The organism is Enterobacter cloacae complex sp. SHL020 (assembly GCF_049236945.1).
GTDB lineage: Bacteria > Pseudomonadota > Gammaproteobacteria > Enterobacterales > Enterobacteriaceae > Enterobacter > Enterobacter dykesii.
The window spans coordinates 743,882-966,208 of the sequence record NZ_JBMKJF010000001.1 but is presented as its reverse complement, the minus strand read 5'-3'; the positions used below and the strand labels follow the sequence as shown (position 1 = coordinate 966,208).

Genomic DNA, 222,327 nt, shown 5'->3' with positions numbered 1-222,327 from the left:
CGGAAGTGGGTCTCAAACGTGCCCGCGCGCGCGGCGAGCTGGACCGCATTGAACAAGAGTCGTTTGATTTCTTTAACCGCACCCGCGCGCGCTATCTTGAGCTGGCCGCACAGGACAGCTCAATTTGTACCATTGATGCGACGCAGTCCCTGGACGACGTCACGCGCGACATTCAACACACCATTACGCAGTGGGTGCAGGAGCAGCAGGCATGAAATGGTATCCATGGTTGCGCCCACACTTTGAACAGCTGATCGGCAGCTATCAGGCGGGTCGGGGGCATCATGCGTTACTGATTCAGGCATTGCCAGGAATGGGTGATGATGCGTTGATTTATGCCATCACTCGTTTTCTCATGTGTCAGCAGCCGGAAGGGCACAAGAGCTGTGGTAAATGCCGTGGCTGCCAGCTGATGCAGGCGGGCACGCATCCTGACTACTACACCCTTGAGCCTGAGAAGGGCAAAAGCGCGCTCGGTATTGATGCCGTGCGTGAAGTCAGTGAAAAATTGTATGAACATGCGCGGCTGGGCGGTGCAAAGGTGGTTTGGCTTAAAGACGCCACGCTGCTTACCGAGGCTGCGGCTAACGCCCTGCTTAAAACCCTGGAAGAGCCGCCGGTTAAAACGTGGTTTTTCCTCTCATGCCGTGACCCGGGACGATTGCTGGCGACGTTGCGCAGCCGTTGTCGTCTTCATCACCTTGCAGTACCTCAGGAATCGTGGGCGCTGAGCTGGCTTGAACGAGAGGTGACAACGTCACCTGAGAGCGCGCTGACCGCCTTGCGCCTGAGCAGCGGCGCGCCCGCGGCGGCGCTGGCACTACTGCAGCCTGACGTCTGGTCAGAGCGAGAAACGCTCTGCCGGGCCGTGGATGCATCACTGAACAGTCACGACTGGCTAAGTTTATTGCCTGCGCTTAACAGCGATCGGGCCGTTGAGCGTCTGCACTGGCTGGCCTCCTTACTGCTGGATGCGCTCAAAATCCAGCAAGGGGCAACGCTGCTGACCAACCCGGACGCGTGGCCGCTGGTGAATACGCTGGCGAACCGCCTCTCGGGAAAGATTCTTCACGCGATGCTCCATGAAATTTGCCAGAGCCGTGAACAGCTTTTAACCGTGACGGGCCTTAATCGCGAGCTTTTACTGACCGACCAGTTACTGCGTATCGAACATTACCTGCAACCCGGCGTCACACCGCCTGTTTCCCATCTCTGAGAGAGACATTATGTTTTTAGTCGACTCACACTGCCATCTTGATGGCCTGGATTATCAATCCCTGCATAAAAACGTGGATGACGTGCTGGCAAAAGCCGCTGCCCGCGATGTGAAATTCTGTCTTGCGGTAGCAACCACGCTGCCGGGCTACCGCTCCATGCGTGAGCTGGTGGGCGTTCGCGATAACGTGGTGTACTCCTGCGGCGTGCACCCGTTGAATCAGGACGAGGCGTACGACGTTGAGGATCTGCGTCGACTGGCAGCAGAAGAGGGCGTGGTGGCGATGGGCGAGACCGGGCTGGACTACTTTTACACGCCGGAAACCAAACCGCGCCAACAGGAGTCCTTCCGCAACCATATTCGCATTGGCCGGGAGCTGAACAAGCCGGTTATCGTCCACACCCGCGACGCGCGCGCGGATACCCTGGCGATCCTCCGGGAAGAAAACGTGACGGATTGCGGTGGCGTACTACACTGTTTCACAGAAGACAGAGAAACGGCGGGTAAGCTGCTTGATTTGGGGTTTTATATCTCGTTTTCGGGGATCGTGACGTTCCGTAACGCTGAGCAGCTGCGTGATGCTGCACGTTATGTTCCGCTCGATCGCATTCTGGTGGAGACGGATTCTCCGTACCTGGCACCGGTACCGCATCGCGGTAAAGAGAACCAGCCCGCTATGACGAGAGATGTGGCTGAGTACATGGCCGTACTGAAGGGCGTCAGCATCGACGAGCTGGCCCGTGTGACGACGGAAAACTTCTCCACGCTGTTCCATATCGACCCCGCCCGCCTGCAATCTGTTTGATACACCTGTTTTTTTTAGGCTCGTAATTAATAAGTAAAGCGAGTAAAGTTCACCGCCTCATTTGGGGCGGTGAGTGTGTATTTAGACACATCCGGACATGCTTTTTGTAAATAACTGAAAGTTTTTCGACCGCCTTAAGCTGAAACGTGATAGCCGTCAAACAAACTCAGAGGGAATTATTTTACTCTGTGTAATAAATAAAGGGCGCTTAGATGTCCTGTCCACGGCACGGTACTCCCCCCGGGCCAATGCGTGAAAGCGTAAAAAAAGCACAAATACTCAGGAGCACTCTCAATTATGTTTAAGAATGCATTTGCTAACCTGCAAAAGGTCGGTAAATCGCTGATGCTGCCAGTATCCGTACTGCCTATCGCAGGTATCCTGCTGGGTGTCGGTTCTGCTAACTTCAGCTGGCTGCCAGCCGTAGTGTCCCACGTGATGGCCGAAGCAGGCGGTTCTGTCTTTGCTAACATGCCACTGATCTTCGCGATCGGTGTGGCTCTGGGCTTCACCAATAACGACGGCGTTTCTGCGCTGGCTGCAGTGGTTGCCTACGGCATCATGGTGAAAACCATGGCTGTGGTTGCGCCGCTGGTTCTGCATTTACCGGCAGCAGAGATCGCTGCGAAACACCTGGCGGACACCGGTGTTCTGGGCGGTATCATCTCCGGTGCGATTGCAGCGTATATGTTTAACCGCTTCTATCGCATCAAGCTGCCTGAGTACCTGGGCTTCTTCGCGGGCAAGCGTTTCGTTCCGATCATCTCTGGTCTGGCAGCGATTTTCACTGGCGTGATCCTGTCCTTCATCTGGCCACCAATCGGCTCTGCTATCCAGACCTTCTCTCAGTGGGCTGCTTACCAGAACCCGGTTGTGGCGTTTGGTATCTACGGCTTCATTGAGCGTTGCCTGGTGCCATTTGGTCTGCACCACATCTGGAACGTTCCATTCCAGATGCAGATTGGTGAATTCACCAACGCAGCAGGTCAGGTGTTCCACGGCGATATCCCACGTTACATGGCGGGCGACCCAACTGCAGGTAAACTGTCTGGTGGCTTCCTGTTCAAAATGTACGGTCTGCCAGCAGCGGCGATTGCTATCTGGCACTCTGCTAAGCCAGAGAACCGTGCAAAAGTGGGCGGTATCATGATCTCCGCAGCGCTGACCTCGTTCCTGACCGGTATCACCGAGCCGATCGAGTTCTCCTTCATGTTCGTTGCGCCGATCCTGTACGTTATCCACGCGATTCTGGCGGGCCTGGCGTTCCCAATCTGTATCCTGCTGGGTATGCGTGACGGTACGTCCTTCTCTCACGGTCTGATCGACTTCATCGTTCTGTCCGGTAACAGCAGCAAACTGTGGCTGTTCCCAATCGTGGGCGCGTGCTATGCCGTTGTTTACTACACTATCTTCCGCGTGCTGATTAAAGCACTGGACCTGAAAACTCCGGGTCGTGAAGATGCGACAGAAGACAGCAAAGCTGGTGCGACCAGCGAAATGGCTCCGGCACTGGTCGCAGCGTTCGGCGGTAAAGAGAACATCACTAACCTGGACGCGTGCATCACTCGTCTGCGTGTGAGCGTTGCCGACGTGGCGAAAGTAGACCAGCCGGGTCTGAAAAAACTGGGCGCAGCGGGCGTAGTTGTTGCAGGTTCGGGTGTACAGGCAATCTTCGGTACCAAATCCGATAACCTGAAAACCGAAATGGATGAGTACATCCGCAGCAACTAAGTTGTGACCTGGGGAGACTAAGGCAGCCGAATGGCTGCCTTTTTTATTTGTGTGGTGTGTAGTGCCAATACTCAGAAATCGTAGCTCGCGCTTACCGAGACGTTCAGCGGTGCGCCATAAACCACATAAGAGCCGACATAATCGTAATACTCTTTGTCGAACAGGTTGTTGACGTTCGCCTGAACAGCAAAATCTTTGGTGACCTGATAACGGCTGAACAGGTTAACCAGCCCGTAGCTGCCTTGCTCCGCGCGGGAACGTCCTGCCGGGCCGCCTTCCACGTCCGTCCACACTTTGTTCTGCCAGTTTACGCCACCGCCCACGGTCAGTTCCGGCAGCTTTGGCAGTTGATAACGGGTGAACAGCTTCATGGTTGTGCGCGGCTGATCGGAGCTTACGGCGTTGTCATTCTTATCTTCAGCAATGTAGCGGGTCGCGCCGAAGGTCAGCTGCCAGTTATCGGTCAGGGCACCGTTGAGTTCGAACTCAATACCTTTGCTCACTACGCCGTCCAGCGATTGATAAATCGACTCACCGCTCGGCATGTAGGTATACGTATTGCTTGCTACGTTATCCTGCTCAATGCGGAAAATCGCCAGCGAGGTGGTAAGACGGGTATTGAACCAGTCTGCTTTCACACCGGCTTCGTAGCTTTTGCCCGTAGTGGGGTCGAGATAGCGTCCGCTGGCGTCCCGCTTGTCCTGGGGCTGGAAAATGGAGGTATAGCTGACGTAGGTCGACCAGTCTTCATTGATGTCGTAGACCAGGCCCGCGTAGGGCGTCACGTCATCTTTGGTGCTTTCCAGACGGGTGTCCGGGGAGCCCGCCGGGTTATAGCGAATGTTGTAGTTGGTATAACGCGCGCCGAGGATCAGATGCAGCGGATCGGCCAGCGAGAAGCGGGCGGAGGTATACGCTGAGGACTGGCGAATGTCGTCCTGGCTGTAGAGTTTCCACGGCGTCCACTGCGGGTCGGCAATGTTACCGTTCCAGTTCTTAAAGTTACCCACATTAACCATGCCGTAAACCGCGTCAGGCATTGAGTTGTCGTAATGGTTACGCTGACGGCTGAAGCTGCCGCCGAACATCATTTCGTGCTGACGGCCTAAGAGATCGAAATCGCCGCGCAGGAAAGCGTCTATGGCATCCTGTTTACGTTCGCCACGGTTCCAGCCGCCGTAGCCTACCATGCCCGCACCGGTCTCTTTATCCGGATAGCCGGACATATACATCAGCTTAGAATCGAAGTTGGTTTCAGCATGCATGCCGTTAATATGCGCTTCCCAGCCATTATCGAAACGCTGCGTCAGGTTAGCGAAGATGCGGGTGCTGTCCTTGTCCGAGTAGGCCCAGTCAGGCGCTACGGTCTGGCTGCGACGGTAATCGGTCTTACTTCCGTCGCTGTACCATGTCGGCAGCCCGCCCCAGGTTGGGTCGGCGGTGTTACTTTCCTGATACTCATACCCCACAGAGAGGGTAGTGCTGTCGGTGACGTCCGCATCCATCACGCCATAGAGGAATTTCTTCCGGTAGTGATAGTTATCCATGAAGCTGTCATTGTCCTGATAACCCGTGATCAGACGGCCCCGTACCTTGCCTGACTCCACCAGTGGCGCCTGAAGATCCAGCACGTATCGCTGTTTATCCCAGCTGCCGTAGCTGGCCGAGACGTTACCTTTGAATTCATTGCTGTCCGCATGTTTGCGCACCATATTGACGTACGCCGCCGGGTTGCCCGTCCCGGACATCAGGCCGGTGGCACCGCGGACCACTTCGATGCGGTCATAAATCGCCGTATCGGCGGCGGTATCGCCAAAGTTCCACACTTCGCTGATGGAGGTTGGCAGGTCGTCATAGGCATAGTTGCTGACGAAGAACCCGCGTGAGTAAAACACGGTACGGTCGCTGTCTTGCACCTGCGCCGTTACGCCCGTGGTGTTAGTTAATACCTGACCGATTGACTGCAGGTTCTGATCGACCATGCGCTGCTGGCTAATCACGCTGACGGACTGAGGGATATCACGGGGAACCAGCAACAGCTTCGTACCGGTGGTGGTGGTTTTTACGCTGTAATCCCGTTCCTGACTTGCTGAAGGATCCTGCGTTTGCTCAAAACCGCCGTCAACAACGACGGTATCTTCGGCTGATGATGCAGCGAATGCGGCGGCTGGCGTCAATGCCATAGTAATGCATACTGCCAGCAACGAAGGCGTTGCGACAGGCTGACGTTTCCCATCCCTGGTGAGATGAATGAAAGACATGATTAAACCCTTATGAACGATGAAGAGGGTATGCGTCAGTCCCGCGGACACGGGCTGGCGTCGTTTTCTATGTTAAAAATGCGCATGAAAATGCAAATGCGAAATATACGCATTGCCATTAATGCTGTAAACAGATGTGTAGACCGGAACTGAAATAATGTTTCAGCCCGTTAAAGCCTGCGAGCGGTCACTCTTCAGTCAGCTGATGAACATTCACGAAAGAAATCGGGGGAGGAGGTTGAAAGGACAGGAGAAACTCGCTCATACTCTTGAATTGTGTCACACACCTATCCCGGGAGTGTGTTTACAGCGGACGCATTGCGCCAGATTAAATAAAAAAGGAAAAGGTCATGGCTGAAGAAACGATTTTCAGTAAAATTATCCGTCGCGAAATTCCGTCGGATATCGTCTATCAGGATGAACTGGTGACGGCTTTCCGGGACATTTCCCCTCAGGCCCCGACGCACATCCTTATCATTCCCAATATTCTGATTCCGACTGTAAACGACGTAAAAACCGAGCATGAAGTGGCGTTAGGTCGTATGCTGACGGTGGCTGCCAAAATCGCTGAACAGGAAGGGATTGCAGAAGACGGTTACCGTCTGATCATGAACTGCAACCGTCATGGTGGCCAGGAAGTTTATCATATTCACATGCATCTGCTGGGTGGACGTCCTCTGGGGCCGATGCTGGCACATAAAGGTCTTTGACATGCTGAAAGGGCGTATTGCAGCGCTGGTAATGGCGATGATGATTGTGGGGTGCAGCTCGCGTCCGGCGATCCCCGTGAACGATGAGCAGACGCTGGTCATGGAGTCCTCCGTGCTTGCCGCGGGGATCACGGCACAACAGCCCGCGTTGACCATCAGTGAAATCAACTCATCTGCCTCCTCTACGCTCTTTAATGAAAGACATGAGCCAGTGACGGTCCACTACCGTTTTTTCTGGTATGACGTAAGAGGTCTTGAAATGCATCCGCTGGAGGCGCCGCGTAGCGTCACCATTCCGGCCAGGTCGTCGGTAACGCTCTATGGCAGCGCCAACTATCTGGGTGCGCATAAGGTGAGACTTTATCTTTATCTCTGAGGGGTGAACCTTGATTAAAAATTTGAGCCGCTATGCGCTCGTGACAGCTTTCGCTCTGTTTCTTGCAGGGTGTGTGACCCGAACTGAACAGCCTGCGCCTGTGGAAGAGGCTAAACCGGGCACTGAACAGCCGACACCGCCAACGCAGCAGCAGCCAACCGTGCCGTCTGTACCGTCTATTCCGGCGCAGCCAGGCCCGATTGAACATCCGGACCAGACGTCACAGCCCACGCCGCGCGTGCGCCATTACGACTGGAACGGGGCAATGCAGCCGATGGTAGGCAAAATGTTGCAGGCGCAGGGCGTGACGGCGGGCAGCGTGTTGCTGGTCGACAGCGTGAACAACCGTACCAACGGTTCGCTGAACGCGGGTGAAGCCACGGAAACCCTGCGTAATGCTCTGGCTAACAACGGTAAGTTTACGCTGGTCTCGGCTCAGCAGCTCGCGGTCGCCAAACAGCAGCTGGGCCTGTCGCCGCAGGATAGCCTCGGTACCCGCAGCAAGGCGATCGGCATTGCCCGTAACGTTGGCGCACAGTATGTGCTTTACTCTAACGCTACCGGTAACGTGAATACCCCAGCCCTGCAGATGCAGCTGATGCTGGTTCAGACAGGCGAAATTATCTGGTCAGGTAAAGGTGCGGTTACGCAACAATGACGGCACGCGTGAAGAGATTCTGACGCGCTATTTTCCTCAGTACCGCCTTATCGCGCCGCAGGCCCACTCCGGGCTTGGCGGCGCGAGTTGCATTATAGAGCAGGGCGAACGACGTCTGGTCTTGCGGCAAAATCACGACCCCTCTGCTCCTGCCTCTCATTTTCGTCGTCAGTTTCGTGCCCTGAGACGTCTTCCGGCGGATCTCGTACCTGCCCCTCGTTTTTTCAGACAGGGCTGGATGGCCGTGGACTATCTGGAAGGTGACGTTAAAAGCGCGCTGCCGGACACGCCGGAGCTTGCGGCGATGCTGTATCATCTGCACCGGCAGCCACGCCTGGGGTGGCGAACGACGTTATTCCCTCTACTGGAACAATACTGGCAGCAAGCCCTGCCAGACAGACGTACTCCAGTGTGGCTGGCACGTCTTAAGCGGCTGCGTAAAACGGGCGAGCCGCAGCCGATTCGGCTCGCGCCGTTGCATATGGATGTTCATGCCGGGAATATTGTTCATACGCCAGCGGGCATCAGGCTTATCGACTGGGAGTATGCGGGAGATGGCGATGTGGCGCTGGAGCTGGCGGCAGTCTGGACGGAGAGTGACGCCGCGCGGCAGATGCTCATCAGGGAGTACGCCCGGGTGGCACATATTGACCCCGACGCGCTGAGGCGTCAGGTCAGACGCTGGCGACCCTGGGTCATCATGTTAATGGCGGGCTGGTTTGAAATGCGCTATCGGCAGTCCAGAGACAAACAATTTATTGCGCTGGCAGACGATGCCTGGCGTCAGTTACAAACTAAAGGATAAGAGAGGTGGATGTGGGTCCAGTCATGTTGGATGTAGAAGGGTTTGAGCTGGATGCGGAGGAGCGTGAAATTCTGGCGCATCCGCTGGTGGGTGGCCTGATCCTGTTTACCCGCAACTATCACGATCCGGCGCAGCTGCGTGAGCTGGTGCGTCAGATCCGCGCCGCGTCGCGCAATCATCTGGTGGTGGCCGTCGATCAGGAAGGCGGACGCGTGCAGCGTTTCCGCGACGGTTTTACCCGCCTGCCCGCAGCCCAGTCTTTTGCCGCGCTGCTCGGCACGGAAGAGGGTGGAAAACTGGCGCAGGAGGCCGGCTGGCTGATGGCCAGCGAAATGATTGCCATGGATATCGACATCAGCTTTGCCCCGGTGCTGGATGTCGGGCATATCAGCGCTGCCATTGGCGAGCGCTCATACCATGAAGACCCGCGTATTGCGCTGGCAATGGCGACCCGGTTCATCGACGGCATGCACGATGCAGGCATGAAAACCACCGGGAAACACTTCCCGGGGCACGGGGCGGTGACGGCGGATTCTCACAAAGAGACGCCGCGCGATCCGCGTCCGGAAGCGGAGATTCGCGCCAAAGATATGTCGGTTTTCCAGTCGCTTATCACCGATAACAAGCTGGATGCCATTATGCCCGCGCACGTGATTTACAGCGACGTCGACCCGCGTCCGGCCAGCGGATCTCCGCACTGGCTGAAAACCGTTCTGCGCCAGGAGCTGGGCTTCAACGGCGTGATTTTCTCTGACGATTTGTCGATGGAAGGTGCCGCGATCATGGGCAGCTACGCTGAACGCGGTCAGGCATCACTGGATGCAGGTTGCGATATGATCCTGGTCTGCAATAATCGTAAAGGTGCCGTTAGCGTGCTGGATAACCTGTCGCCGATCAAAGCAGAGCGTGTTACACAATTGTATCATAAAGGTTCATTTAGCCGTCAGGAGCTGATGGATTCGGCGCGCTGGAAGACGGTCAACGCCCGGCTTGAAGACCTGAATGAGCGCTGGCAGGCACATAAAGCCAGCCTGTAAACCCTCCCGGAAGGCGTAGCGTGGTGAGAAGACGATGATCATCTATTTACACGGTTTTGACTCAAACAGCCCTGGTAATCATGAGAAGGTGCTGCAGCTGCAGTTTATCGATCCGGATGTACGATTGATCAGCTACAGCACGCGCCATCCGAAGCATGATATGCAGCATCTGCTCAAAGAGGTGGACAAGATGTTGCAGCTCAACGTCGACGATCGCCCGTTGATTTGCGGCGTGGGGCTGGGCGGCTACTGGGCGGAGCGGATTGGCTTCCTGTGCGACATTCGCCAGGTGGTGTTCAATCCTAACCTGTTCCCGAACGAGAACATGGAAGGCAAAATTGACCGCCCGGAAGAGTATGTCGATATTGCGACCAAGTGCGTCAGCAATTTCCGTGAGAAAAACCGCGACCGCTGCCTGGCGATCCTTTCCCGTAATGATGAAGCGCTAAACAGCCATCGGGCAGCAGAGCTGCTGCATCATTACTATGAGATTGTCTGGGACGAAGAACAGACCCACAAGTTCAAAAACATCTCCCCTCATCTGCAGCGTATCAAAGCGTTTAAAACGCTGGGTTAATCAATTACCCGCATGCATCAAAGCCCGGCCGCGAAAGCGTACCGGGCTTTCTTTTTGTCCAGAATTGTCTACTTTTAAGCCATCAAAACTTGATGCATATCAATTTTGGTATGACCAATGCGCCTGACGTGGTATTCTCAATGCACCTGAATGGTTTCAGTGCTGTAACCTGTTGTTAATTAAGGGTTATTTTTATAACTTTTAATTAACAATTGGTTAATAATTTGAGGGGGTCACGTTGACTACGCCATTGAAAAAGATAGTGATTGTCGGCGGTGGAGCTGGCGGGCTGGAGCTGGCTACACAGCTGGGCAAGAAGCTGGGTCGCGGTAAAAAAGCCAAAATTACGCTGGTGGATCGTAACCACAGCCACCTGTGGAAACCGCTGCTGCATGAAGTGGCGACCGGTTCTCTGGATGAGGGCGTGGACGCGCTCAGCTATCTGGCGCACGCGCGCAACCATCATTTCCAGTTCCAGCTGGGCTCGGTGGTCGACATCAACCGTGAAAGCAAAACCATCACCCTGGCAGAGCTGCGCGATGAAAAAGGGGAGCTGCTGGTTCCCGAGCGTAAACTGGCGTACGACACGCTGGTCATGGCGCTGGGCAGTACCTCCAACGACTTCAACACGCCGGGCGTGAAAGAGCACTGTATCTTCCTCGATAATCCGCACCAGGCGCGTCGTTTCCATCAGGAAATGCTGAACCTGTTCCTGAAGTACACCAATAACATGGGTGCGAACGGCAAGGTCAATATCGCGATTGTCGGCGGCGGCGCGACGGGCGTTGAGCTGTCAGCGGAGCTGCACAATGCGGTGAAACAGCTGCACAGCTACGGTTACAAAGGGTTAACTAACGAAGCGCTGAACGTCACGCTGGTTGAAGCCGGTGAACGCATCCTGCCTGCGCTGCCTCCGCGTATTTCCGGTGCGGCGCACAATGAACTCACCAAACTGGGCGTGCGGGTGCTGACGCAGACCATGGTGACCAGCGCCGACGAAGGCGGCCTGCACACCAAAGACGGCGAGTATATCAAAGCGGATCTGATGGTCTGGGCGGCTGGTATCAAAGCGCCTGACTTTATGAAAGAGATCGGCGGTCTGGAAACCAACCGCATTAACCAGCTGGTCACAGAGCCAACGCTGCAAACCACGCGTGACCCTGAAATCTTTGCTATCGGTGACTGTGCCTCCTGCGCGCGTCCTGAAGGTGGATTCGTGCCGCCGCGCGCGCAGGCCGCTCACCAGATGGCAAGCCTGGTGCTGCACAATATTCTGGCGCAATACAAAGGCAAGCCAATGAAAGCCTATGTCTACAAAGACCATGGTTCACTGGTGTCGCTGTCAAACTTCTCTACCGTCGGCAGCCTGATGGGCAACCTGATGCGCGGCTCAATGATGGTAGAGGGGCGCATTGCCCGCTTCGTGTATATCTCCCTGTACCGCATGCACCAGATTGCGCTGCACGGCTACTTCAAAACCGGACTGATGATGCTGGTGGGCAGAATCAACCGCGTGATTCGTCCGCGTCTGAAGCTGCACTAATCTTTCACTCCCTCCGGGCCCTCCGGAGGGATTTTTTAGCATATCATGCTGCGCATCACAGAATGAGTGCTTAAGAGTTCTCCTAAATACAATATATCTCCCCTCAACGCCCCTTTTTTGATCCTTTATCTTATTGGCGAAGTGCGGCCTCCATTGCAAAATTGTTACCAATAGCAACAAAGGAGGAAGTCCCGTGAATAAATCAATGTTGGCGGGTATAGGGATTGGCGTCGCGGCTGCGTTAGGTGTGGCTGCCGTTGCCAGTCTCAACGTATTAGATCGCGGCCCGCAGTATGCACAGGTGGTTTCTGCTACACCGATTAAAGAAACCGTGAAAACCCCTCGTCAGGAGTGCCGCAACGTCTCCGTGACGCACCGCCGTCCGGTGCAGGATGAAAACCGTATCGCCGGTTCTGTTCTGGGTGCGGTAGCGGGTGGCGTGATTGGTCACCAGTTTGGCGGTGGCCGGGGTAAAGACGTAGCGACCGTGGTCGGCGCGCTGGGTGGCGGCTATGCCGGTAACCAGGTGCAGGGCGCGATGCAGGATAATGATACCTACACCACGACTCAGCAACGCTGCAAAACCGTCTATGACAAGTCGGAAAAAATGCTGGGCTATGACGTGACGTACAAAATTGGCGATCAGCAGGGCAAAATCCGCATGGATAAAGACCCGGGCACGCAAATTCCACTGGATGGAAACGGCCAGCTGGTTCTGAATAACAAAGTGTAAAAAAGAAGTTCTCTGAATTTAGCTCCTCATGCGCTCAGGCTGAGGAGCTTTTTTTGCGTCAGATTTTCAGTAGCTCAGGCCACAGCCGCAGCGTGGTTTCGCTAATATTCTGCAGTTTTTCCAGCGTGGCCCCTTCACGGGCGCTGATCGACATCCCCTGCAAAATACAGCTCAGGTATTGCGCCAGTAGCTGAGGGTTGCATTGCGCGGGGATTTCACCGCGCTGCTGGCGCTGAGCCAGAAATGCGCTGAGGGTCTCCTCCTGCATCGCATGCCGCGACTTCACCGTATTGGCAATCTCTTTGGAGGACGCCGCAAGGGTGGCAGAGGTGTTAATCATAAAGCAGCCCGCAGGCGTCTCTTTACTGGTGAAGCAGGTCGCGACGGCGGTGAAATAGTCCCGAAGCGCCTGTTCAACGCTTTTCTCTTCGCAGAACAGCTGGGCTTCGTGTTTCGCCGCAAAGCGCGAAATGTATCTGTCCAGAACCGCCCTGAACAGCCCCTCTTTATTGGTAAATTCGGCATACAGCGTCGGCGCTTTGGCTCCGGTGGCTTCTACCAGATCGGAAAGCGAGGTTGCTTCATACCCATGTTGCCAGAAGAGAGTCATGGCCTTATCAAGCGCTGCATCCCTGTCAAACACTTTTGGTCGGCCACGGCTTTTCTTCGCACAACTCGTGACATCGGTTGTCATTTGCCGTTGGTCCTCTGTTGGTTTGGTGAATGACCATTATAAAAATAAACGCAACCCACCACCAGTGCAGAATGCTTAAAAATAAATTAATCATATATGTATGAAAAATAACAACTTTAAAATTTAGTTAACGCTCGTTATAAAATTATGTTGACGCGTGACCTGGATCACATTTATGATTTACCTATCGATCGTTAACTAAATGATTAACGACCTCCAAATTCATCTGCTAAAGGTAAACATCATGAAAAACGTAAAAACTCTCATTGCTGCCGCTGTCCTGAGTTCACTCTCTTTCGCAAGCTTTGCTGCTGTACAGGTGCAATCCACCCCTGCTGACCAGCACAAAGTTGGGACAATCTCTGCCTCTGCCGGTACTAACCTGGGTTCCCTGGAAGATCAGCTGGCGCAAAAAGCGCAAGAGATGGGTGCAAAATCTTACCGCATCACCTCAGTGACCGGTCCTAACACCCTGCACGGCACTGCGGTCATCTACAAATAAGCCGCGCATAAACCCTCATTTATGCCACTGCAATAAAAAACGCCCTGCTGAGCAGGGCGTTTTTTATTTCTGATTTACATCGACTGCTGGACGACATCGTGATGCCGGGTGACATCGGTCGGCATACCTGACCGGGCTTCCATCGCACGTTCCATCACCACGCTGTTGGTATTCGCATTCGTTTTGAAGCTTACCATCGCGGCATTCAGGTTAATGGGCAGCGTCTGCGGGTCGTCGCCAATGTTTTTCGATAGCGGCTGATGAATCTCAACCAGCCGCACGCCGCCCGGCTCCTCAGAAACCTTAATCGGCGTATTGATAATATTCACTTTGGTACCCGGCGTAACGACGTTAAACAGCGTTTTGATATCGTCATCGCGCAGACGAATACAGCCGGAGCTGACGCGCATGCCGATGCCAAAGTCCGCATTCGTTCCGTGCAGCAGGTAGACGCCGCCGTATGCCGCGAGGCGTATCGCGTGGTGCCCCATCGGGTTATCCGGACCAGCCGGCACCACGGCAGGAAGATCGATCCCCTGGGCCTTGTAGCGGGCACGAATGTTGGCCGTCGGGGTCCAGGTTGGATTCGCGCGTTTATCCGAGACGGTGGTGACCATCGTCGGCGTCAGGGTGTCGCCGCCCAGCTGACCAATACCGATAGGGTAGACGGTGACTTCATTTTTACCCGGCGGGTAATAGTACAGACGTAGCTCCGCCAGGTTTATCACGATCCCCTCGCGCGGGGCGTCCGGCAGGATGGTCTGTAACGGGATGGTCAGTACGCTGCCCGCGCGCGGGACATACGGATCGACGCCGGGGTTCGCCTGCAGCAGGGCCAGAAAACCGACGTTATATTTTTTGGCAATCGCTTCCAGTGAACCGCCATTATTTTCAACGACATGAAAGCGGTTTTCACCTACCAACTTGCTGCCGGGAGGGGGAAGTGGCCAGGTGTTTGCCCGAGCGGGAAGCGCAACCGCGACGGTGGCTGCCAGCGCAAACAGTGTCATCCAGCGAGTAAAACGCGAAGAGGTCATCATCACCATAATCCATATAAATTATAAGTTTATTGTTTTATAAGGCGTTAAACATAATTATGGCGAATGGGTGTGTCGGGAAGATCGGGTGAAGTGCAAAGAGTTTGTAAATTGTCCCCCCGTAGCGCCGGGCTAACGGGGGGAAGGGAGATTATGCGATCGCGTTCTCTTCCAGCTGGCGCATAAAGTTACGCACCCAGTCCATACGGGTTTTGCGCTCCGTCAGCTCCTGGGTAAATTTCAGACGGGTTGGACCATCCAGACGGAAATGCTGCGGCTGTTTTTGCAGCAGGCCGATCAGCCACATCGGGTTGACGTGATTCTTCTCGGCGAATTCAATCACGCCGCCTTTTTCATTGCCTTCGAGCTTGCGGATCCCCAGCTTTTGCGCCTGCTGGCGCAGCCTCGCGATATCCAGCAAATTTCTCGCCGGATCGGGCAGCAGGCCAAAGCGGTCAATCAGCTCCACCTTAATCTCTTCCAGCTCGTTCTCCTTCTTCGCGCTGGCGATGCGCTTGTAGAACGACAGTCGGGTATTCACGTCCGGAATAAAATCGTCCGGCAGCAGGGAAGGCATACGCAGCTCGACCTCGGTCTGCTGGCTGGTGAGATCTTCCAGCGACGGCTCGCGTCCGGCCTTCAGGGCATCAACCGCGTTTTCCAGCAGCTCCATATAGAGCGAGAAGCCGATGGTCTCCATGGAGCCGCTCTGGTCTTCCCCCAGCAGCTCGCCTGCACCGCGGATCTCGAGATCGTGCGTGGCCAGCGCAAAGCCTGCGCCGAGGTCTTCTAGCGAGGCGATGGCTTCCAGACGCTTTTGCGCGTCGGTGGTCATCGCTTTCGGATGCGGCGTCAGCAGCCAGGCGTAGGCCTGATGGTGCGAACGCCCTACGCGGCCGCGCAGCTGGTGAAGCTGCGCCAGACCAAAGTGATCCGCACGCTCAATGATGATGGTGTTCGCCGTCGGAATGTCGATCCCGGTTTCAATGATGGTGGTACACACCAGCACGTTAAAGCGCTGGTGGTGGAAGTCGTTCATCACTCGTTCCAGCTCGCGCTCGCGCATCTGCCCGTGACCGATAGCGATGCGCGCTTCCGGCACCAGCTCCGCCAGCCTGTCCGCCGCCTTCTGGATGTTTTCCACGTCGTTGTAGAGATAGTAGACCTGACCTCCGCGCAGCACTTCACGCAGAATAGCTTCCCGCACCACCAGATTATCGTACTCGCGGACGAAGGTTTTCACCGCCAGACGGCGCGCCGGCGGCGTGGCGATAATCGACAGATCGCGCATGCCGCTCATCGCCATGTTCAGGGTTCGCGGGATCGGCGTCGCGGTCAGGGTGAGGATATCGACGTCGGCGCGCATCGCTTTGATGCGCTCTTTATGACGCACCCCGAAGCGGTGCTCTTCATCGACGATCAGCAGCCCCAAATCTTTCCACTTCACGTCGCTTTGCAGCAGCTTGTGGGTGCCGATCAGAATATCGATCTTGCCCTCGCTTGCCTGTTCGAGGATCTGCGTCTGTTCTTTGGTGCTGCGAAAACGCGAAAGCATCTCGATACGTACCGGCCAGTTGGCAAATCGGTCGCGGAAGTTGTCGAAGTGCTGCTGAGCGAGCAGGGTGGTCGGCACCAGCACCGCCACCTGCTTGTTGTTTTCCACCGCAAGGAAGGCGGCGCGCATCGCCACTTCGGTTTTGCCGAAGCCGACGTCGCCGCAAACTAAGCGGTCCATTGCCAGCGGCTGGCACATGTCGCTCAGCACGGCGTTGATGGCCTGGGCCTGATCCGGCGTGGTTTCAAACGGGAAGCTGTCGCAGAACAGCTGGTACTGTTCTTTATCGTGCTTAAAGGCGAAGCCCTGTTTGGCCGCGCGCTGGGCGTAGATATCCAGCAGCTCGGCCGCCACGTCGCGCACTTTTTCCGCAGCCTTCTGGCGCGCGCGCGCCCAGGCGTCGCCGCCCAGCTTGTGCAGCGGCGCATTCTCTTCGGCACCGCCCGCGTAGCGGCTGATCAGATGCAGGGAGGAGACCGGAACATACAGTTTGGCGTCGTTGGCGTAGGTCAGCATCAGGTATTCACCTTTAATGCCGCCCGCTTCCAGCGTGGTCATCCCCTGATAGCGCCCAACGCCGTGTTCCAGGTGAACAATCGGCTGGCCCGGGTGCAGCTCGGCCAGGTTACGGATCAGCGTGTCCGGGTTGATGGTCCGACGGCTGTCCTGACGGCGGCGCGCGACGCGCTCACCCAGCAGGTCGCTTTCGCAAATCAGCGCCAGGTTGTTGAGCGTGTCGATGAACCCGTGCTCGGCGGCGCCAATCATCAGGTAACGACCGCTTCCGGTCGCTTCGCTCAGACGCAGGATGCGCTTCGGCGCCACCTTAATGCGTCCCAGCAGCTCACCTAAAGCTTCACGTCGGCCTTCACTCTCAACGGAGAACACCACCGGGCCGGTGAAGGACTCCAGGAACTTGCGCAGATTATCCAGCGGGGCTTTCTGCTGCGCCTGAACGGCCAGGTCCGGCAGCCTCCGGAAGGCGAGGTTGGTATTGGCGGCCTTATCGGCAAGGGAATCGGTTTTCAGCTGCATGCGCGGCCAGCGCTTCAGCTCGGCGTTGAGCTCGTCGGTGCGCAGCCACAGCGCTTCCGGCGGCAGCAGCGGACGCATCGGGTCAACGCCGCGATTTTCGAAACGGGCGCGGGTTTCGCTTTCAAAGCGGCTGGCGCTGGCGTCGATATCCCCGGTGTTAACAATCAGCGTATTCGCCGGGAAGTAGCTGAACAGGGCAGGCAGCGGCTCGTTGAAGAACAGCGGCTGCCAGTATTCGATCCCGGCAGGCAGCGTGCCTTTGCTGACCTGCTGATAAATATGTTCCGCGTCGCGCTTCACCTCGAACCTATCGCGCCACTGGCTGCGGAACAGCTCGATAGCGGTTTTGTCCGTAGGGAACTCATGCGCGGGCAGTAAATTGATCGACTCTACTTCCTCCAGCGTGCGCTGCGTGTCGGCGTCGAATACGCGCAGGCTGTCGATTTCATCATCAAAGAAATCCAGACGATACGGCTGGTCGCTGCCCATCGGGTAAAGGTCGAGCAGCGCGCCGCGGGTCGCGTATTCCCCGTGCTCCATCACCTGGTCGACGTGGCGATAGCCGGCACCGTCGAGCTGCGCGCGCAGGGCGTCACGGGACAGGCGCTGGCCTTTTTTCATCACCAGCGCGTGACCGTGCAGATAGCTGTGCGGACAGACGCGCTGCATCAGGGTGTTCACCGGCACAATCAGCACGCCGCGCTGCATGGTCGGCAGCTGATAGAGCGTCGACAGGCGCGAGGAGATGATCTCCTGATGCGGAGAGAAGCTGTCATAGGGCAGCGTCTCCCAGTCGGCCAGGCTGAACACCAGGCTATCGGTGAACTGGCGAATTTCGTCGTGCAGGCGCAGGGCGTTTTGCATATCCGGGGCAACCAGAATTACCGGGCCTGGGTGACGCTCGGCGATTTCCGCCACCAGCGTGGCGCACGCCGCGCCCGTGAGTTCACCCAGCTGGCGCTGGTCGCCCGCTTTGACAGGCAAGGAATAACGATAGTGTTCAGGCATGGCTATGTCAGAGTCTCTTATGGATATACCAACAGTATTGGGGCATATCACTGATACGCAATGTCTTTATTATCCTCGATCGTTTTACATAAGCAAATCGTAACCGCACGGCAGGGCTAAACGCCCCCAAAACGGGGGCGGAGAGGGCATTAACGCGTTGAAGGTAACAGGGTCTGCGTAGACGGAGGAGAAAAGAACACGTCACCAAACAGCGCGGTGGAGATTTTACGCACCCCGAGCCCGGCAAGGGTACAGATCAGCAGGCTGACAAACGGGTAGATCAGAATTAAGGACAGCTCGGCCCAGACTGGCCAGTACGCGGCATTCATCTCGCCGATCAGGAACAGGCTAAAGGCCTCAATTAAGATGCGGTGGGTGGTATAAATTGCAATGGTATTGGAGCCAATCACGTTCAGCAGATTGTTCGGGTGAACGGCATAGCGCTGCTCAAGGCTGTAGAACAGCTTCATGATCAGCACAATCGACAGCAACGAGAGCAGCAGCGGAACGTTAGCAAACCACAGCGCCACTGAGACGGCGGCGAAAGCCCCGGTTGCCAGCCAGATGCGGCGCAGGTTGACGCTTTTCATCCACGCCATCAACTCTGCGCCATACCACGCCCCGAGGCTGTAGTAGATCATGTTGCGCACCACGCTGTTCATTCCCCACCACGGCAGCGGCAGGAAGTTAATCGCGATGCTTGCCAGCGCCAGCAGTCCCAGTACCGGCAGCTTCCAGCGGCTCAGCAGTTTACACAGCGTGAAGTAGACCACCAGGGCATACAGATACCACAGGCTGGTGCTGGCAGTGACCATCCCCAGCACAAATCCTGAGAACGAGTCGGCGTAGGCCGCGTTCGACGAGGTGGCAAGCTCGCGCTCGGGTGCCAGCCAGGCGTTCAGGTGGGTCAACGCCTGCCATTGTAGGACGCCCCACAGCGCCAGGACCCAGACAATGCTCCAGATCCGCTTGTCAAGACTGGTTCGCCAGTCCACCTCGTCAATATAACGACGGATCAGATAGCCGGAGATAAAGAAGAAGACCGGCATACGAAACGGTGCGAGATAGAGGTTAAAATAGACCCAGCATTTGGCGAGAAGGCCGGAGAGCGGGTGTTGAAGCCCGATCAGATGCGGATAAAACGTGATAACCGAATGATAGATAACCACCAGGCAGATACACAGCCCTTTTATCTGGTTAATCCATAATGCTTTTTTCTTCATTGTTCGCCACTACCTTATTGCCATAAACGAACGAGCAATTGTTGTAAAACGAAGCCGGGATGTAATGGGTAACAGTCTGTATCCGGCGGTTTTTCGGAAAAGGTGGAGGTTGCGAGGTGAGTATTCAGACAATAGCATCCTGATTTATCTGAATTTTTCGGAAAAACGATTACCAAAGCTTACGGTTTCAGTCATTTACGCTTAACGGATTCGCTTATATACTCGTGGGTCTGCTATCAGCAAACAGACGGATTTCATGTATCAACCTGTCGCACTCTTCATAGGCTTACGTTACATGCGTGGGCGCGCCGCGGACCGCTTCGGTCGCTTTGTCTCCTGGCTTTCGACTATTGGCATTACGCTTGGCGTGATGGCACTGGTGACGGTACTTTCCGTCATGAATGGCTTTGAGCGCGAGCTGCAAAACAATATCCTGGGGCTGATGCCGCAGGCCGTTCTCTCATCATCCACCGGTTCGGTTAACCCGCAACAGCTGCCGGAAAGCGCGGCGAAGTTACAGGGCGTCACGCGCGTCGCGCCGTTGACCACCGGCGACGTGGTGCTGCAAAGCGCCCGCAGCGTGGCGGTCGGCGTGATGCTGGGTATTGACCCGGCGCAAAACGATCCGCTGACGCCGTATCTGGTTAACGTGAAGCAGACCGATCTGGAAGCCGGAAAATACAACGTGATTCTGGGTGAACAGCTTGCCGGCCAGCTTGGCGTCAACCGTGGCGATCAGCTGCGCGTGATGGTCCCTTCTGCCAGCCAGTTTACGCCGATGGGGCGCCTGCCAAGCCAGCGCCTGTTCAACGTGATTGGTACCTTTGCCGCCAACAGCGAAGTCGATGGCTACCAGATGCTGGTGAACATTCAGGACGCTTCACGCCTGATGCGCTACCCGGCAGGGAATATTACCGGCTGGCGCCTGTGGCTCGACGCGCCGCTGAAGGTCGATACCCTCAGCCAGCAAAAACTGCCGGACGGCACTAAATGGCAGGACTGGCGCGAGCGTAAAGGCGAACTGTTCCAGGCCGTGCGGATGGAAAAAAACATGATGGGGCTGCTGCTGAGCCTGATCGTGGCCGTGGCCGCATTTAACATCATTACCTCGCTGGGCCTGATGGTGATGGAGAAGCAGGGCGAAGTCGCCATTCTGCAAACCCAGGGGCTCACGCCGCGCCAGATCATGGCGGTGTTTATGGTGCAGGGGGCCAGCGCAGGCATCATCGGCGCACTGCTCGGCGCCGTGCTGGGGGCCTTGCTTGCCAGCCAGCTTAATAACTTAATGCCGATCATCGGCGCGCTGCTCGACGGCGCGGCGCTGCCGGTGGCTATCGAGCCGCTGCAGGTGGTCGGTATTGCGCTGGCCGCGATGGCCATTGCGCTGCTATCTACGCTTTATCCTTCCTGGCGCGCTGCCGCCACTCAACCCGCTGAGGCTTTACGTTATGAATAAGATCCTGTTGCAATGCGACAACCTGTCCAAACGCTATCAGGAAGGCACTGTGCAAACCGACGTGCTGCACAATGTGAGTTTTAGCGTGGGCGAAGGCGAGATGATGGCGATTGTCGGTAGCTCCGGCTCGGGCAAAAGTACGCTGCTGCATCTGCTGGGCGGGCTGGATACGCCAACCGAGGGCGACGTGATCTTCTCCGGCCAGCCGATGAGCAAAATGTCCTCCGCGGCGAAGGCCGAGCTGCGCAACCGCGAGCTGGGCTTTATCTACCAGTTCCACCACCTGCTGCCGGATTTCACGGCGCTGGAAAACGTCGCGATGCCGCTGCTGATTGGTAAAAAGAAACCGGCAGAAATTAACGCCCGCGCCAGCGACATGCTGAAAGCGGTAGGCCTGGGCCATCGCGGTAATCATCGTCCCTCTGAGCTTTCCGGCGGCGAGCGCCAGCGCGTGGCGATTGCGCGTGCGCTGGTCAACAACCCGCGTCTGGTGCTGGCGGATGAGCCTACCGGTAACCTGGATGCCCGCAACGCGGACAGTATTTTCCAGCTTCTGGGCGAGCTGAACGCCTCGCAGGGCACCGCGTTTCTGGTCGTAACCCACGATCTGCAGCTGGCAAAACGCTTGGGGCGTCAGCTTGAGATGCGCGACGGCCATCTGAACGCGGAACTGACCCTGATGGGAGCAGAGTAATGGCGTCACCGTTATCGTTACTTATTGGGTTACGCTTTAGCCGCGGCCGCCGTCGCGGCGGCATGGTGTCGCTGATCTCCGTCATCTCGACCATCGGTATTGCGCTGGGCGTGGCGGTGCTGATTGTCGGCTTAAGCGCAATGAACGGCTTTGAGCGCGAGCTGAATAACCGCATTCTGGCGGTAGTGCCACATGGGGAGATCGAGCCGGTTAACCAGCCGTGGACGAACTGGAGCGATGCGCTCGCCAAAGTCGAAAAGGTGCCGGGCATTGCCGCGGCCGCGCCCTACATCAACTTTACCGGGCTGGTGGAGAGCGGGGTAAACCTGCGCGCCATTCAGGTGAAAGGGGTCAATCCCGCCCAGGAAGCGCGTCTCAGCGCGCTGCCAAACTATGTGCAGAACGGCGCGTGGGACAACTTTAAGGCCGGCGAGCAGCAGATCATCATGGGTAAAGGCGTGGCCGATGCCCTGAAGGTGAAGCAGGGCGACTGGGTATCAATCATGATCCCCAACGCCAGCGCCGACCACAAACTGCAGCAGCCTAAGCGCGTCCGCCTGCACGTCACCGGTATTCTTCAGCTGAGCGGTCAGCTCGATCACAGCTTTGCGATGGTGCCGATGGAGGATGCGCGCCAGTATCTCGATATGGGCGACAGCGTGACGGGCATTGCCATTAAGGTGAACGACGTCTTTAACGCCAACAAGCTGGTCCGCGACGCGGGCTTGGTGACCAATAACTATGTCCACATCAAAAGCTGGATCGGCACTTACGGGTATATGTACCGTGATATCCAGATGATCCGCGCCATTATGTATCTGGCGATGGTGCTGGTGATTGGTGTAGCGTGCTTTAATATCGTCTCGACGCTGGTGATGGCGGTCAAGGATAAGAGCGGTGATATCGCCGTGCTTCGTACCCTCGGGGCGAAAGACGGCCTTATTCGCGCCATCTTCGTCTGGTACGGTTTGCTGGCGGGGCTGTTCGGCAGCCTGTGCGGCGTGGTGATTGGCGTGGTGGTTTCCCTGCAGCTGACGCCGATTATCAACGGGATTGAAAAGCTTATCGGCCACCAGTTCCTGTCGGGTGATATCTATTTTATTGACTTCCTGCCGTCTGAACTGCACTGGCTGGATGTTTTTTATGTGCTGGTTACAGCACTTTTACTGAGTCTGCTGGCAAGCTGGTATCCGGCGCGTCGCGCAAGCCGAATTGATCCGGCGAGGGTATTAAGTGGCCAGTAATTACGTCATGATCTAGCGGCTTTCGGGCCGCCGGGTTAAAAGAGGAATGCGTTATGTATTACGGATTTGATATTGGCGGCACCAAGATTGCGCTCGGCGTGTTTGATAAAGACCTCAGGCTGCAGTGGGAAACCCGCGTTCCCACGCCTCGCGAAAGTTACGACGAATTTTTAACCGCGATTGCCGCGCTGGTGGCGCAGGCCGATGAACGCTTTGGCGTCAAAGGCAGCGTCGGCATCGGCATTCCGGGTATGCCCGAAACCGACGACGGCACGCTGTATGCCGCCAACGTGCCTGCCGCCAGCGGTAAACCGCTCCGCGCCGATCTCTCCGCTCTCCTTGAACGCGACGTGCGTTTAGACAATGATGCTAACTGCTTTGCGCTCTCCGAAGCCTGGGGCGATGAGTTCCGTCAGTATCCGCTGGTAATGGGGCTGATCCTCGGTACCGGCGTCGGCGGGGGGATTGTGATCAGCGGGAAGCCCATCACCGGGCGCAGCTACATCACCGGCGAGTTTGGCCATATCCGTCTGCCGGTGGACGCGCTGGAAGTGGTGGGGCGCGATTTCCCGCTGACCCGCTGCGGCTGCGGCCAGCACGGCTGCATCGAGAACTATCTCTCAGGGCGCGGGTTTGCATGGCTTTACGAACACTTCTATCATCAGAAACTTGAGGCCCCTCAAATCATTACCCTGTGGGAGCAAGGGGATGCGCAGGCGCGTGAGCACGTCGAGCGCTATCTGGATCTGCTGGCGGTGTGTCTGGGAAATATTCTCACCATCGTCGACCCGGATCTGCTGGTGATCGGGGGAGGGCTGTCAAACTTTACCGCGATTACGGAACGGTTGTCCGGGCGTTTGCCCCGACACTTATTGCCGGTTGCCCGCGTGCCGCGTATTGAACGCGCGCGACACGGGGACGCAGGAGGCATGCGCGGAGCCGCATTCCTTCATCTCACCGATTAGTTTACGAGGTTTCTATGCTGTCGCGTCGCCAGGGTCGACTCAGCCGTTTTCGCAAAAACAAACGCCGCTTGCGTGAGCGCTTGCGCCAGCGGATCTTTTTCAGAGACAGAATGATGCCAGAAGCGATGGATAAACCCAGAGTGGTGGTGCTGACCGGAGCGGGGATCTCCGCCGAGTCAGGAATTCGAACCTTCCGCGCGGCGGACGGGCTGTGGGAAGAGCACCGCGTGGAGGATGTGGCCACGCCGGAAGGCTTTGCCCGCGATCCGGATCTCGTCCAGGCGTTTTACAACGCCCGCCGCCGTCAGCTTCAGCAGCCTGAAGTCGCGCCGAATGCGGCGCATCTGGCGCTGGCGAAGCTGGAAGAGGCGCTGGGCGATCGTTTTCTGCTGGTAACGCAGAATATCGACAACCTGCACGAGCGGGCCGGCAACAAGAACATCATCCATATGCACGGTGAGCTGCTCAAGGTTCGCTGCGCCTGGAGCGGTCAGGTGCTGGACTGGCAAGAGGACGTGCTGCCTGAGGATAAGTGCCACTGCTGCCAGTTCCCGTCGCGCCTGCGTCCGCACGTGGTCTGGTTCGGTGAAATGCCGCTGGGAATGGATGATATCTACAGCGCGCTGGCGATGGCCGACGTATTTATCGCCATCGGCACATCCGGTCATGTTTACCCGGCGGCGGGGTTTGTCCACGAAGCGCGACTGCACGGCGCGCATACGGTAGAACTCAATCTTGAGCCAAGCCAGGTGGGCAGCGAGTTTGAAGAGAAACACTACGGTCTGGCAAGCACGGTCGTCCCGGAGTTTGTCGACAAGCTGCTGAAAGGGCTGTAACGGCAATCGCGTGAAAAGGCACCCGTCCAGCGGGTGCCTTTTTATTTATGAATGGAAGAACGCCAGCGTCTTCTCGAGCGATTTAGCCTGCTCATCCAGCGAGAGCGCCGCCGCAGAGATCTGCTGAACCAGAGAGGCGTTCTGCTGGGTCGTGCTGTCCATCTGATTAACGGCGGTGCTGACCTGGCTTATCCCGCGATTTTGCTCGTCCAGCGCCTGAACGATATCGTTGATGACCAGATGCACATGCGATACCGCTTCAATCACCTGTTTCATCATCACCCCCGTTTCATTGACCAGCTCAACGCCTTTGCTCACGCGCCCTGAGGACTCGGCAATCAGCTGAGAGATCTCTTTTGCCGCGTTAGCGCTTCGCTGGGCAAGATTGCGCACTTCCCCAGCGACTACCGCGAAGCCGCGCCCCTGTTCGCCAGCCCGTGCCGCTTCAACGGCAGCATTCAGCGCCAGGATATTAGTCTGGAAGGCGATGCCATCGACAATGCTGTTAATCTCGCCGATCTTACGCGCGCTCTCGTCAATCTCCCCGATCACCACGACCACGTCGTTTACCAGCGTTTCGCCATGCCCGGCGAGGCTCGCGGCGCGATCGGTAAGCGTGGTCGCCTTGTGGGCGTTGTCGGCGTTATTCTTCACCGTGACCGAAATCTCTTCCATGCTGGCTGCCGTTTCAACAATCGCAGCCGCCTGTTCCTCGGTTCGCGAGGCGAGGTCAAGGTTGCCCGCCGAAATTTCGCTGGTGCCGCCGTGCACGGAGTGGCTGGCTTCGCTGATATTGTCGACGATGCGCTTGAGCTGCATCTGCATGGTGTGCAGGGCATAAAAAATGCTGTGGGTATCTCCGGAACGAACCGGGATGGTGTTGTTCAGATCTCCCCGGGCAACGGCCAGGGCGATCCCGGCGGCCTCCGAAGGTTCGCCCCCAACCGGACGGTCAACTTTACGGGTGAAGATCTGTGCCATGACCAGGCTAACCGCCACGATGCTTAACACCATCATGATGATGGCTTTCAGTAAAAATGCGCGCGCTTCGGCCATCACTTCGCTGACCGGCGTGATAATGGCGAGTTTCCACGGCGTCTGGCTGTTACCGACGGCGATGTCCTGCCAGGTGATGAACACGTCCTCCTTCAGCAGCGGATCGTTTACCCGGGTGACGTCATGACCGGCAATCTGACCGGCGTAAGGCTTGCCCGCCGCGCGTTTGTCCGGGCTGGACACCACGTTATTAGCTGCGGAGAGGAGCAGGGCGTAGCCTGTGCCGTTCCACGGTTTAATCGCGCCGATCGTCGATCGCAGCGTGGCGAGGGAGAAGTCAGAGGTGACCGAACCCAGAAACTGACCGTCGCGCATGATGGGGGCGGCAATCGAGGTGAGCATCACGTCCACGCCGTTGTAGGGATAGATATAGGGTTCGATGATCACATCTTTATGCCGTTGTTTCGGCAGCAGATAATAATCACCGCTGCCGGGCGTTTCGATGTCCGTCAGCAGGTGTAATGCCGGTTTGCCAGTGGCGTCCCGGTCAACGTAGCGGGCGTAGCGCCCGGCAGGATCTTCACCGCTCTGACCGGCCCAGACGGCATCTTTATCGTCGAACGCGTTAGGCTCAAAGGCCATCGACATGGAGAGAAACTGTGGGTGAGCCGAAAGGTAGTGGATGAGCAGCTGGTTCAGGCTCTGGCGTTCGGTCACGCCCGCCTCGCGCAGCGCCAGGGCGCTGTTGCCCATGTCCCGGGCGGCAGTCAGGGCAGAATCCAGCTGTTTGCTGACCTGCAACGCTTGCACCTCGGCAATCTGGCGGATATGTTTTTTGGCCAGAACCTCCTGCTGTGCCATCCACTGCCACATCATAAACCCGATCGTTGCCGTAAAGCCCACCGTTACGGTGAGGAAAATGGACAACAGCATCAACGTCTTGACGCTTATTTTTTTTCTTCGGACCATGGCGTCTTTCATTCTCATCTCCCGTAATATCGTGCATGTCGGGCAGGCACATATTCCTTATCGGATATTTTCTCCTCTTTCTGTAGAGCGTCAGGAATATTTAATTTAAATTTTGTTTCGTAAATCCAGTTAATTAGTGTGGATGCTTTTATTTTGTGCATTCAATCAAAATAGTGCTCGATAAAGCTCGTTATCGTCGTGTAGAAAGAGGATGCTAATAAATATAAAGTTGTAGAGGAGGATGGGATATGTACGGATTTATTGCGCGACAACCCATTTTTAACCCTGAGATGAAGACGGTGGCCTACGAGCTGCTGTTCAGAGATGGGATGACAAACCGTTTTCCGGATGTGTCGGCGGAATATGCCACCTCCAGGATGATCTCAGATCAGTTTTTATGCGTGCCGTCCCAGCGCATCGCCGGGGCACATACGTCGTTTATTAATTTCCCGTCGCGAATGGTCATAGACCGCAGTGGAGAAGCGCTGGATAAAGAGAGCGTGGTCATTGAGATCCTGGAAGATGCTGTGCCGGGAGCGGAGCTGTTGCAGGCTGTCAGGGAGATGAGTGCGGATGGTTATCAGTTTGCGCTTGATGATTTCACGCTTGCGCCAGAATGGGATGTTTTTTTACCCTATATTTCAATACTGAAGTTTGACGTCAGGAATTATACCTTAGCGCAAATTAAACAGTATCTGAAAGAGCGTAAACATTTAACCGGGCATATTAAATATCTCGCTGAAAAAATTGAGACTAAAGAGGAATTCAGCGAATACAGGGAAGAGGGATTCTCGCTGTTCCAGGGCTATTTTTTCTGCCGTCCGGAGGTCATTAAATATAAACGGCTATCGCAAAATCAGCTGGCGATTTTTCGGCTGCAAATGGAGGTCGGACGCAATAAACCCGATTTTCGGATCGTCGAGTCGTTGATTAAAACCGATCTCACGCTGTCCTATAAGATTATGCGCTACATGAAGCACACCGCATTTAAACATATCGGTGCCTGTAATTTCAGCAAGTTAACCCTGAGCGAAGTCCTCAGATACCTCGGGGAAAACCAGCTGAGACGGTTTGTTGCGGTCGTGGTCCTCGCCAGTGCGGGCAATGACACCGTCAGCGAGCTTTACCCGCTGAGCATGATGCGCGGCAAGTTCTGCGAACTGATCGCCGAGACGATGAACGAACCGACGCTGGCTGAAAATGCCTTCATGTGCGGCCTGTTTTCTCTGCTCGATACCCTCCTTGAGCTGCCGATGGCCGAGTTGATGAAGCAAATTGCGGTCCCGCAGAGCGTGAGCAATGCCCTGTGCCACCAGGAGGGACGGCTAGCCGATATGGTGAGCCTGTGCCGATACTATGAACAGCAGCAGTGGGACGAGGCGACCCGGGTTCGTCAGGCGCTGGGTCTGTCGGATGAGGATGTGGTTGAGGCGATGAGAAAGGCGACAATCTGGGCAGGGGAGAATGCGGTCAGTTAATCCTCCTCACGCCGTACGGGCGGCGTGAGGAAGAACGCGATACCGTTACCGGCCCGCTTTTAATTTCTGGTAATACTCTTCGTAGAGGCGGCTGGCGTCACCGACATCGTTCTGCCATTCACCTTTGCTGATGGTTTCGGCATCCGGATAGAGCGATTTATCGTTAGCTACCTCAGGCTTCAGCAGCTTGCGTGCGGCGAGGTTTGGCGTCGGGTAGCCAATCGTCTCGGCAACCTGTTTCGCTACGTCCGGACGCAGCAGGAAGTTAATCAGCTTGTGCGCCCCTTCAGCGTTTTTCGCGTTGGCGGGGATCGCAAGGCTGTCCATCCAGAAGATCCCGCCTTCTTTCGGCCAGACCACCTCAAGCGGCGTACCGGCCTGGCGGGCGACATACGCGGAGCCGTTCCACACCATCCCCAGGTTCACTTCGCCTTCCATATACGGATTTGCCGGGTTATCAGAGTTGAACGCCGCCACGTTAGGCATCAGCTTTTTCAGCTCGTTATACGCCGCTTCAATCTCTTTCGGATCCGTCGTGTTGCCCGAGTAGCCCAGCTTGCGCAGCGCGACCTGGAACACTTCACGCGCGTCGTCGGTTAACAGCAGGCTACCCTTGTACTCTGGTTTCCAGAGATCGGCCCAGCTTGTCACCGTTTTTGGATCGACGGCCTCGCTGTTCACGCCAATCGCGGTTGCCCCCCAGATATACGGAATGGAGTAGTCGTTATTCGGGTCGAACGGCTTGTTGAGCATCTCAGGATCGAGGTTTGCAAAATTGGTTAGCTTCGTTTTGTCGATCTTCTGGATCATGCCCTCTTTGCGCATTTTGTCGACAAAGTAGGTGGAAGGCACGACCAGATCGTACGCGCCGTCTTTGTAGGTTTTCAGCTTGGCGTACATGGTTTCATTCGACTCGTAGGTCGAGTAGATAACCTTGATGCCCGTTTCCTTTGTGAACTGTTCCAGCAGGCCCGGCGGCACGTACTCGGTCCAGTTGTAGAAGTAGAGCGTTTTGCTGTCATCAGCGTGCGCGGCACCCATGCCAAGCACCAGCGCCGCAGCGGCGAGCATTTTTTTCATTTCATTGTCCCCTGAGATTTTGTTTTATCACGAGCAATAACCTGGCTGGCAATCACCAGAACCAGCGAAAACACCAGCAGAATGGTCGCCAGCGCGTTCACCTCCGGTGAGACGCCGACTTTCACCATTGAATAGATCTTCAACGGCAGAATTTCATAGCTCGGACCGGTGACGAAGGAGGACACGACCACGTCATCCATCGACAGGGTGAAGCTAAGTAGCCATCCGGCCGCCACGGCGGGCATCGCCAGAGGCAGGATGATTTTGCGCAGGATGATCATCTCGCTGGCACCCAGATCTTTCGCCGCCTCCAGCATGCGCACGTCGAACCCTTTCAGGCGCGCGAAAACGGTCACCACCACAAACGGCAGGCAGAAGGTGATGTGCGAGAACAGCAGCGACCAGAAGCCAAGCTGTACGCCCAGCAGCATAAACAGCACCAGCAGCGAAATGGCCATCACGATGTCCGGCGACATCATCACCACAAACAGCATGCCGCTGACGAACGGTTTGCCGCGAAAGCGATAGCGGTAGAGCGCCACGGCGGTGAGCGAGCCAATCAGCGTCGCGAAGGTGGCGGAGAAGATCGCCATCGTCAGCGAGTGCTGCGCGGCCTGCAGCAGGCTATCGTTGTTCATCAGCAGGCTGTACCAGTTGGTGGTAAAGCCCTGCCAGTTAATCCCGAAGCGTGAGCTGTTAAACGAGTTCACGATCAAAATAACGATCGGGATATACAGGTAAGCGTAAATGGCGGTCATAAAACCGCCGCGAAGCAGTCGACCGATCATTCGAGTTCCACCTTCTTGTTCAGCAGCCGTGAAGCGCGCCAGTAGACCAGCAGCATCAGGCCCATGACCACCGTCAGCGTAATGCTGGTCGCGGACCCGAACGGCCAGTCGCGGATGTTCAGGAACTGGCTCTTGATCACGTTACCGATCAGCAGGTTTTTCGCGCCGCCCATCAGATCCGACACGTAGAACAAGCCCATCGCCGGGAGCATCACCAGCAGGCAGCCCGCGATAATGCCGGGCATGGTCAGCGGGATAATAATGCGGATGAAGGTCTGCAGCTTGTTAGCGCCCAGATCTTTTGCCGCCTCCAGCAGCGGTTTATCCAGCTTCTCGATGCTGGAGTAGAGCGGCATCACCATAAACGGCAGCAGGATATAGACCAGGCCGATAATCACCGCGCTCGGGGTAAACATGATGCGGATCGGCGTATCAATCACTCCCAACCACAGCAGAAACTCGTTGAGATAGCCCTTTGTGCTGAGGAAGATCTTCAGGCCATAAATACGGATGAGCGAGTTGGTCCAGAAGGGAACAATCAGTAAAAACAGCAGCAGGGGCCGCACCTTTTGCGGCAGGCCCGCGAGGAACCATGCGAAAGGATAGCCCAGCACCAGACAGGCAAGGGTAGCGATCAGCGCCATGTTGAGCGAGTGCAGCAGCACGTCAAAATAGAGCGGATCGAGCAGGCGCGCGTAGTTGTCCAGCGTAAAGACCAGCGAAACGAAGCTAGCGTCGTCGCGGGTCAGAAAGCTGGTGGCAACGATCATCAGGTTGGGCAAAAAGACAAACAGCACAAGCCAACCGACGATCGTGGCGATCACCACATTCTGGAATTTACTTGTGTTCTTCATCAGCCAGCACAACCTCCCAGCTTTCTACCCAGTTAATAACCATTTTCTGGTCGAGAGAGTGGTCGAAGTCAGGGTCGTCTTCGTTAAAGAACTCGCTGACCATCACCATTTTGCCGTTCTCAAGCTCGACAACGGACTCCAGCGTCATCCCTTTGTAGTTGCGCTCGCGGATATAGCCAATCAACCCTTCGGCCTCGGTATTGCCGTGAATTTCATCGACGCGCAGATCTTCCGGGCGTAGCAGAACGTTGAGCTTTTGTCCCTTTTCGACGGGGAAATTCACCGTGATATTGCACTCGCGCCCTTCGACGCTGGCTCGCACGCGCTGGTCGTCCAGACGCTCGATCACCGTGGCGTCGAAAATATTGATCTCGCCAATGAAGCTGGCGACAAACAGATTCTTCGGCTCTTCGTAGATTTCGCGCGGCGTGCCGTCCTGCTCGATTTTGCCGTCGCGCATCACCACGATGCGGTCGGACATGGTCAGGGCTTCTTCCTGATCGTGGGTGACGAAGACAAAGGTAATGCCGAGCTTGCGCTGCAGGGCTTTGAGCTCGTTCTGCATCTGCTTGCGCAGCTTGTAATCCAGCGCCGAGAGGGATTCATCCAGCAGGAGCAGGCGAGGCTTGTTGACGACGGCGCGGGCGATGGCCACGCGCTGCTGCTGGCCGCCGGAAAGCTGATGGGGTTTACGCTGGGCAAACGTCTCAAGCTGCACCATGCGCAGGGCGTCGGTGACGCGCGGTTCGATCTCGTTCGCCGGCGTTTTTTGCATCCGCAGGCCAAACGCCACGTTTTCAAACACGGTCATGTGCGGGAACAGGGCGTAGCTCTGAAAGACGGTATTGACGTGGCGATCTTCGGCGGGAACCCGGGTGATGTCCTGGTTTTCAAGATGGATATGGCCGTTATCGACGCTTTCAAGCCCGGCGATAAGGCGTAGTACGGTTGTTTTGCCGCAGCCCGAGGGGCCAAGCAGCGTCAGAAACTCACCGTCATTGATGGTCAGAGTGAGGTCGGAAATAACGTCTTTACCATCAAAACTTTTACGAATTCGTTCCAGTTGCACCAGCGGTGAACGTGAACGGGATTGTGTATTCAATTTTTGCGCTGTCCCATATAGACGCCTCAGGCAGCAGACTGAAGCGGGGTTTGTGTGTAACCACCTTGGTGACTCGTAATGAGGGCGGACATTCTACGGCAATCCCCTGCGATCGCCAATCCTTGTCACTGATTCATAAGCTACATTTATTAACGCATAACGATACAAACGGAAAATATTCTCGTTTGCGGGATAAAAGTGACCTGACGCAATATTTGCGTTTTGATGCTTATTGATAATGTTGTCACAAAAAGTGAGGGTGACTGCATGGATAAATTACTTGAGCGTTTTTTACAGTACGTTTCGCTGGATACCCAATCTAAGCCGGGTGTTCGCCAGGTGCCGAGCACCGAAGGCCAGTGGAAGTTATTAAACCTGCTGAAAGAGCAGCTTGACGCCATGGGGCTGGTCAACGTCACGTTAAGCGAAAAAGGCACTGTGATGGCAACGCTGCCGGCGAATGTCCAGGGTGATATTCCGGCGATTGGCTTTATCTCCCATGTCGACACCTCTCCGGATTTTAGCGGTAAACATGTGAACCCGCAGATTGTGGAAAACTACCGCGGTGGCGATATAGCGCTGGGCATTGGTGACGAAGTGCTCTCGCCGGTGATGTTCCCGGTACTGCATCAGCTGCTGGGCCAGACGCTGATCACCACCGACGGTAAAACGCTGCTGGGGGCGGATGACAAGGCGGGGATCGCGGAGATCATGACCGCGCTGGCGGTGCTGAAGGGCAAAAATATCCCGCACGGGGATATCCGCGTGGCCTTTACGCCGGACGAAGAGGTGGGCAAGGGCGCGAAGCACTTCGACGTGGAGGCCTTTAACGCGCAGTGGGCCTATACCGTTGACGGCGGCGGCGTCGGTGAACTGGAGTATGAAAACTTCAATGCCGCGTCCGTCACCATCAAAATTGTCGGCAACAACGTTCATCCCGGCTCGGCGAAAGGCGTCATGGTGAACGCGCTGTCGCTGGCGTCGCGAATTCATGCGGAAGTCCCGGCGGAAGAGAGCCCTGAACAGACCGAAGGGTATGAAGGTTTCTATCACCTGACCAGCATCAAAGGCACCGTGGACAGCGCGCAGATGCACTACATCATCCGCGATTTCGACCGCAAAGCCTTTGAGGCGCGCAAGCGTAAGATGATGGAGATCGCCAGGAAGGTGGGCAAAGGGTTACACCCTGATTGCTATATTGAGCTGATCATTGAAGACAGCTATTACAACATGCGCGAGAAGGTGATGGCGCATCCGCATATTCTCGATATCGCCCAGCAGGCGATGCGCGACTGCGATATTGAACCGCAGCTGAAGCCGATTCGCGGCGGCACCGACGGTTCTCAGCTGTCGTTTATGGGGCTGCCGTGCCCGAACCTGTTTACCGGTGGCTACAACTACCATGGTAAGCATGAGTTTGTGACGCTGGAAGGGATGGAAAAAGCGGTTAAGGTGATAGTGCGGATAGCGGAGTTAACCGCGAAGCGGTAAGAAAAAGCCCGGTGGCGCTACGCTTACCGAGCCTACGATCGGAATGTAGGCCGGGTAAGGCGAAGCCGCCACCCGGCAAATATCACGACTCAGTCCTCAAAGAACCAGTACCCGCTGTTGACCAGCGCGGCCAGCATCGCGAGGAAGGAAGGATCTTCCAGCGCATCGCCAAAGGTGTCGGCAGTGAGCACCAGATGGCTGGCAATGGCTTCCAGCGCCGGGCGGTGCGGAGAGTCCAGCTTCTCGCCGTTGACGAACACCTCTTCACCAATGCGCAGCACGCGCAACCCGCCCAGACGCGTCAGCTTATCGCCCTGCTGAAGCGCATCATAAATCTCGTCAGCCTGATACGGCGGCTCCGGCGGCGCAACGTCCAGCTCATGACGAGACTGGCTGATAAACTCACCAAACCACTGTTTGAAGTGCTCCGGCTCGTTGATCAAATCCAGCATCATGCCGCGCAGCTTATCGAGTTCTTCTGGCAGAATATCCGCCGGATGCTCGCGCGCAGGCACATCAGGGTCGCTGTAACGATAGCTGCCCAGCTCGCGCTGCAGAACGTAGTCGGCAAATCCGCTGATCATCTCGCGGCCGCTTGGCGCGCGGAACCCCACGGAGTAGTTGAGTGAGTTTTCCAGGGAGTAACCTTCGTGAGGGAATCCCGGCGGAATGTAGAGAATATCACCCGGCTCCAGCTCTTCGTCGATAATCCCTTCAAACGGGTCAACCTGAAGCAGGTCAGGATGCGGGCAGTGCTGCTTCATCGGCACTTTTTCGCCCACGCGCCAGCGGCGGCGGCCCGTACCCTGAATGATGAACACGTCGTACTGGTCAAGATGTGGACCTACGCCGCCGCCCGGCACGGAGAAGGAGATCATCAGATCGTCCATGCGCCAGTCGGGCAGGGCGCGGAACGGGCGCATTAATGCGGCAGTCGGCTCGTGCCAGTGGTTGACCGCCTGCACCAGCAACGACCAGTTGTTTTCACCGAGGTGATCGTAGCTTTCGAAAGGACCGTGGCTAACCTGCCATTTCCCGTCCTGGTGGCTGACCAGACGGCTGTCGACTTCGTTTTCCATGGCCAGACCTGCCAGCTCGTCAGGCGAGATAGGGTCGACAAAATTGCTGAATCCGCGTTTCAGAACCACCGGGCGTTTTTGCCAGTAACGTTCAATAAACTCGGGCCAGTTAAGCGTTAAGTGATAATCCATAATTTTTTTATTCCGCAGGCTCTTACTGACTCGGATTATAACGGAAGCTCAGTCCCCCGGCTGCGAGATCCTCGCATTTTTCACATAACGGGTTAACTATCGTTCAATGTGGGCTGCTGGCGACCAAAAATAACCTCCATTCTGGCGCCGCCCAGCAGGCTTTCACTGGTTTCTATTTTCCCGTCGTACTGGTCGACAATCTCACGGGCGACGGCCAATCCTACGCCCTGGCCAGGACGTAGCGTATCGGCGCGCTGACCGCGATCGAACACCACGTCACGCTTATTGCGTGGGATCCCCGGGCCATCATCCTCAACGATAATATGCAGTTCGGTTTCCGTCTGACGAGCAGACACTTCCACGAACTCCAGACAGTATTTGCAGGCGTTATCCAGCAGATTACCCATCACTTCCATGAAGTCATTTTTTTCACCCACAAAGCTTATCTCTGGCGAGATATCGAGGCTGATGTTCACCCCTTTACGCTGATACACCTTGTTGAGGGCGGACGTGAGGTTATCCAGAAGCGGGGCTACCGGGTGCAGCTCGCGGCTCAGAAGCGCGCTGCCGGAACGCATGCTGGCGCGGTGCAGGTAATAGCCAATTTGCTGGGAAATACGGCTGATCTGCTCCAGCATCACCGGCTCGGCATCATCGACGCTCAGCTTCGAGCTGCGCATTGAACGCAGGGTACTTTGCATGACGGCCAGCGGAGTTTTCAGGCTGTGGGTCAGGTCGGTAAGGGTGGTACGGTATTTATCGTAGCGTTCGCGTTCACTTTTCAGCAGGCGGTTGAGGTTACGCACCAGGCTGGTGAGCTCACGGGTGGTTTCCGGGTTCAGCTTCTCGCGATGATGTTCTTCCAGCTCACGAACCTCTTTCGCCAGTGATTCAATGGGGCGCAAGCTCCACCACGCCGCTACCCACAGCAGTGGGATCACCAACAGGAGATTCGCAGCCAGAACGTAGATGAACCAGCTCCAGACCATATAAGAACGCTTCAGCTCGACCGGAATGGTGTCGATCACCACGATGGTCAGCTGCGGCATGTTCAGCGTCGCTGGATAGAGGTTGATCGCGACGGAGTGCGTCATCTCCGTCTCGGCGTTGTCGGCGCGGATCTCGTTCAGCTTTTGCTGCAGGGAGCGATCTTCATGGATCAGCGAGCTGGTGGTGTTGAGATCGGCTTCAATTTCGTGAAATCCGTTGGTTTTGAGCCATTCCGGACGAATGCTTTTGACCAGCCAGGGAATATCACGCTGCGCCCACAGTAATTTCCCCTTTTCGTTATAAATCAGGGCCAGCGTCGGGCTCTGCTGGTTGAGGTTTTCCGGCATTTCGACGGTAATTTGATTGTTTTCCCACTTCGCCAGGGTATAAAACAGATTGCTTTCGCCACGTAACAGCCGAAAGGTGGTTTTATCAAAGCTGACGCTGTAGCCTACCAGGGCGACCATGCCGTAGGAGAGCGACAGCACCAGCACGACGGCAGCCGTGGCCAGTAAGAAACGAACCCGCAGCGAGAGGGGCAGAATATGGCGTAAAATCCGTCTCATTTAGCGTAATTCGAACAGGTAGCCCTGGCCACGGACGGTGGTAATCACATCCTGCGGATACTGCGCCTGAATTTTCTTACGCAAACGTCCCATCAGCACGTCAATGGTATGGCTCTCGCGCAGTTCCGCATCAGGGTAAAGCTGCAGCATTAAGGAATCTTTGCTCACCACTTTGCCATTGTTACGGATCAGCGTTTCCATGATGGTGTATTCGAAGGCGGTGAGCTTAATCACTTCATCATTGATCGCTAATTCCCGGCGGGAGAGATCGACCTGGAATGGCGGAATGGAAATAACCTGTGAAGCCAGCCCGCTGTTGCGGCGTAACAGTGCCTGCATGCGCGCCGCCACCTCTTCAATATGAAACGGCTTGGTGACGTAATCGTCGGCACCCGCGCTGAGCACTTCAACCTTATCCTGCCAGCCTTCACGGGCGGTCAGAACCAGAACCGGCAGGGAGACATCGTGGCTGCGCCAGCGGCGAATTAACGACAGACCGTCTTCGTCAGGCAACCCTAAATCGACAATGGCGATATCCGGCAGATGTTCATTGAGATAATAATCGGCTTCTTTCGCATCTTCAGCATCGTCCACCTGATGTCCCATCTCCTGAAGCTGAACCTTCAGGTGATGGCGTAGCAATGCGTTATCCTCAACAACCAGTACGCGCATCATCTCTTCTCCCTAAATAATTGGTATGAATAGTTTAACGCTGATTATGTTGTTGTGGGGATAAACATTGAGTAAACCGGGGAAAAGCATCCCCCTTTTCGGGCGAAAAGGGGGAGAAGGGCGTTACTTCAGCTCGTCGACCATGGTGATGGCGCGGCCAATGTAGTTCGCCGGGGTCATCGCCTTCAGGCGTGTTTTCTCTTCTTCCGGCAGGGCCAGACCGTCGATAAACTGCTTCATGCCTTCGGCGTCAACGCGTTTCCCGCGGGTCAGCTCTTTCAGCTTCTCGTACGGTTTTTCGATACCGTAACGACGCATCACGGTCTGGATTGGCTCCGCCAGCACTTCCCAGTTGTGATCCAGTTCGTCCAGCAGACGGTCACGGTTCACTTCCAGTTTGCTCACGCCTTTCAGGGTGGACTGGTACGCGATCAGCGCGTAGCCAATGCCCACGCCCAGGTTACGCAGTACGGTGGAGTCGGTCAGGTCGCGCTGCCAGCGGGATACCGGCAGTTTGCTTGCCATATGCTGCAGCACGGCGTTCGCCAGGCCCAGGTTGCCTTCGGAGTTTTCGAAGTCGATTGGGTTTACCTTATGCGGCATGGTGGAAGAGCCGATTTCACCGGCGATGGTTTTCTGCTTGAAGTGGTTCAGGGCGATGTAGCCCCACACGTCACGATCGAAGTCGATCAGGATGGTGTTGAAGCGCGCGATGCAGTCAAACAGTTCGGCGATATAGTCGTGCGGCTCAATCTGCGTGGTGTACGGGTTCCACTGAATGCCCAGAGAGGTCACGAACTCTTCGCTGAACTGGTGCCAGTCCACTTCCGGGTAAGCGGCGATGTGGGCGTTATAGTTACCGACCGCGCCGTTGATTTTGCCCAGAATTTCAACCTGTTCCAGCTGACGATACTGGCGCTCCATACGGTACGCGACGTTCGCCATCTCTTTACCCATCGTGGATGGCGTGGCTGGCTGGCCGTGGGTACGGGAGAGCAGCGGAATGTCGCGGTATTCCACGGACAGCGCTTTTACCGCGTCGATGATTTTACGCCAGTAAGGCAGCACCACCTCTTTGCGCGCGGTGGAGAGCATCAGCGCATGAGACAGGTTGTTGATGTCTTCAGAGGTACAGGCGAAGTGAATGAACTCAGACACGGCGTGCAGGGCAGGAACGCTTTCCACTTTCTCTTTCAGGAAGTACTCAACCGCTTTCACGTCGTGGTTGGTGGTGCGCTCAATGGTTTTAATGCGCGCGGCGTCTTGTTCGCTAAACTCGGCAACGATTTTATCAAGGTAATCGTTTGCCTTTTCGTCAAAAGCAGGAACTTCCTTGATTGCTGCCTGGGCGGCCAGCTTTTGCAGCCAGCGTACTTCAACCTGAACACGGAACTTCAGCAAACCATATTCGCTGAAGATCCCGCGCAGCGCGCTGACTTTATCGCCGTAGCGTCCATCGACAGGGGATACGGCGGTCAGTGAGGATAATTCCATAATTCGCAACTCCGGGAGGTTAACAATGAGCAAGAATTTGTTTTGCCTGAGTGGTCAGGCGATTACGAGAAAACATTAACTGCAGGCGGCCACCGCCAACCTGGTGCCACAGCACGGCGGCGCGGATACCTGCCAGCAGGGACGCACGCACTTTTGCCTGTACCTGCGGACTTTGCAGCACGGCAGGGGAGCCGGTGACCTGAATACGCGGGCCCAGCGGGCTGATGACGTCAACATAAATGCCGGCCATGGCGCTCAGCAGCGTTTCCGACTGCAGGTCAAAATGATCGAGCTGACGCTGTAATCCGGCAATACGATCGCCCAGGGTATTGAGCGCGCCTTTTGCGGCGCTCAGCTTACGCTCCAGCACCATCAGGCTCAACGTGTAGCGGGTCAGCTCCGCGTTTAATCCCTGACGGCTGCTGGCGTTAAGCACGCCGAGCAGGGTTTCAAGACCGAGACGAAGATTGGTTTCACTGCCGCCGAACACGCCCAGCGTCGAGCCGGGGTTGAGATCGATAACGCTGTTCAGTGAAACGTGCAGGGCATCTGCGTCGCAATGCCCCTGATGCGCCAGCTGTTGCACCAGACGGGCTGACTGGCAAATTCCCGCCAGCGCCAGGGTGATGTCATAGTAGTTCTTCGCCACACGGTCTCCTTTATGTGTGAATCGTATTAAACAGCAGGCAGCGGCAGGCGCTGTTCAATGATCCCGCCGCCCAGACAGATTTCGCCGCTGTAGAAGACAGCAGACTGACCCGGGGTGACGGCGGCGACCGGCTCGTCGAAACGCACGTCAATGCGATCGTCATCGAGCGCGGTAATGGTGCAAGGAATATCGGTCTGACGGTAGCGCGTTTTTACCGTGCAGCGCAGCGTGCCTTTCAGCGGCTCACGATCGACCCAGTGCAGCTGCTGCGCGATAAGGCCAACGGACATCAGACGCGGATGATCGTGACCCTGGGCAACAACCAGAATATTGTTTTCGACGTCTTTGTCGACAACATACCATGGATCTTCGCTACCTTCTTTGGTCCCGCCAATACCCAGGCCTTTACGCTGGCCGAGCGTGTGGTACATCAGCCCCTGATGCTGGCCAATCTCTTCCCCGTCGACGGTGACAATTTTACCCGGCTGTGCAGGCAGGTACCGTCCCAGGAAATCGCGGAATTTGCGCTCGCCGATGAAGCAGATGCCGGTAGAGTCTTTTTTCTTCGCGGTAATCAGGTCCAGCTCTTCGGCGATTTTACGCACCTGCGGCTTTTCCAGCTCGCCGACCGGGAACAGGCTCTGGGCGATTTGCTCGTGGCTCAGCGTATAGAGGAAATAGCTTTGATCTTTGTTGCCGTCCAGACCGCGTAGCAGCTGGCTTTTGCCATTCACGTCTGCACGGCGCACGTAGTGACCGGTCGCAATATAGTCAGCACCCAGATCTTCCGCGGCGAATTCCAGGAAGGCCTTAAATTTGATCTCTTTGTTGCACAGAATATCCGGGTTCGGCGTGCGGCCCGCTTTGTACTCTTCCAGGAACAGTTCAAAAACGTTGTCCCAGTATTCTGCGGCAAAGTTAACGGTGTGCAGCTCAATGCTGAGCTTGTCGCATACGGCCTGCGCGTCGGCGAGATCCGCTGCGGCGGTGCAGTATTCCTCGCCATCATCTTCCTCCCAGTTCTTCATGAACAGGCCCTCCACCTTATAGCCCTGTTGCTGCAACAGGTAGGCGGAAACGGAGGAATCGACACCGCCGGACATGCCGACGATCACTTTTTTCTGGCTGTTATCTGACATGGAATACTCACGACATTGAACTTCAAGGCGGCGTATTCTATCACGCCCCCCCACCATTGACACCCTCTGTAAACGGCCAGTTAAATGCGCCGATAATATCCAGCGGTAAGCGGCCAGCAGACTCCCAGCAGCGAATGCTTTCCGCAACCAGCGGCGAGCGCAGGTTTGGCGCGTTCAGGATCTCGTCTGCGGTCACCCACAGACAGCGGTCGATATCGTCATCCTGCGGCTCAGTGGCGCACGTTTCGCTAAGCTCAACGGCAAATAAAAAGCGCAGGAACGGGGTGTGATCGGGTGCGATCCACTGATGCATGCGGATGAAGTGCTGAGGCTCAGCGTGAATGCCGGTCTCTTCCCATAGCTCGCGTTTTGCTGCCTGCAGCAGGGTTTCATTGGCTTCAAGGTGTCCGGCAGGCTGGTTCCACAGCGCTTTGCCGTTAATGCTCTCTTCGACAACAAGGAATTTACCCCTGGCGTGGACCACGCAGGCAACCGTGACATGAGGTTTAAACATAGTGACTCCTTAAGGGGTAACGTCTCGCCATTCGCCGTTTGCCAGCGTTTCCAGGGTGTAGCTGCCCATGGCGTAGCGAATCAGACGCAGGGTAGGGAAGCCGACGTGTGCGGTCATGCGCCGAACCTGGCGGTTGCGGCCTTCATAAAGGGTTATTTTGAGCCAGCTTGTCGGAATGGATTTGCGTTCACGAATCGGCGGGTTGCGCGGCCAAAGCCACTCCGGTTCATTCACGCGCTCAATACCCGCCGGCAGGGTTGGGCCGTCGTTCAACGTCACGCCGCTGCGTAGCGCTGCCAGCGTCGCGTCATCCGGCTCGCCTTCCACCTGGACGAAGTAAATTTTACCGGTGCGTTTGCCCGGCTGCGTGAGCTTCGCCTGTAAAGCGCCGTCGTTGGTTAACACCAGAAGGCCTTCGCTGTCGCGGTCCAGACGCCCGGCCGCGTAGACCCCCTGAACAGGAATGTAATCCTTAAGCGTGCTGCGCCCGGCTTCATCGGTAAACTGCGGCAAAACATCGTAGGGTTTATTGAACAAAATAACCCGCTTCGGCTGGGTTTCTTGCGGTCTTCTGGCGGCTTGTCGCGAGCTGAATCGCTCAACCCGGTGTTTTGTAAAAGAAGTTTTCTTCATGGTATTTTCAGGCGTTATCAATTGCCGCATTATAGCTTAATAACGAAGACCTTTCATGGCGCAGGACAATCAGGTACTATCGAAGGGCTCATTACAATTTATTAACATAAGATCAGTAACAACCAGAAGCGCTCGAAGGAGAGGTTAATGGAAAGCAAAGTAGTTGTTCCGGCGGAAGGTAAAAAGATCACCCTGCAAAACGGCAAGATTAACGTTCCTCACAATCCGATTATCCCGTTCATCGAAGGTGACGGTATCGGTGTAGACGTTACCCCGGCGATGCTGAAAGTGGTTGATGCCGCTGTTGAGAAAGCCTACAAAGGCGAGCGTAAAATTTCCTGGATGGAAATTTACACCGGTGAGAAATCTACTCAAGTTTATGGCCAGGACGTCTGGCTGCCAGCAGAAACGCTGGATCTGATCCGCGACTACCGCGTTGCTATTAAAGGCCCACTGACGACGCCAGTTGGCGGCGGTATCCGTTCCCTGAACGTGGCACTGCGTCAGGAGCTGGACCTGTACGTGTGTCTGCGTCCGGTTCGTTACTATCAGGGCACCCCAAGCCCGGTTAAGCACCCTGAACTGACCGATATGGTTATCTTCCGCGAAAACTCAGAAGACATCTACGCGGGTATCGAATGGAAAGCGGACTCTGCTGACGCAGAAAAAGTGATTAAATTCCTGCGCGAAGAGATGGGCGTGAAGAAAATTCGCTTCCCTGAGCATTGCGGTATCGGCATCAAGCCATGCTCTGAAGACGGTACTAAACGTCTGGTGCGTGCGGCCATCGAATACGCGATCACCAACGACCGTGACTCTGTGACTCTGGTTCACAAAGGCAACATCATGAAGTTCACCGAAGGCGCGTTCAAAGACTGGGGCTACCAGTTGGCGAAAGAAGAGTTCGGTGGTGAGCTGATCGACGGCGGCCCATGGCAGAAGATTAAGAACCCGAACACCGGCAAAGAGATCGTCATTAAAGATGTGATCGCCGATGCGTTCCTGCAGCAGATCCTGCTGCGTCCTGCAGAATACGACGTGATTGCCTGTATGAACCTGAACGGTGACTACATCTCTGACGCCCTGGCAGCACAGGTTGGCGGTATCGGTATCGCCCCTGGCGCGAACATCGGTGACGAGTGCGCCCTGTTCGAAGCGACCCACGGTACTGCACCTAAATATGCGGGCCAGGACAAAGTGAACCCGGGCTCTATCATCCTGTCCGCAGAGATGATGCTGCGTCATATGGAATGGTTCGAAGCCGCAGACCTGATTGTCAAAGGTATGGAAGGCGCGATTAACGCGAAAACCGTCACCTATGACTTCGAACGTCTGATGGAAGGCGCTAAGCTGCTGAAATGCTCAGAGTTTGGCGACGCGATTATCGCGAACATGTAATCCAGATTCTGGGTTAAACTGGAACGGGAGCCGATTGGTTCCCGTTTTTATTATTAGTTTTCGAATGGTTATCAACAATTTATCAAAATAGATTATCAAAACCCTCTCTTAATCAGATGTTTTTTCCTATTATTTCCGCATTGGCCATAACAATTTACCGGACGGCATACAGGTTGCTATAAGCATATAATATGTATTCGGGCGTTGTAGTCTCCAAACTATCAGAAATGTATACAAACTCGGTTCTCATATCCTTTTGCTATTTTATCTGGGAATCACTGGTTCCTGCTGGTTTCCTTAGTCAATGTACAAAAATATACATTTCATTGTGTGATTATAACTTTTTTTTGCGTATTTATATGCTGGTAACACAATTTTATCTCTGTATATTTAAGAGAAATTTTTGGAGGATCTATGCATAAAATTAAGCTTGCAGTGATATTTCTTTTTATTTGCGTTTTTAACACGACTGTATCTGCTAGTAATTCAATGTCTATGAATTATGCTATAGGCAAGAAAAATGGGGCGGAAAATATGCATGGATTGAATATCATGTTTAGACACGATATGAATGATTTCGCACTGGTCGCATCAGGCACTTATATACAGAATACCAGCGGCTCTGGATATTCTTATTTAAAGAATAAATATGCATCTATTATGCCGGGTATAGCATTTAACATTACGCAAGATATAAACTTATATGGGCTTGCTGGTCTTGCTTCTGGCTCAAAAATGAAACCTAATCAAACACATGAGGTTTACGGAGCTGCTTTTGGTGCTGGTTTTTTTTACAATTTAACAGACAACATTCAATTAAATTCAGGATATGAATTGGGAATTATTGATAACAAAGAAATAAATACTTTCATCATTGGGATAGGATATTTGTTTTGATTTTGAAGGTGAATAAAATGATCTCTAAAAAATTATTAAGAATATACGTTATTACTGACAATTATTTTTTATATCACGGCATCAGGGAACTTATTGAAGATTCAAAAGTTTTTGAATCTTATACATATAACGTTGAGCAAACCACAAAGCTTCCAACACTTATTTTTTATCATAAGTATCATACTCAAGATATTATTATTACAGATAACTTTTTACATTGTTATGCAGTTTCAAAATACAGACCAGAAAAAACTTTGATTTTACCATGTAATTACGACTTGGATAAATACATTGAGTGTTTTAATGATTTAACAGACCAAAATGACTTTCATGATATGCTTCATTTTAAAAAACTATCATCACAAGAGACTCTTTTGTTCACTTTGTTTTCTGAAGGAACAACAGATGACAACATTGCAATTATTCTTAACATAACAAAAAAGACAATAAGCACACATCGACGTAATATTTTGCAAAAGTTGAATTTAAAAAATAGACATGAACTTTATATGTATGCTCTGGCAACAAAGGAGGGGGTTTATGAGCATGTATAATACAATATCTATTTTATCGATAATGGTATTGATTCCATTCTCAATCTATTGTCTTTATGCTAATTATCGCATAAACGAAAAGAAGAGTATTGCATCAGAAACAACACCATTATGGAGAAAGATTTTTCTGCCGCCTAAGTGATTAGTATTTTAGCGGTAGATTTTTAATGTTTAAAAGTTTTCCTCTGTGAATTTTAATATACCCCCCATCATTGAGGTCTTTTAGAACTTTATTTAAGGAGCTACGAGATATTGTACTTCTAGATAAAATAAATTTGAAAACTGAAATTTGAGATCTTTCATTTTCTGGTAATTCCCATATAGCTTCTAAGTTGTTTTTTATAATATCGTAGGCATTTTTTGATGAAAATCTTTGATCCCTTTTGAAAAAGTTTGAAGCGATTTCACAAGTCATTAAGAAAAAATGTTTCCACAAATTATTACTATCAGCTAGGCAGTTCAGTTCTATAGTTGGTATTGCTGTAAAGGCTGCATCCGTCGAAGCTCTGAAATAATGATAATCATTCTTTTCGAACATAAAAAATAACCCTAAAATATAAGGTGCATATACAGTGAAAATTAAAATATCGTCTGTTTTCCTATAAATATCTACTCTACCTTCGGTGAGAAAGTAAACATGTGGTTTATTATTGAGTGTGCTGTGTATCTGCTGTCCATTTGACGCATAAATGCGTATAAATTTGTTAGAAGCTTCAACAATCTCTAAGATATGGTCAAACATGATTTAATGCCTCTGCTATTATTTTCATTCTTAAAGTTTGATGTTAGGCAATCATATGATCTTTTTAGGAGATGGCAAGTTTAAATTTAAATATGTTCTTGTGTAATTATACATAATTTATTTATGAGTTAAATTAGCAGCAGTTAGTGCTGGGTTCGTCAAATATTATCAACCTATCATTCTCAATATTCATGAGGATGTGTGTTTTGTGTTAGTTGATTGTTTGGTAGGGTGCTAACAATTTATTTTATAACTATTTATAATATATAGTTTGCATACTAATGTTTTCCATGCTTGAGTTTTGCTAAAAAACACTTCTGCAATTCTATTTTTTGCGATATTTATACTAGTCTACTCATTCTGCTTTGAATTATATTGGTTTTGAATTCAATGTTAAAAAGAGGATTGAATATGTTATTTCTACTTTCATGTATTGTCTTGTTGATACTGATAGTTGCTGTTGTTTACGTTATGCTATTTAATAAAGATAGCATGGATATTACGCAATTCATAGATTTACTATATAAAGATAATGAAGAGAAATAAATATATAAAAGAGGTTGAGTAGGTGTTAACTAAAACTCAAAAAAATATCATTTGGATGATTACAGAAAAATCAATAGGCATAATTGGTCTTTTCTTTATAAACGCTTTAGTAGCTAAATACTTGGGGCCTGTAGTAATTGGGCAAATAGCAATCGCAACTGCGATTTTTCAAATTATTCAAGTTGCCGCGGTTTTTGGTAGCGATAGTATTTTCTATAAAAGAATAACCACAAACTTACTGGGCGGCATTCAATTAATGTTGCCTATATTCATATTGAGGAGTGCGGTATTTATATTTTTTGCATGTACTTGCATCATGATTTTAAATGTGCAAATGGATTTAACAGGTATGGTGTTAGTGCTGTCAATATGTTTGGCATATTACTTTTACACAATTGATACATATACAAGCTTTAATGAGTCATTGCTGAACTCTAGAATGAATGCTCTTGCAAACGTAACCGGACTTATTTTCGGTTTAGTAGTCAGAGCATTAATGGTTAAATATAAAGCTCCGGTTATCTTATTTGGACTGCCTCTTATAATTATAAGCGCTACCCCTTACTTTTTGAAGTTATTTATATTCCGGAAGGAATATAAAAGTAAAGTGACAATAAAATATAAAGCATTAAGAAAAAGATTTTTTTACCTGAGTTATGCGGGTAGTATTCTCGTTGTTCCTTCTGTTATTGCATCAATCTATCCGAGATTGAATTTACTTGTAATATCATTTTTGTATGGGGATCATGATGTCGGCATATATTCAGTTTCTCAAACTCTTGCTACTAGTTGGAATTTCATTTTGTTATCGTTGCTAACCTCTTGTCTACCGGCAATATTTCGAGAGAAAAACAAATCAAAAATAATCAATCTTGGTGCAAGACTGCATTTGAATATCATTTTACTGTCAATTCCGGTAATATTTCTGATGACGTTTTTGATAAGCTATGTAATCTTCTACATATATGGTGGTGAGTATAATGAATCTATAGCGCCCTGCATTTTATTATGTTTTGCAACATTATTATCTACACTTGGAATGGCTTCATCGAAAATAATTGTTAAGCTTTCTGGATATAGATTTTTGCTATATAAAACTATATTTGTTTTGGTTTTTAGTTTGGTGCTTTCTTATTTTTTTTCTCTAAGGTTCGGATTGATTGGTGCTGCCTTAGCGGTTATCATTACTGAAATTTTTTCTCTAACAATTTTCAACTACTTGTTCATGCAAGGTTTTATGTTGTTAGTGCATGTCGAAATAATCAAGGTTATTTGCGGATGCGTTCGGAAATTATTTAAAAAAAGCGTTAGATAAAGGTTAATAAAATGCAATCTTTATCTGAATGGGTTAAGATAAAAGTTTAAGTCTAAAATCTATTCTTTATAAAAGATATTAATCGTTATGTTTAATTAATTGGTAAGATGTTTTGCAATCCGATGGGGTTTTAAAAAAATAAATATAAAGGAGTGCATGCTCCTTTATATAAGTATTTTAATCCAATCTTTACCCCGATCATCATGATATCGAGCCGTTTGATTCGGTGACTTATGACCTAGCAACTTCTGAGTATCTATCCCTTGAATCTCATATAGTCTTTCCGCTAACGAGCGTTGTTCATGGAAAGTAGCTGGCGTGCCATCCCCCCAATTTATGTCTGATTTATCACGAGCCTTACTGAAGTTCATTGTTATTGTGTTCGACTTTACCTGGGCACCTCGTTCTGCCATTGAGGTTGCCCGAAAGAAGTGGATTAGGTATGGACTCACTGCATAGTCACGGCAACGTGCAACTACATCCCTCAAACTCCAGTCAATCGCGTTAAGCCTTAGGGATAGAGGGAGCGCTAGCTTGCTCCCTGTTTTCTCCTGAACGACATGCAGATGGTCATCCCAAATATCGCAAAACTTCATGTTGGAAATATCCCCAAGGCGTTGACCTGTAACGAGCGCCAATAGCATTGCATTGCCCATGTATTGATGGCGGGCATCAGCTATCGCGAAAATCTTTTGCCATTCGTCGAGGTTTAGACGTTGTCGGGTAACTCGCCGGCGCGGTTGTTTTGTCGCAAGAGCCGGGTTATAACCCGGCGGTACCTCGCCATAATGCTGGGCTTCCTTGAATACATCGATCAAAACAGAGCGGATTACCTGGGCCATCCTCGGTTGACCTTCTGCAACATAGGACTCCAGTATCTGGGCAACATCCCGAACATCGACGGATGAAATCAATTTCATTCCCACGCTCTCACGAAGTAGGGCTACTGGTTTAGCCTTTTGTTTATGAGTGTTCGGCTTGATATCACCATTCTCCAGTCTTTCATCCTGAATTTTCCAATAACGATCTAACCACGTATTTGTTGTTATCGCCTTTCCTTTGCTGGTGGCGATCTTGTCACTGAGAGCCAAAACCTGCCTGGTGCGCTGTTCAGCTAGTCGCTCATTAGCTTCGATTGCTATTGCTGTTGCTTCAGCCTCGTTAGTTCCGAGGCTGTGAAATTTACCAGTAACAGGATGCTTATAACGCCAGTAGATTTTATTTACCTTCCGACTGTATAGCGGATAGAGATTAGGTATCTTGACGTTGTTTTTACGTGGTCGAGCAGCCATCAGACAGTATCCTTTGAAGCATAGGAGAATCAGATTTTTTAATAACGGGCTGGGTTAAATTACCTGTAATCTCGGCATCTTCTCTTACCCGCCAGTATCTTCCTTCTTTGGTGGCCGGGGGAGTGAACATGCTCTCTTTGGCGTATCGGCGTAAAGTATTCAGACTTGGAGGATTACTCCGGTATTTTTCCGCAGCCCATTCTTCTAAAGTCAGCATTTGAAGCATGTGATTTACCTCATAATGGCCCATATCAGGGCCATTTTCTGATATTAAAAAATCAGTGTTCAGTCAGACGCTGCCAGATTGCTGACACGTATTTGACCTGATGAAGAGCATCCGAAATAGCCTTGTGAGGTTCTCCCTCAAATGGGATCTCATAGCGAGGCTTGCAGCCAACGGCTTTACCCAACTCGACAATGGTTCTTACATCCCGGTTATTCCAGAATTTCCATGGGCAGGGGATCCCCGTACGGTCATAAGATGCCTCAAGCAGGACATTGTCATAAGTGGCACCATTACCCCAGACCTGAACAGAATCAGGGCCGTTAACCGCATTCTCGCCTATAAACTCATTTAGCTGCAGTAATGCATCATCGAGCGGAATAGCGTCATCCATTACCAACTCAGAGCGCGCTTCGGGCGAAGCTTTTAGCCAGAAGATAATGGTAGATGCATCCGGAACTCCGCCGCTGGCCATGGCTGATTCCAGGCTAATAACTTTGTAAAATTCCGATCCGGTATTACCTGTAGATGGATCAAAGAACACGGCCCCGATAGATACGACTGGTGAATCAGCTTTTTTACCAAAAGCTTCAATGTCGATCATAAGGTGTGTATAGAGCATTTCAGGGTCGGTATAATTATGATGACCGGAATCATTATTTATGGCAGTTGTGCTGCTATAAGTCTCAGTAGTGCTTGCGCCTGAGATAGTTTCTTCCGTGCCTTCTGATAACGCAGCACCGTCCGGGGTTTCATCATTGCCAGTTTCTTCCATCTGCACATTATCAACGTACTCCGCCGCGGTATTTTGTTGGACATTTACAGCGTTGCTGGTGGCCAGCCCTTCAATAGAAAAAAGACCATTACCAACTTTTTCGAGAACCGGCAGCGTGCCGCCGTCGACTTGCGCACCTTCATTCTGGCCGCCAGTTTCAAAAGCAGAATCAGTCACTATCTCGTTTGTCCAGCTCACCTCCGGGTTATGGCGTGCCGCAACAAGAGTTTCGTCTGATGGTGCAGAATGATCGCTTTCAGTCAGGTTCGCGTTAATGAATCCGCTGAGACGTGCCGGATACAGATAATGTTCTGGGTGAGCGCTACGGATAAGTGCAAAGATAGCCGCACGCGAGTAATCCAAAACTCCCGGGGTTGCACGAAGGGCTTTAGACCATTCCTTGAACGGACTTTCTTTCTTACTAACAATCTCTTTAGCCCGACGGAAAACACCACCAGGGATATCGTAAATGTTGAAATCCATTGGTAACGTGGCCAGCGCAATCTCTAAATCGAGAGTGTCGAGATCATGTTTAAGGTCAGGGTTTCTGTCGGTCTTGTTGCCTCCGCCAGCATTCGTACCGCTTTCAGTACGCTGTATTTCTGCAACGCGATTGCCTTTGGCCCATTCTTTTACCAGCAGGCCGCGGTCAATGTAATCAGTCGCCGCCCAGATTCTGGTGAATCGGAGAACCAAAGCGAGTTCGTGACGCTTTTCCTGGCTGAACACTTTGCGAATGGCGTCGGTATAGCGCCACAGGTCTTTGGTGTCGTAACCCTTAACCTGTTCGCAGTTTTCTGCCGCCAGCAGCAGGTTCTGGACATAGCTATTGTCAGTGTCCATCTCCAGCGCGCTGATACCTTCGTATTCTTCGCGGGTTAAGTGGTGGCGCAGTTCGTCGCAGGTGAACTGGGCGAGTACCTGCTTGCGGAAGGGCATGCGAACGACTGGATAACGTGTGGTTTCGTCATCATTCTTGTCAATCTGGATACCGTTATCAGCTTCAAGACCCTGACCTGCTATAACCCCGGTGTCACTGGTGCTTTCAGATTTCAGAGGGGTAAATTTGCCACTGCGCCAGTCTTCAACTAATTGGTTGTGAACGCTGGCATCTGCTTTAGCCCAGTCAGCCATGAATGCAGCGATATCTTCAGTTTCGTGCGCTTCATCTGGCGCGAATACCTGCTTAATCGCCTGAACCAGTTTCCACTCAGCGTTCAGGCTGAGTTCGGCAACTTCAGGGATGTTGTTCTTCGCCAGCAGCATGTTCTGAAGATAGGTATTGCCTTCATCCAGTGACATTTCGCTGGCAGCCAGCTGCTGCTCTTTAGTGATATGTGACTGGTATTTTTCGCTGGTCATGTGGACGGCAAAACGGACCGCTGGAGTGCGGTTTTCAAGAGGAACACTCTCGACGGTACTTTCGACTTTAACGGTCGGTTCCGGTGCGGCAGTGTTGTCCACGGCTTCAGTTGATCCAGCACCAGCCTTTGGCAGCCAGGTGCGTCCATCGTCCTGCAGTTCGTAGCGTTTGCACCAGGTGTAATCTACTGTGCTTTCTTCCGGCAGGTCGTTGTAAACAGGGAAATCGGTACGGACAGGCTTGCTATAATCCTTGCCCCGGCCGGTTTCAATGCCAGCATCTTCCAGCTCTACATCCAGCTGCAAATTGGCTCGTGCTTCTGATTTAGCCGTGAACCAGATAACGGCATCTTCTTTGCCGGATTTCTGCGTTGCCTTGATTAAATGAAAGAATTCCATATCGGGTCCTTAATTTTGGTTGTAAGATACCCGCAGCTAGTGATTGCCGCCTTGGGTAGTGGTCATTGGTCAAAACTCGATTCCGGAAAGCTTTGGTCGGCTGACCGGGTACTTAACCCGCCTTACGCGGGTTTTGTGCTTTTAGGGGCTGGTAGCAGCCATTGGTCATAACTCGATTAAAACTTGAAAGCAGGCTGTTGGTCTCCAGCCGGTTTATATGGGTAACACACTCCTTTAATGTGCTGCTCTTTGGCAGCTGCATCACAGCCAGATTCGGTTTTGTATACACCGAGCATGATGTCTGAGCATTCCCCGGTGAGGGCACAGACGGTAACGATCAGGGCAAAGAACGAGCTCATGCTTTTAGCTCTGGATTGCCTTTTTGGACCAGTAAATAGCAAAGTTTACGGACCAGAACTTCAAACAGATTTAAGCGAACGGCTTGGCAGCCAGCTTTTTTGCGTGCGAAATCGATCATGGTTAACTCCTGTGTGCCTTTAACGCCAGGCTGGCGGAACGGTAAACCTGCTGCGCGATTGTCTTGTCATCTCATCCGGTGTTTCGTATGCCGCCGGCAGCTACTTCGTGGGCGTCCTGCCTCGATGACACGTTTCGATAGAAATATTATTATCAATTCAATCGATACATGTCAATTTAAATCGATAGCATGGTGCGAAAGAACGCCTGGTCATTGATGACCCGAGCAGGAGAGTTAATTAAAAGAAAGGCTATTTGGTAGGCGGTATCAGATTACGTTTCTGCAGATAAGTCTTTGCAAAATTATCGAGCTCTTCAAGTCTGAGGTCTATAATCTTGATAATTCGTTCTTTTTCATCATCTGTTGGCAATTGTTCGAATGCTTCTAGAAGTCTTTCTTCAAGTTCTGTTGAAGGTTTAACTTGTGGTTTTGGTGACCAGGGATCGTGCTCTTCGAGGGTCTCACCATCTTCCATGAAGAACCATGAGAGTGGATACCCAGTCGCAGCGGGAAGAAGATTCAGTATTTCAGATCTGGGTAAAATGTCAGAATTGCACCAGCCATTAACAGATTGAGCTTTGACTCCCAGTCTGCGCGCCAGCTCAGATTGTGATATTTCGAGATCTTTTATGGCCTTTTGCAATCTCTTACCGAAGTTCATCTCTTCATCCAATTCATCTAGTTATCAGCAATTATACAGATTTTTTCTGTAGCTCTTACTATCGAAATAATTTGACGATATCGATTTAATTTGTTTTATTGTCACTCATCGTTAACTACTGAGAACAAATGATGAAGACATCAATTCAAAAAAAGCTCTTATCGATTTGCAGTCAGGCTGAACTAGGACGCCGGATGAAAAGGAGAGCCCAAACTGTAAACGGCTGGTTCAAAAACAAAATTCCCGGAGAACTGGTGCTCAAAGTGAGTAAGGCCGTCGATTGGCAAGTTACTCCTAATGAATTACGACCTGATCTTTATCCCAATCCAAAAGATGGTTTACCTCAGAAGGAGGCTTAATCATGCAGTCAGCTACATATCAACATCATAACCAACGCCTGGCCGGACCGCTGAAAACTCAAAATCAATTTATGGCGCATCGGCGAGATTGCTTTAAGCACCGTTCAATACAGGTTGCAGTTCGGGAGTGGGAATCCACTTTGCCCGGCCAGGCGCAGGAGAAAATCGCTCAGATGGTGGCTGAGCAGTGGGCGAAGGAAGGGGGCCGCGGTATCGCGGTCAACAAGCAGAATTTATTCCGGTATCTGAAAAACGAAGGTGGTTCGGAAAAATACACCGCATACATCATGCAACTGTCGGGGGCAATCGTCGCCGCTATGCCCATTGAGATCGCCAGAAAGCATGGACTCAGTAACGCCAGAACGGAAGCCGAGCTGGTGGCGAGCGCTATCAAAGAATGCAGTGAGGCACATCAGGCGAAGTTGCTGGGCGCACCGCTGCAAAAGCTTGAGAAGGAGATCCGCGAAGCGGCAATCGCTTTATTCAACATGTTACCTGCTGACGCGGCGGGACCACTACTGGCGAGCATCAGCGCCGTAGCGCCGCAATTTTTTTAATCGAGTTTTGACCAATGAATTCAACCCGGAGGCTTCATGAGCATTGATGCAATGCGGTGGGCCAAGAAAGTTAAGACCGGAAAATCCTCCAGTAAGGCGATCCTGACCTGGCTGGCTGATATGTGCGGCGCTGACTTGTGCGCTTACCCGTCCGTCGCTGCGCTTGCAGAGGCTACTGAGATGGACAGAAAGACGGTGCTTGCAGGCTTGCAGCATCTGCAGGAAATCGGCCTGGTTGTCGACACAGGTGAACGGCGCGGCAGGACAAAGCAAATTCCTGTGTACAAGCTGGTTGGTGTTGAGGAAAGCATACCCGATGCCGAACAGATCCAAAACCGGAACTCTTTAAAGGATCCCAAAAACGGGACGGTTAATTTGAACCGTACCGAAAACGGAACTGTTAATACAAACAGTGCCATTAACGGGACTATTTCAGGAAATAAGGGTACCAAAAACGGGATTGTTAACAGTTCATATTTTAACCAAAGAGTGCCGTTTTTCCCTTTAAACAGTCCCAAAAACGGGACACGGAATCTACCAAGGAACCATAAAGATCTAAACCCCACACATAGAGAACTGGTCGAACCTGTTATTCCTGATTATCCGGATCAGCCAGGTATCGGAATTGGGCAACAGCAGCCATTCGGCAAATTCCGGATGTTTGAAGACTGGAAGCCAACAGCCGACTTTGCACGACAGGCAAACCTGTGGGGCATGCCGCTCAAGGCAGGCATAAATATCGAAGCCGAGCTGAGCAGTTTCATCGCTTACTGGCAAGCCGAAGGGAAAGTGTTTCATCAAATTCAGTGGGAGCAGAAGTTCTCTCGCCACCTGGATCGCGCAAAGGTTCTGAAAGCACCACAAACGGGAGGTACCGAGAATGCATCAGTTAGACCACAGCCAGCAGCATCCCGAGCTGTTCAGCAAATACAGTCAGCACACGCAGAGTGGCGACGCCGGAACGGACTTGATGGCGGCAGAGACAGCGTGGCGGTTATGGCAGGTGATGGGGGAAATCTTCTCGAACCGCTGGACGCAGAAGAATGGGGCAGAACCCACGGCCCTGTGGATAGCTCAGATAGGTTCGATGACTGAGAGCCAGATCAAACTGGTTTGTCAGCAATGCATGGACCGTTGCGCGGTAGGTAACACATGGCCCCCGGATCTTGCTGAGTTCGTTTCGCTGGTTTCAGATAGTGGTGCAAATCCGTTCGGGCTGACATCTGACCGGGTGATGAGTGAATACCGTCGCTGGCGTAACGAGTCGTATCGTTTTTCGGGTAGTGACAAATATCCCTGGCCCCAGCCGGTGCTCTATCACATCTGTATCGAAATGCGCAGAACTGGTGTTGAGCGTCAGATGACCGAGGGGGAACTTAAAAAACTGGCAGAGAAGTTATTAACCAAATGGACGAAGCACGTAAGCAACGGGCTTTCAGTTCCACCAATCCGTCGGCAGCTAGCTGCACCGCAGCATCCGGCAGGGCCAACTCCGGCACAGCTACTGATGGAAGAGTACCAACGCCGTAAAGCGGCAGGTTTAACCAACTAATCGAGTATTGACCAATGACCAAAACATTAACCCAAAAAGAACAGGTAGCGGTATTCGTGCGCTACCAACCGAACTGCGCCGTAGGCGATGTTTCCGATGCGTTGGACTTGGCTGGCGGCACAGCTGGCAGATTGCTGCGTGAGCTCAGTGACGAAGGCGTGATCATTCGATCACGTAACAGCGTTCAGTACACATACAGGGCGGTACCGCACGCAGATATTCCAGACGTAATCCTCCCGTGCATGGTTGAAAAAAGTGATCCGGTCAGGATGCAGGCCGCCGAGCAGAAAGCGAAGGAGCTAGAGGAGAGGGGGCTTTGGCGAAGAGCAGCAGCAGTATATTCGGACATGTTTGGTATCGCCGGTAGCGCTGTTGAAGTAGCCCGTATTGCCAAGCGCCGTAAAGACTGTCTGCGCCAGGCGGGGAGGGTATGACTATGGCGAGCAATAAGCTCAGGATTATCCTTCGCGCGATTCAGCACGGCGGCGAGATCACCCCGCGGCAAGTTCGCCAGTTGCTGGGCTGCGACAGCAAAAAGGCCTGTCGCCTACTGGAGCATCTCGTTTCTGCTGGCGCCGCGAAGAACATCGGTCAGCGACACCACCCGGTGTACGTGATGCAGCCAGGCGGGGAAACATGCATTAAGCCATCACCGGTGGTTCGCAAGAAGTCCGGTATCATCGAAGTTTGCCGCCAGAACTGGCGGGATTATCAGATCCACAAAGTCATTGGGAGCACCCGCGCATAAACCAACCTCTAAATGCTGGTGGCATCCGGCATTAAACAGTCGCAAAACTCTATTGAGAAAGAGATATTATTTTGGTATCAATATACTTAATCAAGAGTTCGAGACTTACGGAGCTCCTGTTAGTGGTACTTGGGCACTGGTTTTAGGTGTGTTCTCATCCTTAGTAACGATCGGTGATTGGCTTAACCGTCTGATCATTAGCTTTTTCAACATTGAGGATGTGAATATGAAAAAAAACTGTGGAACACTTGTGTTCATCCTAGCTGTGTACGGTGCGGCGCTGTGGGAACATCATCAGTAACCGATAAACCCAAGGAACACTATCAGCCGTAAGCCTTTAACAGTCGCCGGGAGTAGCCTCCTAACCCACACCAAATCAATGGCCTCGTTATGCGAGGCCATAACTTAAAAATTAATTGTATCGAATGCTATCAATTTAGCTTCCAGAGGACGCAATTTATGACAATGAGAAAAGTAACATTCAAAAAAGGTAATGAAGAAATAAGTTGCGATTGCTTCTAACTCGCTGATACCGCTGATTCGCAAGGGTATTTTGGTTATTTTTCTAAAGATAATTTCGGTATGTTCGAAAATAAATTTTCATACCCTGTGGAGAAAATTGGAGAAGAATATATCGTTTTTCTTCCGCAATAATATAAGCTCCTCAGCGTAATTTTAAATTTGATTTCTTCTGGCGCTTTAATTTCTCTCTTATAAAATCACTCTCGCCATTCCGCCCGTTAACTAAATAATGTACTTCACAAAAGACTCGATAATTCGAAAAGAAATCAGAAAGTGCCGCTTGTAAGTCTTTTGCCCATTGTATACGATTAACTTCTGCATCAAAAAATTGACGCACGGATTCTGTGTTTTCTCTGAGATGAAAAACATTATTTCTAAAAATTCTGAGTGAATTCGAATTTTCTTTCATCAACTTTCCAATTTTGTCTGAAATTGATATAAGTTCTTTAAATTCATTGGGGCGCTCTTTAGCCAATAAGATTCGCATGTTTAGGTTACGAAAGCCCTCGCAGACCACACCTAAGAAACCTAACCAAGTAAAAAGATAAACTCGCATGTCAAATTCATCACGATGAATTAATGATCCATTTTTTTTCATTTTTTGTTTGAGTTTATTGTAATTTCGCAACATAAGTTCAGCCGTTTCGAAATAATGAATCTGCAGTGTTAAAACATGATCTTGATTACGGCTAGGAAGTTTATCCTCAGGGGCGCGAGCGTCTATATCTAAAGCATATTTTAATGGAGCGTTAGCAATGTAATACAGACCTTGATTCAAAGGCGATAAATGTCCTTTTTCTAATTCTTGCTTTAAGTGATCATCTACATCATTATAATTACTAAAGCCATATATGGGTAATCTACTACCTGCAAATGCAGTTAACCACCAAGAGTTAAATCCACCTATCTCACCATGTTCACCGAAATCAAAATCAACAGTTCCAGAGTTTAAATCTACTCGACATCCAGCACCATGTTTAAAATATTTCACACCATCTGTTAACTCACCTGAAAATGGAATGTCATAATCAATCCATTCATTGCAAGAGGACGGCATTTGAATACCGGAGCGATACATTAGTTTTAGAGCGTCCTCAACATGGCTTTGAAAGTCTATAATCAAATGATAGAGGTTTACATTCACAGCTCACACTCACTTCTGGTTTCTTTAAAAAGAATACTATGTGTCCCGGACGAACAAGTAGTTTACCACTTTGCCTTAAAAGCGCGACAAGTATACATGTTTATCAGTATCGTCGCGAAATGAATCAAATTATTGATATATATTATTTTTCATGTGGTTCTTGATGTGGTTATTTTTTGATTAGATCCTTTTTGTTTACCATTTCGTGCGGTTAAAGCGTTGATCAAAACTATCTTGCGATGTACTGTATGGATATACAGTTATCGCGGTGGAGACAACGATGAAAATAGAATTACCCATTGATCTTGCTCAAGAACTTCCTCAGAGCGTGGTTCCGACACTGGAAAAAGAACTGTTAAACGGCTCCAGAATCAGTTCGCTGAGTGCAGCCTGGTCATACGCCGTGCAGGCTCCAATTGGTTAAATGTTTACGGTGGTGAGAAAGAAGCTGAGCAGATGGTTGATGAAATCATCCAGAAGACTTGGGAAAGTGCAGACAACTGGTTTTATTGATACAGCATGCAATGACTTTCCAGTGTGGAGGGATAGTGTTGAAACGGATAAAAGAATTACCTAGTAAGGGCTACGCGGTTATTAGATGCCACGATGGGGTTATTGTTGCGAGACTGCACTCATTTCCTGACAGTGGGCGCGCACTCATGTACCGACGAGGCGACGAGGTGTCGTTCATGCCGTTACAAGATGATGAGATGGTAGGAACACCGACACTCTTTACGCAGATGCTTGAGCGGGCTGGTTATCGAATAGCAAAAAGTGGGTATCATTGAGCTAGTATTCATAGCAACGGACTGCGCCCTCACTTAAGTGATGGCGCAGAAAGTAAAGGTATCTGAATTGAAATTTATATCACTCCCAAACATTGTTATTCAAACTCAATCTTTATTATTATGTTCAACAATCGGCAGTTTATTGGTTACTATCTCATCAAGAGTACCATAAAGCATTGAGTTATTGATGTTATGTAAGCCCCTCTTTGCCCTTTTCGTCAGTTCTACATGTGGAATGTTATCAACTATACTAATTTCAAAAATACCTTGGTATTCATGAGCTAGTGTTGTTAATTGGTCACTTAAGTTTTCATTTTTCTTAACTAGTGCTTCTTTCTCAATGCGAAGTTCAGATACGTCTTTGGTAAGAATTTTGATGTCACTTTTTGCGTGCTCGATACTCTGTTCAAGTTCCTTTATGGTTGAGTTTAAATTTAGGTTTATATCTGAAAGTTGCTTGCGAACATTTTCACTCTGCGCAACAGACTCTTTTTCTGAGCGAAGTAATGTTCGCAGGCTATTTTCCTCCGCCTTACTGTCACTCAACCTAGCCTGAAGATCTTTAACTTCAACCTCATATGATAAGACTTGGTCGTTTAATTTGCTATTCTCATTTTTTATTGACTCTATGCTTTCCTCAATAAATCTTTCTTCTTTTTTATCAGCTAATTTTTTTCTTGCTTCAATTTCTGCTATTGATTGTTGCAATTCTGCTACTCTGATTTTTGATGATAGAGTTAGTTCAATTGTTTCAGAATTGGGCTTGTCTTGGATTTTAGTAATTATTTTATTTATTTGTGGTAATAAGAAAGCTATTAAAACAGAGGTGCAAAGAGGTGCAAGCAAGTATGAGCCTATTTCAAAATTAGAATTTATAAATTCAATTCTAGATTCAATTTCTTTTTTACTGAAAAATAAAATGGCAAGCATTGGCCAATTAAATGCAATCCAAGAAAAAACAAACACCCCTAAAAAAGGGCTTTTTACTCTCTCAAGAGAAGTTTGTCGAAAAGAAGCGAAGAGGTCGCGAATAAACTCCAACATGTCACATTCCTTGGTAGGCATTCCGATTATGATAGATAAGGGGTGATAATCGCTATCAAGCATACTACTCCGACTCATCTCAAGAAAGATGCTTGAGTAGGTATAACATAACTTAGTAAACCGTGTTAATCTCTTTAAAGGTCTGAACAACCTAGCCTGCTGCGCCACTGGAGAGAAACCATGGCGCAAAAATCAAACCAGAATGAACCCTTACTGACCCCTCAAAGGGCCAGCAATTTTCTTTTGATGTCACTCCTGCAGGAGGCGGCATGAAGAAAAGCTGGTTCACTCACACCGGGCTGACAACCGAAGAAGCCAATGAACTGGTGGCTCGCTACAAGTCTAAAGGCGTCCCCGTCGAGAAAAGCCTCGATATTGACCCTCGTCTTTGGATAGTCAGCGCATTACTACCTCAGCAAAAATCCTCAGCTAAGACAGCGCAAAGTATGCGTTCCCGGGCATGGGGGTGATCGTGACAGTCTACAACATCCTCCCGATGGGTAAGCCACGCATGACGCGTTCAGACAAATGGAAGAAGCGCCCTGAAGTTATGCGTTACAGGGCCTTTTGCGATCACGTCCGGTTCCTGGGCATTTGTATGCCTGAATCAAATTCACACGTTACCTTCGTTCTTCCGATGCCGAAGAGCTGGAGCAAAAAGAAGCGCACAGAAATGAACGGGCAGCCCCATCAGGGTAAACCCGATCTCGATAACCTGATGAAGTCTCTGATGGATGCGCTCTTCGAGGACGACACGCATATCTGGGATTCAAGGATAACAAAGCTCTGGGGCGAAAATGGGCAAATTATTATCAGGGAGAGCGAGTGATGCGTGCTCTTCTTCAACCTGTTATTGCGAGAGAGTTGGGTGTCGTTCTGTTGAAGCCGGGCAGAGAGCTGATGGAGTTGTTCACCGCAGGAAGAGTGTTGATCGAGCGCCAGCCTGAAAGCATGGCCGGGTGTCAAACTGGTCGTGTTTCGGATGCGCGGCAGCCACTGGCTGAAAACGAGCAGCTGCGAAGCTTCTTTTTGAATGAACAGGTTCTGGCTGCTGCTGGTGGTATAAGCGGGCTTGATTACTGGTTGCTGAAGTACGGCGGCGGCGATTGCCAATACGCTCATAGCGATTACCACTACCACGAACTAACCATTATGCACCATGAGCCTGGCTCCATCCTGCTTTGTGGCTATTGTGATAACCACTTGCGAGAGCAGCGTACCGAAGCACTGGCAGAGCTGGCACGCAGAAATGTAATTGCCTTTGTTCTGGATTCGGTTCGTATTTCACTCGCTATCGACAAAAGCCGCGAGATTTCCCTCGCTGAACTCTGCTGGTGGGCAGTTCGTAAAGGGGTTACGGATGCACTTCCAGAATCCTGCGTTCGTGAAGCGCTTCGTTTACCTCAAGAAAGCAGGATTGGTCGTGAAAGCGATATTACGCCTTCAGTATCGGCCACCAGCATCCTCGGGGAATTAGTTTCATCCGCTGACCTGCCTGATGCGCTGACCGAACCTCTGGTGGGGGTGATGGTGGATCCGGCGCCGCCTCAGTCTTTCATGCGTCGACCAAAGCGTCTTCGCTGGGAAAGTCGCGATTATCTGAATTGGGTGAAAACACAGCCCTGTGAATGCTGCCAGCAGCAATCAGACGACCCACATCACTTAATCGGATGGGGGCAGGGTGGCATGGCGACAAAAGCGCATGACATCTTCTCCATACCACTTTGCCGAAAGCATCACACCGAACTGCATAACGACCGACTGGCATTCGAGCGCAAATATGGCTCGCAGCTGGAAATGATCATTAGAGTGCTGGACCGGGCCTACGCGCTCGGCGTTCTGGCGTAAGGAGCGAACAGGATGACACCACGTCAACGCCGTAATCATATTGAAGCGCTGGGTAAAGCAGCGAGTGCGCCGCGTAAAAGCTGGCTGGGTAAAAGCATGCTTCTTACAAGTATTCAGTCGGCATGGATTAAATCATTGCTGACAACATGGGGCGAGGGGGTAAGCGGTGGAACAGCCCCACGATTGCCTCGCGCTCATGCATGCTGGGATGTTCTTAAGGGCGGGCGATGGTCGGATAAGGCATTGTCTCGCTTTACAGCTGCACTGGAACAAGCTCGAGCAGAGGGATTCAGAGGGCCGCAGGCGTTAAATCGTGCTCACGCCATTTTGTGGCCACAGCCCGCCACCAGCATCATTGATGAAGCTATGCAAAATGATGACGTTGATTTTGTCGAGCAGTCAGTGCTACAGGCGCTTGATGTAAATGACCCGGTTTATATCGTCGGTCTGCAGTATTACACCACACGCAAAAAAATCTCAGACATTACGCGGGAACTACAGTCTATCGCACCGTGGCTAACGGATTGGGAGGCCAGAAAACGAGTTCGCTGGTGCCTGGAGATATTCAGGGCGAAGGTCTTTTTATCTACGCGGAAACTCATGGCTGAGCAGAGCTGAATGATTGGTTTTTGACTTTTCGTGCTCTACTTCTATTTATATATTGAAAACTAGCCAGGGATTTAGATAATTCATTCATGCTTGGCAGAGCTGCGCCGCGATGGCAGCGAACATAAGCGACAATTTGAACATGACGAGAGCCCCGCCAGTCGGGGCTTTTGCTTTACGGCGATACGACAGGGGTATTCGCGAGGTGCATTGCATCAATACCCCTGTCATATCGTCGTTTGTATCCCTTCACTCAATACCGAAGCATAAGAAAAATGTTATGAACTGCTAAAAAAGAAGATGCTGTGTTTTTTGCGACTGGTGGAATCGGCATATTTTTTATAGATTATCTCTTGCACCACACAGCTGAAAATTCAAAACAGGGGATAAAAATGCATTTTTTAAATGGATTCAATGGTTTTTTTCATTCCGGTGAGGCTACAACTCCATCTGTCATGAGCAATAACCCTTCAAAAATCGTAGGGAAAATTGAACCAAATCAAACATTAGCAATGGGTTATTATTCCTTCACGAAACCGGATGATTTCGAACCTTACGAGCAAGAATGCTATTATAACGTTGCAAAAATGATTGAAATCAATGGTGGGGAGCCTGTTTATGGCTGGGTTCTGTGGGAAAGTAGTTCAATGATCGAGGCAGAGGCACATTGCCTGTACAGGAATGTTGATGGGGTCGTTTTGGATATCACGCCACGTGTGTCTGGCGAAGATAAGATTCTTTTCGTTCCAGACTCACGAATTAAAATCTCCTTGAAACATCTTGGCGGAACATCTTTTTCGATGACCCAACACACTAATCCACAACTAATGATTTCATCAAATCAATTCGTACCCTCGAGGGCAGTAGAATTAAAATTTGACCAAAGTGAAATCAGGGTTATTAAATTAGGTGATTACAAAAATAGCTTCTTGTTTGAATAAATCGAAATAGTCCTTAATAAGGCTGCCATCTGGCGGCCTTTTTTATTTCCACATACACCCGCTATTCAGCGAGGTGAGAGTATGTATCGAATGGAAAAAATCACGACAGGTATTGCATACGGCGCATCTGGAGGGGGAACCGGATTCTGGTTACTTCAGCTCCTCGATAAAGTCTCACCATCTCAATGGGCTGCCATTGGTGTGCTCGGTAGCCTCATGTTTGGTTTGCTGACGTGGTTAACGAGTCTGTACTTCCAAATCAAAGCGGATCGCCGCAAAGCTGCGCGGGGTGAATGATGTCGAACAAAGCAAAGCTCAGCGCAGCAGTGCTGGCGCTAATCGCGTCAGGGGCATCTGCTCCACTCATTTTCGACCAATTCATCAGCGAGAAAGAAGGCAATGCGCTGGTGGCCGTTGTTGATCCGGGTGGGGTCTGGTCTTTATGTCACGGCGTGACCGTTATCGATGGCAGGCGTGTTGTTAAAGGCATGACGGCCAGTGAGGAGCAATGCCGGAAGGTTAACGCTATCGAACGCGATAAGGCATTAGCCTGGGTTGATCGCAATATCAAAGTGCTTCTGACAGAGCCACAGAAGGTGGGTATCGCATCCTTCTGCCCGTACAACATTGGTCCCGGTAAATGCTTCCCTTCGACATTCTATCGGCGCATCAATGCAGGTGACCGCATAGGTGCATGCGAGGCAATTCGCTGGTGGATTAAAGACGGTGGCCGTGATTGTCGTCTAACCAAAGGCCAGAAGAATGGCTGCTATGGCCAGGTTGAGCGACGGGACCAGGAAAGCGCGCTGGCGTGCTGGGGGCTGGACCAATGAAAATTAATCCGGGTCTTATCGGCGTTGTCGTTATTGCTGGCCTTTCGGTCGCTCTCCTTAAGAGTTGCTCCGAAGCCAGTAGCCTTCAGAGCGATAACGACGTTCTGCGAAGTGACAACTCATTGCAGGGGCTGGTGATCGCCACCCAGGCATTCAACTTCCATCGATTCAATCAGGTTGCTGAACATGTCAACAGGCTTAACTCCCTTATCGACACCAGCACCGAAGATACCGTAATTGAATACCGGGAGATACTCCGACGTGAAAAAACCTGTGATTTGCCTGTTCCTGCTGACATCGCTGGTGGGCTGCTCGAATACGCGTACCGTTTACGTTCCAGCGCCATGTACGCCGATACCGACGGAACTGACGCAGCCGATGATAGTACCGCTGCCGCCAGCTCAATGACGTACTGCCAGGCCATACTCTGGATTAGACCACTGCTCGCAGTCATTGAGAAAGGCAACAATCAACTTCACGGGATTAAGCAAATCGAAGTAGATAGAGCTGAGAGAAAAGGTCAAGGGTAATATTTCATAGTATAATCACCCAAATTAATTGCGAGGGTAGATTATGGAATGGCAAACATTTTGGTCTGGGGTCTCAGCAATCTTTACTGCCATCACGGCAGTAATTGCAGCTTGGGCAATATTTCGATGGAAAAAGCAAGATGAATTGAAGGTGAAGTTAGAATTCAAAAAGGCGGTCGGCGATTACGCTTATCAACTAACACAAATGCCTGAAATAATGTTTATTCATGAATTGCAAAAATACGATGCTGATTGTAAAAAACTAAGGGATCTGCTTGGGATATGTAGCTACGCTTGGTTTAACACCGAAGGGTTGATAACGAACCCAGTAGTAAATGAATGCTGGGGAATTATTTATAACAACACAAATAAATATTTAAACGGAAAATTACATAGTGAAGAATTGGGAGCAGCCTGTATGGGAATTGCAAACGAGAAATTTGTGTTTAAAAAATAAAAGTTATTAGTTCACCTTCCGACCGGAAGGGCTTATATCACAAGGAGATAAGGCAGCTTATGTCCCAGAGATAATATCTGAACCCCGCACTTAACCATTGGATTGTGACGCCCGTACCTACGGGCGTTTAGGGCTTCACGGGTCCTTTCCGGCAATCTGCTCGGTTACGGGGCGGCGACCTCGCAGGTTCTCGCTATTTATGAAAATTTTCAGGATTTTGCCTTTTCCGTTCTTCTTCTTGCTAAGTATCTGTCTTTGCTGGGTATAACCCGCCACAAGAAAGGAAGTGTTAAAGCCTGGTAGTAGTCATTTTACCCGGCATGATTTCCTTACCCTGTGTTTCGCCTGGAGCTCGTCATGGAGGTCAATAAAAAACGCCTTTCAGAGATTTTTGGTGTCAGCATCCGCACGATCCAGAACTGGCAGGATCAGGGAATGCCAGTTGCGCGCGGTGGTGGAAAAGGTAATGAAGTGCTTTATGACTCTGCCGCCGTAATCGAATGGTATTCCGCCCGTGACGCAGCGATAGAAAACGAAAAGCTGCGCAAAGAGGTTGAACAGCTGAGAGTTGATTCAGAATCAGACCTTGTGCCTGGCACGATTGATTATGAGCGCCATAGGCTTACCCGAGCCCAGGCTGATGCTCAGGAACTAAAAAATGCAAAAGAGTCCGCTGAGGTGGTGGAGACCGCATTCTGCACGTTCGTGCTGTCGCGGATAGCCGGAGAAATTGCCAGTATCCTTGATGGAATACCTCTGTCGGTTCAGCGGCGCTTTCCGGAACTGGAAAATCGACATATTGATTTCCTCAAGAAGGACATCATAAAAGCCATGAACAAAGCAGCTGCGCTGGATGAAATGATACCGGGGTTGCTGAGTGAATATATCGAACAGTCAGGTTAAGGGGCTACAGCACTCCGCGCGCTCGGGGCTCCGTTCGTTGTACCGGCCAGAACCGCAAACGGCGGTTGAGTGGGCAGACGAAAATTATTACCTTCCAAAAGAGTCTGCTTATCAGGAAGGGCGCTGGGAAACGCTGCCGTTTCAGCGTGCGATAATGAATGCGATGGGTAATGACTATATCCGCGAGGTCAATGTCGTTAAGTCTGCCCGAGTAGGCTATTCAAAAATGCTGCTCGGCGTGTATGCGTATTTCATCCAGCATAAACAGCGTAACTCGCTTATCTGGTTACCTACCGACGGTGATGCAGAAAACTTCATGAAATCCCATGTCGAACCGACAATCCGGGACATCCCCTCACTGCTGGCGCTGGCGCCCTGGTACGGTAAAAAGCACCGGGACAACACGTTGAGTATGAAACGTTTCTCGAATGGGCGAGGTTTCTGGTGCCTCGGTGGTAAAGCTGCAAAAAACTACCGTGAAAAATCTGTTGATGTGGCGGGTTATGACGAGCTGGCGGCATTTGACGATGATATCGAGAAAGAGGGCTCTCCAACGTTCCTGGGGGATAAACGTATTGAAGGGTCGGTCTGGCCTAAATCTATACGAGGATCCACACCCAAAATTAAAGGGACATGCCAGATTGAACGTGCCGCCAAGGAGTCTGAGCATTTCTTGCGCTTCTATGTTCCCTGCCCACATTGTGGTGAGGAGCAGTTCCTTAAATTCGGCGATAAAGAGACGCCATTCGGGTTCAAATGGACGCCGGGCGATCCTGCCAGCGTTATATATCTGTGTGAACACAATGCCTGCGTAATTAAACAGCAGGAGCTCGATTTTTCGAAGGCGCGGTACATCTGTGATGAAACCGGGATCTGGACGCGCGACGGACTTTGCTGGTTTTCATCATCGGGTGCCGAAATTGATCCGCCTGACAGCGTAACCTTTCACATCTGGACGGCCTATAGCCCCTTCACAACTTGGGTACAAATCGTCAAGGACTGGATCAAGACCAAAGGCGACACGGGCAAGCGTAAGACGTTCGTCAACACAACGCTTGGTGAAACATGGGAGCCTAAAATTGGTGAGCGTCCTGATGCTGAGGTGATGGCCGAACGTATTGAGCACTTCGGTGCCAGGGTGCCGGAGCGCGTGGCCTACCTTACTGCCGGTATTGACTCCCAGCTTGATCGTTACGAAATGCGTGTCTGGGGCTGGGGGCCTGGCGAGGAAAGCTGGCTTATCGACAAAATTATCATTATGGGTCGCCATGATGATGAATCCACGCTTCTGAGGCTCGATGAGGCGATCAACAAAACCTATCCGAGGCCTAACGGCGTTGAGATGCTTATTTCCCGCATCTGCTGGGATATCGGCGGCATAGACCCAACGATTGTTTATAACCGCTCGAAAAAGCATGGTCTGTTTCGTGTCATCCCCGTTAAAGGCGCATCTGTATACGGCAAGCCCGTGGCGAATATGCCTCGTAAGCGTAACAAGAACGGCGTTTATCTCACTGAGGTAGGAACAGACACCGCGAAAGAGCAGATTTATAACCGTTTCACGCTGGTGGCAGAAGGCGACGAACCGCTGGCGGGAGCGGTTCACTTCCCTAATAACCCTGAAATATATGATTTAGCTGAGGCTCAGCAGCTTACGGCTGAAGAGCAGGTTGAGAAGTGGGTAGACGGGAAGAAAAAAATCGTCTGGGACAGTAAAAAACGACGAAATGAGGCGCTTGACTGTTTTGTCTATGCACTTGCAGCTCTGCGGATAAGTATCTCCCGCTGGCAGCTGGATCTGGATTCTCTTCTGGCCAGCTTACGGGAAGAAGACACTGGCCGTAAAAATAATAAATCTCTGGCGGATTATGCCAGGGCATTAGCGGGAGATGAATAATGGCAACACAGGCTGAACTGGATGCCGCGCGCGCAGCGTTACATGATCTGATGATGGGAAAACGGGTTGCGACGGTACAGAAAGACGGTCGAAGGGTGGAATTTACGGCGACGTCAGTCAGCGATCTGAAAAAGTACATCGCCGATCTAGAGTCACAGGTCGGTACCACTTCACGACGCCGCGGGCCGGCAAGGTTCTACGCATGAAAATTCCTTCTTTAGTTGGCCCCGACGGGAAAACCTCCCTGAGGGAATATGCAGGCTATCACGCCGGTGGCGGCGGATTCGGTGGGCAGCTAAATGCCTGGAATCCCCAGAGTGAAAGTGCCGACGCCGCACTTCTGCCGAACTTCGCCCGGGGGAATGCCCGTGCTGATGATCTGGTCCGTAACAATGGTTATGCGGCAAACGCCGTTCAGCTTCACCAGGATCACATCGTCGGGTCTTTTTTCAGACTGAGTTACTGCCCGAGCTGGCGTTATCTCGGCATTAAAGAGGAGGAAAGCCGAGCATTTGCCAGGGAGGTGGAGGCCGCCTGGTATGAATATGCGGAGGATGACTTTTGCGGGATTGATGCCGAGCGCAAGCGCACCTTTACGATGATGATCCGTGAAGGCGTTGCGACACACGCATTTAACGGTGAACTGTGCGTCCAGCCGACCTGGGACAGTGATTCATCGCGACTTTTTCGCACGCAATTTAAAATGGTTAGTCCAAAACGCGTGAGTAATCCCGGTAATACAGGTGACACGCGTAACTGTCGCGCGGGTGTCAAAATCAGTGATAGCGGCGCAGCGCTGGGTTACTACGTCAGTGAAGACAGCTATCCTGGCTGGATGTCGCAAAAATGGACCTATATACCACGGGAACTGCCGGGCGGAAGGCCATCATTCATCCATATTTTTGAACCGCTTGAGGATGGACAGACCCGCGGCGCAAACGTGTTTTACAGTGTGATGGAGCAGATGAAAATGCTCGACACCCTGCAAAATACTCAGCTCCAGAGCGCAATTGTAAAAGCTATGTATGCGGCGACAATCGAGAGCGAGCTTGATACCGATACGGCGATGGACTTTATCCTCGGCGCGGATAGTAAGCAGCAAAATAAGCTGACGGGCTGGCTTGGCGAAATGGCAGCATACTACGCTGCAGCGCCGGTTCGCCTCGGTGGCGCAAAAGTTCCTCATCTTATGCCGGGCGATTCCCTGAACCTTCAGTCAGCACAGGATACCGATAACGGTTATTCCACCTTTGAACAATCACTCCTGCGCTATATTTCGGCCGGGCTTGGTGTTTCGTATGAGCAGCTTTCCCGTAACTACTCTCAGATGAGCTATTCGACGGCGCGCGCCAGTGCCAATGAATCCTGGGCGTTCTTTATGGGGCGTCGCAAGTTTGTCGCGGCCCGGCAAGCCTGCCAGATGTTCGTCTGCTGGCTCGAAGAGGCGATTGCGCGCCGGGTTGTCACGCTCCCGTCCAAAGCCAGGTTTAGCTTCCAGGAGGCGAGAACTGCCTGGGGTAACGCCAACTGGATTGGCTCGGGGCGTATGGCTATTGATGGGCTGAAGGAGGTGCAGGAGGCCGTGATGCTGATTGAGGCTGGTCTCAGCACATATGAGAAGGAGTGTGCCAAACGCGGAGATGACTATCAGGAGATATTTTCTCAGCAGGTACGTGAAACTATGGAGCGCCGGAGCGCGGGACTTAAACCTCCGGCATGGGCGGCAGCTGCATTTGAATCCGGGCTGAAAAAATCAAACGAGGAGGTAAAAGATGACGCCAGAGCTGCGTAATCTCCCGCATATTGCCAGCATGGCCTTCAATGAGCCGCTGATGCTTGAACCCGCCTACGCGCGGGTTTTCTTTTGCGCGCTTGCAGGCCAACTGGGTATCACCCGACTGACTGATTCCGCTTCTGGCGTCTCGCTCGGCGCTGAACAAATTGCAGAGCCGCTGGCGCTTTTTGGTGATGACGAGGAAATGGGGCCCCGGCCAGCGCGGAGCTATCAGGTAACAAACGGGATCGCGGTGCTGCCCGTTTCCGGGACGCTGGTCAGCAAAACCCGGTCACTGCAGCCTTATTCCGGTATGACGGGCTATAACGGGGTCATTGCCCGACTGCAGCAGGCAATGAGCGATCCCGGCGTAGACGGTATTCTGCTGGATATGGACACGCCGGGCGGGATGGTGTCCGGGGCTTTCGATTGTGCCGACATTATTGCCCGGATGCGGGATATCAAGCCCGTCTGGGCGCTGGCAAATGATATGAACTGCAGCGCAGGGCAGCTAATTGCCAGTTCTGCATCGCGACGGCTTGTCACGCAAACGGCCAGAACCGGCTCCATCGGCGTCATGATGGCGCACAGTAATTATGGCGCTGCGCTGAAAACTAACGGCGTTGAGGTCACGCTGATTTACAGCGGCGATCATAAAGTCGACGGCAATCCCTACGAAAAACTACCAAAGGACGTTCGCGCTGGTTTTCAGACGCGCATCGATGCCACTCGTCAGATGTTTGCCGAAAAGGTTTCCGCTTATACCGGAATGTCAGTGCAGGCCGTACTGGACACCGAAGCGGCCGTCTTCTCCGGTCAGGAGTCCGTGGATAACGGTCTGGCGGATGAACTTGTTAACAATACCGACGCGCTCAGCGTGATGCGTGAAGCACTCGACAGACGCAAAAAAACAACCATTGGAGGAACTATGCCATCACCTTCTGCATCTGCAGCGACCAATCAGCCAGCTGACCAGGCAGCAACACAGACGACTGCACCGGCTGAGCAGGTCACCACCGTTGACACAACAACTGCTGCCTTAACGGCCCCGGCAGACCTCAGCGCTCAGGTATCGGCAGCCGTAGCCGCCGAGAATGGTCGTATCATGGGTATTCTGAACTGCGAAGAGGCAAAAGGTCGTGAATCACAGGCCCGTGCGCTGGCAGAAACGCCGGGCATGACGGTCGAGAGTGCACAGCGCATTCTGGCCGCGGCGCCGCAAAGCGCCCAGGCGCGTACCGATACGGCGCTGGATCGCCTGATGGAAACCGCACCAGGCGCTCTTTCAGCAGGGAATGCCTCTGCTGAAGCCGGCGACGATTTGTTAAACACCCCCGTTTAAGAGGCTAACATGGCAATCACCGAAGTATTTACTCATCACCAGCCGCTCGGTAACAGCGATCCGGCACACACCGCGTATGCACCGGGCGAACTGACAGCATCCACCCCGGCAATGACCCCGCTCATGCTCGATGCTACGTCCGGCAAGCTAACCGTCTGGGACGGCGAGCATGCAGGTGCAGCAACCGGCATTCTGGCGGTTACCGCTGACCAGAGCAGTGCTGAACTGGCATTCTATAAATCCGGTTCTTTCCGCATCGAAGATGTGCTCTGGCCATCTGCCGTTACCGACGAAAATATCAAGCGTAACGCGTTCTCCGGTACTGCGATCAGCATCGTTTAATCACCCTCAACTTTCATAAAAGCCGCTTATGCGGCTTTTTTTACGGGAAAAATCTATGTCAGTTTACACAACAGCCCAGCTTCTGGCGGTCAATGAGAAGAAATTCAAGTTCGATCCGCTCTTCCTGCGTATCTTCTTTCGCGAAACTTATCCCTTCAGTACAGAAAAAGTCTACCTGTCGCAAATTCCGGGCATGGTCAATATGGCGCTGTACGTATCGCCGATTGTCTCCGGGAAAGTGATTCGTTCCCGTGGTGGCAGCACGTCGGAATTTACGCCGGGATATGTGAAGCCAAAACACGAAGTTAATCCGCTGATGACCCTCCGCCGCCTGCCTGATGAAGATCCACAGAATCTGGCCGACCCTGCCTATCGCCGCCGACGCATCATTCTTCAGAACATGAAAGATGAAGAGCTTGCAATTGCGCAGGTAGAAGAAAAGCAGGCCGTTGCTGCAGTCCTCAGTGGTAAATACACCATGACCGGGGAAGCGTTTGAGCCGGTTGAAGTTGATATGGGACGCAGTGCCGGTAACAACATCACCCAGGCGGGTGCAGCTGCCTGGTCTTCTCGCGACAAAAAAACGTACGACCCGACTGATGATATTGAAGCGTACGCGCTTAACGCCAGCGGTGTGGTCAACATTATCGTCTTCGATCCAAAGGGCTGGGCACTGTTCCGCTCCTTTGACGCGGTGAAGGAAAAGCTGGATACGCGTCGCGGTTCAAGCTCTGAGCTGGAAACCGCCGTGAAAGACCTGGGAATGGCCGTCTCATATAAGGGGATGTATGGCGACGTGGCCATCGTTGTGTACTCCGGTCAGTACATCGAGGATGACGTCAAAAAGAACTACCTGCCGGATCTGACAATGGTGCTGGGAAATACCCAGGCGCGCGGTCTGCGTACCTATGGCTGCATTCTGGATGCAGATGCACAGCGCGAAGGCATTAATGCTTCAACGCGCTATCCGAAAAACTGGGTGCAAACGGGCGACCCGGCTCGCGAGTTCACCATGATTCAGTCAGCTCCGCTGATGCTGCTGCCAGATCCGGACGCGTTCGTTTCAGTCAAGCTGGCATAACTTTCCCCAGTGGCCCTGTTGGGCCACATTTCTGGAGTATTTCCCATGACAGAAAAAGAAACCCTTATCGCCCGACTGAAAGAGCTGGGCGTAAAGCTTGATCGTGAGGTCAACGTCACAGGCACCATCCAGGAGCTTACGTTACGTATTTCTGAGCTCGAAGAGGAACTCGACGAAGACGGAGAAGAAGGCGCTGAGGTGTCCGTTGCCAGCACTACTCCTATCAGCACCTCGGGCCAGCCCGGCCCAGAGAACACCTCTGGATCTATTACCGAGAATCCTGCGTCAAATGAGCCCGGTGAGCTGGTGGCGGTTGAGACACTGGTGACCTTGCACATTGATGCACTTCACGCCACACGCAACGAGTCCCTCTCTATTGTTGAGCCTGGTGTCGTTATTCGCGTGACCGACGCGGAGGCTACCGAACTGATTTCTCAGGGGCTGGCCCGGGAAGTCTGACAGGGGGCCTAATGGCTGATTTCGATAATCTTTTTGATGAAGCGATGGCGCGCGCGGATACCACTATACGTGGAGTGATGGGCGCAGAGGCAAGGATAACCTCTGGATCTTTATCCGGCGTCACGCTCCGCGGGGTCTTTGACGATCCAGAGAACATCGGTTTCGCAGAAGCGGGGATCAGAATTGACGGAACCAGGCCGACGTTTTTTGTGAACTCATCGGATGTAAGCGGGCTGGAACGTCTGGACACGCTGAAGGTAAACGGGCGTGAATTTTGGGTTGATCGCGTGGGCCCGGATGATTGCGGTTCCTGCCATGTATGGTTGGGTAGTGGATCACCTCCCGGCGGATCGCGGCGTCGTTAAGGAGCATTCATGTCGATAAAAGGTCTTGAGCAGGCGATTGCTAACCTGGATAGCCTGGACAGAAATATGGTTCCCAATGCCAGCGCATGGGCTGTGAACCGGGTTGCTGCTAATGGCGTCTCGGTTGCCGTCCGAAGGGTGGCGAAAGAAACGGTAGCCGGTGATAACCGCGTTTCGGGGATACCTGTAAAGCTGGTCAGACAAAGGGTGAGAATCAACAAAGCCTCGGCGTCAGGGCACTCAGCGGCCCGAATTAAGGTTAACCGGGGCAACCTTCCCGCCATCAAACTCGGTGCCGCGCAGGTCAGGGCGACGAACCGAAAAGGCCCGCTGGTTCGAAAAATTAGCGTGCTGAGAATTGGCCGTTATGTTTTTCGCGACGCCTTTATCCAGCGTCTGGCGAACGGTCGCTGGCACGTCATGAAGCGCATTGCAGGAAAAAGTCGTTATCCCATCGACGTGGTCAAAATCCCATTGTCCGCGTCCCTCACTACTGCTTTCGAAGCAGAGAAGAAACGCATGCTTGAAGAGGAAATGCCAAAACAACTTGGCTATGCCCTCAGGCAACAACTGAGGTTGCATCTGACACGATGAAACACACTCTCATTCGCCAGAAAATTATTGATGTGCTTGAAGAGGCCATCGGGATCGACGTCATGTTTTTTGACGGGCGCCCGGCTGTCATTGAGGAGGAGGATTTTCCTGCCGTCGCGGTCTATCTGACCGATGCGGAGTATACCGGCGAAGAACTTGATGCCGATATGTGGGCGGCAACGTTACATATCGAGGTCTTCCTGTCCTCGCAGGTACCAGATTCCGAACTGGATGAATGGATGGAAAGCCATATCTATCCGGCCCTCGCTGATGTTCCCGGTCTCGATTCACTGTTAATGCTCATGGTTCCACAAGGCTTCGATTACCAGCGCGATGATGCGATGGGGCTGTGGACTTCCGCCGATATGAAATATTCAATCACTTACGAAATGTGAGGAAAACATGCCAACACCAAATCCACTTGCTCCTGTAAAAGGCGCCGGTACCACCCTCTGGCTTTACACCGGAACGGGCAACGCTTTCGCTAACCCACTCTCTGATATCGACTGGAATCGCCTTGCGAAAATCAAAGAACTTACGCCGGGCGAAATGACCGCCGAATCGTATGACGACACTTACCTCGACGACGAGGATGCCGACTGGAACGCGACGGCCCAGGGGGCAAAATCTGCTGGCGATACCTCGTTCACCCTCGCCTGGAAGCCGGGTGAAGAAGGGCAAAAAGACCTGGTCGCATGGTTTATTGATGGCTCAGTACGCTATTACAAAATCAAATACCCGAACGGTACCGTCGACGTTTTCCGCGGCTGGTGCAGCAGCCTGGGTAAAGCCATTCCGGCGAAAGAGGTCATTACCCGTACAGCGAAAATCACCAATACCGGCAAGCCGGAACTCGCAGAAGAAAGCGGGACCCCGAATATCCCCGTGACCGGCGTTACGCTCGATAAAGCCACGGCAAGCGTGGCCGTCGGCGCAACCACAACGCTCAATGTGACGGTTAACCCTGCCAGTGCCTCAGATACCTCGTTCCGCGTGGCAACCTCCGACGGGGCAAAAGCAACGGTCACCGTTAGCGGCAACGCGATCACCGTCACCGGCGTGGCGGCGGGCACCGCTGACATTATTGTTATGACCAGTGACGGTAATTTCGTTGCGGTCTGCAAAGTCACCGTAACTGCAGCGTAAGGAAGGACGCATGTTTCTGAAAAAAGAGAAGTTCACCTGGCAAACAGAATCCCTGACCATCTTCGAGCTGTCGGCGCTGCAGCGTATTGAGTACATCACGTTTATGGCCGCAGAGGAAAAGGCCGTCAGCGCTGACAGCGACGGCATCAGCGATCAGGAAATGACGGCCAGGCTGATTGGCTCAAATATTCGCTGCGGTGCGCGTTTGATCGCGATGTCTTTGTGGCATAACGATCCGGCTGGCACGGATGTGGAAACGCTTTATCAGCAGGTGCTTAGCGGCTGGCCGCCGGAAGCGATCGGTAAAGCAGAAATGGAAATAAAGCTGCTCTCCGGCATGCTCGTTCCGGTTGATGATGACAACGTTACCGATCCGGATGCCTCCGCGGAGGCCGAAAGCGCAGAACCCGTTACGGCGGAAAAGCCCTTGCCAGCGAGCTGAAGTTTGTCCTGAATCTGGCGCGTGAGTTCGGGCGACCCGACTGGCGCGCCATGCTGGCTGGAATGACTTCCAGTGAGCTGGGCGACTGGCACCAGTTCTACCGGGAGCATTATTTTCAGGACGCGCAGCTCGATGCGCATTTCTCAGAGCTGCTTTATTCCATCTCCACTCTTTTCTTCCGCGACCCGGAACTTACCCCCGCACATTTCAGCCTGCTTTCTCCTTCGGATGTCGTCATCAGCGATGACGAGCCGGATGATGACGCGCTGATGACCGCCGCTGAGGGGATCACAGGAGGTATCCGATATGGCCCAGCAGATTAGCGATCTGGTTATTAAGCTGGATGTTGACCGCGCAACCTTCAGTGAGCAGGTCGCCCGAATCAAAGGGCAACTGACAGGAATGGCGGATGAGTCTGATAAAGTTCAGGCGCGAATGCAGCGTGCTGCGAACCGTCAGAGCGCTGCACTAAAGAGTGTGGGCGACGCTGGCGCGGCGGCCGCCGCAGACATGAAAGCCCGTCAGTCAGCCGCAACGGAAGGGCTGACAAAAGACTGGCAGAACGTTTCTAGATCCGTTGATGAAACTCATCGCCGCGTGACCGAACTTAACCAACGCATGCGTGAGAATGACGGGCAGGCTGCAGCGCTTGCCCGCCGACAGGATGAACTGGCGGCATCATTTTTCCGCCAGATTGACGGCGTTCGCCAGCTCAATGGTGAAACACAGTCGCTTGCGAACGTGCAGGCGCGCTTTCGCGCAGCCAGGGCACAGGGAAACATAACCCAGCAGGATTATCTCGCCCTTATTTCCCGCACCACGGCCCGGCAAAAAGAACTGCAGATCGTGGAGGAAAAATCGGCCGCAGCGCGCACGCGATTCCTCAGCCAGCTGAAGCAACAGGTTGCCGAGCAAAAGCTCTCCGGTACCGAGCTGCTGCGCATGAAGGCGGCGCAGGTCGGTGCCAGCGATGCGGCTGAGGTCTATATCCGCAAGCTTGAAGCTGCCAAAGTGGCCACGCACGGTCTGGGGCTGCAAAGTGCTGCTGCCCGGCAGGAGCTGGGGGTACTTATCGGCGAGGTCATGCGCGGTAACTTCGGTGCGCTGCGCGGCTCCGGGATCACGCTGGCGAACCGGGCAGGATGGATAGACCAGCTGCTGTCGCTGCGCGGCCTGGGGATCGCCGGCTTGGTTGGTGGGATTGCCGCGGCGGTATTTGGGCTGGGTAAGGCCTGGTATGACGGCAGCAAAGAGTCTGAGGAATTTAACAGGCAGCTGATCCTGACCGGGAACTACGCGGGGAAAACGTCAGGGCAGCTTCAGGCGCTGGCGCGCTCGCTGGCCGGTAATGGCATCACGCAGCATGCCGCTGCAGGCGTGCTGGCGCAGGTCGTTGGAAGCGGCGCGTTCAGCGGGAATGACGTCAGCATGGTCAGCAATGTTGCCGCCAGGCTGCAGCAGGCTACCGGGCAGGCCGTTGACGAAACCATAAATCAGTTTAAACGCCTGAAGGATGATCCGGTTAACGCGGTCGCTACGCTCAACGATTCCCTTCACTTTCTGACGGCCACCCAGTATGAACAGATAGCTTCTGCTCAGGCGCTGGGGGATTCGCAGAAAGCTTCCGGGCTGGCCATGCGGGCATATTCCGACGCGGTCATTCAGCGCGCCGGGGCGGTCGAGGATAATCTTGGCTCCCTCGAAAAAGCCTGGAACTGGGTGAAGAATGCCGCCTCCGGCGCATGGGATGCGATGCTTGGCATAGGGCGTAATACTGACTCCGCAATGAAGCGCCAAGACTCTTTTGCTGAATGGCAGGCAGCAGAGAAAGAGTACCGCGCGCTGTCCAGCAATCTTAAGGTCGACCCGAATTATGCCGGTAACAACGTTCTGCAGAAAGCGGATGCGGAAAGGCTGAGAAACGCGCGCCAGCAGGTGGAGCTGAAAAAGCAGGCTTACGATCTTGCCGATCAGCAATACGCCCAGGAAGGGCTGGCAGCCGCGCAGGAAAAAATGCGAACGGACCAGCAGGCTCAGGCAATCCGCAGCCAGCAGCAGTTTAACCAGCTGGTGGAGTCCGGCGCGACGGCGGCAGAAAAGCGGGCTTCAGCAGAGAAAAAGCTCAGTCAGCTTATTGAGAAAAACCGCCAGGATGCGAAAGACGGTGTCGCCACGCTGTGGACTGAAAAGGACATTGCCGCGGCCCGCGCCGGGATTGAAAAGCAGTGGAAGGATCCAAAAACGCCGAAAGGCAAAAGCTACTCAACGCCCGCCGGGGACAAAGCAGAGGAAAAGGCGCAGGCCGAACTTCTCACCCTTCAGGCCCAGCTTAAAACGCTTGAGCAGCATACCAGCGTGAACGACGTCATAAGTAAACAGCGTCAGGATCTCTGGCAGACTGAAAATCAGTTCACCGTTCTGCAGGAGGCCGCGGGGCGTCGTCAGCTTACGGCGCAGGAAAAATCCCTGCTGGCGCACAAGGAAGAAACGCTCGAGTACAAGCGGCAGCTGGCCGACCTGGGTGATAAGGTTGCCAGCCAGCAAAAGCTCAACCAGCTGGCCGATCAGGCCGTGAAGTTTGAGCAGCAGCAAAAAGCCGCCAGGGCGGGCCTGCAGGCTCAATCTGAGGGGGTATCCACCCGGGAAGCCGGGCGACAAACTACGCTGCAGCGTCTCAGCGAAAGCTATTCGTACACCCCTCAGGCGCAGCAAAAGGTTCTGGAAGAGCAAAGGGCGACGTTCGAGGCTGAAGATGCCCTGCGCGCAAACTGGCTGGCCGGGGCTAAACAGGGCTGGGCCGAATATCAGGATTCTGCGACAAACGTTTTCAGCTCGGTACAGCAGATTTCGCAGGCAACGTTCAGCGGGATGGCGGGTCAGCTTACCAGCCTGACGACAACCGGGAAGGCGAGCTTCAGGGACTTCACCAGCTCGATCCTTAAAATGATTGTCTCCGTTATCAACCAGTTGCTGGTGGCCTACACCATCCAGAGCGCAATGGGCTGGGTGCGTGGCGGTACCAATACAGCATCTGCAGGTCAGTCATTTTCGGTACCGTCTTTCCGCCCTACGGGCTTTGACGCAGGCGGCTTTACCGGGCACGGCGGCAAGTACGAGCCAGCCGGTATCGTTCACCGCGGGGAGTTCGTCTTCACCAAAGAGTCAACCAGCCGCATCGGTGTGGCCAATCTTTATCGGCTGATGCGAGGGTATGCCTCCGGTGGTCTGGTCGGCGGGGGGAGCGCAGCAGCTTCTGGTATCGGTGGGATTAACGTTTACGCACCCGTTTCAGTGACTACAGCGCAGTCTAACGATACGAAGCAGCAACAGAGTGGCGATGGTGCACTTGCTCAGGCTTATCAGAAAGTTGTTGATCGTTCGGTCCGCGAAGGCATCGCGCGCGAAACAAGGCCTGGGGGAATCATCTGGAATGCCACTAAACAGAGGTAAATGATGGCTATAGAGCATTTTGCATGGAAGATTCAGGCAGCAAGCCAGCCCACTCTGAGCAGCAAAGATACAGTCAGAACGGCGCAGTTCGGTGATGGGTACAAGCAGGTATGTGGTTCTGGCCTGAACGATGAGGTTCTAAATTATGCCTTTTCTTTTACTGGCGATCCGGTAATAGCCAGAGAGATTCATTCATTTCTGCGGAGGCATAAAACCAAGTCTTTCACATTCACTCCACCTGGTGGTGATTTAGCCCTCTGGCGTGTTGAGGCTGACAGCCTTCAGCGAGTCACCCTGAATAAAAAAGTGGAAACCGTAACCGCAACGTTTGAACAGGCATTTACACCATGAGCCTTAATGCTGATTATCAAAAACTCGAGCCGGGCAATGAAGTCCGGCTTTTTTCTGTCGATGGTACGGCCTTCGGAATGTCAGATGTGCTTTTCTTCCATGCGCATAATATCGCGCATACACCAGAAGAGATTGATGCTGCTGGTGGGGATGAAAGTAAACTGCCTGCGAAATCCATCTGGTGGCAGGGGCAGGAATATAAAGCGTGGCCCTGCCAGATTGAGGGGATTGAGGTTTCCACCAGTGGGAGCAGCGCGCAGCCTAAATTATCGGTTGCTAACCTCGACAGCTCTATAACTGCGCTCTGTCTTGCCTATGATGATCTGCTGCAGGCGAAGGTCACGATCCATGATACGTTGGCCAGCTACCTTGATGCCCGAAATTTTCCAGGCGGGAACCCCACGGCAGACCCTACGCAGGAAAAGGTGAAAGTATTTTACATTGATGCCAAAAGCGCAGAGACAAACGAGGCCGTGGAATTCACACTTTCAAGTCCGATGGACCTGCAGGGACTGATGATTCCGACGCGTCAGCTGCATTCGCTCTGTACCTGGTGCATCCGGAACAAGTATCGCACCGGCGACGGCTGCGACTATGCCGGGACCAACTATTTCGACAAAAACAATAACCCGGTCAGCGATCCGTCCCTGGATGAATGCAGCGGCACTCTGACGGCCTGCAAACTTCGGTTCGGCGAAAATAATGAACTCTCGTTTGGTGGCTTCCCGGGCACGTCTTTGATCAGGAGCTGATATGCGTCAGAAAACCATTGATGCCATTATGGCGCATGCTGCAGCTGAATATCCTCGTGAGTGCTGTGGCGTCGTGGTTCAGAAAAGCCGCGTTGAACGTTATTTCCCGTGCCGTAATCTTGCAGCGGTGCCAGAGGACAATTTTGTCCTTTGTCCGGAAGACTACGCAGCAGCTGAAGACTGGGGAACTGTGATCGCCATCGCTCACAGCCACCCTGATGCCACGACGCAACCAAGCGAACTGGATAAAGCGCAATGCGATGCATCACTTTTACCCTGGCACATCGTGAGCTGGCCGGAGGGGGATTTACGTACCATCCAGCCGCGCGGAGAACTGCCGCTGCTGGAACGTCCATTTGTGCTTGGTCACTTTGACTGCTGGGGTCTGGTCATGAGCTATTTCCGCCAAAACCACGGTATAGAGCTCCATGATTACCGCGTCGATTATCCCTGGTGGGAAAACAATTATCCGGACAACTTCTATCAGGATTGCTGGTACGAGTGCGGTTTCAGAGAGTTCGACGGACCGCCGAGGCAAGGCGATATGGTGATCATGCAGGTCCAGGCCGATAAGTGGAATCACGCGGGGATCCTGCTTGAGGGCAACATGCTGCTGCACCACCTTTACGGACATCTGAGCCAGCGTGTGCCGTACGGCGGTTACTGGCAGGAACGGACAATGAAAGTCGTTCGCTATAAAGATTTGAGGGGCGTTGAAGTATGCAGGAAGTCATGAGTCGTATCGAGCTAGGTGGCGTGCTCGGTAAAACCTTCGGTAAAGTTCACCATCGCCTGATTTCCCGTGTGAGCGAGGCCGGTGTCGCACTCGCGAAGACCATTCCCGGATTTGAGGAGTTTATGATTTCCAGCCAGCGTCGCGGGCTTACATACTCTGTATTTAAGGGTAAAAGAAACATTGGTGAGGATGATCTTGGCTTTCCGGTTACCGGTGACGTTATCCGCATCGTTCCGGTAATCATTGGTAGTAAAAAAGCTGGGTTATTACAAACAATCCTTGGCGCAGTGCTGGTCGTTGTCGGAGTGGCTGTTGGCTATTTTTCTGCAGGTACGTTATCTGCAGCCGGGTATGGTGTCGCACAATTTGGTGCAGCGATGATGGTCGGCGGGGTTGTGCAAATGCTTTCTCCTCAGCCAACCGGGCTGGCCAGCAAACAGAGTGCAGATAACCGCGCTTCATACGCTTTCGGTGGCGTAACAAACACCGCGGCTCAGGGTTACCCGGTACCACTTCTCTACGGTCGCAGGCGAATCGGCGGAGCGATTATTTCTGCCGGAATTTATGTCGAAGATCAGCAGTAGATAACATACCTTTTTTCTGGCCACCTTCGGGTGGCTTTTTTTATGGGCGCAATATGGCTACTGAAAAAGTGTTAAAGGGCCGCAAGGGCGGCAGCTCCAGTTCCCGAACTCCTACCGAACAGCCAGATGATCTGCAGTCAGTAGCCAAGGCGAAAATCCTTCTCGCGCTGGGAGAGGGGGAGTTTGCTGGTGGCCTCACTGCGCGTGATATTTATCTCGATGGCACCGCACTTGAGAACGCAGATGGTTCACAGAACTTCAGCGGTGTGGCGTGGGAGTTTCGCGCGGGAACGCAGGCGCAAAATTACATTCAGGGCATTCCCGGTACCGAAAACGAAATCAGCGTGGGTACTGAAGTTTCCAGTGTTACCGCATGGACACGTACTTTCACTAACACCCAGCTATCGGCAGTGCGCCTGCGTCTGAAATGGCCGTCTCTGTTTAAACAGGAAGATGACGGGGATTTGGTCGGCTATTCGATCAACTATGCGATTGCCCTGCAGACTGACGGCGGAACATGGCAGACGGTACTCAATACCAGCGTGACCGGGAAAACAACCTCTGGTTACGAGCGTAGCCACCGAATTGATTTACCTCAGGCTGGCAGTACCTGGACCATCAGACTGCGTAAAATTACAGCCGATGCTAACAGCGCGAAGACTGGCGACACGATGACACTGCAGAGCTTCACTGAGGTGATCGACGCCAAGTTGCGCTATCCGAACACCGCGCTGCTGTACATTGAATTCGACTCCAGCCAGTTTAACGGCTCAATCCCGCAGATCTCCTGTGAGCCTCGCGGTCGTGTCATCCGCGTTCCTGATAATTATGACATTGAAACCCGAACCTACAGCGGTACTTGGACCGGGGCGTTTAAATGGGCATGGACGGATAACCCGGCGTGGATTTTTTACGATCTGGTGGTTACCGACCGTTTCGGCCTTGGTAACCGACTTACTGCGGCTAACATCGATAAATGGACGTTGTATCAGGTCGCTCAGTATTGCGATCAGCAGGTACCGGACGGGAAAGGCGGAAGCGGTACCGAACCACGTTATACCTGCAACGTCTATATTCAGGACCGTAACGACGCTTACACTGTGTTGCGTGATTTTGCCGCTATCTTCCGCGGCATGACTTACTGGGGCGGGGATCAGATCGTTGCCCTGGCTGACATGCCACGTGATGTTGATTACAGCTATACGCGCGCGAACGTTATTGACGGTCGCTTCAGCTATTCGAGCAGCACCACGAAAACCCGATACACCACAGCGCTGGTATCCTGGTCCGATCCGGATAACGCCTACGCTGACGCGATGGAGCCCGTATTTGAGCAGGCGCTGGTGGCACGTTACGGCTTTAATCAACTGGAGATCACGGCTATCGGATGCACCCGGCAATCAGAAGCAAACCGAAAAGGCCGCTGGGGCATCCTCACCAACAATAAAGACCGTGTTGTTTCGTTCGATGTCGGCCTGGATGGAAACATACCACAGCCGGGCTACATCATCGCCGTGGCAGACGAACTGCTTTCCGGAAAGGTTATGGGCGGCCGCATCAGCGCCGTTAACGGTCGCGTTATCAAACTTGACCGCGTGGCAGATGCGGCAGCAGGTGATCGCCTTATTCTCAACCTACCTTCCGGAGCGTCGCAGAGCAGGACCATTCAGGCCGTGAACGGTGAATCAGTCACAGTCACCACGGCATACAGTGAGACGCCACAGGCCGAAGCTGTTTGGGTGGTGGAATCTGACGAGCTTTACGCTCAGCAGTACCGCGTTGTCAGCGTAAGCGATAACGATAATGGCACCTTCTCGATCACCGCTGCATGGCACGATCCGGATAAATATGCCCGTATCGATACTGGCGCAATTATCGACCAGCGGCCAATAAGTGTAATACCTCCTGGTAATCAGTCACCGCCAGCTAACATCGTGATCAGCTCGTTTTCTGTGGTTCAGCAGAATATCAGCGTCGAAACGATGCGCGTCAGCTGGGACCAGGCGCAGAATGCTATCGCCTATGAGGGGCAGTGGCGCCGCAATGATGGAAACTGGGTGAACATGCCGCGCAGCTCCACCACGTCATTTGACGTCCCGGGGATTTATTCCGGTCGCTACCTGGTGCGCGTGCGCGCAATTAATGCCGCTGAAATTTCCTCAGGATGGGGATATTCAGAGGAGAAGATCCTGACCGGCAAAGTAGGTAATCCGCCTAAGCCAGTAGGATTCACGGCCACGGGCATTAACTGGGGGATCCGTCTGAACTGGGGTTTTCCGGCAAACACCGGCGATACCCTCAAAACAGAAATCCAGTACACGGCCAACAGTGACTTTTCAAATCCACTCTTGCTCTCAGATGTGCCTTATCCATCTGCGGAATACACCCAGCTCGGCCTTAAAGCAGGGCAGGAATTCTGGTACCGCGCGCAGCTGGTTGACAGAACGGGTAACGAGTCCGGGTATACCGACTGGATCAGGGGGATGTCTAACGATAACGCCGATGATTATCTGGGTGATATTGCAGACGATTTCCTTACCTCGGCCGACGGTGACCGCCTGACCAGCGATATTGATACCAATCTTGAAGCTGCAATGCAGAACGCGCTGGCCAATCATGGAACCTTTGAACATCAATGGGCGCAATACGGAGAGGTACGTGCCGATATCCTGGTTGTGAAAACGACTATTGCAGAGGTGGATAAGGCAATGGCCGAACTATCAACGCAGGTACAGGCGCGGATAGAGGACGTCACTGCTTCACTGGAAGACAAACTTACAGCCGTCGTCGATGCCTCCGGTGCTTCTGCAATCTACACCCTCAAAACAGGCGTGAGGATAAACGGGATGATGTACAACGCCGGGATGTCGATTGCCGTGCTTGCTGAGGCCGGGAAGCCGGTAGTTACCCGTGTTGGTTTTAACGCTAATCAGTTCGTGCTGATGAGTGGCAGTAGTAATACGCAATATTCACCGTTCGCGGTGGTTAATGGCCAGGTCTTTATCAGTTCAGGTTTTATTCAGGATGGGACTATCACCAATGCCAAAATCGGCAACTTTATCCAGTCCAACAATTACGTCCCAGGACAGGCCGGATGGAAACTGGACAAAGGGGGTTCCTGGGAAAACTACGGCAGTGACGGGCAGGGCGCAAGAAAGACCACGAACGTTACTGACAGCATCAGGGATGCGAACGGCGTCCTCCGCGTACAGATTGGTAAACTTACAGGGGTATTTTAATGACGTGGGGCATTCAGACATGGGATGCCAATGGTAACCCGAATAATTACGGTATTAAGCCAGTATCTGTGGTCGGACGTATTCAACTTTCTGAGGGGCAAAACTCCGGAAGCTGGTCGTTTACAATTCCGGCAGGAATGAAGGTCGGGTTTGTCGTTTCTCTGGATAGGGGAGCGGTCTCGGTGGGGCGCCGTATCGTCGCCAGCGGAAATACGATAACTCTTGGCGCGGCAAACAGCGTTGGGATTGGAAACTATCCAGCCTCTGAATGTGAGCTCGTAGTTTTTGTGGAGAAGGCATAATGGCAGATTATGGCGCACTGATAGCTCTGGATAATGGAAATCCCTTTATTACGCCACAGTCCACACCATTTTGTCTCTACAGGAAGGTAGTGGTTGACTCAGTAGCAAGCGGGGCATATCACGGTGCATCTGCAACAATAGCTCTGGATGTTTCTTATCCGGCAATGGTTTTTTGCAAAACGAGTGATACTGCTCAGCCTACTATGGTTACTGCAGCCAGATCAGGAGGAAATATTCTTGTTGGATCAAGCAATGCCTATGGACAGTCACATACCTTAACGGCTTACATCTTTGCTATTTATCCTCAGACATTGCCCAAATGGGGATTTGCTATCTGGGATGCCACCGGGAAGCTGGTTCTGACAAACGAGAGTCGGATATTGAGTGACCTTGTGACTGTTGGGACGCCAGGAGCTACGACAGGTGGAATTAATATTGACGTCACTCTGCCTGGTAGTTATGCGGTGGCACCCGCTATTCTTGGCTCCCAGATCATCCAGAACAATAACACTAAACCACCCACTATTGTGAATATCACTGCCTACTCAGGATGTCGGTTTAATGGTTCATCAACCAGAATTAATGCCGCACCCTCGACCACAGCTACCGGTTCTGCTGCGGGCGGGACTACGACTGGAATAGCTTTGACGGCAATCAACACGACTGCATTCGATTAATTGATCGTTTAAAACGATCAATTAATCGATATTGATCTGCTCAATCTATTTTCATTAATTTTCCCGTCAGGTTAAGTTTCAAAGTACGAATTACCTCAGGGATAAAAAATGAAAAAAATACTCGGTAGTTTGCTAATTGTCTGTCTTCTTTCTGCTTGCTCAGCAAACATCTTTGAGAAGCAGCTTCCTGTGTGTGAGGCTGTAACCCTTTTAGGTGGGCAGGAACAAACCGTACAGATATATGGTGTGCGACAAGTAGCAAACCAGGTTGAATACAAAGCTGGATATCCTTTCAGCTGGCGGTGGATAAGTAAAAACAACTTCACCAGGTCAACCTGTTTAAAATGAACAACACGAAAACCCGCTCCGACGGGTTTTTTTATTATCTGAATTCAGGAGTCCTTTATGTCGGCAGGTACCATCACCCTGACAAACGGGTCCGCTGTTGTTGGCGGTTCCGGAACCTCATTCGCAACCGAACTCGCCGCAGGTGACTTCATTGTTTCTACTGTGGGCGGGGTTCCGTATACGCTGCCAGTGAAAACAGTCGACAGTGACACGCAGCTCACGCTTGTCAGTAACTTCACCGGGCCAACGCAATCCGGCGCTGCATGGTCAGCCGTCCCCCGCGTGGCGCTGAACATGGTAACTGCCGCGCTGGTGGCGCAAAGTGCTGAAGCGCTGCGTGGACTGAATTACGACAAACAGAACTGGCAGCAGGTTTACAGCGCCGCTGGAAACATCACAGTGAAGCTGCCAGACGGCACTACCTTCAACGGCCCTTCATGGAAATATCTGTCTGACAATATGGCAACGAAGAGCGGCGGGGCCGTACCTGTTAACCAGGGCGGTACCGGTTCGACAACCGAATCAGGCGCTCGCACAAACCTCGGTTTGGGAGACAGCGCTACGAGGGGCGTTGGAACAGCAGCGGGAACGGTGGCTGCCGGGGATGATTCACGGCTGGGTACGGTGAACGGAAAATCAGGAGGCACGATTTCATCTGCTTTAAATGCCACTGGTTCAATAAATGTCATTACTCAGTCCAGCAGTTTCGGAGTGTTTGCGTTCAAGTATCCGGGCTCTCTGGATAGTATGTCCTACTCCTTCTGCGAAAATTATGGTGATCTGGTATTTGTCACAACCCAGGCAGCCAAATCCGGCACAGAAAAATATTTCGCAATGCGGGGAGATAGATTTATTACCCCTGGAAATATCACCTGCGCATCACTGACACAGACTTCAGATGCGGATAAAAAAGACGATGTCAAAGCCATCGAGAACGCACTCGACAAAGTAATGAGCTTAAGTGGAGTGACATTCAACTGGAAGGATAGCGGTCTTCCATCTGCTGGGGTTATTGCCCAGGAACTCATCAAAGTTCTGCCGGAGGCTGTCGGGTCAGTATTTGAAGATCATGATCAGTATGAGTCAGTTGAAGAATTTAATGAGGCTGGTGAGGTGACATTCACCCAGCAACTGACAAGAAAAAGAGATGACAGTAAGCGCAGCTATACGGTGGAATATGCAGGTGTTATCGCCCTTTGCCTCCAGGCCATTAAAGAACTTAACGACAAAATCGAAGGCAGGTCGCGTTAAGATATTCCTAGTTGACGCTCAAGGTTTTCAACTTTCACCATTAAAGCAAGGATCGCCTCATGGTGAAGAGCCGCGGCAACACCAAACGTATCAACAGATTTTACATCCTCAATCTCTGTTCCATTTCGTAAGGTTGTTTTCCCATAAGATTTCACAGCGTCAGGAAAAGCCTTCTCAACTTCCTGAGCTATGAAGCCATACCCATGCGCAGGAGTGTCGAGGCGGTCCCATTCAACGCCTCGAAGCTGCTGCATTTTCATAAGTGGATCAGCGATTACCGTTACATTTTCTTTGATACGCTCATCAGATGCCGTTACCCAATTGCCTGTGGCAGCGCCATTGGAATGGAAAACCCAGGTGACCATCCCTTCCTGATTAGACCCTTTCAGGTTTAGTGTGACATTATCAAAATTAGCCCCGCCACCACGGGCTCCCCCGAAAGACCATTCTCCTGTATACCAGGTACCTTTGATGAGGTTGACGTAATTACCTGTATTTGGGTTATAGCCACTGGCCACGACCAGGCTGATGCCATTATTCATCAATCCACCGCCACCATTATCCCCAGAATTGACGGAAAAACCGGGGTTACCGTTAATCCCTGGCTGGACTGTAATTGGGCTCGTAATTTTCCCTCCCGCTTTCTGATCGACAGTATTTAAGCGCGAATCATCGCCGGCTGCGACCGTTCCCGCCGCTGCGCCGACGTCCCTGATTGCGCTGTTTCCTAAACCGACGTTTTATAGATTGCTCTCGAGCGGCCTGGCCGATAACTTCACCTGATTTTTTTGCAGAAATAACTGGGTGAAAAATATGCAAATTGGCTACGTAAGGGTGTCAACAAATGACCAAAGCACGGATCTTCAGCGACAGGCACTCGAACGCTCAGGATGTGAACACATTTTCGAAGAAAAAATGAGCGGTACTGTGGCGAACCGGCCGGCGCTTAAAAAGCTTCTGAGAACGCTGAATGAGGGCGATACGCTTGTGGTCTGGAAGCTAGATCGTCTTGGTCGTAGCATGCGTAATTTGGTACTGCTGGTGGATGAACTCCGTCAGCGTGGTATCCACTTTAAGAGCCTCACTGACAGCATTGATACATCCAGCCCAATGGGGCGTTTTATATTTCACATCATGTCAGCACTTGCTGAAATGGAAAGAGAGTTGATTGTGGAACGAACCCGGGCGGGATTGGCTGCGGCAAGAGAAAAAGGGCGAATAGGTGGGCGACGCCCAAAGTTGACCGAAGAGCAATGGGCTCAGGCTGGCAGATTGATCGCAAATGGAGAGGATCGGAAGCAGGTGGCAATTATTTATGATGTAGCGGTATGCACTCTTTATAAGAAGTTTCCAGCTGATCAAACTACTTAGTCGTGACAACTGTCACATAAAACCTTGTTGTTTCAGGGCTAATACCTCTCTAAGATTGATTAAAAAGCGAGGTGTTAAAATGAAAGTAAGCATAAGAAGTATCCATAATCATGGGGATGCGAAAGAGGAATACGTTGTTTTAGATGTGAATGAAGACTGCAAATTACAATATTACATGTTGCAAGATACTACCTACACGAATAACGGTAATATTTCTTCAAAACTGAGGCATTCTTATTGGTTGCCTTCTTATGATGCGAAAAAAGGTGATGAAATAATTATTAATACTCGGTCAGGTAAAAATCTGATACCAGTTAGAGAAAAAGGTGGGAAAAAATTCACCTTCTATTGGGGGTTAAATTCGGCGGTTTGGAATGATGAAGGGGATTGTGCTGTCTTATTTGAGATAAATACTTGGAAGTCAAAGGGCGTATAATTATTATGGGCCTATACGATTTTATCGTTGTCGGGGGTTATTCCCCCATTTTTCCCTAATGATTCCCCGTATAAATTTTAAACATGAAAAAACCAGCCGTAAGAGGCTGGTTTTCAATGTTTTTTTGGTCGGCACGAGAGGGTTTGAACCTCCGCCCCCCATGACGGATAACTATGGATTTTTCAGTAGTAGTTCATGAGCTTTAGATAACCTTCCTTCGATGGCTTTATATCTCGTGCCAGCCATCACCCCTTCACCCAATTGAAGCCCATTTTCATTATAGAACTTTCTAATCGAGCTAATGTATTTCTCAATAATTTCTATTTCAAAAGAATAGTTTTTGTCCTTCCTGGCTAAAATTGCTACTCTCTCAAAGTAAAATGGGGCAGTCATTAAGCCAACTAAATCCATTTTTTTTAGCTCGGATTCGCAGCAACGCATCATCGTGTGCAAATCATTTTTATGTGTTTGAGCTAAGTTGTAAGTCTCTGTTCCATCGACAAGAAGCTCTCCGTTTGTACTTTCGGTCAAAAGCTGGCCGCTGGATTTTCCGAGGAAAGCAAATTCGTCATCAAAAGCCTTATCAAAAAAATCTTTATGGAACAAACCCATAACTTATCACTCGATATGAATAAATATTAAGTATTTATAGATCATCTTCTACGTAAAATGAATGGTATCTTCGCTAAAACCTTCGCCATTGTGACCTTTCGATAACCGTAAGTCATTGATTAATTTTATGTGAAAATTACGGTTTAGTGGCGAAAAATTAATGTATGCATTTGATTATTATGGATAACATGAGTGATTTAAAAACACCTTTGATTTAGCGTACTAAAGAGGAAGATAATTTCTTCAACTGAAAAATGGTTATCAAAACCCAAAAATAATTAAATACAATCAACTGGTTAGCCTGCGGCTAAAAATGTGTGACGAGAGCATTATTTCTGATGTTTTTACTTAAAAATCAATGCATCATGATTGAATTCATGAAATACTGCTGCGCCATATGGAATGGTTCGAAGCCGCAGACCTGATCGTTAAAGGTATGGAAGGCGCGATCAACGCGAAAACCGTAACTTACGATTTCGAACGTCTGATGGAAGGCGCTAAGCTGCTGAAATGCTCAGAGTTTGGCGACGCGATTATCGCGAATATGTAATCCAGATTCTGGGTTAAACAAGAGCGGGGGCCTGAGGGTTCCCGTTTTTTTTGCCTCTGCCTGCGGGAGACAATACGATGTTAGCCACCGTCCTTATCGCTGTCGTTGCACTCATCCATGTCTACATTCTTGTGCTGGAAATGTTTCTGTGGAATACCAAAACAGGGCACAAGGCCTTCAATCTGCGTCCCGACTTTGCGCGCGACACCCGCGTGCTGGCCGCGAATCAGGGACTGTATAACGGTTTTCTGGCGGCTGGTCTGCTCTGGAGCCTCTGGCTCGGTGAAAAGGGTATTCAGGTGGCCATCTTCTTCCTGACCTGCGTGCTGATCGCCGGGCTCTTTGGCGCAGCCACCGCCAGCCGAAAAATTTTGTATGTACAGGCCGCGCCCGCTCTCGCAGCGCTGCTTGCGTTACTCCTCTGAAGCAATGCTTTGGTTGAGATAAGGCGTCCGATATACTGATGGCTTTACCCGTAAAGATTAGCGACGAGACAGTTATGAACAACGATATCCCACTGAAATATTATGACATTGCCGATGAGTACGCGACGGAAGCCGCAGAGCAGGTCGCTGAGTCAGAGCGTGACGCGCTGGCACATTATTTCCAGCTGCTGCTCACCCGTTTATCGAATAATGAGGAAATTAGCGAGGAAGCCCAGCAGGAGATGGCCACTGAGGCCGGGATCCGTACGGGTCGCATTGATGATGTTGCGAATTTCCTCAATCAGTGGGGAAATGAATAGTCTGCTTCAAAAGCCGTTATGCTGATGCTTTGCGATACAGCTCAGCATCACGCTATCGGACCACATACATTTTTTCCGCAGAATATGCGAAGCGGGGGCGTCGATAAACAACGCGAAAATAACGGTTAGACAAAAGAGTACTACTGGGAATAGTAAGGATAATTTCACGTTTTTAACCAAAATATGAGTGTGCTTCAGGGTAATCTACCGTCTGATTGTGACGACTATATGTTTTTGCGTAAAAAAATGGAAACGTCGGAGCGAAAAAAACGGATACGCCGGGCTTCGGGTTACGGTGCGACCCCGGTGAGTCGCTTCGCCAGCTCGCTCCGGGTGAGTGCTTTTGAAAAATACCATCCCTGAATCAGCGCATCGGGATATCTATCTGCAATAAAGCGATATTGAATTTCATTTTCCACGCCCTCGAAAACAAGCGTTTTATTTAATTTTGCAAGGGCATCGCAGAAGATTGCAAAGATGTTTTGCTTATAATGCTCGCTGATGCCGTCCACCAGCGACTTATCAATTTTAATTTCATCATATTCAAGCAGCGACAGGCGGGCAAGGTTCGAATTTTGTACGCCAAAATCATCTATTGATATTTTAACGTCGAGCGATTTCAACTCCTGACAGAATCCCTCGAGGATATCTGCCGTGGAAACGGCTTTCTCAGAGAGTTCGACCTTCATCAGCGAAAGGGGAAGGTGATTGGCAAAACACGCACGACGCAAAATGGTAATGAACTGTCCATCTTCAATTTCCTTGTGCCCAACGTTTATTGAGACTATCAGCTGGTGTTTTATCGCCAGAGGGGCAATTTCGGAAAGGGATTTTTCGATAATATTACTGTAATATTTTTTATACAGACCGATCTTCTTAATTAATGGGATAAACAGCTCCGGAGAGACGTCCCCGTGCTTTTGATCGCGCCATCTCGACAGAACTTCTACACCCACGATTTTTTGATCGTGAATGCGGATAATGGGCTGATAGTTAACGCTGATGGTATTCGTGATGACGGCTTTTATCAGCGTACGTTCCAGAGAAAAACGGTCTTCATAGATACGGAAGATAAATAACGTTATCGCGATCCAGATAAAACAGAGAATGGCAGCGAGAAGCGCAAAGATAAACGGTGGTAACGAGGCCAGCCCGGCGTCGTGATGCTTCACGATGACGCACAGGTCCCAAAAGGCGCTACACTGTGTCAGCGTCAGAGTAAACAATGTCGAATGCAGCCAGCTCTGCTGATTTAGCTCCGTGGCGGCCGAAAAAAAGACTCTGCCGAAGTCTTTGGTGGTAGCACTGAGCGAATAGCTTGCGGTAACCGGGGTGAATTTATCGTAAGCATAGCGTGAGGTGAAGATAATAATATTGTTATAAATTGCCGCATTGCCCGTAAAAAAGTCTTTTCTCGAAAACTGAGCCAGGAGAAAGCCCCTCGGCGTTTTATGTAGTTCTGCAGGAAGTGCAACGGGCGTCGCGAGTTTCCCCCAAAAAGCGGTACAGACAATTTTTCCCTTCTCAATAAAACCAATATCGGCGAAATAAAGATTATTAAGCTTAATTTGTCTGTAGCGATCGAGGCTTGATTTATCGCATCCCTGCGTCGTGATGCTTTTGAGACCCAGTGCCACGCTTTGGGACACGTCTTCTGAATAATGTAAAAGGGTACGGGATATTTCAAGCTGTTTGCTCTTCTGCTGACCGATGATTACAGCATTGACCACATAAAGAGACAGGAAGACCAGAAGCGTTGAAACGATAGCAACGGCAATGAGCTTTTTCATTTTCCAGATATCCAGTCCGCTCCCTGATTGCACAAATCTTAACACAGCCAGGGCAGGGAACAAGCCTGATAGTCACGTCTTGTGAGTAAATGCCGGCAGGTGAACTCATACGAAAGCATCAGTTTTTTAAGACAATTCTCAGCTAAGCTATTTTCATTGTTATAAGCAATACCGGGTTAGCACAGGCTCTTCTGCAAGAACATCTATGCTTGTTTTTTCTATTAAGGAAAACATCGTGCGCAACGTGATGATCCCTATTATGAGTGCTCTGTTTCTTTTTCTGATCGGCATTCTGATTATTAACTGGCAGTTATGGCAGATGGCGAAAATGAATAATGTTCATACCGCCACGGTAAGCACCCAGAAAATAGAGAGCATTCTTTCGGAAGCCGTCAGTGCGGCCAGCACGGCGAAGCACGTTGCGGAGCAGGGGTGTAGCAGCAGCGGACAGCTGGCGCTGGGGACGGAAGCCGCGCTCAAACCGCATCTGCGCGCCATCATGATCCAGCAGCAGGGAAAAATCATCTGTACTTCCCTTCCCGGGAAAGGCGTTTTGATTGTGCATCCGGAGACGTTACCTGAACAAGAATTAATGCTGCTACCCGGTAATCGACTGGTGAACGGCATCCCGGTGCTTGTCTTCCAGATGCCCATCGCGGGAGGGCGCGTCATCGTCAGCGTCAGTGATACGCATTTGCAGGACGTCATCGCGAACGCATCAAACAGCGTTGAGCTCGGGTTGGTTGTCGGCGACAGGATGTTTACGCGCAACGGTGATGTGACCGGCTGGAAAGCGGGCTCGTGGGCGGGGTCACTTACGACATCTTCGCTGTTCCCCTTTAGCCTGGCCTGGCAACCTCCTGCCTTTTTCAGCCTGACGCGGCTTTTGCAACAGGGATGGAGCCTGATACTGCTTATTCTCGCGCTTTCGATGGCGGTGGGCATTTTGATCCGCCGCTACAAGGGGAAAAGCACCTCATTTGAAGACGATTTGCGTAAAGCGATTTTGCAGGGGGAGATCGAGCCTTATTACCAGCCGATCGTGAACGGCGATACCGGCGGGTTATACGGCGTTGAGGTCCTGGCAAGATGGAAGCATCCAAAGTCAGGCTTTATCCCGCCGGATGTCTTTATTCCGATCGCCGAACGTAGTGGGTTGATTATACCGCTGACCAAAGGGTTGATGGCGAAAGTGGTGACCCAGCTTAAACCACTGTTGCCTAAGCTACCGGACGGGTTTCATATCGGAGTGAACATCAGCGGCAGACACATCAATGCACCTTCCTTTATCGGGGACTGTCGCGTCTTCGGGAACGGGTTTCAGGGTAAAGAGGTCAAACTGGTTCTCGAGGTGACCGAGCGTGAACCGCTGATCGATAATCCTCACCTCGTGGAAAACCTCAACATGCTGCATAAAGCGGGTTTTGTTATTGCCCTGGATGATTTTGGTACGGGTTATTCCGGTCTGTCATGCCTTAATGCGCTGGCCATAGATTATATTAAAATTGATAAAAGCTTTGTGAACCGGGTTTCAGATGAAAAGGACTCAACGATCCTGCTGGACTGCGTCATTGACCTGGCGAAAAAACTCTCATTGCGCATTATGGCTGAAGGCGTAGAAACGAAAGCGCAGCTGGAGTATCTCAACCGTAATGAGATTACTTTGTTGCAGGGGTATTATTTTGGTAAGCCCGTCTCCTGTATCGATTTTATTAAAATCATTTTATCTAAGCCCCGGGAGACGGTCAGTCTGTAAAACGAAATTAAGACGAGCTTCTGTTGTACGCTTAAGTGCAATTCATTTTCCTCTTATCCTGAGCTTTGTTACAGTGACACGAGTTGTCAGCCAGGGATGTCAGGCGTGATAAGGTGGAAAAGCTCGTGCATGTGAAAAATACTTTTTACACAACAACCATTACCGTCATCATTGTCTCATTGATCATCTCGCTGTCGCTTGCCGTCCAAATTGCCACGTCCAGACAGCAGTCAATCCAGCAAATTAATACCAGCGTCGCCAACCTGAGCCATACCCTTGATGTCTACACCGAGGGGATCATGCGCCAAAGTGAAATGTTAATTACTACCGTTTCCGACATAATCGAAATTTATGGCATGACGCCGCAACAGGCGAACCATATTCAGCGAATGATAAATAATCAGGATAATCTTCTTACCCAGATTAATAACGTGGTTGTTTACAATGCGCAGGGCGATATCTTCACCGCGCTGCAGGAAAGTTTTACGGGGCCACGCAAAGGCTCTGACAGAGAGTTTTTTATCTACCACAAGGAAAATAAAAATCAGCAGATTTTTATTGGCGAGCCCGTAGTCAGCAGAACCAATGGTAAATGGGTCATCACCATTAGTCGGCGCCTTGAAACCCACACCGGGGCATTTAATGGTGTCGTGGTGGTGACGCTGGGCATCGAGAATTTTCTCGCGCTCTACGGGCAGATTAATATTGGTCATGCGGGGGTCATTGGCTTAACAACCGAGTCAGGCGTGCTGCTGGTCCGTTATCCTTTTAAAAATACCTATATCGGCACGATTGTTTCTGATTCACCGCTCTTCAGGAAATACCTCAAGGTACAAAATACCGGGATAGCCAGTTCCATTTCGCGGTTTGATAAAATCGAACGCATTTATGCCTATGAGAAAAACCGACGCTACGGGCTGGTCACCACCGTGGCCGTCAGCATTGATGAAGCCCTCGCACCGTGGCGCAAGCAGGCCATTCAACTGGCGCTACTCATTTTCGTTTTCACTGCGATACTCATCGTCGCGTCATACTTCCTCTATTCCGACTTATCCAGAAAAACCAGAGATAATAAGGCGCTGAAGATTATCGCCTCTGAGGATGCGCTAACCGGGCTTTACAACCGTCGCATTTTTGATGAAAAAATCCTCTCGGAAATCGCGCTTTGTGCCGCGCATGATGCGGCAATTTCGATATTGATTGTGGATGTGGACTACTTCAAAAAATACAACGATAACTACGGGCATCCGGAAGGGGACCGGTGTCTGGCTCTGCTGGCAAACAGCCTCAGGGAGAGCCTTACCCGTGATAATCAGATTGTGGCGCGCTACGGCGGAGAGGAATTTGCGCTGATATTACCTGATACGGATATCCAGGAGGCGCTTCGACTGGCGCAGACGATTATTCGCAACGTGTTTTCCCTGCAAATCTCGCATGCTTTTAGCCCCTTCGGGCGGGTGACGGTAAGCGTTGGGATTTCCACCGCGCGTGCGGTCGACATCGCGGGCAGCCAGCAGAATATTATTATTGCCGCCGACCAGGCGCTCTATCAGGCAAAGCGCGCAGGACGTAACCGGTACGCGTTTGTTGGGGTATGAACTAAAAAAAAGCCCACTCAGGAGTGGGCAAGAAATACTGGAAGCAATGTGAGCAATGTCGTACTGAATACCTGAGTGTTTCGCTCAACTATTCAGTGTTGAGAAAGATAATCTTTCTCAACAAAAGATGCAACCCCACAGTTTATGTGGCACGCTCTTTTTGTTGATGAATAATTGCGCATCTCAGCATTGTGATGCCTATCACAAATTTCCTTTCTCAAATCCTGTGCTATTCTTTTTTGTGTCGTTGATTTAATGACAAAAACCATACAGAGAGGAAAGTTATGGGAATTTTATCCTGGATTATCTTTGGGCTTATTGCGGGTATTCTGGCGAAGTGGATCATGCCGGGCAAAGATGGCGGTGGGTTTATCGTCACCGTAATACTGGGTATTATCGGCGCGGTAGTCGGCGGCTGGATCAGTACGCTGTTCGGTTTTGGTAAAGTCGATGGCTTTAACTTTGGCAGCTTTGCCGTCGCGGTGATCGGTGCGCTGGTTGTTCTGTTTATCTACAGAAAAATTAAAAGCTAAGGCTTACAAGCGTTAAAAAAGGCTGCCAGATGGCGGCCTTTTTACGTAGTGGCGTTTACCACCAGCCAAGCTGTGTGCCGGCAAACGCCGCGATGGCAACGATCAGCATAACGAGGGTCGTTTTTCTCATTTATGCCCCAGGCGCCGCGTAACCACCGACAAAAAACCATGCTAAAAAAATCACCGCCGTTATAAAAATAACGACCGGGAAGAGGATCCCTATTCTCATATCATCACCTGTTTCGGTTTTTGTAACGCCGTAGAGTGTACGGGGTTAATCCATAGTGAGAAAGCGTGTTTTGCTTTTTCCTTTCTTATCCTGATACATCGCGACATCCGCGTCGCGTAATGCGCTGTCCGGATCGGTTACCTCAGGGTCCACTTCGATAACGCCGAGACTTGCTCCGGGATAAATGAGGTTGACGCTACCCAGCCAGTATTCACCGGCAATGCAGGCGCTGAGGCGCGTTTTGAGCAGGGTGACCTGCGCGTTATCTTCGTCGCTGTGATATGCGCTTAGTGAAGCCACCAGAAACTCATCGCCGCCCAGCCGGCCAATGATATCGTCCTGCTGTTTTTCTTCGGTCAAACGCTTGCCCACTTCTATCAGGAACTGGTCACCAGCCTCGTGGCCGTAGCGATCGTTAATCAGCTTGAAATCATCCAGATCGATGAACGCGATGACGGTGTTACGTTTAAGGTGGCGCGCCAGGGAAAACAGCGTGGTCAGATCTTCAAAAATGGCGCGACGGTTGGGTAAACCGGTAAGGGCATCCGTGTAAGAGTGCGCGATGAGGGCCGCATTGGCTTCGCGAAGCTGAGTCATCAGCGACTCTTTCTGAATGGACTGGGCAATCAGCCCGGCGAATAACTTCAGAACCTGTTCACCGCGCTCGCTAAGCGGCTTTCTGGCCGTGCTGGTGGCGCAGAGCGTTCCGTAGAGTGAACCATCTGCAAGATGGACAGGAATACTCATGTAGGTCGTAATGCCGAGTGCTTTCGCCGCCTCGCACTCCGGCCAGCGTTCGGGAACGTCGTTGCTGAATACGGTGCCGCTATCCAGCGCGCGCTTGCACAGTGTTTCATCCCACGGGACGCTCAGTCCCTCAGGGATTGTCATCTGCTTGCTGTTGCGGGCGTAGAGGATATGCTGCAGTCGGGCTTCGATATCTACCTTTGTGAGATAAGTCGACTCCATATCAGTCACTATTTCCAGCATCTCCAGCAGCTGGCGAACGAGACCTTCAAGGGATTGTTCAGTGGCGAGGGTTTCTGAAACACGGGCAAGGATAATATCCGACATGACGTAGAATGACTCCCATGCAGAAGACGTCTGCATCTGCATGTTATGCTGAATTTTTAGGCTTCAGACATAGTAAAACATGAATATAAAAAATTTAATATATGCAGGGAGGGGGCTGCAGCAGAGAAAAAAAGCCCCGTTGTTGAGACCGGGGCAAAGACATCTTGATTACGGAATGATGTTCTCTGGTCATATCGAGAACATGCCACACTATAGTGTGGAAAAGTGCAGTTAAAATGGAGAAATCATGGAGAACGCGGCGATGAACCGTTACCCTTAGACTGTAATGATGTCACAAGGATCAATGAGATGAGATTTCTGCTTCTGGCGCTGGCGCTTCCCCTGGCTGCCTGCACCGCGAAAACAACCCCACCCGATGCGCCGAAACCGCCGCACGCTATCGGTATGGCGAACCCGGCCTCCGTGTACTGCCTGGAGAAAGGCGGGGAACAGATCCCGGTTCAAAGCCCGCAGGGCGTACGCACGGAGTGCAAATTACCGGGGGGTGAAGTGATAGATGAATGGACGCTCTACCGTCGCGATCGTCAGCAACCCGCCAGGTGACAGACATATATTGCCTGCGATACACTTCTCTTTAGGATTAATCTTAGCCAGTTTCTGGCGTTAGTTTCTGCGAGAGAAGTATGTTCCAGCTTAAACCGGGCAGCATGGCGATGATCGTGGGTGCCCGCACGGCGTCAGGCCGTCGCAATATTGGTAAATCTGTTGAGCTGTTTGGCCTGTGCCAGCCTGGCCTGCGTTTCGTGAACCCGGTCAACGGCGTGATGACGCAACTTCCCGCAACTGCGGATCGCGCGCTATGGCTGGTAACGGGTGATGTTTACGCCTTTGACAATCAGCACGGCTTTGCGTTTGTCCGCGCGGAACATCTGATGCCGCTCACTCCCGATGAAGCCCCACAAATTCTCGATGAGCTGGCGATCGGCTGATCAGAGATGGCGCAGCCAGTCGGCTAATACCAGGGCGTGATTTTGCTCCGTGTTTTTGGCAGCAAAGAGCAGGGTGACGGTCTGCCTGTTCGCCAGCGTCGCCAGACGCATTCCCTCATCAGCGTGCTGCGCCAGTTCTTCCCGATAGGCCTTACTGAAGGCGGTGAAATCAATGGTTTCGCTATGAAAGGCCTTGCGTAATTCATTCGAAGGCGTGAGCGCTTTGCACCATTCATCATACGCGAGGTCTGTTTTTTTGACCCCGCGCGGCCACAGCTTGTCCACCAGCACCCGATAGCCGTCGTCCGGAGCTGCCTGCTCGTATACGCGTTTGCATTGGATCATGATTCCACCCTCCCAATTTAAGGTATTGTGATAATTGCAGAAGATCGGTAGTCTGAGGTTCCTTATGTTATCTGATAATACTCTGGCATAAGGAACCTTTCATGGAACACCTCCCGGTTAAAACGACGCTGCGCATTGCGCTGGTTGGCGATTACAATCCCAGTGTTATTGCGCATCAGGCGATCCCGCTGGCCATTGACGACGCCGCCGCAGTCCTTGACCTCACCGCCGATTACGACTGGCTTGCCACCACGGAGCTGACGAGCCCTGAAGATTTGGTGGGCTATGATGCCATCTGGCTGGTGCCTGCCAGCCCCTATAAAAACACCGAGGCGGCCTTTATTGCCGCGCGTTACGCCCGCGAAAACGGCATTCCGTTCCTTGGCACCTGCGGCGGATTCCAGCACGCGCTGATTGAGTATGCCCGAAACGTGCTGGGCTGGGCTGATGCGGCCCATGCCGAGACGGATACCGAAGGCACCATGGTGATTGCGCCGCTGACCTGCTCGCTGGTGGAAAAAACCGATGCGATTGAGCTGCGCAAAAATACGCTGATCGCAAAAGCGTACGGCAAGCCGGAAATTGAAGAGGGGTATCACTGTAACTATGGCGTGTCGCCGGCGTTTGCACAGGCGCTGGAAAGCGGTGATATGCACGTTACGGGCTGGGACGAACAGGGGGAAATTCGCGCCGCAGAGCTGGTTACGCACCCGTTCTTCGTGATCACCTTATTCCAGCATGAGCGTAGTGCGCTGGAGGGACGCCCGGTCGTGCTGGTGCAGGCGATGCTGCGCGCGGCGCGCGGGTAAGAAAAGGCAGACCCGATGGTCTGCCACAGTCTTTAACGGGGCGCGATCTCCCGGTCTCGCCCGGCGAGCACGCCGCAAATAGCCATTATCACGGCGGCCAGGGCGCAGCCCAGAAGCGGGATCCGCCAGTCTCCCGCGCTATCGTGAATTTTCCCCATCAGCGGAGGGCCGCAGGCGGCGAGCAGATAGCCAATCGACTGCGCCATGCCGGACAGGGCCGCAGCCTGATGCGCAGAGCTGGCGCGCAGACCGATGAACGTCAGGCCGAGGATCATCGTTGCTCCGGAGCCGAAGCCAAACACCAGCGTCCACATCACCGCCATATCAGGCATAAACCACAGCCCCGCCGCGCTAACCGCGCACATCAGGGCTACCGCACCGGCGATCCCCCGCTGATCTTTCAGACGGTGGAGGAGCAGCGGAACGGCAAGCCCCGGCACGGCCGTGGCCAGCTGCAACAGCCCGTGCACCGAGCCGGCCTGCGCTTCGCTGTAGCCGTGGCTGAGCAATATCGCCGGCAGCCAGCCAATGATGACGTAGTAAATCAGCGAGTTAATCCCCAAAAAGAGCGTCACCTGCCAGGCGAGGGCCGAGCGCCAGATGGCGCGATTATGCAGCGCGCCAGCGCCCGTTACCGTCGCAATGTGTTTCTGACGCCACTGCGGCAGCCAGAGCAGCAGCGCGACCAGCGGAAACGCCATCAGCATCAGCAGCGCGCCGTGCCAGCCCGCCGCGCCCTGCGCGAGGGGAACAATCATCGCTGAGCCAAACGCCGCCGAGACGCCCATCGTCAGGGAATAGGCCCCGGTGAGTCGGGCTACCTGGCCCGGGAAGTCACGCTTAATTAATCCGGGTAACAGCACGTTCCCGAGCGCAATTCCGCAGCCGATGACCGCCGTTCCGATGAAAAGCAGCGCGGCGGAAGGCAGAGAGCGAAGTGCAATTCCGACGCAAATCAGCAGCAGGGCGACAAACAGGCTGCGCTCCATGCCGATACGTCGGGCAACGCCTGCGGCAAGCGGTGAGACAAGGGCGAAAGCCAGCAGGGGCAGGGTGGTCAGCAGACCGGTTTGCGCCGTGCTTAAGCCATAATCAAGACGAATAGTGTCGAGCAGCGGGGCTGCGCCGGTAAAGGTGACGCGAAGCGTAGTGGCAATCATCAGGATGCCTGCAATTAACAGCGCGCCGTGTTTTCCTGAGGTGCGAATAGCAGTAGTCATTATGTTCTCATACGTTCAAGCGAGCGCACACAATACCGATTTTCCCGGCGGTTGAAATCAGGCTAAAATGACAGTTTATCACTAAAATCGGACAAACTGATGATTGGTCTGGGACTGGACGGCTATGATCCCGATAGCCAGCACGATGCGGCCGTCGCATTTCGCATCCGCGTGGTGGCGGAGGAACAGTATATTCCCCGACATCATCACCGTAAGGGGCAGCTCATTCTGGCCCTCGGCGGCGCGATCACCTGCGAAGTGGAAAATGCCATGCTGATGGTTCCGCCCCAGTACGCCGTCTGGATCCCCGGCCAGATGCCGCACAGCAACAGGGCTACCCCGGGGGCGCAGCTCTGCTTTTTGTTCATTGAACCGGGGGCGGCAAGCTTGCCCGACCGCTGCTGCACCCTGAAAATCTCCCCTCTGGTGCGGGAGCTGATTTTATCCCTGGCGGAAAAATCGCCTGAACAACTCACTCTTGCGGCCACCTCGCGCCTGGTGGACGTTCTGTTTGACGAGCTGCCGCTCCAGCGTCAGGAGCATCTTCAGCTGCCCGTCTCGCCCCATCCTAAAATTCGGCTGATGAGCGAGAAGATGGCGGAAGAGCCCGCCGCCTGGCAGACGCTGGCGCAGTGGGCGAGCCACTTTGCCATGAGCGAACGCAGCCTGGCGCGGCTGGTGGTGAAAGAGACCGGCTTAAGCTTTCGCCGCTGGCGTCACCAGCTGCAGCTGATCGTGGCCTTACAGCATTTGATCGGTGGGAAATCGGTACAGCAGGTGGCACAGACACTCGGCTATGACTCGACCACCGCGTTTATCACCATGTTCAGAAAGGGACTGGGCCAGACGCCGGCGCGCTATATGGCCAGCCTGACTACGACTTCCCGATAAACAGAGAGACAAGGCCTGCCGCAATCAGCGGCCCCACCGGAACGCCGCGAAAGAGCGCCACGCCCAGCACGGTGCCCACCAGCAGACCCGCCACCAGCGAGGGCTGGCTGCTCATCAGCGTAACGCCGCGTCCGCCCAGCCACGAAACAAAAATCCCCACCGCGATCGCCACCAGCGATTTCCAGTTTACAAACGAGTGCAGCAGCGTTGAGGCGGGAAGCGTTCCGCTGGCGATGGGCGCCATTACCCCGATGGTTAAAATGATGATCCCGATGGTGAGGCCTTGTTTTTCTATCCACGGGAAAAAGGTATTTAACGGGGTCACGCGAACAATAATCAGCACCAGAATCGAGATAGCGACGGTGGTGTTATGGCTGACAAAGCCGAGCGCGGCCAGTGCCAGAAGAATGAGCAGAGTAGGGTCAAACATAGGGAATCCTTGCCAGAAAATTGTTCTGTTTACTGTACGCGCAAACGCGGCAGAGAACAGTTTTAAAAAGATTTTGTCGTTGTCATAACCTTGTCATTTACGCGGATTAAAACGAAGGCAGATATCGCAAAAGGGGTCGCCATCATGAACGATCACATGTTTGTTGAAACGCTGATTATCTCCTCATCGTTTTTCGCTATTGCCGTTATTCTCGTCGCCTCCGTGCTTTTTCTGGAAAGAAAAGGCTGACAGGAGCGCCAGCCATCGCAGTTACGCTTTGTGGAAGGTGACGAGCTCAGGACGGGCGATGCGCAGGTAATCCTGGGTATCCATAATCACGGATTTCTCCAGTAAACCGGCGTTAAAGGCGATTTCGTCAAAGCGCTCGAACAGCAGCGGGTCGGCAACCAGCGCCAAATCAGGATGGAAGCTAAAGGGCGGGATAGCGCCGAAAACGCAGGCGGTCAGGGTATCGACCTCGGCCGGGCTGGCGAGGGAGGCCTTCAGCCCGCCAAAATGGCTGGCAAGCTGGCTCAGGTCGGCCTGCAGATCGGCGGCGAGGATCGCCAGAACGTGTTTTTTTACGCCGTTTCCCTTCACCTTGCAGACCAGGGCTTTTGCGCCTTGCCGCAGATCGGTCCCGCGAATTTCACTTACCGCTTCGCATTTCCCGACCGCCGCATGCTCCATGACGCGAAACCGCGCGCCCTGCTCGGTGAGTAAGGTAATCAGCTGCTGGTGGGTTCCTGCCCCAATAACGTCGTCAGTCATAACGATTTCCCGGTGATAATCCTGTATGCAGGGTTCTACATTAGCACGGGATGAACGGGGTCGAAAGAAAACAGCCAGCGCGTTCGCTGGCTGTTGGATTATGCGTTGCTGGTAGCAGATTGCTTATGGAACAGCTCCCTGAACACCGGATAAATATCATCCTGGTCACGGATATGCTGCATGGCAAAATTATCGAACATTGCCTGCAGATGTTCATACTCCCGCCACAGAGTCTGGTGTGCGCGACGGGTAATTTCGATATAGCTGTAGTAACGCACCACCGGCAGAATTTTCTTCGCCAGAATCTCGTGACACAGCGGTGAGTCATCGGCCCAGTTGTCGCCATCGGACGCCTGCGCGGCATAAATGTTCCACTGCGCCGGGTCGTAACGCTCTTTCACCACTTCATCCATCAGCTTCAGAGCGCTTGATACGATGGTCCCGCCGGTCTCCTGCGAGTAGAAGAACTCATGTTCATCCACCTCTTTCGCCTGAGTGTGGTGACGAATATAAACCACCTCCACGTTCTTATAGGTTCTGCTCAGGAACAGGTAGAGCAGAATATAAAAACGCTTCGCCATATCCTTGGTGGCCTGGTCCATCGAGCCGGAAACGTCCATCAGACAGAACATCACCGCCTGGCTGGAGGGCTCAGGGCGTTTTTCGTAATTCTTGTAGCGCAGGTCGAAGGTGTCGATAAACGGTACCCGTTCAATCTTCGCCCTCAGCTCGGCAATTTCTTTACGCAGACGCTCCTCTTCCAGCAGTTGCGCCGGCTCCGTGTTTTCCACGACCTTCAGGCTGCTCTCCAGCTCGCGCAGTTCGCGCCGTTTGCCCGCCGTCATGGCCGTTCGTCGCGCCAGCGAATTCTGCAACGAACGCACGACGCTGATGTTGGCGGGCACGCCGTTGGCGGTATAGCCCGCGCGATGGGTTTTATATTCGTTAAGCTGACGATGCTGATTCTTTTTCAGATTCGGCAGCGCCAGGTCTTCAAACAGCAGGTCGAGATATTCGTCTTTCGAAATCTGGAAGACAAATTCGTCCTGACCTTCACCGTCCTGGCTGGCCTGTCCCTGACCGCTTCCTGAACCACCGCCGCCGCCCTGAGGACGCTCAATTCTGTCGTTCTGAACGAAGTGGTCATTACCTGGGTGTACGCGATGGCGCAGGCCGCCACGCCCCTGATGAAACATCGGTTCGCTGATGTCATCGGTGGGGATGGAGACAGATTCGCCGCTGTCGACGTCGGTCACCGAGCGTTTATTGATGGCCTCGGAGATAGACTGTTTAATTTGCGCTTTATAACGACGCAAGAAGCGCTGGCGGTTCACCGTGCTCTTGTTTTTGCCGTTAAGACGCCGGTCAATAAACCAGGTCATATACCCCCCGTACTGCATTTGCCAACTTGCATTTTGTAGGCCCGGCAGGCGCTAACCGCCACCGGGCACTTGTTTTAAGACGATTTACGCACGCGCAGATACCATTCGCAGAGCAGGCGGACCTGCTTGCGGGTGTAGCCTTTTTCCATCATACGGTCGACAAAGTCGTCGTGTTTTTTCTGCTCATCGGTTGAGGTTTTGGCGTTAAACGAGATCACCGGCAGCAGCTCTTCGGTATTGGAGAACATTTTCTTCTCAATGACCGTGCGCAGTTTCTCGTAGCTGGTCCAGTTCGGATTGCGTCCGTTGTTATGCGCTCTGGCGCGCAGGACAAAGTTCACAATCTCGTTACGGAAGTCTTTCGGGTTGCTGATCCCGGCAGGCTTCTCGATTTTTTCCAGCTCCGCGTTCAGGGATTCACGGTCAAACAGCTGGCCGGTATCCGGGTCGCGGTACTCCTGATCCTGGATCCAGAAGTCAGCATAGGTGACGTAACGGTCGAAAATGTTCTGCCCGTATTCTGAATAGGATTCCAGGTAGGCCGTCTGGATCTCTTTGCCAATGAACTCGGCGTATTTGGGGATCAGGTAACCTTTGAGGAACTCAAGATAGCGTTCAGCCTGCTCCTGCGGGAACTGCTCGCGTTCGATTTGCTGCTCCAGCACGTAGAACAGATGAACCGGGTTGGCCGCCACTTCCGCATGGTCGAAGTTAAAGACGCGGGAGAGAATCTTAAACGCGAAACGCGTGGACAGACCGTTCATCCCCTCATCAACCCCGGCATAGTCGCGGTATTCCTGATATGACTTCGCTTTCGGATCGGTATCTTTCAGGCTTTCACCGTCATAGACGCGCATTTTCGAATAGATGCTGGAGTTTTCCGGCTCTTTCAGACGCGAAAGGATGGAGAAGCGCGACAGCGTTTCCAGCGTGCCGGGCGCGCAGGGTGCATGCACCAGCTCGCTGTGGTTAAGCAGTTTCTCGTAAATTTTGATCTCTTCAGAGATCCGCAGGCAATAAGGCACCTTGACGATGTACACGCGGTCAAGGAAGGCCTCATTGTTTTTGTTATTACGGAAGGTCACCCATTCAGATTCGTTCGAGTGGGCGAGAATAATCCCGTTAAACGGCAGGGCGGAAATACCTTCCGTACCGTTGTAGTTTCCTTCCTGGGTAGCCGTCAGCAGTGGATGCAGCACTTTAATCGGTGCTTTAAACATCTCGACGAACTCCATAATCCCCTGGTTAGCACGGCACAGCGCGCCTGAGTAACCGTAGGCATCCGGGTCGTTTTGCGCGAAGTTTTCCAGCTTACGGATATCGACTTTACCCACCAGAGCCGAGATATCCTGGTTGTTCTCATCACCGGGTTCAGTTTTGGCGATGGCGATCTGCTCAAGGATAGACGGCCAGACCTTCACCACGCGGAATTTGGTGATGTCGCCACCAAACTCGTGCAGGCGTTTTGCCGCCCACGGCGACATGATGGTGCCGAGGTAGCGACGCGGGATGCCGTATTCTTTATCCAGAATTTGCGCGTCTTCCTGCGGATTGAACAGGCACAGCGGATGGTCGTTCACCGGGCTGCGTTCACCGTTGGCGCTCAGCACATAGATAGGCACGCGCTGCATCAGCGACTTCAGGCGTTCAGCCAGCGAGGATTTACCGCCACCCACCGGGCCGAGTAAATAGAGGATCTGTTTCTTCTCTTCCAGACCCTGAGCGGCATGCTTCAGATAGGAGACAATCTGTTCGATGGCATCTTCCATACCATAGAACTCTTCAAACGCCGGGTATCGGGCGACCACCCGATTCGAAAAGAGACGGGAAAGCCGAGGCTCCAGGGCAGTGTCAACCATGTTTGGCTCACCAATAGCCATCAATAGCCGTTCTGCCGCATTGGCATAGGCACTGCGATCTTGCCGACAGATGGTAAGAAACTCCTGCAGTGTGAACTCTTCGTCCTTGGCAGCTTCATAGCGCTGGCGATAGTGATCGAATATATTCATGGCATGCCGTCCTTTCGTTTTTTAGCACAGGATAAGAGCCGTTCGTATGAGTAGTGGAGGCTCCCGGAAGAGAATCTCTCGCACCTCACTGCCAGAGCAGCAACCTGTGTGCCAGGTCAGACGCTAAGAACCGCAGGGTGTTCAGGAAAACTCTTCTTAAATTAAAGCGTAGATGGCATTTGCAAAACTTGCATGCCCAGAAAATCTACTTTCAATGACATATCAATAACTCATCCAAAAATTTCCACTGTCGTTATAAGACAAATGCACGTTTTTCATTCAGTGGTCATATAAATGAAAGCGTGTTGTCATCTGAAAAGTTAAAAATAATGGGTTAATCAGACTGATTAGCAGGCAAAAAATTTTGGGATGTACGGGAATGGCGGTTACACTTCACCCGCTGATTATTTGACTACAGGAAAGAATGGATTGTGACCAAACTCAAACTTCTGGCATTAGGCATCCTTGCCGCGACCGCAGTAAGCACCGCACAGGCGGAAAGTCAGTGGACGCTTGGCGCGGGTGTTGGCGTCATTAACAGCCCGTATAAACAGTATGACCGTGATGTTTATCCTGTTCCCGTTATCACTTATGAAGGCGATAACGTCTGGTTCCGCGGGCTCGGCGGCGGCTACTATCTCTGGAACGACAAGGCCGATAAGCTCTCCATCATGGCCTACTACGATCCAACGCACTTCAAGCCGGGCGACAGCGACAGCCATGCGCTTCGCCAGCTCGACAAGCGTAAAAGCACCATGATGGCCGGACTCTCCTATGTACATAACACCGAGTATGGCTTCCTGCGTACGGCCCTGGCGGGTGACACGCTGGATAACAGCAACGGCTTTATCTGGGATCTGGCGTGGTTGTACCGCTACACCAACGGCGGGCTCACGCTGACGCCGGGTATCGGTGTACAGTACAACAGCGAGAACTACAACGACTACTACTACGGCGTCTCTAAAAACGAGTCCCGTCGCAGTGGTCTGAAAAGCTACAGTGCAGATGACGGCTGGGATCCTTACCTGGAGCTGACCGCGACCTACAACTTCCTCGGCGACTGGAGCGTGTACGGTACGGGCCGCTATGAGCGTCTGAGCGATGAAGTGAAGGATAGCCCGATGGTCGATAAGTCCTGGGCAGGCATCTTCTCTGTGGGTGTGAGCTACAAGTTCTGATTGCGCACTAATATCGTGCAATTGATGCATTAAAACGGGGCGCTAGCGCCCCGTTTGCTTTAGCGTGGTGCAGCGAATTTATCGCTTAACAATGCGGATCGTCTGCCCTAAACGAGATGGCTTTTCTTCACTCGCTTTCTGCGGATTGGTCACGCGGGCCGTTTCCACGCAGACAAACGTTTTATACCCTTCATCCGTCATGTCGGCCATGCTGGCGGAAAGGGCAGGGCCCGGGTTCCAGCCCACCACGTCGCTGTGATGATGATGGACCACTTCAATGCCGCGGTTCAGGGCGCCGTCGTGGATCACGCTGCACGCTTCCGGGTGCAGGTAAACGCGGTCAGTACGGTCAGGGAATGCCTGAACGCCGTCGCTCAGTTTGCCTTCTTTCGCGTTATCCACTTTGTCGATATAGGTATCGCCCAGGCCGCTCACCTTCACTGCGCTGATATCACCCACGTTGAAATAGGTGTGCAGGGCGGAGGTAGTTTCGAACTCGCCGTGAGCTTCCAGTTCGATTTCACAGGTTTTACCCAGCTTAAATCGGGCGTACAGGGTGAAATCGTGCGGCCAGAGGGCACGGGTTTCATCATTAGCCTGCAGCTCAAAGGTCAGCACGGCGCCGTTGTCATCTTCGTTATGCGCTTTCAGCGTCCACTGCTGGTTGCGGGCAAAACCGTGAGACGGCAAACCCGGCTGTGCGGACGGGCCGAACCACGGCCAGCAGATCGGTACGCCACCGCGGATTGCGGCCCCTTTTTTGAAGGAGGTCGCATCGCTCAGCCATAAGCCTTCAGCTTCGCCTTCCGGTTTCCAGGAGAGCAGGTGGGCGCCGTTCAGCGCCACGGACGCTTTAACGCGTGGATGGTCAACGACGATGATATCAGCGCCGTCAATCTGACGGCGGGAGAGCACAGGGGTAAGTTGTTCGACTACCGGAAGTGCAAAAATTTTATTAATCATTAAGCAATCCTCTGTCTAAAAACAATAAAAAAGGCGACCGAAGTCGCCTTTTTGGATCAAACACTCATCTCAACTTATTTGGAGATGTGAGCGATCAGGTCCAGTACTTTGTTAGAGTAGCCAGTTTCGTTGTCGTACCAGGAAACCAGTTTCACGAAGTTGTCGTTCAGTGCGATACCTGCTTTAGCATCGAACACGGAAGTGCAGATTTCGCCGTTGAAATCGGTAGATACAACGTCGTCTTCGGTGTAGCCCAGAACGCCTTTCATTGCGCCTTCGGAAGCAGCTTTGATTGCTTTCTTAATTTCTTCATAAGAAGCAGCTTTTTCCAGACGAACGGTCAGGTCAACAACGGATACGTTAGGAGTTGGAACGCGGAACGCCATACCAGTCAGTTTGCCATTCAGTTCTGGCAGTACTTTACCTACAGCTTTAGCAGCACCGGTAGAGGATGGGATGATGTTCTGAGCCGCGCCACGGCCGCCGCGCCAGTCTTTGTGAGACGGGCCATCAACGGTTTTCTGAGTAGCGGTGGTTGCGTGAACGGTAGTCATCAGACCTTCGATGATGCCGAAGTTGTCGTTGATAACTTTAGCCAGCGGTGCCAGGCAGTTGGTGGTGCAGGATGCGTTAGACACGATATCCTGGCCAGCGTAAGTTTCGAAGTTTGCACCACGAACGAACATTGGGGTGTTGTCTTTGGAAGGACCAGTCAGAACAACTTTCTTCGCACCAGCGGTGATGTGTTTACGCGCAGTTTCGTCGGTCAGGAAGATACCGGTTGCTTCAGCAACAACGTCAACACCGATTTCGTTCCATTTCAGGTTAGCTGGGTCTTTTTCAGCAGTAACGCGGATGGTTTTGCCATTAACAACCAGGTGGCCGTCTTTCACTTCAACGGTGCCGTCGAAACGACCGTGAGTTGAGTCGTACTTCAGCATGTACGCCATGTATTCAGCGTCCAGGAGATCGTTGATACCAACGATTTCGATGTCAGAACGTTTCTGAGCAGCACGGAAAACAATACGGCCGATACGGCCAAAACCGTTGATACCTACTTTGATAGTCATATATTCCACCAGCTATTTGTTAGTGAATAAAAGGTTGCCTGTAAAATTACAAAAACCTTACGCAGCGTCAAGCGGAATCGTGTCAATCATTGCGACAAATCAATCCTGTGACTAACGTTTGTGCGACTGACTCGCCTCACTTTCCCTTTGAGCTTGCACCCATATGGGGGCTGCGCCGGGATTTTAAAGTCCTCGCAGGATAAAAATGTGAACGTGATCACAATTGCCTGACCGCTTATTCGCGACACATAAGTTTAGATCAAAAGTATACGCAAGGGTGTTAATGTTTTGTTAGAATCGGGGTTAAAAGATGTCTGTTTCTACAGCGAGATGTAAGCATATGTCGAACCAACGTAACCCTGACGATTTGAAAAAAAACCTCACAGAAATGCAGTTTTACGTGACGCAGAATCACGGAACGGAACCGCCGTTCACCGGGCGTTTACTGCACAACAAGCGAGACGGCGTGTACCACTGCCTGGTCTGTGATGCCCCGCTGTTCAATTCACAAACGAAATTTGATTCTGGCTGCGGCTGGCCGAGCTTCTACGAGCCGGTGAGCGATGAGGCCATCCGCTACCTGACCGACTCGTCGCATGGCATGGTGCGCACGGAAATTCGCTGCGGCAACTGCGATGCGCACCTTGGGCACGTCTTCCCGGATGGCCCACAGCCTACGGGCGAGCGTTTCTGCGTAAATTCAGCCTCCATGAGCTTCACCGATGATGAAAACGGTGACCAGATTAAGGGTTGAAAAAACGATTCAGCAAATTATTCCTTTGAAAGGGCGCGAGTGTGAATATTGAAGACATGATTAGCGGCATGACGCCGGAGATTTATCAGCGTCTGGTGACCGCAGTAGAACTGGGAAAATGGCCCGACGGCGTTGCGCTGACGCCGGAGCAAAAAGAGAACAGTTTGCAACTGGTGATGCTGTGGCAGGCGCGCCATAACACCAACGCGCAGCATATGACCATCGACACCAGCGGACAGATGGTGATGAAGAGCAAGCGCGAGCTGAAAGAAGATTTTGGCATCACGCCGAAGCCGATTGCGACGATGAAAATGCAATAACGGTGCAGCTTGATACCCTCTCCCACAGGGAGAGGGCGTAAAAGACTACGCCTGCGTTTCCAGCCAGTCTTCGAGCGTATACAGCGTTGCGCCTTCCGCAGCCATATCCATAAACGCCTGAGCGCAGTCCTGCGGTTGAATGTTCACTCCGCGGCAGCCGTCGGTGATGACGCTGACGGTATACCCCAACTGGAGCGCGTCCAGCACGGTAAACTTCACGCAGTAATCCGTCGCCAGACCCAGCACGATCAGCTCCGTGATCTCATGGTGACGTAACCACGCGTCCAGCGCCGTTTTCTGGCGATGCCCGTTATCAAAAAACGCGCTATAGCTGTCGATAGCCGGGTTTTCACCTTTATGGAACACCGCGTCGATGGCTTTCTGGTTCAGGAGCGGATGCAGCTCCGCGCCTTCCGTCTGCTGTACGCAGTGATCCGGCCAGAAGGTTTGCGCCAGACCGTCGAGTTCTCCCTGAGTGAACGGCTCAACGTTGTGCTGGCTGGCAAAGCTGCCGTGGTTCGTCGGGTGCCAGTCCTGGCTTGCGACAACCGCTTCACCGCGGGCTTTGCACCAGTCAATCAGCGTGTTGGCCACGTCAACGGTACTATCACCTTCGGCGACGGCCAGCGCACCGCCCGCGCAGAAATCATTTTGCAAATCGACCAATAGCAGGGCGCGTTGCTTCATGAGGCCTCCTTATTCGTCCGGGGTCAGCTCGCCGCGCAGGTTTTGCATCATCGCGCTGCGAATGGACTGAATGTCCAGATCCTGACTCAGTAAATAGTGAAGTTTAGTCAGCGTTGCCTCAACGGTCATATCGAAGCCGCTGATCACCCCGGCGTGCGCCAGCGCGTTGCCGGTGGCATAGCCGCCCATATTCACTTTACCGGACATACACTGGGTCAGGTTCACGACCACAATTCCGCGCTCGCTGGCTTCCTGGAGCTCTTTCAGAAATTCGCCGTTCTGCGGCGCGTTGCCGACGCCATAGGAGCGCAAGATCAGCGCTTTCACCGGCTGGCGCAGGAAGTTACGCACCACGTCAGCGGAGATACCCGGGTAGATAGTGACCACGCCAATCGGCTGCGGAGTGATCGGATGCACGATCAGCTCGCCGGCGGTGTTTGGTGCAGGCGGCGTGCCCAGACGACGGATATGAATCCCGGCCTCCAGCAGCGGCTGCAGGTTAGGGGAGGCGAAGGCGTCAAAGCCGTCGGCATGGGCTTTGGTGGTGCGGTTGCCGCGATACAGACGGTTATTAAAGAACAGCGACACTTCGTTAATCGGGTAATTCGCCGCCACGTACAGGGAGTTCAGCAGGTTGATCTGCCCGTCCGAGCGCAGCTCCGCCAGCGGAATTTGCGACCCGGTGACGATAACCGGCTTGCTCAGGTTCTCCAGCATGAAAGAGAGCGCCGAGGCGGTAAACGCCATGGTGTCGGTGCCGTGCAGGATCACGAAGCCGTCGTACTGGTCGTAATGGGCTTTAATGTCATCCGCGATGTGCTGCCAGTCTTCCGGCGTCATGTCGGAGGAGTCCATCAGCGGCTCGTATTCGTGGATGGTGAAGTCTGGCATTTCCGGACGGTGGAATTCTGGCATCAGCGCAAGCTGACGCTGCAGGTGGCCGGAGACAGGGATATAGCCGTTTTCAGAGCGCTGCATACCGATGGTACCGCCAGTGTAGGCTACATAAATCGATTTCTTCTGCATGGTAGTGAGTTCTTGTTCTTCAAAAGAAAAAAATCCCCTCTTCGCGGGAAGAGGGGACGGTTTTTAACGGACGTTAGCGCAGGTCAGGCAAAACGCGTAACGACTCTGTGGATCGTTAAAGGCCGCAAGCTTATCGCTTTCCGCCTTCATCGCTTTCGCTGCCGTGGCGACCGGCGCAGGCAGATAAGCCTGCATCGCCTCCGGCAGCATGGCGCGTACCGAGCCGGACATGCTGTCCATGACCATATCGAAGAACGACGGTTCGTCCTGGTAATACTCGATATGCCACTGTTTCAGCTTCGCCAGTTCGGCGGCTTTCTTCACCGCGTCATCGAAGTCGCCCAGGCTGTCGACCAGACCGTTGCTCTTCGCATCCTGGCCGGTCCAGACGTGGCCCTGCGCGATCTGGTCGATCTGCTCAGGCGTCTTTTTACGCGAGTCCGCCACCAGGGTGATAAAGCGCTTATAGCCGTTCTCAATGCTGAGCTGCATCATCTCAGAGACTTCCGGCGGCAGGGATTTGGTCACCGACACATCCGCCAGCGGAGAGGTCGCTACGCCATCGGTATGCACGCCCAGAGAATCCAGGCTGTTCTCTACGGTGTTGATCACCCCGAAGATACCGATCGAGCCGGTCAGCGTGCTTGGGTTAGCCACGATGTAGTTGGCTGGCGTTGAGATCCAGTAACCTCCGGAGGCGGCCATTCCGCCCATGGATACAACCACCGGCTTGCCGGCGGCGCGTGCCGCGGCCAGTTCAGCGCGGATCACCTCGGAGGCGCTGACGCTGCCGCCAGGGCTGTTCACGCGCAGGACGATCGCTTTCACTTTTGGATCCAGGCGAGCATCGCGGATTTGTGACGCGGTCGTATCGCCGCCCACGTTGCCTGGGGTCTCCTGACCGTCCATGATGGCGCCGTTGGCAAACACCACCGCGACGCTGTCACCGCTGTCATCCGGCTTTTTCGTCGAGTAATCGTACATGCTGATGGCGCTGTAATTTTTATCCTCTTTGCTCCAGCCAAACTGCTTGCTCAGGGATTTTTCAATCTCGGCGCTGGTGCCCAGGGCATCAACCAGTTTGTTATCCAGCGCATATTTCGCGGTATCACCGTCAACCTTACGCAGGCCATCCAGCACGCCCTGCGCGCCGGGGAACGCCTGCTCAGGCGTAATCTGGCGGTTGGCGGCAACGGTGCCGAGATAGTTCTGCCACAGCTCGCCAATCCAGCGGCTGTCCGCTTCACGGGCGGCAGGAGACATGTCGTCGCGGATAAACGGCTCGACGGCGGATTTATACGTGCCGACGCGGAAGACGTGGGTGGTGACCTTCAGCTTGTCGAGCAGCGACTTGTAGTACAGGCCGTTGGTGGCAAAGCCGTGCAGATCGACCGTACCCTGCGGAGATAGCCAGATTTTATTGGCGAAGCTCGCCAGATAATATTGCCCCTGGCTGTAGCTGTCGCCCACGGCAATCACTGGCTTGCCGCTGTCGCGGAATTCGCGCAGCGCTTTACCGATGTACTGCATTGAAGGCTGATCGCCTCCGGCAAAATCTTTCAGATCCAGCACGATCCCGGTGATGTTGCGGTCGTCTTTGGCCTGACGGATAGTATCGACGATATCGAACAGGGAGTTTTCCTGCAGGCGGTCTGATGTCGCGCCAAACAGCTGGCGGCTGATTGCCCCCAGACGGTTGCTGGCGGACGGTTTATCAACGATAACGCCGGTGATATCGAGTAACAGAGCCCCGCGAGTCGAATGCTGCGCCTGATTCGCGTTGCTGATGTGCATCCAGATGCCCGCGCAAACCAGAACCAGCAGGATGAAGAAGATGTTCATCACCAGGTTGCGGACGAAGTTGAGCAGTCGCCACGTCCATTTAAAGAAACCGGCAATGATTCGCCAAAGGGTTCGCATGTATTCTCCCTAATCAGAAAATGACTGTTTCCGTCGCCACTGGACGGTAATGTTGGGTTATCGTAATGACCCAACCGCCACTTGTCAGCAGGAATCGCCTGCCAGGCTGTAACAAAATCTGCCGTCGTGTTAATTTTGTGAGTAAATTTCAAGAAAGGAGTTAACCAATGGACGCACTCGAACTGCTTGTTAACCGCCGTAGCGCTTCCCGTCTGGCCGAACCTGCCCCGGCAGGCGAGCAGCTGGAGAACATTCTGCGTGCCGGCATGCGTGCCCCCGATCACGGCACGCTGCAGCCGTGGCACTTCTTTGTGATTGAAGGCGAAGGCCGCGATCGTTTCAGCCAGCTGCTGGAGCAGGGCGCGGTTGCCGCCGGTCAGGATGAGAAGGGTATCGACAAGGCGCGCAATGCCCCGTTCCGCGCCCCGATGATTATCGCCGTCGTGGCAAAATGCCAGGCCGACCATAAGGTGCCGGTCTGGGAACAGGAAATGTCCGCGGGCTGTGCGGTGATGGCGATGCAAATGGCCGCCGTCGCGCAGGGCTTTAACGGTATCTGGCGTACCGGGCCGTTGACGGAGAGCGCAGCCGTGCGGGCAGGATTCTCCTGTGGCGAACATGACAAAATTGTCGGTTTCCTTTATCTCGGCACCCCGCAGCTCAAAGCCTCCAGCACCATCAGCATTCCGGACACCACGCCTTTCGTCAGCCGTTTCTGATCACGCACGCTAAACTGTCTGGATTCTGAGCATCTGCCGCAGAATTCAGACAGTCATACTTACCTCTTTATGGAATGAGCGCTACCATAGCGCGATTGAGATGACAGGAGACGTCCATGAGCGAGCAAACCATTCGTTTAACGCAGTACAGCCACGGAGCCGGTTGCGGTTGTAAAATTTCCCCGAAAGTGCTGGAGACCATCCTGCACAGTGAACAGGCGAAGTTTGTCGACCCGAACCTGCTTGTCGGCAACGAAACGCGTGACGATGCTGCAGTTTATGACTTAGGTAACGGCACCAGCATTATCAGTACCACCGACTTCTTTATGCCGATCGTCGACAACCCGTTCGACTTTGGGCGCATTGCGGCCACCAACGCCATCAGCGATATCTTCGCGATGGGCGGTAAGCCGATCATGGCGATTGCCATTCTGGGCTGGCCGATCAACACCATCCCGCCGGAAGTTGCCCGTGAGGTGATTGATGGCGGACGCTTTGCCTGCCAGCAGGCGGGGATTGCCCTGGCCGGCGGTCACTCTATCGATGCGCCGGAGCCTATCTTTGGCCTGGCCGTTACCGGCGTGGTACCGACCGAGCGCGTGAAGCGCAACAGCACCGCGCAGGCGGGCTGTAAATTGTTCCTTACCAAGCCGCTGGGCATTGGCGTGCTGACCACCGCCGAGAAAAAATCCCTGCTGAAACCGGAGCACAAAGGCCTGGCAACCGAAGTCATGTGCCAGATGAATCTCGCCGGTGCGGCGTTTGCCAATATCGACGGCGTGAAGGCGATGACCGACGTCACCGGTTTTGGTCTGCTGGGGCACCTCTCTGAAGTGTGTCAGGGCGCGGGCGTTCAGGCGCAGGTCTGGTATCAGGACGTGCCGAAGCTGCCGGGCGTGGAGGAGTACATTGCTCAGGGCGCGGTGCCGGGCGGTACCCAGCGTAACTTCGCCAGCTATGGTCACCTGATGGGCGAAATGCCAGAAGAATGGCGCAACCTGCTGTGCGATCCGCAAACCTCCGGCGGCCTGCTGCTGGCGGTCACGCCGGGATCCGAAGCCGAGGTTCAGGCCACTGCCGCCGAGTTCGGCATCACCCTGACGGCGATCGGCGAGCTGGTGACCGCGCGCGGCGGTCGTCCGATGATTGAGATCCGTTAATTCGATGCGGTTGTTTATTGCCGAAAAGCCGAGCCTGGCCCGTGCCATCGCCGACGTGTTGCCTAAGCCGCATCGCAAGGGCGACGGCTTTATCGAATGCGGTAACGGGCAGGTGGTCACCTGGTGTATTGGTCACCTGCTTGAGCAGGCGCAGCCGGACGTCTATGACAGCCGCTACGCCCGCTGGAATTTGAACGATCTGCCCATCGTGCCGGAAAAATGGCGCCTGCAGCCCCGTCCCTCCGTCACCAAACAGCTCAACGTGATCAAGCGTTTCCTGCATGAGGCCGCTGAAATCGTGCATGCGGGTGACCCGGACAGGGAAGGGCAGCTGCTGGTCGATGAGGTGCTGGACTATCTGGAGCTGGCGCCGGAAAAGCGCCAGCAGGTGCAGCGCTGCCTGATCAACGACCTCAACCCGCAGGCGGTCGAGCGGGCGATTTCGCGCCTGCGCGCCAACAGCGAGTTTATCCCGCTGTGCGTCTCGGCATTAGCCCGCGCCCGCGCCGACTGGCTGTACGGCATCAATATGACCCGCGCCTACACCATCCTCGGGCGCAACGCGGGCTATCAGGGCGTGCTTTCCGTGGGGCGCGTGCAGACGCCGGTGCTGGGGCTGGTCGTGCGTCGCGATGAAGAGATTGAAAACTTCGTCGCTAAAGATTTCTTTGAGGTGAAAGCGCATATCGTCACGCCTAAAGACGAACGTTTTACCGCCGTCTGGCAGCCGAGCGATGCCTGCGAATCGTACCAGGATGAAGAGGGGCGCTTGCTGCACCGTCCGCTGGCGGATCATGTGGTTAACCGCATTACCGGCCAGCCGGCTATCGTCACCAGCTATAACGATAAACGGGAATCAGAACCCGCGCCGCTGCCGTTTTCGCTTTCTGCACTTCAGATTGAGGCGGCCAAAAAGTTTGGCTTGAGCGCGCAGAACGTGCTGGATATCTGCCAGAAGCTCTACGAAACCCATAAGCTCATCACCTATCCGCGCTCGGACAGTCGCTATTTGCCGGAAGAGCACTTTGCCGGACGCCATTCGGTGATGAACGCCATCGGCGTCCACGCGCCGGATCTGCTCCCGCAGCCGGCGGTGAATCCGGACACCCATAACCGCTGCTGGGACGACAAAAAGGTCGATGCCCACCACGCGATTATTCCGACGGCCCGCGCCAGCAGCGTCAACCTGACGGATAACGAAGCGAAGGTCTATAACCTGATCGCCCGTCAGTATCTGATGCAGTTCTGCCCGGACGCCGTATTCCGCAAGTGCGTGATTGAGCTTGAGATTGCCAAAGGCAAGTTTATCGCCAAAGCGCGTTTCCTCGCAGAAGCAGGCTGGCGCGCGCTGCTGGGGAATAAAGAGCGCGACGAAGAGAACGACGGCACGCCGCTGCCAGTGGTCGCTAAAGATGACGAACTGCTGTGCGAGAAGGGCGAAGTGGTTGAACGCCAGACCCAGCCGCCGCGCCATTTCACCGATGCGACGCTGCTGTCGGCGATGACCGGGATCGCCCGGTTCGTGCAGGATAAAGATCTTAAGAAGATCCTGCGCGCCACCGACGGTCTGGGGACGGAAGCGACGCGAGCAGGGATCATCGAGCTGCTCTTTAAGCGCGGCTTCCTGGAGAAAAAAGGGCGCTATATCCATTCGACGGAACCGGGACGCGCGCTGATTCATTCTCTGCCGGAGCTGGCCGCCAGGCCGGACATGACCGCGCACTGGGAGTCGGTGCTGACGCAGATCAGCGAGAAGCAGTGCCGCTATCAGGACTTTATGCAGCCGCTGGTCGGGACGCTTTATCAGCTGATCGATCAGGCCCGCAGCACGCCGGTGAAAACGTTCAGAGGGATGGTTGCCCCCGGTGGCGGCGCGAAGAAACCGTTCAAAAAGAAAAAGAGCGCGGCCTGATACGCCCGGTTTTCTCCCTCTCCCTGTGGGAGAGGGCCGGGGTGAGGCCACCCGGCCGCACGCGATAAACCTTAAATCACGCCCTGCCCAATCATCGCATCCGCCACCTTCACGAACCCGGCGATATTCGCGCCGCGCACGTAGTTGGTTTGCGACGCCTCGCCGCCGTACTCCACGCAGGCATGGTGAATATCCAGCATGATGTGGTGCAGGCGCGCATCCACTTTCTCCGCCTTCCAGCCGAGACGCGCGGCGTTTTGCGCCATTTCGAGGCCGGAGGTCGCCACGCCGCCCGCGTTAGCGGCCTTGCCCGGCGCAAACAGCACGCCCGCTTCCAGGAACAGGTCCGTCGCATCGATGGTGGTCGGCATATTTGCCCCTTCGGCCACCCCTTTTACGCCGTTGCTAATCAGGGTACGCGCGGCGTCCGCATCCAGCTCGTTCTGCGTGGCGCACGGCAGGGCGATATCCACCGGAACGCCCCACGGCTGTTTCCCTTCCAGGTAGGTCAGGCCAAACTCCCGGGCATAATCCGACACGCGGCCATCGCGGCTGGCTTTGATTTCACACAGGCGCGCCAGCTTCTCTGCCGTGAAGCCCGCTTCATCCACCACCGTGCCGCTGGAATCAGAGGCGGTCACCACGCGAGCGCCAAGCTGCATCGCTTTCTCAATAGCGTACTGCGCCACGTTACCGGAGCCGGACACCGCGACGCGCATGCCTTCAAAGCCTAAACCGTGACGCTTGAGCATCGCCTCGGTGAAGTAAACCAGGCCGTATCCTGTCGCTTCCGGGCGGATCAGGCTCCCGCCAAACGACAGTCCCTTGCCGGTAAAGACGCAGGCGCTGTTGTTGGAGAGCTTTTTCATCATTCCGGCCATAAAGCCCACTTCACGTCCGCCCACGCCGATATCACCGGCAGGAACGTCGGTATCCGGGCCGAGGTGACGGTAGAGTTCGGTCATCAGCGCCTGGCAGAAGCGCATCACTTCGCCTTCGCTTTTGCCTTTCGGGTCGAAATCGCTGCCGCCTTTCCCGCCGCCCATCGGTAGCGTGGTGAGGGCGTTTTTAAAGGTCTGCTCGAAGCCGAGGAATTTCAGAATCGACAGGTTCACGGACGGATGAAAACGCATGCCGCCCTTAAACGGGCCAATGGCCGAGTTAAACTGAACGCGCCACGCGCGGTTAACCTGTACCTGGTTGCGATCGTCAACCCACGTCACGCGGAACTGGATCACGCGCTCTGGCTCGATCAGGCGTTCAAGCAGAGACATCTGGCGATAACGCGGGTTTTGTTCAAGGAAGGGCCACAGGGTGGTCATAACTTCACGCACGGCCTGCGCGAACTCGCTTTGGTGCGGGTCGCGCTGCTGAACATGGGCAAGGAAACTTTCCAGAGAGCGTGTCTGATCCATAGATATAAGAACCTCTTATCGTATTTTATGTTTATTACTTATGCGATTTGTGTTGTTTTTTTGACTATACCACCCGTACCGCTTTGTGAGGCAAGCAGAAATTTATAACGAAAGGGAAATTAATGAGAGGGCGGGCGTCATAACGAAAAGCGATGAACAGATAAATTAAAGGTTCGGCTCTGGTTTACCGTTATAGTCAATATCAGGACACAACAGGAAGGCAAGTCGATGAACCGTTATGTGATGACCGCGTTATGTTTAATGTTTACCGCTGGCGCTCAGGCGGACCGCATTCGTCCGGACGTGGAAGTGAATGTTCCCCCGGAAGTGTTTAGCTCCAGCGGCCAGAATCAAACGGTGCAGCCCTGTAATCAGTGCTGTATCTATCAGAATCAGAACTACTCGGAAGGGGCCGTTGTGAAAGCGGACGGCATTCTGCTGCAGTGCCAGCGCGACGAGCGCGCCATCAGTACGAACCCGCTGGTCTGGCGTCGCGTAAAACAATAAACGCTTCCAGCAGAGGTATATCCGCGGGGGCTAAGGCGTAGCCAAACGCCTCTTCCGGCGTACACCACGCGAGCGCGCTGTGGTAGTGCGCCGTGAGCTCGCCGCGAAAAGCAGGAACGTGCCAGGCATGCAGGTTAATCAACCGCTGCGAGACTTCGCGCTGGTGGCTTGCCACGTATTGTGCAGGCTGCGCTTCAATACCCAGCTCTTCACGCAGCTCGCGGATAAGCGCTTCTGGCTGTGTTTCTCCGGCCTCGACTTTACCGCCTGCAAACTCCCACATTCCCGGCTGATCGGCATGGGCAGGGCGCTGCGCCAGTAAAATGTTGCCGTCTTTTTCGATGATGGCGGCAACGACATCGAGTGTTTTCAGCATGGTCGTCAATAATTGATAGCGAAAAAATAAATGCGCCCGGAAGGGCGCACAGGAAAAGGATTTTTAAAAGGCTTACGCGTCATTACAGCTTGAATTTAGCCCACACCGGCGCGTGGTCAGACGGTTTTTCCATGCTGCGGATCTCGTAGTCGATCCCGGTTTCGATGCAGCGCTCGGCCAGCGGCGAGCTGGCCAGCAGCAGGTCGATGCGCAGGCCGCGGTTGTCGTCAAAGCCTTTTGAGCGGTAGTCAAACCACGAGAAGCGGTCCTGCGTTTCCGGGTTGGCGGTACGGAAGGTATCCACCAGCCCCCAGTCCAGCAGGCGCTGCATCCACTCGCGCTCTTCCGGCAGGAAGGAGCATTTGCCGGTACGCAGCCAGCGTTTGCGGCTGTCTTCACCGATGCCAATATCCAGATCGGTCGGGCTGATATTCACATCACCCATGATCAGCACCGGATTGTCTTTGTTCAGTTCGGTGGTCAGATAGTCCTGCAGATCCTGATAAAACTTGGCTTTAGCCGGGAATTTGGTCGGATGGTCGCGGCTCTCGCCCTGGGGAAAGTAACCATTAATCACGGTGATGTTCCCAAGCGGGGAAGGCAGTTCCGCCATAATGATGCGGCGCTGTGCTTCTTCGTCATCGCCGGGAAACCCGCGGCGGACTGAAACTGGCGTCTCTTTGGTCAACAGCGCAACGCCGTAATGGCCTTTCTGCCCATGATAGAAGACGTTGTAGCCGAGCTTAGCCACCTCTTCGAGGGGGAACATGTCGTCGTGAACCTTGGTCTCCTGCAGACCGATCACATCTGGCTGATGTTGTTCAACGATAGCTTCAAGCTGATGAGGGCGGGCGCGCAGGCCGTTGATATTAAAAGAGACAAATTTCATAGTCGCTGCCAGTGCAAGGTGAATAGTGCATGGATGGTAGCAGAATTTGCGTCAAATGTTACCGGGTTCGGCCAATAACTGCGACAGATAATGCCGGTGGTGCAATATTTGCACCATTCTGACGCGCATCGCCCTCAAACAGGGCGTAAATGACCGATAAATTTCGCGAGCGATCACAATTCCAGAATTATATTTGGCCTGTGCATACTCTTTCTGATTTTCATGCGGCAAAGCGCCGCTTGTCGTAAAAATATTCACTTTTTATGCACTAACAGTGAATAACTCCATATTGTAACTTATTGATATTGTGTTACCTCAACCCGTTTATGCAATTTTATCGCTGGCTGGCACGAAGGCTGCAATCTACATTCACAGTGCAAACACTCAATTATTTAACATTCAAATAACTTTTTATTTACCGGATGAGGTCGCTATGTCTCTGTCAATTACGCGTGAAAATTTCGATGAATGGATGATGCCGGTTTACGCTCCGGCGGCTTTTATTCCGGTTCGTGGGGAAGGCTCGCGCCTGTGGGATCAGCAGGGTAAAGAGTATATCGACTTTGCAGGTGGGATTGCGGTCAACGCGCTGGGTCATGCGCATCCTGCGCTGCGTCAGGCGCTGAATGACCAGGCGGCGAAGTTCTGGCATACCGGCAACGGCTTTACCAACGAGCCCGCGCTGCGCCTGGCCAAAAAACTGATCGACGCGACGTTTGCCGAAAAGGTCTTTTTCTGTAACTCGGGGGCGGAAGCCAACGAAGCGGCGCTGAAGCTGGCGCGCAAATATGCGCACGATAAATTTGGTACCCACAAGAGCGGCATCGTGGCGTTTAAAAACGCCTTCCACGGGCGCACGCTGTTTACCGTCAGCGCGGGCGGCCAGCCTTCCTACTCGCAGGATTTTGCCCCGCTGCCGCCGGATATTCGCCACGGTATCTATAACGATCTGCAGTCCGCCAGCGAGCTGATTAACGACACCACCTGCGCGGTGATCGTCGAGCCGATGCAGGGTGAGGGCGGTGTGCTTCCGGCGCAAAAAGCCTTCCTGCAGGGGCTGCGCGAGCTGTGCGATCGCCACAACGCGGTCCTGATTTTCGACGAAGTGCAGACCGGCGTGGGCCGCACCGGCGAACTGTATGCCTATATGCACTACGGCGTGACGCCGGACGTGCTTTCGACCGCCAAAGCGCTGGGCGGCGGCTTCCCGATTGGCGCGACGCTGACCACCGATAAATTCGCCAGCGTAATGACCGTCGGCACCCACGGCACCACCTACGGCGGCAACCCGCTGGCCACCGCCGTCGCCGGGCAGGTTCTCGACATCATTAACACGCCTGAGGTGCTGAAAGGCGTTAAGCAGCGTCATGACTGGTTTGTTGAACGTCTGAACGCCATCAACAGCAAAACGGGGCTGTTTAAAGAAATTCGCGGTCTGGGGCTGTTAATCGGCTGCGAGCTCACCGCCGAGTTTGCCGGAAAAGCTAAACTTATTTCACAGGAAGCGGCAAAAGTGGGCGTGATGGTGCTGATTGCCGGTGCCAACGTGGTGCGTTTTGCGCCCGCGCTGATCGTCAGCGAGGAAGAGGTGCAAACCGGTCTGGACCGTTTTGCGCTGGCGTGTGAAAAAGTGAAATCCGGGGTGTCATCATGATGGTCATCCGTCCCGTTGAGCGAGGCGATCTCGCCGGGCTCATGCAGCTTGCCGGTAAGACGGGAGGCGGGCTGACCTCGCTTCCTGCCGATGAAAAAACGCTGTCGGCGCGCATTGAGCGCGCCCTGCAAACCTGGCAGGGGACGTTGCCAAAAAGCGAACAGGGGTATGTGTTCGTGCTGGAAGACACCGACACGGGGACCGTGGCCGGGATCTGCGCCATTGAAGTGGCCGTCGGGCTTAACGACCCGTGGTACAACTATCGCGTCGGCACCATGGTTCACGCCTCGAAAGAGCTGAACGTTTATAACGCGCTGCCCACGCTGTTTCTCTGCAATGACCACACGGGCGCCAGCGAGCTATGCACGCTGTTCCTCGACCCGGCGTGGCGCAAAGAGGGCAACGGCTATCTGCTCTCCAAATCGCGCTTTATGTTTATGGCCGCCTTCCGCGATCGCTTTAACGAAAAAGTGGTCGCGGAGATGCGCGGCGTGATCGACGACACCGGCTACTCGCCGTTCTGGGAGAGCCTGGGCGAGCGCTTCTTCTCGATGGAGTTCAGCCGGGCGGACTATCTCTGCGGCACCGGCCAGAAAGCCTTTATCGCCGAACTGATGCCGAAGCATCCTATCTATACCCATTTCCTCAGCCCGGAAGCGCAGGCGGTGATTGGCGAAGTCCATCCGCAGACCGCGCCTGCCCGCGCGGTGCTGGAGAAAGAGGGGTTCCGCTACCGGAACTATGTCGACATCTTTGACGGCGGCCCAACGCTTGAGTGCGATATCGATCGCGTGCGTGCGATCCGTAAAAGCCGTCTGGTTGAGGTCTCTGAAGGTCAGCCCGCGCCGGGTGACTGGCCCGCCTGTCTGGTATCGAACGAAAATTACGCCAATTTCCGCGCCATGCTGGTGCGTACCAACCCGAAATGTGAACGTCTGGTGCTGACGGCTGCAGAACTGGATGCCCTGAAATGTAACGCCGGCGATACGGTTCGCCTGGTGCGTCTCTGCCCTGAGGAGAAAACAGCATGACATTATGGATTAACGGTGACTGGGTCACGGGCGAAGGCGAAGAGCGCGTAAAGACCAATCCGGTTGGAAAAGAGGTGCTCTGGAAGGGGCATGACGCCAGCGCCGCGCAGGTGGAACAAGCCTGCCGTGCCGCGCGCCGCGCGTTTCCGGCGTGGGCAAAACAGCCTTTTGCCGTGCGCCAGGAAATTGTTGAAAAGTTCGCCGGCCTACTGGAGGCAAACAAGGCCGAACTGACGCGCATCATCGCGTCTGAAACCAGTAAACCGCGCTGGGAAGCGACAACCGAAGTGACGGCGATGATCAACAAAATCGCCATTTCGGTCAAGGCGTACCACACCCGCACCGGCGAACAGCATACCGAGATGCCGGACGGCGCGGCCACGCTGCGCCACCGTCCGCACGGCGTGCTGGCGGTATTTGGCCCGTATAACTTCCCGGGACACCTGCCGAATGGCCACATTGTGCCTGCGCTGCTGGCGGGCAATACCGTTATTTTCAAACCGAGCGAGCTCACGCCATTCACCGGCGAGGCGGTGGTTAAGCTGTGGGAACAGGCCGGCCTGCCGCCGGGCGTGCTGAACCTGGTGCAGGGCGGGCGGGAAACCGGTCAGGCGCTGAGCGCGCTGAGCGATATCGACGGTCTGCTGTTTACCGGCAGCGCCGGTACGGGCTATCAGCTGCACCGCCAGCTGGCAGGGCAGCCGGAGAAAATCCTGGCGCTGGAGATGGGCGGCAACAACCCGCTGATTGTGGAAGACCCTGATGATATCGACGCCGCGGTGCACCTGACGATTCAGTCCGCCTTTATTACCGCCGGACAGCGCTGTACCTGCTCCCGCCGCCTGCTGGTGAAGCGGGGCGCACAGGGGGATGCCTTCCTGAAACGTCTGGTTGAAGTGAGCGCGCGTCTGGTGCCTGCCGCGTGGGATGCCGACCCGCAGCCGTTTATCGGCGGGTTGATTTCCGAACAGGCCGCGCTGAACGTGCTTAAGGCCTGGCAGGACCACGTCGCGCGCGGCGCGAAAACCCTGCTGGAGCCGAAGCAGGTTCAGCCGGGTAGCTCGCTGCTGACGCCGGGCATTGTAGAGATGAGCGGCGCAAGCAACGTGCCGGATGAAGAGGTCTTTGGCCCGCTGCTGTGCGTCTGGCGTTACGACGATTTCGATGCGGCCATTGCGATGGCGAACAACACCCGCTACGGCCTGTCGAGCGGGCTGATTTCGCCGCATCGCGAGAAGTTTGAACAACTGCTGCTGGAAGCGCGCGCCGGGATTGTGAACTGGAATAAACCGCTTACCGGGGCCGCGAGCACCGCGCCGTTCGGCGGCGTGGGCGCGTCGGGCAACCATCGCGCCAGCGCGTGGTATGCCGCCGATTACTGCGCGTGGCCGATGGCGAGCCTGGAAACCCCGGCGCTGACGCTGCCGGAGACGCTTAATCCGGGGCTGGATTTTACCGGAGGGGATCGTCATGAAAGCGCGTGAGGTTAACTTTGACGGGCTGGTGGGTCTGACGCACCACTATGCCGGTCTCTCTTTTGGTAATGAAGCCTCGACGAAGCACCGTTTTCAGGTCTCCAACCCGAAGCTGGCGGCGAAGCAGGGGCTGCTGAAGATGAAGGCGCTGGCGGATGCCGGTTTCCCGCAGGCGGTGATCCCGCCGCAGGAACGCCCGAACGTGGCTGTCCTTCGTCAGCTCGGCTTTAGCGGTACCGATGAGCAGGTGGTAGAAAAAGCGGGTACGCAGACGCCGCACCTGCTCTCCGCGGCAAGCTCTGCCTCCTCTATGTGGGTGGCAAACGCGGCGACCGTCGCGCCGTCAGCCGACACGCTGGATGGCAAAGTTCATCTGACGGTGGCGAACCTGAACAATAAATTCCACCGCGCCACCGAAGCGGAAACCACCGAGCGCGTGCTGCGCGCCATTTTCAACCATGACGCCCATTTTGAGGTGCATCAGGCTCTGCCGCAGGTGGCGATGTTTGGCGACGAAGGCGCGGCCAACCATAACCGCCTGGGGGGCGATTATGGCGACCCGGGCCTGCAGCTGTTTATCTACGGGCGAGAAGAGGGGGGCCACGCCGCGCCAACCCGTTATCCTGCGCGTCAGACGCTGGCGGCCAGCCAGGCGGTTGCCCGCCTGAACCAGGTCAATCCTTCCCAGGTGGTTTTTGCCCAGCAAAACCCGCATGTGATTGACCAGGGCGTGTTCCATAACGACGTGATTGCCGTTTCTAACCGTCAGGTGCTGTTCTGTCACGAGCAGGCGTTTGCCCATCAGGAGAAGCTGCTCGCCACGCTGCATGAGCGCGTGCGCGGCTTCACGCCTATCCAGGTGCCAACGGAGGCGGTGAGCGTGCAGGACGCGGTAGAAACCTATCTGTTCAATAGCCAGCTGCTGAGCCGTGACGATGGCAGCATGATGCTGGTCCTGCCTCAGGAGTCCCGGGATCACAAAGGCGTGTGGCGCTACCTGACGGAGCTGGTCAAGGCCGATAACCCGATTGACGAACTGCGCGTGTTTGACCTGCGCGAAAGCATGGCCAACGGCGGTGGTCCCGCCTGTTTACGTCTGCGCGTGGTCTTGACTCAGGACGAAATGCAGGCGGTGAACCCCGCGGTAATGATGAACGATACGCTCTTTACGCGGCTGAATGACTGGGTCGATCGCTACTATCGGGATCGTCTGACGCAGGCGGATCTGGTTGACCCGCAGCTTCTGCGTGAAGGGCGCGAGGCGCTGGACGCGTTATCGACAATCCTGCAGCTGGGATCGGTTTACCCGTTCCAGCGCTAAAGGAGTGGATATGGAAAATTTACTGGCGCTGACCCTGGCCGATGAGACGCCTGAACAGAAAGAGGGGGATGGCCCCTCATTTCGCTGGCGGTGGCTGGGGCGCGGGGTGCTTGAGCTGACGCCGACCGTAAAAAGCGATCTCTCGCTGCTGCTTTCAACGGGTCTCCACGGGAATGAAACCGCACCCGTTGAGATTGTCGATCTGCTGCTGCGTGCGCTGTACCGCAATGAGATCGCCCTGAAGTGCCGCGTACTGGTGGTGCTCGGCAATCCTCCTGCGCTGGCGCAAAACAAACGGTATCTGGTGAGCGACATTAACCGCATGTTCGGCGGCCGCTGGTCGCAGTTTCCCCAGAGCGATGAAACGGCGCGGGCCGAGTGGCTGGAGAACGTCGTGACCGCGTTTTTTGCCGCCGCGGGGCCGGCGCGCTGGCATCTGGATCTGCATACGGCAATCCGCGCGTCTTACCACGTGCGCTTCGGCGTTCTGCCGCAGCGCAATCAGCCGTGGGATGAAGCGTTCCTGAGCTGGCTGGGTGACGCCGGTCTGGAGGCGCTGGTCTTTCATCAGTCGCCGGGCGGAACCTTTACCCATTTCACCTGTGAACGTTTCGCTGCGCTGTCCTGCACGCTGGAGCTGGGAAAAGCGCTGCCGTTTGGCCAGAACGATCTCACTCGCTTTGCGCCAACGCATCTCGCCCTTCGGGCGCTGCTGGGAGGAACGGCTCCTGAACATGCGCATCAGCCCGTCGAGCGGTATCGGGTCGTACAGCAGATCACGCGCCGCAGCGATGCCTTCCTGCTCCATATGGCCGCGCATACTCTGAACTTCACGCCGTTTCGCAAAGGGGCGCTGCTGGCCGAGGATGGCGAGGAGCGTTACGAGGTACAGAACACCACCGAATATGTTTTATTCCCTAACCCGAGCGTGGCGTTTGGCCTGCGTGCCGGATTGATGCTGGAAAAAATATCCTGAACCTTTCCCCTCTCATCGTCCGGGAGGGGGAGGTAAAAAACTTTTCTTAACGATTAAAGCGCTTGCGCTTGTTTTGCAGAATATTCCTGGTGAATTGCTTTATTATTGATCTTCACTTCGCTACACTCCTGCTTAATCTATTTAAAATCATCGCATTGAATATTTCTTGTTGCAACTCTCCAAGCTTTATCCTTATTTCCTCCACATTTGGCGAAAATTTGTTTTTTACACTTTCATTGTTTTACCGTTGCTCTGACTAATTGACGATAAACCCCGTAAAGTTAATCTCGTCAACACGGCATAGCGCCGAAGAATAACTGAAAGAAAGGAAATAAATTATGCGTAAGTTTACTGCACTGTTTGTTGCTTCTACCCTGGCTCTGGGCGCTACCAGCATGGCGTTCGCCGCAGATACTGCGACCACTGCACCTGCCGCGCCTGCTGAAGGCAAAATGATGATGCATCATAAAGGTCCGGGTATGCACAACGAGATGATGATGTTTAAGGATCTCAACCTGACGGATGCGCAGAAGCAGCAGATCCGCGATATCCGGAAAGGCGAACGCGACCAGATGAAACGTCCTCCGCTGGAAGAGCGTCGTGCGATGCATGACATTATCGCCAGCGACAGCTTCGATAAGGCGAAAGCCGAAGCGCAGATCGACAAAATGGCCGAGCAGCACAAAGCCCGCATGCTGGCTCACATGGAAACCCAGAACAAGATCTACAACATTCTGACCCCGGAACAGAAAAAACAATTTAATGCGAATTTTGAGAAGCGTCTGACAGAACGTCCGGCGATGGAAGGTAAAATGCCAGCACCAACCGAATAATCGGTTCACTCTCTTAAGACCGCCGGGATCCTGTCCACAAAAGCGCAACCGCTGTGGACAGGACCGGCGGTTTTTCTTTCCTGCCCTCTTGCCTGCCGCCGCCAGCGCGGTATCCTCCTGTAGTCGCTTCAGAGAATGTTTGCAGAGTCATGGCGTTAGAATTTTTATTAACGTTCCGCTAAGGCCTGTCCGCTCTGCTGCCGATACTGTTTCTGTGAATACCCAACGATAACAAACAAGACAGCAACGATAGCGATATCCTTGCCCTGGCACGGGTTGTGCCATTCAGGAGTGGTGATGGAGTTCTTTGATATCCGTAAGATGCCGGTCAGCCTCTGGCGCAATGGTGCTGGCGAAACGCGTGAGATTTGCTGCTTCCCTCCCGCGACGCGCGATTTTCACTGGCGTGCCAGTATCGCGACGATTGCCAGCAACGGCGAATTCTCCTCGTTTCCCGGTGTTGACAGGGTGATTACCTTGCTGGAAGGGGGAGAGGTGACGCTGGATGCGGGTCAGGCGTTCTTCCATACCCTCAAGCACCATCAGCCCTACAGTTTTGCCGGCGATCTGCCGGTGAAAGCGCTGCTGTCCGATGGGCGGATGGCGATGGACTTTAACATCATGACCCGGCGCGACTGCTGCAAGGCGAAGGTGCGCGTTGCTGACCGAACCTTTACCACCTTTGGCTCACGCGGGGGCGTGGTGTTCGTGCTAAGCGGGGCGTGGCAGCTGGGTGATAAATTGCTGACGGCCGATCAGGGCGCCAGCTGGGAGGAGGGTACCCATACGCTGCGCCTGCTGGAGGCTCAGGGTAGCTTATTGTTCAGCGAAATCACGTGGCTGCCAGGTCATTGAGCACAATAATCTCAAACTTTCCTGCCAGGACCGGTTTACAGAGAATTTTGTAGCCATCGTGGTCAAATCCGGCGGGCGTGCGCAGCAGGGTTGCCGCGTCGTTGAGGTCGTCGACTGCGCCCAGCCAGAGCCAGTTGTTGACGATGTGATACTGGGTCATTGTCTCGCCCACTTCTTTTAGCGCAACGGCGCTTTCCCAGGGCCAGCAGTTCACGCTGATGGCCGCCAGACCGGTGAGAAGCCGGGCGTGATGCGCCTCAACGCTCTCTTTCCCGCAGCACGCTCCGGCGCAGCGCTTCAGCGCGGATCGAAAACAGGCGCGTCCGCGGGTGGTTGCCTCAAGACCTAAAAGGCTGTAGCAAAGCTGTAAATCGTCCGCCAGCGTCTGCAGCGCCTGGAGCGCGGCGCGTTTATTGGCGAACAGCCCATAGAGATTCGGGGCATGAGAAAAATCGACGTCGCGCGCGTAGACGACCTGCGGCCTGCCCTCGTTAATCTGCAGGGAGCAGAGCTGGCGGTTGCGGCGCAGGCGCTTATTGAACAGCGGCTGTTGTTCTTTTATCAACCGCGCCTCCAGCAGCAGCGCACCCATTTCTCCCGCCGTCTGGAACCAGGTAATGCGTCGCGACTGGCGCAGCATGGCGGCCTCGTCCGGCGTACGGAGATGGGATAACACCCGGCTGCGAATGTTAACGCTTTTGCCGATATAGAGCGGCAGGGTGTCGCTTTCACCGTGAAAAATGTACACGCCCGGCTGTTTAGGCAGTGCCTCAAGCCAGGGGCGAAGATGCTCGGGATATTCGTAGATAGCCGCCGCTTCAAACTCAAGACGCGGGGCGGATTGACGCCTGCTCACATACTGCTCCATATACTGTTCAGGTATACAGTGTAGCAGGAGTGTGGTGGTTAAAAAAGAGCCGGGTGGCGGCTACGCCTTACCCGGCCAGGACGTGCGGCCTGATGCCCTCACCCCAACCCTCTCCCACGGGAGAGGGCGCAAACATTAAAAGCGGTAACCTGGTTACCGCTTTGCTTTATTTTTTCCAGAAGTCATCAAACACCGTAATAGGCGTGTGGCGCTTGTGCTCGGTTTTCAGATACCAGCCTTCGATTATTTTCGCGGTACCTTCATCCAGCTTTTTGCCTTCCAGATAATCATCAATATTGTCATAGGTGACGCCAAGGGCCGCTTCATCCGGCAGGGAAGGGCGATCGTCTTCAAGGTCCGCTGTCGGCGCTTTCTTATACAGATGCTCAGGACACCCCAGCGCGGCCAGCAGCTGCTTACCCTGACGCTTGTTGAGACGGAAGATCGGGTTAATGTCGGTGCCGCCGTCGCCATATTTGGTGAAGAAACCGGTGATCGCTTCTGCCGCATGGTCGGTGCCGACGACAACGCCTTTGGTCATCCCGGCGATGCTGTACTGCGCTTTCATGCGCTCGCGGGCTTTCTCGTTGCCGCGGACAAAATCGCTCAGCTCAATGCCCGCTTCGCGAAGCGCCTGCTCGCTTGCCAGCACCGAACCCTTAATATTCACGGTCAGCACGCGGTCTGGCTGAATGAAGGCAATGGCATCCTGGCAATCCTGCTCGTCCGCCTGTACGCCATAAGGAAGGCGCACGGCGATAAACTGCAGTTTCTCATCGCCCGTCTCTTCGCGAAGCTCTGAAATCGCCATCTGGCAGAGTTTACCGGTCAGGGTAGAGTCCTGCCCGCCGCTGATGCCCAGCACCAGGGATTTCAGGAAAGCGTTCTTTTTTAAGTACGATTTTAAAAAATCCACGCTGCGGCGGATCTCTTCATGTGCATCTACCGTAGGCTTCGCGCCCAGTGCCTGAATAATCTCTTGTTGCAGAGCCATCACGCCCTCCATATGCAGTACATAAACAGAATGTGTTAGCTGTTAAAACTAACCCTTTGGGCGAGAAACGACAAGGATCACAGTTTCGAGTGCGCTAATTTGCGCCGATTTAGCAGGTTATCGTTGTTTTATTAGAATTTTCCGAAATTCGTCTGGCGTAACTCACAAAGTTGAACAATAGTACTTTTTATCCCATGCTTAGATAACACGCTGATAAACAAGAGGACGGAATATGAACAAGAACGTAGCAGGAATTCTTAGCGCAGCGGCGGTACTGACTATGCTGGCAGGGTGTACGGCTTACGATCGCACTAAGGATCAGTTTACGCAGCCCGTAGTAAAAGACGTTAAAAAAGGGATGACCCGTTCGCAGGTGGCTGCGATTGCCGGTAAACCTTCTTCTGAAGTGACCATGATTCATGCGAAAGGGACCTGCCAGACCTATATCCTGGGTCAACGTGATGGTAAGGCAGAAACCTACTTCGTCGCCCTGGATGATACCGGTCATGTGATCAACTCCGGCTATCAGACCTGTGCTGAATACGACACCGATCCACAGGCACCTAAGGCGCAGTAACCCTGCTTGCCTGAGGATGTTAACAAACCGGCCCATGGGCCGGTTTTTTTATGCATCAGAAAATCTTATTTCTTTGCGCGAATTATTTGCCCGAAATGTGAAGGGAGTCAACAAGCCAGGTCAATGAGAGACAATTTGAGCCTATCCAGAATTATCCCCTGTCTGTACCATTGCGTATACTCACTCCAACGATAAACAACAGTACGCAAGCTACCTGTCTGCCGGGACAGCGAGTCGAGTGATAGCGCGATGGCAGGTAGTTATACAAGAGGGAAATCACGATGGAAAAGAAACATATCTACTTGTTCTGCTCAGCGGGCATGTCAACGTCGCTTCTGGTGTCAAAGATGCGTGCGCAGGCTGAAAAGTATGAAGTCCCTGTGGTGATTGAAGCGTTTCCAGAGACGCTGGCGGGCGAAAAAGGCCAGACAGCCGATGTTGTTTTACTGGGGCCGCAAATTGCCTATATGTTGCCCGAAATTCAACGACTGTTACCGAATAAACCGGTCGAAGTGATCGACTCGGGGCTGTACGGCAAGATTGATGGTTTAGGTGTTCTTAAAGCTGCTGTGGCAGCCATTAAAAAAGCGGCTAATTAATTTTTATTTTTCCCGTCAAAGAGTTATTTCACACACAATACGCCGTAACATGCGTTACGGCATTTAAGGGTATTTTCCTATGAGTAAAGTCATCGCTTCACTTGAAAAGGTACTCCTTCCTTTTGCTGTTAAAATAGGAAAGCAGCCTCACGTTAATGCCATCAAAAACGGCTTTATTAAATTAATGCCGTTGACGCTGGCCGGGGCCATGTTCGTTTTAATTAACAACGTTTTTCTGAGCTTTGGTGAAGGTTCCTTCTTTTATTCATTAGGAATTAGGTTAGACGCTTCCACTATTGAAACCCTTAATGGTTTTAAAGCCATTGGCGGCAACGTCTATAACGGTACGTTAGGGATTATGTCGCTGATGGCGCCTTTCTTTATTGGGATGGCGCTGGCAGAAGAGCGAAAAGTGGATCCGCTGGCTGCCGGGTTATTATCCGTCGCCGCTTTTATGACCGTGACGCCTTACAGCGTGGGTGAAGCCTATGCCGTTGGCGCCAACTGGCTGGGCGGGGCCAACATCATCTCCGGTATTGTTATCGGTCTGGTGGTGGCAGAAATGTTCACCTTTATTATCCGCCGCAACTGGGTTATCCGCCTGCCGGATAGCGTACCGGCTTCCGTTTCTCGTTCATTTTCCGCGTTGATTCCAGGCTTCATTATTCTTTCCATCATGGGGATTATCGCCTGGGCGCTCTCCCACTGGGGCACAAACTTCCACCAGATAATCATGGACTCTATCTCTACGCCGCTGGCGTCGATGGGTGGCGTGGTCGGTTGGGCGTATGTGATTTTCACCTCTCTGCTGTGGTTCTTTGGCGTGCATGGTTCACTGGCACTGGCCGCGCTGGACAGCGGAATTATGACCCCCTGGGCACTGGAAAACGTTGCGCTTTACCAGCAGTACGGCTCCGTTGACGCGGCGCTGGCTGCGGGTAAAACCTTCCATGTGTGGGCGAAGCCGATGCTTGACTCCTATATCTTCCTGGGCGGTACCGGGGCGACCTTGGGTCTGATCATCGCGGTCTTTATTGTCTCTCGTCGTGCTGACTACCGTCAGGTCGCGAAGCTGGCGCTGCCATCAGGCATCTTCCAGATTAACGAACCGATTTTGTTCGGTCTGCCAATCATCATGAACCCGGTAATGTTCATTCCGTTCATCCTGATTCAGCCGCTGCTGGCCGCGATCACCCTGACGGCGTATTACATGGGCATCATTCCACCGGTCACCAACATTGCACCGTGGACCATGCCGGCGGGTCTGGGCGCCTTCTTCAACACCAACGGCAGCGTCGCAGCCTTCCTGCTGGCGATATTCAACCTCGGGATTGCCACCCTGCTGTACATGCCGTTCGTGGCGATTGCCAACAAAGCCGCCACCATTATTGATGAAGAAGAGAGCGAAGAGGATATTGCCCTCTCACTGAAATTCTAAGATTGACCGGCGCGGGGAAGCCCGCGCCAGCCACAAGGAGCTTAAACATGTTAGATTTGGATAGTATTGTCGCAGACGAAGCCGTCGAGAACGATCTCGAAGAAGTGGTGATGGGGCTTATCATCAACTCCGGACAGGCCCGCAGCCTGGCCTATGCCGCACTGAAGCAGGCCAAGCAGGGGGATTTCGCCGCGGCGAAAACCATGATGGACCAGTCCCGCACGGCGCTCAACGAAGCGCACCTGGTGCAGACAAAGCTGATTGAAGGCGATCAGGGCGAAGGGAAGATGAAGGTCAGCCTGGTGCTGGTCCACGCGCAGGATCACCTGATGACCTCGATGCTGGCGCGTGAGCTGGTGGCGGAGCTCATCGAGCTTCACGAGAAAATGCACTGAGTCGGATTTCGCAGCAGGAGGTCAGCACGATGGAAATTAAAACCGCACTTGAACAGCAGCTGTTTAACGGCAAAAATTTTCACGTGGTTATCTACAACAAGACGGAGAGCGCCAGCGGTCTGCACCAGCATGACTACTACGAGTTCACGATTGTTCTGACCGGCCGCTACTACCAGGAGATCAACGGTAAGCGCGTCCTGCTTGAGCGAGGGGATTTTGTCTTCCTGCCGATGGGGTCTTATCACCAGAGCTTTTACGAATTTGGTGCCACCCGTATTCTGAATGTGGGCGTCAGCAGACGCTTCTTTGAGAAGCACTATCTGCCGCTGGTGCCGTTCTGCTTTGTGGCCTCCCAGGTCTATCGGGTCAAAAACGAGTTCATGACCTGGATTGAAACGGTTATCGCCTCGCTTAACTTTCGCGACAATGAATTTGATGAGTTTATTGAAACGGTGACCTTCTACGTGATGAACAGGCTGCGCCATCATCGTGAGGAGCAGCAGGTGACGGATGATATTCCACAGTGGCTGCGCAGCACCGTTGAGCTGATGCACGATAAAGGCCAGTTCAGCGAAAATGCGCTGGAAAATATGGTGTCACTGTCGGGAAAATCCCAGGAATATCTGACTCGCGCGACGCAGCGCTATTATCGTAAAACACCCGTGCAAATTATTAATGAAATCCGCATTAATTTTGCCAAGAAACAGCTGGAAATTACCAACTACTCTGTCACCGATATTGCGTACGAGTCAGGATACAGCAGTCCCAGCCTGTTTATTAAGACCTTTAAAAAATTGACTTCATTCACACCGAACAGTTACCGGAAGAATTTAACGGTAATTAATTAACTTTCGGCGGATTACCCGCCACAAATATTGCTTTAATGGCTTGCCCAAATAGCGGGAAGAGTACGCTATACCTTGCAGGCGATTAACCTGATACGCTAAGGGAGATATTATGCAGAAGAAATTAAAAGTCGTAACCATTGGTGGCGGCAGCAGCTATACCCCGGAATTACTGGAAGGTTTCCTGAAACGTTATCATGAATTACCGGTCAGCGAATTATGGCTGGTGGACGTGGAGGAAGGTCAGGAAAAGCTGAATATTATTTTCGACCTGTGCAAGCGCATGGTGGAGAAAGCGGGCGTGCCTCTGACCGTGCATAAAACCCTGGACCGTCGTCTGGCGCTGAAAGATGCGGACTTCGTGACCACCCAGCTGCGCGTCGGCCAGCTGAAAGCGCGCGAGCTGGACGAGCGTATTCCGCTGAGCCACGGCTATCTCGGGCAGGAGACCAACGGCGCGGGCGGCCTGTTCAAAGGCCTGCGTACCATCCCGGTCATTTTCGACATCGTCAAAGACGTGGAGGAGATCTGCCCGAACGCGTGGGTGATTAACTTCACCAACCCGGCCGGGATGGTGACCGAGGCGGTCTATCGTCATACCGGCTTCAAACGCTTTATCGGCGTCTGTAATATTCCGATTGGTATGAAGATGTTTATCCGCGACGTGCTGGCGCTGAACGACAGCGACGATCTCTCCATCGACCTGTTCGGCCTGAACCATATGGTGTTCATTAAAGACGTTATCGTGAACGGTAAATCGCGCTTTGCCGAACTGCTGGACGGCGTGGCTTCCGGACGCCTGACGGCGGCATCGGTAAAAAATATCTTTGACCTGCCGTTCAGTGAAGGGCTGATCCGCTCGCTGAACCTGCTGCCGTGCTCGTACCTGCTTTACTACTTCAAGCAGAAAGAGATGCTGGCCATCGAAATGGGCGAGTACTATAAGGGCGGCGCGCGCGCGCAGATCGTTCAGAAGGTTGAGAAGCAGCTGTTCGATTTGTATAAAGATCCGAACCTGAACGTCAAACCGAAAGAGCTGGAGCAGCGCGGCGGGGCCTACTACTCCGATGCGGCGTGTGAAGTGATTAATGCTATCTACAACGACAAGCAGGCGGAACACTATGTCAACGTGCCGCACCACGGCCATATTGACAATATTCCGGCGGACTGGGCCGTTGAGATGACCTGCATCCTGGGACGCGATGGCGCTAAACCGCATCCACGCATCACCCACTTCGATGATAAGGTCATGGGGCTGATCCACACCATCAAAGGCTTTGAAGTAGCGGCAAGCAACGCGGCGCTGAGCGGCGAGCTCAATGACGTGCTGCTGGCGCTGAACCTCAGCCCGCTGGTGCATTCCGACCGCGACGCGGAGAAGCTGGCCAGCGAGATGATCCTGGCGCATGAAAAGTGGTTGCCGAACTTTGCCGCCACGATCGAGAAGCTGAAGTTCAAACAGCAATAAGAGGACGCACAATGGAAAACCTGCTGATCGTTAATGCTGATGATTTTGGCCTCTCGAAAGGCCAGAACTACGGCATTATTGAAGCCAGTCGCCGGGGTGTTGTGACCTCGACCACGGCACTGGTGAATGGTGAGGCGGTTGAACACGCGGCGCAGCTGAGCAGCGAGGTGCCGGAGCTGGGCGTCGGCATGCATTTTGTGCTGACGCTCGGGATGCCGCTTTCGCCAATGCCGGGCCTGACGCGCGACGGCCAGTTGGGCAAATGGATTTGGGAACTGGCGGAGCAGGGCGCTCTGCCGCTCGAAGAGATTGCCCGCGAGCTGGAGCGTCAGTTCAACCGCTTTGTTGACGCGTTTGGTAAGGCACCGACGCACATCGACAGCCATCACCACGTGCATATGATCCCGGCGATTTTCCCGATAGTAGCTGAGTTTGCACAGCGTAAAGGTGTGGCGATGCGCGTGGATCGGGAGGCGCGCGGCGTGCCTGACTGCGCCGCGACCACCACTGAGGGGTTCAGCAGCGCATTTTACGGCGACGAGATCGACGAAGCGCTGTTCCTGAAGGTGCTGGATGATTCCGCCGCGCGGGGGGAACGGTCGCTGGAGGTCATGGCGCATCCTGCTTTTGTCGATAATACAGTGCGTAAGAGCGCCTACTGCTGGCCGCGCCTGGCGGAGCTGGACGTGCTGACGTCGGCATCGCTGAAGTATGCGATTGCCGAGCGTGGGTATCGGTTGGGGACGTTCGGGGATCTTTGAGATAAAGCCCGGTGGCGAGGTAAAAGCAAAACGGTAACCTGGGTTACCGTTTTTATTGTTTTCTCCCTCTCCCGAGGGAGAGGGGCGGGGTGAGGGTATTTTTTACGCCGGTATCTGATCGATCTTACTGCTGCGCGACCAGACGCGGTGCGCGGCGAGCAAATCAAACAGCTTCGTCATAAAGGCATCGTCAACGTTATCGCCCTCGACAATGCCGTCCTCACCCTGATCGGCCACCTTCAGCTGCGCCTTAAACCGTCGCGCGTCGCCGGACAGCGCGATCGGTTTCAGGTGCTTGTAGGCTTCCAGCAGATAATACACCGCGTCACCGTTGCTCAGCAGGCTGTCTATATCTCCGCACGGCACAATCACCGCATCGACGGTCAGCGATGGCGCCCCGGCAAAGGTTGCCGCCACCGGCAGCACGGAGCCGTCATCGGCGGTCACTTCCCCCATGCGGGAATAAAGCAGTTTCGCATGCACGCCCTGGGTCTTCAGCGCCTGCATAATCCCCAGCACGTCGCTGGCGCGGGTTTTGTCGTTCAGCAGAATGGCGACCACGCGGCCTTTAATCGAGCCACCCGGCACGGCATACAGGCTCAGCGACGGATCTTTCTTGACGCCGTTAACCTCTTTCGGCGGGGCAAGGTTGCGCTGCTCGTCGGTCAGCGTAATGCCCAGATTATCCGCAACGCTCTGGGCGAGCTGAATATCAATGCGCGCCAGCTGATCGACGACCCGCTCGCGGATGTAGGTACGCACCACTTTGCTCAGCTCAAAGCTGAAGCCGCCGATAATGTGCTGTTGCTCAATCGGCGTCTGGCTGTTCCAGAACAGGCGAGGGTGGGCGTAATATTCGCCGAACGACGGGCTGCGCTCGCGAATTTTGTTGCCGTCGATTCGCTCCTGGTACGATTCGAATCCACCGCGTTTCGGCGCGGGAGGCGTTTCGCGCGGCCAGTTATCGTTGATGGAGTTCGGCTCATAGTTCGCCGGATTGGTATCAATATCCTGACGATGCATCCCGTCGCGCTGGAAATTGTGGTACGGGCAGGTTGGGCGGTTAATCGGGATTTCGTGGAAGTTCGGCCCGCCAAGACGGCTGATCTGCGTATCGGTATACGAGAACAAACGACCCTGCAGGAGCGGATCGTTGGTGAAGTCCAGCCCTGGCACGATATGCCCCGGGTGGAACGCGGCCTGCTCGTTTTCGGCAAAGAAGTTATCCGGGTTACGGTTGAGCACCATTTTTCCCACCAGTTGAACCGGCACCAGCTCTTCAGGGATCAGCTTCGTCGGGTCAAGCAGGTCGAAATCGAACCTAAATTCGTCCTCCTCCGGAATGAGCTGCAGACCCAGTTCGTACTCCGGGAAGTCGCCCGCTTCAATGGACTCCCACAGCTCGCGGCGATGGAAGTCCGGATCGCGTCCGGTCAGCTTCTGTGCCTCGTCCCACACCAGCGAGGCTTTGCCCGCTACCGGCTTCCAGTGGAAGCGCACAAACGTGGCTTTCCCCTCTGCGTTGATCATCCGGAAGGTGTGGATGCCAAACCCTTCCATGGTGCGGTAGCTGCGCGGGATGCCGCGGTCTGACATCGCCCACATCACGTTGTGTAAGGTTTCAGGCTGTAGGGAGACATAGTCCCAGAAGGTATCGTGCGCGCTTTGTCCCTGCGGTATGGCCCAGTGGGGCTCCGGTTTTACCGCATGGACAAAGTCAGGAAATTTATGCGCATCCTGAATGAAGAACACCGGGGTGTTATTGCCCACCAGATCGAAAATACCCTCTTCGGTATAAAACTTGGTGGCAAAGCCGCGGATATCTCGAACCGTGTCCGCCGACCCTGCGCCGCCCTGTACGGTGGAGAAGCGCACAAATACCGGAGTGATTTTGTCCGGGTCGGAGAGGAAGTCCGCTTTGGTGATGTCTTTCAGGCTCTTGTAGGGCTGGAAGTAGCCGTGCGCAGCCGAGCCGCGCGCGTGGACGATGCGTTCCGGTATCCGCTCGTGGTCAAAATGGGTGATTTTTTCCCGCAGGATAAAGTCTTCCAGCAGGGTTGGCCCGCGCGCGCCTGCGCGAAGGGAGTTCTGATCGTCAGCAATGCGTACGCCCTGATTGGTGGTGAGCGCAAAACCTTCGCCGCCCTTACGGTGTGGCTCAAGCGATTTCAGCTTCTCGTTTCCCGTGTCCGGCGATTTCATGCTTCCCGGTGCGGTAGGCTGTTCGCCCGGTGCGGAAGGGCCAGGGGAGGGGCGGTGAGAGCCGTCAGCAGGGGCAAGAGAGTCCATACCCGGTTGAGATTCCTCAGTGCCATGAATCGGTGATTGATGTGTTTTATCTTTGTTCGACATTGCACGCTTCTCCTTTATCCATTGCTAAAAACCCTATTAAGGATAGAACAATGTCGCGAGATGGCTCGCGAACTAAGAGTTTTCACATGCCGTCATTGACGAAAGGAGCCTTCTCGTCCACTCGGGGCGCGACGGAAGGCAGCAGGATCGGCTATCATAGAATTTTCCTGCTTCAAGAATTTGCTTTAGTGAACCAGTCGCTTATGAAACCTCTTCGTCAACAAAACCGCCAGGTTATTAGCTATGTGCCCCGCGTTGAGCCCGCGCCGCCTGACCATGCCCTGAAAGTGGAGGGCTTTCGCGATGTCTGGCAGCTGCGGGGGAAATATGTGGCCTTCGTGCTGATCGGCGAACATTTCCGCCGCTCGCCCACGTTTACGGTGCCGGAATCGGCGCAGCGGTGGGCGATGCAGATCCGCCAGGATGAAGAGGTTGAAGAATAACAGCCATAAAAAAACCGCCATCAGGCGGTTTTTTTATTTCAAAGTGATTAACGGTGCGCCAGCTCGGCGTCGTCTTCACTTTCCAGAATCGCTTTGTCGGTCTGCTTCAGCCACTGGCTGGTCAGCGTACCGGCGGTCATGGAGCCGCTCACGTTCAGCGCGGTACGGCCCATGTCGATCAGCGGCTCAACGGAGATCAGCAGGGCGACCAGCGTCACCGGCAGACCCAGCGCAGGCAGAACAATCAGCGCAGCAAAGGTTGCGCCGCCGCCAACGCCCGCAACGCCTGCGGAGCTTATGGTAACAATTCCGACCAGCGTGGCGATCCAGACCGGATCCAGCGGGTTGATCCCAACCGTTGGGGCAACCATCACCGCCAGCATCGCCGGATAGAGTCCCGCACAGCCGTTCTGACCAATGGTGGCACCAAAGGAGGCAGAGAAGCTGGCGATGGATTCAGGCACGCCCAGACGACGGGTCTGCGCTTCAACGTTCAGCGGAATAGACGCGGCGCTGGAACGGCTGGTGAAGGCAAAGGTCAGTACAGGCCAGACTTTACGGAAGTATTTCAGCGGGCTGACGCCGTTCACGCCCAGCAGGATGCCGTGCACCACGAACATGATGCCCAGGCCCAGATAAGAGGCGACAACGAAGCTACCCAGCTTAATGATGTCCTGCAGGTTAGAGCCGGCAACCACTTTGGTCATCAGCGCCAGCACGCCGTAAGGCGTCAGCTGCATCACCAGACGGACCAGCTTCATCACCCAGCTTTGCAGGGTGTCAATCGCGGTCAGCACGCGTTCACCTTTAGGCGCGTCGTCTTTCAGCAGCTTCAGCGCCGCTACGCCCAGGAACGCGGCGAAAATAACCACGCTGATGATCGAGGTTGGGCTCGCACCGGTCAGGTCAGCAAACGGATTCTTCGGAATGAAGGAGAGCACCATCTGCGGCACGGTCAGGTCAGCCACTTTACCAACGTAGTTGGTTTGAATCGCGGTAAGACGCGCCGTTTCAGCGGTACCCTGAACCAGACCTTCTGCGGTCAGGCCAAACAGGTTGGTGACCAGCACCCCCACCAGCGCGGCAATCAGCGTGGTGAACAGCAGCGTACCGATGGTCAGGAAACTGATTTTTCCCAGCTGAGTGGCGTTATGCAGGCGGGCCACGGCGCTCAGAATAGAGGCGAACACCAGCGGCATAACGATCATCTGCAGCAGCTGGACATAGCCGTTACCGACGATGTTGAACCACTGAATAGAGTCTTTCAGAACTGGATTATCGGAGCCATAAATTGCCTGTAATGCCAGACCAAATACGACACCCATGGCCAGACCAATCAGCACTTTTTTCGCCAGGCTCCACTGTTTGTGGCGCGCCTGCGCGAGAAGCAATAGCAATACAACGAACACAACGACGTTCGCGATGAGTGGAAAATTCATCCCCGTTCTCCTGATTTATTATTGGGTCGGTTTTTACCGATCCTGTTGGCGGAAGGTTAGCAGAAGTGTGATGTAGCGCTTATATCCAAATGGAATGGGTTATGACAAATGGGATAATTTTGTCGGTTTACTGTTCAATCTGGTGATGAATAAAGCGATTAAACTGAAATTGCAGCGAATTAATCATCTGGGATGACCAGCGAACTGCACTGTTTTCGGGCAATGTTTGCGGCATCCAGACGGCGTAAGCAAACAGCGCCATGCACAATACGCGCTCAAGCTGGTTGCCTTTCTGCGGTGCGAGGATGGGAAAACGGAAACGCCAGCGGCAGGGCCAAAGCAGCGGCACGCCCGCAGGCGTCAGCATATCGGCGAGAATATGGCTTAAATAGCCCAGCACCATCCCCTGGATGGCATCAGCGGGGACTATCCAGCTTTCGGGCACTTTTAAATAGAAAAGCGTCAGCAGGCCAAATACGGCCAGCAGGCTGTGCGTAAACCCCCGGTGGCCGAACGCGCGGGCGATGGGTTTCGACACCCACTTCAGGCGTTGTCCGAGAAAGGATTTAGGATGGTCAATGTCGGGCAGCAGACAGGTCAATACGGCGGAAGGGACAATATGCCACCAGTCCCCCTGTGCCAGCACGGGGGTGAGTTCAGCGTTTTTGGCAAATACCGCGCACGCAATAGAAAAAAGCAGGTGGCCTTCCGCCGTCATGATAAAACCCACAAAACTGTCAATTCATACAGTATAGGGTTTTTATACAGTAGGCGGAAGAGGTGACGGTGTAACTGTTTGTCACAAACCGGAGGAGGGCGTTAACCGCCCTGCAGATGATGCGCCGTGAGTTCTGCCAGTGAGTTAAGCTTCACGTCGGCAAGAGCAAACCGGGGATCGTGACGGCCTTCTTCAGCGGGCACCACAATGGAGCGCATCCGCGCAGCCTTCGATGCCACCATACCGTTAACGGAATCTTCCAGCGCAACGCAGTTGAGGGGATCCAGGCCAAGCTTTGCGGCACAGTCCAGATAGACCTGCGGGTGCGGCTTGCTGTAAGGCAATTTTTCAGCGGACGCCAGCGCGTCGAAACTGTCGCGCAGTTCAAACATCGTGAGCACTTTTTCCAGCATATGCAGCGGTGAAGCCGAGGCCAGGCCAACCTTCAGCCCCTGGGCTTTACACAGTGCGACAGCCTCGCGTACGCCGGGGAGCAGCGGCCTGTTCTCTTCCACCAGTGAAATGGCGCGGCTGATAATGCGTGCGGTCACCTCATCGCGATTGGGCCCTACCCACGGCTGTTGGGCAAACCACAGGTCAACCACCATATCGATGCGCAGACCCAGCGTATCGGGAAGTTCATTACGGCGGCTGATATCCACGCCCAGGCTGGCCATTACATCCAGTTCGGCGCGATCCCACAGCGGTTCGGAATCGATCAGCAATCCATCCATGTCAAAAATTGCGGCAAGAATTTTGCGCGGTGTCGACATCACAACGTCTCCTTATCCAGGGTGTTCGACAGACGATACGTGCTAAGCACAATCTGCAATTTAGCATATTGCTTTTAAAGAGCGGGCGAAATTGATGACCAGCAGGTAGACTTAGGCACAAATAACGCGTCTTTATGAAGAGGAACTGATGACGTATCAACAAGCTGGACGCATTGCGGTCTTAAAACGTATTGCTGGCTGGGTGATTTTTATTCCTGCCGTCATTTCTACGCTGATTTCTGTACTCAAATTTATGTACGATCACAGCGAAAAACAGCCGGGTATCAATGCGGTAATGCTTGATTTCGCTCATGTCATGATTGAGATGATGCGTTTTAATACGCCATTTTTGAATGTCTTCTGGTTTAACTCACCGACCCCGGATTTTCATCAACAGCTGAATATCGGTTTTTGGGTGATATATGCCCTGATCTTTGTCGCGCTGGCACTGCAGGCCTCTGGCGCGAGAATGAGTCGCCAGACGCGCTTTTTACGCGAGGGCGTTGAGGATCAGTTGATTCTGGAGCAGGCCAAAGGCCCGGAAGGCATGAGTCGGGAGCAGATTGAATCCCGCATTGTTGTGCCGCGTCACACCATTTTCCTGCAAATTTTCCCGCTCTATATCCTTCCCGTGATAATCATTGTGGCGGGATACTTCTTCTTCTCACTGCTCGGTTTTCTGTAAGCGATAGGGGTGGCGGCAAGGCCACCCGTCTCTTCTCAGGCGGCAAGCATACGCTCGAGTGCCCGCTGCGCGTTAACAATGTGTTCTCCGCCAAAAAGAATGGCACGGTTCATCAGCGTATAAAGCTGATACACCGGCTGGCGGTCGAGGAAACCGGGCGGCAGGGGGGAAACAGACTGGTATCCGTCGTATATTTGCGGCGGCTGCTCAGGATGAAGCGGCAGCATGGCAAGATCGCACTCTCTGTCACCCCAGTAGCAGGCCGGGTCATAGATGTACGGGCCGTTGGGACCCAGCGCGCAGTTATTGGACCACAAATCGCCGTGAAGCAGCGACGCCTGAGGCTGGTGGGATGCCAGACGCTGCTGGACGTGCTCGACGATGGCGTCGATATTGCCAAACTCCAGCCCTTTCTCGGCGGCCAGCTCAAGCTGCCAGCCAATGCGCTGCTCGGCAAAAAACGTCGACCAGCGACGCTGCCAGGCATTGGGCTGTGGCGTGGTGGAGAGATCGTTGTCAAAGTCGAGACCAAACTGCGGCTGGTCGCTCCATTGATGCAGGCGCGCTAACTGTTGGCCGAGAATGAACGCATTATGGGCATCCAGCGGGCGGGCGGGGAGATATTCCATCACCAGGAAGCTGTAGTCGCGATCGCTCCCCACGGCCAGAACCTGCGGGACCGTCACCGTTTTACTGCGCGACAACAGCTCCAGCTGGTCGGCTTCGGCGGTAAATATTGGAAGCAGCTCTCGCTCATCGCACTTAACGAAAAGATCGCGCCCTGCGTAGCGTAAATGCCACGCGGCGTGGATCTCACCGCCTGGCAGTTCGTTACGCAGTTCAATTTCACCTTCACCCAGCTGCTCACGTAAAAGATGACTGATAGCCTGCCACATGTTGTCTCTCCCATGTTGTCTGCCAGATCATAAAGTTAGCGCATAACCGCGGTAAAAAAATACGAACTAACGCACACCTGAGCGGTTTAAATTCATACAGCGCACTTATTGTTCTTTTTTCCGCCAGCTTTCCCAGGTATCCACGTCAATTTCGGCAGGCTTGTCGGTCACGCTCTCCACCAGACTGGCGGCCAGCGCATGAACCTCTTCCTGGCTCAGGGCGCCAATCAGTCCAAATGCCAGGGTGCCTAAATCATGAATATTGCCCTCGTCATCCGTCAGCGTGAGGAGAAAATTAGCTCGGGTGAAGGCATTGTTGAGCTCATTTAGCTCGGTCAGCGATGCTTCATGAAGGTTGATGGTCACGACGTAGCGTGTGATGTCACCACTGCTCATAATTCACCTCATTGTTATCATGGAAGTTTTCTTAGCATAGTCGATAGTTTGCGTTTGGCGACTCAGAGACGACCTTCCCCTCCGTAAAGACGAAGGGGAAAAGGCGTTAATTTCGGGACAGGTAATCGACGATTTTTTGCGTATCGGCAAGCGAACAGAGACGCGTGCCCTGGTTGATGGTGGCGGCACTACCCGCCGCAACGCCGTAGCGTGTCATTTCGAGCAGAGACGCACCCTGCGCCAGTTTTAGCGTCATCGCACCCACCATACTATCGCCCGCGCCAACCGTGCTTTGGCTCTTCATCGGCGGAGGGACAACCTGAACGGACGACGATTCATCGACTGCCAGCGCCCCCTGAGGTCCAAGGGAGACGACTACGCGCCGCGCTTTGCCGCTGCGCACCAGCTCCTGCGCGGCGGTGCGCACATCATCAGGCTGCGTCAGTTCGCGGTTGACCAGCGCGCTTAACTCTTTCTGGTTGGGTTTGACCAGCTCCAGATTGCCCGGCACCAGGGCCGCCTGCAGGGCCTCGCCGCTGCTGTCGACAATGCAGCGGATACCGCGCTGCTGTACCGCCTGAATCAGCGCCGTCAATTTTTCCGTGCTGACGCCGGGCGGCAGGCTGCCGCTTACCACCAGCAGCGCGCCGCTTTCTATCGTCAACACTTTCTCTTCAAGCTGACGAAACTCGTCATCGCTGAGCTTCGCGCCCGGCATGACAAAACGGTACTGCTCGCCGCTCGATTCCACGTGAACATGCAGGTTTTGCCGCGTCCAGTCTTTGGCCTCAACGGTTTCAACGGCCACCTGTTCATCGGCCAGCAGAGAGACCAGGTGTTCACCGGTAGCACCGCCTGCGGGGAAAATTGCCGTGGCTTTGCCGCCGAGATGTGTAATGGCGCGCGCCACGTTGATCCCGCCGCCGCCGGGCTCAAAGACCGGGGCGCTACAGCGCAATTTACCTTCCGGGTAAATCTGCGGCGTCAGGGTGGCGGAATCCAGGGAAGGGGAGAGCGTAAGAGTATAGATAGAAACCATCATTACCTCCTTTTAGCATGGGTTCTTATTAGCCTGGCACCATTTGTCAGGAAGGCAACGTAAATAACAGTATGATTTTAAATATGAATACTGACGAAAAGTGAGGCGGGGGATATATAAAATAAAACGCTTTTTGAGATCGTTCTTATTCAAAAAATGAAATAAGAAAACATTGCTATGTTATTTGCGGCTTTTTATAATTTGTTACCTTTCTCTGGACGCCTTGTCATTGATCCTCAAGAAAGATTCCGGGACCGTGTGGTCTCTTTTTTTGTTGTACGGACTCCTTAATAAAATGAAGCTTTTAAAGACAGTGCCCGCTGCACTGATGCTGGCGGGTGGCGTGTTTGCGGCTATGAACGCGACCGCTGATGATACCGTTTTTACTGTCATGGACGATCCTTCCACCGCGAAAAAACCGTTTGAAGGTAACCTGAACGCCGGGTACCTGGCACAATCCGGTAACACGAAAAGCTCTTCTCTGACGGCGGACAGTACGCTCACCTGGTACGGCAACACCACCGCCTGGTCTCTTTGGGGTAATGCCAGCAACACTTCCGCTAACGACGAACGTTCTTCCGAGAAGTATGCGGTAGGCGGACGTAGCCGTTACAACATGACCGACTATGACTACCTGTTTGGTCAGGCTAGCTGGTTAACCGACCGTTACAACGGTTATCGCCAGCGCGACGTGTTCACCGCCGGTTATGGTCGCCAGTTCCTGAACGGTCCGGTACACAGCCTCCGTTTTGAATTCGGTCCGGGTGTGCGTTATGACGAGTACACCAATGGCGATACCAAAACCCAACCGCTCGGTTACGCTTCCGGTACCTATGCCTGGCAGATGACTGACAACACCAAATTTACCCAGGGTGTTTCTGTATTTGGTGCCGACGATACGACGCTGAACTCTGAGACGGCGCTGAATGTGGCTATCAACGAACACTTTGGCCTGAAAGTCGCCTACAACGTGACCTGGAACTCTTCACCACCAGAATCTGCGCCGGATCATACCGACCGTAGAACCACGGTTTCACTGGGTTATAGAATGTAATAAAAGCGGGCCGATGATAATGTCGGCCCGTTTATTGTCTGCAGTCTTTTGACGTCCCTTCTGATGACTTGTCTTCGCCCCTAGCCCCAAATCATTGCCGCCCAACGGAGTAGCAGCATTGCGCCGCAGATGGCAATCAGCACCAGCACCATTTTCCAGTGTTTTGCGGCAAATCGTTTAGTTGGCATAACCTAATCCTTGTTGGTTGATACTCCCAGTCTACCAAACAGGGCCGAAATATGCCCCTTCTCAGGTTCGATTGGGTTATGCCAGCGTAGGGTTCGGCTCAGAACCAGTGGAATCGCTCGGCGAGAATCAACAATAAACCTGTGGCGGAAAGGATGTTCAATATCACAACCGTTCTACTGGATACGTTCATGGTATGCACCTTTGGGTTTAAAGACCTGTTCAAGAGTAGCCCAGCATCTTCGAAATGCGAGCGCAGGGGAGAAGCAACCTGCAAATTCGTGCGAAAGTGCCAGCCCATCAATCTGGCCGCAGAGGGTGCAATCTCCTTGCCGTTAGTGTTAACATTACGTCGCTTGCCGTAAATCCACATTAATCTGAATTCGGCAGGTGAATGATGACGAACCAATTTGACGATTGTTGGTCAGATGGTGTCGTAATCTATTGTCAAATCACGATTATTTTCTTTGTATATGCTCTTATGTGTGGGGCATCACTGCAAATAAGGATATAAAATGCCTGTAATTACTCTTCCTGATGGCAGCCAACGCCATTTCGACCGTGCTGTTAGCCCAATGGATGTTGCCCTGGACATTGGTCCTGGCCTCGCGAAAGCGACTATCGCTGGCCGCGTTAACGGTGAGCTGGTGGACGCCTCCGATCTGATCGAAAACGATGCGACGCTTGCAATCATCACCGCGAAAGACGAAGAAGGTCTGGAGATCATTCGTCACTCCTGCGCGCACCTGTTAGGCCATGCCATCAAACAGCTGTGGCCAAACACCAAAATGGCGATCGGTCCGGTTATCGATAACGGTTTCTACTACGACGTTGACCTTGACCACACCCTGACTCAGGAAGATATCGACGCGCTCGAAAAACGCATGCACGAGCTCGCCGAAACAAACTATGACGTCATCAAGAAGAAAGTCAGCTGGCACGAAGCGCGTGAAACCTTCGTGAAGCGCGGCGAGAGCTACAAGGTCTCTATTCTTGACGAAAACATTTCGCATGATGACAAGCCTGGCTTGTACCATCACGAAGAATACGTCGACATGTGCCGTGGACCGCACGTGCCGAACATGCGTTTCTGTCATCACTTTAAGCTGATGAAGATCGCAGGCGCCTACTGGCGTGGCGACAGCAACAACAAGATGTTGCAGCGTATCTATGGTACCGCGTGGGCTGATAAAAAAGCCCTGAACGCATACCTGCTGCGCCTGGAAGAGGCGGCGAAGCGTGACCACCGTAAAATCGGTAAGCAGCTTGACCTGTACCACATGCAGGAAGAAGCGCCGGGCATGGTGTTCTGGCATAACGACGGCTGGACCATCTTCCGTGAACTGGAAACTTTCGTACGCTCCAAGCTGAAAGAGTACCAGTATCAGGAAGTGAAAGGCCCGTTCATGATGGACCGTGTGCTGTGGGAAAAAACCGGCCACTGGGACAACTACAAAGATGCGATGTTCACCACCTCGTCTGAGAACCGTGAATACTGCATCAAGCCAATGAACTGCCCGGGCCACGTTCAGATCTTCAACCAGGGTCTGAAATCCTACCGCGACCTGCCGCTGCGTATGGCGGAGTTCGGTAGCTGCCACCGTAACGAACCATCAGGTGCGCTGCACGGTCTGATGCGTGTTCGTGGCTTTACTCAGGATGATGCGCATATTTTCTGTACTGAAGATCAGGTCCGTGACGAAGTTAACGCCTGTATTCGTATGGTCTACGATATGTACAGCACCTTTGGCTTCGAGAAGATCGTGGTCAAACTCTCAACGCGTCCGGAAAAACGTATCGGTAGCGATGAGACATGGGATCGCGCAGAAGCGGATCTCGCCGTGGCGCTGGAAGAGAACGGCATTCCGTTCGAATACCAGCTGGGCGAGGGCGCATTCTACGGTCCGAAAATTGAATTTACCCTGTATGACTGCCTCGATCGCGCATGGCAGTGCGGTACTGTACAGCTGGACTTCTCCCTGCCGCAGCGTTTAAGCGCCTCTTATGTTGGCGAAGACAACGAGCGTCAGGTACCGGTAATGATTCACCGTGCAATTCTCGGTTCTCTGGAGCGCTTCATCGGCATCCTGACCGAAGAGTTCGCCGGCTTCTTCCCAACCTGGCTTGCGCCAGTGCAGGTCGTGGTGATGAACATTACCGATTCTCAGGCGGATTACGTTAAAGAATTGACGCAGAAACTACAAAATGCGGGCATTCGCGTAAAAGCAGACTTGAGAAATGAGAAGATTGGCTTTAAAATCCGCGAGCACACTTTACGTCGTGTCCCGTATATGTTGGTCTGTGGTGATAAAGAGGTGGAAGCAGGCAAAGTTGCCGTTCGCACCCGCCGTGGTAAAGACCTGGGCAGCCTGGACGTAAGTGAAGTGATTGAGAAGCTGCAACAAGAGATTCGCAGCCGCAGTCTTCAACAACTGGAGGAATAAGGTATTAAAGGCGGAAAACGAGTTCAAACGGCACGTCCGAATCGTATCAATGGCGAGATTCGCGCCCAGGAAGTTCGCTTAACAGATCTTGAAGGTGAACCACTGGGGATTGTGAGTCTGAGAGAAGCGATCGAAAAAGCTGAAGAAGCTGGAGTAGATTTAGTTGAAATCAGCCCTAACGCCGAACCGCCAGTTTGTCGTATCATGGACTACGGCAAGTTCCTTTATGAAAAGAGTAAGTCTTCTAAGGAACAGAAGAAGAAGCAAAAAGTTATCCAGGTTAAGGAAATCAAATTCCGTCCTGGTACCGACGATGGCGACTATCAGGTAAAACTCCGCAGCCTGATTCGCTTTCTGGAAGATGGCGATAAGGCCAAGATCACACTGCGTTTCCGCGGTCGTGAGATGGCCCACCAACAGATTGGTATGGAAGTGCTTAACCGCGTCCGTGACGATCTGAGTGAACTGGCAGTAGTCGAATCCTTCCCTACGAAGATCGAAGGCCGCCAGATGATCATGGTGCTCGCTCCTAAGAAGAAACAGTAAGGCCTTCAAGCAGCAAAATCTGTGGAGCCTTCGGGTTTCATAGGTTTTGTTCGCCTATGTTTCGTTTATTTAACAATGCGAAGTGGAAGTTATTAAGATGCCAAAAATTAAGACCGTACGCGGTGCTGCTAAGCGCTTCAAAAAAACCGGTGGTGGTGGATTTAAGCGTAAGCACGCAAACCTGCGTCATATTCTGACCAAAAAATCTACTAAGCGTAAACGTCACCTGCGTCCAAAAGGCCTCGTTTCTAAAGGCGATCTGGGTCTGGTTATCGCGTGCCTGCCGTACGCATAAGCCGTTAACGTTTAATTTTTTACTAAGAATATAGATACAGGAGAGCACATATGGCTCGCGTAAAACGTGGTGTAATTGCACGTGCACGTCACAAGAAAATTTTGAAACAAGCTAAAGGCTACTACGGTGCGCGTTCACGCGTATACCGCGTTGCTTTCCAGGCTGTTATCAAAGCAGGTCAGTACGCTTACCGTGACCGTCGTCAGCGTAAGCGTCAGTTCCGTCAACTGTGGATTGCGCGTATCAACGCAGCAGCACGTCAGAACGGTATTTCTTACAGCAAATTCATCAACGGCCTGAAAAAAGCCTCTGTTGAAATCGACCGTAAGATCCTGGCTGACATCGCAGTATTCGACAAAGTAGCGTTCACCGCTCTGGTCGAAAAAGCGAAAGCAGCACTGGCATAAGCCAGTTGAGAGAGGGGGCTTTGCTCCCTCTTTTCATTTAACACCATCAGAAGATTGACATTTATCCGTCCAGGCTTTTCAATAAGGTCTTAACGGTTTTTACCAGACAAGGTAACGCAAGCATGAATGCTGCTATTTTCCGCTTCTTCTTTTACTTTAGCACCTGATTTCAGGAGGCTAGCGCGTGAAAGATGAAACGAAAAACAGCGCCAGATAAGCCTCCCAATGGAGGCTTTTTTTGTGCCTGAATTTGAGAGAATAACTCCACCAAATCGGTGTCTGCACCGACATAATGAGGAAAATCATGTCACATCTCGCAGAGCTGGTTGCCAGTGCAACAGCCGCCATTAATCAGGCCTCAGATGTTGTCGCGTTAGACAATGTCCGCGTCGAATATCTTGGGAAGAAAGGGCACCTGACCCTTCAGATGACAACCCTGCGTGAGCTGTCGCCAGAAGAACGCCCGGCAGCGGGTGCGGTGATTAACGAAGCCAAAGAGCAGGTACAGCAGGCGCTGAACGCGCGCAAAGCCGAGCTGGAAAGCGCGGTGCTGAATGCGCGTCTGGCCGCAGAGACGATCGACGTTTCTCTGCCGGGTCGCCGTATCGAAAACGGCGGTCTGCATCCGGTTACCCGCACCATCGATCGCATTGAAAGTTTCTTCGGTGAGCTCGGCTTTACCGTGGCGACTGGCCCGGAAATCGAAGATGATTACCATAACTTCGACGCCCTGAACATTCCTGGCCATCATCCGGCACGCGCTGACCACGACACTTTCTGGTTCGACGCTACGCGTCTGCTGCGTACTCAGACCTCCGGCGTTCAGATCCGTACCATGAAGGAGCAGGAGCCGCCAATCCGTATTATCGCGCCGGGCCGCGTCTATCGTAACGACTACGATCAGACCCACACCCCAATGTTCCACCAGATGGAAGGTCTGATTGTTGATAAAAACATCAGCTTCACCAACCTGAAGGGCACGCTGCACGATTTCCTGAACAACTTCTTTGAGGAAGATCTGCAGGTTCGTTTCCGCCCGTCCTATTTCCCGTTCACCGAACCGTCTGCGGAAGTTGACGTGATGGGTAAAAACGGCAAATGGCTGGAAGTGCTGGGCTGCGGCATGGTGCATCCAAACGTGCTGCGCAACGTGGGTATCGATCCGGAAGTTTACTCCGGCTTTGCTTTCGGCATGGGCATGGAGCGTCTGACCATGCTGCGCTACGGCGTGACCGACTTACGTGCATTCTTCGAAAACGATCTGCGTTTCCTCAAACAGTTTAAATAAGGGCAGGACAGAACAATGAAATTCAGTGAACTGTGGTTACGCGAGTGGGTGAACACCACGCTGGACAGCGACGCGCTTTCTAACCAGATCACCATGGCAGGTCTGGAAGTCGACGGCGTTGAGCCGGTTTCCGGTACCTTCAACGGCGTGGTCGTCGGCGAAGTAGTCGAATGCGGTCAGCACCCTAATGCTGACAAACTGCGCGTAACAAAAGTAAACGTGGGCGGTGACCGTCTGCTGGATATCGTCTGCGGTGCGCCAAACTGCCGTCAGGGCCTGAAGGTGGCCGTGGCGACCGTCGGAGCGGTGCTGCCGGGCGATTTCAAAATTAAAGCGGCTAAGCTGCGCGGCGAGCCGTCTGAAGGCATGCTGTGCTCCTTCTCCGAGCTGGGTATTTCCGACGACCACAACGGCATCATTGAGCTGCCGCTGGATGCGCCAGTCGGCACCGATATCCGTGAATACCTGAAGCTTGATGACAACACCATCGAAATCAGCGTCACGCCAAACCGTGCCGACTGCTTAGGGATCATCGGCGTGGCGCGCGACGTGGCCGTGCTGAACCAGACCGAACTGAACGCGCCAGAAATCGCGCCGGTTGAAGCGACCATCGGTGACGTGCTGCCTATTCAGGTTGACGCTGCGGATGCTTGCCCGCGCTACCTCGGTCGCGTGGTGAAAGGCATCAACGTGAAAGCGCCAACCCCGCTGTGGATGAAAGAGAAGCTGCGCCGCTGCGGTATTCGCTCTATCGACGCAGTGGTTGACGTGACCAACTACGTTCTGCTGGAGCTGGGCCAGCCAATGCACGCGTTCGATAAAGATCGTATCGACGGCGGCATCGTTGTGCGCATGGCGAAAGAGGGCGAAACCCTGGTTCTGCTGGACGGCAGCGAAGCGAAACTGAACGCCGACACCCTGGTGATTGCTGACCACAGCAAAGCGCTGGCAATGGGCGGTATCTTCGGTGGCGAGCACTCAGGCGTCAACGCCGAGACGCAAAACGTCCTACTGGAATGCGCGTTCTTCAGCCCACTCTCCATCACCGGTCGCGCACGCCGTCACGGCCTGCATACCGATGCCTCTCACCGCTACGAGCGAGGCGTTGACCCGGCGCTGCAGTACAAAGCGATGGAACGTGCGACCCGCCTGCTGATCGACATCTGCGGCGGTGAAGCGGGCCCGGTTATCGACGTCACCAACGAAGCAACGCTGCCGAAGCGCGCAACCATCACCCTGCGCCGCAGCAAGCTGGATCGCCTGATTGGTCACCACGTTGCCGATGCGCAGGTGACCGACATCCTGAAACGTCTGGGCTGTGAAGTAACCGAAGGCCAGGACGAGTGGAAAGCCGTTGCGCCATCATGGCGTTTCGACATGGAAATTGAAGAAGATCTGGTGGAAGAAGTGGCCCGCGTTTACGGCTACAACAACATCCCTGACGAGCCTGTCCAGGCGGGTCTGGTGATGGGCGCCCACCGTGAAGCCGACCTGTCCCTGAAGCGTGTGAAAACCATGCTGAACGACAAAGGCTACCAGGAAGTGATCACCTACAGCTTCGTTGATCCAAAGCTGCAGCAGCTGATCCACCCGGGTCAGGAGGCGCTGATCCTGCCAAGCCCAATCTCCAGCGAAATGTCCGCGATGCGTCTGTCTCTGTGGACGGGCCTGCTGGGCACTGTCGTTTATAATCAGAATCGCCAGCAAAACCGCGTGCGAATTTTCGAAAGCGGTTTGCGCTTTGTACCGGATAATCAGGCAAATTTAGGCATCCGTCAGGATCTCATGCTGGCTGGCGCCATCAGCGGCAACCGCTATGAAGAGCACTGGGACCTGGCAAAAGGCACGGTTGATTTCTACGATATGAAGGGCGATCTGGAAGCGATTCTGGATCTGACCGGTAAATTATCTGAAATTGAATTCCGCGCAGAAGCTATCCCGGCTCTGCATCCGGGCCAGAGCGCAGCTATCTATTTAGACGGCAAACGCGTTGGTTTTATTGGGGTTGTTCACCCTGAGCTGGAGCGTAAGCTGGACCTGAACGGCCGTACCATCGTGTTCGAGCTGGAATGGAACCCGGTGGCTGACCGCGTTATTCCTCAGGCTCAGGACGTCTCCCGCTTCCCGGCAAACCGCCGTGATATCGCGGTTGTGGTCGCGGAAAATGTGCCTGCAGCAGATATTTTGGCCGAATGTAAGAAAGTTGGCGTAAATCAGGTAGTTGGCGTAAACTTATTTGACGTGTACCGCGGCAAGGGCGTAGCAGAAGGTTTCAAGAGCCTCGCTATTAGCCTTATCCTTCAGGATACCAGCCGTACACTCGAAGAAGAGGAGATTGCCGCTACCGTCGCCAAATGTGTAGAGGCATTAAAAGAGCGATTCCAGGCATCATTGAGGGATTGAACCTATGGCGCTTACAAAAGCTGAAATGTCAGAATATCTGTTTGATAAGCTTGGGCTTAGCAAACGGGATGCCAAAGAGCTGGTAGAGCTGTTTTTCGAAGAGATCCGTCGTGCTCTGGAAAATGGTGAGCAGGTAAAACTCTCCGGTTTTGGCAATTTTGATTTGCGAGACAAAAACCAACGTCCGGGCCGCAACCCGAAGACGGGGGAAGATATTCCCATTACAGCCCGCCGCGTGGTGACCTTCAGACCCGGCCAGAAGTTGAAAAGCCGTGTCGAAAACGCAACGCCCAAAGCAGAGTAATATGAACTAACTAAAAAGGCCGCCCACGCGGCCTTTTTTCTTTGCGCTCGCCGGCAAACCCGCCGTAAAATCAATTACATCTCACGCTACTAAAACCGTACACATGCTTGATTATGCCCATCGCCAGCACCGTTCCGATAAGCGTCGCCTGCTTTTGCTGGTGCTGTTGCTCATTGTCGCCGCGGGCGTGAGCCTCTGCGCGGGCGATAGATGGATCGGGCCTGAAAGCTGGTCGGGGCCGGACGGGCAGCTCTTCGTCTGGCAAATTCGCCTGCCGCGCACCGTCGCGGTGGTTCTGGTCGGCGCCGCGCTGGCGCTGTGCGGTACCATTATGCAGGCGTTGTTTGATAACCCTCTGGCGGAGCCCGGGCTGCTCGGCGTGTCAAACGGCGCAGGCGTAGGCCTGATTGCGGCGGTAATGCTGGGTGGGGGAGAACTCACCGGATGGAGTATTAGCCTGAGCGCTATCCTCGGCGCGCTGCTGATCACCGCGATCCTTCTTCGCTTCGCCAGACGGCACTTATCTACCAGCCGTCTGCTGCTTGCCGGCGTGGCGCTGGGGATCATCTGCAGCGCGCTGATGACCTGGGCGGTCTACTTCTCAACATCCTTTGACCTGCGTCAGCTGATGTACTGGATGATGGGCGGCTTTGGAGGCGTTGACTGGCACCAGGGCTGGCTAATGGCGCTACTGGTACCGGTCATCGTGTGGGCTGCCCTGCAGGCGCAGCCGCTGAATATGCTCGCGCTGGGTGAAACCTCTGCCCGCCAGCTCGGCATGCCGATTGGGTTCTGGCGTAATGTGCTGGTGATCGTCATTGGCTGGCTGGTCGGCGTCAGCGTGGCTCTGGCGGGCGCGATCGGCTTTATCGGGCTGGTGATTCCGCACATGCTGCGCCTGTGTGGCCTCACGGACCATCGGACTCTGCTTCCTGCCTCGGCGGTTGCCGGAGCCGTCACGCTGCTGGTGGCCGACATCATCGCCCGGCTTGCCCTGACGGCCGCCGAGCTGCCGATTGGCGTGGTGACCGCCACGCTGGGCGCGCCGGTCTTTATCTGGCTACTATTAAAAGCTGGACGTTAAAACAACTAGCCGTAAGACAACCTGAGGGAATGCTATGCAGTCAGATATCCTGAATACTGAAGTGACCACTATTGATGGCGTTAACACCACGCTGGAAGGCTACAAAGGCAACGTGCTGCTTATCGTCAACGTGGCATCCAAATGTGGCCTGACGCCGCAGTACGAGCAGTTGGAGAACATTCAGAAGGCCTGGGAGAAAGACGGTTTCACCGTGCTGGGCTTCCCGTGCAACCAGTTCCTGGGCCAGGAGCCGGGCAGCGAAGAGGAGATTAAAACCTTCTGCAGCACCACCTATGGCGTGACGTTCCCGATGTTCAGCAAAATCGATGTCAACGGTGAAGACCGCCATCCGCTGTATGCGAAGCTGATCGCTGCCGCGCCGAAAGCCGTTGCGCCGGAAGGAAGCGGTTTTTATGAACGCATGGCCAGCAAAGGCCGCGCGCCGCTTTACCCGGACGATATCCTGTGGAATTTTGAAAAATTCCTGATTGGCCGCGACGGCCAGGTCGTTCAGCGTTTTTCGCCGGATATGACCCCTGAGGATCCGATCGTTATGGAATCGATCAAGCTGGCGCTGGCGAAATAATGTCGCTGCTGATGCAGCTCACGGACGTTGCCGAGCGGGGACGTCTGGAGCCGATAACCGGTACCATCAATGCGGGAGAAATCCTGCATCTTGTCGGGCCAAACGGTGCAGGGAAGAGCACGCTGCTGGCACGGATGGCAGGCATGACCGACGGAGAAGGGCAGATAACGCTGCTGGAGCATACGCTCGCCGACTGGTCACCGGTCTCGCTGGCGCATCGGCGCAGTTACCTCGTGCAGCAGCAGGTTCCGCCCTTTGCGATGCCGGTCTGGCACTATCTGATGCTGCATTTGCACGACAAACAACAGACGGCACTGCTGACGGACGTGGCCGCGGCCCTGGGGCTGGAAGATAAACTGTCCCGGCATGCCAGCCAGCTTTCCGGCGGAGAGTGGCAGCGGGTGCGCCTGGCGGCCGTCATTCTTCAGATCCACCCGGCAGGTAATCCTCACGGGCGAATGCTGCTTCTCGATGAACCCATGAGCGGTCTGGACGTGGCGCAGCAGGCGGCACTGGATGCGCTGTTAAGCACCCTGAGCCGAAAAGGTATCGCCGTGGTGATGAGCAGTCATGACCTCAACCACACCCTGCGACATGCCCACCGGGTGTGGCTGCTGTCGCAGGGAAAGATGATCGCCAGCGGTGCCCGGGATCGGGTTCTTACGCCGCCCCATCTTGCCCGCGCGTACAACATGTCGTTCCGCAGGCTGGATATTGAGGGACATAAGATGCTGATTTCTACCGGGCAGACGTAACCGTTTCTTGCCTCTTAGCACAATTGCACGCTAAATTACGAAAAGAACAAAAAAAGCAGAGGATTCGTCTGAAAATGCGATTCTGGTTTCTCCTGATGGCCGCACTTTTTCTTGCGGGATGCAGTAGCCATCGTGCGCCGCCGCCTAACCCACGGCTTTCAGATTCGATCACCGTTATTGCCAGCCTTAACGATCAGCTGAGCAACTGGCGCGGTACGCCTTATCGCTACGGCGGCATGAGCCGCGGCGGCGTGGATTGTTCCGGCTTCGTTCTGATGACGTTCCGCGACAAGTTTGATTTACAGCTTCCGCGCGAAACGCGCAAGCAGGCCGAAATTGGCACTGAAATTGATAAAGACGATCTTCTGCCCGGGGACCTGGTTTTCTTCAAAACCGGCTCGGGTGAAAGCGGTCTTCATGTGGGCATATATGATACAGACAATCAGTTCATTCACGCCTCGACAAGCCGGGGGGTGATGCGCTCTTCTCTTGATAATGTTTACTGGCGTAAAAATTTCTGGCAGGCACGACGTATATAGTCTTTGTCAGACACTTCTCTTATGACGGCATGGTCTCTAATAAATCATGCCGTTTTTTCTCAAATAAGATGCTTAAAGTTAAATTTATCTAAAATTAGCGAATCCTGCATGTGTCTGTTTTATCTAAAACTGGCTATTATTCGGCAACCAGGATAAAATTATTTTAGATTCAGGGATAAATCTGAAAATAAATACGGAACTAATGAAATTAATCTTATTAAAATCAAGACAGTGGAATTGTGTCGGCAATTGCTCCAGGATGTCCTCTCTCATCTTTAATGTGGAGCGAGTGCAATGATTATTACGCTAGATAATGCTTACCAGTCTGAACTGCTGCTTCTGCCCGCCCGTAATAGCGCCGGGGAGCTTAAAGGTTTAGAGGTTCTGGTTAACTTTACTGGCGTCGGTAGCGATGTGCGGATCCCCACTGAGCTCGTTATCCCTCGGCTTTCAGCAGCTGAAGAGTTAGTGCTGTTTAACGAAAAACTGCAATTGCTTGATACCTGTAAACTGTTTTTTATTCAGCATCAGTTAATTGCATGGATCAATATTACACCTGCAATAGTTGAATTTTTATTAAGTGATGGAAACGCTGTTTCAATCCTTGAGCGTTATCCGTTTCTTGAGTTTACTGTTAATGAGAATTATCCAGGTTTAAATAACGGAAAAGACGATCTGCAGCTGGCGAGAATGGCAATCCATTTCCCGTTGGTCCTGGCAAACTTTGGCGCAGGCGCCGCATCGCTCAAAGCGGTCTATGATGGATTATTTAAACGGGTTATTCTCGACAAAGGCTTCATTCAGCAGCGTGCCCCGGAGCTCTCTTTTGAGCCCTTTATGCGCGCCATCCTCTGGCAAATCACACCGCACTGCCAGTCAGTGATTGTCTCAGGCATTGACGACCACGGCCTGTTGCAACGCGTATTGTCCTTCAATTTTGGCGCCATGCAGGGCGCACTCTGGCCAGCCGTCTCTGCGGAGCACGTTACATCGCTGGTTCAGCAGCGATAACCCTTGCTTTCGCCCGTGTTTAAGTCCGGGTAAACCCTCTACACTAAAAGCAGGAGGACTTATGACCCTGTCTTTTACTGCTCACTGGCATGACGAGTTGCCTGGCTTTTACACCGCACTCAAACCAACACCGTTACAAAATTCACGCCTTATCTGGCATAACGATTTGCTGGCAGAAGAGCTGGCCATTCCGCCTGAGCTGTTTCAGCGTTCAGAGGGCGCTGGCGTCTGGGGCGGTGAAACGCTTCTCGCCGGGATGCAACCTCTGGCTCAGGTCTATAGCGGCCACCAGTTTGGCGTCTGGGCGGGGCAGCTGGGCGACGGCAGGGGGATCCTGCTCGGCGAACAACAGCTTCCCAACGGGGAGACGGTTGACTGGCACCTGAAAGGCGCGGGCCTTACTCCCTATTCGCGAATGGGCGACGGGCGTGCGGTTCTGCGTTCAACGATTCGTGAATGCCTGGGCTCCGAAGCGATGCATGCCCTGGGGATCCCCACTACCCGAGCGCTGTCGATCGTGACCAGCGATACGCCGGTTGTGCGCGAAACGGTGGAAAAGGGCGCAATGCTGATGCGTATCGCGCAAAGCCATCTGCGCTTCGGCCATTTTGAGCACTTTTACTACCGTCGCGAGCCGGAAAAGGTGCGCCAGCTGGCTGACTTTGCCATTCGTCACCACTGGGCGCATTTGCAGGACGAGGCGGATAAATACGTTATCTGGTTCAGGGATGTGGTTGCCCGAACCGCAGCCCTGATTGCCCGCTGGCAAACGGTGGGCTTTGCCCATGGCGTCATGAATACGGACAACATGTCGATCCTCGGGCTGACCTTTGATTACGGCCCGTTTGGTTTCCTGGACGATTATCAGCCTGGCTATATCTGCAACCACTCCGACTATCAGGGACGTTACAGCTTTGACAATCAGCCAGCGGTTGGCCTGTGGAACCTGCAGCGGCTTGCGCAAACCCTGTCGCCGTTCATCGACGTAGAAGCCCTCAATGATGCACTCGACAGCTATCAGGACATATTGCTGCGAGAATACGGCACGCTGATGCGCAACAAGCTGGGACTGATAACGCAGGAGAGGGGCGATAACGACATTCTCAACGGCCTGTTTGCCCTGATGGCGCGCGAGGGCAGCGATTATACCCGTACCTTCCGGATGCTGAGCCAGACGGAGCAGCACAGTGCGGCCTCGCCGCTGCGCGACGAGTTTATTGACAGACAGGCGTTTGACGACTGGTTTGCAACTTACCGCGCGCGTCTGCAGCAGGAGCAGGTGGACGACGCCACTCGCCAGACGCAGATGAACGCGACGAATCCCGCGATGGTGTTGCGCAACTGGCTGGCGCAGCGGGCGATTGAGCAGGCAGAGCAGGGCGAGTACGACGAGCTACACCGTCTGCATGTGGCGCTGCGCACGCCGTTTGCCGACCGGGATGATGACTACGTCAGCCGCCCGCCTGACTGGGGCAAGCGGCTTGAGGTCAGCTGCTCAAGCTAGTCTTTTGGCCGAGAGGCGGCTTCGCCTTACCCGGCCAACCAGTCACTGCGCGACCCAGCCGCCATCCATATTCCACGCGGCGCCGCGAACGTTCACGGCGCCCTCACTGCACAAAAACAGCGCCAGTTCACCCAGCTGCTCCGGGGTGACAAACTCTCCCGAAGGCTGTTTCTCCGCGAGAAGCTGTTCCCGAGCCTGCTCCGGCGGGACGCCGTCAGCGATGCGCTTATCAATTTGCTGCTGCACCAGCGGGGTCAGCACCCAGCCGGGACAGATGGTATTGGCGGTAATGCCGGTGCGGGCGGTTTCCAGCGCCAGCGATTTCGTAAAGCCCACTACGCCATGCTTGGCGGCAACGTAGGCCGACTTCTCTTTTGACGCGACCAGCCCGTGAACCGAGGCGATATTGATGATGCGCCCCCAGTTTTTCTCTCGCATGGCGGGCAGCGCCAGTCGGCTGGTGTGAAATACCGAAGAGAGATTAATGGCGATAATGTCGTTCCATTTCTCCACTGGAAACGCGTCAACCGGGGCGACATGCTGTATCCCGGCGTTGTTGACAAGAATGTCCACGCCGCCAAACTGCGATTCGGCGTAGCGCATCATGGCTTCAATTTGCAGCACGTCACGCAGGTCCGCATCGTGATAGCCCGGCTTTTTGCCCAGTTGCGCAATCTCTTCTCTTGCTGATTCGCTGTCGCCGAAACCGTTGAGGATCAGCTGCGCCCCGGCCTTCGCCAGCACGCGGGCGATCCCAAGTCCAATGCCGCTGGTCGAGCCCGTCACCAGCGCGGTCTTACCGTTCAGATTCATCTTTCTCTCCTTACACAATGCCGGTCAGATAGAACACGGCAATGACAAAAAGCACTGCCAGACTTTTAATGATAGTGATAGCGAAAATACCGCCGTAGGCCTGACGATGGCTCAGGCCGGTAATCGCCAGCAGGGTAATCACCGCGCCGTTATGGGGCAGCGTATCCATACCGCCGCTCGCCATTGAGGCCACGCGGTGCAGCACTTCAAGAGGAATATTGGCGGCGTGGGCGGCGGCGACAAACGAGTCGGACATGGCGGCGAGAGCAATGCTCATCCCGCCGGACGCCGAGCCGGTGATCCCCGCAAGCACCGTCACGCTGATGGCTTCATTCAGCAGCGGATTCGGGATAGCCGCCAGCGCTTTGGATAACACCAGGAACCCAGGCAGGGCGGCGATCACCGCGCCGAAACCGTATTCCGAGGCGGTATTCATCGCCGCCAGAATGGCACCGCTCACCGCGGTCCGGCTGCCTTCAGCCAGACGCCCACGGATATTGCGAAAGCCAAAAATCAGCACCAGCACGATACCGGAGATCAGCGCCGCCTCGACGGCCCAGATGGCGGTGATCTTGCCCATCTCGGTCACAATGGGTTTCGCCAGGCCTGGCAGAGTCAGCTCGTGCGTCGTGCCGTACCAGCCGGGGATCCAGCGGGTAAACAGCAGGTTCAGTATGCCCACTACAAGCAGCGGGGAGATAGCAATCAGCGGGTGTGGAAGGTTAATGTTATCCGGCGTTTCGGGTTCATTTTTCAGATCCGTGCCGTAGCCCTCGTTGTTATTGAACGCCTTACGACGCTGGCGCTCCAGCCAGAGCAGGCCAAAGATGATAATAAACAGAGAGCCGATAAGCCCCAGCCACGGCGCGGCCCAGGCGTTTGTGCCAAAGAAGCTGGTGGGGATGATATTCTGGATCTGCGGCGTGCCGGGCAGGGCGTCCATGGTAAACGAGAATGCCCCCAGCGCCACGGTGGCCGGGATCAGCCGCTTAGGGATGCCGCTCTGGCGGAACAGCTCCGCGGCGAAAGGGTAAACCGCGAACGCCACCACGAACAGCGACACGCCGCCGTAGGTTAACAACGCGCACACCAGGACAATCACCGGAATGGCGTGGCGACGGCCGAGGATCAGAATCGCGGCGGCGACGATAGAGCGTGAGAAACCGGAAAGCTCAATCAGCTTGCCAAACACCGCCCCCAGCAGGAACACCGGGAAGTAGAGCTTGACGAAGCCGACCATTTTTTCCATAAACAGGCCGGTAAACGTCGGGCCGACGGCACCCGGATCGGTCAGCAGCACGGCGCCGAGCGCCGCAATCGGCGCAAATAAAATAACGCTGTATCCGCGATAGGCCGCCAGCATCAGCAGCGCCAGCGCCGCCAGGGCAATTAACACACTCATTACGACTCCTCACTTTAATTATTATTTGGGTATCAACGAGATGCTTAACGCTCGACGGTCAGAGCAATGCCTTGCCCGCCGCCCACGCACAGGGTGACGAGCCCTTTTTTGACGTCACGGCGCTGCATTTCGTACAGCAGCGTCACGAGAATGCGGCAGCCGGAGGCGCCAATCGGATGACCCAGGGCGATAGCGCCGCCGTTAACGTTCACCTTGCGCTCATCCCAGCCGAGCTGCTTGCCCACCGCCAGCGCCTGGGCGGCAAAGGCCTCATTGGCTTCAATGAGGTCCACGTCATCCAGCGTCCAGCCCGCCCGCGACAGCGCCGTCCGGCAGGCGCTGACCGGACCGATGCCCATCACCGACGGGTCAACGCCCGTCACGGCGTAGCTCACGATGCGACCGAGAACTGGCAAACCGCTCTCCCGCGCCTTTTCGCCGCTCATCAGCAGCACCGCGGCGGCACCGTCGTTGAGCGTTGACGCATTTCCGGCCGTCACCGTGCCTTCCGCCTGCAGAAAGGCGGGGCGCAGCTGCGCCAGCTGCTCAGCGGTGGTGCCAGGCCGGGGCTGTTCGTCACGGCGGACGATAAGCGGCGGTTTTTTACCCTGTTTTACCGTTACCGGCGCTATCTCGGCGTCAAACCGACCCGCTTCGAGGGCAAAAGCCGCTTTGTGCTGCGACCGGGCGGCAAAGGCGTCCTGCTGCTCGCGGGAAATGGCATTTTCCCGGGCGACGTTTTCAGCGGTGATCCCCATGTGATAATCGTTGAACGCGTCCCACAGACCGTCGGTAATCATGCTGTCCTGCAGGCCCGTATGGCCAAAACGCAGCCCTGAACGCGCGCCGTCCAGCAGATAGGGGGCGTTGCTCATGCTCTCCTGACCGCCAGCGATAATCGCGTCCGCGTCGCCGCAGCGGATCGCCTGCGCGGCAAGCTGCACCGCTTTTAGGCCCGCGCCGCACACAAGGTTGACCGTTGTCGCCGGCGTGCTGACGGGTAATCCGGCGGCGATGGCCGTCTGACGCGCGGGGTTTTGCCCGCATCCCGCCGTCAACACCTGTCCGAAAATCAGTTCATCTACCTGTTCTTCGCGAAGATCGCTGTTCTCCAGCAGGTGCCGCACCGCGACGGCCCCCAGCTCAACCGCCGAAAGGGACGATAGCGAGCCGCGAAAACTGCCAATGGGGGTTCGCGTTGCCCCGACAATCATGACCTCTTTCATCGTGAGTCCTCAGTTGAAGCGCATCTCGCGAACGTCGTCCGCCACAATCATTTTCCCGGCCGTCTTAGCCGCAATTTCGTCGATGCTGACGCCGGGGGCGTATTCCCGCAGGATGAACGCGCCGTCCTCGATCTCCAGCAATGCGAGATCGGTTAAGACCCGACGGATACAGCCCGCGCCCGTGAGCGGCAGCGTGCAGCGCGGCAGCAGCTTTGACTCACCGCTTTTCGACGCGTGGGTCATCACCACAATGATGTTCTGCGCCCCGGCCACGAGATCCATCGCGCCGCCCATGCCCTTGACCATCTTTCCGGGGATCATCCACGAGGCGATATTGCCCTCGACGTCCACTTCAAACGCGCCCAGCACGGTCAGATCGACATGACCGCCGCGGATCATGGCAAACGACTGGGCCGAGTCGAAAATGGCCGCGCCGGTGCGCGCGGTCACGGTCTGTTTACCGGCGTTGATCATGTCGGCGTCAAGGCTCCGCTCGTCAGGAAAAGCCCCCATCCCCAGCAGCCCGTTTTCGGACTGAAGCATCACGTCCATCCCGTCCGGAATGTAGTTCGCCACCAGGGTAGGGATGCCAATCCCCAGGTTGACGTAATACCCGTCGCGCAGCTCGCGGGCGACGCGCATAGCCATCTGTTCACGGGTTAACATCGTCAGACTCCTTCCGCGCGCAGGGTGCGCTGTTCAATGCGTTTTTCAAACTGGCCGACAATCAGCCTGTCGACGTAAATGCCCGGGGTATGAATGGCCGACGGGGGCAGCTCGCCCGGTGCAACAATCTCTTCCACCTCGACGACCGTTATCCGGCCCGCCGTTGCCATCAGCGGATTAAAATTTTGCGCGGTATGCCGATAGACAACGTTGCCGTACCAGTCCGCTTTCCAGCCCTTAATGAGCGCGAAATCACCGGTAATCGCCTCCTCGAGGATGTAGTGCTTTCCCGCAAACTGGCGCACGTCTTTGCCGACAGCCACGGGCGTGCCGTAGCCAGTGGCCGTGTAAAATGCCGGAATGCCCGCGCCGCCCGCACGCACCTTTTCCGCCAGCGTGCCCTGAGGCGTGAGTTCAATCTCCAGTTCGCCGCTCAGCACCTGCCGCTCGAACAGGGCGTTCTCGCCGACGTAAGAGGCGACCACTTTGCGAACCTGCCGCGTTTCGAGCAGTAATCCGAGACCGAAACCGTCCACGCCGCAGTTGTTTGATACCACCGTCAGATCTTTCACCTGACGGCGTCTGACCTCTGCAATCAGGTTCTCCGGAATACCGCACAGGCCAAAGCCGCCCGCCAGCAAGGTCATCCCGTCCGTCAGCCCATCCAGCGCCTGCGCATAGCTGCCGACGCGCTTATCCAGTCCCGCCATAGTCATCCCTCCCGTTATCCGTGCCGGTATCATTAGGGGCGGCGACTCATTTGTTAATTTTGAATTTGTGACCCACTCATTTGGTTTTTTTATTAATTTCCTGTTAACTAAATTTTTTCAATTAGTTAACAGGAAGAAAAATGAGAATGAGTGTCAAACAGTTACGCGCGTTTTTAGCGGTAGCTCACACTCTCAATTTCGCCCACGCCAGCGAACGGCTGAATCTTTCCCAGCCGGCCCTGAGCCTGACGATTAAAGCGCTGGAGGACGCCCTCGGCGGACCGCTGCTGCAGCGGAGCACGCGCAAGGTCGCGCTGACGCAGGAGGGCGAGACGTTTTTGCCGATGGCGCGCCAGCTGCTTGCCGACTGGGATAACGTCGAAGAGGCGATGCACCAGTGCTTTACCCTGCAGCGCGGTAAAATCTCGGTCGCGGCCATGCCGTCGTTTGCCGCGAATGTCCTGCCCGGGGTGCTAAAAGCGTTTCGCGATCGTCATGCCGGGATCAACGTCACCGTGCATGACGTTATCAACGAGCAGGTGATTGAGATGGTGCGGGAGGGGCGAGTCGAGATGGGCATCGCCTTTGAACCGGCACCGACGCACAACCTGCTGTTTACCCCGCTGGGCCTCGACAGGTTTGTTGCCATCGTGCCGAAAGATTCCTCGCTGGCAGGCAAGAAGCGCCTGTCATGGGAAGAGCTGCTGACGCTGGATTTCATCACCCTGCAGCGCCCGTCGGCGGTACGTCTGATGATGGAGGAGGAGCTGGCGCGAAGCGGCAGAAAGCTGGAGGTGGCGCTGGAGAGTCATCAGCTGGTGACGGTCGGGCGAATGGTCGCAAGCGGGCTGGGCGGCAGTGCCGTCCCGGCGCTCTGCGAGGCGCAGATGACGGCGCTGGGCGCGGTCTGTATCCCGCTGGATAACCCGCAGATAGAAAAGTGCATTGGAGCAATCCATCCCGGGCACACGCAGCTCTCTAAAGCGGCGCGTGCCCTGCTGGAGACGCTGAAGGATTTTTATCAGCCCGATCAGGGGGCGAGAAACACCTGCGGCGCGGCGTGAGCCGGATGCCTGCCGACGTGGACCTGTGCGCCGTACCAGCGCGCCAGCGTATCGGCCTGCAAAACGGCTTCCGGTTTTCCCTGGGAGACGATTGTGCCGCCATGTAGCAGCAGGATGCGGTCCGCCCACAGCGCCGCCAGATTGAGGTCGTGCAGCACCACGCACACGTGCAGATGTCCCCGGCCGGTCAGGGATTTCAGCAGACGCAGCAGATGCTGCTGGTGATAGAGATCCAGCGCGGACGTAGGTTCATCAAGAAACAGCCAGCCGTGCGGCGCACCGTCGCACCAGAGCTGGGCCAGCGCGCGGGCGAGCTGGATGCGCTGCTGCTCGCCGCCGGATAGGGCGGCAAACCGCCTGCCCCCCAGCGGTAAACAGCCGGTGATAGCCATGACTTCTTCAATCACCGACGCTTCTGGCGCGCGGGTCCAGGGCGCACGCCCCATACCAACGACCGCCTCAACCGGCCAGTCAAATCCGAGCTGCGTGCTCTGGCGCATCACCGCCCGGTAGCGGGAGAGCGTTTCTGGCTGCCAGGCCGCAAGCGGTGTGCCCGCCAGGCTGCACCGTCCGGCTGCCGGTTTAAGATAGCCGGTCAGCAGCCGCAACAGCGTTGATTTCCCTGCGCCGTTGGGGCCAATCAGCGCCACCAGCTCGCCCTGAGATAAGGTCAGCGACACGTCGTTAATCAGCGTGCGTTGTCCGGCGCGAAAAACAAGGTTTTCTGCACAGTAGCGTTCAGCCATGCGCCCCTCCGCGACGAAAGATAAGCCATAGAAACCACGGAGCGCCGAGAAGGCTGGTCAGTAAGCCAACCGGCATTTCCGCCGGAGCGACCAGGCTGCGCGCCAGCGTATCGGCCACCAGCAGGAGCAGCGCGCCGGCCAGCACCGAGCCGGGGAGCACCGCCCGGTGGTCGGCTCCCAGCCACATGCGCACCAGGTGCGGCACCACCAGGCCGACGAAGCCGATCACGCCGCTGACCGCAACGGCGGCAGCCACCAGCAGGGCACTGCACAGCAGCAGGATCCGCTGCACGGCGGCAACCTCCACGCCGAGGTAGTGCGCCTCTTCGTCCCCCAGTTGGAGAAGGTTGAGGGCGCCTGCCAGACGCCAGATAATCAGCGCGGTGGGCACCATCAGCGACGCGACGGCCAGCAGCGTTGACCACTGCGCCTGGCCGAGGCTGCCCATTCCCCAGAGCGAAAGCTGGCGAAGCTGGGCATCATTGCTGAGCCATGACAGCACCCCGACTGCGGCGCCGCACAGGGCGTTGATGGCAATGCCCACCAGCAGCAGGCGCGACAGGGAAGCGTCACGCTGTCGGCTGAGCAGGAAAATCACGAAGGTGGCGGCCAGCGCGCCGAGAAACGCCGCCAGCATCGGGGCATACAGCATCACCAGGGCAGGCAGCGAGAGCGGAATCACCACCCACAGCGCGACGGCGAGCGCCGCGCCGCTGCTGATGCCGAGCAGCCCCGGGTCCGCCAGCGGATTTCGAAACAGCCCCTGCATCACGCAACCCGCCAGCGCCAGCGAACCGCCGATCGTCAGCGCCAGCAGCACGCGGGGCAGGCGGATCGTCAGCCAGATCTGACGCAGCGCCTCGTCGGTGCCGTTCCACAGCAGGCTGACCGGCAGGCGTAGTGCCCCCACCCCGGTCGCTGCGAGGGTCATGATGGTCAGGATCGCGGTCAGCATCCATAACGATAAGGCTATCCGCCGGGACATCAGGGCAGTTGCTCCGCTTTGGCACGCAGCTGCCAGATGGCTTCCGGCGTTCGCACGCTGAAGCCCAGTAGCGCCATATCATCAATCGCCAGCACCTGCTTATTACGTCCTGCCGGGGTTTGCGCCAGGCCGGGCAGCTTCCACAGATTCGCTTCCCCACCCAGGGCGTTGATCCCGTCCTGCGAAATCACCACCAGATCGGGTCGGCTGGCAATCGTCCCTTCCTGAGACAGCGGCTGATAGCGGGTGAACCCCTGCATCGCGTTCTGCAGCCCCGCCGCACGAATTGCCGCGTCCGCGGCGGTCTGTTGTCCGGCGGCCATGGCGGTCATCCCGCCGTGGTTGAGAATAAACAGCACCCGCTTATCGATCGGTGACGCGGGAAGCGCCGACAGCGCCTGACGCAGCGTGTTGCGCAGGACTTCCCCCTCGGCCTCACGGTGCGTCGCTTCAGCGACGATCCGCACCTTTTCGTCAATGACGTTCAGGTCGTTACCGGCGGGAACAACGATTACCCTGACGTGGCTTTGCTCAACCTGCTTTAGCGCCAGAGACGGCTGCGCCTGGGCGCTGGCCAGCACCAGCGTAGGGCGCATGGATAAGATCCCTTCCGCGTTGAGCTGACGCAGATAGCCCACGTCCGGCAGCGCGTTCGCCGCCTGCGGCCACTGGCTTGTGCTGTCGCGGGCCACCAGAGAAGACGACGCGCCGAGAGCGTAGACAATCTCGGTGACGTCACCACCGAGCGTGACGATTTTCTCCTGCGGCGCAGCAAACACCAGCAGGGGCAGGGCGCTGAGGAGGACTAGCCACCGTTTCATGCGGCCAGCCCTTTCGCCGTCAGGGCGTCTATCTGGCTGCGCCACTGGCTTTGCTCCGGCTCGCCTTCGGTGCGCTGGCCGTACAGCTGGGCGATTTGCGTCCCGTCGGCGGCAAACAGCTCCAGACTGGTGACATGCCCATCAGCGGTTGGTTTGCGCGTGACCCACGTCTCCGCAATGGCGTCTTCAAGCAGATGCAGGGTAAAGGTTGGGTTAAAGACGTTCAGCCAGCCTTTCATCGGCGCCAGCTTTTCCACCGCGCCGGTGAAAATCTGCACGCAGCCGCGGTTGCCGACGAAGACCATGATTTCATTGCCGTCCCGACGCGCCGTCTCCAGCAGCTGCGCCAGCGCGCTGTTCTCTACCCGACAGGCCAGATCGTCCCCCACCAGGCGAAACGCCTGTTGGCGGCTAAGATTGTGGCGCTTCAGCAGGCTGAAGAACTGGTGCACGTCGGTCATGGCGCGCCACTCTTTATCCACGAGAGCCGCGTTTGCGTTTTCTGCGTGAGCCGGGGCTTCGGCAACCTTCAGTTCAAGCGGCGGGTTGTCAGCAAAGATAAAGCGGGTCAGCACGTCGCCCCAGGCGGAAACGTCGGTGTTATCCGTGGCGTAGACCTTCAGCAGGGCATCCCCCTGGTGGTCGAAGAACTGAATGCTCTGCCGCTCGCCGCGGGCGGTGGCTTCGCTGATGTGAAACGCGCTTGCCCACTGGTTGAGGAACAGGCGCAGATCCAGCGCGCGCGGGTTCAGCACCAGCCCGGCGTGGCCGTTCAGGTGCTGGTTGGTGAAATTCCCTACCTGTTCGTGAACGGCGTATTCGTTGCGGCAGATACATTTGGTTTCGCCCACCGTCTCCAGCGCGCCCAGGATCTCGCGGATTTCACCGTGCAGTCGCCAGGCATCGTGTCCCACGCGGGCAAAGGTGAGCTCTGCTTCGCTGATGTTCATTAACCCTGCGACGTCGCGCGCGTACTTACCCGGATTTTCTTTTTTTAGCTCAAGCCAGCGTGTGTAGTGATTCATTGTCTCTTCCTTTCAAAGCAATGCCCCGGTCAGCCCGGGGCGAAGGGATTACCATTGATAACTGACGAAAATCTTCCCGTTACGACCATCCTGAGGAATGCCCTGAGGTGACCAGTATTCTTTGTCAAAGGCGTTGCCGAGTACCAGCGTCGTGGTCACGCCTTTGAGTCGCTCCTGGCCCTTATAGCTGACATAGAAGTCGTTAACCGCATAGCCCGGCTGTTTGCTGTAGCTGCTGCTGATATGCGTTGAGCGATCGACAAAGGTGCCAATCCAGCCAACGGAAAATCCGCTCTGCGCCACCGGAATGTCCAGCTTGCTGGTGACGGTATCCGGGTTGATGCTGGAGATGTACTCGCCCGTATCGCTGTCTTTCCCGCGCGTGCGGTTATAGGCCAGGTCCAGGTTGAAGAGGTCGGCAGAGTATTTTGCCATCATGTCCCAGCCCCAGATTTTGGCGTTCGGGACGTTATAGGACATGGTGGTTGCCGCCGCAAAATCGACGGTGGTAGAGATATAGTCTTTGGCTTTGGTATCGAAGTAGCTGGCTTTGAACTCCAGCGCATCGTTGGCAAGCATGAGATCGTCAAAGCGCAGGCCAAATCCAAACTCCTGCGTTTCGTTGGTTTCCGGGCGCAGGTTCGGGTTTGGCACCCAGTAGTTGGTATAGAAGCGGCCAATGGAGAAGTGTTTGGCGTCGTTATACATCTCGCCCATAGTCGGCGCGCGGAACGCCTGCGCGTACGAGCCAAACAGCATCAGCCAGTCGGTCGGGCTGACGGTCAATCCGGCGCGGGAGGACCATTTATCGGCATCGACATCGTTGTAGCCGTCGCTGCTGCCGCGGTAGTTGTCATAGCGAGTACCGCCAAGAAGAGTGACGGGAAGGTCGCGCAGGGTAATTTCGTCCTGCAGCCAGCCAGAGCTGAAATCAATTTTCGCCTCCGGGAACCCGGTGGTGGCCCCGCCCGGATGCTGCTCCTGACGATAGTATTCCCCGCCGTAGGTCAGAAGGTGTGCTGCAAAGGTGTCGCTGAACAGACGGGTGCGGTTTTCCACCTTGCCGCCTTTGGTGGTTTGCTTGCGAAATTCGCCGCTGCCGTCGATGTTCTGGGCATTGATGCGCGCTTCGGACCAGTAAACCTTCGCATCGGCGTTCAGCCAGTCGTTATCTTCCGGGGCGATGCTGTAGCCCAGCTGCGCATCACGCTGAATGGTTGAGCGATCGGTCATCGAGTTACTGCTGTCCGCCCCGGTGGTTTGCGGATTTTTTGGCTCCTGGGCATCGTTGTTGTAGTAGCGCAGCGAGCCGCTCAGGGTCTGGGCCGGGTCGATTTTCCAGCTGCCCTTCGCCAGCATGTTATTGATGGACTCGTCATTAGGCGCGCTTGCGCCGTCGCTCTGGCGGATGTCACCGCGATCCCGGCTGGACCAGGAGACCAGACCGTCCAGCGTATCGGTGCGGCCATAGGCGCTGGCGCCCATCCCGAGGCTACGATCGCCCGTCGCGCCCGTTCCAAACACGCGGTAACCACTGTTTTTACCCGGCTCCAGCAGATCTTTTGCATCGACGGTGTCATACGAAATGACGCCGCCCAGCGCGCCGCTGCCGTACAGCAGGGCCGACGGGCCGCGGACCACTTCGATACGTTTGATGAGCGCGGGATCGAGGAAGGTGCTGTTCAGGTGGCCGGTATCGGTGCCCTGGCGCACGCCGTCAACCAGCACCAGCACGCCGCGACGGTCATATCCGCGCAGGTTCACGTCCTGCCCGTTGGTGCGCCCGGTGCCGTCCAGCGTCAGGCCGGGGACGTTACGCAGCAGGTCGGCAGCAGAGCTGGCGGTTTGTTTCTCCGGCGCGCTGGCGTCAATTACGTTCACCATCATGGGGGCTTCAAAGGCGCTGCGGGCGTTGCCCGTGGCGGTGACGGTAATGTCATCTGTGGCGGCAAACGCCGCGGTCGGCAGGGCGCTGACAATCGCCAGCGCCAGAATTGACGGACGTAAAGATGCGGAAGGCAGGTGTGGCATAGCAACTCTCCATAAGAAGTGAAAAGCGCTGGCTGCCTGGGTATCACCTGGGTGGCTGGCGTATTTTTAGGTGTTGTTTATTTTGTGAGGATCAGTTTTCCGGCATGGGTCTGGCGCAGAAGATAGCGCTGTCCGTCATGCTCGATAATGACCCGTCCCTCATCGCCGAGGAGGGTTTTGCTGTCAATCCGACGCTCGGCGGGGGCTGGCGCTGTGTGTGTTTTTGCTGGCGTTGCCGCGCTGTTATCCGTACGTGACATAATGTTTATAAATAACAATCAATGTAACAATGATAATCATTATCAATAAACTGCAAATTCACGGCAAGCGTTTTTATGAAAAAAGGGTGAGAGGATCAAATTTGGGGTGAGGTGCGATCTGATGCCCTCACCCCGACCCTCTCCCACAGGGAGAGGGAGAAGGGTGGGATTTCAGAAGCGCGTATCAACCGCAGACGCCAGCTTCTCCAGCAGCAGTTCGCTGTCTTCCCAGCTCAGGCACGGGTCGGTAATCGACTGACCGTAAACCATCTGCTGTCCGGCAACGATTTTCTGCGTGCCTTCCTTGATGAAGCTTTCGGCCATAATCCCGGCAACGGCGGTCGAGCCGCTGCGGATCTGCTGGCATATCTCATCGCAAACGTCCAGCTGGCGACGATGCTGCTTCTGGCAGTTGCCGTGGCTGAAGTCCACCACCAGATGTTCCGGCAGGTCGAACTCGGCCAGCGTTTCACAGGCCGACGCAATATCTTCCGCATGGTAATTGGGCTTCTTGCCGCCGCGCATAATGATATGCCCGTACGGGTTACCGCTGGTCTGGTAGATGGTCATATGACCGCTCTTGTCCGGCGACAGGAACATGTGGCTGGCACGGGCAGCGCGGATGGCATCAACTGCGATACGGGTGTTGCCATCGGTCCCGTTTTTAAAGCCGACCGGACAGGAGAGGGCGGAGGCCATCTCGCGGTGGATCTGGCTTTCGGTGGTGCGCGCGCCAATCGCGCCCCAGCTGATCAGATCGGCGATAAACTGCCCGGTCACCATATCGAGAAACTCGGTCGCCGTCGGCACGCCCAGCTCGTTGACCTGTAAAAGCAGCTTCCGCGCCAGCTCGATACCGTGGTTAACGCGATAGCTGCCGTTGAGGTCAGGATCGGAAATCAGGCCTTTCCAGCCCACCACGGTGCGCGGTTTTTCAAAGTAGGTGCGCATCACGATCTCAAGGCGATGCTGGTACTTATCCCGCAGTCCCTGGAGTCGTTTTGCATAATCCATCGCGGCATCCAGATCGTGGATGGAGCAAGGCCCAATCACCACCAGAAGACGTTTGTCTTCACCGTTCAGGATTTTTTCAATGCGGCGGCGGGAGGCCGTCACATGTTCCGCGACGGCGGCGGAAACGGGATGCCGCTGGGCCAGTTCAGCCGGCGTGACCAGGCTGTCAATGCGCGCAGTGCGGAGTTCATCGGTTTTATTCATGGAATGTCTCAGAAAATTTTTGCTTCATCGGCAGACTACCGGGAAGTGATGGGCATCACCTTAAACCAATCCCTGCTGATTTCAAGTTCGGGGCGACACCGCCCCGTGGTTGCAGATGATGATACCTGAATCTGAGCTAATGTACTAGCGTATTAGTACATGCGGCGATTAAGCCCCATGATGTCGAGAATTTTGGTGGCAATTTCTTCAACCGAATAGTTGGTGCTGTTCAGCCAAGGGATCTGGTTTTTGCGGTACAGGGCCTCAACTTCCGAGACCTCCATTCGGCACTGGCGCATGGAGGCGTAGCGGCTGTTCTCGCGGCGCTCCTCGCGGATGGCGGCAAGGCGCTCCGGGTTGATCGTCAGGCCGAACAGCTTGTGCTGTAGCGGCTTAAGGGCGGCGGGCAGCACCAGGTTATCCATGTCGTCGGCGATAAACGGGTAGTTTGCGGCGCGAATACCGAACTGCATCGCCAGGTAGAGGCTGGTCGGCGTTTTGCCGCAGCGCGACACGCCGAGCAGGATCACCTGCGCCTGGTCGAGATTTCGCAGCGAGATACCGTCGTCGTGGGCAAGGGTGTAGTCGATAGCGGCGATACGCGCGTCGTACTTGGTCAGGTTGCCGGGGTTCAGCCCGTGGGTACGGTGGGCAATCGGGGTCGGGTCGAGCTTAAGCTCGCTCTGCAGCGGCGCCACCAGCGCCTGCACGATATCCTGGCAGAAGCCTTCACTTTGCAGAATGATGGAGCGAATCTCGGGGATCACGATAGAGTAGAACACCAGCGGGCGGACGCCGGTCTGCTGGTAGATGGCGTCAATCTGGTCCTTAACCGCTTTGGCGCGGCTCTCGTTTTCGACAAACGGCAGCGTGATGCTGTTAATCGAAACGGGAAACTGCGACATCACCGCGTGGCCCAGCACCTCGGCGGTGATCGCCGTACCATCAGAAATATAAAAAACATGGCGATCGACAGCACTATCCATTTTACTCACCCTGAATATCAGACCTAATTGTCTGAAAGCATAAATTAAAAAAGTAATTTACACAGCAAAGAACTTATCCTAATTATGAATGAAACGCTGTTTTTGATTTTCCTGAAAAGTGGATTTCATTTTTCAAATAGCGACTTTATTTTTGGGGTTTCTGGCTGAATATAGAGGAATCATCGGGTTAATCGTTGATGGGAAAGTATCCGAAAAGTTGAATTTTTAAATTGCTTACACGATTCACCGTTTTTTTAGCCGAAATAAATATGCCAGTATAAATACGTAGTCAGGTGTTACTTACTCCGATCAAATATCACAAAAGGATTGTTTCGATGTCCAACAATGGCTCGTCACCGCTGGTGCTTTGGTATAACCAACTCGGCATGAATGATGTAGACAGAGTTGGGGGCAAAAATGCCTCCCTGGGTGAAATGATTACAAATCTGTCGGGTATGGGTGTCTCCGTACCGAACGGGTTTGCCACCACCGCCGATGCCTTTAACCTGTTTTTAGACCAGAGCGGTGTAAACCAGCGCATTTACGACCTGCTGGATAAAACGGATATTGATGACGTTACCGAGCTTGCCAAAGCCGGGGCGCAGATCCGCCAGTGGATCATCGACACACCTTTCCAGCCGGAACTGGAAAAAGCCATTCACGACGCGTACAACCAGCTCTCAGCTGACGATGCGCAGGCCTCCTTTGCCGTACGTTCCTCGGCGACAGCAGAAGATATGCCGGACGCCTCGTTTGCCGGGCAGCAGGAAACCTTCCTGAACGTCCAGGGTTACGATGCGGTGCTGGTGGCGGTGAAGCACGTGTTTGCTTCCCTGTTCAACGACCGCGCCATCTCCTATCGCGTGCACCAGGGCTACGACCATCGCGGCGTGGCGCTCTCCGCTGGCGTGCAGCGCATGGTGCGCTCGGACGTGGGCTCCTCCGGCGTGATGTTCTCCATTGATACCGAATCCGGCTTCGACCAGGTGGTGTTTATCACCTCCGCGTGGGGTCTGGGTGAGATGGTCGTGCAGGGTGCGGTAAACCCTGACGAATTCTACGTCCACAAGCCAACGCTGGCCGCTGGCCGTCCGGCGGTGGTGCGCCGCACGATGGGCTCGAAAAAAATCCGCATGATCTATGCCCCGACCCAGGAGCATGGCAAGCAGGTTAAAATTGAAGATGTGCCGCAGGAGCAGCGCGACCGCTTCTCCCTGACCGACGCCGAAGTGCAGGAGCTGGCGAAGCAGGCGGTGCAGATTGAAAAACACTACGGCCGTCCGATGGACATCGAATGGGCAAAAGACGGGAACACCGGCAAGCTGTTTATCGTGCAGGCGCGTCCGGAAACCGTCCGCTCGCGCGGTCAGGTGATGGAACGTTATACGCTGCACGCACAGGGTAAAATCGTGGCGGAAGGCCGCGCCATCGGTCACCGCATCGGTGCCGGTCCGGTCAAAGTGATCCACGACATCAGCGAGATGAACCGTATTGAGCCAGGCGACGTGCTGGTAACCGACATGACCGACCCGGACTGGGAACCGATCATGAAGAAAGCGGCGGCTATCGTCACCAACCGCGGCGGTCGTACCTGTCACGCGGCGATCATCGCCCGCGAGCTGGGCATTCCCGCGGTTGTCGGCTGCGGTGACGCCACCGAGCGCATGAAGGACGGGCAGAACGTGACCGTCTCCTGTGCCGAAGGCGATACCGGCTACGTCTACGCCGATATCCTCGACTTCAGCGTGAAGAGCTCAAGCGTGGATACCATGCCGGACCTGCCTCTGAAGATCATGATGAACGTCGGCAACCCGGACCGCGCGTTTGACTTCGCCTGCCTGCCGAACGAAGGCGTTGGCCTGGCACGTCTGGAATTTATCATCAACCGTATGATTGGCGTTCACCCGCGCGCGCTGCTGGAGTTTGACGACCAGGATCCGAAGCTGCAGAACGAAATCCGCGAGATGATGAAAGGCTACGACTCACCAAGAGAGTTCTACGTCGGCCGTCTGACCGAAGGGATCGCGACGCTGGGCGCTGCCTTCTATCCGAAACGCGTGATCGTGCGTCTGTCTGACTTTAAGTCTAACGAGTACGCCAACCTGGTCGGCGGCGAGCGCTACGAGCCGGAAGAAGAGAACCCGATGCTGGGCTTCCGCGGGGCCGGACGCTACGTGTCCGACAGCTTCCGCGACTGCTTCGCGCTGGAGTGTGAAGCGGTGAAACGCGTGCGCAACGACATGGGGCTGACCAACGTCGAAATCATGATCCCGTTCGTGCGTACCGTGGATCAGGCGAAAGCGGTGGTGGACGAGCTGGCGCGTCAGGGTCTGAAGCGCGGCGAGAACGGGCTGAAGATCATCATGATGTGCGAAATCCCGTCCAACGCCCTGCTGGCCGAGCAGTTCCTGGAACACTTCGACGGCTTCTCTATCGGCTCGAACGACATGACGCAGCTGACGCTGGGTCTGGACCGCGACTCCGGCGTGGTCTCCGAGCTGTTCGACGAGCGCAACGAGGCGGTGAAAGCGCTGCTCTCTATGTCCATCCGCGCAGCGAAAAAGCAGGGTAAATACGTTGGGATCTGCGGTCAGGGTCCATCCGACCATGAAGACTTTGCCGCATGGCTGATGGATGAGGGGATCGATAGCCTGTCCCTGAACCCGGACACCGTGGTGCAAACCTGGCTGAGCCTGGCGGAACTGAACAAGTAAAGCCACGCTGACCCGAAAAGGCGAGGATATTATTCCTCGCCTTTTTTATTTCATTTCTTATTTGCTCCCCATCACAAATAAAGTAAAAAACCAAATATCATAATTTGTCTGTCAATTTAGACAATTGTTAGCGCGCAAAGCGTTGCTAATACTTGAGCCTTACTGCGCATTTCCCTACCGATGATGCGCAACTGGTTGAAATACGTTTTAACCTGATAAAAAGGCAAATAACAATGACACTCTCCTCTGTATTGCGTACCAAAGATAAAATAGGTTATGGCTTAGGCGATATGGCCAGCGCGCTGGTCTGGCAAACGGCAACGTTATTTCTCGCTTATTTCTATACCGACGTTTTTGGATTGCCCGCCGCGATTATGGGCACCATGTTTTTAGTGGTGCGCGTGGTCGATGCGTTTGTCGATCCGTGCATTGGCGCACTGGTTGACCGCACCCGGACGCGCCACGGTCGTTTCCGTCCCTGGCTGTTGTGGTTTGCCATTCCGTTCGGGGTGAGCTGCCTGATTACCTTCTATGTTCCGGACGTTGGGCCGACGGGAAAAATCGTTTATGCCTGCGTGACCTACGCGATTTTAAGCCTGATTTACTCCGCGATTAACGTGCCTTACTGCGCCATGCCCGGCGCGCTGACGCTGGATCCGCGCGAGCGTCATTCTCTGCAGTCGTGGCGCTTTGGCCTGTCGTTTATCGGCGGGCTGATCGTGACGGTTATTGCCCTTCCGCTGGTCTCACTGTTAGGCCAGGGCAACGTGCAGAAAGGCTATTTCTATGCCATGAGCCTGATGGGGCTGCTGGGCATTGTGCTGTTCTTCTGCTGTTTCCTGATGACCCGCGAGCGTTATTCTCCGCGCAATGATACCTCCGGCTCCATGCTCACCGATTTAAAACTGCTGGCCGGCAACAGCCAGTGGCGTATTGTGTTCCTGTTTAATATTTTGCTGCTAACGGCGGTGGTAACGCGCGGTTCCGCCACCATGTATTACGTGAACTATGTGCTGCTGCGCCCGGATCTGGTTTTTGCCTTTATTGTTTCCGGCATGGTGGCCTCCTTAAGCGGCGCATTATTATCTGAACGACTGCTGGGGAAATTTGACCGCGTGCGCGCCTACCAGTGGACGATTATCTCCTTCGTTATCTTCGGCGCGCTGATTTTCTTCCTGCCTCCTTCACAGGTGTGGCTAATCTTTGGCCTTAACATCGTCTTCAGCTTTATTCAAAACCTCACCACGCCGCTGCAGTGGACCATGTTCTCGGATGTGGTCGACTACGAAGAGCACCGCAGCGGCCGTCGTCTGGACGGGCTGGTTTTCTCCACCGCGCTGTTTGCCATCAAGTTTGGCCTGGCGCTGGGCGGGGCGGTCGTCGGCTGGGTGCTTGGCATGGTGGATTACGCCCCGGGCCAGGCAACCCAGGCGCCAGGCGTTCTCTCGACCATCAACGCGCTGTTCACCCTTATCCCGTGCGCGCTGTTCCTCTGCATGGTCGCGCTGCTTGCCATCTACAAGCTCAACAGCCGGCTGGTGGATTCCATCGCCCGGGAGCTGGCCAGCAAGCGTGAAGTCAGACCCGAAGCGGGGCAGCTCAGCCCGGCAACCCCTTCCGCACTACAGGAGTAAAACATGACAGCTATCTATAAGGACGCGGGACGTCCCGTGCACGAGCGCGTCGCCGATTTACTGGCGCGCATGACCCCGGAAGAGAAGTTCGCCCAGATGCACGCGTACTGGCTGATCCTCGATGAAAACGGTAACCACCGCGAGCGCAGCGACCTGAGTGACGAATTCGCCGGCGTGAGCGAGCAGGCTGCGCTCAGCGAACGGCTCAAGCTGGGCGTCGGGCAGATCACCCGTCCGCTGGGCACCCACATCGTTGATGCGAAAACCGGCGTGCGCGCGGCGAATCGCCTGCAGCGCATGATGATGGAAGAGACGCGCCTCGGCATTCCGGCATTGTTCCATGAAGAGTGTCTGGTGGGGCTGCTGTGCAAAGACGCCACCCTGTTCCCGTCGTCATTGAACTACGGTTCGACCTGGGAGCCGGAGCTGGTGCAGAGGGCGGCAGAGCAGATTGGCAAAGAGGCGCGCTCCGTCGGGTGCCAGCAGGGGCTGGCACCCGTGCTGGACGTGTCCCGCGACGTGCGCTGGGGGCGAACCGAAGAGACCTTCGGGGAAGATCCCTGGCTGGTGGGCGTGATGGCGACCGCCTACGTGAAGGGTTTACAGGGCGATAAGCGCGACCTGCTGGCAACCCTGAAACATTACGTGGGTCATTCGTTCAGCGAAGGAGCGCGCAACCATGCGCCGGTCCATCTGGGGTTCAGCGAGCTGAACGACACCTTCCTGCTGCCGTTTGAAATGGCGGTCAAGTTGGCAAACGCCGGTTCGGTTATGCCCGCATACCACGATATTGATAACCAGCCGGGGCACAGCGACAGCTTCCTGCTGACCACCGTCCTGCGCGAGCAGTGGGGGTTCGACGGTATTATTGTGGCGGATTACGGCGGCGTCAGCCTGCTGCACCAGCACCACGGGATTTCCCACGACGCGGCCGAATCTGCCGCGCTGGCGTTCAACGCCGGGCTGGACGTTGAGCTGCCGAAAGATGACTGCGCGCGGCATCTGGCGGAAGCGGTAGAGCGCGGGCTGATCTCTATGGCGAAGGTCGATGAGATCGTGGCGCGTACGCTGACGGAAAAATTCCGCCTTGGCCTGTTTGAAAACCCGTACGCGGATGAAAACGGTATCGACCTGCAAAACGATATGACCCGCCGGGCCGCGCGGGAGGTGGCGACGAAATCGCTCACGCTGCTGGAAAATAACGGCATTTTACCGCTCGGCGGCAAACCCCGCGTGGCGGTAGTGGGGCCGACGGCAGACGATCCGCTGGCGTTACTGAGCGGCTACAGCTTCCCGGTGCATTTGATCATCAGCGATATGGTGGAAGAGACCTCGCAGGTCACGACCCCGCGCGCGGCGCTGGAGCAGTATCTCGGTGCCTCGAACGTGCGCTATGCCAAAGGGTGCCACCTCATCGAAAAACGGATGGCGGGCGCGCCGGTCTTCCCGGGCGACAGCGGCGGCAAACCGATGCAGCAGTCGCCCGTATCGCAAAGTACCGCCCCGATCCCCGAGGCCGTGAACGCCGCGCAGGAGAGTGACGTGGTGGTCGCCTGCGTGGGCGATCTCGCCGGGCTGTTCCAGAGCGGTACCGTGGGGGAAGGTTCCGATACCGACTCCCTGAACCTGCCGGGCGTGCAGCAACAGCTGCTGGAAGCGCTGGTCGCCACCGGTAAACCGGTGATTGTCGTGATGACCGGGGGGCGTCCATACAATCTGCAGGGGCTGGAGGATAAGGTCGCGGCGCTGATGATGGCCTGGGCACCGGGGCAGGAAGGGGGCTGGGCGATTGCGGACGTGTTAACCGGGCGTGCGGAGCCGCAGGGTCGTCTGGTGGTCAGCGTACCGAAAAGCGCCGGTGCAATGCCGTATTACTACAATCACAAGCTCAAAAGCGGCGGTACGCCGTTTGCGTTCCATTTCGGCTCACGTTATCCGTTTGGCTTCGGCCTCGGCTGGACGACGTTTAGCTGGGGCTCAGCCCGCGTCGCCGAAAGCAGCGTGCCGGTCGACGGCGAGGTGACGCTGAGCGTGGATATCACCAATACCGGAGAACGCAGCGGCAGCGAGGTGGCGCAGGTTTACGTCAGAGATAAGGTCGCCACGCAGGTGCGGCCGCTACAGGAGCTGAAGGCCTTCCAGCGCGTCACGCTCTCGCCGGGAGAAACCGCCACGCTCACCTTTACGCTGCCGGTTGAGATGTTCAACTTCACCCGTCGCGACGGAAAACGCATCGTTGAGCCGGGCGAATTTGAGCTGCAGGTTGGCGCATCGTCGGCGGATATCCGCGAGGCGGTAACGGTCAATGCGACAGGGGAAACGCGGGTGCTGCCTGCCGAATGGCGGATGCTCAGTACCTGTGAGGTTCAACGCGCGTAGTCAGGATAAAAAAAAGCCCATCGTGGGAGATGGGCAAAGACTACACACAGCAATTCGTTGTTTCACTCAGGGGATTTCCATGCTTATAAATCAAGGTGTTGATTTATAACCGTGTGCTAATAGTAGGCATGTCCGCTTTTAGCGTCGATCGGATTCGTCTCAATAGTTAAAGAGGCGTAAAGAATTCTTGAGGTTATGAGCAGTGTTACTGCTGAAAAGGCGGGTCTGACCAGTGAGCAACGAATAAATACTTTAGCAGCGTTTAAGTATCATGCGGGAGAGTGTAGGCCGGGTGAGCGTTAACGCCACCCGGCAACACACCTTAATGCGTGTTCTTCTCTTCCAGCTCTTCCAGTTCGCTCAAAATCACGTCCGGGTCAGTTCCCGGCGGCGGAATTTCATGCACCCAGGCAGAGAACAGACGCCAGGTGACGGCGAGCAGCACCGGGCCAATAAACAGGCCAATCATGCCAAAGGCAATCAATCCGCCAATGACCCCGGAGAGGATCAGGATCAGCGGCAGGTCCGCACCCATGCGGATGAGGATCGGACGAATGACGTTATCCATGGTGCCGACCACGCAGCTCCAGACCAGCAGCACCGTTCCCCACGTGGTATCGCCCGTCCAGTAGAGCCAGATAATGCTGGGAACCAGCACCAGCAGCGGTCCCAGTTGCGCAAGACAGGTCATCAGCATGACAACGGTGAAAACGGTGGCGTAAGGGACGCCGGAAATCGCCAGACCGATCCCGCCCAGCACCGCCTGCACCAGCGCGGTGACCACCACGCCCAGCGCAACCGCGCGCACGGCCTGTGCGGCCAGCAGTACCGCGGCGTCACCGCGTTTGCCCGCCAGGCGGGTGGCAAAGTGACGAACGCCTAACGCGACCTGCTCGCCGCGCCAGTAGAGCAGGGCGCTGAAGAGCAGCATCAGGGTACAGTGCATCATAAACCGGCCGATATGCGCCGCCTGACCGACAAACCAGGTGGTGGTGGTGCCAATATACGGGCGGACTTTTGCCATCAGCGCGCTGCCGCCCATCTCCAGCAGGCTATGCCAGCCGTTGTAGAGTTTGGCGCCCACCAGCGGAATGCTGTTCAGCCAGGCGAGATCCGGCAGCGTCAGGTCGCCGCTGCTAATGGCGCGAATAACCGGGCCACTGGAATCCACCAGGCTATTCACCAGCAGGGCAATCGGAATAATAAACAGCAGGAACAGCAGGAGCGTCATGACCAGCACGGCGAGCCCGCGACGGCCGAACAGTAGCTTCTGCAGGCGCAGCAGCAAAGGCCACGTGGCAACGACAACGGTCGCAGCCCACGCAAAGCCGAGAATAAAGGGTTGAACAATCCACAGACACGCAATAATCATGAGGGCCAGAAATAGCACCGACAGCAAAATTTGCGCAACATCCCTGGGCTGGCGAAGATTGACCATAAATGAAACTTTCCTTAAAAGAACGCCAGTACGACTGGCGGGAACGGAAAACCGCGTCTCTTTAATCATTAATGATCTCAGCGGTTTTTAACAGGCGAATTCTGCCTGTAATTCAGCAGAGATTATAAGAAAAAAATGTGATAAAACTTTTAAGATATACGCAAACGATTCCCACAACTCTAATTAGGGTCGACAGTAATGATCCCACAGATTTCTCAGGCACCTGGCGTCGTTCAGCTGGTGCTTAATTTTTTGCAGGCACTGGAGCAACAGGGTTTTACAGGTGATACCGCCACGAACTATGCCGACAGGCTGACGATGGCGACCGATAACAGTATCTACCAGCTTCTTCCCGATGCCGTGGTTTTCCCTCGTTCAACGGCCGACGTGGCGCTTATCGCCCGGCTGGCCACGCAGGAGCGGTTTGCCTCGCTGGTCTTTACGCCGCGCGGCGGCGGCACCGGAACCAACGGTCAGGCGCTGAACCAGGGCATCATTGTTGATATGTCGCGCTATATGAACCGCATCATTGAGATCAACCCGGAAGAGGGGTGGGTGCGGGTCGAAGCGGGCGTCATCAAGGATCAGCTTAATCAGTATCTCAAGCCTTACGGCTACTTTTTTGCCCCTGAGCTTTCCACCAGCAACCGCGCGACCCTTGGCGGGATGATTAACACGGATGCCTCCGGGCAGGGCTCGCTGGTCTACGGTAAAACCTCCGATCACGTGCTGGGCGTGCGTGCGGTGCTGCTGGGCGGCGATATCCTCGATACCCAGCCGATGCCGGTTGAACTGGCGGAAACGCTGGGCAAAGACAACACCGCCAGCGGGCGTATCTATCGCACCGTGCTGGAACGCTGCCGCGACAACCGCCAGCTTATTCTCGATAAATTCCCCAAACTGAACCGCTTCCTGACCGGGTACGACCTGCGACACGTCTTTAACGACGACCTGACCCAGTTTGATTTAACCCGCGTGCTCACCGGCTCCGAAGGGACGCTGGCGTTTATTACCGAAGCGCGGCTGGATATCACCCGCTTGCCGAAAGTGCGTCGCCTGGTAAACGTCAAATACGACTCCTTCGACTCCGCGCTGCGCAATGCGCCGTTTATGGTGCAAGCGCAGGCGCTGTCGGTGGAAACCGTCGACTCTAAGGTGCTCAATCTTGCCAAGGAAGATATTGTCTGGCACTCCGTAAGTGACCTCATTACCGACGTGCCGGATACAGAGATGCTCGGTCTCAATATCGTGGAGTTTGCCGGCGACGATGCGGAGCTGATTGAGCGTCAGGTCACCACGCTCTGCCAGCGGCTGGATGAGCTGATTGCGCAGGGTGAAGGCGGCGTCATCGGCTGGCAGCTCTGTAACGATCTGGCCGGGATCGAGCGTATCTATGCGATGCGTAAAAAAGCCGTGGGCCTGCTCGGCAATGCGAAAGGGGCGGCGAAGCCCATTCCCTTTGCCGAAGATACCTGCGTGCCGCCCGAGCACCTGGCGGATTATATCGTTGAGTTTCGCGCCCTGCTGGACAGCCACGGCCTGAGCTATGGCATGTTCGGCCACGTCGATGCCGGGGTACTGCACGTGCGTCCGGCGCTGGACATGTGCGACCCGCAGCAGGAGATCCTGATGAAGCAGATCTCCGACGACGTGGTGGCCTTAACCGCCAAATACGGCGGCCTGCTGTGGGGGGAGCACGGGAAAGGGTTCCGCGCGGAATACAGCCCGGCATTCTTCGGCGAACAGCTCTACGCGGAGCTGCGAAAGGTGAAAGCGGCGTTTGACCCGCATAACCGCCTCAACCCGGGCAAAATCTGCCCGCCTGAAGGCGTGGACGCGCCAATGCTGCAGGTGGATGCCGTCAAGCGCGGCACGTACGACAGACAGATCCCGATTGCGGTGCGCTCCTCCTGGCGCGGCGCGATGGAGTGCAACGGCAACGGTTTGTGCTTTAACTTTGACGTGAAAAGCCCGATGTGCCCGTCGATGAAAATCACCAGCAACCGCATCCATTCGCCGAAAGGGCGGGCGACGCTGGTGCGCGAGTGGCTGCGTCTGCTGGCCGACCGCGGGGTGGATCCGCTCAAGCTGGAGCAGGAGCTGCCGGAAAAACGGGCCAGCCTGCGCTCGCTGATTGAGCGCACCCGCAACAGCTGGCATGCCAACAAGGGCGAGTACGATTTCTCTCATGAGGTGAAAGAGGCGATGTCCGGCTGTCTGGCCTGCAAAGCCTGCTCCACCCAGTGCCCAATTAAAATCGACGTGCCGGAATTCCGCTCGCGTTTCCTGCAGCTTTATCACACCCGATACCTCCGCCCGGTGCGCGACCATCTGGTCGCGACGGTGGAAAGCTACGCGCCGCTGATGGCGCGTGCGCCAAAGACCTTCAACTTCTTTATCAACCAGCCGCTGGTGCGCAAGCTCTCCGAAAAACACATCGGCATGGTCGATCTCCCGCTGCTGTCGGTCCCGTCTCTGCAGCGCCAGCTTGTCGGCCACCGTTCGGCGAACATGACCCTCGAACAGCTGGAGGCGCTCGCCCCGGAGCAAAAATCCAGTGTGGTGCTGGTGGTGCAGGATCCGTTCACCAGCTACTACGATGCGCAGGTTGTGGCCGATTTCGTCCGTCTGGCGGAGAAGGTGGGTTACCAGCCGGTAGTGCTGCCGTTCTCTCCCAACGGCAAGGCGCAGCACATTAAGGGTTTCCTGAAGCGATTTGCGAAGACCGCGCAGAAAACGTCTGACTTCTTAAACCGCGTGGCGCAGCTCGGGATACCGATGGTCGGCGTCGATCCAGCGCTGGTGCTTTGCTATCGCGATGAATACAGGCAGACGCTGGGCGATAAGCGCGGCGATTTCAACGTGATGCTGGTGCACGAGTGGCTGCCGATGGCGCTGGCCGATAAGGCCGTTCAGGATGTCAGCGGTGAACCGTGGTATCTGTTCGGCCACTGCACGGAAGTGACCGCGCTGCCGGGTGCCCCCGCGCAGTGGGCGTCCGTTTTTGCCCGCTTCGGTGCGAAGCTGGAGAGCGTCAACGTAGGCTGCTGCGGGATGGCCGGAACCTACGGACACGAAGTGAAAAACCACGCCAGCTCGCTCGGCATCTATGAGCTGTCCTGGCATCAGGCGATGCAGCGTTTGCCGCGAAACCGCTGTCTGGCGACGGGCTACTCCTGCCGCAGCCAGGTAAAACGGGTAGAAGGTAACGGTGTGCGTCACCCATTGCAGGCTTTACTGGAGATAATTGGATGATCTGGAAACGTGCCGTGACGCTGCAGGCGCTAAACGCCATGGGCGAGGGGAATATGGTGGGGCTGCTGGATATCCAGTTCATCCGCATTGGCGAGGATGAAATTGAGGCCACCATGCCCGTCGATAGTCGCACCCACCAGCCGTTTGGTTTATTGCACGGCGGGGCCTCCGTCGTGCTGGCCGAAACGCTGGGCTCGGTGGCGGGCTATCTTTGTACCGAAGGGGAGCAGAAGGTTGTCGGTCTTGAGGTGAATGCTAACCACATTCGCTCGGTGCGCAGCGGGCGCGTGCGCGGCGTTTGCCGCGCGCTGCACGCCGGAAGCCGCCATCAGGTGTGGCAGATAGAGATTCTCGATGAGCAGGATCGCCTGTGCTGCTCGTCGCGGCTGACCACGGCGGTTGTGTAAAGTTTTCAGATGTTTTGCCTTTGGTCAAAAACTAGCCAGTCCGTTGTGATATACTGGTCAGGTTTTGTACATAAGCGAGGACATCATGGATACTGAAATAACCCCAACACAGCTGGCAATTGAATATTTACGTCGCGATAAGAGCAACCTGTCTCCGGCACAGTACCTGAAAAAGCTGAAACAGCTTGAGCTGGAATTTACAGATTTGCTGGCGCTCTCTTCGAATGAACTGAAAGAAGAGATCTACTTTGCCTGGCGGTTGGGCGTTCACGTCCATTGAGTACATGAGAATAAAAGGGCCGCGAGTGCGGCCTTTTTTGTGTCTGAAATTCAGTATCGGGCGGCAGTGACGCCACCCGATATTTTCCTCAGACATTGACGGCGTTGATCAGCCGCGACTTCATGGACTGATATGCAGACGCCGCAAAATCCTCCGCCCAGCGCTGGTCCTCAATCGCCTCCAGCTGAACCGCGCAGTACTTCGTTTCCGGCGTTTTGGAGATGGGGTCGAGGTTGTCCTGGGTCAGCTCGTTGCAGGCGCCAATCCACCATTGATAGGTCATATAGACCGCCCCGGCGTTGATACGCTCGCTAATGCTGGCGCGGGTAATCACTTTGCCGCGACGCGAACGCACCCAGACCAGCTGGCCGTCGGTAATGCCCATTTTGTCCGCATCGGCAGGGTTCAATTGCGCCCGGCCCGGCTCATCGGCCAGGCTTTGCAGCGCGGCGCAGTTCCCGGTCATCGAGCGGCAGGAGTAGTGTCCCACTTCACGCACCGTGCACAGCACCAGCGGGAAATCTGCGTCCGGCGTTTCCGCCGGCGCGCGCCACTGTGCGGCAAAGAGCTGGCCTTTACCGGTCGGGGTGTCGAACTGATTGTCTTTATACAGGTACGGCGTTCCCGGATGATCCAGCGTCGGACACGGCCACTGCACGTGGCCCATCTCGCCCATTTTTTCATACGTCACGCCGTAGAAGAGAGGGCACAGCTCGCGCATCTCATCCCAGATCTGCTGGTTGGAGTCATAGTGCATCGGGTAGCCCATCTCGGTGGCGAGCAGGCTGATGATCTCCCAGTCGCGCTTCACGTTGCCGCTGGCCTCAATGGCTTTACCAAAACGCTGGAACCCGCGATCGGCACAGGTAAAGACGCCGCCGTGTTCACCCCAGGAGGTGGCCGGGAGCAGAACGTCCGCCACTTCTGCCGTTTTGGTCATAAAGATGTCCTGAACCACCACAAAATCGAGCGCCTCAAAACCGCTGCGAACGAGACCGAGATCGGCTTCGGTCTGAAGCGGATCTTCCCCCATGATGTAGTAGGCCTTGACCTTGCCTTCCAGCGCCAGATGGGGCACCTCGGTAATGCGCGTTCCGACCCGATCGTCCATTTTATTGACGTCAATTCCCCAGGCATCGGCAAACTTCTGCCTGACCGCCGGATCGGTCACATCCTGATAGCCGGGGAACATATTCGGCAGAACGCCCATATCGCAGGCGCCCTGAACGTTGTTTTGTCCGCGCACGGGACCGACGCCGACGGCAGGGCGACCAAGGTTGCCGGTCAGCAGCGCCAGGCTGGAAAGCCCTTTGACCACATCCACGGCCTGACCAAACTGGGTCACACCCATCCCCCACATCACGGTAGCGGAAGGGGCCGCCGCGAAGGTGCGCATCGCCTGACGAACGTCGCGGGCGGGAATGCCGGTAAGATGCTCAACCTTCTCCGGCGCATAGTCTTTCACCGTCTGTCGGTATGCCTCAAGCCCCTCGGTAAAGCGCGCCACGTAGCTTTTGTCGTAGAGCTCCTCTTCCAGCAGCACGTAGCCAAAGGCGTTCACCAGCGCCATGTTGCTACCGTTTTTCAGCTGCAGATGCTGGTCGGCGATGCGCGCCGTTTCGATGCGCCGCGGATCGCAGACGATGATTTTTGCGCCGTTTTCCCGCGCTTTCAGCACGCGCCGGGCGACGATAGGGTGGGAGTCCGCGCAGTTATAGCCAAACACCAGCAGGCATTTTGAGTTTTCAATATCGTTGATTGAGTTGCTCATCGCGCCGTTGCCGAGCGTTTCCTGTAAACCAGCCACGGAAGGGCCGTGACAGACTCGCGCGCAGCAGTCAACGTTGTTGGTGTTCAGCACCGCGCGGGCAAATTTTTGCATCACATAGTTTGTTTCATTGCCGGTTCCGCGAGAGGATCCGGTGGTCATGATCGACCGCGGCCCGTGCTGCGCTTTAATGCTGCTGAGCTTATGCGCGGTGTAGCGGATAGCCTCTTCCCAGGTAACGGGGGTGAATGCCTCGCCTTTGTGGTAGCGGATCATCGGCTGGGTCAAGCGCGGGGTGAGCAGACGGGTATCGTTGAGGAAGTCCCAGCCGTAAAAGCCTTTCAGACACAGGGTACCCTGGTTTGTGACGCCTTCTGCGGCTTCGGCACGGATGATACGGTTATTTTCAACGACAAGGTTTAATTTACAGCCTGCACCGCAGTAGGGGCAGACGCTGGCGATCTTTTTCATCAATAACAGACCTGTTAAGAAATGAAGCAAAGTTGACTGGAAAATCCAGTCCCGTACACGGAGGTAAGCAGGAACCGTGCCAAATTGGCTTTGCTGGTTTAACAGGGTGTTATGCGGGGAAGGCGCGTGTCATCGTCAGAACATTCGTCAGTTTTGACGATGACACGAGAGCAGGATGAGTGGGGTGAAATTACAGGTCGTCCATGGTGTAGCCCACGACAATTTCCAGCGTCTTGCGAATCACGTCCGCCTGGACAACGTCGTTAGTCGCTTCCAGCGTCTGAATGAGCCAGAGGATGATCGCTTTGTTGGACAGATGGCCTTCTGAGGCCAGAACACAGCGTACTGCAGTAGAAAAAACAGCGGACTCTTCAGCAAAACGATCGCCTGCATGACGGAAATATTCCGACAGCGCACTGTCTAAAAAAGCAGAGTGGTATTCGGGTTGAAGCTGAATATTTTGTCTCATTTGTTCTCACCGTAGCTGTTAAATTGCAGTCAATGTATTTTTTTGGGGTCGGACGGTTTTCCACTTCCAAATAACGGCACTACATTGTCTTTCTTATCGTTGAGAGGTCCCTCTCTTTTCGTTCGTCCTTGCGCGGTTCTGCGACGTGTAAAGGCGGTGCTGTTTGAGCCGATCTCGGCAATCACCACCGCAAGTGTCTCCCGCCGCCGGGGATCCTTTTCATGTTCCTCCATGACCCGCAGACGCTGCAGCAATCCTTCGGTTGTCACTGGCCCCCGCTCTTTCAAAAGAGAGAGAACGGCTTCACCGATAAGCGTGTCGATCAGTTTGTCTGCGTTACTGCTCTTCATATCCTTACCGTTCGAAGAGCAGACCAAGCAGCTTGTGGTAATGCTCTTCCTCTTCCGGGCCATCGGCCTTTTCGAGGCGGCTGAGCAGTTTAGTACAGAGCGATTTGCGATTCAGATTTCGCCCGTCGCTGAGAATTTCAACAACCACCTGGCCCAGCGTCTCCTGCTGGGTAGGAAGCACGGCTTTTTCGAAGTACTGTGCGATTGCTGCTGCGGAATCTGCGACGTAACCTTTCTGCTGCATGTTTCGCTCCTGTAAAATTTTGTAATCACTAACGTTACAATTAAGGTATACATAATTTCTAAATCTGTACACTCAAAATGTACAGATTTTTAATATTTTTATGATATTTTTTATAAAGTGCTTTATTTTCATTTGGTTATGAGGTTGTTGTGGACCGGTAATGTTACAGGATATATTGTACAAAAAGTTCGGGCGCTGATAAGTTGTACAGCCTGGAAAAAAGCATCATCAAATGCCGTAAATGGTTGAGATGTAAATTATTTGTCAGGAAATTAATGTGCTATAAATGAACCTTATCCACCTCTTTTGTGGCCAAACCCCTAACCCCAGGAATCGCATGCTCACCACCATCATTTACCGCAGTCATATCTGCGAGGACGTTCCAGTGAAAGCGCTGGAAGTCATGGTTGCTGCTGCAAATAGTAAAAACCAGCAATCCAATATCACGGGGATCCTGCTGTTTAACGGCACACATTTTTTTCAGCTGCTTGAAGGGCCAGTGGAACACGTTTCTGCCATCTATGAGCAGATTTGCAACGACCCTCGCCACCACAACGTAGTGGAGCTGATGCGCGATCACGGACCTGTCCGTCGTTTTGGCAACGTGGGCATGGAGCTTTTTGATTTACGCCACTTCGACAGGGACGAGGTGCTGCAAGAGGTGCTCAACAGGGGGACGACGCGCTATCAGCTGACGTACAACGACCGCCCGCTGCAGTTTTTCCGCACCTTTGTCGAGGCCACGGAAAAAGCGAACTATTTTGAACTGCCTCCTGCGGATTCCTGGGAATTCGTGCGCGAAGAGACGCGCTTGTCCGCACAGCCCGAGGTGGTCGCGAAAGGGGCGGATTGCAGCTTCGCGTTCCAGCCGATAGTCGATCCGTTTATGCAGCAGGTCGTCTCCTGGGAGGCGCTTCTCCGCACGCCTGACGGCGGCGCGCCGGGAGTTTACTTCGCCAGTCTGCCGCGTGACGACGTGTATGCCTCGGATTTACAAAGCAAGCAGGTGGCGCTCTCCATGGCCAGCGCGCTGGGGTTACAGGAGCAGACGTTATCCCTTAACCTGCTGCCCATGACGCTGGTCAATATTCCCAACGCCGTTGATTTCCTGCTCACCGCGATTGAAGCCAATGGGTTTGTCCCTGAGCAAATTGTGGTGGAGTTTACCGAGAGCGAAGCCATTTCCCGATTCGATGAATTCACGGATTCGGTCAGGCAGTTAAAAAGCGCGGGCATCAGCGTGACGATCGATCACTTTGGTGCCGGATTTGCCGGGTTACAGCTGCTGGCTCAGTTCCAGCCGGACAGAATTAAGATTAATCGCGATCTGGTCGCAAACGTGCACAAAAGTGGTCCCCGACAGGCCATTATCCAGGCGATTATCAATTGCTGTGCCTCGCTTGAGATCCAGTTCTGCGCGGTGGGGGTAGAGAAGGCTGAAGAGTGGATGTGGCTGGAGTCAGCGGGAATATCCCAGTTCCAGGGGCATCTTTTTGCCAGCCCGCGACACGGCGGTATTCCCGCGATTGCGTGGCCGGAGAAAAAGTTCGAATTCTGATAAAGCTGTACACAATCCGGCAGAGTTAACTGTACGAACGGCAAATTTTATACAACAATGTATTAACAGGTGGATGGAAAAGAAGCCCGTTCACCGGTTCAAAATGCGGTCTTAGTTATACAAATAGTGTGTACAATCTGATAAGGTTGGTGCAGTTAGGTATGGAAGTTCTGAGCGTGAGGGAGTTAATGGCCTATTACAGTATCGGCGAAGTGGCCGAACGATGCGGTATCAACCCCGTTACGCTGCGTGCCTGGCAGCGCCGTTATGGATTGTTGAAGCCGCAGCGCAGCGAAGGGGGCCATCGTCAGTTTGACGATGAAGATATCCTGCGTATCGAAGAGATCAAGCGCCTGATGAAAAGCGGCGTCTCGGTCGGAAAAGTCAAAGCCTTGCTGGAAAACAAAGAAGTTTTGACGCAGGGCAACTGGGTTTCATTCCAGGAAGAGATGATGACCGTTCTGCGTTACGCCAGCCCGGCAAAGCTGCGCGCCAAAATCGGCGAGTTCCGCCGCGATCACGCGATCGACGCGCTGATTGACAATATTATCTCTCCCGTCCGTCAGCGCATGAACCAGGACCAAAATACCGTGCGTCACATGGCAAGTCTGTTAGACGGAGTTCTGATTGAATTCGCGATTGCAAGCCTGGCGGAGTCCCGTAAGAAAGCCGGTAAAGACGCACTGTTGATTGGCTGGGAATGCGATGACCGCACCCACCTGTGGCTGGAAGCTGCGCGCCTGGCGCAGAAGGGCTGGCACATTGACGTCCTGGCGGAACCTATTGATTCGCCGCGTCCTGAACTGTTCCCCGGGCAAAAAATCTTCGTCTGGACGGGGAAATCCCCAACGCCTCGCCAGCAGGAACAGCTCGACCACTGGCGTGAACAGGGATTTGCTGTCGCATTTCATCATTGAGTATTAAGAGGCCTTAAGGGCCTTTTTTGTTTTTGTCATTTTCTGTGCAAAATCTATCTCAAAAATAGGCATTTCCGATGCATATTTTACTTTTCTTCTCTTCGTTATGAATGCCGCGACGAAATGCATTGTTAATCAATGCATTGAACAAATACATCCATCCTGACTGCATCCTCTCACAGGGTCTATGCTTAATAAAACCAGGCAAAAAGGGCGCTTTAGCCGAATGCCCCTGCTGACAGAGGGTTGAAGTGATAATCGTTATCACTAACATGGTGTTATGCCCTGATGGCTTATCAGATGAGGTGGACCTATGGAACTGCATTCAGAAACCTTTAATCCTGCCGATTTCGCCTGGCGCGGCTTAACGCTCACGCCAGCGGCGGCGGCACATATTCACGAGCTGGTGGCGAAAAAGCCCGAGATCCTCGGCGTGCGCCTGGGCGTCAAACAGACCGGCTGCGCGGGTTTCGGCTACGTGCTCGACACCGTCACCGAACCCGAGAAAGATGACCTGGTGTTCGAGACTGAAGGCGCGAAGCTGTACGTTGCGCTGCAGGCTATGCCGTTTATAGACGGTACCGAAGTGGACTACGTCCGCGAAGGCTTAAACCAGTTATTCAAATTTCATAATCCGAAAGCCCAGAACGAATGCGGCTGTGGCGAAAGCTTTGGGGTATAGGCGGTACTATGTCTCGTAATACTGAAGCAACGAGTGAAGTAAATACCTGGGGCGGTGGACACCTCAACTATAAAGAGGGGTTCTTCACCCAGCTCCAGACCGATGAGCTGGCGAAAGGCATCAACGAAGATGTCGTACGGGCGATCTCGGCGAAACGTAACGAGCCCGAGTGGATGCTGGAGTTCCGCCTGAGCGCCTTCCGCGCCTGGCTGGAGATGGAAGAGCCGCACTGGCTGAAAGCGCACTACGACAAGCTGAACTATCAGGATTACAGCTACTATTCCGCGCCCTCCTGCGGCAGCTGTGACGACACCTGCGCCTCGCAGCCCGGCGCGGTGCAGCAAACTGGCGCTGAAAACAGCTTCCTCAGCAAAGAGGTGGAAGAAGCCTTTGACCAGCTTGGCGTGCCCGTTCGCGAAGGGAAAGAGGTGGCGGTAGACGCCATTTTCGACTCCGTCTCGGTGGCCACCACCTACCGCGAGAAGCTGGCAGAGCAGGGGATCATTTTCTGCTCCTTCGGCGAAGCGATTCACGATCATCCGGAACTGGTCAAAAAGTACATTGGGACCGTGGTGCCCTCTAACGACAACTTCTTTGCGGCGCTCAACGCGGCGGTAGCCTCTGACGGCACCTTTATCTATGTGCCGAAAGGCGTGCGCTGCCCGATGGAGCTGTCGACGTATTTCCGTATCAACGCCGAAAAAACCGGCCAGTTCGAACGCACGATTCTGGTCGCGGATGAAGGCAGCTACGTCAGCTATATCGAAGGGTGCTCCGCCCCGGTTCGCGACAGCTATCAGCTGCACGCGGCGGTGGTGGAGGTCATCATCCATAAAGACGCCGAGGTGAAATACTCCACGGTGCAAAACTGGTTCCCCGGCGACGGCAATACCGGCGGTATCCTGAACTTCGTCACCAAGCGCGCGCTGTGCGAAGGTGAAAACAGCAAGATGTCGTGGACCCAGTCCGAAACCGGCTCTGCCATCACCTGGAAATACCCGAGCTGCATCCTGCGCGGGGATAACTCCATCGGCGAGTTTTACTCGGTGGCGCTGACCAGCGGCCATCAGCAGGCCGATACCGGCACCAAGATGATCCACATTGGTAAAAACACCAGGTCGACCATCATCTCGAAAGGGATCTCCGCCGGGCACAGCCAGAACAGCTATCGCGGGCTGGTGAAAATCATGCCGACGGCCACCAATGCGCGAAACTTTACCCAGTGTGACTCGATGCTGATTGGCGCAGACTGCGGGGCACATACCTTCCCGTACGTCGAGTGCCGTAACAACACGGCCCAGCTTGAGCACGAGGCGACGACGTCGCGGATTGGGGAAGATCAGCTCTTCTACTGCCTGCAGCGCGGGATCAGCGAAGAAGACGCCATCTCAATGATCGTCAACGGCTTCTGTAAGGACGTGTTCTCTGAACTGCCGCTGGAATTTGCCGTTGAAGCCCAGAAACTCCTCGCCATTAGTCTTGAACACAGCGTCGGTTAAGGAAAGTACATGTTAAGCATTAAAGATTTACAGGTCAGCGTAGAAGACAAAACCATCCTGCGTGGCCTCAATTTTGACGTCAGGCCGGGGGAAGTTCACGCCATCATGGGGCCGAACGGCTCCGGGAAAAGTACGCTTTCCGCGACGCTGGCGGGGCGCGAAGATTATGAGGTAACCCACGGCTCGGTCGAGTTTAACGGCAAAGATCTGCTGGAGATGTCGCCGGAAGACCGTGCGGGCGAGGGCATCTTCATGGCCTTCCAGTACCCGGTCGAAATTCCTGGCGTCAGCAATCAGTTCTTCCTGCAGACGGCGCTGAATGCGGTGCGCAAGTATCGCGGCCTTGAGGCGCTGGACCGCTTTGACTTCCAGGATTTAATGGAAGAGAAAATCAAGCTGCTGAAAATGCCGGAAGATTTGCTCACCCGCTCGGTGAACGTCGGTTTTTCCGGCGGCGAGAAAAAGCGTAACGACATTCTGCAGATGGCGGTGCTGGAGCCCGAGCTGTGCATTCTGGATGAGACCGACTCCGGTCTGGATATCGACGCCCTGAAGATTGTCGCTGACGGGGTGAACTCCCTGCGCGACGGCAAGCGTTCGTTTATTATCGTCACCCACTACCAGCGCATTCTGGACTACATCAAGCCGGATTACGTCCACGTGCTTTACCAGGGGCGTATTGTGAAATCCGGAGATTTCACGCTGGTTAAACAACTGGAGGAGCAGGGCTATGGCTGGCTTACCGAACAGCAGTAATGCGCTCCAGCAGTGGCACCGGCTGTTTGAAGCCCAGGGCGGCACGCGCTCTGAGCAGGCGCAGCAGCATCTGCAGCAGATGCTGCGTCTCGGCCTGCCGACGCGTAAACATGAGAACTGGAAATACACCCCGCTCGATGGCCTGCTGAACGCCGAGTTTGTGACCCGTCTGGCGGATCTCACCCCGGCGCAGCGTGACGCGCTGGCCGTAAACGTGGATGCCGTGCGCCTGGTGTTTGTCGACGGTGAGTTCCGTCCGGAGCTGAGCGACGCCCTTCAGGGGAGCGGATTTGAGATTGAGATAAACGACGATCGCCAGCCCCTGAGCGCCCCGGTTCAGCCTGAGGTGTTCCTGCATCTGACCGAGAGCCTGGCCCGCAGCGTGACGCACATCCGCGTCAAGCGTAACCAGCGTCCGGCAAAACCGCTGCTGCTGATGCACATCACTCAGGGTCTGGACGGCGACGAAATCAACACCGCGCACTATCGCCACCATCTTGAGCTGGCGGAGGGAGCGGAGGCCACGGTAATCGAACATTACGTCAGCCTCAACGATGTCCGGCACTTTACCGGATCGCGTCTGACGATGAACGTTGCCGCCAATGCTCAGCTTCACCACGTCAAGCTGGCGTTTGAAAATGCGCAGAGCCACCACTTTGCCCATAACGACATTGTGCTGGGTCAGGATGCCGCGGCGTTCAGCCATAGCTTCCTGCTCGGCGGGTCGGTGCTGCGCCACAACACCAGCACGCAGCTTAACGGTGAAAACACCACGCTGCGCATCAACAGCCTGGCGATGCCGGTTAAATCTGAAGTGTGCGACACGCGCACCTGGCTTGAGCACAACAAAGGCTACTGCAACAGCCGCCAGCTCCACAAAACCATCGTCAGTGATAAAGGGCGTGCGGTGTTTAACGGACTGATTAACGTGGCCCAGCACGCCATTAAAACCGACGGGCAGATGACCAACAACAATCTGCTGTTAGGTCGCCTGGCGGAAGTGGACACCAAACCGCAGCTGGAGATCTACGCCGACGACGTGAAGTGCAGCCACGGTGCGACGGTTGGGCGCATCGACGACGAGCAGATGTTCTACCTGCGTTCCCGCGGTATCGACCAGCAGGCGGCGCAGAAAATGATTATCTATGCGTTTGCCGCCGAACTGACGGAAGCGCTGAACGATGGTCAGTTGAAACAGCAGGTGCTGGCGCGTATCGGTCAGCGTCTGCCTGGAGGCGAAGCATGAGTTTTCCCGTCGAGAAAATACGGGCAGATTTTCCGGTTCTGACCCGTGAAGTAAACGGTCTTCCTCTGGCCTATCTGGACAGCGCGGCGAGCGCGCAGAAGCCGAACCAAGTAGTGGATGCGGAAGCTGAGTTTTATCGCCACGGCTACGCCGCCGTACATCGCGGTATTCATACCCTGAGCGCTGAGGCAACCCAGCGTATGGAAAACGTGCGCACGCAGATTGCCGCCTTCCTCAATGCGAAATCGCCTGAAGAGCTGGTCTTCGTGCGCGGAACCACCGAAGGGATCAACCTTGTCGCTAACAGCTGGGGCAACGCGCAGGTCCACGTGGGGGATAACATTATCATCACCCAGATGGAGCACCACGCCAATATCGTGCCGTGGCAGATGCTCTGCGAGCGCGTTGGTGCGCAATTGCGGGTCATTCCGCTCAACGTTGACGGGACGCTGCAGCTTGAGCAACTCGACGCACTGCTGGATGACCGCACGCGGCTGGTGGCGGTCACCCAGGTCTCTAACGTGCTCGGGACGGAAAACCCGGTGGCAGAGATTATCGAAAAAGCCCACCTGGCCGGCGCGAAGGTGCTGATTGATGGTGCCCAGGCGGTAATGCACCACGCGGTTGACGTTCAGGCACTGGACTGTGATTTTTATGTCTTTTCAGGCCACAAGCTCTACGGGCCGACCGGGATTGGCGTGCTCTACGTGAAAGAAGACATCCTGCAGGCGATGCCGCCGTGGGAAGGGGGCGGATCGATGATCGCCACCGTCAGCCTGACGGAAGGCACCACCTACGCGCGCGCACCGTGGCGTTTTGAAGCGGGGACGCCCAACACCGGCGGGATTATCGGGCTGGGGGCGGCGGTTTCCTACGTCTCCGCAATCGGCCTTGACAGCATTCAGGAGTACGAACAGCTGCTGATGCACTATGCGCTTGCCGAGCTTGCCAGCGTGCCGGATCTGACCCTCTACGGGCCTGCCGACCGGCAAGGGGTGATCGCGTTCAATCTCGGGAAACATCACGCCTATGACGTGGGCAGTTTCCTCGATAACTACGGCGTGGCGGTCCGTACCGGGCACCACTGCGCCATGCCGCTGATGGCGTTTTACCAGGTGCCGGCAATGTGCCGCGCGTCGCTGGTGATGTACAACACAACGGAAGAGATCGACAGGCTGGTGGCGGGGCTTAAGCGCATTCACCAGCTGCTGGGCTAACGGAGAGGCAAAAGATGGCAGAGCTGCCGGACAGAGACAAATTGCTGCGCAACTTTGGGCGTTGCGCAAACTGGGAAGAGAAGTACCTTTATATCATCGAGCTGGGGCAGCGTCTGCCGCCGCTCGGTGAAGAGGCGCATAGCCCGGAAAACAGTATTCAGGGCTGTCAGAGCCAGGTGTGGATTGTGATGGAACAGTCTGACGACGGCACGATAGCACTGCACGGCGACAGCGATGCGGCCATTGTAAAAGGGCTTATTGCGGTCGTCTTTATTCTTTACCACCGGATGTCGGCGCAGGATATTGTCGCGTTTGACGTCCGTCCGTGGTTTGAAAAAATGGCCCTGACCCAACACCTCACCCCGTCACGCTCCCAGGGACTGGAAGCGATGATTCGCGCGATTCGCGCCAAAGCTGCAATCCTTAGCTAGACTTACAGAACAGCATTCATTCTGTTTCGCGAGGTGGTTCCCGCCTCGCTGGTTTTTCAGCTTTCTGGCGTCCTGCCAGTGAATAAGGAATCTCAGCATGAAGCGCGCGTCTCTCATAACTCTATTACTCCTCAGTTCGCTCGGCGCACTTAATTCGGCCCGCGCGATGGACTATCCGTTGCCGTCCGCAGGCAGCCGCCTGATTGGGCAAAATCAAACCTACACGATACAGGAAGGGGATAATAAGCTGCAGACCATCGCCCGCCGGTTTAATACCGCGGCGCAGGTGATCCTGGAAACGAACAATACCATTGCGCCGGTCAACCCTGCGCCGGGAACCGTCATTACCATCCCGTCGCAGATGCTGCTGCCGGACACGCCGCGTGAGGGGATTGTGGTGAACCTCGCAGAGCTGCGGCTCTACTACTTCCCGCCGGGAGAAAATATCGTTCAGGTCTTCCCGCTCGGCATCGGACAGCTGGGGCTGGAAACACCGGTCACGACCACGCGGGTGAGCCAGAAGATCCCGAATCCCACCTGGACACCCACGCCGGGCATCAGAGCACGCTCTCTGGAGCAGGGCATTAAATTGCCTCCGGTGGTACCTGCCGGGCCAAACAACCCGCTGGGGCGCTTTGCACTGCGTTTAGGCGTGGGCAACGGGGAATATCTCATCCACGGCACCAGCGCGCCGGACAGCGTGGGCCTGCGGGTCAGCTCCGGCTGTATGCGGATGAACGCCCCGGATATCAAAGCGCTGTTCGAACAGGTGCGGGTTGGCACGCGGGTACAGATTATTAATGAACCCGTGAAGTTCTCCGTGGAGCCGGACGGTAAACGCTATATTGAGGTCCACCGTCCGCTGGCGCAGGTTGAGGGGGAAAATCCGCAGGTCTCGCCAATTGCCCATTCCGCAGACTTTGCGACCTTTGTTTCTCAGGCGGGAAGCGATAAGGCGCTAATTGAGAAAGCCCTGTCACGTCGCGCCGGGATCCCGGTTATCGTGTCGTCAGGTAGCGGCCCGTCGGCCAGCAATAACGTGCTGTCGGTGCAGAACAGTCGGGTGTCCGCTGTGGTAGCGGAAGATGAAGGGGAGAAGGTGACGCAGTAGCCGTTTGACGCAGGCAAAAAAAATGGCGCACAATGTGCGCCATTTTATTAACAGGTACTATTACTTACGGTATTTAGTAGCCTGGTTGTCCAGACGCTGGTTAGCGCGAGCTGCGTCGTCTTTAGCAGCCTGAACGTCGGAACGCATTGCGTTCACGTCGTTGCTCAGCTGGTCAACTTTAGCGTTCAGAGTCTGAACGTCAGAAGACAGCTGATCGATTTTAGCGTTGCTGGAGCAACCAGCCAGCAGAGTAGAACCCAGGATTACCGCGCCCAGTACCAGTTTAGTACGATTCATTATTAATACCCTCTAGATTGAGTTAATCTCCATGTAGCGTTACAAGTATTACACAAAGTTTTTTGGGTTGAGAATATTTTTTTGATGGGAATACACCTATTTTTGATCGTTCGCTCAAAGAAGCATCGAATCGGCCCTTTTCGGGCAAAAATCTAAGGAAAAAAAGGCATTTATCATCGGATTCATCTTAGATAATTGGCAATTAAATAGAGAAACCCGATTTGCAATTTGAATGACTTTGGCTAATGCCAGGAATAAAAAAAGCGCCCTGAGGGCGCTTTTTATCAAAATTAATTCGTTCGGGAATTATTACAGCACGTGAACAGAGGCGGTATTGGTGGTTCCGCTTGGTACCAGCGCGCCAGAAACCATGACCACAACGTCACCTTTCTGCGCCAGACCACGATCAACCAGCTCCAGAGCCACTTCTTTACCCAGACGGTAGAAATCATCCGTAGACGCGATCTCTTTCACCAGGTGAGGGATCACGCCTTTGCTCAGCACCAGCTGACGAGCCGTGGTTTCGTTGGTGGTCAGCGCCAGGATAGTTGCATCCGGGAAGTATTTACGCACCGCGCGAGCTGATTTACCGCCCTGGGTGGCAACCACGATCAGTGGTGCTTCCAGTTTCTCAGCCGTTTCTACTGCACCGCGGCAAACCGCTTCGGTGATGCGCAGCTTGCGGCTGTCGTTGTTGTAGTCCAGACGGCTTTTCATTACGCGGTCGGTACGTTCGCAGATGGTGGCCATGATGGACACCGCTTCCAGCGGATATTTACCTTTCGCGGATTCGCCGGACAGCATAACGGCATCAGTACCGTCGAGGATGGCGTTAGCCACGTCGCCTGCTTCTGCGCGGGTTGGGCGTGGGTTTTTGATCATGGAGTCCAGCATCTGCGTTGCGGTGATAACCACTTTACGCGCGCGAACACATTTCTCGATCATCATCTTCTGCGCGAAGATCACTTCTTCAACCGGGATTTCTACGCCCAGGTCGCCACGCGCAACCATGATGCCGTCAGACGCTTCGAGGATTTCGTCGAAGTTGTTCAGGCCTTCCTGGTTTTCAATTTTGGAGATGATCTGGATCTTCTCGCCGCCGTGGGCTTTCAGGTGCTCACGAATTTCAACCACGTCTGAGCGCTTACGGATGAAGGATGCCGCCACAAAGTCAACGCCTTGTTCGCAACCGAAGATCAGGTCCTGTTTGTCTTTTTCAGCCAGTGCTGGCAGTGCGATAGATACGCCCGGCAGGTTAACGCCTTTGTTTTCGCCCAGGTCGCCGTTGTTCAGTACTTTACAGATAACTTTGTTGCCTTCGATCGCGGTGACTTCCATACCGATCAGACCATCGTCTACCAGCACGGTGTTACCGACGGACAGGTCGTTGGTGAAGCCTTCATAGGTCACTGCAACGATTTCGCTGTTGCCGACAACGGATTTGTCGGTAGTGAAGGTGAAGGTCTGGCCCGCTTTCAGAGAGACGTCGTTACCGCCTTCCAGTTTGATGGTACGGATTTCTGGACCTTTGGTATCCAGCAGGATCGCCGCTTTTTTACCGGTCTTGCTCATCACGTTGCGCAAGTTCTGGATACGCTGGCCGTGTTCTGCGTAGTCACCGTGGGAGAAGTTCAGACGCATCACGTTCATGCCGGCGTCCAGCATTTTGGTCAGCATCTCTTCAGATTCGGTTTTCGGGCCGATAGTACAAACAATTTTCGTCTTTTTCATGACAGTCTTAGTCTTTAAGTTGGGAAGGATATGGAAATCTCGCTCCGGGGGCGCACCGCCGCGGAGTCAAACCTGTGTTGCAAAAGAGTATATGACACGCACTAAGGATAGGAGACATCAAATGAGCGTGCAGAAGAAAGTGTGCCTGAGTGACAGCCCAACGAAGGAGAGGAGAAGTTGTACGTTGTTTTTTGTATTCCAAGCGCTGAAACCATTCACCAGGGATTTGGCGCGCATTATACGCTGATTTTAAGATAAAAGGAAAATGGAAACGGTGTTTCAGAAATAATCTGTGCTGTTTCTCATAATATTGTTATCAATGCGTTAAGCCATGATGACAACTTGTGGCGGCAGCCGATGGACCTGCCGCCATTTGCTTAATTCTGCAGCGCCTGGCTGAGGTCGGCAATCAGGTCTTTCGGATCTTCAATCCCGACTGACAGGCGGATCAGCTGCGGCACAATGCCGTTTGCCAGGCGTTGCTCCAGCGGAATGGAGGCGTGCGTCATGCTGTAAGGCTGGCTCACCAGACTTTCCACGCCGCCCAGGCTTTCCGCGAGGGTGAACAACTTCAGGTTGCGAATCACCTCGGTGGCGCGTTGCGCATCGCCTTTTACCACCACGGAAATCATCCCACCGGGCAGGGCCATCTGCGTGCGGGCAAGCTGATATTGTGGATGCGATTCCAGGCCGGGATAGAAAACCTTTTCGACCAGAGGATGCTGATCCAGCCATTGCGCAATCGCCAGCGCGTTGGTGCTGTGCTTTTCTACCCTCAAAGCGAGCGTGCGAATACCGCGCAGCGTCAGGAAGCTGCTGAACGCATCCAGAACACCGCCCACCGCGTTTTGCAGATAGCCCAGCCTATCCGCCAGTTCCCTGTTGTCCCCGACAATCGCCAGCCCGGCCACCACGTCAGAGTGGCCGTTCAGATATTTGGTGGCGGAGTGCACCACGATATCGAAACCCGACTCCAGCGGACGGTGGATCACCGGCGACGCGAAGGTATTATCCGCCACGCTGATGACGTTATGACGACGGGCGATTGCCGCAATGGCCGCCAGATCCGCCAGCTTCAGCAGCGGGTTGGTCGGCGTCTCGACCCACACCATACGGGTATCCGGGCGAATGGCGGCCTCGAGACCGGCTAAGTCGTCCGGTTTAACCCAGCTGACCTGCAGGCCGGTGCTGCGCTTGCGCACGTTTTCAATCAGGCGGTACGTCCCCCCGTAAACGTCATCAATGGCGACAATATGGCTGTCTTTATCCAGCAGTTCGAGCACCGTGGAGATGGCCGCCAGACCGGAGGCAAACGCGTAGCCGCGCGTGCCGCCTTCCAGTTCGGCGATGGCGGTTTCCAGCGCGTGGCGGGTGGGGTTGCCGCTGCGCGAATACTCATAGCCGGTATGCTCGCCGGGTGATGGTTGCGCAAACGTAGAGGTAGCGTAAATCGGCGGCATGACGGCGCCGTGCTGGTCGTTGAACTCGCCGCTGTGTACGCTCAGGGTAGCCAGGTTTTTCATCATCGATTCCTTTATTGCTGAAGACGGTTGCGCCAGGCGGTCAGAACGTCGCTGCGCGTAATCAGACCGAGAAAACGGTCGTTGTCATTAATCACGGCCACCAGACCGCGGTCGAAGATGGCGTTCAGTGCGCTTTCCGGGGCGTGTTTATCCAGAAACTCCACCTGACGCGTCATGGCTGCCGTCACCGGAAGCGCGAAACGATCGCCGTTGCCGCCGATATGCCGCAGGAGATCCCACTCGTCGATAATGCCGACCACCTTGCCGTTCTCCAGCACCGGCAGCTGGGAAATGTCATACAGACGCATGCGTGCCAGAACGGTGGAAAGCGTGTCGTCCGGGGCGGCGGTAACGGTGGCGCCTTCATCGTGGCGCAGGGCGATATAGTCGGAGAGGTCGCCGGCCTGAGGACGCGTGATGAGCCCCTGCTGTCGCATCCAGTCGTCGTTGAACATCTTCGAGAGATACTTATTGCCGCTGTCGCAGGCGAAGGTCACCACGCGTTTCGGCGCGGTCTGCGCCTGGCAATACTTCAGCGCGGCCGCCAGCAGCGTGCCGCTGGAGGAGCCCGCCAGAATGCCTTCCGTTTTCAGCAGGTCGCGCGCGGTGGTGAAGGCCTCTCGGTCGGTGATGCGCCAGGCGCGATTCACCCCTTCAATGTGGGCCAGCGGCGGAATAAAGTCTTCGCCAATACCTTCAACCAGCCAGGAGCCCGCGTCGTGATAGCGTCCGGTTTCCACCTGGTCGGCCAGAACCGATCCTGCCGGGTCGGCCAGGATAAACTCCGTGTGCGGAGAGTGCTCGGCGAACCACGCCTGGAGGCCGCCCAGCGTACCGCCTGAGCCGACGCCCACCACGATGGCGTCGATCCTGCCGTCAAGCTGCTCGTACAGTTCCGGTGCCGTGGTGGTACGGTGCGCCAGCGGGTTGGCTTCGTTATTGAACTGGTCGATGTAAAACGCGCCGGGCAGCTCATTGGCCAGGCGCTGGGCGTAATCCTGGTAATAGGCGGGGTGGCCCTTGTTAACGTCGGAGCGGGTCAGCACCACCTGGGCACCCAGCGCGCGCAGGTGGAAAATCTTCTCGCGGCTCATTTTGTCCGGCACCACCAGGATCAGCGAGTAGCCTTTCTGGGCGGCGATCAGCGCCAGACCGAGGCCGGTATTGCCCGCCGTCGCCTCAATAATCGTGCCGCCCGGCTGCAGCTGGCCGGTACGTTCCGCTTCGTTAATCATCGACAGCGCAACGCGATCCTTAATAGAGCCGCCCGGATTCTGGTTTTCCAGCTTCAGGAACAGCGAGCAAAGGCCGGTATCGAGCTTGTGCAGCTGGATAAGCGGGGTACGGCCAATCAGTTCGGTGACGGAGTGGTAAATCGTCATGATGTTTTCCTTTCTGGATGTCATGACGGGATGATAGAGCGGCGAAATTTTCGAAATAAAGAACCATTCACTGCCGTTTAGAACTGAAAAGAATATAAATGCGGTTTTCGGATGTCAGGACAGCAAGACGTAAAGTTGTCTGGATGTGGGGATGGCTATATCGGGATGAAATGCTGCAAAAATGACCATTTTTCGCGGGCATCATCCAGCAGATATGCATCCGGCAGATAATCATTGCTGAAATTGGTCTAAATGCTTCCCACCCGGTAAATCCGCTGTTTATTCCCGAAAGTTATAACACATTCTTTTTTGTTCATTTGAAAGCTGATAACGCCTGTTTACTATCGTTTGGACATCCATACTGCTAAACAGCCATGCGCGAAACGGATAAAGAATAAGAATGATCGTACTCAGGAATATTTCTAAGGTTTTTGACAACGGAAAGGTCGCACTGACTGCCGTTGATAACGTCAATTTGACGATAGAGCAGGGACAGATTTACGGAATTATTGGCTACAGCGGGGCCGGGAAAAGCACGTTGATTCGCCTGCTGAACGGTCTGGAAAAACCCAGTACCGGCAGCGTAACCATCAACGGGCAGAATATTTCTGCCGCTAAGGGCGAAGCCTTACGACAGGCGCGACTGAAGATCAGCATGGTGTTCCAGCATTTCAACCTGCTCTGGTCGCGAACGGTTAACGAGAACATCGCCTTCTCGATGCAAATCGCGGGCGTGCCAAAAGCCAATATCAAGGCGCGCGTTGCTGAGCTGGTGGATTTGGTCGGCCTGAAAGGGCGCGAGAATGCGTACCCGTCCCAGCTGAGCGGCGGGCAAAAACAGCGCGTGGGCATTGCGCGCGCGCTGGCCAATAACCCGGACGTGCTGCTCTGCGACGAAGCCACGTCGGCTCTTGACCCACAGACCACCGATCAGATCCTCGATCTGCTGCTGGATATTAACCGTCGTTTCAAACTCACCATCGTGCTGATCACCCACGAGATGCACGTGGTGCGCAAAATCTGCGACCGCGTGGCGGTGATGGAGAATGGCAAGGTGGTGGAAGAGGGCGACGTCCTGAGCGTCTTTACCCACCCGCAACAGCCCATCACGCAACAGTTTGTTCGTCAGGTGAGCCAGTACGCCGAGGAAGAGACCTTCAACGCTGAGCTGGCAAATGAACTGGAAGGCACGGTTATCAAGCTGACCTTTACCGGACATAGCACGCATCAGCCTGTGGTCGGTGAATTAACGCTGCGCTATGGCCTGCCGTTTAACATCCTGCACGGAAAAATGACGCAAACCGCCCACGGTGTTTTCGGGCAACTCTGGGTGCACGTGGTGGCATCTGATGAACAACTGAACAATATCCTCGCCGACCTGCAGCACAGCGATATTGAAGGCGAGGTGATTAAACATGGCTGAGGAACTCTTTCCGCATCTGAAGTGGGACCAGCTGTGGGCAGCAACCCAGGAGACGCTGTACATGACCGCGCTCTCCGGCGTGGCGACCTTTGTTCTGGGGCTTGTGCTCGGTCTGGCGCTGTTTTTAACCGCGCGCGGCGGGCTGTTTCAAAACCGCACGGTCTACAGCGTGATTTCGATTGTGGTGAACGTGTTCCGCTCCATTCCGTTCATCATCCTGATTGTATTGCTGATCCCGTTCACGAAAACCCTCGTGGGGACCATTCTTGGCGCCAACGCGGCACTCCCGGCGCTGATTGTGGGCGCAGCACCGTTCTACGCACGCCTGGTGGAAATCGCCCTGCGTGAAGTGGATAAAGGCGTTATAGAAGCAACGCGCTCGATGGGCGCACGACTGAGCACGTTAGTGTTTCGGGTTTTACTGCCGGAATCATCACCTGCACTGGTTTCAGGTATTACGGTGACGCTGATTGCGCTGGTGAGCTACAGCGCAATGGCGGGGGTGATTGGCGCCGGCGGTTTGGGAAATCTGGCTTATCTGGAAGGATTCCAGCGCAACCATGGTGACGTCACGCTGGTGGCAACGGTGACCATTCTGATCATCGTTTTCATTATCCAGTTCTGCGGCGATGTCATTACTTCACTGTTAGACAAAAGATAATCTCTAATAACACACAGGAACCACATCATGAAAAAAACACTGACACTGATCGCCGCCGCAACCCTGAGCGCCCTGAGCTTCGCCTCCTGGGCTGACACCCTGACCGTGGGCGCATCCAACACGCCGCACGCCGAAATTCTGGAGCAGGCAAAGCCAATTCTGGCGAAGCAGGGTATCGACCTGGAGATTAAACCGTTCCAGGACTACATTCTGCCGAACACCGCGCTGGCGGGTCATGACATCGACGCGAACTATTTCCAGCACATTCCTTACCTGAACAGCGTGCTGAAGGATCATGCGGGCGATAAAGACTACGATTTCGTCAGTGCGGGCGCGATCCACATTGAGCCAATCGGCATCTACTCCAAAAAATACAAGTCGCTGAAAGACCTGCCGGAAGGCGGCAAGATCATCATGCGTGACGCGGTTTCTGAAGAGGGGCGTATTCTCTCCATCTTCGAGAAAGAGGGCGTGATCAAGCTGAAGCCGGGCATCGACAAAGTGACCGCGCGCATCAGCGACATCGTTGAGAACCCGAAAAAGCTGAAATTCACGCCGAACGTGGAAGCCTCTCTGCTGCCGCAGATGTACAACAACGACGAAGGCGCTGCGGTGGTGATCAACGCCAACTACGCGATTGATGCGGGTCTGGACCCGGTTCACGACCCGATTGCGGTAGAGAGCGGTGAAAACAACCCGTACGCCAACATCATTACCGTGCATCGCGGTGACGAGAAGAAGAAAGATATCGTTGCGCTGGTGAACGTCCTGCACTCGAAAGAGATTCAGGACTGGATCCGCACCAAGTACAAAGGCGCGGTCATCCCAGTAAACAACTAATGTACTGATTTTACAGATGAAGCCCGGCGAGTCTCTCGCCGGGCTTCTTTTTTGTATCCGGCAGGAGAATCATTTAAGCTCAACGTTTAACAGGCAATGGAGTGATGACGATGGGTAACGTGACCAAAGATGAAGCGCTGTACCAGGAGATGTGCCGGGTGGTCGGGAAGGTGGTGCTTGAGATGCGTGATTTAGGGCAGGAGCCAAAGCATATTGTCATTGCCGGAGTCCTGCGTACCGCGCTGGCGAACCAGCGCGTTAAACGCAGTGAACTGACAACCGAAGCGATGGAAACGGTGGTTAAAGCGCTGGCCGGGTAATGCGCCAGCGTTTCGCAAGCTGCTCGAGCGAGCAGCAGAGCAGGTAGTAGACCACGCCCGTAAAGATAAAAATGGCCGCCGGGTAGATTTGCACCCGGTTATTGACCTGTCCCGCCACCGTGGTCAGCTCCGGTACGTTCACGATAAACGCCAGCGACGTATCCTTCAGCAGGCTGATAAAAATCCCCGCCAGCGACGGCAGAATATTCCTCAGCGCCTGCGGCAGCAGCACGCGCAGGAGGGTTTGCTGCGTGCTGAATCCCTGTGACAGTGCGGCCTCATATTGTCCGGACGGGAGCGCGTTAAGCCCGGCCAGCACCGAGTGCATCACCGTTGCCGCGGTAAACCAGGCCAGCGCCAGCGTGACGGTCAGCGCTCCCGGCAGATCGCCTCCGGTGATGAGCGGCAGGAGATACCACATCCAGAAAATCACGAAGATGAGCGGGATACCGCGGATCAGATCTGCCCATAAAAACAGGGCCTTTCGCACGAGCCCGGTAAAGCGCCAGGCCAGACACGCGAGCACTATCCCACCGGGCAGAGCGATGACGGCGGCCCCGGCAGCCATCATTAACGACAGCAGTACGCCCCCCGGTTCACCCGTTGCCGCGCGTCCCCACAGCAGATAGTCGAGGTTATCGGTGATGACGTTAAGTCCGGCAATCATGCTTTTCACTCCCTGCGATGACGACGTTCGGGCGTTTACGTTTCGCCTGTGGCCCAAGGCGTACCAGCACCATCCCCATCGCCAGGCCTGTCAGCAGATAGAGCGCGGTTCCGAGGGTAAATGCCTCCAGCGCGTGCGCGTTATAGCTCTCGATCTGCCTGACCTGATAGGTCAGCTCGGCAAAGCCAATCCCGCTGGCGAGCGAGGAGAGCTTCATCAGATTAAGATACTGGCCCACAACCGGCTGCCAGGCGTTGGCCAGGCCCTGCGGCAGAAGGATGTAACGAAACAGATGCCACGCGGAGAATCCCTGCGCGAGCGCCGCCTCCCGCTGTCCGGCAGGCACGGAACGTAAGCCCGACTCCACCTCTTCGATTAAAAACGCCGAGGTAAAGACGCCCAACCCCCAGGCAGAACATAAAAATTCGGGCGTAAACCACCAGACGTCGCCGGGCAGAATTGACCAGCTGTGATCCGCGTTCACCGCGTCGCGAAACGCCTGCGGTAGTCCGTTCCAGGCGGCAAAATACCAGAACAGCAGCTGCACCAGCAGCGGCGTATTGCGAAACAGCGACACCCAGCAGCTGACCACCGCGTTCCCGGGGCGTCCGCCGGAAAGGCGCAGAAGCATAAAGAGCAGTGCGAGCAGGCTGGCCAGCAGCATCCCGGCAAGCGTTACCCACAGGGTGGTGAGAAATCCGGAGAGTATCCACTGCAGAGGCTGTCCGGTCAGTACCCCCTGCCAGTCGAGCGCGGGCATTACAGATGCTCCTGATGCAGCGGGTTGAGCACCTTCTGCAGGAACCGCTGCGCGCGCGGATGCGACGGCTGGCTGAAAAACTGTGCCGGTGGCGCGGTTTCCAGAATTTGCCCGCCGTCGATAAAGACAATCCGGTCGGCAATTTCCCGGGCAAACTGCATCTCGTGGGTCACCACGATCATCGTGATCCCGCTGTGTGCGAGGGCTTTCATCACGTACAGCACTTCACCAATCATCTCCGGATCCAGCGCGGAGGTGGGTTCATCGAACAGAATGATTTGCGGTGAGGAGGCCAGGGCGCGGGCAATCGCGACGCGCTGCTGCTGTCCACCGGAAAGCTCTGCCGGGAAATGGTGGGCTTTTTCCAGCATCCCGACCTTCTCCAGCAGGGCCAGCGCGCGCTCCTGGGCAGGCTGCGGCTTCCAGCCATGAACCTGCTCCAGCGCCAGGGTGATGTTCTGGCTTGCGGTGAGGTGGGCGTAAAGATTGAACTGCTGGAACACAAATCCCACGCGGCTGCGCAGCTGGCGCAGCCCGCTACCGGAGAGCTTTGCGGTAGGCTTGTTGTCGACCAGAATCTCTCCGCCGCTCAGGGTTTCAAGCTGGTTGATGAGGCGGATCAGGGTGGATTTACCGGAACCTGAAGGGCCGAGGATGGCGACCACTTCACCGGGCGTGATGGTGAGGTTAATGTCGTTTAAAACCTGATGGTCACCGTAGCGTTTATCCACATGACGAAACTCGACGCTGGCCTGTTCCAGATGTGAAAAATCCGCGGCACCGGCCGCGGAGTGTGAAAATAAACCTGAGAGCATAATTATCTGGCTTCTATTTTAAAGGCGCGAGGCTGTGGGGCTGGGGTGCCTGGACCAAACCAGACGTCGTAGATTTTTGCCGCCTGGCCTTTTTTCTCGAGATTAACCAGCTCGTCGTTAACGGCCTTCAGCAGCGCCGTTTCACCTTTCTTCACCCCAACGCCAATCTCTTCTTTACTGAGCAGGTCGGGCAGGATTTTGAAGTTCGCTTTATCCGGCGCCTGCGCCAGCAGACCAGCCAGAATGGTGCTGTCCTGGGTGATGGCCTGCACGTTGCCGTTGCGCAGTGCCGTCAGCGCCAGCGGAATATCGTCATACGAGAGCACGCGGGACTGCGGGAAACGCTGGTGCAGCGCCTGCTCGCCCGTCGTTCCTTTTACCGCGCCAATGCGCGCCCGGCTGTAGTCATCAAGCTTGTCCGGTGATTTAGCCGGCACCAGGAACTGCTGGCCGGTGACAAAGTAAGGTGTCGAGAAATCAATCACCTGCGCGCGTTCCGGGGTGATGGTGATATCCGCCACGATCAGGTCGGCTTTGCCGGACTGCAGCAGCGGAATGCGGTTGGCCGGATTGGTGGCAACCAGTTCAAGCTTTACGCCGAGGGATTTTGCCAGCGCTTTGGCGAAGTCCACGTCATAGCCCACGATCTCGTGCGTTTTTGCATCAACAGAGCCAAACGGCGGGTTGGCGTCAAACGTGGCCACTTTCACCACCCCTGCGGCCTTAATATCCGCCAGCTGGTCCGCCTGTGCCTGCGCTGAAAGCAGGCTCCCCGCCGCCAGTAAGCCCAGAACCAGCGTCCGTTTGGTAAACCCTTTCATGTTTGCTGCCATAGTCATTCGCCATCCCGTTGTTTTTGTTTTACCCCGCTACGCTCCCATAAGCGAAAGCTATCGCCAAATAAGAAATCGTTCTTTGCTATGAGCAAAAAAGCATTAGTGAACAAGGTGTTAATGAAGAGTGAAAAGAACGGAAGGCTATTTGCAAATCCTGCACATCGACAGTGGATTTTGGTATTTCCCCCGCGCGGCATTTGAGTGCTTAACTGAGATCAGACACGGCGAGAGAGGGTAAGACGATGAAAAAATGGATCAGCACGTTACGGCGGTTTTTTGCGGCCAGGCCAGCGAATGCGGAGAACAGCGCGCAACGTGTTCTTGAGTCAATCCTGCCTGTCGCCAGCCTGTATGGCGTGGACGTTGCCAACATTGACCCGGAGTGGTTCCATGATAAAACGTCACGCTGAACTGCGCCGCACGCGCGAAACGTACTGGAACGAGGTGTGCGTGACGTTTAACGAGTGAAATAAAAAAGCACCGGTTTCCCGGTGCTTTTTTATTAGATCTTGCAGGCGTCGCCGCAGTCGTCGTCGGCGACAATCGCCTGCGCTTTTTTGTCTGCATCGTCCAGACGTTCCGCATTACGCTCTTCGGCTTCATCCAGACCGTTAAAGACTAAGTTATCGAGATCAATTTCCATGTGGCACCTGCTCTGTTCAGTTTTTGATACTGGCACAGTATAGGGCAAAAAAAGCCAGCAATGTACCTCGCAGCACATAAGGATAATCCCTGCCATACTCAGTGCTTTATCGCTGAGGAGAGCACATGATTACACTCTGTAAAACCTGTGGAACCGCCTACGATACGCAGCCGGACAGATGTCAAATTTGCGAGGATGAACGCCAGTACGTGCCCGCCACGGGCCAGGCGTGGACCGATTTCGACACCGTCACCGCCACCCATAGCAACAAATGGCAGCTACTGGAGCCACGGCTGTTTGGGATCAAAACGGTGCCTGCGTTTGCGATCAACCAGCGGGCGCTATTCCTGCAAACGCCTTACGGCAATATCCTCTGGGACTGCATCGCCAACCTCGACCCCGCAACCAAAACGCTCATTACCGCCCTGGGCGGCATCAGCGCAATTGCGATTTCACATCCACACTATTACACCACGATGCAGGTGTGGGCCGCGGCGTTTGATGCGCCGGTGTACCTGCACGCCAGCGACAAAGAGTGGGTCATGCGCGACAGCCCGGCCATTCATTTCTGGGAGGGGGATGCGCTGGAGATTTTCCCGTCGGTCACCCTGCTGCGTCTGGGCGGACACTTTGCCGGTGGAACGGTGCTGCACTGGCAGGAGGAGGACGGGGTGCTGCTGGTAGGCGATATTCTGCAGGTCACGCCGGGTAAAGACGCCGTCTCGTTTATGTGGAGCTATCCGAATTATCTTCCGCTGCCGGCCCGCACCGTGGCGTCGGTGGTGAATCATCTCGAAGGCAAAACCTTTGAACGTCTGTACGGCGCGTTCGAAGGGCAGAACATCCAGGCCAGTGCGGACGAGATTGTTCAGCGGTCGGGCCAGAAATATATTGCTTGTCTGAAGTAAACCACGATGGGTAAACTTTACGAGTGTGATCGCGATCATACCTAAACTAAAACAGATAAAAGAGACATTGCTATGCAACATATCATTGAAGGTTTTCTCAGCTTTCAAAAAGAGATTTTCCCGCAACGTAAAGAACTCTTCCGCAGTTTAGCGTCCAGCCAGAATCCCAAAGCGCTGTTCATCTCATGCTCCGACAGCCGTCTGGTCCCGGAACTGGTCACCCAGCAAGAGCCGGGACAACTCTTTGTCATTCGTAATGCTGGCAACATCGTGCCGCCGTTCGGACCGGAGCCAGGCGGTGTGTCCGCCACTATCGAATACGCCGTGGTGGCGCTGGGCGTCACGGATATCGTGATTTGCGGTCACTCCAACTGTGGCGCCATGAAGGCGATTGCCGATAACGCGAACCTGGAGCCGATGCCTGCTGTGTCACACTGGCTGCGCTATTCCGACGCGGCGAAAGCCGTGGTTGAGAAGAAAACCTGGGATAAGCCGATCGATAAAGTCAATGCGATGGTGCAGGAGAACGTGTTTGCGCAGCTGAGCAACATTAAGACCCACCCGTCCGTGGCGGTGGGCCTGCGTAATAACTCCATCCGACTGCACGGCTGGGTGTACGACATTGAAAGCGGCAAAATCCTTGCGCTGGATAAAGCGACGAAAACCTTCGTTTCGCTGTCTGAAAACCCGGAAGTCTTCTTCGAGTAATCCGCGACAGCAGGGCATGGAAGCCCAGTCAGTTCTCAATATACGGTAGTCTGCGCCGCGATCGCGACGCGGGTTTTTCCGCCGCCTTCGCCATTGCTTCCGCAATCTCTGCACACTCTGCCAGCCCCTGAACGAAGGGTCGATCGTGCATCAGCCACGGTATCGCACCGAAGGAGATGCGTCCGCGAACGGCGTCAGGCGCTTTTAAGGTGTAATCCTCACCGATGTCGGGAATCTCTTCACCCGTGGCTTCCAGCTGTTTGCGCAGCGTCGGGAAGGGTAGATCTTTCGTTTTCAGCGGCTTTTGTCCGCGGGCGTCAATAAACACGTCGAAACGGTAAACGGTCTCTTTTGTGGTGATCACCGTTCGATCGCTGCCAACGTCCAGCGCGTAATCGTCACCGAGCGTCGCCACGCTGATGATGCCGGCTTCGCGAAGCGCGAGCAGCCTGCGGATAGACTGCGGAGGGATGGCCGCATAGTTGTCGATGAATACGCGGGCGAGGCCTTGCTTAAAGCGCTCTCTGTCCCGTTCGCTGAGGTGGGGCACAATCTCCTGAACCACCTCATGCAGCCGAAGCACGGTATAGCGCCAGGCTACGGTGCGCCGCTCGCGTTTGTTCCGCTCAACCTCGTTGAGATTTTCTTCCGCCCAGGTAAAGGGGCCGTGCCGTTTACGATCCTCAAACCAGGCCTCACGTATGCTATCCGCATTCTGCTTATGCAGGGATATTTTCTCACACCACGCCGGGTCAGCGAGCTGAAGCTCTTTCACCACCAGGGTAAAGATGCGATCCAGCAGGCCATCCGATCCTTTGGCAATCTCTGTTTCAACCACGAATTCGGTTAGGACCGACAGCGGTTCATAAGGAATAGGGCAGTAAAAATCGGCTTCCGGCAGAATGCCCGTCCTGGACATCAGGACAATCTTCAACGCTTCGCTGCCTTTATCCAGCACGAATTTATCATCGCGAAATTCGCCGTGCTGCATTACTACCGCCATGGCCGCGTCGAGACCGCTTAACGATGTCCCCATAATACCGACGCGGCAGGGAGGGATACTGGCGTCCATCAGACCGGACCACGGGCTTGGGAAGAACGTTCTCGTAGCTTCATCCTCCTCTGGCCAGACGTGACCGGTGGCGATAACCGCAAGGTCGAATTGATCGGGCAAGACGCTGCCGTTGACGGAAAGCGTAACGCCGGTTGTTGCGGGAATGATGTCTGTGACCTTCGCAGATTCATGGACATCAACGTTGAATCCTAGCCTTTTTGCCTCTTTTACGATGGAAAGAAAGCTGTCGCGGAAATACTCGCCCAACAGAAGCCGGGGCAGAAACTGCCGGTCATGTAAACGGGTTTTATCGACCTTAAAGCGCGCCAGATGAGCGTCACTCTGTTCCTTGAGCCAGTCGAGGTAGGTCATAAAAATGGGCGGGATTTCAATGCTCGCAATGTTCGCCAGCATCAGCCGGGAATTATCGTCGTCGTTATAGGGCATACCCACGCCAGCTTCATCGGCCTGTTCGAAAACGGAAACGGAGAGCGGCGTGCTGTTCTTAAGCAGGTGATAAAAGGTGTAAATCCCTGTGGGGCCGGAGCCGATAATCGCGATTTTCTTCATCGACACGTTTCCTGTGTTTTTTCCATAAGAAAAGCGTAGCAGGAGAATAATGATGAAAATAAGGGATTAAGAAAATTCAGGATATCAGAAGAGGATTTGCACCATTTCAGAACTGAAATGGTGCGTCCGAGTGGACTCGAACCACCGACCCCCACCATGTCAAGGTGGTGCTCTAACCAACTGAGCTACGGACGCAGAATGGTGCGTTCAATTGGACTCGAACCAACGACCCCCACCATGTCAAGGTGGTGCTCTAACCAACTGAGCTATGAACGCAACGTGTTGTCGGTGACAACGGGGACGAATATTAGCGGCACAGCACCGAGGTGGCAAGAGGGAAAATGCAATTTTCTCTCTGATTTCACGCGATTGCTGTATTACCGCGCAAAGTGAAGAGAAAGTAGCCGCCAGGCGGCGGCTACCGCGTCGTTAACGTGCAGCGCGCTGCAAAATGACCGTTGATGGCTGGCGCTGCAGGAAGCGCATGCGCATCATCATCATAATCGCCGCCGAGGTCAGGCCGATAATAAAGCCCATCCAGAACCCTGCCGGCCCCATGCGCTCAACCACCAGGTCGGTCAGGGCCAGAATATAGCCACACGGCAGTCCCAGCACCCAGTAGGCGATGAAGGTGATAAAGAAGATGGAGCGCGTGTCTTTATATCCGCGCAGCACGCCGCTGCCAATCACCTGGATGGAGTCAGAGATCTGGTAAATCGCGGCCAGCAGCATCAGGTGCGAGGCCAGCGCCACCACTTCCGGGTTGTCGTTGTAGAGCAGGGCGATCTGCTCCCGCAGTGCCACGGTAAAGAGCGCCGTACAGACAGCCATGCAGACGCCGACGCCCAGCCCGGTCCGGGCGGCCGTTTGCGCATCGAGCGTTGAGCCCTGGCCCAGGCGGAAGCCCACGCGAATCGTCACCGCCGCCGCCAGTGACATCGGCAGGACGAACATCAGGGAGCTGAAGTTCAGCGCAATCTGGTGCCCGGCCACGTTCACAATGCCCAGCGGGGAGACCAGCAGGGCGACCACGGCAAACAGGGTCACCTCAAAGAACAGCGCAAGGGCAATCGGAAGTCCCAGTTGCACCAGGCGCGTCATGATGTTCCAGTCCGGCGTGCTGAATCTGTTCTCGTTACGAATGTCGCGCATGGAGCGGGCGCGTTTTACAAAGACGATCATCGAGAAGAACATCACCCAGTAAACGGCTGCCGTCGCCACGCCGCAGCCGACGCCGCCGAGCTCCGGCATCCCGAAATGACCGTAAATAAAGACATAGTTCACCGGAATATTGACCAGTAAACCGATAAACCCCATCACCATCCCGGGCTTGGTTTTCGCCAGGCCTTCACACTGGTTACGCGCCACCTGGAAAAAGAGGTAGCCTGGCGCACCCCAGAGCAGGGCGCGCAGATAGCCCACGGCTTTATCAGCCAGTGCCGGGTCAATGTTATGCATAGCGCGAATGATATGGCCCGCGTTCCAGAGCACGACCATGATCAGCACGGAGACAAACCCTGCCAGCCAGAAGCCCTGACGGACCTGATGGGCAATGCGCTCGCGACGACCCGAGCCATTGAGCTGAGCGATAACCGGCGTGAGCGCGAGCAGCAGACCGTGGCCGAACAGGATGGCCGGAAGCCAGATTGACGTGCCGATAGCCACGGCCGCCATATCGGTGGCGCTATAGCCACCTGCCATTACCGTATCCACAAATCCCATTGCGGTCTGGGCCACCTGCGCGACGATCACTGGTATAGCCAGTGCCAATAGCTGGCGCGCTTCATTCATGTACTTCTGCACGTGAACACCTTTATTTTGTAGTTATTTGAGAGACTAAAAAAGCCGCCGAAACGGGCAGCAAGAAGAAAATGCAGGGGGGTGCCAGCTATTGTAGCGGGCTTTAGCTATTTATCTAGTGAAAAAATCGCCAGAAAATGCGCTCTGCTGGCAACCTCTTTTTCCAACTGTTATTGTGGTGGGATTAAACGGTGTCACCACCGTCCGGAAAAAACAGGAGTTGTAAGCATGTTTACTGGTATTGTGCAGGGCACCGCCAAAGTGGTGTCCATTGATGAAAAACCTAATTTCCGTACTCATGTTGTTGAGCTGCCGGAATATATGCTTGAGGGCATTGAAACAGGCGCGTCGATTGCCCACAACGGCTGCTGCCTGACCGTTACCGAAATTAACGGCAACCAGATTAGCTTTGATTTAATGAAAGAGACGCTGCGCATCACCAACCTTGGCGAGCTGGCGGTGGGAGATACCGTCAACGTTGAGCGGGCGGCGAAGTTCAGCGATGAGATTGGCGGCCACCTGATGTCCGGGCACATCATGACCACCGCTGAAGTGGCAAAAATCGTGACCTCGGAAAATAACCGTCAGATCTGGTTTAAAATGCAGGATCCTTCATTAATGAAATACATCCTCTATAAAGGATTTATTGGCATTGACGGGATTAGCCTGACGGTAGGTGAAGTGACGCCAACGCGATTTTGCGTACATTTAATTCCTGAAACGCTGCAGCGCACAACGCTGGGCGCTAAAAAACTGGGGCATCGCGTGAATATCGAAATCGATCCGCAAACCCAGGCGGTAGTGGATACGGTTGAGCGCGTGCTGGCAGCAAAAGAAGCTGCAATAATAAAGACTGCCGCAGAAGAAGAATAAAAAAATAACCCCGGACATCCGGGGTTATTTTTTTAGCGTGCGACACGTAGACCGTGTTCAATCCCGCGGCTGAATACCACCTGCCAGAGCTGAATATCCCGTGCGCGAAACGCCCCCGCGCAGGCATTCAGATAATAGCTAAACATCCGCCTGAATCGTTCAGAATAGTTGTCCGCAATCTCAGGCCAGGTCTCCTGAAAACGCGCATGCCAGGCCATCAACGTGGTGTCGTAATCCGCGCCAAAGTTATGCCAGTCTTCCATCACGAAATGGGGTTCACTGGCGTTGGCAATCTGGCGGACGGAAGGCAAACAGCCATTCGGAAAGATGTATTTGTTGATCCACGGGTCGACGTTATTGTCGGTTCGCTTAGAGCCGATGGTGTGCAGCAGGAAGATACCGTCTGGTTTCAGATTACGATCCACCACCTCAAAATAGGTAGCGTAGTTTTTCGGCCCGACGTGCTCGAACATGCCGACGGAAACGATCCGGTCAAACTGCTCGTTCAGGTCACGGTAGTCCTGCAGCCGGATATCCACATCGAGATCCTGGCAGCGCTCCCGCGCCATTTTTTGCTGTTCCGCTGAGATCGTGACGCCGACGACGCTGACGCCATAGTGCTTCGCCATAAAATACGCCAGCCCGCCCCAGCCGCAGCCGATATCCAGCACGCGCATACCGGGCTGGAGCTGCAGCTTCTCGCTAATCAGACGCAGCTTGGCCTGCTGGGCCTCTTCAAGCGTCGACGCCTCTTTCCAGTAGGCGCAGGAGTATTGCATAAAAGGGTCCAGCATACGGCTGAACAGGTCGTTGCCAAGATCGTAGTGTTCTTTGCCAACGATCCACGCGCGCTTTTTACTTTGCAGATTGAACAGTCGGGCAGAGGCGACGCGCAGGGTGTCTTTCAGATTGCGAGGGAGTTGATTTTCAAGACCGGCACGCAGCACGCTGGCGAAAAAGGTATCCAGACGCTCGCACTCCCACCAGCCGTCCATATAGCTTTCACCCAGGCCTAACGACCCTTCCCGCAACACGCGTTTAAAAAAGTCGGGATGTTTAACCTGAGGATCGGATGGCGATGATCCATTGATAGTGATGCCTGCTCGACCTAACAGTTCACTGACGATCCGGGACCAGTTGTCATCCGGAACGCTGACTTCTTCTATACACGATGAACTCATAGCTTCTCCATCACCCTACTGTGATCAGAACCTTAAAACAGCGTAGACGCTTTTTTTGGTTTGTGAGAAATCTCACGGTAAATACCGCGAGGCTAGTATCCGACGTAGAACAGAGGAAGGGAGATAACCCTTGCCGAAATGCCTTCCATGGTAAAACGGGAGCACTCCGGCTCCCGTTAACGCTTAATATTTATCGTATTTAATCGAACCAAATTTAGTATAGGCCTCAAAATTTGGTGATTCAATAGAAAATTCTTAGCAACCTAATCACTGAAATGTAACATGATTTCTGACGCAATCAGGCATGTGACGTTTCAACCTGAGCACTCTTTTCCTGCTCACGCTGCGCGGAGGCCTGCATGCGATAGCCCAATACCGCCAGCACTACGGTGAACAGCATCACGCTGGTGGTAGTAAGGAGCGGCGTGGCAATCAGCGCCGAGACCACCAGGCTTGCCAGGAAGCACAGCCCCAGCTGCAGGGTGTTCTGCAGCGCGGCGGCGCGGCCAGTTGCCTGTGGGAAAGGACGCAGCGCCTGCGCCACAACGATAGGATAAATCGCCCCGTTCGCAATGGCCATCATGCAGAATGGGATCAAAATTTCGGCCAGACCGGCGCCCGGAATAAAGCCAACGGCCCAGGTCCCGATGACGCTCAGCGCATACAGCACCAGCAGCCACGGCAGCATCTGCTGACCTTCCCACTTTTGCAGCGCCGCGCGGCAGCCGTAACCGCCTACCAGGAACGCGATGGTCTGCGGAACATAGCTCAGGCCGATGGCTGCCGGGCTGTAGCCCATATCGTGCAGAATGAACGGCGAGCCGGTGAGCCACGCGAAGAAGCTTGCTGAGCAGGCGGCATAGATCAGGACATTCCCGCGATACGCTTTGGTGCTGAGCAGAGACGTGAAGGTAATCGGCTTCGCGTCAGTATGCGCTTCTTTTTTATGCGCGGGCTTGAGGGCGAACGCCGGCAGCATCAGGACCAGGGTAATGGCAAACAGCGTGGCGAAAATGGCCTGCCAGTCGAAATGCGCGAGGATCCAGCTGCCCAGCAGAGGGGCGAGAGCAGGTGAGAGACCCACCAGCGGCATAATGGTGGCGAAAATACGGTTTGTGCGGTTAGCCGGATAGTAGTCGGTGACCAGCGCCTGCCAGGTCACGGCCGCGGCACAGACGCCCACTGCCTGAACAAACCGCAGCACCAGCAGCCAGGCGGCATCGCGTACCCATAGCATCCCCAGGCAGCCCACGGCAAAAATGGCCAGGCCCAGCAACAGTACCGGTTTACGACCAAAGCGATCCGAGAGCGGTCCCCAGAGCAGCTGAGCGAAAGCAAAACCGGCGAGGAACAAACTCAGGCTGGCGCTGATGGCGGCAGCAGGGGTTTGCAAATCTTCCTGCATGGCGGCAAAAGCCGGCAGGTACATGTCGGTGGCCAAAAAGCCCAGCACGCTCAAGCCGCCGAGCCAGACTAAAAAACCGTTCCTGGGTTGCATTATTTTATTCTCCTGAGGAGGCAGGTATACATTGGCGCTGAGTGTAGGGAGTGCAAAGCCGCTTGTGAAACGCTAATATTTGGCGGGTGCATTCAAAAATTTTGCAGGCAGAAAATGTGGTCAGATTATTCTCTTGAAGTGGTCGATGCTGTGGCGCGTAACGGCAGCTTCAGCGGTGCGGCGCAGGAGCTGCACCGCGTCCCTTCGGCAATCAGCTACACGGTGCGTCAGCTTGAGGAGTGGCTGGCGGTTCCGCTGTTTGAACGGCGGCATCGTGATGTGGAATTAACGCCCGCAGGCGCGTGGTTTTTGAAGGAAGGGCGTTCTGTTATCAAAAAAATGCAGATCACCCGCGAACAGTGTCAGCAGATCGCTAACGGCTGGCGGGGACATCTTTCCATCGCGGTGGATAACATCGTTAAGCCGGAGCGCACCCGGCAGATGATCGTCGATTTCTATCGTCATTTTTCTGACGTCGAGCTGCGGGTCTCGCAGGAGGTGTTTAACGGCGTCTGGGATGCGCTGGCGGACGGCAGGGCAGAGATGGCGATTGGCGCGACGCAGGCGATCCCGGTCGGGGGGCGTTACGCCTTTCGCGATATGGGGATGCTGAGCTGGAAATGCGTGGTGGCACGCGATCATCCGCTGGCGGCGATGGACGGGCCGCTGAGCGATGACACGCTGCGCAACTGGCCGTCGCTGGTGCTGGAGGATACGTCCCGTTCATTGCCCAAGCGTATCACCTGGCTTCTGGACAACCAGCGGCGGGTGGTGGCTCCGGACTGGGAATCGTCGGCGACGTGCCTCAGCGCCGGACTGTGCGTCGCGATGGTGCCCGTTCATTTTGCGCGTCCGCGCATCGATACCGGAGAGTGGGTTGAGCTGACGCTGGAAAATCCGTTCCCGGATGCGGCCTGCTGCCTCACCTGGCAGCAAAATGATGTCTCGCCTGCGATGGCGTGGCTGCTGGACTATCTGGGAGACAGCGAAACGCTGAACCGAGAATGGTTACGGGAGCCAGCATAGCTGGCCCCGTATAGCGATTAACGACGGTAGTCGCGGAACGGACCATCCGCAACGGAACGACGTTCGATAAGACGCGGGTGAACTTCAATAGACTGTGACTCTTCACGCTTGTTGACGATCCTGTCCATCAGCATGTTGAAGGCCGTTTCGCCCAGCGAGTCTTTCGGCTGGTGAATGGTGGTCAGCGCCGGGGTGAAGAAGCGCGCGTTACGCACGTTGTCATAGCCGATCACGGAAATATCCTGCGGTACGCGCAGGCCCAGCTCGTCGGCAGCGCAGAGCGCGCCCATGGCCATGATGTCACCCCCGCAGAACACGGCGGTCGGACGGTGCGGCTGGGAGACGATCTGCTGCATCGCGCGGTAGCCCGATTCCGGCTCAAAGTCGCCCTGCACGATCCAGTTTTCCGGCACTGTGATCAGCGCTTCTTCCATCGCTTTCATAAAACCGGCCAGACGGCCCGCGCCGGTGTTGCGCTCCAGCGGGCCGGGGATCACGCCAATCTCGCGGTGACCGCGTTCGATCAAATAACGACCGGCCATATAGCCGCCTTCAAAGGCGTTATCGATAACGGAATCGGTGAAGTCTGCGCGCGCTTCGCCCCAGTCCATCACCACCATCGGAATATGGCGATACTCTTCCAGCATCGACAGCACGGATTCCGGGTACTCGGAACACATCACCAGCAGGCCATCAACGCGCTTCTGCGCCATCATCGACAGATAGGCACGCTGTTTTTCAATGCTGTTCCACGCGTTGCCCAGAATCAGGGTATAGCCTTTCTGGAAGCAGTTCTTTTCGACCGCTTCAATGATCTCGGCAAAATAGGCCGCTTCACTGCTGGTCGCCAGCAATCCAATGGACTTGGTGTGATTAACCTTGAGGCTGCGCGCAACCGCACTTGGCGAATAGTGCAGTTCTTTGATCGCTGCCCAGACGGCGTTGCGCGTCTCTTCCGCCACAAAGCGGGTTTTGTTAATTACATGTGATACGGTTGTAGTGGAAACGTTTGCGCGTTTTGCTACATCTTTAATTGTTGCCATTAAATGTCACTCCAGACCATATCCTAAACTCCTGAAAAACTTGAAGGTAAACGTTTGCCTTCTCTCACCCTTATCACGCAATCTTGAATTGCGGCACGCCGGGAAAACGACACGGGACGTCAGGAGGGGGTCAATGGCCGGTACGCTAATAAATTTAGCGTGGAATTTTGTCCTATCTTGATGAAAAGGGGAAGAGGTAAAGTGGTTATCAGTATAAATCCAGGAAGATTTTTGACGTAATCTATGCAAAAATGAGCAAGCTCACTTTTCGTGTGGGGATTAAAAGGAGAAAAATTGATGAGTTCCGATCTTAAGTTTTCGCTGTTCACCACCGTTGTTGTTCTGGCTCTGATTGTTGCGGCCGGTCTGACGGCTGCGCTGCACTGATTTACGCGGAGGGAGAGCCTTCTCCCTCCCGACACCCCGGATTGTTACTTCTCTGGCAAAAATCTTTTGCCATTTTGTTAACTTCTCATTTTTTGTGATTGATGTCATGCTTTCCGCTTCTTTGTTCTGTGTCACCACATGACACGGCATCCGGAGTTGACGCATGAAAATCAATTTTCCCCTGCTGGCCCTGGCGATTGGCGCTTTTGGGATTGGCACCACTGAATTCTCCCCGATGGGGTTACTGCCTGTTATTGCCCGGGGCGTAGATGTCTCTATTCCTGCGGCAGGGATGTTAATTAGCGCCTACGCTATCGGCGTGATGGTCGGGGCGCCGCTGATGACGCTTCTGCTTTCGCACCGCGCGCGCCGCAATGCGCTGATTTTCCTGATGGCGATTTTCACCCTCGGCAACGTGCTTTCGGCCATTTCGCCGGACTACACCACATTGATGCTGTCCCGTATTCTGACCAGCCTTAACCACGGCGCGTTCTTTGGGTTGGGGTCGGTCGTGGCTGCCAGCGTGGTGCCAAAACACAAGCAGGCGAGCGCCGTGGCAACCATGTTTATGGGGCTGACCATCGCTAACATCGGCGGTGTTCCTGCGGCAACCTGGCTGGGGGAAGCGATCGGCTGGCGTATGTCTTTCCTGGCGACGGCCGGGCTGGGCGTGGTCGCGATGGTGGCGCTGTTCTTCTCCCTGCCGAAAGGAAGCGCCGGTGAACGTCCGGAAGTGCGTAAAGAGCTGGCGGTGCTGATGCGCCCGCAGGTGCTCTCCGCACTGCTCACCACCGTGCTGGGGGCAGGGGCGATGTTTACCCTCTACACCTATATTTCACCGGTACTGCATGATATCACCCACGCAACGCCTCTCTTCGTTACCGCGATGCTGGTGCTGATTGGCGTGGGCTTCTCGATCGGCAACTATCTCGGCGGGAAATTTGCCGACCGTTCCGTGAGCGGGACGCTGAAGGGTTTTTTAACCCTGCTGATTGTCATCATGGTTGCCATTCCATGGCTGGCGCGTAATGAGTT

The 222,327-nt window shown here is 54.5% G+C and carries 232 protein-coding genes, 2 tRNA genes, 1 other RNA gene, 1 pseudogene and 1 other annotated feature (2 of these 237 only partly in view); of the genes and pseudogenes, 143 read left to right on the top strand and 93 right to left on the bottom strand.

Translation table 11 applies throughout. The features are described 5' to 3' along the window. The 4 genes from tmk to ptsG form a co-directional block, all read left to right on the top strand. Positions 1–215 carry the end of a dTMP kinase gene (gene tmk / locus ACOTZB_RS04740; RefSeq protein WP_023311155.1) on the top strand. Its footprint begins 427 nt before the window's first position, so 215 of the gene's 642 nt are visible here — the last part of the coding sequence; the start codon falls outside the window, past its left edge; it ends in the stop codon at positions 213–215. Then, complete coding sequence (holB, locus tag ACOTZB_RS04735; RefSeq protein ID WP_196365879.1) at positions 212–1,216, top strand: DNA polymerase III subunit delta'; 1,005 nt, start codon at positions 212–214, stop codon at positions 1,214–1,216. Before tmk ends, holB begins: the two co-directional genes overlap by 4 nt. A 10-nt stretch (positions 1,217–1,226) precedes the next feature. Further along, a complete protein-coding gene (locus tag ACOTZB_RS04730; RefSeq protein ID WP_421626576.1) occupies positions 1,227–2,021 on the top strand; it encodes a metal-dependent hydrolase in 795 nt (264 codons plus the stop codon). Positions 2,022–2,318: 297 nt separating this feature from the next. After that, the gene (ptsG, locus tag ACOTZB_RS04725; RefSeq protein WP_421626575.1) at positions 2,319–3,752 is read left to right on the top strand and encodes a PTS glucose transporter subunit IIBC; all 1,434 of its coding nucleotides are present in this window, start codon (positions 2,319–2,321) and stop codon (positions 3,750–3,752) included. 71 nt (positions 3,753–3,823) lie between these two features. On the opposite strand, the gene fhuE is transcribed toward ptsG, so the two are convergent. Next, a complete protein-coding gene (fhuE, locus tag ACOTZB_RS04720) occupies positions 3,824–6,013 on the bottom strand; it encodes a ferric-rhodotorulic acid/ferric-coprogen receptor FhuE (protein ID WP_421626574.1) in 2,190 nt (729 codons plus the stop codon). Between the two features lie 350 nt (positions 6,014–6,363). On the opposite strand from fhuE, the gene hinT reads away from it, so the two are divergent. From hinT to ACOTZB_RS04680, 8 genes are all read left to right on the top strand, one after another. After that, positions 6,364–6,723, top strand: coding sequence for a purine nucleoside phosphoramidase (hinT, locus tag ACOTZB_RS04715; RefSeq protein WP_006809243.1), 360 nt, complete (start codon positions 6,364–6,366; stop codon positions 6,721–6,723). A gap of 1 nt (position 6,724) precedes the next feature. After that, positions 6,725–7,099, top strand: coding sequence for a YcfL family protein (locus ACOTZB_RS04710; protein WP_023311159.1), 375 nt, complete (start codon positions 6,725–6,727; stop codon positions 7,097–7,099). A gap of 10 nt (positions 7,100–7,109) precedes the next feature. Continuing rightward, positions 7,110–7,757 (top strand): penicillin-binding protein activator LpoB, encoded by a 648-nt coding sequence (lpoB, locus tag ACOTZB_RS04705; RefSeq protein WP_023311160.1) that lies wholly within the window; start codon positions 7,110–7,112, stop codon positions 7,755–7,757. Beyond that, the gene (thiK, locus tag ACOTZB_RS04700) at positions 7,738–8,562 is read left to right on the top strand and encodes a thiamine kinase (RefSeq protein ID WP_421626572.1); all 825 of its coding nucleotides are present in this window, start codon (positions 7,738–7,740) and stop codon (positions 8,560–8,562) included. The genes lpoB and thiK overlap by 20 nt, the downstream gene beginning before the upstream one ends. Positions 8,563–8,573: 11 nt before the next feature. After that, the gene (nagZ, locus tag ACOTZB_RS04695) at positions 8,574–9,599 is read left to right on the top strand and encodes a beta-N-acetylhexosaminidase (RefSeq protein WP_047650889.1); all 1,026 of its coding nucleotides are present in this window, start codon (positions 8,574–8,576) and stop codon (positions 9,597–9,599) included. A gap of 34 nt (positions 9,600–9,633) precedes the next feature. Further along, positions 9,634–10,176, top strand: coding sequence for an alpha/beta hydrolase YcfP (ycfP, locus tag ACOTZB_RS04690; RefSeq protein WP_047650880.1), 543 nt, complete (start codon positions 9,634–9,636; stop codon positions 10,174–10,176). Positions 10,177–10,414: 238 nt separating this feature from the next. Then, complete coding sequence (locus ACOTZB_RS04685; protein ID WP_047650881.1) at positions 10,415–11,719, top strand: NAD(P)/FAD-dependent oxidoreductase; 1,305 nt, start codon at positions 10,415–10,417, stop codon at positions 11,717–11,719. Between the two features lie 193 nt (positions 11,720–11,912). Next, positions 11,913–12,452, top strand: coding sequence for a glycine zipper 2TM domain-containing protein (locus ACOTZB_RS04680; protein ID WP_008500779.1), 540 nt, complete (start codon positions 11,913–11,915; stop codon positions 12,450–12,452). Positions 12,453–12,510: 58 nt separating this feature from the next. Here the strand turns inward: ACOTZB_RS04680 and ACOTZB_RS04675 are convergent, their stop codons facing one another. After that, complete coding sequence (locus tag ACOTZB_RS04675; protein WP_024909039.1) at positions 12,511–13,146, bottom strand: TetR/AcrR family transcriptional regulator; 636 nt, start codon at positions 13,144–13,146, stop codon at positions 12,511–12,513. Between the two features lie 244 nt (positions 13,147–13,390). On the opposite strand from ACOTZB_RS04675, the gene bhsA reads away from it, so the two are divergent. After that, the gene (gene bhsA, locus ACOTZB_RS04670) at positions 13,391–13,648 is read left to right on the top strand and encodes a multiple stress resistance protein BhsA (RefSeq protein WP_023616599.1); all 258 of its coding nucleotides are present in this window, start codon (positions 13,391–13,393) and stop codon (positions 13,646–13,648) included. A gap of 74 nt (positions 13,649–13,722) precedes the next feature. On the opposite strand, the gene ldtC is transcribed toward bhsA, so the two are convergent. The 3 genes from ldtC to ACOTZB_RS04655 form a co-directional block, all read right to left on the bottom strand. After that, positions 13,723–14,688, bottom strand: coding sequence for a L,D-transpeptidase LdtC (gene ldtC / locus ACOTZB_RS04665; RefSeq protein ID WP_421626571.1), 966 nt, complete (start codon positions 14,686–14,688; stop codon positions 13,723–13,725). 148 nt (positions 14,689–14,836) lie between these two features. Beyond that, on the bottom strand, positions 14,837–18,283 hold the full coding sequence (gene mfd / locus ACOTZB_RS04660) for a transcription-repair coupling factor (protein WP_421626570.1): 3,447 nt from the start codon (positions 18,281–18,283) through the stop codon (positions 14,837–14,839). 149 nt (positions 18,284–18,432) lie between these two features. After that, positions 18,433–19,506, bottom strand: coding sequence for an acyltransferase family protein (locus ACOTZB_RS04655; RefSeq protein WP_421626569.1), 1,074 nt, complete (start codon positions 19,504–19,506; stop codon positions 18,433–18,435). A 256-nt stretch (positions 19,507–19,762) separates the two neighbouring features. On the opposite strand from ACOTZB_RS04655, the gene lolC reads away from it, so the two are divergent. Genes lolC through cobB form a run of 5 tightly spaced genes read left to right on the top strand, consistent with a single transcriptional unit; the run spans position 19,763 to position 24,701 of the window. Then, positions 19,763–20,962 carry a lipoprotein-releasing ABC transporter permease subunit LolC gene (lolC, locus tag ACOTZB_RS04650; RefSeq protein WP_421626568.1) on the top strand — a complete coding sequence of 400 codons (1,200 nt, stop codon included), beginning with the start codon at positions 19,763–19,765 and terminating at the stop codon, positions 20,960–20,962. Beyond that, positions 20,955–21,656 (top strand): lipoprotein-releasing ABC transporter ATP-binding protein LolD, encoded by a 702-nt coding sequence (gene lolD, locus ACOTZB_RS04645; protein WP_045401908.1) that lies wholly within the window; start codon positions 20,955–20,957, stop codon positions 21,654–21,656. The genes lolC and lolD overlap by 8 nt, the downstream gene beginning before the upstream one ends. Beyond that, positions 21,656–22,900: a lipoprotein-releasing ABC transporter permease subunit LolE gene (gene lolE, locus ACOTZB_RS04640; protein ID WP_421626567.1), complete on the top strand. Its 1,245-nt coding sequence runs from the start codon at positions 21,656–21,658 to the stop codon at positions 22,898–22,900. The genes lolD and lolE overlap by 1 nt, the downstream gene beginning before the upstream one ends. A 53-nt stretch (positions 22,901–22,953) precedes the next feature. Then, on the top strand, positions 22,954–23,865 hold the full coding sequence (nagK, locus tag ACOTZB_RS04635; RefSeq protein ID WP_421626565.1) for an N-acetylglucosamine kinase: 912 nt from the start codon (positions 22,954–22,956) through the stop codon (positions 23,863–23,865). 14 nt (positions 23,866–23,879) lie between these two features. Next, positions 23,880–24,701, top strand: a complete 822-nt coding sequence (gene cobB, locus ACOTZB_RS04630; RefSeq protein WP_054829824.1) for a Sir2 family NAD+-dependent deacetylase — start codon at positions 23,880–23,882, stop codon at positions 24,699–24,701. Positions 24,702–24,746: 45 nt separating this feature from the next. On the opposite strand, the gene ACOTZB_RS04625 is transcribed toward cobB, so the two are convergent. Then, the gene (locus tag ACOTZB_RS04625) at positions 24,747–26,678 is read right to left on the bottom strand and encodes a methyl-accepting chemotaxis protein (RefSeq protein WP_421626564.1); all 1,932 of its coding nucleotides are present in this window, start codon (positions 26,676–26,678) and stop codon (positions 24,747–24,749) included. Positions 26,679–26,914: 236 nt separating this feature from the next. Between ACOTZB_RS04625 and ACOTZB_RS04620 the strand changes: the two genes are divergently transcribed. Beyond that, positions 26,915–28,144, top strand: a complete 1,230-nt coding sequence (locus ACOTZB_RS04620) for an EAL and HDOD domain-containing protein (RefSeq protein WP_045357027.1) — start codon at positions 26,915–26,917, stop codon at positions 28,142–28,144. A 45-nt stretch (positions 28,145–28,189) separates the two neighbouring features. Here ACOTZB_RS04620 and potD read toward each other — a convergent pair whose 3' ends face one another. Genes potD through potA form a run of 4 tightly spaced genes read right to left on the bottom strand, consistent with a single transcriptional unit; the run spans position 28,190 to position 31,998 of the window. Next, positions 28,190–29,224, bottom strand: a complete 1,035-nt coding sequence (gene potD, locus ACOTZB_RS04615) for a spermidine/putrescine ABC transporter substrate-binding protein PotD (protein ID WP_023311175.1) — start codon at positions 29,222–29,224, stop codon at positions 28,190–28,192. After that, positions 29,221–30,012: a spermidine/putrescine ABC transporter permease PotC gene (gene potC / locus ACOTZB_RS04610; protein WP_023311176.1), complete on the bottom strand. Its 792-nt coding sequence runs from the start codon at positions 30,010–30,012 to the stop codon at positions 29,221–29,223. The genes potD and potC overlap by 4 nt, the downstream gene beginning before the upstream one ends. Beyond that, entirely contained in the window at positions 30,009–30,866 is an 858-nt protein-coding gene (potB, locus tag ACOTZB_RS04605) for a spermidine/putrescine ABC transporter permease PotB (RefSeq protein ID WP_421626562.1), read from the bottom strand. Before potB ends, potC begins: the two co-directional genes overlap by 4 nt. Further along, on the bottom strand, positions 30,850–31,998 hold the full coding sequence (potA, locus tag ACOTZB_RS04600) for a spermidine/putrescine ABC transporter ATP-binding protein PotA (RefSeq protein WP_174259824.1): 1,149 nt from the start codon (positions 31,996–31,998) through the stop codon (positions 30,850–30,852). The genes potB and potA overlap by 17 nt, the downstream gene beginning before the upstream one ends. A 237-nt stretch (positions 31,999–32,235) precedes the next feature. On the opposite strand from potA, the gene pepT reads away from it, so the two are divergent. Then, a complete protein-coding gene (pepT, locus tag ACOTZB_RS04595) occupies positions 32,236–33,459 on the top strand; it encodes a peptidase T (protein ID WP_313148889.1) in 1,224 nt (407 codons plus the stop codon). A gap of 89 nt (positions 33,460–33,548) precedes the next feature. Here pepT and ACOTZB_RS04590 read toward each other — a convergent pair whose 3' ends face one another. From ACOTZB_RS04590 to rluE, 8 genes are all read right to left on the bottom strand, one after another. Next, the gene (locus ACOTZB_RS04590; RefSeq protein WP_023311180.1) at positions 33,549–34,670 is read right to left on the bottom strand and encodes a cupin domain-containing protein; all 1,122 of its coding nucleotides are present in this window, start codon (positions 34,668–34,670) and stop codon (positions 33,549–33,551) included. Positions 34,671–34,762: 92 nt separating this feature from the next. Then, the gene (phoQ, locus tag ACOTZB_RS04585; protein WP_059445281.1) at positions 34,763–36,226 is read right to left on the bottom strand and encodes a two-component system sensor histidine kinase PhoQ; all 1,464 of its coding nucleotides are present in this window, start codon (positions 36,224–36,226) and stop codon (positions 34,763–34,765) included. After that, positions 36,227–36,898 carry a two-component system response regulator PhoP gene (gene phoP, locus ACOTZB_RS04580; protein WP_028019015.1) on the bottom strand — a complete coding sequence of 224 codons (672 nt, stop codon included), beginning with the start codon at positions 36,896–36,898 and terminating at the stop codon, positions 36,227–36,229. Between the two features lie 123 nt (positions 36,899–37,021). Next, positions 37,022–38,392, bottom strand: a complete 1,371-nt coding sequence (gene purB / locus ACOTZB_RS04575; RefSeq protein ID WP_008500757.1) for an adenylosuccinate lyase — start codon at positions 38,390–38,392, stop codon at positions 37,022–37,024. Between the two features lie 19 nt (positions 38,393–38,411). Beyond that, a complete protein-coding gene (gene hflD / locus ACOTZB_RS04570) occupies positions 38,412–39,041 on the bottom strand; it encodes a high frequency lysogenization protein HflD (RefSeq protein ID WP_013097081.1) in 630 nt (209 codons plus the stop codon). Positions 39,042–39,067: 26 nt separating this feature from the next. Then, a complete protein-coding gene (gene mnmA / locus ACOTZB_RS04565; RefSeq protein ID WP_421626560.1) occupies positions 39,068–40,180 on the bottom strand; it encodes a tRNA 2-thiouridine(34) synthase MnmA in 1,113 nt (370 codons plus the stop codon). Positions 40,181–40,220: 40 nt separating this feature from the next. Beyond that, positions 40,221–40,694, bottom strand: a complete 474-nt coding sequence (locus ACOTZB_RS04560; protein WP_193804586.1) for an NUDIX hydrolase — start codon at positions 40,692–40,694, stop codon at positions 40,221–40,223. Between the two features lie 9 nt (positions 40,695–40,703). Continuing rightward, on the bottom strand, positions 40,704–41,357 hold the full coding sequence (rluE, locus tag ACOTZB_RS04555; RefSeq protein ID WP_023311239.1) for a 23S rRNA pseudouridine(2457) synthase RluE: 654 nt from the start codon (positions 41,355–41,357) through the stop codon (positions 40,704–40,706). Between the two features lie 117 nt (positions 41,358–41,474). On the opposite strand from rluE, the gene icd reads away from it, so the two are divergent. The 3 genes from icd (at position 41,475) to ACOTZB_RS04540 (ending at position 44,176) form a co-directional block, all read left to right on the top strand. Continuing rightward, on the top strand, positions 41,475–42,725 hold the full coding sequence (gene icd / locus ACOTZB_RS04550; RefSeq protein ID WP_193804584.1) for an NADP-dependent isocitrate dehydrogenase: 1,251 nt from the start codon (positions 41,475–41,477) through the stop codon (positions 42,723–42,725). Between the two features lie 414 nt (positions 42,726–43,139). Further along, the gene (locus ACOTZB_RS04545; RefSeq protein WP_047368301.1) at positions 43,140–43,622 is read left to right on the top strand and encodes an outer membrane beta-barrel protein; all 483 of its coding nucleotides are present in this window, start codon (positions 43,140–43,142) and stop codon (positions 43,620–43,622) included. A 17-nt stretch (positions 43,623–43,639) separates the two neighbouring features. After that, complete coding sequence (locus ACOTZB_RS04540; RefSeq protein ID WP_047368302.1) at positions 43,640–44,176, top strand: response regulator transcription factor; 537 nt, start codon at positions 43,640–43,642, stop codon at positions 44,174–44,176. Positions 44,177–44,318: 142 nt separating this feature from the next. On the opposite strand, the gene ACOTZB_RS04535 is transcribed toward ACOTZB_RS04540, so the two are convergent. After that, positions 44,319–44,918 (bottom strand): helix-turn-helix domain-containing protein, encoded by a 600-nt coding sequence (locus ACOTZB_RS04535; protein ID WP_052954323.1) that lies wholly within the window; start codon positions 44,916–44,918, stop codon positions 44,319–44,321. 568 nt (positions 44,919–45,486) lie between these two features. On the opposite strand from ACOTZB_RS04535, the gene ACOTZB_RS04530 reads away from it, so the two are divergent. Continuing rightward, a complete protein-coding gene (locus ACOTZB_RS04530) occupies positions 45,487–46,779 on the top strand; it encodes a polysaccharide biosynthesis protein (RefSeq protein ID WP_240168055.1) in 1,293 nt (430 codons plus the stop codon). Positions 46,780–46,943: 164 nt separating this feature from the next. Here the strand turns inward: ACOTZB_RS04530 and ACOTZB_RS04525 are convergent, their stop codons facing one another. From ACOTZB_RS04525 to ACOTZB_RS04500, 6 genes are all read right to left on the bottom strand, one after another. Next, positions 46,944–48,071: a site-specific integrase gene (locus tag ACOTZB_RS04525; RefSeq protein ID WP_047174577.1), complete on the bottom strand. Its 1,128-nt coding sequence runs from the start codon at positions 48,069–48,071 to the stop codon at positions 46,944–46,946. Continuing rightward, the gene (locus ACOTZB_RS04520) at positions 48,052–48,297 is read right to left on the bottom strand and encodes an excisionase (RefSeq protein ID WP_071787694.1); all 246 of its coding nucleotides are present in this window, start codon (positions 48,295–48,297) and stop codon (positions 48,052–48,054) included. The genes ACOTZB_RS04525 and ACOTZB_RS04520 overlap by 20 nt, the downstream gene beginning before the upstream one ends. Positions 48,298–48,349: 52 nt before the next feature. Continuing rightward, entirely contained in the window at positions 48,350–50,830 is a 2,481-nt protein-coding gene (locus ACOTZB_RS04515; protein ID WP_080337274.1) for an exonuclease, read from the bottom strand. Between the two features lie 176 nt (positions 50,831–51,006). Beyond that, complete coding sequence (locus ACOTZB_RS04510; protein ID WP_042863370.1) at positions 51,007–51,189, bottom strand: DUF1482 family protein; 183 nt, start codon at positions 51,187–51,189, stop codon at positions 51,007–51,009. Next, a complete protein-coding gene (locus ACOTZB_RS04505) occupies positions 51,186–51,308 on the bottom strand; it encodes a hypothetical protein (protein ID WP_262485851.1) in 123 nt (40 codons plus the stop codon). Before ACOTZB_RS04505 ends, ACOTZB_RS04510 begins: the two co-directional genes overlap by 4 nt. Positions 51,309–51,558: 250 nt before the next feature. Further along, complete coding sequence (locus tag ACOTZB_RS04500) at positions 51,559–51,969, bottom strand: helix-turn-helix domain-containing protein (RefSeq protein WP_149323875.1); 411 nt, start codon at positions 51,967–51,969, stop codon at positions 51,559–51,561. A 128-nt stretch (positions 51,970–52,097) separates the two neighbouring features. Between ACOTZB_RS04500 and ACOTZB_RS04495 the strand changes: the two genes are divergently transcribed. From ACOTZB_RS04495 to ACOTZB_RS04470, 6 genes are read left to right on the top strand one after another with little or no spacing between them, the layout of a single operon-like run. Beyond that, positions 52,098–52,328 carry a transcriptional regulator gene (locus tag ACOTZB_RS04495; protein ID WP_010433056.1) on the top strand — a complete coding sequence of 77 codons (231 nt, stop codon included), beginning with the start codon at positions 52,098–52,100 and terminating at the stop codon, positions 52,326–52,328. Positions 52,329–52,330: 2 nt separating this feature from the next. After that, positions 52,331–52,885 (top strand): toxin YdaT family protein, encoded by a 555-nt coding sequence (locus ACOTZB_RS04490; RefSeq protein WP_047364301.1) that lies wholly within the window; start codon positions 52,331–52,333, stop codon positions 52,883–52,885. Positions 52,886–52,921: 36 nt separating this feature from the next. Further along, positions 52,922–53,980: a DnaT-like ssDNA-binding domain-containing protein gene (locus tag ACOTZB_RS04485; RefSeq protein ID WP_149323874.1), complete on the top strand. Its 1,059-nt coding sequence runs from the start codon at positions 52,922–52,924 to the stop codon at positions 53,978–53,980. Further along, positions 53,892–54,437, top strand: a complete 546-nt coding sequence (locus ACOTZB_RS04480) for a replication protein P (protein WP_149323893.1) — start codon at positions 53,892–53,894, stop codon at positions 54,435–54,437. The genes ACOTZB_RS04485 and ACOTZB_RS04480 overlap by 89 nt, the downstream gene beginning before the upstream one ends. Positions 54,438–54,451: 14 nt before the next feature. Continuing rightward, positions 54,452–54,871 (top strand): PerC family transcriptional regulator, encoded by a 420-nt coding sequence (locus tag ACOTZB_RS04475; protein ID WP_149323873.1) that lies wholly within the window; start codon positions 54,452–54,454, stop codon positions 54,869–54,871. Positions 54,872–54,873: 2 nt separating this feature from the next. Continuing rightward, positions 54,874–55,185 (top strand): hypothetical protein, encoded by a 312-nt coding sequence (locus ACOTZB_RS04470; RefSeq protein ID WP_149323872.1) that lies wholly within the window; start codon positions 54,874–54,876, stop codon positions 55,183–55,185. Positions 55,186–55,849: 664 nt separating this feature from the next. Here ACOTZB_RS04470 and ACOTZB_RS04465 read toward each other — a convergent pair. Next, entirely contained in the window at positions 55,850–56,785 is a 936-nt protein-coding gene (locus ACOTZB_RS04465) for a DUF6896 domain-containing protein (protein WP_240168054.1), read from the bottom strand. 346 nt (positions 56,786–57,131) lie between these two features. Here ACOTZB_RS04465 and ACOTZB_RS04460 point away from each other — a divergent pair, with 346 nt between their 5' ends. Continuing rightward, complete coding sequence (locus ACOTZB_RS04460) at positions 57,132–57,275, top strand: hypothetical protein (protein ID WP_316326011.1); 144 nt, start codon at positions 57,132–57,134, stop codon at positions 57,273–57,275. Next, positions 57,242–57,364 (top strand): DinI-like family protein, encoded by a 123-nt coding sequence (locus tag ACOTZB_RS04455; RefSeq protein WP_338031139.1) that lies wholly within the window; start codon positions 57,242–57,244, stop codon positions 57,362–57,364. Before ACOTZB_RS04460 ends, ACOTZB_RS04455 begins: the two co-directional genes overlap by 34 nt. 380 nt (positions 57,365–57,744) lie before the next feature. On the opposite strand, the gene ACOTZB_RS04450 is transcribed toward ACOTZB_RS04455, so the two are convergent. Further along, positions 57,745–58,683 carry a hypothetical protein gene (locus ACOTZB_RS04450; protein WP_149323869.1) on the bottom strand — a complete coding sequence of 313 codons (939 nt, stop codon included), beginning with the start codon at positions 58,681–58,683 and terminating at the stop codon, positions 57,745–57,747. A 269-nt stretch (positions 58,684–58,952) separates the two neighbouring features. Here ACOTZB_RS04450 and ACOTZB_RS04445 point away from each other — a divergent pair, with 269 nt between their 5' ends. The 33 genes from ACOTZB_RS04445 (at position 58,953) to ACOTZB_RS04285 (ending at position 85,933) form a co-directional block, all read left to right on the top strand. Then, complete coding sequence (locus tag ACOTZB_RS04445) at positions 58,953–59,153, top strand: hypothetical protein (RefSeq protein ID WP_047174588.1); 201 nt, start codon at positions 58,953–58,955, stop codon at positions 59,151–59,153. After that, positions 59,144–59,512: a RusA family crossover junction endodeoxyribonuclease gene (locus tag ACOTZB_RS04440; RefSeq protein ID WP_049023545.1), complete on the top strand. Its 369-nt coding sequence runs from the start codon at positions 59,144–59,146 to the stop codon at positions 59,510–59,512. Before ACOTZB_RS04445 ends, ACOTZB_RS04440 begins: the two co-directional genes overlap by 10 nt. Continuing rightward, positions 59,512–60,531, top strand: a complete 1,020-nt coding sequence (locus ACOTZB_RS04435; protein ID WP_149323868.1) for a DUF968 domain-containing protein — start codon at positions 59,512–59,514, stop codon at positions 60,529–60,531. The genes ACOTZB_RS04440 and ACOTZB_RS04435 overlap by 1 nt, the downstream gene beginning before the upstream one ends. Positions 60,532–60,543: 12 nt before the next feature. After that, positions 60,544–61,149, top strand: a complete 606-nt coding sequence (locus tag ACOTZB_RS04430) for a hypothetical protein (RefSeq protein ID WP_149323867.1) — start codon at positions 60,544–60,546, stop codon at positions 61,147–61,149. 293 nt (positions 61,150–61,442) lie between these two features. Continuing rightward, positions 61,443–62,078, top strand: a complete 636-nt coding sequence (locus ACOTZB_RS04425; RefSeq protein WP_149323866.1) for a hypothetical protein — start codon at positions 61,443–61,445, stop codon at positions 62,076–62,078. Between the two features lie 81 nt (positions 62,079–62,159). After that, entirely contained in the window at positions 62,160–62,375 is a 216-nt protein-coding gene (locus ACOTZB_RS04420; RefSeq protein WP_326432839.1) for a class II holin family protein, read from the top strand. After that, on the top strand, positions 62,375–62,911 hold the full coding sequence (locus ACOTZB_RS04415) for a lysozyme (RefSeq protein WP_040017183.1): 537 nt from the start codon (positions 62,375–62,377) through the stop codon (positions 62,909–62,911). The genes ACOTZB_RS04420 and ACOTZB_RS04415 overlap by 1 nt, the downstream gene beginning before the upstream one ends. Beyond that, a complete protein-coding gene (locus ACOTZB_RS04410) occupies positions 62,908–63,441 on the top strand; it encodes a hypothetical protein (protein ID WP_040017184.1) in 534 nt (177 codons plus the stop codon). Before ACOTZB_RS04415 ends, ACOTZB_RS04410 begins: the two co-directional genes overlap by 4 nt. 43 nt (positions 63,442–63,484) lie before the next feature. Then, on the top strand, positions 63,485–63,898 hold the full coding sequence (locus tag ACOTZB_RS04405; protein WP_040017185.1) for a hypothetical protein: 414 nt from the start codon (positions 63,485–63,487) through the stop codon (positions 63,896–63,898). Positions 63,899–64,255: 357 nt separating this feature from the next. Next, entirely contained in the window at positions 64,256–64,801 is a 546-nt protein-coding gene (locus tag ACOTZB_RS04400) for a terminase small subunit (RefSeq protein WP_023292740.1), read from the top strand. Next, a complete protein-coding gene (locus ACOTZB_RS04395) occupies positions 64,776–66,698 on the top strand; it encodes a phage terminase large subunit family protein (protein WP_252092755.1) in 1,923 nt (640 codons plus the stop codon). The genes ACOTZB_RS04400 and ACOTZB_RS04395 overlap by 26 nt, the downstream gene beginning before the upstream one ends. Then, positions 66,698–66,904: a phage head-tail joining protein gene (locus tag ACOTZB_RS04390; RefSeq protein ID WP_023292738.1), complete on the top strand. Its 207-nt coding sequence runs from the start codon at positions 66,698–66,700 to the stop codon at positions 66,902–66,904. Before ACOTZB_RS04395 ends, ACOTZB_RS04390 begins: the two co-directional genes overlap by 1 nt. Continuing rightward, positions 66,901–68,490, top strand: coding sequence for a phage portal protein (locus tag ACOTZB_RS04385; protein WP_032641872.1), 1,590 nt, complete (start codon positions 66,901–66,903; stop codon positions 68,488–68,490). Before ACOTZB_RS04390 ends, ACOTZB_RS04385 begins: the two co-directional genes overlap by 4 nt. After that, a complete protein-coding gene (locus ACOTZB_RS04380) occupies positions 68,471–69,814 on the top strand; it encodes a S49 family peptidase (protein ID WP_421626556.1) in 1,344 nt (447 codons plus the stop codon). Before ACOTZB_RS04385 ends, ACOTZB_RS04380 begins: the two co-directional genes overlap by 20 nt. A 9-nt stretch (positions 69,815–69,823) precedes the next feature. Continuing rightward, positions 69,824–70,156 (top strand): head decoration protein, encoded by a 333-nt coding sequence (locus tag ACOTZB_RS04375; RefSeq protein WP_213821662.1) that lies wholly within the window; start codon positions 69,824–69,826, stop codon positions 70,154–70,156. Positions 70,157–70,211: 55 nt separating this feature from the next. Continuing rightward, the gene (locus ACOTZB_RS04370) at positions 70,212–71,237 is read left to right on the top strand and encodes a major capsid protein (RefSeq protein ID WP_023292734.1); all 1,026 of its coding nucleotides are present in this window, start codon (positions 70,212–70,214) and stop codon (positions 71,235–71,237) included. Positions 71,238–71,282: 45 nt separating this feature from the next. After that, positions 71,283–71,696 carry a DNA-packaging protein FI gene (gene gpFI, locus ACOTZB_RS04365; RefSeq protein ID WP_213821664.1) on the top strand — a complete coding sequence of 138 codons (414 nt, stop codon included), beginning with the start codon at positions 71,283–71,285 and terminating at the stop codon, positions 71,694–71,696. A gap of 11 nt (positions 71,697–71,707) precedes the next feature. Next, positions 71,708–72,061: a head-tail joining protein gene (locus tag ACOTZB_RS04360; RefSeq protein WP_023292732.1), complete on the top strand. Its 354-nt coding sequence runs from the start codon at positions 71,708–71,710 to the stop codon at positions 72,059–72,061. 15 nt (positions 72,062–72,076) lie between these two features. Beyond that, positions 72,077–72,655 carry a phage tail protein gene (locus tag ACOTZB_RS04355; protein ID WP_421626614.1) on the top strand — a complete coding sequence of 193 codons (579 nt, stop codon included), beginning with the start codon at positions 72,077–72,079 and terminating at the stop codon, positions 72,653–72,655. Continuing rightward, positions 72,652–73,050 (top strand): phage minor tail U family protein, encoded by a 399-nt coding sequence (locus ACOTZB_RS04350; RefSeq protein WP_252092757.1) that lies wholly within the window; start codon positions 72,652–72,654, stop codon positions 73,048–73,050. Before ACOTZB_RS04355 ends, ACOTZB_RS04350 begins: the two co-directional genes overlap by 4 nt. Positions 73,051–73,057: 7 nt before the next feature. After that, positions 73,058–73,801, top strand: a complete 744-nt coding sequence (locus ACOTZB_RS04345; RefSeq protein ID WP_193055722.1) for a phage tail protein — start codon at positions 73,058–73,060, stop codon at positions 73,799–73,801. Positions 73,802–73,811: 10 nt separating this feature from the next. Next, positions 73,812–74,243 carry a phage tail assembly chaperone G gene (gene gpG, locus ACOTZB_RS04340; protein ID WP_213821670.1) on the top strand — a complete coding sequence of 144 codons (432 nt, stop codon included), beginning with the start codon at positions 73,812–73,814 and terminating at the stop codon, positions 74,241–74,243. 50 nt (positions 74,244–74,293) lie between these two features. Beyond that, positions 74,294–74,566, top strand: coding sequence for a phage tail assembly protein T (locus ACOTZB_RS04335; RefSeq protein WP_240184546.1), 273 nt, complete (start codon positions 74,294–74,296; stop codon positions 74,564–74,566). Continuing rightward, the gene (locus ACOTZB_RS04330; RefSeq protein ID WP_421626555.1) at positions 74,550–77,693 is read left to right on the top strand and encodes a phage tail tape measure protein; all 3,144 of its coding nucleotides are present in this window, start codon (positions 74,550–74,552) and stop codon (positions 77,691–77,693) included. The genes ACOTZB_RS04335 and ACOTZB_RS04330 overlap by 17 nt, the downstream gene beginning before the upstream one ends. Before the next feature lie 3 nt (positions 77,694–77,696). Next, positions 77,697–78,044 carry a phage tail protein gene (locus tag ACOTZB_RS04325; protein WP_110973596.1) on the top strand — a complete coding sequence of 116 codons (348 nt, stop codon included), beginning with the start codon at positions 77,697–77,699 and terminating at the stop codon, positions 78,042–78,044. Then, complete coding sequence (locus tag ACOTZB_RS04320; RefSeq protein WP_115874775.1) at positions 78,041–78,796, top strand: phage minor tail protein L; 756 nt, start codon at positions 78,041–78,043, stop codon at positions 78,794–78,796. Before ACOTZB_RS04325 ends, ACOTZB_RS04320 begins: the two co-directional genes overlap by 4 nt. A gap of 1 nt (position 78,797) precedes the next feature. After that, on the top strand, positions 78,798–79,532 hold the full coding sequence (locus ACOTZB_RS04315) for a C40 family peptidase (RefSeq protein ID WP_110973574.1): 735 nt from the start codon (positions 78,798–78,800) through the stop codon (positions 79,530–79,532). After that, positions 79,517–80,116, top strand: a complete 600-nt coding sequence (locus ACOTZB_RS04310; RefSeq protein ID WP_110973573.1) for a tail assembly protein — start codon at positions 79,517–79,519, stop codon at positions 80,114–80,116. The genes ACOTZB_RS04315 and ACOTZB_RS04310 overlap by 16 nt, the downstream gene beginning before the upstream one ends. Positions 80,117–80,169: 53 nt before the next feature. Next, entirely contained in the window at positions 80,170–83,355 is a 3,186-nt protein-coding gene (locus ACOTZB_RS04305; RefSeq protein ID WP_421626554.1) for a host specificity protein J, read from the top strand. Next, positions 83,355–83,657, top strand: coding sequence for a hypothetical protein (locus ACOTZB_RS04300; RefSeq protein WP_149323862.1), 303 nt, complete (start codon positions 83,355–83,357; stop codon positions 83,655–83,657). Before ACOTZB_RS04305 ends, ACOTZB_RS04300 begins: the two co-directional genes overlap by 1 nt. Then, positions 83,657–84,334: a hypothetical protein gene (locus ACOTZB_RS04295; RefSeq protein ID WP_211994798.1), complete on the top strand. Its 678-nt coding sequence runs from the start codon at positions 83,657–83,659 to the stop codon at positions 84,332–84,334. The genes ACOTZB_RS04300 and ACOTZB_RS04295 overlap by 1 nt, the downstream gene beginning before the upstream one ends. A 108-nt stretch (positions 84,335–84,442) precedes the next feature. Further along, positions 84,443–84,682 (top strand): phage exclusion lipoprotein Cor, encoded by a 240-nt coding sequence (gene cor, locus ACOTZB_RS04290; RefSeq protein ID WP_072052383.1) that lies wholly within the window; start codon positions 84,443–84,445, stop codon positions 84,680–84,682. Between the two features lie 57 nt (positions 84,683–84,739). Further along, a complete protein-coding gene (locus ACOTZB_RS04285) occupies positions 84,740–85,933 on the top strand; it encodes a tail fiber domain-containing protein (RefSeq protein WP_421626553.1) in 1,194 nt (397 codons plus the stop codon). Here the strand turns inward: ACOTZB_RS04285 and ACOTZB_RS04280 are convergent. Beyond that, entirely contained in the window at positions 85,930–86,475 is a 546-nt protein-coding gene (locus tag ACOTZB_RS04280) for a tail fiber domain-containing protein (protein ID WP_240609101.1), read from the bottom strand. The two genes, ACOTZB_RS04285 and ACOTZB_RS04280, sit on opposite strands and share 4 nt — an antisense overlap. A 271-nt stretch (positions 86,476–86,746) precedes the next feature. Here ACOTZB_RS04280 and ACOTZB_RS04275 point away from each other — a divergent pair, with 271 nt between their 5' ends. Further along, positions 86,747–87,304 (top strand): recombinase family protein, encoded by a 558-nt coding sequence (locus tag ACOTZB_RS04275; protein ID WP_421626552.1) that lies wholly within the window; start codon positions 86,747–86,749, stop codon positions 87,302–87,304. A 79-nt stretch (positions 87,305–87,383) separates the two neighbouring features. Further along, on the top strand, positions 87,384–87,740 hold the full coding sequence (locus tag ACOTZB_RS04270) for a hypothetical protein (protein ID WP_048979566.1): 357 nt from the start codon (positions 87,384–87,386) through the stop codon (positions 87,738–87,740). Between the two features lie 171 nt (positions 87,741–87,911). On the opposite strand, the gene ACOTZB_RS04265 is transcribed toward ACOTZB_RS04270, so the two are convergent. Then, a complete protein-coding gene (locus ACOTZB_RS04265) occupies positions 87,912–88,352 on the bottom strand; it encodes a hypothetical protein (protein WP_421626551.1) in 441 nt (146 codons plus the stop codon). 379 nt (positions 88,353–88,731) lie between these two features. Between ACOTZB_RS04265 and ACOTZB_RS04260 the strand changes: the two are divergent. The 3 genes and pseudogenes from ACOTZB_RS04260 to ACOTZB_RS04250 form a co-directional block, all read left to right on the top strand. Further along, positions 88,732–88,902 (top strand): annotated as a pseudogene (locus ACOTZB_RS04260) (NADP-dependent isocitrate dehydrogenase); the annotation flags it as partial. A 77-nt stretch (positions 88,903–88,979) separates the two neighbouring features. Further along, positions 88,980–89,327, top strand: a complete 348-nt coding sequence (locus ACOTZB_RS04255) for a DUF1304 domain-containing protein (RefSeq protein WP_214575556.1) — start codon at positions 88,980–88,982, stop codon at positions 89,325–89,327. A 74-nt stretch (positions 89,328–89,401) separates the two neighbouring features. Continuing rightward, positions 89,402–89,647 carry a DUF2543 family protein gene (locus tag ACOTZB_RS04250; RefSeq protein ID WP_421626550.1) on the top strand — a complete coding sequence of 82 codons (246 nt, stop codon included), beginning with the start codon at positions 89,402–89,404 and terminating at the stop codon, positions 89,645–89,647. Between the two features lie 290 nt (positions 89,648–89,937). Here the strand turns inward: ACOTZB_RS04250 and ACOTZB_RS04245 are convergent, their stop codons facing one another. Then, on the bottom strand, positions 89,938–91,437 hold the full coding sequence (locus tag ACOTZB_RS04245; protein WP_421626549.1) for an EAL domain-containing protein: 1,500 nt from the start codon (positions 91,435–91,437) through the stop codon (positions 89,938–89,940). A 259-nt stretch (positions 91,438–91,696) separates the two neighbouring features. On the opposite strand from ACOTZB_RS04245, the gene ACOTZB_RS04240 reads away from it, so the two are divergent. The 3 genes from ACOTZB_RS04240 to ACOTZB_RS04230 all read left to right on the top strand — a co-directional run bounded on the left by ACOTZB_RS04240 (position 91,697) and on the right by ACOTZB_RS04230 (position 95,324). Then, the gene (locus ACOTZB_RS04240) at positions 91,697–93,193 is read left to right on the top strand and encodes an EAL domain-containing protein (protein WP_421626548.1); all 1,497 of its coding nucleotides are present in this window, start codon (positions 91,697–91,699) and stop codon (positions 93,191–93,193) included. Positions 93,194–93,306: 113 nt separating this feature from the next. Beyond that, a complete protein-coding gene (locus ACOTZB_RS04235) occupies positions 93,307–94,791 on the top strand; it encodes a sensor domain-containing diguanylate cyclase (protein WP_374693098.1) in 1,485 nt (494 codons plus the stop codon). 284 nt (positions 94,792–95,075) lie between these two features. Next, positions 95,076–95,324, top strand: coding sequence for a GlsB/YeaQ/YmgE family stress response membrane protein (locus ACOTZB_RS04230; protein WP_006174788.1), 249 nt, complete (start codon positions 95,076–95,078; stop codon positions 95,322–95,324). A gap of 130 nt (positions 95,325–95,454) precedes the next feature. On the opposite strand, the gene ACOTZB_RS04225 is transcribed toward ACOTZB_RS04230, so the two are convergent. Next, the gene (locus ACOTZB_RS04225; RefSeq protein WP_029739841.1) at positions 95,455–95,553 is read right to left on the bottom strand and encodes a YoaK family small membrane protein; all 99 of its coding nucleotides are present in this window, start codon (positions 95,551–95,553) and stop codon (positions 95,455–95,457) included. A 45-nt stretch (positions 95,554–95,598) separates the two neighbouring features. Continuing rightward, positions 95,599–96,627, bottom strand: coding sequence for a sensor domain-containing diguanylate cyclase (locus ACOTZB_RS04220; protein ID WP_421626613.1), 1,029 nt, complete (start codon positions 96,625–96,627; stop codon positions 95,599–95,601). Positions 96,628–96,936: 309 nt separating this feature from the next. Between ACOTZB_RS04220 and ACOTZB_RS04215 the strand changes: the two genes are divergently transcribed. Both ACOTZB_RS04215 and ACOTZB_RS04210 read left to right on the top strand, forming a co-directional pair. After that, the gene (locus ACOTZB_RS04215) at positions 96,937–97,191 is read left to right on the top strand and encodes a DUF333 domain-containing protein (RefSeq protein ID WP_421626547.1); all 255 of its coding nucleotides are present in this window, start codon (positions 96,937–96,939) and stop codon (positions 97,189–97,191) included. Between the two features lie 80 nt (positions 97,192–97,271). Then, positions 97,272–97,577 carry a hypothetical protein gene (locus tag ACOTZB_RS04210; protein WP_193939942.1) on the top strand — a complete coding sequence of 102 codons (306 nt, stop codon included), beginning with the start codon at positions 97,272–97,274 and terminating at the stop codon, positions 97,575–97,577. Here ACOTZB_RS04210 and ACOTZB_RS04205 read toward each other — a convergent pair whose 3' ends face one another. Further along, the gene (locus ACOTZB_RS04205) at positions 97,578–97,922 is read right to left on the bottom strand and encodes a DUF488 domain-containing protein (RefSeq protein ID WP_337280759.1); all 345 of its coding nucleotides are present in this window, start codon (positions 97,920–97,922) and stop codon (positions 97,578–97,580) included. 101 nt (positions 97,923–98,023) lie between these two features. Between ACOTZB_RS04205 and ACOTZB_RS04200 the strand changes: the two genes are divergently transcribed. Continuing rightward, entirely contained in the window at positions 98,024–98,731 is a 708-nt protein-coding gene (locus tag ACOTZB_RS04200; RefSeq protein WP_193804574.1) for a CTP synthase C-terminal region-related (seleno)protein, read from the top strand. Between the two features lie 32 nt (positions 98,732–98,763). On the opposite strand, the gene ACOTZB_RS04195 is transcribed toward ACOTZB_RS04200, so the two are convergent. Then, positions 98,764–99,951 (bottom strand): CynX/NimT family MFS transporter, encoded by a 1,188-nt coding sequence (locus ACOTZB_RS04195; protein WP_421626546.1) that lies wholly within the window; start codon positions 99,949–99,951, stop codon positions 98,764–98,766. 99 nt (positions 99,952–100,050) lie between these two features. Between ACOTZB_RS04195 and ACOTZB_RS04190 the strand changes: the two genes are divergently transcribed. Continuing rightward, complete coding sequence (locus ACOTZB_RS04190; RefSeq protein WP_421626545.1) at positions 100,051–100,842, top strand: AraC family transcriptional regulator; 792 nt, start codon at positions 100,051–100,053, stop codon at positions 100,840–100,842. Here the strand turns inward: ACOTZB_RS04190 and ACOTZB_RS04185 are convergent. Beyond that, entirely contained in the window at positions 100,826–101,272 is a 447-nt protein-coding gene (locus ACOTZB_RS04185; protein ID WP_024908579.1) for a DUF441 domain-containing protein, read from the bottom strand. The two genes, ACOTZB_RS04190 and ACOTZB_RS04185, sit on opposite strands and share 17 nt — an antisense overlap. A gap of 144 nt (positions 101,273–101,416) precedes the next feature. Here ACOTZB_RS04185 and yoaI point away from each other — a divergent pair, with 144 nt between their 5' ends. Then, entirely contained in the window at positions 101,417–101,521 is a 105-nt protein-coding gene (gene yoaI / locus ACOTZB_RS04180) for a small membrane protein YoaI (protein WP_010430055.1), read from the top strand. Positions 101,522–101,542: 21 nt separating this feature from the next. On the opposite strand, the gene ACOTZB_RS04175 is transcribed toward yoaI, so the two are convergent. From ACOTZB_RS04175 to yeaG, 3 genes are all read right to left on the bottom strand, one after another. Beyond that, entirely contained in the window at positions 101,543–102,043 is a 501-nt protein-coding gene (locus tag ACOTZB_RS04175) for a YbaK/prolyl-tRNA synthetase associated domain-containing protein (RefSeq protein WP_039262019.1), read from the bottom strand. A gap of 98 nt (positions 102,044–102,141) precedes the next feature. Beyond that, positions 102,142–103,425: a YeaH/YhbH family protein gene (locus ACOTZB_RS04170; RefSeq protein ID WP_032651499.1), complete on the bottom strand. Its 1,284-nt coding sequence runs from the start codon at positions 103,423–103,425 to the stop codon at positions 102,142–102,144. A 74-nt stretch (positions 103,426–103,499) separates the two neighbouring features. After that, positions 103,500–105,434, bottom strand: a complete 1,935-nt coding sequence (gene yeaG, locus ACOTZB_RS04165) for a protein kinase YeaG (RefSeq protein WP_008500713.1) — start codon at positions 105,432–105,434, stop codon at positions 103,500–103,502. A 431-nt stretch (positions 105,435–105,865) separates the two neighbouring features. Here yeaG and ACOTZB_RS04160 point away from each other — a divergent pair, with 431 nt between their 5' ends. Further along, on the top strand, positions 105,866–106,612 hold the full coding sequence (locus ACOTZB_RS04160) for a MipA/OmpV family protein (RefSeq protein WP_348940549.1): 747 nt from the start codon (positions 105,866–105,868) through the stop codon (positions 106,610–106,612). 78 nt (positions 106,613–106,690) lie between these two features. On the opposite strand, the gene ACOTZB_RS04155 is transcribed toward ACOTZB_RS04160, so the two are convergent. Together ACOTZB_RS04155 and gapA are read right to left on the bottom strand one after the other, a co-directional pair. Further along, positions 106,691–107,575, bottom strand: coding sequence for a D-hexose-6-phosphate mutarotase (locus tag ACOTZB_RS04155; RefSeq protein ID WP_421626544.1), 885 nt, complete (start codon positions 107,573–107,575; stop codon positions 106,691–106,693). A 74-nt stretch (positions 107,576–107,649) separates the two neighbouring features. Continuing rightward, positions 107,650–108,645 (bottom strand): glyceraldehyde-3-phosphate dehydrogenase, encoded by a 996-nt coding sequence (gapA, locus tag ACOTZB_RS04150; protein WP_023311257.1) that lies wholly within the window; start codon positions 108,643–108,645, stop codon positions 107,650–107,652. Positions 108,646–108,985: 340 nt separating this feature from the next. On the opposite strand from gapA, the gene msrB reads away from it, so the two are divergent. Together msrB and ACOTZB_RS04140 are read left to right on the top strand one after the other, a co-directional pair. Continuing rightward, positions 108,986–109,399 carry a peptide-methionine (R)-S-oxide reductase MsrB gene (gene msrB / locus ACOTZB_RS04145; protein WP_008500710.1) on the top strand — a complete coding sequence of 138 codons (414 nt, stop codon included), beginning with the start codon at positions 108,986–108,988 and terminating at the stop codon, positions 109,397–109,399. A gap of 41 nt (positions 109,400–109,440) precedes the next feature. Next, a complete protein-coding gene (locus ACOTZB_RS04140; RefSeq protein WP_421626543.1) occupies positions 109,441–109,719 on the top strand; it encodes a YeaC family protein in 279 nt (92 codons plus the stop codon). A 45-nt stretch (positions 109,720–109,764) separates the two neighbouring features. Here the strand turns inward: ACOTZB_RS04140 and pncA are convergent, their stop codons facing one another. From pncA to sppA, 3 genes are all read right to left on the bottom strand, one after another. Further along, entirely contained in the window at positions 109,765–110,406 is a 642-nt protein-coding gene (gene pncA / locus ACOTZB_RS04135; RefSeq protein WP_337280768.1) for a bifunctional nicotinamidase/pyrazinamidase, read from the bottom strand. A 9-nt stretch (positions 110,407–110,415) separates the two neighbouring features. Beyond that, the gene (gene ansA, locus ACOTZB_RS04130; protein ID WP_008500705.1) at positions 110,416–111,432 is read right to left on the bottom strand and encodes an asparaginase; all 1,017 of its coding nucleotides are present in this window, start codon (positions 111,430–111,432) and stop codon (positions 110,416–110,418) included. Between the two features lie 63 nt (positions 111,433–111,495). Next, complete coding sequence (gene sppA / locus ACOTZB_RS04125) at positions 111,496–113,352, bottom strand: signal peptide peptidase SppA (protein WP_214578950.1); 1,857 nt, start codon at positions 113,350–113,352, stop codon at positions 111,496–111,498. Between the two features lie 167 nt (positions 113,353–113,519). Here sppA and ACOTZB_RS04120 point away from each other — a divergent pair, with 167 nt between their 5' ends. From ACOTZB_RS04120 to ACOTZB_RS04110, 3 genes are all read left to right on the top strand, one after another. Continuing rightward, positions 113,520–114,071: an NAD(P)H nitroreductase gene (locus ACOTZB_RS04120; RefSeq protein ID WP_047651927.1), complete on the top strand. Its 552-nt coding sequence runs from the start codon at positions 113,520–113,522 to the stop codon at positions 114,069–114,071. 116 nt (positions 114,072–114,187) lie between these two features. Further along, on the top strand, positions 114,188–115,231 hold the full coding sequence (gene selD, locus ACOTZB_RS04115; RefSeq protein WP_193804569.1) for a selenide, water dikinase SelD: 1,044 nt from the start codon (positions 114,188–114,190) through the stop codon (positions 115,229–115,231). 4 nt (positions 115,232–115,235) lie between these two features. Next, positions 115,236–117,143 carry a DNA topoisomerase III gene (locus ACOTZB_RS04110; protein WP_193804568.1) on the top strand — a complete coding sequence of 636 codons (1,908 nt, stop codon included), beginning with the start codon at positions 115,236–115,238 and terminating at the stop codon, positions 117,141–117,143. A 71-nt stretch (positions 117,144–117,214) separates the two neighbouring features. Here the strand turns inward: ACOTZB_RS04110 and gdhA are convergent, their stop codons facing one another. Next, entirely contained in the window at positions 117,215–118,558 is a 1,344-nt protein-coding gene (gene gdhA, locus ACOTZB_RS04105) for an NADP-specific glutamate dehydrogenase (RefSeq protein ID WP_421626542.1), read from the bottom strand. A 228-nt stretch (positions 118,559–118,786) separates the two neighbouring features. Here gdhA and ACOTZB_RS04100 point away from each other — a divergent pair, with 228 nt between their 5' ends. Further along, the gene (locus tag ACOTZB_RS04100; RefSeq protein WP_047651934.1) at positions 118,787–119,065 is read left to right on the top strand and encodes a DUF1496 domain-containing protein; all 279 of its coding nucleotides are present in this window, start codon (positions 118,787–118,789) and stop codon (positions 119,063–119,065) included. Here ACOTZB_RS04100 and ACOTZB_RS04095 read toward each other — a convergent pair. Then, the gene (locus tag ACOTZB_RS04095) at positions 119,025–119,441 is read right to left on the bottom strand and encodes a pyrimidine (deoxy)nucleoside triphosphate diphosphatase (RefSeq protein ID WP_047651935.1); all 417 of its coding nucleotides are present in this window, start codon (positions 119,439–119,441) and stop codon (positions 119,025–119,027) included. The two genes, ACOTZB_RS04100 and ACOTZB_RS04095, sit on opposite strands and share 41 nt — an antisense overlap. An 82-nt stretch (positions 119,442–119,523) precedes the next feature. Next, positions 119,524–120,330 (bottom strand): exodeoxyribonuclease III, encoded by an 807-nt coding sequence (gene xthA / locus ACOTZB_RS04090; RefSeq protein ID WP_047651936.1) that lies wholly within the window; start codon positions 120,328–120,330, stop codon positions 119,524–119,526. Between the two features lie 433 nt (positions 120,331–120,763). On the opposite strand from xthA, the gene astC reads away from it, so the two are divergent. The 7 genes from astC to ves all read left to right on the top strand — a co-directional run bounded on the left by astC (position 120,764) and on the right by ves (position 128,475). Further along, positions 120,764–121,984 carry a succinylornithine/acetylornithine transaminase gene (gene astC / locus ACOTZB_RS04085; RefSeq protein ID WP_047742134.1) on the top strand — a complete coding sequence of 407 codons (1,221 nt, stop codon included), beginning with the start codon at positions 120,764–120,766 and terminating at the stop codon, positions 121,982–121,984. Further along, on the top strand, positions 121,981–123,015 hold the full coding sequence (gene astA, locus ACOTZB_RS04080; RefSeq protein WP_023311275.1) for an arginine N-succinyltransferase: 1,035 nt from the start codon (positions 121,981–121,983) through the stop codon (positions 123,013–123,015). The genes astC and astA overlap by 4 nt, the downstream gene beginning before the upstream one ends. Next, positions 123,012–124,499, top strand: a complete 1,488-nt coding sequence (astD, locus tag ACOTZB_RS04075) for a succinylglutamate-semialdehyde dehydrogenase (RefSeq protein ID WP_421626541.1) — start codon at positions 123,012–123,014, stop codon at positions 124,497–124,499. Before astA ends, astD begins: the two co-directional genes overlap by 4 nt. Then, complete coding sequence (gene astB / locus ACOTZB_RS04070; protein ID WP_047651940.1) at positions 124,486–125,811, top strand: N-succinylarginine dihydrolase; 1,326 nt, start codon at positions 124,486–124,488, stop codon at positions 125,809–125,811. The genes astD and astB overlap by 14 nt, the downstream gene beginning before the upstream one ends. Before the next feature lie 10 nt (positions 125,812–125,821). Continuing rightward, positions 125,822–126,787, top strand: a complete 966-nt coding sequence (astE, locus tag ACOTZB_RS04065; RefSeq protein ID WP_421626540.1) for a succinylglutamate desuccinylase — start codon at positions 125,822–125,824, stop codon at positions 126,785–126,787. A 338-nt stretch (positions 126,788–127,125) separates the two neighbouring features. Continuing rightward, a complete protein-coding gene (spy, locus tag ACOTZB_RS04060) occupies positions 127,126–127,620 on the top strand; it encodes an ATP-independent periplasmic protein-refolding chaperone Spy (RefSeq protein ID WP_047651943.1) in 495 nt (164 codons plus the stop codon). A 297-nt stretch (positions 127,621–127,917) separates the two neighbouring features. Further along, positions 127,918–128,475 carry an environmental stress-induced protein Ves gene (gene ves / locus ACOTZB_RS04055; RefSeq protein WP_193804561.1) on the top strand — a complete coding sequence of 186 codons (558 nt, stop codon included), beginning with the start codon at positions 127,918–127,920 and terminating at the stop codon, positions 128,473–128,475. Here the strand turns inward: ves and cho are convergent. Together cho and nadE are read right to left on the bottom strand one after the other, a co-directional pair. Beyond that, positions 128,453–129,331, bottom strand: a complete 879-nt coding sequence (gene cho, locus ACOTZB_RS04050) for an excinuclease Cho (RefSeq protein WP_228011635.1) — start codon at positions 129,329–129,331, stop codon at positions 128,453–128,455. The genes ves and cho overlap by 23 nt on opposite strands. A gap of 178 nt (positions 129,332–129,509) precedes the next feature. Continuing rightward, a complete protein-coding gene (gene nadE, locus ACOTZB_RS04045; protein ID WP_023311282.1) occupies positions 129,510–130,337 on the bottom strand; it encodes an ammonia-dependent NAD(+) synthetase in 828 nt (275 codons plus the stop codon). Between the two features lie 232 nt (positions 130,338–130,569). Here nadE and osmE point away from each other — a divergent pair, with 232 nt between their 5' ends. From osmE to chbG, 7 genes are all read left to right on the top strand, one after another. Next, complete coding sequence (gene osmE / locus ACOTZB_RS04040; RefSeq protein ID WP_010430142.1) at positions 130,570–130,914, top strand: osmotically-inducible lipoprotein OsmE; 345 nt, start codon at positions 130,570–130,572, stop codon at positions 130,912–130,914. Positions 130,915–131,195: 281 nt separating this feature from the next. Next, on the top strand, positions 131,196–131,513 hold the full coding sequence (gene chbB / locus ACOTZB_RS04035; protein WP_008500676.1) for a PTS N,N'-diacetylchitobiose transporter subunit IIB: 318 nt from the start codon (positions 131,196–131,198) through the stop codon (positions 131,511–131,513). Between the two features lie 79 nt (positions 131,514–131,592). Further along, complete coding sequence (gene chbC, locus ACOTZB_RS04030) at positions 131,593–132,951, top strand: PTS N,N'-diacetylchitobiose transporter subunit IIC (RefSeq protein ID WP_023311283.1); 1,359 nt, start codon at positions 131,593–131,595, stop codon at positions 132,949–132,951. A gap of 47 nt (positions 132,952–132,998) precedes the next feature. Then, positions 132,999–133,346 (top strand): PTS N,N'-diacetylchitobiose transporter subunit IIA, encoded by a 348-nt coding sequence (gene chbA, locus ACOTZB_RS04025; RefSeq protein WP_023311284.1) that lies wholly within the window; start codon positions 132,999–133,001, stop codon positions 133,344–133,346. Positions 133,347–133,351: 5 nt separating this feature from the next. After that, positions 133,352–134,194: a transcriptional regulator ChbR gene (gene chbR, locus ACOTZB_RS04020; RefSeq protein WP_071789366.1), complete on the top strand. Its 843-nt coding sequence runs from the start codon at positions 133,352–133,354 to the stop codon at positions 134,192–134,194. A gap of 109 nt (positions 134,195–134,303) precedes the next feature. Then, positions 134,304–135,659 carry a 6-phospho-beta-glucosidase gene (locus ACOTZB_RS04015; RefSeq protein ID WP_193804559.1) on the top strand — a complete coding sequence of 452 codons (1,356 nt, stop codon included), beginning with the start codon at positions 134,304–134,306 and terminating at the stop codon, positions 135,657–135,659. 11 nt (positions 135,660–135,670) lie between these two features. Beyond that, the gene (gene chbG / locus ACOTZB_RS04010; RefSeq protein ID WP_193804558.1) at positions 135,671–136,420 is read left to right on the top strand and encodes a chitin disaccharide deacetylase; all 750 of its coding nucleotides are present in this window, start codon (positions 135,671–135,673) and stop codon (positions 136,418–136,420) included. A gap of 102 nt (positions 136,421–136,522) precedes the next feature. On the opposite strand, the gene katE is transcribed toward chbG, so the two are convergent. Beyond that, positions 136,523–138,772 carry a catalase HPII gene (katE, locus tag ACOTZB_RS04005; protein ID WP_421626539.1) on the bottom strand — a complete coding sequence of 750 codons (2,250 nt, stop codon included), beginning with the start codon at positions 138,770–138,772 and terminating at the stop codon, positions 136,523–136,525. A gap of 50 nt (positions 138,773–138,822) precedes the next feature. Between katE and cedA the strand changes: the two genes are divergently transcribed. After that, positions 138,823–139,215 carry a cell division activator CedA gene (gene cedA, locus ACOTZB_RS04000; RefSeq protein ID WP_318530310.1) on the top strand — a complete coding sequence of 131 codons (393 nt, stop codon included), beginning with the start codon at positions 138,823–138,825 and terminating at the stop codon, positions 139,213–139,215. 47 nt (positions 139,216–139,262) lie between these two features. Here cedA and ACOTZB_RS03995 read toward each other — a convergent pair whose 3' ends face one another. The 3 genes from ACOTZB_RS03995 to hxpB form a co-directional block, all read right to left on the bottom strand. Further along, positions 139,263–140,654: an L-cystine transporter gene (locus tag ACOTZB_RS03995; RefSeq protein WP_421626538.1), complete on the bottom strand. Its 1,392-nt coding sequence runs from the start codon at positions 140,652–140,654 to the stop codon at positions 139,263–139,265. Between the two features lie 127 nt (positions 140,655–140,781). Continuing rightward, positions 140,782–141,372 (bottom strand): metal-dependent hydrolase, encoded by a 591-nt coding sequence (locus ACOTZB_RS03990; protein WP_014883483.1) that lies wholly within the window; start codon positions 141,370–141,372, stop codon positions 140,782–140,784. A 101-nt stretch (positions 141,373–141,473) separates the two neighbouring features. Further along, positions 141,474–142,145, bottom strand: a complete 672-nt coding sequence (gene hxpB / locus ACOTZB_RS03985) for a hexitol phosphatase HxpB (RefSeq protein ID WP_126328311.1) — start codon at positions 142,143–142,145, stop codon at positions 141,474–141,476. A gap of 148 nt (positions 142,146–142,293) precedes the next feature. Between hxpB and ACOTZB_RS03980 the strand changes: the two genes are divergently transcribed. Continuing rightward, entirely contained in the window at positions 142,294–142,830 is a 537-nt protein-coding gene (locus tag ACOTZB_RS03980) for a YniB family protein (protein WP_023311291.1), read from the top strand. Between the two features lie 35 nt (positions 142,831–142,865). Here the strand turns inward: ACOTZB_RS03980 and ACOTZB_RS03975 are convergent, their stop codons facing one another. The 3 genes from ACOTZB_RS03975 to pfkB form a co-directional block, all read right to left on the bottom strand. Beyond that, entirely contained in the window at positions 142,866–143,726 is an 861-nt protein-coding gene (locus tag ACOTZB_RS03975; RefSeq protein WP_421626537.1) for a fructosamine kinase family protein, read from the bottom strand. Between the two features lie 105 nt (positions 143,727–143,831). Then, positions 143,832–144,122, bottom strand: a complete 291-nt coding sequence (ghoS, locus tag ACOTZB_RS03970; protein WP_047648044.1) for a type V toxin-antitoxin system endoribonuclease antitoxin GhoS — start codon at positions 144,120–144,122, stop codon at positions 143,832–143,834. Between the two features lie 106 nt (positions 144,123–144,228). Beyond that, on the bottom strand, positions 144,229–145,161 hold the full coding sequence (pfkB, locus tag ACOTZB_RS03965) for a 6-phosphofructokinase II (protein ID WP_047651956.1): 933 nt from the start codon (positions 145,159–145,161) through the stop codon (positions 144,229–144,231). Between the two features lie 295 nt (positions 145,162–145,456). Between pfkB and ACOTZB_RS03960 the strand changes: the two genes are divergently transcribed. After that, on the top strand, positions 145,457–146,215 hold the full coding sequence (locus tag ACOTZB_RS03960; protein WP_029740435.1) for a DUF481 domain-containing protein: 759 nt from the start codon (positions 145,457–145,459) through the stop codon (positions 146,213–146,215). 80 nt (positions 146,216–146,295) lie between these two features. On the opposite strand, the gene yniD is transcribed toward ACOTZB_RS03960, so the two are convergent. Further along, positions 146,296–146,403, bottom strand: coding sequence for a small membrane protein YniD (yniD, locus tag ACOTZB_RS03955; protein WP_112009453.1), 108 nt, complete (start codon positions 146,401–146,403; stop codon positions 146,296–146,298). A 98-nt stretch (positions 146,404–146,501) separates the two neighbouring features. Beyond that, positions 146,502–146,594 (bottom strand): stress response membrane protein YncL, encoded by a 93-nt coding sequence (yncL, locus tag ACOTZB_RS03950; protein ID WP_021241082.1) that lies wholly within the window; start codon positions 146,592–146,594, stop codon positions 146,502–146,504. Positions 146,595–146,916: 322 nt separating this feature from the next. Between yncL and thrS the strand changes: the two genes are divergently transcribed. The 14 genes from thrS to selO all read left to right on the top strand — a co-directional run bounded on the left by thrS (position 146,917) and on the right by selO (position 159,567). Then, the gene (gene thrS, locus ACOTZB_RS03945; protein ID WP_008500657.1) at positions 146,917–148,845 is read left to right on the top strand and encodes a threonine--tRNA ligase; all 1,929 of its coding nucleotides are present in this window, start codon (positions 146,917–146,919) and stop codon (positions 148,843–148,845) included. A gap of 3 nt (positions 148,846–148,848) precedes the next feature. Continuing rightward, positions 148,849–149,391, top strand: coding sequence for a translation initiation factor IF-3 (gene infC, locus ACOTZB_RS03940; RefSeq protein ID WP_014069901.1), 543 nt, complete (start codon positions 148,849–148,851; stop codon positions 149,389–149,391). 97 nt (positions 149,392–149,488) lie between these two features. After that, positions 149,489–149,686, top strand: a complete 198-nt coding sequence (gene rpmI / locus ACOTZB_RS03935) for a 50S ribosomal protein L35 (RefSeq protein ID WP_003030583.1) — start codon at positions 149,489–149,491, stop codon at positions 149,684–149,686. A gap of 50 nt (positions 149,687–149,736) precedes the next feature. After that, positions 149,737–150,093, top strand: coding sequence for a 50S ribosomal protein L20 (gene rplT / locus ACOTZB_RS03930; RefSeq protein WP_000124850.1), 357 nt, complete (start codon positions 149,737–149,739; stop codon positions 150,091–150,093). Between the two features lie 117 nt (positions 150,094–150,210). Next, positions 150,211–150,335 (top strand) — a sequence feature (Phe leader region). Next, positions 150,216–150,260 (top strand): pheST operon leader peptide PheM, encoded by a 45-nt coding sequence (gene pheM, locus ACOTZB_RS03925; protein WP_001386830.1) that lies wholly within the window; start codon positions 150,216–150,218, stop codon positions 150,258–150,260. Its footprint overlaps the feature before it by 45 nt. A 62-nt stretch (positions 150,336–150,397) precedes the next feature. Further along, positions 150,398–151,381: a phenylalanine--tRNA ligase subunit alpha gene (gene pheS, locus ACOTZB_RS03920; RefSeq protein WP_421626536.1), complete on the top strand. Its 984-nt coding sequence runs from the start codon at positions 150,398–150,400 to the stop codon at positions 151,379–151,381. A gap of 15 nt (positions 151,382–151,396) precedes the next feature. Beyond that, positions 151,397–153,784, top strand: coding sequence for a phenylalanine--tRNA ligase subunit beta (pheT, locus tag ACOTZB_RS03915; protein ID WP_421626535.1), 2,388 nt, complete (start codon positions 151,397–151,399; stop codon positions 153,782–153,784). A 4-nt stretch (positions 153,785–153,788) separates the two neighbouring features. Further along, positions 153,789–154,088, top strand: coding sequence for an integration host factor subunit alpha (gene ihfA / locus ACOTZB_RS03910; protein ID WP_003857805.1), 300 nt, complete (start codon positions 153,789–153,791; stop codon positions 154,086–154,088). Between the two features lie 103 nt (positions 154,089–154,191). Continuing rightward, positions 154,192–155,172 (top strand): vitamin B12 ABC transporter permease BtuC, encoded by a 981-nt coding sequence (gene btuC, locus ACOTZB_RS03905; RefSeq protein ID WP_193804552.1) that lies wholly within the window; start codon positions 154,192–154,194, stop codon positions 155,170–155,172. A 34-nt stretch (positions 155,173–155,206) separates the two neighbouring features. Then, positions 155,207–155,758, top strand: a complete 552-nt coding sequence (locus ACOTZB_RS03900) for a glutathione peroxidase (protein ID WP_047061627.1) — start codon at positions 155,207–155,209, stop codon at positions 155,756–155,758. Then, positions 155,758–156,513: a vitamin B12 ABC transporter ATP-binding protein BtuD gene (gene btuD, locus ACOTZB_RS03895; protein WP_421626534.1), complete on the top strand. Its 756-nt coding sequence runs from the start codon at positions 155,758–155,760 to the stop codon at positions 156,511–156,513. Before ACOTZB_RS03900 ends, btuD begins: the two co-directional genes overlap by 1 nt. Positions 156,514–156,587: 74 nt before the next feature. Continuing rightward, positions 156,588–157,052, top strand: coding sequence for an NlpC/P60 family protein (locus ACOTZB_RS03890; protein ID WP_008500650.1), 465 nt, complete (start codon positions 156,588–156,590; stop codon positions 157,050–157,052). Positions 157,053–157,346: 294 nt separating this feature from the next. Further along, positions 157,347–158,063, top strand: coding sequence for an EAL domain-containing protein (locus tag ACOTZB_RS03885; protein WP_047651963.1), 717 nt, complete (start codon positions 157,347–157,349; stop codon positions 158,061–158,063). Positions 158,064–158,124: 61 nt separating this feature from the next. Beyond that, positions 158,125–159,567 carry a protein adenylyltransferase SelO gene (selO, locus tag ACOTZB_RS03880; RefSeq protein WP_421626533.1) on the top strand — a complete coding sequence of 481 codons (1,443 nt, stop codon included), beginning with the start codon at positions 158,125–158,127 and terminating at the stop codon, positions 159,565–159,567. A gap of 42 nt (positions 159,568–159,609) precedes the next feature. On the opposite strand, the gene ACOTZB_RS03875 is transcribed toward selO, so the two are convergent. From ACOTZB_RS03875 to ACOTZB_RS03855, 5 genes are read right to left on the bottom strand one after another with little or no spacing between them, the layout of a single operon-like run. Beyond that, the gene (locus tag ACOTZB_RS03875; protein WP_047651966.1) at positions 159,610–160,380 is read right to left on the bottom strand and encodes a 3-hydroxybutyrate dehydrogenase; all 771 of its coding nucleotides are present in this window, start codon (positions 160,378–160,380) and stop codon (positions 159,610–159,612) included. Between the two features lie 10 nt (positions 160,381–160,390). Further along, positions 160,391–161,782, bottom strand: coding sequence for a GntP family permease (locus ACOTZB_RS03870; protein ID WP_421626532.1), 1,392 nt, complete (start codon positions 161,780–161,782; stop codon positions 160,391–160,393). A gap of 44 nt (positions 161,783–161,826) precedes the next feature. Continuing rightward, positions 161,827–163,008 (bottom strand): acetyl-CoA C-acetyltransferase, encoded by a 1,182-nt coding sequence (locus ACOTZB_RS03865; protein WP_421626531.1) that lies wholly within the window; start codon positions 163,006–163,008, stop codon positions 161,827–161,829. Between the two features lie 9 nt (positions 163,009–163,017). After that, positions 163,018–163,674, bottom strand: a complete 657-nt coding sequence (locus tag ACOTZB_RS03860; protein WP_023311306.1) for a CoA transferase subunit B — start codon at positions 163,672–163,674, stop codon at positions 163,018–163,020. A gap of 2 nt (positions 163,675–163,676) precedes the next feature. Further along, positions 163,677–164,384: a CoA transferase subunit A gene (locus tag ACOTZB_RS03855; protein ID WP_421626530.1), complete on the bottom strand. Its 708-nt coding sequence runs from the start codon at positions 164,382–164,384 to the stop codon at positions 163,677–163,679. A 140-nt stretch (positions 164,385–164,524) separates the two neighbouring features. Between ACOTZB_RS03855 and ACOTZB_RS03850 the strand changes: the two genes are divergently transcribed. After that, positions 164,525–165,448: a LysR family transcriptional regulator gene (locus tag ACOTZB_RS03850; RefSeq protein WP_421626529.1), complete on the top strand. Its 924-nt coding sequence runs from the start codon at positions 164,525–164,527 to the stop codon at positions 165,446–165,448. On the opposite strand, the gene ACOTZB_RS03845 is transcribed toward ACOTZB_RS03850, so the two are convergent. The 8 genes from ACOTZB_RS03845 to ppsR form a co-directional block, all read right to left on the bottom strand. Beyond that, positions 165,415–166,194, bottom strand: coding sequence for a heme ABC transporter ATP-binding protein (locus tag ACOTZB_RS03845; RefSeq protein WP_421626528.1), 780 nt, complete (start codon positions 166,192–166,194; stop codon positions 165,415–165,417). The genes ACOTZB_RS03850 and ACOTZB_RS03845 overlap by 34 nt on opposite strands. Further along, positions 166,187–167,179 (bottom strand): FecCD family ABC transporter permease, encoded by a 993-nt coding sequence (locus ACOTZB_RS03840; protein ID WP_421626527.1) that lies wholly within the window; start codon positions 167,177–167,179, stop codon positions 166,187–166,189. Before ACOTZB_RS03840 ends, ACOTZB_RS03845 begins: the two co-directional genes overlap by 8 nt. Continuing rightward, positions 167,179–168,000, bottom strand: coding sequence for a heme/hemin ABC transporter substrate-binding protein (locus ACOTZB_RS03835; protein ID WP_421626526.1), 822 nt, complete (start codon positions 167,998–168,000; stop codon positions 167,179–167,181). Before ACOTZB_RS03835 ends, ACOTZB_RS03840 begins: the two co-directional genes overlap by 1 nt. Further along, on the bottom strand, positions 167,997–169,025 hold the full coding sequence (gene chuS / locus ACOTZB_RS03830; RefSeq protein ID WP_421626525.1) for a hematinate-forming heme oxygenase ChuS: 1,029 nt from the start codon (positions 169,023–169,025) through the stop codon (positions 167,997–167,999). Before chuS ends, ACOTZB_RS03835 begins: the two co-directional genes overlap by 4 nt. A 48-nt stretch (positions 169,026–169,073) precedes the next feature. Then, positions 169,074–171,056, bottom strand: coding sequence for a TonB-dependent hemoglobin/transferrin/lactoferrin family receptor (locus ACOTZB_RS03825; protein WP_421626524.1), 1,983 nt, complete (start codon positions 171,054–171,056; stop codon positions 169,074–169,076). Positions 171,057–171,133: 77 nt separating this feature from the next. Beyond that, positions 171,134–171,316, bottom strand: coding sequence for a hemin uptake protein HemP (gene hemP / locus ACOTZB_RS03820; protein ID WP_032638304.1), 183 nt, complete (start codon positions 171,314–171,316; stop codon positions 171,134–171,136). Between the two features lie 171 nt (positions 171,317–171,487). Next, on the bottom strand, positions 171,488–172,534 hold the full coding sequence (aroH, locus tag ACOTZB_RS03815) for a 3-deoxy-7-phosphoheptulonate synthase AroH (RefSeq protein ID WP_193804541.1): 1,047 nt from the start codon (positions 172,532–172,534) through the stop codon (positions 171,488–171,490). Between the two features lie 152 nt (positions 172,535–172,686). Next, positions 172,687–173,520: a posphoenolpyruvate synthetase regulatory kinase/phosphorylase PpsR gene (ppsR, locus tag ACOTZB_RS03810; RefSeq protein WP_023311315.1), complete on the bottom strand. Its 834-nt coding sequence runs from the start codon at positions 173,518–173,520 to the stop codon at positions 172,687–172,689. A gap of 335 nt (positions 173,521–173,855) precedes the next feature. On the opposite strand from ppsR, the gene ppsA reads away from it, so the two are divergent. From ppsA to ACOTZB_RS03795, 3 genes are all read left to right on the top strand, one after another. Further along, positions 173,856–176,234 carry a phosphoenolpyruvate synthase gene (ppsA, locus tag ACOTZB_RS03805; RefSeq protein ID WP_126328326.1) on the top strand — a complete coding sequence of 793 codons (2,379 nt, stop codon included), beginning with the start codon at positions 173,856–173,858 and terminating at the stop codon, positions 176,232–176,234. A 233-nt stretch (positions 176,235–176,467) separates the two neighbouring features. Then, entirely contained in the window at positions 176,468–177,868 is a 1,401-nt protein-coding gene (locus tag ACOTZB_RS03800; protein ID WP_126328327.1) for an MFS transporter, read from the top strand. 3 nt (positions 177,869–177,871) lie between these two features. Further along, positions 177,872–180,247, top strand: a complete 2,376-nt coding sequence (locus tag ACOTZB_RS03795) for a glycoside hydrolase family 3 N-terminal domain-containing protein (RefSeq protein WP_421626523.1) — start codon at positions 177,872–177,874, stop codon at positions 180,245–180,247. A 5-nt stretch (positions 180,248–180,252) separates the two neighbouring features. Here the strand turns inward: ACOTZB_RS03795 and rprA are convergent. Together rprA and ydiK are read right to left on the bottom strand one after the other, a co-directional pair. After that, positions 180,253–180,360, bottom strand: an RNA gene (rprA, locus tag ACOTZB_RS03790) — antisense sRNA RprA. Between the two features lie 209 nt (positions 180,361–180,569). Further along, a complete protein-coding gene (gene ydiK, locus ACOTZB_RS03785; protein WP_421626522.1) occupies positions 180,570–181,685 on the bottom strand; it encodes an AI-2E family transporter YdiK in 1,116 nt (371 codons plus the stop codon). 198 nt (positions 181,686–181,883) lie between these two features. On the opposite strand from ydiK, the gene ydiJ reads away from it, so the two are divergent. The 3 genes from ydiJ to ACOTZB_RS03770 all read left to right on the top strand — a co-directional run bounded on the left by ydiJ (position 181,884) and on the right by ACOTZB_RS03770 (position 185,627). Further along, a complete protein-coding gene (gene ydiJ / locus ACOTZB_RS03780; RefSeq protein ID WP_421626521.1) occupies positions 181,884–184,940 on the top strand; it encodes a D-2-hydroxyglutarate dehydrogenase YdiJ in 3,057 nt (1,018 codons plus the stop codon). Beyond that, entirely contained in the window at positions 184,937–185,347 is a 411-nt protein-coding gene (gene menI / locus ACOTZB_RS03775) for a 1,4-dihydroxy-2-naphthoyl-CoA hydrolase (protein WP_193804536.1), read from the top strand. The genes ydiJ and menI overlap by 4 nt, the downstream gene beginning before the upstream one ends. An 85-nt stretch (positions 185,348–185,432) precedes the next feature. Then, a complete protein-coding gene (locus ACOTZB_RS03770; protein WP_003857766.1) occupies positions 185,433–185,627 on the top strand; it encodes a YdiH family protein in 195 nt (64 codons plus the stop codon). Positions 185,628–185,715: 88 nt separating this feature from the next. Here ACOTZB_RS03770 and fdhF read toward each other — a convergent pair whose 3' ends face one another. The 4 genes from fdhF to ycgZ form a co-directional block, all read right to left on the bottom strand. Next, positions 185,716–187,866 carry a formate dehydrogenase subunit alpha gene (fdhF, locus tag ACOTZB_RS03765; RefSeq protein ID WP_421626520.1) on the bottom strand — a complete coding sequence of 717 codons (2,151 nt, stop codon included), beginning with the start codon at positions 187,864–187,866 and terminating at the stop codon, positions 185,716–185,718. 190 nt (positions 187,867–188,056) lie between these two features. Beyond that, positions 188,057–188,335, bottom strand: coding sequence for a biofilm development regulator YmgB/AriR family protein (locus ACOTZB_RS03760; RefSeq protein WP_023617825.1), 279 nt, complete (start codon positions 188,333–188,335; stop codon positions 188,057–188,059). A 29-nt stretch (positions 188,336–188,364) separates the two neighbouring features. Beyond that, positions 188,365–188,685 carry a hypothetical protein gene (locus tag ACOTZB_RS03755; protein WP_047651394.1) on the bottom strand — a complete coding sequence of 107 codons (321 nt, stop codon included), beginning with the start codon at positions 188,683–188,685 and terminating at the stop codon, positions 188,365–188,367. 4 nt (positions 188,686–188,689) lie between these two features. Continuing rightward, positions 188,690–188,929 carry a regulatory protein YcgZ gene (ycgZ, locus tag ACOTZB_RS03750; RefSeq protein ID WP_023311324.1) on the bottom strand — a complete coding sequence of 80 codons (240 nt, stop codon included), beginning with the start codon at positions 188,927–188,929 and terminating at the stop codon, positions 188,690–188,692. Positions 188,930–189,266: 337 nt separating this feature from the next. On the opposite strand from ycgZ, the gene ACOTZB_RS03745 reads away from it, so the two are divergent. The 9 genes from ACOTZB_RS03745 to ldtE all read left to right on the top strand — a co-directional run bounded on the left by ACOTZB_RS03745 (position 189,267) and on the right by ldtE (position 198,346). Next, positions 189,267–190,487, top strand: coding sequence for a diguanylate phosphodiesterase (locus tag ACOTZB_RS03745; protein ID WP_421626519.1), 1,221 nt, complete (start codon positions 189,267–189,269; stop codon positions 190,485–190,487). Between the two features lie 188 nt (positions 190,488–190,675). Continuing rightward, the gene (locus ACOTZB_RS03740; protein WP_023311326.1) at positions 190,676–191,404 is read left to right on the top strand and encodes a MerR family transcriptional regulator; all 729 of its coding nucleotides are present in this window, start codon (positions 190,676–190,678) and stop codon (positions 191,402–191,404) included. Between the two features lie 313 nt (positions 191,405–191,717). After that, complete coding sequence (sufA, locus tag ACOTZB_RS03735) at positions 191,718–192,086, top strand: Fe-S cluster assembly scaffold SufA (RefSeq protein WP_421626518.1); 369 nt, start codon at positions 191,718–191,720, stop codon at positions 192,084–192,086. 8 nt (positions 192,087–192,094) lie between these two features. Further along, positions 192,095–193,585: a Fe-S cluster assembly protein SufB gene (gene sufB, locus ACOTZB_RS03730; RefSeq protein ID WP_193804531.1), complete on the top strand. Its 1,491-nt coding sequence runs from the start codon at positions 192,095–192,097 to the stop codon at positions 193,583–193,585. A gap of 9 nt (positions 193,586–193,594) precedes the next feature. After that, positions 193,595–194,341, top strand: coding sequence for a Fe-S cluster assembly ATPase SufC (gene sufC / locus ACOTZB_RS03725; protein WP_421626517.1), 747 nt, complete (start codon positions 193,595–193,597; stop codon positions 194,339–194,341). Further along, positions 194,316–195,587 carry a Fe-S cluster assembly protein SufD gene (gene sufD, locus ACOTZB_RS03720; RefSeq protein ID WP_421626516.1) on the top strand — a complete coding sequence of 424 codons (1,272 nt, stop codon included), beginning with the start codon at positions 194,316–194,318 and terminating at the stop codon, positions 195,585–195,587. The genes sufC and sufD overlap by 26 nt, the downstream gene beginning before the upstream one ends. Beyond that, positions 195,584–196,804 carry a cysteine desulfurase SufS gene (gene sufS, locus ACOTZB_RS03715; RefSeq protein ID WP_421626515.1) on the top strand — a complete coding sequence of 407 codons (1,221 nt, stop codon included), beginning with the start codon at positions 195,584–195,586 and terminating at the stop codon, positions 196,802–196,804. The genes sufD and sufS overlap by 4 nt, the downstream gene beginning before the upstream one ends. A 14-nt stretch (positions 196,805–196,818) precedes the next feature. Further along, positions 196,819–197,235 (top strand): cysteine desulfuration protein SufE, encoded by a 417-nt coding sequence (gene sufE, locus ACOTZB_RS03710; RefSeq protein ID WP_421626514.1) that lies wholly within the window; start codon positions 196,819–196,821, stop codon positions 197,233–197,235. 97 nt (positions 197,236–197,332) lie between these two features. Beyond that, a complete protein-coding gene (ldtE, locus tag ACOTZB_RS03705) occupies positions 197,333–198,346 on the top strand; it encodes a L,D-transpeptidase LdtE (RefSeq protein WP_421626513.1) in 1,014 nt (337 codons plus the stop codon). 60 nt (positions 198,347–198,406) lie between these two features. Here the strand turns inward: ldtE and lpp are convergent, their stop codons facing one another. The 5 genes from lpp to ACOTZB_RS03680 all read right to left on the bottom strand — a co-directional run bounded on the left by lpp (position 198,407) and on the right by ACOTZB_RS03680 (position 203,279). Continuing rightward, the gene (gene lpp / locus ACOTZB_RS03700; RefSeq protein ID WP_001082307.1) at positions 198,407–198,643 is read right to left on the bottom strand and encodes a murein lipoprotein Lpp; all 237 of its coding nucleotides are present in this window, start codon (positions 198,641–198,643) and stop codon (positions 198,407–198,409) included. A 309-nt stretch (positions 198,644–198,952) separates the two neighbouring features. Further along, entirely contained in the window at positions 198,953–200,374 is a 1,422-nt protein-coding gene (pykF, locus tag ACOTZB_RS03695) for a pyruvate kinase PykF (RefSeq protein ID WP_029739779.1), read from the bottom strand. A 7-nt stretch (positions 200,375–200,381) separates the two neighbouring features. Continuing rightward, positions 200,382–200,576: a hypothetical protein gene (locus tag ACOTZB_RS03690; RefSeq protein ID WP_418721936.1), complete on the bottom strand. Its 195-nt coding sequence runs from the start codon at positions 200,574–200,576 to the stop codon at positions 200,382–200,384. 175 nt (positions 200,577–200,751) lie between these two features. Beyond that, the gene (locus ACOTZB_RS03685; protein ID WP_421626612.1) at positions 200,752–201,897 is read right to left on the bottom strand and encodes a trans-sulfuration enzyme family protein; all 1,146 of its coding nucleotides are present in this window, start codon (positions 201,895–201,897) and stop codon (positions 200,752–200,754) included. Positions 201,898–201,908: 11 nt separating this feature from the next. Next, complete coding sequence (locus tag ACOTZB_RS03680; RefSeq protein WP_421626512.1) at positions 201,909–203,279, bottom strand: pyridoxal-phosphate dependent enzyme; 1,371 nt, start codon at positions 203,277–203,279, stop codon at positions 201,909–201,911. A gap of 400 nt (positions 203,280–203,679) precedes the next feature. Between ACOTZB_RS03680 and ACOTZB_RS03675 the strand changes: the two genes are divergently transcribed. The 4 genes from ACOTZB_RS03675 (at position 203,680) to fumD (ending at position 206,523) form a co-directional block, all read left to right on the top strand. Beyond that, positions 203,680–204,702, top strand: a complete 1,023-nt coding sequence (locus ACOTZB_RS03675) for a methionine ABC transporter ATP-binding protein (protein WP_421626511.1) — start codon at positions 203,680–203,682, stop codon at positions 204,700–204,702. After that, on the top strand, positions 204,695–205,363 hold the full coding sequence (locus ACOTZB_RS03670) for a methionine ABC transporter permease (RefSeq protein ID WP_421626510.1): 669 nt from the start codon (positions 204,695–204,697) through the stop codon (positions 205,361–205,363). Before ACOTZB_RS03675 ends, ACOTZB_RS03670 begins: the two co-directional genes overlap by 8 nt. Before the next feature lie 27 nt (positions 205,364–205,390). After that, positions 205,391–206,203: a MetQ/NlpA family ABC transporter substrate-binding protein gene (locus ACOTZB_RS03665; RefSeq protein WP_063142945.1), complete on the top strand. Its 813-nt coding sequence runs from the start codon at positions 205,391–205,393 to the stop codon at positions 206,201–206,203. A 110-nt stretch (positions 206,204–206,313) separates the two neighbouring features. Beyond that, positions 206,314–206,523 carry a fumarate hydratase FumD gene (gene fumD, locus ACOTZB_RS03660; protein WP_008500615.1) on the top strand — a complete coding sequence of 70 codons (210 nt, stop codon included), beginning with the start codon at positions 206,314–206,316 and terminating at the stop codon, positions 206,521–206,523. Here the strand turns inward: fumD and ACOTZB_RS03655 are convergent. Genes ACOTZB_RS03655 through ACOTZB_RS03640 form a run of 4 tightly spaced genes read right to left on the bottom strand, consistent with a single transcriptional unit; the run spans position 206,504 to position 209,598 of the window. Then, complete coding sequence (locus ACOTZB_RS03655) at positions 206,504–207,190, bottom strand: amino acid ABC transporter permease (RefSeq protein WP_421626509.1); 687 nt, start codon at positions 207,188–207,190, stop codon at positions 206,504–206,506. The two genes, fumD and ACOTZB_RS03655, sit on opposite strands and share 20 nt — an antisense overlap. Continuing rightward, positions 207,174–207,950 carry an amino acid ABC transporter permease gene (locus ACOTZB_RS03650; protein ID WP_421626508.1) on the bottom strand — a complete coding sequence of 259 codons (777 nt, stop codon included), beginning with the start codon at positions 207,948–207,950 and terminating at the stop codon, positions 207,174–207,176. Before ACOTZB_RS03650 ends, ACOTZB_RS03655 begins: the two co-directional genes overlap by 17 nt. Beyond that, positions 207,950–208,765, bottom strand: a complete 816-nt coding sequence (locus ACOTZB_RS03645) for an amino acid ABC transporter ATP-binding protein (protein ID WP_421626507.1) — start codon at positions 208,763–208,765, stop codon at positions 207,950–207,952. Before ACOTZB_RS03645 ends, ACOTZB_RS03650 begins: the two co-directional genes overlap by 1 nt. 2 nt (positions 208,766–208,767) lie before the next feature. Beyond that, a complete protein-coding gene (locus tag ACOTZB_RS03640) occupies positions 208,768–209,598 on the bottom strand; it encodes an ABC transporter substrate-binding protein (RefSeq protein ID WP_421626611.1) in 831 nt (276 codons plus the stop codon). Between the two features lie 245 nt (positions 209,599–209,843). Here ACOTZB_RS03640 and ACOTZB_RS03635 point away from each other — a divergent pair, with 245 nt between their 5' ends. After that, positions 209,844–210,011 (top strand): hypothetical protein, encoded by a 168-nt coding sequence (locus ACOTZB_RS03635; RefSeq protein WP_038419198.1) that lies wholly within the window; start codon positions 209,844–209,846, stop codon positions 210,009–210,011. A 92-nt stretch (positions 210,012–210,103) separates the two neighbouring features. Here ACOTZB_RS03635 and ACOTZB_RS03630 read toward each other — a convergent pair whose 3' ends face one another. After that, a complete protein-coding gene (locus tag ACOTZB_RS03630) occupies positions 210,104–210,244 on the bottom strand; it encodes a hypothetical protein (protein ID WP_003857665.1) in 141 nt (46 codons plus the stop codon). Between the two features lie 125 nt (positions 210,245–210,369). Between ACOTZB_RS03630 and ACOTZB_RS03625 the strand changes: the two genes are divergently transcribed. Beyond that, positions 210,370–211,152 carry an MBL fold metallo-hydrolase gene (locus ACOTZB_RS03625; protein ID WP_421626506.1) on the top strand — a complete coding sequence of 261 codons (783 nt, stop codon included), beginning with the start codon at positions 210,370–210,372 and terminating at the stop codon, positions 211,150–211,152. Positions 211,153–211,224: 72 nt separating this feature from the next. Beyond that, a complete protein-coding gene (locus tag ACOTZB_RS03620) occupies positions 211,225–211,860 on the top strand; it encodes a carbonic anhydrase (protein ID WP_023311344.1) in 636 nt (211 codons plus the stop codon). A 28-nt stretch (positions 211,861–211,888) separates the two neighbouring features. Here the strand turns inward: ACOTZB_RS03620 and ACOTZB_RS03615 are convergent, their stop codons facing one another. The 4 genes from ACOTZB_RS03615 to mdtK all read right to left on the bottom strand — a co-directional run bounded on the left by ACOTZB_RS03615 (position 211,889) and on the right by mdtK (position 215,287). Beyond that, positions 211,889–213,484: an FAD-NAD(P)-binding protein gene (locus tag ACOTZB_RS03615; protein WP_421626505.1), complete on the bottom strand. Its 1,596-nt coding sequence runs from the start codon at positions 213,482–213,484 to the stop codon at positions 211,889–211,891. A gap of 118 nt (positions 213,485–213,602) precedes the next feature. After that, a tRNA-Val gene (locus ACOTZB_RS03610) sits at positions 213,603–213,679 on the bottom strand. Between the two features lie 4 nt (positions 213,680–213,683). Then, a tRNA-Val gene (locus ACOTZB_RS03605) sits at positions 213,684–213,760 on the bottom strand. 153 nt (positions 213,761–213,913) lie between these two features. After that, on the bottom strand, positions 213,914–215,287 hold the full coding sequence (mdtK, locus tag ACOTZB_RS03600) for an MdtK family multidrug efflux MATE transporter (protein ID WP_421626504.1): 1,374 nt from the start codon (positions 215,285–215,287) through the stop codon (positions 213,914–213,916). 225 nt (positions 215,288–215,512) lie between these two features. Between mdtK and ACOTZB_RS03595 the strand changes: the two genes are divergently transcribed. Further along, a complete protein-coding gene (locus ACOTZB_RS03595) occupies positions 215,513–216,157 on the top strand; it encodes a riboflavin synthase (RefSeq protein WP_023311347.1) in 645 nt (214 codons plus the stop codon). Between the two features lie 32 nt (positions 216,158–216,189). Here the strand turns inward: ACOTZB_RS03595 and cfa are convergent, their stop codons facing one another. Then, a complete protein-coding gene (gene cfa, locus ACOTZB_RS03590; RefSeq protein WP_337280942.1) occupies positions 216,190–217,338 on the bottom strand; it encodes a cyclopropane fatty acyl phospholipid synthase in 1,149 nt (382 codons plus the stop codon). A 298-nt stretch (positions 217,339–217,636) separates the two neighbouring features. Continuing rightward, positions 217,637–218,836: a purine nucleoside transporter PunC gene (gene punC, locus ACOTZB_RS03585; RefSeq protein ID WP_421626503.1), complete on the bottom strand. Its 1,200-nt coding sequence runs from the start codon at positions 218,834–218,836 to the stop codon at positions 217,637–217,639. 114 nt (positions 218,837–218,950) lie between these two features. On the opposite strand from punC, the gene punR reads away from it, so the two are divergent. Further along, positions 218,951–219,862 carry a DNA-binding transcriptional activator PunR gene (gene punR, locus ACOTZB_RS03580; protein WP_045910323.1) on the top strand — a complete coding sequence of 304 codons (912 nt, stop codon included), beginning with the start codon at positions 218,951–218,953 and terminating at the stop codon, positions 219,860–219,862. Positions 219,863–219,879: 17 nt separating this feature from the next. Here the strand turns inward: punR and purR are convergent, their stop codons facing one another. Further along, on the bottom strand, positions 219,880–220,905 hold the full coding sequence (gene purR / locus ACOTZB_RS03575) for an HTH-type transcriptional repressor PurR (RefSeq protein WP_010430302.1): 1,026 nt from the start codon (positions 220,903–220,905) through the stop codon (positions 219,880–219,882). Between the two features lie 297 nt (positions 220,906–221,202). Here purR and ACOTZB_RS03570 point away from each other — a divergent pair, with 297 nt between their 5' ends. Continuing rightward, a complete protein-coding gene (locus ACOTZB_RS03570) occupies positions 221,203–221,292 on the top strand; it encodes a YnhF family membrane protein (protein ID WP_008500596.1) in 90 nt (29 codons plus the stop codon). A 163-nt stretch (positions 221,293–221,455) separates the two neighbouring features. After that, positions 221,456–222,327 carry the 5' portion of an MFS transporter gene (locus tag ACOTZB_RS03565; RefSeq protein WP_421626502.1) on the top strand. The gene runs 295 nt beyond the window's last position, so only the first 872 of its 1,167 coding nucleotides appear in the window; the start codon lies at positions 221,456–221,458; the stop codon falls past the right edge of the window.

What these genes read in the sequence shown, in the direction of transcription:
- holB (WP_196365879.1), top strand. Translation starts at nt 212, where the DNA reads ATGAAATGGTATCCATGGTTGCGCCCACACTTTGAACAGCTGATCGGC.
- ACOTZB_RS04730 (WP_421626576.1), top strand. Translation starts at nt 1,227, where the DNA reads ATGTTTTTAGTCGACTCACACTGCCATCTTGATGGCCTGGATTATCAA.
- ptsG (WP_421626575.1), top strand. Translation starts at nt 2,319, where the DNA reads ATGTTTAAGAATGCATTTGCTAACCTGCAAAAGGTCGGTAAATCGCTG.
- fhuE (WP_421626574.1), bottom strand. Translation starts at nt 6,013, where the DNA reads ATGTCTTTCATTCATCTCACCAGGGATGGGAAACGTCAGCCTGTCGCA.
- hinT (WP_006809243.1), top strand. Translation starts at nt 6,364, where the DNA reads ATGGCTGAAGAAACGATTTTCAGTAAAATTATCCGTCGCGAAATTCCG.
- ACOTZB_RS04710 (WP_023311159.1), top strand. Translation starts at nt 6,725, where the DNA reads ATGCTGAAAGGGCGTATTGCAGCGCTGGTAATGGCGATGATGATTGTG.
- ycfP (WP_047650880.1), top strand. Translation starts at nt 9,634, where the DNA reads ATGATCATCTATTTACACGGTTTTGACTCAAACAGCCCTGGTAATCAT.
- ACOTZB_RS04675 (WP_024909039.1), bottom strand. Translation starts at nt 13,146, where the DNA reads ATGACAACCGATGTCACGAGTTGTGCGAAGAAAAGCCGTGGCCGACCA.
- bhsA (WP_023616599.1), top strand. Translation starts at nt 13,391, where the DNA reads ATGAAAAACGTAAAAACTCTCATTGCTGCCGCTGTCCTGAGTTCACTC.
- ldtC (WP_421626571.1), bottom strand. Translation starts at nt 14,688, where the DNA reads ATGATGACCTCTTCGCGTTTTACTCGCTGGATGACACTGTTTGCGCTG.
- mfd (WP_421626570.1), bottom strand. Translation starts at nt 18,283, where the DNA reads ATGCCTGAACACTATCGTTATTCCTTGCCTGTCAAAGCGGGCGACCAG.
- ACOTZB_RS04655 (WP_421626569.1), bottom strand. Translation starts at nt 19,506, where the DNA reads ATGAAGAAAAAAGCATTATGGATTAACCAGATAAAAGGGCTGTGTATC.
- lolC (WP_421626568.1), top strand. Translation starts at nt 19,763, where the DNA reads ATGTATCAACCTGTCGCACTCTTCATAGGCTTACGTTACATGCGTGGG.
- lolD (WP_045401908.1), top strand. Translation starts at nt 20,955, where the DNA reads ATGAATAAGATCCTGTTGCAATGCGACAACCTGTCCAAACGCTATCAG.
- lolE (WP_421626567.1), top strand. Translation starts at nt 21,656, where the DNA reads ATGGCGTCACCGTTATCGTTACTTATTGGGTTACGCTTTAGCCGCGGC.
- nagK (WP_421626565.1), top strand. Translation starts at nt 22,954, where the DNA reads ATGTATTACGGATTTGATATTGGCGGCACCAAGATTGCGCTCGGCGTG.
- cobB (WP_054829824.1), top strand. Translation starts at nt 23,880, where the DNA reads ATGCTGTCGCGTCGCCAGGGTCGACTCAGCCGTTTTCGCAAAAACAAA.
- ACOTZB_RS04625 (WP_421626564.1), bottom strand. Translation starts at nt 26,678, where the DNA reads ATGAAAGACGCCATGGTCCGAAGAAAAAAAATAAGCGTCAAGACGTTG.
- ACOTZB_RS04620 (WP_045357027.1), top strand. Translation starts at nt 26,915, where the DNA reads ATGTACGGATTTATTGCGCGACAACCCATTTTTAACCCTGAGATGAAG.
- potD (WP_023311175.1), bottom strand. Translation starts at nt 29,224, where the DNA reads ATGAAAAAAATGCTCGCCGCTGCGGCGCTGGTGCTTGGCATGGGTGCC.
- potC (WP_023311176.1), bottom strand. Translation starts at nt 30,012, where the DNA reads ATGATCGGTCGACTGCTTCGCGGCGGTTTTATGACCGCCATTTACGCT.
- potB (WP_421626562.1), bottom strand. Translation starts at nt 30,866, where the DNA reads ATGAAGAACACAAGTAAATTCCAGAATGTGGTGATCGCCACGATCGTC.
- pepT (WP_313148889.1), top strand. Translation starts at nt 32,236, where the DNA reads ATGGATAAATTACTTGAGCGTTTTTTACAGTACGTTTCGCTGGATACC.
- ACOTZB_RS04590 (WP_023311180.1), bottom strand. Translation starts at nt 34,670, where the DNA reads ATGGATTATCACTTAACGCTTAACTGGCCCGAGTTTATTGAACGTTAC.
- phoQ (WP_059445281.1), bottom strand. Translation starts at nt 36,226, where the DNA reads ATGAGACGGATTTTACGCCATATTCTGCCCCTCTCGCTGCGGGTTCGT.
- phoP (WP_028019015.1), bottom strand. Translation starts at nt 36,898, where the DNA reads ATGCGCGTACTGGTTGTTGAGGATAACGCATTGCTACGCCATCACCTG.
- purB (WP_008500757.1), bottom strand. Translation starts at nt 38,392, where the DNA reads ATGGAATTATCCTCACTGACCGCCGTATCCCCTGTCGATGGACGCTAC.
- mnmA (WP_421626560.1), bottom strand. Translation starts at nt 40,180, where the DNA reads ATGTCAGATAACAGCCAGAAAAAAGTGATCGTCGGCATGTCCGGCGGT.
- ACOTZB_RS04560 (WP_193804586.1), bottom strand. Translation starts at nt 40,694, where the DNA reads ATGTTTAAACCTCATGTCACGGTTGCCTGCGTGGTCCACGCCAGGGGT.
- rluE (WP_023311239.1), bottom strand. Translation starts at nt 41,357, where the DNA reads ATGCGGCAATTGATAACGCCTGAAAATACCATGAAGAAAACTTCTTTT.
- icd (WP_193804584.1), top strand. Translation starts at nt 41,475, where the DNA reads ATGGAAAGCAAAGTAGTTGTTCCGGCGGAAGGTAAAAAGATCACCCTG.
- ACOTZB_RS04545 (WP_047368301.1), top strand. Translation starts at nt 43,140, where the DNA reads ATGCATAAAATTAAGCTTGCAGTGATATTTCTTTTTATTTGCGTTTTT.
- ACOTZB_RS04540 (WP_047368302.1), top strand. Translation starts at nt 43,640, where the DNA reads ATGATCTCTAAAAAATTATTAAGAATATACGTTATTACTGACAATTAT.
- ACOTZB_RS04535 (WP_052954323.1), bottom strand. Translation starts at nt 44,918, where the DNA reads ATGTTTGACCATATCTTAGAGATTGTTGAAGCTTCTAACAAATTTATA.
- ACOTZB_RS04525 (WP_047174577.1), bottom strand. Translation starts at nt 48,071, where the DNA reads ATGGCTGCTCGACCACGTAAAAACAACGTCAAGATACCTAATCTCTAT.
- ACOTZB_RS04520 (WP_071787694.1), bottom strand. Translation starts at nt 48,297, where the DNA reads ATGCTTCAAATGCTGACTTTAGAAGAATGGGCTGCGGAAAAATACCGG.
- ACOTZB_RS04515 (WP_080337274.1), bottom strand. Translation starts at nt 50,830, where the DNA reads ATGGAATTCTTTCATTTAATCAAGGCAACGCAGAAATCCGGCAAAGAA.
- ACOTZB_RS04510 (WP_042863370.1), bottom strand. Translation starts at nt 51,189, where the DNA reads ATGAGCTCGTTCTTTGCCCTGATCGTTACCGTCTGTGCCCTCACCGGG.
- ACOTZB_RS04505 (WP_262485851.1), bottom strand. Translation starts at nt 51,308, where the DNA reads ATGATCGATTTCGCACGCAAAAAAGCTGGCTGCCAAGCCGTTCGCTTA.
- ACOTZB_RS04500 (WP_149323875.1), bottom strand. Translation starts at nt 51,969, where the DNA reads ATGAACTTCGGTAAGAGATTGCAAAAGGCCATAAAAGATCTCGAAATA.
- ACOTZB_RS04495 (WP_010433056.1), top strand. Translation starts at nt 52,098, where the DNA reads ATGATGAAGACATCAATTCAAAAAAAGCTCTTATCGATTTGCAGTCAG.
- ACOTZB_RS04490 (WP_047364301.1), top strand. Translation starts at nt 52,331, where the DNA reads ATGCAGTCAGCTACATATCAACATCATAACCAACGCCTGGCCGGACCG.
- ACOTZB_RS04485 (WP_149323874.1), top strand. Translation starts at nt 52,922, where the DNA reads ATGAGCATTGATGCAATGCGGTGGGCCAAGAAAGTTAAGACCGGAAAA.
- ACOTZB_RS04480 (WP_149323893.1), top strand. Translation starts at nt 53,892, where the DNA reads ATGGGGGAAATCTTCTCGAACCGCTGGACGCAGAAGAATGGGGCAGAA.
- ACOTZB_RS04475 (WP_149323873.1), top strand. Translation starts at nt 54,452, where the DNA reads ATGACCAAAACATTAACCCAAAAAGAACAGGTAGCGGTATTCGTGCGC.
- ACOTZB_RS04470 (WP_149323872.1), top strand. Translation starts at nt 54,874, where the DNA reads ATGGCGAGCAATAAGCTCAGGATTATCCTTCGCGCGATTCAGCACGGC.
- ACOTZB_RS04465 (WP_240168054.1), bottom strand. Translation starts at nt 56,785, where the DNA reads ATGTATCGCTCCGGTATTCAAATGCCGTCCTCTTGCAATGAATGGATT.
- ACOTZB_RS04460 (WP_316326011.1), top strand. Translation starts at nt 57,132, where the DNA reads ATGAAAATAGAATTACCCATTGATCTTGCTCAAGAACTTCCTCAGAGC.
- ACOTZB_RS04450 (WP_149323869.1), bottom strand. Translation starts at nt 58,683, where the DNA reads ATGTTGGAGTTTATTCGCGACCTCTTCGCTTCTTTTCGACAAACTTCT.
- ACOTZB_RS04445 (WP_047174588.1), top strand. Translation starts at nt 58,953, where the DNA reads ATGAAGAAAAGCTGGTTCACTCACACCGGGCTGACAACCGAAGAAGCC.
- ACOTZB_RS04440 (WP_049023545.1), top strand. Translation starts at nt 59,144, where the DNA reads ATGGGGGTGATCGTGACAGTCTACAACATCCTCCCGATGGGTAAGCCA.
- ACOTZB_RS04435 (WP_149323868.1), top strand. Translation starts at nt 59,512, where the DNA reads ATGCGTGCTCTTCTTCAACCTGTTATTGCGAGAGAGTTGGGTGTCGTT.
- ACOTZB_RS04430 (WP_149323867.1), top strand. Translation starts at nt 60,544, where the DNA reads ATGACACCACGTCAACGCCGTAATCATATTGAAGCGCTGGGTAAAGCA.
- ACOTZB_RS04420 (WP_326432839.1), top strand. Translation starts at nt 62,160, where the DNA reads ATGTATCGAATGGAAAAAATCACGACAGGTATTGCATACGGCGCATCT.
- ACOTZB_RS04415 (WP_040017183.1), top strand. Translation starts at nt 62,375, where the DNA reads ATGTCGAACAAAGCAAAGCTCAGCGCAGCAGTGCTGGCGCTAATCGCG.
- ACOTZB_RS04410 (WP_040017184.1), top strand. Translation starts at nt 62,908, where the DNA reads ATGAAAATTAATCCGGGTCTTATCGGCGTTGTCGTTATTGCTGGCCTT.
- ACOTZB_RS04405 (WP_040017185.1), top strand. Translation starts at nt 63,485, where the DNA reads ATGGAATGGCAAACATTTTGGTCTGGGGTCTCAGCAATCTTTACTGCC.
- ACOTZB_RS04400 (WP_023292740.1), top strand. Translation starts at nt 64,256, where the DNA reads ATGGAGGTCAATAAAAAACGCCTTTCAGAGATTTTTGGTGTCAGCATC.
- ACOTZB_RS04390 (WP_023292738.1), top strand. Translation starts at nt 66,698, where the DNA reads ATGGCAACACAGGCTGAACTGGATGCCGCGCGCGCAGCGTTACATGAT.
- ACOTZB_RS04385 (WP_032641872.1), top strand. Translation starts at nt 66,901, where the DNA reads ATGAAAATTCCTTCTTTAGTTGGCCCCGACGGGAAAACCTCCCTGAGG.
- ACOTZB_RS04380 (WP_421626556.1), top strand. Translation starts at nt 68,471, where the DNA reads ATGACGCCAGAGCTGCGTAATCTCCCGCATATTGCCAGCATGGCCTTC.
- ACOTZB_RS04375 (WP_213821662.1), top strand. Translation starts at nt 69,824, where the DNA reads ATGGCAATCACCGAAGTATTTACTCATCACCAGCCGCTCGGTAACAGC.
- ACOTZB_RS04370 (WP_023292734.1), top strand. Translation starts at nt 70,212, where the DNA reads ATGTCAGTTTACACAACAGCCCAGCTTCTGGCGGTCAATGAGAAGAAA.
- gpFI (WP_213821664.1), top strand. Translation starts at nt 71,283, where the DNA reads ATGACAGAAAAAGAAACCCTTATCGCCCGACTGAAAGAGCTGGGCGTA.
- ACOTZB_RS04360 (WP_023292732.1), top strand. Translation starts at nt 71,708, where the DNA reads ATGGCTGATTTCGATAATCTTTTTGATGAAGCGATGGCGCGCGCGGAT.
- ACOTZB_RS04350 (WP_252092757.1), top strand. Translation starts at nt 72,652, where the DNA reads ATGAAACACACTCTCATTCGCCAGAAAATTATTGATGTGCTTGAAGAG.
- ACOTZB_RS04345 (WP_193055722.1), top strand. Translation starts at nt 73,058, where the DNA reads ATGCCAACACCAAATCCACTTGCTCCTGTAAAAGGCGCCGGTACCACC.
- gpG (WP_213821670.1), top strand. Translation starts at nt 73,812, where the DNA reads ATGTTTCTGAAAAAAGAGAAGTTCACCTGGCAAACAGAATCCCTGACC.
- ACOTZB_RS04335 (WP_240184546.1), top strand. Translation starts at nt 74,294, where the DNA reads ATGCTGGCTGGAATGACTTCCAGTGAGCTGGGCGACTGGCACCAGTTC.
- ACOTZB_RS04330 (WP_421626555.1), top strand. Translation starts at nt 74,550, where the DNA reads ATGGCCCAGCAGATTAGCGATCTGGTTATTAAGCTGGATGTTGACCGC.
- ACOTZB_RS04325 (WP_110973596.1), top strand. Translation starts at nt 77,697, where the DNA reads ATGGCTATAGAGCATTTTGCATGGAAGATTCAGGCAGCAAGCCAGCCC.
- ACOTZB_RS04320 (WP_115874775.1), top strand. Translation starts at nt 78,041, where the DNA reads ATGAGCCTTAATGCTGATTATCAAAAACTCGAGCCGGGCAATGAAGTC.
- ACOTZB_RS04315 (WP_110973574.1), top strand. Translation starts at nt 78,798, where the DNA reads ATGCGTCAGAAAACCATTGATGCCATTATGGCGCATGCTGCAGCTGAA.
- ACOTZB_RS04310 (WP_110973573.1), top strand. Translation starts at nt 79,517, where the DNA reads ATGCAGGAAGTCATGAGTCGTATCGAGCTAGGTGGCGTGCTCGGTAAA.
- ACOTZB_RS04305 (WP_421626554.1), top strand. Translation starts at nt 80,170, where the DNA reads ATGGCTACTGAAAAAGTGTTAAAGGGCCGCAAGGGCGGCAGCTCCAGT.
- ACOTZB_RS04300 (WP_149323862.1), top strand. Translation starts at nt 83,355, where the DNA reads ATGACGTGGGGCATTCAGACATGGGATGCCAATGGTAACCCGAATAAT.
- ACOTZB_RS04295 (WP_211994798.1), top strand. Translation starts at nt 83,657, where the DNA reads ATGGCAGATTATGGCGCACTGATAGCTCTGGATAATGGAAATCCCTTT.
- cor (WP_072052383.1), top strand. Translation starts at nt 84,443, where the DNA reads ATGAAAAAAATACTCGGTAGTTTGCTAATTGTCTGTCTTCTTTCTGCT.
- ACOTZB_RS04285 (WP_421626553.1), top strand. Translation starts at nt 84,740, where the DNA reads ATGTCGGCAGGTACCATCACCCTGACAAACGGGTCCGCTGTTGTTGGC.
- ACOTZB_RS04280 (WP_240609101.1), bottom strand. Translation starts at nt 86,475, where the DNA reads ATGAATAATGGCATCAGCCTGGTCGTGGCCAGTGGCTATAACCCAAAT.
- ACOTZB_RS04275 (WP_421626552.1), top strand. Translation starts at nt 86,747, where the DNA reads ATGCAAATTGGCTACGTAAGGGTGTCAACAAATGACCAAAGCACGGAT.
- ACOTZB_RS04270 (WP_048979566.1), top strand. Translation starts at nt 87,384, where the DNA reads ATGAAAGTAAGCATAAGAAGTATCCATAATCATGGGGATGCGAAAGAG.
- ACOTZB_RS04265 (WP_421626551.1), bottom strand. Translation starts at nt 88,352, where the DNA reads ATGGGTTTGTTCCATAAAGATTTTTTTGATAAGGCTTTTGATGACGAA.
- ACOTZB_RS04255 (WP_214575556.1), top strand. Translation starts at nt 88,980, where the DNA reads ATGTTAGCCACCGTCCTTATCGCTGTCGTTGCACTCATCCATGTCTAC.
- ACOTZB_RS04250 (WP_421626550.1), top strand. Translation starts at nt 89,402, where the DNA reads ATGAACAACGATATCCCACTGAAATATTATGACATTGCCGATGAGTAC.
- ACOTZB_RS04245 (WP_421626549.1), bottom strand. Translation starts at nt 91,437, where the DNA reads ATGAAAAAGCTCATTGCCGTTGCTATCGTTTCAACGCTTCTGGTCTTC.
- ACOTZB_RS04240 (WP_421626548.1), top strand. Translation starts at nt 91,697, where the DNA reads ATGAGTGCTCTGTTTCTTTTTCTGATCGGCATTCTGATTATTAACTGG.
- ACOTZB_RS04230 (WP_006174788.1), top strand. Translation starts at nt 95,076, where the DNA reads ATGGGAATTTTATCCTGGATTATCTTTGGGCTTATTGCGGGTATTCTG.
- ACOTZB_RS04225 (WP_029739841.1), bottom strand. Translation starts at nt 95,553, where the DNA reads ATGAGAATAGGGATCCTCTTCCCGGTCGTTATTTTTATAACGGCGGTG.
- ACOTZB_RS04220 (WP_421626613.1), bottom strand. Translation starts at nt 96,627, where the DNA reads ATGTCGGATATTATCCTTGCCCGTGTTTCAGAAACCCTCGCCACTGAA.
- ACOTZB_RS04215 (WP_421626547.1), top strand. Translation starts at nt 96,937, where the DNA reads ATGAGATTTCTGCTTCTGGCGCTGGCGCTTCCCCTGGCTGCCTGCACC.
- ACOTZB_RS04210 (WP_193939942.1), top strand. Translation starts at nt 97,272, where the DNA reads ATGTTCCAGCTTAAACCGGGCAGCATGGCGATGATCGTGGGTGCCCGC.
- ACOTZB_RS04205 (WP_337280759.1), bottom strand. Translation starts at nt 97,922, where the DNA reads ATGATCCAATGCAAACGCGTATACGAGCAGGCAGCTCCGGACGACGGC.
- ACOTZB_RS04200 (WP_193804574.1), top strand. Translation starts at nt 98,024, where the DNA reads ATGGAACACCTCCCGGTTAAAACGACGCTGCGCATTGCGCTGGTTGGC.
- ACOTZB_RS04195 (WP_421626546.1), bottom strand. Translation starts at nt 99,951, where the DNA reads ATGACTACTGCTATTCGCACCTCAGGAAAACACGGCGCGCTGTTAATT.
- ACOTZB_RS04190 (WP_421626545.1), top strand. Translation starts at nt 100,051, where the DNA reads ATGATTGGTCTGGGACTGGACGGCTATGATCCCGATAGCCAGCACGAT.
- ACOTZB_RS04185 (WP_024908579.1), bottom strand. Translation starts at nt 101,272, where the DNA reads ATGTTTGACCCTACTCTGCTCATTCTTCTGGCACTGGCCGCGCTCGGC.
- yoaI (WP_010430055.1), top strand. Translation starts at nt 101,417, where the DNA reads ATGAACGATCACATGTTTGTTGAAACGCTGATTATCTCCTCATCGTTT.
- ACOTZB_RS04175 (WP_039262019.1), bottom strand. Translation starts at nt 102,043, where the DNA reads ATGACTGACGACGTTATTGGGGCAGGAACCCACCAGCAGCTGATTACC.
- ACOTZB_RS04170 (WP_032651499.1), bottom strand. Translation starts at nt 103,425, where the DNA reads ATGACCTGGTTTATTGACCGGCGTCTTAACGGCAAAAACAAGAGCACG.
- yeaG (WP_008500713.1), bottom strand. Translation starts at nt 105,434, where the DNA reads ATGAATATATTCGATCACTATCGCCAGCGCTATGAAGCTGCCAAGGAC.
- ACOTZB_RS04155 (WP_421626544.1), bottom strand. Translation starts at nt 107,575, where the DNA reads ATGATTAATAAAATTTTTGCACTTCCGGTAGTCGAACAACTTACCCCT.
- gapA (WP_023311257.1), bottom strand. Translation starts at nt 108,645, where the DNA reads ATGACTATCAAAGTAGGTATCAACGGTTTTGGCCGTATCGGCCGTATT.
- msrB (WP_008500710.1), top strand. Translation starts at nt 108,986, where the DNA reads ATGTCGAACCAACGTAACCCTGACGATTTGAAAAAAAACCTCACAGAA.
- pncA (WP_337280768.1), bottom strand. Translation starts at nt 110,406, where the DNA reads ATGAAGCAACGCGCCCTGCTATTGGTCGATTTGCAAAATGATTTCTGC.
- ansA (WP_008500705.1), bottom strand. Translation starts at nt 111,432, where the DNA reads ATGCAGAAGAAATCGATTTATGTAGCCTACACTGGCGGTACCATCGGT.
- sppA (WP_214578950.1), bottom strand. Translation starts at nt 113,352, where the DNA reads ATGCGAACCCTTTGGCGAATCATTGCCGGTTTCTTTAAATGGACGTGG.
- ACOTZB_RS04120 (WP_047651927.1), top strand. Translation starts at nt 113,520, where the DNA reads ATGGACGCACTCGAACTGCTTGTTAACCGCCGTAGCGCTTCCCGTCTG.
- selD (WP_193804569.1), top strand. Translation starts at nt 114,188, where the DNA reads ATGAGCGAGCAAACCATTCGTTTAACGCAGTACAGCCACGGAGCCGGT.
- ACOTZB_RS04110 (WP_193804568.1), top strand. Translation starts at nt 115,236, where the DNA reads ATGCGGTTGTTTATTGCCGAAAAGCCGAGCCTGGCCCGTGCCATCGCC.
- gdhA (WP_421626542.1), bottom strand. Translation starts at nt 118,558, where the DNA reads ATGGATCAGACACGCTCTCTGGAAAGTTTCCTTGCCCATGTTCAGCAG.
- ACOTZB_RS04100 (WP_047651934.1), top strand. Translation starts at nt 118,787, where the DNA reads ATGAACCGTTATGTGATGACCGCGTTATGTTTAATGTTTACCGCTGGC.
- ACOTZB_RS04095 (WP_047651935.1), bottom strand. Translation starts at nt 119,441, where the DNA reads ATGCTGAAAACACTCGATGTCGTTGCCGCCATCATCGAAAAAGACGGC.
- xthA (WP_047651936.1), bottom strand. Translation starts at nt 120,330, where the DNA reads ATGAAATTTGTCTCTTTTAATATCAACGGCCTGCGCGCCCGCCCTCAT.
- astC (WP_047742134.1), top strand. Translation starts at nt 120,764, where the DNA reads ATGTCTCTGTCAATTACGCGTGAAAATTTCGATGAATGGATGATGCCG.
- astA (WP_023311275.1), top strand. Translation starts at nt 121,981, where the DNA reads ATGATGGTCATCCGTCCCGTTGAGCGAGGCGATCTCGCCGGGCTCATG.
- astD (WP_421626541.1), top strand. Translation starts at nt 123,012, where the DNA reads ATGACATTATGGATTAACGGTGACTGGGTCACGGGCGAAGGCGAAGAG.
- astB (WP_047651940.1), top strand. Translation starts at nt 124,486, where the DNA reads ATGAAAGCGCGTGAGGTTAACTTTGACGGGCTGGTGGGTCTGACGCAC.
- astE (WP_421626540.1), top strand. Translation starts at nt 125,822, where the DNA reads ATGGAAAATTTACTGGCGCTGACCCTGGCCGATGAGACGCCTGAACAG.
- spy (WP_047651943.1), top strand. Translation starts at nt 127,126, where the DNA reads ATGCGTAAGTTTACTGCACTGTTTGTTGCTTCTACCCTGGCTCTGGGC.
- ves (WP_193804561.1), top strand. Translation starts at nt 127,918, where the DNA reads ATGGAGTTCTTTGATATCCGTAAGATGCCGGTCAGCCTCTGGCGCAAT.
- nadE (WP_023311282.1), bottom strand. Translation starts at nt 130,337, where the DNA reads ATGGCTCTGCAACAAGAGATTATTCAGGCACTGGGCGCGAAGCCTACG.
- osmE (WP_010430142.1), top strand. Translation starts at nt 130,570, where the DNA reads ATGAACAAGAACGTAGCAGGAATTCTTAGCGCAGCGGCGGTACTGACT.
- chbB (WP_008500676.1), top strand. Translation starts at nt 131,196, where the DNA reads ATGGAAAAGAAACATATCTACTTGTTCTGCTCAGCGGGCATGTCAACG.
- chbC (WP_023311283.1), top strand. Translation starts at nt 131,593, where the DNA reads ATGAGTAAAGTCATCGCTTCACTTGAAAAGGTACTCCTTCCTTTTGCT.
- chbA (WP_023311284.1), top strand. Translation starts at nt 132,999, where the DNA reads ATGTTAGATTTGGATAGTATTGTCGCAGACGAAGCCGTCGAGAACGAT.
- ACOTZB_RS04015 (WP_193804559.1), top strand. Translation starts at nt 134,304, where the DNA reads ATGCAGAAGAAATTAAAAGTCGTAACCATTGGTGGCGGCAGCAGCTAT.
- chbG (WP_193804558.1), top strand. Translation starts at nt 135,671, where the DNA reads ATGGAAAACCTGCTGATCGTTAATGCTGATGATTTTGGCCTCTCGAAA.
- katE (WP_421626539.1), bottom strand. Translation starts at nt 138,772, where the DNA reads ATGTCGAACAAAGATAAAACACATCAATCACCGATTCATGGCACTGAG.
- cedA (WP_318530310.1), top strand. Translation starts at nt 138,823, where the DNA reads ATGTCGCGAGATGGCTCGCGAACTAAGAGTTTTCACATGCCGTCATTG.
- ACOTZB_RS03995 (WP_421626538.1), bottom strand. Translation starts at nt 140,654, where the DNA reads ATGAATTTTCCACTCATCGCGAACGTCGTTGTGTTCGTTGTATTGCTA.
- ACOTZB_RS03990 (WP_014883483.1), bottom strand. Translation starts at nt 141,372, where the DNA reads ATGACGGCGGAAGGCCACCTGCTTTTTTCTATTGCGTGCGCGGTATTT.
- hxpB (WP_126328311.1), bottom strand. Translation starts at nt 142,145, where the DNA reads ATGTCGACACCGCGCAAAATTCTTGCCGCAATTTTTGACATGGATGGA.
- ACOTZB_RS03980 (WP_023311291.1), top strand. Translation starts at nt 142,294, where the DNA reads ATGACGTATCAACAAGCTGGACGCATTGCGGTCTTAAAACGTATTGCT.
- ACOTZB_RS03975 (WP_421626537.1), bottom strand. Translation starts at nt 143,726, where the DNA reads ATGTGGCAGGCTATCAGTCATCTTTTACGTGAGCAGCTGGGTGAAGGT.
- ghoS (WP_047648044.1), bottom strand. Translation starts at nt 144,122, where the DNA reads ATGAGCAGTGGTGACATCACACGCTACGTCGTGACCATCAACCTTCAT.
- pfkB (WP_047651956.1), bottom strand. Translation starts at nt 145,161, where the DNA reads ATGGTTTCTATCTATACTCTTACGCTCTCCCCTTCCCTGGATTCCGCC.
- ACOTZB_RS03960 (WP_029740435.1), top strand. Translation starts at nt 145,457, where the DNA reads ATGAAGCTTTTAAAGACAGTGCCCGCTGCACTGATGCTGGCGGGTGGC.
- yniD (WP_112009453.1), bottom strand. Translation starts at nt 146,403, where the DNA reads ATGCCAACTAAACGATTTGCCGCAAAACACTGGAAAATGGTGCTGGTG.
- yncL (WP_021241082.1), bottom strand. Translation starts at nt 146,594, where the DNA reads ATGAACGTATCCAGTAGAACGGTTGTGATATTGAACATCCTTTCCGCC.
- thrS (WP_008500657.1), top strand. Translation starts at nt 146,917, where the DNA reads ATGCCTGTAATTACTCTTCCTGATGGCAGCCAACGCCATTTCGACCGT.
- rpmI (WP_003030583.1), top strand. Translation starts at nt 149,489, where the DNA reads ATGCCAAAAATTAAGACCGTACGCGGTGCTGCTAAGCGCTTCAAAAAA.
- rplT (WP_000124850.1), top strand. Translation starts at nt 149,737, where the DNA reads ATGGCTCGCGTAAAACGTGGTGTAATTGCACGTGCACGTCACAAGAAA.
- pheS (WP_421626536.1), top strand. Translation starts at nt 150,398, where the DNA reads ATGTCACATCTCGCAGAGCTGGTTGCCAGTGCAACAGCCGCCATTAAT.
- pheT (WP_421626535.1), top strand. Translation starts at nt 151,397, where the DNA reads ATGAAATTCAGTGAACTGTGGTTACGCGAGTGGGTGAACACCACGCTG.
- ihfA (WP_003857805.1), top strand. Translation starts at nt 153,789, where the DNA reads ATGGCGCTTACAAAAGCTGAAATGTCAGAATATCTGTTTGATAAGCTT.
- btuC (WP_193804552.1), top strand. Translation starts at nt 154,192, where the DNA reads ATGCTTGATTATGCCCATCGCCAGCACCGTTCCGATAAGCGTCGCCTG.
- ACOTZB_RS03900 (WP_047061627.1), top strand. Translation starts at nt 155,207, where the DNA reads ATGCAGTCAGATATCCTGAATACTGAAGTGACCACTATTGATGGCGTT.
- btuD (WP_421626534.1), top strand. Translation starts at nt 155,758, where the DNA reads ATGTCGCTGCTGATGCAGCTCACGGACGTTGCCGAGCGGGGACGTCTG.
- ACOTZB_RS03890 (WP_008500650.1), top strand. Translation starts at nt 156,588, where the DNA reads ATGCGATTCTGGTTTCTCCTGATGGCCGCACTTTTTCTTGCGGGATGC.
- ACOTZB_RS03885 (WP_047651963.1), top strand. Translation starts at nt 157,347, where the DNA reads ATGATTATTACGCTAGATAATGCTTACCAGTCTGAACTGCTGCTTCTG.
- selO (WP_421626533.1), top strand. Translation starts at nt 158,125, where the DNA reads ATGACCCTGTCTTTTACTGCTCACTGGCATGACGAGTTGCCTGGCTTT.
- ACOTZB_RS03875 (WP_047651966.1), bottom strand. Translation starts at nt 160,380, where the DNA reads ATGAATCTGAACGGTAAGACCGCGCTGGTGACGGGCTCGACCAGCGGC.
- ACOTZB_RS03870 (WP_421626532.1), bottom strand. Translation starts at nt 161,782, where the DNA reads ATGAGTGTGTTAATTGCCCTGGCGGCGCTGGCGCTGCTGATGCTGGCG.
- ACOTZB_RS03865 (WP_421626531.1), bottom strand. Translation starts at nt 163,008, where the DNA reads ATGAAAGAGGTCATGATTGTCGGGGCAACGCGAACCCCCATTGGCAGT.
- ACOTZB_RS03860 (WP_023311306.1), bottom strand. Translation starts at nt 163,674, where the DNA reads ATGTTAACCCGTGAACAGATGGCTATGCGCGTCGCCCGCGAGCTGCGC.
- ACOTZB_RS03855 (WP_421626530.1), bottom strand. Translation starts at nt 164,384, where the DNA reads ATGGCGGGACTGGATAAGCGCGTCGGCAGCTATGCGCAGGCGCTGGAT.
- ACOTZB_RS03850 (WP_421626529.1), top strand. Translation starts at nt 164,525, where the DNA reads ATGAGAATGAGTGTCAAACAGTTACGCGCGTTTTTAGCGGTAGCTCAC.
- ACOTZB_RS03845 (WP_421626528.1), bottom strand. Translation starts at nt 166,194, where the DNA reads ATGGCTGAACGCTACTGTGCAGAAAACCTTGTTTTTCGCGCCGGACAA.
- ACOTZB_RS03840 (WP_421626527.1), bottom strand. Translation starts at nt 167,179, where the DNA reads ATGTCCCGGCGGATAGCCTTATCGTTATGGATGCTGACCGCGATCCTG.
- ACOTZB_RS03835 (WP_421626526.1), bottom strand. Translation starts at nt 168,000, where the DNA reads ATGAAACGGTGGCTAGTCCTCCTCAGCGCCCTGCCCCTGCTGGTGTTT.
- chuS (WP_421626525.1), bottom strand. Translation starts at nt 169,025, where the DNA reads ATGAATCACTACACACGCTGGCTTGAGCTAAAAAAAGAAAATCCGGGT.
- ACOTZB_RS03825 (WP_421626524.1), bottom strand. Translation starts at nt 171,056, where the DNA reads ATGCCACACCTGCCTTCCGCATCTTTACGTCCGTCAATTCTGGCGCTG.
- hemP (WP_032638304.1), bottom strand. Translation starts at nt 171,316, where the DNA reads ATGTCACGTACGGATAACAGCGCGGCAACGCCAGCAAAAACACACACA.
- aroH (WP_193804541.1), bottom strand. Translation starts at nt 172,534, where the DNA reads ATGAATAAAACCGATGAACTCCGCACTGCGCGCATTGACAGCCTGGTC.
- ppsR (WP_023311315.1), bottom strand. Translation starts at nt 173,520, where the DNA reads ATGGATAGTGCTGTCGATCGCCATGTTTTTTATATTTCTGATGGTACG.
- ppsA (WP_126328326.1), top strand. Translation starts at nt 173,856, where the DNA reads ATGTCCAACAATGGCTCGTCACCGCTGGTGCTTTGGTATAACCAACTC.
- ACOTZB_RS03800 (WP_126328327.1), top strand. Translation starts at nt 176,468, where the DNA reads ATGACACTCTCCTCTGTATTGCGTACCAAAGATAAAATAGGTTATGGC.
- ACOTZB_RS03795 (WP_421626523.1), top strand. Translation starts at nt 177,872, where the DNA reads ATGACAGCTATCTATAAGGACGCGGGACGTCCCGTGCACGAGCGCGTC.
- ydiK (WP_421626522.1), bottom strand. Translation starts at nt 181,685, where the DNA reads ATGGTCAATCTTCGCCAGCCCAGGGATGTTGCGCAAATTTTGCTGTCG.
- ydiJ (WP_421626521.1), top strand. Translation starts at nt 181,884, where the DNA reads ATGATCCCACAGATTTCTCAGGCACCTGGCGTCGTTCAGCTGGTGCTT.
- menI (WP_193804536.1), top strand. Translation starts at nt 184,937, where the DNA reads ATGATCTGGAAACGTGCCGTGACGCTGCAGGCGCTAAACGCCATGGGC.
- ACOTZB_RS03770 (WP_003857766.1), top strand. Translation starts at nt 185,433, where the DNA reads ATGGATACTGAAATAACCCCAACACAGCTGGCAATTGAATATTTACGT.
- fdhF (WP_421626520.1), bottom strand. Translation starts at nt 187,866, where the DNA reads ATGAAAAAGATCGCCAGCGTCTGCCCCTACTGCGGTGCAGGCTGTAAA.
- ACOTZB_RS03760 (WP_023617825.1), bottom strand. Translation starts at nt 188,335, where the DNA reads ATGAGACAAAATATTCAGCTTCAACCCGAATACCACTCTGCTTTTTTA.
- ACOTZB_RS03755 (WP_047651394.1), bottom strand. Translation starts at nt 188,685, where the DNA reads ATGAAGAGCAGTAACGCAGACAAACTGATCGACACGCTTATCGGTGAA.
- ycgZ (WP_023311324.1), bottom strand. Translation starts at nt 188,929, where the DNA reads ATGCAGCAGAAAGGTTACGTCGCAGATTCCGCAGCAGCAATCGCACAG.
- ACOTZB_RS03745 (WP_421626519.1), top strand. Translation starts at nt 189,267, where the DNA reads ATGCTCACCACCATCATTTACCGCAGTCATATCTGCGAGGACGTTCCA.
- ACOTZB_RS03740 (WP_023311326.1), top strand. Translation starts at nt 190,676, where the DNA reads ATGGCCTATTACAGTATCGGCGAAGTGGCCGAACGATGCGGTATCAAC.
- sufA (WP_421626518.1), top strand. Translation starts at nt 191,718, where the DNA reads ATGGAACTGCATTCAGAAACCTTTAATCCTGCCGATTTCGCCTGGCGC.
- sufB (WP_193804531.1), top strand. Translation starts at nt 192,095, where the DNA reads ATGTCTCGTAATACTGAAGCAACGAGTGAAGTAAATACCTGGGGCGGT.
- sufC (WP_421626517.1), top strand. Translation starts at nt 193,595, where the DNA reads ATGTTAAGCATTAAAGATTTACAGGTCAGCGTAGAAGACAAAACCATC.
- sufD (WP_421626516.1), top strand. Translation starts at nt 194,316, where the DNA reads ATGGCTGGCTTACCGAACAGCAGTAATGCGCTCCAGCAGTGGCACCGG.
- sufS (WP_421626515.1), top strand. Translation starts at nt 195,584, where the DNA reads ATGAGTTTTCCCGTCGAGAAAATACGGGCAGATTTTCCGGTTCTGACC.
- sufE (WP_421626514.1), top strand. Translation starts at nt 196,819, where the DNA reads ATGGCAGAGCTGCCGGACAGAGACAAATTGCTGCGCAACTTTGGGCGT.
- ldtE (WP_421626513.1), top strand. Translation starts at nt 197,333, where the DNA reads ATGAAGCGCGCGTCTCTCATAACTCTATTACTCCTCAGTTCGCTCGGC.
- lpp (WP_001082307.1), bottom strand. Translation starts at nt 198,643, where the DNA reads ATGAATCGTACTAAACTGGTACTGGGCGCGGTAATCCTGGGTTCTACT.
- pykF (WP_029739779.1), bottom strand. Translation starts at nt 200,374, where the DNA reads ATGAAAAAGACGAAAATTGTTTGTACTATCGGCCCGAAAACCGAATCT.
- ACOTZB_RS03685 (WP_421626612.1), bottom strand. Translation starts at nt 201,897, where the DNA reads ATGAAAAACCTGGCTACCCTGAGCGTACACAGCGGCGAGTTCAACGAC.
- ACOTZB_RS03680 (WP_421626512.1), bottom strand. Translation starts at nt 203,279, where the DNA reads ATGACGATTTACCACTCCGTCACCGAACTGATTGGCCGTACCCCGCTT.
- ACOTZB_RS03675 (WP_421626511.1), top strand. Translation starts at nt 203,680, where the DNA reads ATGATCGTACTCAGGAATATTTCTAAGGTTTTTGACAACGGAAAGGTC.
- ACOTZB_RS03670 (WP_421626510.1), top strand. Translation starts at nt 204,695, where the DNA reads ATGGCTGAGGAACTCTTTCCGCATCTGAAGTGGGACCAGCTGTGGGCA.
- ACOTZB_RS03665 (WP_063142945.1), top strand. Translation starts at nt 205,391, where the DNA reads ATGAAAAAAACACTGACACTGATCGCCGCCGCAACCCTGAGCGCCCTG.
- fumD (WP_008500615.1), top strand. Translation starts at nt 206,314, where the DNA reads ATGGGTAACGTGACCAAAGATGAAGCGCTGTACCAGGAGATGTGCCGG.
- ACOTZB_RS03655 (WP_421626509.1), bottom strand. Translation starts at nt 207,190, where the DNA reads ATGATTGCCGGACTTAACGTCATCACCGATAACCTCGACTATCTGCTG.
- ACOTZB_RS03650 (WP_421626508.1), bottom strand. Translation starts at nt 207,950, where the DNA reads ATGCCCGCGCTCGACTGGCAGGGGGTACTGACCGGACAGCCTCTGCAG.
- ACOTZB_RS03645 (WP_421626507.1), bottom strand. Translation starts at nt 208,765, where the DNA reads ATGCTCTCAGGTTTATTTTCACACTCCGCGGCCGGTGCCGCGGATTTT.
- ACOTZB_RS03640 (WP_421626611.1), bottom strand. Translation starts at nt 209,598, where the DNA reads ATGGCAGCAAACATGAAAGGGTTTACCAAACGGACGCTGGTTCTGGGC.
- ACOTZB_RS03635 (WP_038419198.1), top strand. Translation starts at nt 209,844, where the DNA reads ATGAAAAAATGGATCAGCACGTTACGGCGGTTTTTTGCGGCCAGGCCA.
- ACOTZB_RS03630 (WP_003857665.1), bottom strand. Translation starts at nt 210,244, where the DNA reads ATGGAAATTGATCTCGATAACTTAGTCTTTAACGGTCTGGATGAAGCC.
- ACOTZB_RS03625 (WP_421626506.1), top strand. Translation starts at nt 210,370, where the DNA reads ATGATTACACTCTGTAAAACCTGTGGAACCGCCTACGATACGCAGCCG.
- ACOTZB_RS03620 (WP_023311344.1), top strand. Translation starts at nt 211,225, where the DNA reads ATGCAACATATCATTGAAGGTTTTCTCAGCTTTCAAAAAGAGATTTTC.
- ACOTZB_RS03615 (WP_421626505.1), bottom strand. Translation starts at nt 213,484, where the DNA reads ATGAAGAAAATCGCGATTATCGGCTCCGGCCCCACAGGGATTTACACC.
- ACOTZB_RS03595 (WP_023311347.1), top strand. Translation starts at nt 215,513, where the DNA reads ATGTTTACTGGTATTGTGCAGGGCACCGCCAAAGTGGTGTCCATTGAT.
- cfa (WP_337280942.1), bottom strand. Translation starts at nt 217,338, where the DNA reads ATGAGTTCATCGTGTATAGAAGAAGTCAGCGTTCCGGATGACAACTGG.
- punC (WP_421626503.1), bottom strand. Translation starts at nt 218,836, where the DNA reads ATGCAACCCAGGAACGGTTTTTTAGTCTGGCTCGGCGGCTTGAGCGTG.
- punR (WP_045910323.1), top strand. Translation starts at nt 218,951, where the DNA reads ATGTGGTCAGATTATTCTCTTGAAGTGGTCGATGCTGTGGCGCGTAAC.
- purR (WP_010430302.1), bottom strand. Translation starts at nt 220,905, where the DNA reads ATGGCAACAATTAAAGATGTAGCAAAACGCGCAAACGTTTCCACTACA.
- ACOTZB_RS03570 (WP_008500596.1), top strand. Translation starts at nt 221,203, where the DNA reads ATGAGTTCCGATCTTAAGTTTTCGCTGTTCACCACCGTTGTTGTTCTG.